This window comes from Heyndrickxia acidicola, from assembly GCF_001636425.1.
Lineage (GTDB): Bacteria > Bacillota > Bacilli > Bacillales > Bacillaceae_C > Bacillus_AE > Bacillus_AE acidicola.
This window is the reverse complement of sequence record NZ_KV440953.1, coordinates 1,932,995-2,163,680: the sequence shown is the minus strand read 5'-3', so window position 1 is coordinate 2,163,680 and position 230,686 is coordinate 1,932,995. Positions and strand designations below refer to the sequence as shown.

At 37.0% G+C, this 230,686-nt stretch carries 213 protein-coding genes, 13 pseudogenes and 4 riboswitches (1 of these 230 only partly in view); of the genes and pseudogenes, 164 read left to right on the top strand and 62 right to left on the bottom strand.

Annotated features, from left to right (window positions below):
- Positions 1 to 276 precede the first annotated feature (276 nt).
- Complete coding sequence (locus tag A5N88_RS10080) at positions 277 to 456, top strand: hypothetical protein (RefSeq protein ID WP_066265391.1); 180 nt, start codon at positions 277 to 279, stop codon at positions 454 to 456.
- Positions 457 to 994: 538 nt separating this feature from the next.
- On the opposite strand, the gene A5N88_RS10075 is transcribed toward A5N88_RS10080, so the two are convergent.
- Entirely contained in the window at positions 995 to 1,228 is a 234-nt protein-coding gene (locus A5N88_RS10075; RefSeq protein WP_157090645.1) for a hypothetical protein, read from the bottom strand.
- Positions 1,229 to 1,993: 765 nt separating this feature from the next.
- On the opposite strand from A5N88_RS10075, the gene A5N88_RS24855 reads away from it, so the two are divergent.
- From A5N88_RS24855 to A5N88_RS10050, 4 genes are all read left to right on the top strand, one after another.
- The gene (locus tag A5N88_RS24855; protein WP_157090644.1) at positions 1,994 to 2,161 is read left to right on the top strand and encodes a hypothetical protein; all 168 of its coding nucleotides are present in this window, start codon (positions 1,994 to 1,996) and stop codon (positions 2,159 to 2,161) included.
- A gap of 823 nt (positions 2,162 to 2,984) precedes the next feature.
- A complete protein-coding gene (locus A5N88_RS10065; RefSeq protein ID WP_066265383.1) occupies positions 2,985 to 3,869 on the top strand; it encodes a tyrosine-type recombinase/integrase in 885 nt (294 codons plus the stop codon).
- A 221-nt stretch (positions 3,870 to 4,090) separates the two neighbouring features.
- Positions 4,091 to 4,339, top strand: coding sequence for a hypothetical protein (locus A5N88_RS10060; RefSeq protein ID WP_066265381.1), 249 nt, complete (start codon positions 4,091 to 4,093; stop codon positions 4,337 to 4,339).
- Between the two features lie 313 nt (positions 4,340 to 4,652).
- Entirely contained in the window at positions 4,653 to 5,411 is a 759-nt protein-coding gene (locus A5N88_RS10050) for an HNH endonuclease (RefSeq protein ID WP_066265376.1), read from the top strand.
- A 197-nt stretch (positions 5,412 to 5,608) separates the two neighbouring features.
- On the opposite strand, the gene A5N88_RS26540 is transcribed toward A5N88_RS10050, so the two are convergent.
- From A5N88_RS26540 to A5N88_RS10020, 7 genes are all read right to left on the bottom strand, one after another.
- The gene (locus A5N88_RS26540) at positions 5,609 to 5,722 is read right to left on the bottom strand and encodes a hypothetical protein (protein ID WP_412733861.1); all 114 of its coding nucleotides are present in this window, start codon (positions 5,720 to 5,722) and stop codon (positions 5,609 to 5,611) included.
- A 227-nt stretch (positions 5,723 to 5,949) separates the two neighbouring features.
- Positions 5,950 to 7,050: a hypothetical protein gene (locus A5N88_RS10045; RefSeq protein ID WP_066265374.1), complete on the bottom strand. Its 1,101-nt coding sequence runs from the start codon at positions 7,048 to 7,050 to the stop codon at positions 5,950 to 5,952.
- Positions 7,051 to 7,734: 684 nt separating this feature from the next.
- Positions 7,735 to 8,025 carry a hypothetical protein gene (locus tag A5N88_RS10040; RefSeq protein ID WP_066265370.1) on the bottom strand — a complete coding sequence of 97 codons (291 nt, stop codon included), beginning with the start codon at positions 8,023 to 8,025 and terminating at the stop codon, positions 7,735 to 7,737.
- Positions 8,026 to 8,030: 5 nt separating this feature from the next.
- Positions 8,031 to 10,469 (bottom strand): hypothetical protein, encoded by a 2,439-nt coding sequence (locus A5N88_RS10035; RefSeq protein WP_066265367.1) that lies wholly within the window; start codon positions 10,467 to 10,469, stop codon positions 8,031 to 8,033.
- A 422-nt stretch (positions 10,470 to 10,891) separates the two neighbouring features.
- Positions 10,892 to 11,098 (bottom strand): hypothetical protein, encoded by a 207-nt coding sequence (locus A5N88_RS10030; protein ID WP_066265366.1) that lies wholly within the window; start codon positions 11,096 to 11,098, stop codon positions 10,892 to 10,894.
- 159 nt (positions 11,099 to 11,257) lie between these two features.
- The gene (locus A5N88_RS10025; RefSeq protein WP_066265365.1) at positions 11,258 to 12,133 is read right to left on the bottom strand and encodes a hypothetical protein; all 876 of its coding nucleotides are present in this window, start codon (positions 12,131 to 12,133) and stop codon (positions 11,258 to 11,260) included.
- 542 nt (positions 12,134 to 12,675) lie between these two features.
- Complete coding sequence (locus tag A5N88_RS10020; RefSeq protein ID WP_066265362.1) at positions 12,676 to 13,668, bottom strand: hypothetical protein; 993 nt, start codon at positions 13,666 to 13,668, stop codon at positions 12,676 to 12,678.
- Between the two features lie 358 nt (positions 13,669 to 14,026).
- On the opposite strand from A5N88_RS10020, the gene A5N88_RS24845 reads away from it, so the two are divergent.
- The 16 genes and pseudogenes from A5N88_RS24845 (at position 14,027) to A5N88_RS09965 (ending at position 30,547) form a co-directional block, all read left to right on the top strand.
- Complete coding sequence (locus A5N88_RS24845; protein WP_066265361.1) at positions 14,027 to 14,332, top strand: hypothetical protein; 306 nt, start codon at positions 14,027 to 14,029, stop codon at positions 14,330 to 14,332.
- 233 nt (positions 14,333 to 14,565) lie between these two features.
- A pseudogene (locus A5N88_RS24840) lies at positions 14,566 to 14,692 on the top strand (IS1595 family transposase); the annotation flags it as partial.
- Positions 14,693 to 15,235: 543 nt separating this feature from the next.
- Positions 15,236 to 16,510, top strand: a complete 1,275-nt coding sequence (locus tag A5N88_RS10010) for a helix-turn-helix transcriptional regulator (RefSeq protein ID WP_066265360.1) — start codon at positions 15,236 to 15,238, stop codon at positions 16,508 to 16,510.
- Positions 16,511 to 17,599: 1,089 nt separating this feature from the next.
- Positions 17,600 to 17,743, top strand: coding sequence for a hypothetical protein (locus tag A5N88_RS24835; RefSeq protein ID WP_157090641.1), 144 nt, complete (start codon positions 17,600 to 17,602; stop codon positions 17,741 to 17,743).
- Between the two features lie 134 nt (positions 17,744 to 17,877).
- Entirely contained in the window at positions 17,878 to 18,021 is a 144-nt protein-coding gene (locus tag A5N88_RS24830; protein ID WP_157090640.1) for a hypothetical protein, read from the top strand.
- Positions 18,022 to 18,155: 134 nt separating this feature from the next.
- Positions 18,156 to 18,299, top strand: coding sequence for a hypothetical protein (locus A5N88_RS24825; protein ID WP_157090639.1), 144 nt, complete (start codon positions 18,156 to 18,158; stop codon positions 18,297 to 18,299).
- 391 nt (positions 18,300 to 18,690) lie between these two features.
- On the top strand, positions 18,691 to 21,639 hold the full coding sequence (locus tag A5N88_RS10005; protein ID WP_066265358.1) for a thiopeptide-type bacteriocin biosynthesis protein: 2,949 nt from the start codon (positions 18,691 to 18,693) through the stop codon (positions 21,637 to 21,639).
- Positions 21,626 to 22,615, top strand: coding sequence for a hypothetical protein (locus A5N88_RS10000; protein WP_066265356.1), 990 nt, complete (start codon positions 21,626 to 21,628; stop codon positions 22,613 to 22,615). The genes A5N88_RS10005 and A5N88_RS10000 overlap by 14 nt, the downstream gene beginning before the upstream one ends.
- Before the next feature lies 1 nt (position 22,616).
- Positions 22,617 to 23,690, top strand: a complete 1,074-nt coding sequence (locus tag A5N88_RS09995) for a hypothetical protein (RefSeq protein WP_066265349.1) — start codon at positions 22,617 to 22,619, stop codon at positions 23,688 to 23,690.
- On the top strand, positions 23,647 to 25,236 hold the full coding sequence (locus A5N88_RS09990; RefSeq protein ID WP_066265348.1) for a YcaO-like family protein: 1,590 nt from the start codon (positions 23,647 to 23,649) through the stop codon (positions 25,234 to 25,236). Before A5N88_RS09995 ends, A5N88_RS09990 begins: the two co-directional genes overlap by 44 nt.
- Positions 25,237 to 25,252: 16 nt before the next feature.
- Entirely contained in the window at positions 25,253 to 26,323 is a 1,071-nt protein-coding gene (locus tag A5N88_RS09985; protein WP_066265347.1) for a hypothetical protein, read from the top strand.
- A 20-nt stretch (positions 26,324 to 26,343) separates the two neighbouring features.
- Positions 26,344 to 27,732: an MATE family efflux transporter gene (locus A5N88_RS09980; RefSeq protein ID WP_066265344.1), complete on the top strand. Its 1,389-nt coding sequence runs from the start codon at positions 26,344 to 26,346 to the stop codon at positions 27,730 to 27,732.
- Between the two features lie 346 nt (positions 27,733 to 28,078).
- Positions 28,079 to 28,237, top strand: a complete 159-nt coding sequence (locus tag A5N88_RS24820; protein ID WP_157090638.1) for a hypothetical protein — start codon at positions 28,079 to 28,081, stop codon at positions 28,235 to 28,237.
- A gap of 70 nt (positions 28,238 to 28,307) precedes the next feature.
- Positions 28,308 to 29,464: pseudogene (locus A5N88_RS25825) on the top strand (IS3 family transposase).
- A gap of 533 nt (positions 29,465 to 29,997) precedes the next feature.
- Complete coding sequence (locus tag A5N88_RS24815) at positions 29,998 to 30,156, top strand: hypothetical protein (RefSeq protein WP_157090637.1); 159 nt, start codon at positions 29,998 to 30,000, stop codon at positions 30,154 to 30,156.
- Positions 30,157 to 30,298: 142 nt separating this feature from the next.
- Positions 30,299 to 30,547, top strand: coding sequence for a hypothetical protein (locus tag A5N88_RS09965; RefSeq protein WP_066265341.1), 249 nt, complete (start codon positions 30,299 to 30,301; stop codon positions 30,545 to 30,547).
- A 697-nt stretch (positions 30,548 to 31,244) separates the two neighbouring features.
- Here the strand turns inward: A5N88_RS09965 and A5N88_RS09960 are convergent.
- From A5N88_RS09960 to A5N88_RS09945, 3 genes and pseudogenes are all read right to left on the bottom strand, one after another.
- A complete protein-coding gene (locus tag A5N88_RS09960) occupies positions 31,245 to 31,628 on the bottom strand; it encodes a tyrosine-type recombinase/integrase (RefSeq protein WP_412733852.1) in 384 nt (127 codons plus the stop codon).
- Positions 31,629 to 31,708: 80 nt separating this feature from the next.
- Positions 31,709 to 33,057 (bottom strand): annotated as a pseudogene (locus A5N88_RS24280) (IS3 family transposase).
- A gap of 338 nt (positions 33,058 to 33,395) precedes the next feature.
- Positions 33,396 to 33,665: pseudogene (locus A5N88_RS09945) on the bottom strand (alkyl hydroperoxide reductase subunit F); the annotation flags it as partial.
- Between the two features lie 231 nt (positions 33,666 to 33,896).
- Between A5N88_RS09945 and A5N88_RS09940 the strand changes: the two are divergent.
- From A5N88_RS09940 to A5N88_RS09855, 19 genes and pseudogenes are all read left to right on the top strand, one after another.
- The gene (locus A5N88_RS09940) at positions 33,897 to 35,111 is read left to right on the top strand and encodes an ROK family protein (RefSeq protein ID WP_066265337.1); all 1,215 of its coding nucleotides are present in this window, start codon (positions 33,897 to 33,899) and stop codon (positions 35,109 to 35,111) included.
- An 81-nt stretch (positions 35,112 to 35,192) separates the two neighbouring features.
- Positions 35,193 to 36,698 carry a sugar ABC transporter ATP-binding protein gene (locus A5N88_RS09935; protein WP_083953102.1) on the top strand — a complete coding sequence of 502 codons (1,506 nt, stop codon included), beginning with the start codon at positions 35,193 to 35,195 and terminating at the stop codon, positions 36,696 to 36,698.
- Positions 36,695 to 37,720: an ABC transporter permease gene (locus A5N88_RS09930; protein ID WP_083953101.1), complete on the top strand. Its 1,026-nt coding sequence runs from the start codon at positions 36,695 to 36,697 to the stop codon at positions 37,718 to 37,720. The genes A5N88_RS09935 and A5N88_RS09930 overlap by 4 nt, the downstream gene beginning before the upstream one ends.
- A 70-nt stretch (positions 37,721 to 37,790) precedes the next feature.
- Positions 37,791 to 38,837: a substrate-binding domain-containing protein gene (locus A5N88_RS09925; RefSeq protein ID WP_066265336.1), complete on the top strand. Its 1,047-nt coding sequence runs from the start codon at positions 37,791 to 37,793 to the stop codon at positions 38,835 to 38,837.
- A 30-nt stretch (positions 38,838 to 38,867) separates the two neighbouring features.
- Complete coding sequence (locus tag A5N88_RS09920; protein WP_066265334.1) at positions 38,868 to 39,734, top strand: sugar phosphate isomerase/epimerase family protein; 867 nt, start codon at positions 38,868 to 38,870, stop codon at positions 39,732 to 39,734.
- A gap of 84 nt (positions 39,735 to 39,818) precedes the next feature.
- A complete protein-coding gene (locus tag A5N88_RS09915) occupies positions 39,819 to 40,244 on the top strand; it encodes a cupin domain-containing protein (protein ID WP_066265332.1) in 426 nt (141 codons plus the stop codon).
- Positions 40,245 to 40,273: 29 nt separating this feature from the next.
- Positions 40,274 to 41,518 carry a Tm-1-like ATP-binding domain-containing protein gene (locus tag A5N88_RS09910; protein WP_066265329.1) on the top strand — a complete coding sequence of 415 codons (1,245 nt, stop codon included), beginning with the start codon at positions 40,274 to 40,276 and terminating at the stop codon, positions 41,516 to 41,518.
- Positions 41,511 to 42,347, top strand: coding sequence for a phosphoenolpyruvate hydrolase family protein (locus A5N88_RS09905; RefSeq protein ID WP_066265328.1), 837 nt, complete (start codon positions 41,511 to 41,513; stop codon positions 42,345 to 42,347). The genes A5N88_RS09910 and A5N88_RS09905 overlap by 8 nt, the downstream gene beginning before the upstream one ends.
- Positions 42,348 to 42,434: 87 nt before the next feature.
- Positions 42,435 to 43,022, top strand: a complete 588-nt coding sequence (locus tag A5N88_RS09900; protein ID WP_066265326.1) for a gluconate 2-dehydrogenase subunit 3 family protein — start codon at positions 42,435 to 42,437, stop codon at positions 43,020 to 43,022.
- Positions 43,019 to 44,761 carry a GMC family oxidoreductase gene (locus A5N88_RS09895; RefSeq protein ID WP_066265324.1) on the top strand — a complete coding sequence of 581 codons (1,743 nt, stop codon included), beginning with the start codon at positions 43,019 to 43,021 and terminating at the stop codon, positions 44,759 to 44,761. The genes A5N88_RS09900 and A5N88_RS09895 overlap by 4 nt, the downstream gene beginning before the upstream one ends.
- 540 nt (positions 44,762 to 45,301) lie before the next feature.
- Positions 45,302 to 46,441 (top strand): glycerate kinase, encoded by a 1,140-nt coding sequence (locus tag A5N88_RS09890; RefSeq protein WP_066265322.1) that lies wholly within the window; start codon positions 45,302 to 45,304, stop codon positions 46,439 to 46,441.
- A 290-nt stretch (positions 46,442 to 46,731) separates the two neighbouring features.
- A complete protein-coding gene (locus A5N88_RS09885; protein WP_066265320.1) occupies positions 46,732 to 47,553 on the top strand; it encodes an aldo/keto reductase in 822 nt (273 codons plus the stop codon).
- A 367-nt stretch (positions 47,554 to 47,920) separates the two neighbouring features.
- Complete coding sequence (locus A5N88_RS09880; RefSeq protein ID WP_066265318.1) at positions 47,921 to 48,223, top strand: Dabb family protein; 303 nt, start codon at positions 47,921 to 47,923, stop codon at positions 48,221 to 48,223.
- A 645-nt stretch (positions 48,224 to 48,868) separates the two neighbouring features.
- Positions 48,869 to 50,197 (top strand): annotated as a pseudogene (locus A5N88_RS09875) (IS3 family transposase).
- A gap of 173 nt (positions 50,198 to 50,370) precedes the next feature.
- Positions 50,371 to 50,796 carry an ASCH domain-containing protein gene (locus tag A5N88_RS09870; protein WP_066265314.1) on the top strand — a complete coding sequence of 142 codons (426 nt, stop codon included), beginning with the start codon at positions 50,371 to 50,373 and terminating at the stop codon, positions 50,794 to 50,796.
- Between the two features lie 460 nt (positions 50,797 to 51,256).
- The gene (locus A5N88_RS26560; RefSeq protein ID WP_496197088.1) at positions 51,257 to 51,424 is read left to right on the top strand and encodes a DUF8807 domain-containing protein; all 168 of its coding nucleotides are present in this window, start codon (positions 51,257 to 51,259) and stop codon (positions 51,422 to 51,424) included.
- Positions 51,425 to 51,800: 376 nt separating this feature from the next.
- Positions 51,801 to 52,283 (top strand): alpha/beta hydrolase, encoded by a 483-nt coding sequence (locus tag A5N88_RS09865; RefSeq protein ID WP_066265312.1) that lies wholly within the window; start codon positions 51,801 to 51,803, stop codon positions 52,281 to 52,283.
- Between the two features lie 234 nt (positions 52,284 to 52,517).
- Positions 52,518 to 53,687 carry an ATP-grasp domain-containing protein gene (locus A5N88_RS09860; RefSeq protein WP_066265310.1) on the top strand — a complete coding sequence of 390 codons (1,170 nt, stop codon included), beginning with the start codon at positions 52,518 to 52,520 and terminating at the stop codon, positions 53,685 to 53,687.
- 17 nt (positions 53,688 to 53,704) lie between these two features.
- Positions 53,705 to 54,442, top strand: a complete 738-nt coding sequence (locus tag A5N88_RS09855) for an esterase family protein (RefSeq protein ID WP_066265308.1) — start codon at positions 53,705 to 53,707, stop codon at positions 54,440 to 54,442.
- An 823-nt stretch (positions 54,443 to 55,265) separates the two neighbouring features.
- Here A5N88_RS09855 and A5N88_RS09850 read toward each other — a convergent pair.
- The gene (locus tag A5N88_RS09850) at positions 55,266 to 56,336 is read right to left on the bottom strand and encodes an acyl-CoA dehydrogenase family protein (protein ID WP_083953100.1); all 1,071 of its coding nucleotides are present in this window, start codon (positions 56,334 to 56,336) and stop codon (positions 55,266 to 55,268) included.
- Between the two features lie 33 nt (positions 56,337 to 56,369).
- Entirely contained in the window at positions 56,370 to 56,582 is a 213-nt protein-coding gene (locus tag A5N88_RS09845; RefSeq protein ID WP_066265299.1) for a hypothetical protein, read from the bottom strand.
- Positions 56,583 to 56,984: 402 nt separating this feature from the next.
- On the opposite strand from A5N88_RS09845, the gene pdxR reads away from it, so the two are divergent.
- The 5 genes and pseudogenes from pdxR (at position 56,985) to A5N88_RS09820 (ending at position 61,834) form a co-directional block, all read left to right on the top strand.
- Entirely contained in the window at positions 56,985 to 58,424 is a 1,440-nt protein-coding gene (pdxR, locus tag A5N88_RS09840; RefSeq protein WP_066265296.1) for a MocR-like pyridoxine biosynthesis transcription factor PdxR, read from the top strand.
- A 577-nt stretch (positions 58,425 to 59,001) separates the two neighbouring features.
- The gene (locus A5N88_RS09835) at positions 59,002 to 59,796 is read left to right on the top strand and encodes an STAS domain-containing protein (RefSeq protein ID WP_232317559.1); all 795 of its coding nucleotides are present in this window, start codon (positions 59,002 to 59,004) and stop codon (positions 59,794 to 59,796) included.
- A gap of 186 nt (positions 59,797 to 59,982) precedes the next feature.
- Positions 59,983 to 60,596 (top strand): annotated as a pseudogene (locus A5N88_RS25820) (IS110 family transposase); the annotation flags it as partial.
- Positions 60,597 to 60,738: 142 nt separating this feature from the next.
- Positions 60,739 to 60,993, top strand: a complete 255-nt coding sequence (locus A5N88_RS25815) for a TSUP family transporter (RefSeq protein WP_066265292.1) — start codon at positions 60,739 to 60,741, stop codon at positions 60,991 to 60,993.
- A gap of 244 nt (positions 60,994 to 61,237) precedes the next feature.
- On the top strand, positions 61,238 to 61,834 hold the full coding sequence (locus A5N88_RS09820; protein ID WP_066265290.1) for an ECF transporter S component: 597 nt from the start codon (positions 61,238 to 61,240) through the stop codon (positions 61,832 to 61,834).
- 550 nt (positions 61,835 to 62,384) lie between these two features.
- Here the strand turns inward: A5N88_RS09820 and A5N88_RS09815 are convergent.
- Positions 62,385 to 63,272: a LysR family transcriptional regulator gene (locus A5N88_RS09815; RefSeq protein ID WP_066265288.1), complete on the bottom strand. Its 888-nt coding sequence runs from the start codon at positions 63,270 to 63,272 to the stop codon at positions 62,385 to 62,387.
- Positions 63,273 to 63,375: 103 nt separating this feature from the next.
- Between A5N88_RS09815 and A5N88_RS09810 the strand changes: the two genes are divergently transcribed.
- Both A5N88_RS09810 and A5N88_RS09805 read left to right on the top strand, forming a co-directional pair.
- Entirely contained in the window at positions 63,376 to 64,626 is a 1,251-nt protein-coding gene (locus tag A5N88_RS09810) for a benzoate/H(+) symporter BenE family transporter (protein WP_198160231.1), read from the top strand.
- Positions 64,627 to 66,037: 1,411 nt separating this feature from the next.
- A complete protein-coding gene (locus A5N88_RS09805; protein ID WP_066265284.1) occupies positions 66,038 to 67,027 on the top strand; it encodes an aldo/keto reductase in 990 nt (329 codons plus the stop codon).
- Between the two features lie 89 nt (positions 67,028 to 67,116).
- Here the strand turns inward: A5N88_RS09805 and A5N88_RS09800 are convergent, their stop codons facing one another.
- Positions 67,117 to 67,662, bottom strand: coding sequence for a TetR/AcrR family transcriptional regulator (locus A5N88_RS09800; RefSeq protein ID WP_066265282.1), 546 nt, complete (start codon positions 67,660 to 67,662; stop codon positions 67,117 to 67,119).
- Positions 67,663 to 67,911: 249 nt separating this feature from the next.
- On the opposite strand from A5N88_RS09800, the gene A5N88_RS09795 reads away from it, so the two are divergent.
- The 6 genes and pseudogenes from A5N88_RS09795 (at position 67,912) to A5N88_RS09770 (ending at position 72,725) form a co-directional block, all read left to right on the top strand.
- Entirely contained in the window at positions 67,912 to 68,352 is a 441-nt protein-coding gene (locus A5N88_RS09795) for a nuclear transport factor 2 family protein (RefSeq protein WP_066265280.1), read from the top strand.
- Positions 68,353 to 68,468: 116 nt separating this feature from the next.
- Positions 68,469 to 69,451: pseudogene (locus A5N88_RS09790) on the top strand (aldo/keto reductase).
- A 114-nt stretch (positions 69,452 to 69,565) separates the two neighbouring features.
- Positions 69,566 to 70,153: an NAD(P)H-binding protein gene (locus tag A5N88_RS09785; protein ID WP_066265277.1), complete on the top strand. Its 588-nt coding sequence runs from the start codon at positions 69,566 to 69,568 to the stop codon at positions 70,151 to 70,153.
- Positions 70,154 to 70,284: 131 nt separating this feature from the next.
- On the top strand, positions 70,285 to 70,653 hold the full coding sequence (locus A5N88_RS09780) for a nuclear transport factor 2 family protein (protein WP_066265275.1): 369 nt from the start codon (positions 70,285 to 70,287) through the stop codon (positions 70,651 to 70,653).
- Positions 70,654 to 70,786: 133 nt separating this feature from the next.
- Positions 70,787 to 71,632 (top strand): aldo/keto reductase, encoded by an 846-nt coding sequence (locus tag A5N88_RS09775; RefSeq protein WP_066265274.1) that lies wholly within the window; start codon positions 70,787 to 70,789, stop codon positions 71,630 to 71,632.
- A 127-nt stretch (positions 71,633 to 71,759) separates the two neighbouring features.
- Complete coding sequence (locus A5N88_RS09770; RefSeq protein ID WP_066265271.1) at positions 71,760 to 72,725, top strand: aldo/keto reductase; 966 nt, start codon at positions 71,760 to 71,762, stop codon at positions 72,723 to 72,725.
- Between the two features lie 95 nt (positions 72,726 to 72,820).
- Here A5N88_RS09770 and A5N88_RS09765 read toward each other — a convergent pair whose 3' ends face one another.
- Positions 72,821 to 73,366 (bottom strand): TetR/AcrR family transcriptional regulator, encoded by a 546-nt coding sequence (locus A5N88_RS09765; protein WP_066265269.1) that lies wholly within the window; start codon positions 73,364 to 73,366, stop codon positions 72,821 to 72,823.
- Between the two features lie 171 nt (positions 73,367 to 73,537).
- On the opposite strand from A5N88_RS09765, the gene A5N88_RS09760 reads away from it, so the two are divergent.
- The 4 genes from A5N88_RS09760 (at position 73,538) to A5N88_RS09745 (ending at position 77,196) form a co-directional block, all read left to right on the top strand.
- Entirely contained in the window at positions 73,538 to 74,596 is a 1,059-nt protein-coding gene (locus A5N88_RS09760) for an NAD(P)-dependent alcohol dehydrogenase (RefSeq protein ID WP_066265267.1), read from the top strand.
- Between the two features lie 156 nt (positions 74,597 to 74,752).
- Positions 74,753 to 75,388 carry an SDR family oxidoreductase gene (locus tag A5N88_RS09755; RefSeq protein WP_232317557.1) on the top strand — a complete coding sequence of 212 codons (636 nt, stop codon included), beginning with the start codon at positions 74,753 to 74,755 and terminating at the stop codon, positions 75,386 to 75,388.
- A 119-nt stretch (positions 75,389 to 75,507) separates the two neighbouring features.
- On the top strand, positions 75,508 to 76,248 hold the full coding sequence (locus tag A5N88_RS09750; protein WP_066265266.1) for an SDR family oxidoreductase: 741 nt from the start codon (positions 75,508 to 75,510) through the stop codon (positions 76,246 to 76,248).
- Positions 76,249 to 76,365: 117 nt separating this feature from the next.
- Positions 76,366 to 77,196: an SDR family oxidoreductase gene (locus A5N88_RS09745; protein WP_066265264.1), complete on the top strand. Its 831-nt coding sequence runs from the start codon at positions 76,366 to 76,368 to the stop codon at positions 77,194 to 77,196.
- A gap of 910 nt (positions 77,197 to 78,106) precedes the next feature.
- On the opposite strand, the gene A5N88_RS09740 is transcribed toward A5N88_RS09745, so the two are convergent.
- Positions 78,107 to 78,655, bottom strand: coding sequence for a TetR/AcrR family transcriptional regulator (locus A5N88_RS09740; RefSeq protein ID WP_066265262.1), 549 nt, complete (start codon positions 78,653 to 78,655; stop codon positions 78,107 to 78,109).
- Positions 78,656 to 78,875: 220 nt separating this feature from the next.
- Between A5N88_RS09740 and A5N88_RS09735 the strand changes: the two genes are divergently transcribed.
- The 7 genes from A5N88_RS09735 (at position 78,876) to A5N88_RS09710 (ending at position 84,134) form a co-directional block, all read left to right on the top strand.
- A complete protein-coding gene (locus A5N88_RS09735; protein WP_066265260.1) occupies positions 78,876 to 79,631 on the top strand; it encodes a carboxymuconolactone decarboxylase family protein in 756 nt (251 codons plus the stop codon).
- Between the two features lie 25 nt (positions 79,632 to 79,656).
- Entirely contained in the window at positions 79,657 to 80,061 is a 405-nt protein-coding gene (locus tag A5N88_RS09730; protein WP_066265258.1) for a cupin domain-containing protein, read from the top strand.
- 115 nt (positions 80,062 to 80,176) lie between these two features.
- Complete coding sequence (locus A5N88_RS09725; protein WP_066265257.1) at positions 80,177 to 81,040, top strand: aldo/keto reductase; 864 nt, start codon at positions 80,177 to 80,179, stop codon at positions 81,038 to 81,040.
- A 204-nt stretch (positions 81,041 to 81,244) separates the two neighbouring features.
- A complete protein-coding gene (locus A5N88_RS25810; RefSeq protein WP_232317556.1) occupies positions 81,245 to 81,688 on the top strand; it encodes an MFS transporter in 444 nt (147 codons plus the stop codon).
- A 247-nt stretch (positions 81,689 to 81,935) separates the two neighbouring features.
- Positions 81,936 to 82,295 (top strand): MFS transporter, encoded by a 360-nt coding sequence (locus A5N88_RS25805; RefSeq protein ID WP_232317555.1) that lies wholly within the window; start codon positions 81,936 to 81,938, stop codon positions 82,293 to 82,295.
- 109 nt (positions 82,296 to 82,404) lie between these two features.
- Positions 82,405 to 82,587, top strand: coding sequence for a cyclophilin-like fold protein (locus A5N88_RS09715; protein WP_066265256.1), 183 nt, complete (start codon positions 82,405 to 82,407; stop codon positions 82,585 to 82,587).
- A 320-nt stretch (positions 82,588 to 82,907) separates the two neighbouring features.
- Positions 82,908 to 84,134, top strand: a complete 1,227-nt coding sequence (locus A5N88_RS09710) for a Bcr/CflA family multidrug efflux MFS transporter (protein ID WP_066265248.1) — start codon at positions 82,908 to 82,910, stop codon at positions 84,132 to 84,134.
- Positions 84,135 to 84,969: 835 nt separating this feature from the next.
- On the opposite strand, the gene A5N88_RS09705 is transcribed toward A5N88_RS09710, so the two are convergent.
- A complete protein-coding gene (locus A5N88_RS09705; RefSeq protein ID WP_066265246.1) occupies positions 84,970 to 85,812 on the bottom strand; it encodes a YihY/virulence factor BrkB family protein in 843 nt (280 codons plus the stop codon).
- 88 nt (positions 85,813 to 85,900) lie between these two features.
- Here A5N88_RS09705 and A5N88_RS26535 point away from each other — a divergent pair.
- The 10 genes and pseudogenes from A5N88_RS26535 to A5N88_RS09660 all read left to right on the top strand — a co-directional run.
- Positions 85,901 to 86,080: pseudogene (locus tag A5N88_RS26535) on the top strand (arsenical-resistance protein); the annotation flags it as partial.
- 220 nt (positions 86,081 to 86,300) lie between these two features.
- Positions 86,301 to 88,199 carry a S53 family peptidase gene (locus tag A5N88_RS09695; protein ID WP_066265242.1) on the top strand — a complete coding sequence of 633 codons (1,899 nt, stop codon included), beginning with the start codon at positions 86,301 to 86,303 and terminating at the stop codon, positions 88,197 to 88,199.
- Positions 88,200 to 88,662: 463 nt separating this feature from the next.
- Positions 88,663 to 89,034 (top strand): DUF956 family protein, encoded by a 372-nt coding sequence (locus A5N88_RS09690; protein ID WP_066265240.1) that lies wholly within the window; start codon positions 88,663 to 88,665, stop codon positions 89,032 to 89,034.
- Between the two features lie 604 nt (positions 89,035 to 89,638).
- Complete coding sequence (locus A5N88_RS09685) at positions 89,639 to 90,610, top strand: mannose/fructose/sorbose PTS transporter subunit IIA (RefSeq protein ID WP_066265237.1); 972 nt, start codon at positions 89,639 to 89,641, stop codon at positions 90,608 to 90,610.
- 40 nt (positions 90,611 to 90,650) lie between these two features.
- On the top strand, positions 90,651 to 91,451 hold the full coding sequence (locus A5N88_RS09680) for a PTS mannose/fructose/sorbose transporter subunit IIC (RefSeq protein WP_302467002.1): 801 nt from the start codon (positions 90,651 to 90,653) through the stop codon (positions 91,449 to 91,451).
- A 19-nt stretch (positions 91,452 to 91,470) separates the two neighbouring features.
- The gene (locus tag A5N88_RS09675; protein WP_066265233.1) at positions 91,471 to 92,382 is read left to right on the top strand and encodes a PTS system mannose/fructose/sorbose family transporter subunit IID; all 912 of its coding nucleotides are present in this window, start codon (positions 91,471 to 91,473) and stop codon (positions 92,380 to 92,382) included.
- 330 nt (positions 92,383 to 92,712) lie between these two features.
- Entirely contained in the window at positions 92,713 to 93,729 is a 1,017-nt protein-coding gene (locus A5N88_RS09670) for an oxidoreductase (protein ID WP_066265231.1), read from the top strand.
- 548 nt (positions 93,730 to 94,277) lie between these two features.
- On the top strand, positions 94,278 to 94,631 hold the full coding sequence (locus tag A5N88_RS09665; protein WP_066265229.1) for a DUF805 domain-containing protein: 354 nt from the start codon (positions 94,278 to 94,280) through the stop codon (positions 94,629 to 94,631).
- Positions 94,632 to 95,191: 560 nt separating this feature from the next.
- Positions 95,192 to 95,384 (top strand): annotated as a pseudogene (locus tag A5N88_RS24275) (helix-turn-helix domain-containing protein); the annotation flags it as partial.
- A gap of 315 nt (positions 95,385 to 95,699) precedes the next feature.
- Positions 95,700 to 96,674 carry a tRNA dihydrouridine synthase gene (locus A5N88_RS09660; RefSeq protein WP_066270421.1) on the top strand — a complete coding sequence of 325 codons (975 nt, stop codon included), beginning with the start codon at positions 95,700 to 95,702 and terminating at the stop codon, positions 96,672 to 96,674.
- Between the two features lie 84 nt (positions 96,675 to 96,758).
- Here the strand turns inward: A5N88_RS09660 and A5N88_RS09655 are convergent, their stop codons facing one another.
- Positions 96,759 to 97,169, bottom strand: a complete 411-nt coding sequence (locus tag A5N88_RS09655) for a MerR family transcriptional regulator (RefSeq protein ID WP_066265227.1) — start codon at positions 97,167 to 97,169, stop codon at positions 96,759 to 96,761.
- A gap of 261 nt (positions 97,170 to 97,430) precedes the next feature.
- On the opposite strand from A5N88_RS09655, the gene A5N88_RS09650 reads away from it, so the two are divergent.
- Positions 97,431 to 98,471: an NAD(P)-dependent alcohol dehydrogenase gene (locus tag A5N88_RS09650; RefSeq protein ID WP_066265225.1), complete on the top strand. Its 1,041-nt coding sequence runs from the start codon at positions 97,431 to 97,433 to the stop codon at positions 98,469 to 98,471.
- A gap of 377 nt (positions 98,472 to 98,848) precedes the next feature.
- On the opposite strand, the gene A5N88_RS09645 is transcribed toward A5N88_RS09650, so the two are convergent.
- From A5N88_RS09645 to A5N88_RS09635, 3 genes are read right to left on the bottom strand one after another with little or no spacing between them, the layout of a single operon-like run.
- Positions 98,849 to 100,189 carry an APC family permease gene (locus tag A5N88_RS09645; RefSeq protein WP_066265224.1) on the bottom strand — a complete coding sequence of 447 codons (1,341 nt, stop codon included), beginning with the start codon at positions 100,187 to 100,189 and terminating at the stop codon, positions 98,849 to 98,851.
- A gap of 18 nt (positions 100,190 to 100,207) precedes the next feature.
- A complete protein-coding gene (locus A5N88_RS09640; RefSeq protein ID WP_066265219.1) occupies positions 100,208 to 101,107 on the bottom strand; it encodes an acetamidase/formamidase family protein in 900 nt (299 codons plus the stop codon).
- A gap of 18 nt (positions 101,108 to 101,125) precedes the next feature.
- Entirely contained in the window at positions 101,126 to 102,466 is a 1,341-nt protein-coding gene (locus A5N88_RS09635) for a glutamine synthetase family protein (protein ID WP_198160229.1), read from the bottom strand.
- A 210-nt stretch (positions 102,467 to 102,676) separates the two neighbouring features.
- On the opposite strand from A5N88_RS09635, the gene A5N88_RS09630 reads away from it, so the two are divergent.
- The 12 genes from A5N88_RS09630 (at position 102,677) to A5N88_RS09575 (ending at position 110,188) form a co-directional block, all read left to right on the top strand.
- Complete coding sequence (locus A5N88_RS09630) at positions 102,677 to 103,591, top strand: sigma 54-interacting transcriptional regulator (protein ID WP_066265218.1); 915 nt, start codon at positions 102,677 to 102,679, stop codon at positions 103,589 to 103,591.
- Between the two features lie 323 nt (positions 103,592 to 103,914).
- The gene (locus tag A5N88_RS09625; RefSeq protein ID WP_066265217.1) at positions 103,915 to 104,175 is read left to right on the top strand and encodes a metal-sensitive transcriptional regulator; all 261 of its coding nucleotides are present in this window, start codon (positions 103,915 to 103,917) and stop codon (positions 104,173 to 104,175) included.
- 128 nt (positions 104,176 to 104,303) lie between these two features.
- Positions 104,304 to 105,431 carry an MBL fold metallo-hydrolase gene (locus tag A5N88_RS09620; protein ID WP_066265215.1) on the top strand — a complete coding sequence of 376 codons (1,128 nt, stop codon included), beginning with the start codon at positions 104,304 to 104,306 and terminating at the stop codon, positions 105,429 to 105,431.
- 121 nt (positions 105,432 to 105,552) lie between these two features.
- Positions 105,553 to 106,332, top strand: coding sequence for a sulfite exporter TauE/SafE family protein (locus A5N88_RS09615; protein ID WP_066265212.1), 780 nt, complete (start codon positions 105,553 to 105,555; stop codon positions 106,330 to 106,332).
- A 187-nt stretch (positions 106,333 to 106,519) separates the two neighbouring features.
- A complete protein-coding gene (locus tag A5N88_RS09610) occupies positions 106,520 to 106,912 on the top strand; it encodes an OsmC family protein (RefSeq protein ID WP_066265209.1) in 393 nt (130 codons plus the stop codon).
- Between the two features lie 148 nt (positions 106,913 to 107,060).
- Positions 107,061 to 107,414, top strand: coding sequence for a rhodanese-like domain-containing protein (locus tag A5N88_RS09605; RefSeq protein ID WP_066265206.1), 354 nt, complete (start codon positions 107,061 to 107,063; stop codon positions 107,412 to 107,414).
- A 68-nt stretch (positions 107,415 to 107,482) separates the two neighbouring features.
- Positions 107,483 to 107,959, top strand: a complete 477-nt coding sequence (locus tag A5N88_RS09600) for a DsrE/DsrF/DrsH-like family protein (protein ID WP_066265204.1) — start codon at positions 107,483 to 107,485, stop codon at positions 107,957 to 107,959.
- 37 nt (positions 107,960 to 107,996) lie between these two features.
- Positions 107,997 to 108,356 (top strand): rhodanese-like domain-containing protein, encoded by a 360-nt coding sequence (locus A5N88_RS09595; RefSeq protein WP_066265201.1) that lies wholly within the window; start codon positions 107,997 to 107,999, stop codon positions 108,354 to 108,356.
- 13 nt (positions 108,357 to 108,369) lie between these two features.
- Entirely contained in the window at positions 108,370 to 108,666 is a 297-nt protein-coding gene (locus A5N88_RS09590; RefSeq protein ID WP_066265195.1) for a rhodanese-like domain-containing protein, read from the top strand.
- 15 nt (positions 108,667 to 108,681) lie between these two features.
- Entirely contained in the window at positions 108,682 to 109,245 is a 564-nt protein-coding gene (locus A5N88_RS09585) for a sulfurtransferase TusA family protein (RefSeq protein WP_066265193.1), read from the top strand.
- A gap of 44 nt (positions 109,246 to 109,289) precedes the next feature.
- A complete protein-coding gene (locus A5N88_RS09580) occupies positions 109,290 to 109,520 on the top strand; it encodes a sulfurtransferase TusA family protein (protein ID WP_066265191.1) in 231 nt (76 codons plus the stop codon).
- A 407-nt stretch (positions 109,521 to 109,927) separates the two neighbouring features.
- On the top strand, positions 109,928 to 110,188 hold the full coding sequence (locus A5N88_RS09575; RefSeq protein ID WP_066265189.1) for a metal-sensitive transcriptional regulator: 261 nt from the start codon (positions 109,928 to 109,930) through the stop codon (positions 110,186 to 110,188).
- A 372-nt stretch (positions 110,189 to 110,560) separates the two neighbouring features.
- On the opposite strand, the gene A5N88_RS09570 is transcribed toward A5N88_RS09575, so the two are convergent.
- Positions 110,561 to 111,460, bottom strand: a complete 900-nt coding sequence (locus A5N88_RS09570; RefSeq protein ID WP_066265185.1) for a LysR family transcriptional regulator — start codon at positions 111,458 to 111,460, stop codon at positions 110,561 to 110,563.
- 239 nt (positions 111,461 to 111,699) lie between these two features.
- Here A5N88_RS09570 and A5N88_RS09565 point away from each other — a divergent pair, with 239 nt between their 5' ends.
- The 4 genes from A5N88_RS09565 (at position 111,700) to A5N88_RS09550 (ending at position 115,241) form a co-directional block, all read left to right on the top strand.
- Positions 111,700 to 113,142: an MFS transporter gene (locus tag A5N88_RS09565; protein ID WP_066265182.1), complete on the top strand. Its 1,443-nt coding sequence runs from the start codon at positions 111,700 to 111,702 to the stop codon at positions 113,140 to 113,142.
- 127 nt (positions 113,143 to 113,269) lie between these two features.
- A complete protein-coding gene (lgt, locus tag A5N88_RS09560) occupies positions 113,270 to 114,067 on the top strand; it encodes a prolipoprotein diacylglyceryl transferase (RefSeq protein ID WP_066265179.1) in 798 nt (265 codons plus the stop codon).
- A gap of 284 nt (positions 114,068 to 114,351) precedes the next feature.
- Entirely contained in the window at positions 114,352 to 114,672 is a 321-nt protein-coding gene (locus tag A5N88_RS09555; protein ID WP_066265176.1) for a hypothetical protein, read from the top strand.
- A 371-nt stretch (positions 114,673 to 115,043) separates the two neighbouring features.
- A complete protein-coding gene (locus A5N88_RS09550) occupies positions 115,044 to 115,241 on the top strand; it encodes a hypothetical protein (protein WP_157090636.1) in 198 nt (65 codons plus the stop codon).
- Positions 115,242 to 115,772: 531 nt separating this feature from the next.
- Here the strand turns inward: A5N88_RS09550 and A5N88_RS09545 are convergent.
- The 8 genes from A5N88_RS09545 to A5N88_RS09510 all read right to left on the bottom strand — a co-directional run bounded on the left by A5N88_RS09545 (position 115,773) and on the right by A5N88_RS09510 (position 120,549).
- Positions 115,773 to 116,117: a hypothetical protein gene (locus A5N88_RS09545; protein WP_157090635.1), complete on the bottom strand. Its 345-nt coding sequence runs from the start codon at positions 116,115 to 116,117 to the stop codon at positions 115,773 to 115,775.
- A complete protein-coding gene (locus A5N88_RS09540; RefSeq protein ID WP_066265170.1) occupies positions 116,110 to 116,478 on the bottom strand; it encodes a hypothetical protein in 369 nt (122 codons plus the stop codon). The genes A5N88_RS09545 and A5N88_RS09540 overlap by 8 nt, the downstream gene beginning before the upstream one ends.
- A 44-nt stretch (positions 116,479 to 116,522) precedes the next feature.
- Positions 116,523 to 116,705 (bottom strand): hypothetical protein, encoded by a 183-nt coding sequence (locus A5N88_RS09535; protein WP_066265167.1) that lies wholly within the window; start codon positions 116,703 to 116,705, stop codon positions 116,523 to 116,525.
- A gap of 15 nt (positions 116,706 to 116,720) precedes the next feature.
- Entirely contained in the window at positions 116,721 to 117,131 is a 411-nt protein-coding gene (locus A5N88_RS09530) for an Hsp20/alpha crystallin family protein (protein WP_066265164.1), read from the bottom strand.
- A 182-nt stretch (positions 117,132 to 117,313) separates the two neighbouring features.
- A complete protein-coding gene (locus A5N88_RS09525) occupies positions 117,314 to 117,559 on the bottom strand; it encodes a hypothetical protein (protein WP_066265160.1) in 246 nt (81 codons plus the stop codon).
- 32 nt (positions 117,560 to 117,591) lie between these two features.
- Positions 117,592 to 118,074, bottom strand: coding sequence for a hypothetical protein (locus A5N88_RS09520; RefSeq protein ID WP_066265158.1), 483 nt, complete (start codon positions 118,072 to 118,074; stop codon positions 117,592 to 117,594).
- Positions 118,075 to 118,304: 230 nt separating this feature from the next.
- Positions 118,305 to 119,522, bottom strand: coding sequence for an MFS transporter (locus tag A5N88_RS09515; protein ID WP_066265157.1), 1,218 nt, complete (start codon positions 119,520 to 119,522; stop codon positions 118,305 to 118,307).
- Positions 119,523 to 119,931: 409 nt separating this feature from the next.
- Positions 119,932 to 120,549, bottom strand: a complete 618-nt coding sequence (locus A5N88_RS09510) for a TetR/AcrR family transcriptional regulator (protein ID WP_066265153.1) — start codon at positions 120,547 to 120,549, stop codon at positions 119,932 to 119,934.
- Positions 120,550 to 120,767: 218 nt separating this feature from the next.
- On the opposite strand from A5N88_RS09510, the gene A5N88_RS09505 reads away from it, so the two are divergent.
- From A5N88_RS09505 to A5N88_RS09485, 5 genes are all read left to right on the top strand, one after another.
- On the top strand, positions 120,768 to 121,499 hold the full coding sequence (locus A5N88_RS09505) for an ABC transporter ATP-binding protein (RefSeq protein WP_066265151.1): 732 nt from the start codon (positions 120,768 to 120,770) through the stop codon (positions 121,497 to 121,499).
- Positions 121,496 to 122,524 (top strand): ABC transporter permease, encoded by a 1,029-nt coding sequence (locus tag A5N88_RS09500; protein ID WP_066265149.1) that lies wholly within the window; start codon positions 121,496 to 121,498, stop codon positions 122,522 to 122,524. Before A5N88_RS09505 ends, A5N88_RS09500 begins: the two co-directional genes overlap by 4 nt.
- 605 nt (positions 122,525 to 123,129) lie before the next feature.
- On the top strand, positions 123,130 to 123,831 hold the full coding sequence (locus A5N88_RS09495; RefSeq protein WP_066270414.1) for a DUF421 domain-containing protein: 702 nt from the start codon (positions 123,130 to 123,132) through the stop codon (positions 123,829 to 123,831).
- Positions 123,832 to 124,302: 471 nt separating this feature from the next.
- The gene (locus tag A5N88_RS09490; RefSeq protein WP_066265147.1) at positions 124,303 to 125,079 is read left to right on the top strand and encodes a class I SAM-dependent methyltransferase; all 777 of its coding nucleotides are present in this window, start codon (positions 124,303 to 124,305) and stop codon (positions 125,077 to 125,079) included.
- 255 nt (positions 125,080 to 125,334) lie between these two features.
- Entirely contained in the window at positions 125,335 to 125,520 is a 186-nt protein-coding gene (locus A5N88_RS09485; protein ID WP_066265145.1) for a hypothetical protein, read from the top strand.
- Positions 125,521 to 125,624: 104 nt separating this feature from the next.
- Here A5N88_RS09485 and A5N88_RS09480 read toward each other — a convergent pair whose 3' ends face one another.
- Complete coding sequence (locus A5N88_RS09480) at positions 125,625 to 126,053, bottom strand: hypothetical protein (RefSeq protein ID WP_066265143.1); 429 nt, start codon at positions 126,051 to 126,053, stop codon at positions 125,625 to 125,627.
- Positions 126,054 to 126,512: 459 nt separating this feature from the next.
- Positions 126,513 to 127,238 carry a MurR/RpiR family transcriptional regulator gene (locus A5N88_RS09475; RefSeq protein ID WP_083953098.1) on the bottom strand — a complete coding sequence of 242 codons (726 nt, stop codon included), beginning with the start codon at positions 127,236 to 127,238 and terminating at the stop codon, positions 126,513 to 126,515.
- 197 nt (positions 127,239 to 127,435) lie between these two features.
- Between A5N88_RS09475 and A5N88_RS09470 the strand changes: the two genes are divergently transcribed.
- From A5N88_RS09470 to A5N88_RS09460, 3 genes are read left to right on the top strand one after another with little or no spacing between them, the layout of a single operon-like run.
- Positions 127,436 to 128,230 carry an SDR family oxidoreductase gene (locus tag A5N88_RS09470; protein ID WP_157090634.1) on the top strand — a complete coding sequence of 265 codons (795 nt, stop codon included), beginning with the start codon at positions 127,436 to 127,438 and terminating at the stop codon, positions 128,228 to 128,230.
- A 31-nt stretch (positions 128,231 to 128,261) separates the two neighbouring features.
- The gene (locus tag A5N88_RS09465; protein ID WP_066265135.1) at positions 128,262 to 129,776 is read left to right on the top strand and encodes an FAD-binding oxidoreductase; all 1,515 of its coding nucleotides are present in this window, start codon (positions 128,262 to 128,264) and stop codon (positions 129,774 to 129,776) included.
- 15 nt (positions 129,777 to 129,791) lie between these two features.
- Positions 129,792 to 131,222 carry an FGGY-family carbohydrate kinase gene (locus A5N88_RS09460; protein ID WP_066265132.1) on the top strand — a complete coding sequence of 477 codons (1,431 nt, stop codon included), beginning with the start codon at positions 129,792 to 129,794 and terminating at the stop codon, positions 131,220 to 131,222.
- A gap of 658 nt (positions 131,223 to 131,880) precedes the next feature.
- Here A5N88_RS09460 and A5N88_RS09455 read toward each other — a convergent pair.
- Both A5N88_RS09455 and A5N88_RS09450 read right to left on the bottom strand, forming a co-directional pair.
- A complete protein-coding gene (locus tag A5N88_RS09455; RefSeq protein ID WP_066265129.1) occupies positions 131,881 to 133,233 on the bottom strand; it encodes an MFS transporter in 1,353 nt (450 codons plus the stop codon).
- Positions 133,234 to 133,789: 556 nt separating this feature from the next.
- Entirely contained in the window at positions 133,790 to 134,527 is a 738-nt protein-coding gene (locus A5N88_RS09450) for an IclR family transcriptional regulator (protein ID WP_232317554.1), read from the bottom strand.
- A 402-nt stretch (positions 134,528 to 134,929) separates the two neighbouring features.
- Here A5N88_RS09450 and A5N88_RS09445 point away from each other — a divergent pair, with 402 nt between their 5' ends.
- Genes A5N88_RS09445 through A5N88_RS09435 form a run of 3 tightly spaced genes read left to right on the top strand, consistent with a single transcriptional unit; the run spans position 134,930 to position 138,977 of the window.
- Positions 134,930 to 136,279, top strand: a complete 1,350-nt coding sequence (locus A5N88_RS09445; protein WP_066265123.1) for a lyase family protein — start codon at positions 134,930 to 134,932, stop codon at positions 136,277 to 136,279.
- Positions 136,263 to 137,789, top strand: coding sequence for an aldehyde dehydrogenase family protein (locus tag A5N88_RS09440; protein WP_083953097.1), 1,527 nt, complete (start codon positions 136,263 to 136,265; stop codon positions 137,787 to 137,789). Before A5N88_RS09445 ends, A5N88_RS09440 begins: the two co-directional genes overlap by 17 nt.
- A 27-nt stretch (positions 137,790 to 137,816) precedes the next feature.
- A complete protein-coding gene (locus tag A5N88_RS09435; protein WP_066265120.1) occupies positions 137,817 to 138,977 on the top strand; it encodes a Zn-dependent alcohol dehydrogenase in 1,161 nt (386 codons plus the stop codon).
- A 272-nt stretch (positions 138,978 to 139,249) separates the two neighbouring features.
- Here the strand turns inward: A5N88_RS09435 and A5N88_RS09430 are convergent, their stop codons facing one another.
- The 5 genes from A5N88_RS09430 to A5N88_RS09410 form a co-directional block, all read right to left on the bottom strand.
- Complete coding sequence (locus A5N88_RS09430; RefSeq protein ID WP_066265118.1) at positions 139,250 to 139,807, bottom strand: DUF3231 family protein; 558 nt, start codon at positions 139,805 to 139,807, stop codon at positions 139,250 to 139,252.
- Positions 139,808 to 139,979: 172 nt separating this feature from the next.
- The gene (locus A5N88_RS09425; protein WP_066265114.1) at positions 139,980 to 141,083 is read right to left on the bottom strand and encodes a GerAB/ArcD/ProY family transporter; all 1,104 of its coding nucleotides are present in this window, start codon (positions 141,081 to 141,083) and stop codon (positions 139,980 to 139,982) included.
- Between the two features lie 26 nt (positions 141,084 to 141,109).
- The gene (locus A5N88_RS09420; RefSeq protein WP_083953096.1) at positions 141,110 to 142,330 is read right to left on the bottom strand and encodes a Ger(x)C family spore germination protein; all 1,221 of its coding nucleotides are present in this window, start codon (positions 142,328 to 142,330) and stop codon (positions 141,110 to 141,112) included.
- 25 nt (positions 142,331 to 142,355) lie between these two features.
- The gene (locus A5N88_RS09415; protein WP_157090633.1) at positions 142,356 to 143,900 is read right to left on the bottom strand and encodes a spore germination protein; all 1,545 of its coding nucleotides are present in this window, start codon (positions 143,898 to 143,900) and stop codon (positions 142,356 to 142,358) included.
- A gap of 528 nt (positions 143,901 to 144,428) precedes the next feature.
- Entirely contained in the window at positions 144,429 to 144,902 is a 474-nt protein-coding gene (locus tag A5N88_RS09410) for a metal-dependent hydrolase (protein ID WP_066265112.1), read from the bottom strand.
- A 259-nt stretch (positions 144,903 to 145,161) separates the two neighbouring features.
- Between A5N88_RS09410 and A5N88_RS09405 the strand changes: the two genes are divergently transcribed.
- Both A5N88_RS09405 and A5N88_RS25485 read left to right on the top strand, forming a co-directional pair.
- Positions 145,162 to 145,971, top strand: a complete 810-nt coding sequence (locus tag A5N88_RS09405; RefSeq protein ID WP_066265109.1) for an undecaprenyl-diphosphate phosphatase — start codon at positions 145,162 to 145,164, stop codon at positions 145,969 to 145,971.
- A gap of 312 nt (positions 145,972 to 146,283) precedes the next feature.
- A complete protein-coding gene (locus A5N88_RS25485) occupies positions 146,284 to 146,424 on the top strand; it encodes a hypothetical protein (protein ID WP_198160227.1) in 141 nt (46 codons plus the stop codon).
- Positions 146,425 to 146,619: 195 nt separating this feature from the next.
- On the opposite strand, the pseudogene A5N88_RS09400 reads toward A5N88_RS25485, so the two are convergent.
- Positions 146,620 to 147,496, bottom strand: a pseudogene (locus A5N88_RS09400) (AraC family transcriptional regulator).
- A gap of 28 nt (positions 147,497 to 147,524) precedes the next feature.
- On the opposite strand from A5N88_RS09400, the gene A5N88_RS26115 reads away from it, so the two are divergent.
- On the top strand, positions 147,525 to 147,656 hold the full coding sequence (locus A5N88_RS26115; protein WP_260525552.1) for a hypothetical protein: 132 nt from the start codon (positions 147,525 to 147,527) through the stop codon (positions 147,654 to 147,656).
- 218 nt (positions 147,657 to 147,874) lie between these two features.
- Here A5N88_RS26115 and padC read toward each other — a convergent pair.
- Positions 147,875 to 148,111: pseudogene (gene padC / locus A5N88_RS09395) on the bottom strand (phenolic acid decarboxylase); the annotation flags it as partial.
- Between the two features lie 279 nt (positions 148,112 to 148,390).
- Entirely contained in the window at positions 148,391 to 148,822 is a 432-nt protein-coding gene (locus A5N88_RS09390; protein WP_066265106.1) for a hypothetical protein, read from the bottom strand.
- A gap of 424 nt (positions 148,823 to 149,246) precedes the next feature.
- Here A5N88_RS09390 and A5N88_RS09385 point away from each other — a divergent pair, with 424 nt between their 5' ends.
- Positions 149,247 to 150,791 (top strand): malate:quinone oxidoreductase, encoded by a 1,545-nt coding sequence (locus A5N88_RS09385; RefSeq protein WP_066265104.1) that lies wholly within the window; start codon positions 149,247 to 149,249, stop codon positions 150,789 to 150,791.
- 93 nt (positions 150,792 to 150,884) lie between these two features.
- Here A5N88_RS09385 and A5N88_RS09380 read toward each other — a convergent pair whose 3' ends face one another.
- The 3 genes from A5N88_RS09380 to A5N88_RS09375 all read right to left on the bottom strand — a co-directional run bounded on the left by A5N88_RS09380 (position 150,885) and on the right by A5N88_RS09375 (position 152,752).
- A complete protein-coding gene (locus A5N88_RS09380; RefSeq protein WP_066265101.1) occupies positions 150,885 to 151,766 on the bottom strand; it encodes a hypothetical protein in 882 nt (293 codons plus the stop codon).
- A 159-nt stretch (positions 151,767 to 151,925) separates the two neighbouring features.
- A complete protein-coding gene (locus A5N88_RS26110) occupies positions 151,926 to 152,048 on the bottom strand; it encodes a hypothetical protein (RefSeq protein WP_260525551.1) in 123 nt (40 codons plus the stop codon).
- A gap of 287 nt (positions 152,049 to 152,335) precedes the next feature.
- Positions 152,336 to 152,752 carry a DUF1284 domain-containing protein gene (locus tag A5N88_RS09375; RefSeq protein ID WP_066265099.1) on the bottom strand — a complete coding sequence of 139 codons (417 nt, stop codon included), beginning with the start codon at positions 152,750 to 152,752 and terminating at the stop codon, positions 152,336 to 152,338.
- Between the two features lie 351 nt (positions 152,753 to 153,103).
- Between A5N88_RS09375 and A5N88_RS09370 the strand changes: the two genes are divergently transcribed.
- Both A5N88_RS09370 and A5N88_RS09365 read left to right on the top strand, forming a co-directional pair.
- Positions 153,104 to 155,488, top strand: coding sequence for a phosphoketolase family protein (locus tag A5N88_RS09370; RefSeq protein ID WP_066265096.1), 2,385 nt, complete (start codon positions 153,104 to 153,106; stop codon positions 155,486 to 155,488).
- A 429-nt stretch (positions 155,489 to 155,917) separates the two neighbouring features.
- Complete coding sequence (locus tag A5N88_RS09365) at positions 155,918 to 156,235, top strand: alpha-helical endospore appendage domain-containing protein (protein WP_232317625.1); 318 nt, start codon at positions 155,918 to 155,920, stop codon at positions 156,233 to 156,235.
- Positions 156,236 to 156,568: 333 nt separating this feature from the next.
- Here A5N88_RS09365 and A5N88_RS09360 read toward each other — a convergent pair whose 3' ends face one another.
- Positions 156,569 to 157,159 carry an alpha-helical endospore appendage domain-containing protein gene (locus A5N88_RS09360; protein WP_066265091.1) on the bottom strand — a complete coding sequence of 197 codons (591 nt, stop codon included), beginning with the start codon at positions 157,157 to 157,159 and terminating at the stop codon, positions 156,569 to 156,571.
- A 315-nt stretch (positions 157,160 to 157,474) separates the two neighbouring features.
- On the opposite strand from A5N88_RS09360, the pseudogene A5N88_RS26555 reads away from it, so the two are divergent.
- Positions 157,475 to 157,705, top strand: a pseudogene (locus A5N88_RS26555) (alpha-helical endospore appendage domain-containing protein); the annotation flags it as partial.
- Positions 157,706 to 157,734: 29 nt separating this feature from the next.
- Here A5N88_RS26555 and A5N88_RS25480 read toward each other — a convergent pair.
- Together A5N88_RS25480 and A5N88_RS09350 are read right to left on the bottom strand one after the other, a co-directional pair.
- Positions 157,735 to 158,211, bottom strand: coding sequence for a hypothetical protein (locus A5N88_RS25480; RefSeq protein WP_198160225.1), 477 nt, complete (start codon positions 158,209 to 158,211; stop codon positions 157,735 to 157,737).
- 457 nt (positions 158,212 to 158,668) lie between these two features.
- The gene (locus A5N88_RS09350) at positions 158,669 to 159,952 is read right to left on the bottom strand and encodes a glycosyltransferase (RefSeq protein WP_066265088.1); all 1,284 of its coding nucleotides are present in this window, start codon (positions 159,950 to 159,952) and stop codon (positions 158,669 to 158,671) included.
- Positions 159,953 to 160,414: 462 nt separating this feature from the next.
- Between A5N88_RS09350 and A5N88_RS09345 the strand changes: the two genes are divergently transcribed.
- The 3 genes from A5N88_RS09345 to A5N88_RS09335 all read left to right on the top strand — a co-directional run bounded on the left by A5N88_RS09345 (position 160,415) and on the right by A5N88_RS09335 (position 163,941).
- Positions 160,415 to 161,602, top strand: coding sequence for a glycosyltransferase family 2 protein (locus A5N88_RS09345; protein ID WP_066265086.1), 1,188 nt, complete (start codon positions 160,415 to 160,417; stop codon positions 161,600 to 161,602).
- Positions 161,603 to 161,852: 250 nt separating this feature from the next.
- A complete protein-coding gene (locus A5N88_RS09340; RefSeq protein ID WP_066265084.1) occupies positions 161,853 to 162,149 on the top strand; it encodes an alpha-helical endospore appendage domain-containing protein in 297 nt (98 codons plus the stop codon).
- A gap of 610 nt (positions 162,150 to 162,759) precedes the next feature.
- The gene (locus tag A5N88_RS09335; protein ID WP_066265082.1) at positions 162,760 to 163,941 is read left to right on the top strand and encodes an aminotransferase class I/II-fold pyridoxal phosphate-dependent enzyme; all 1,182 of its coding nucleotides are present in this window, start codon (positions 162,760 to 162,762) and stop codon (positions 163,939 to 163,941) included.
- 1,480 nt (positions 163,942 to 165,421) lie between these two features.
- Here A5N88_RS09335 and A5N88_RS09325 read toward each other — a convergent pair.
- Positions 165,422 to 166,852, bottom strand: a complete 1,431-nt coding sequence (locus A5N88_RS09325; RefSeq protein WP_066265080.1) for an amino acid permease — start codon at positions 166,850 to 166,852, stop codon at positions 165,422 to 165,424.
- A gap of 241 nt (positions 166,853 to 167,093) precedes the next feature.
- Positions 167,094 to 167,194: riboswitch (purine riboswitch) on the top strand.
- A 159-nt stretch (positions 167,195 to 167,353) separates the two neighbouring features.
- Here A5N88_RS09325 and A5N88_RS09320 point away from each other — a divergent pair.
- From A5N88_RS09320 to A5N88_RS09290, 8 genes are all read left to right on the top strand, one after another.
- Positions 167,354 to 168,547 (top strand): nucleoside transporter C-terminal domain-containing protein, encoded by a 1,194-nt coding sequence (locus A5N88_RS09320; protein ID WP_066265078.1) that lies wholly within the window; start codon positions 167,354 to 167,356, stop codon positions 168,545 to 168,547.
- Positions 168,548 to 168,777: 230 nt separating this feature from the next.
- A riboswitch (TPP riboswitch) is annotated at positions 168,778 to 168,890 on the top strand.
- A 239-nt stretch (positions 168,891 to 169,129) separates the two neighbouring features.
- Positions 169,130 to 170,908, top strand: coding sequence for a phosphomethylpyrimidine synthase ThiC (thiC, locus tag A5N88_RS09315; protein WP_066265075.1), 1,779 nt, complete (start codon positions 169,130 to 169,132; stop codon positions 170,906 to 170,908).
- Positions 170,909 to 171,214: 306 nt separating this feature from the next.
- Positions 171,215 to 171,370 carry a hypothetical protein gene (locus tag A5N88_RS24805; RefSeq protein WP_157090632.1) on the top strand — a complete coding sequence of 52 codons (156 nt, stop codon included), beginning with the start codon at positions 171,215 to 171,217 and terminating at the stop codon, positions 171,368 to 171,370.
- A 168-nt stretch (positions 171,371 to 171,538) separates the two neighbouring features.
- Positions 171,539 to 171,642: riboswitch (TPP riboswitch) on the top strand.
- Positions 171,643 to 171,761: 119 nt separating this feature from the next.
- Entirely contained in the window at positions 171,762 to 173,090 is a 1,329-nt protein-coding gene (locus A5N88_RS09310; protein WP_066265071.1) for an acetylornithine deacetylase, read from the top strand.
- On the top strand, positions 173,057 to 173,728 hold the full coding sequence (tenA, locus tag A5N88_RS09305; RefSeq protein WP_066265070.1) for a thiaminase II: 672 nt from the start codon (positions 173,057 to 173,059) through the stop codon (positions 173,726 to 173,728). The genes A5N88_RS09310 and tenA overlap by 34 nt, the downstream gene beginning before the upstream one ends.
- Positions 173,729 to 173,804: 76 nt before the next feature.
- The gene (locus A5N88_RS09300) at positions 173,805 to 174,482 is read left to right on the top strand and encodes an ABC transporter ATP-binding protein (RefSeq protein ID WP_083953093.1); all 678 of its coding nucleotides are present in this window, start codon (positions 173,805 to 173,807) and stop codon (positions 174,480 to 174,482) included.
- On the top strand, positions 174,472 to 175,245 hold the full coding sequence (locus A5N88_RS09295) for an ABC transporter permease (protein WP_066270400.1): 774 nt from the start codon (positions 174,472 to 174,474) through the stop codon (positions 175,243 to 175,245). Before A5N88_RS09300 ends, A5N88_RS09295 begins: the two co-directional genes overlap by 11 nt.
- Positions 175,246 to 175,272: 27 nt before the next feature.
- Complete coding sequence (locus tag A5N88_RS09290; protein WP_066265068.1) at positions 175,273 to 176,265, top strand: ABC transporter substrate-binding protein; 993 nt, start codon at positions 175,273 to 175,275, stop codon at positions 176,263 to 176,265.
- A gap of 148 nt (positions 176,266 to 176,413) precedes the next feature.
- On the opposite strand, the gene A5N88_RS09285 is transcribed toward A5N88_RS09290, so the two are convergent.
- Positions 176,414 to 178,012, bottom strand: coding sequence for an APC family permease (locus A5N88_RS09285; protein ID WP_066265066.1), 1,599 nt, complete (start codon positions 178,010 to 178,012; stop codon positions 176,414 to 176,416).
- Positions 178,013 to 178,477: 465 nt separating this feature from the next.
- Here A5N88_RS09285 and A5N88_RS09280 point away from each other — a divergent pair, with 465 nt between their 5' ends.
- The 11 genes from A5N88_RS09280 (at position 178,478) to A5N88_RS09230 (ending at position 187,559) form a co-directional block, all read left to right on the top strand.
- Positions 178,478 to 178,813, top strand: coding sequence for an ArsR/SmtB family transcription factor (locus A5N88_RS09280; protein ID WP_066265063.1), 336 nt, complete (start codon positions 178,478 to 178,480; stop codon positions 178,811 to 178,813).
- A gap of 19 nt (positions 178,814 to 178,832) precedes the next feature.
- Positions 178,833 to 179,780, top strand: a complete 948-nt coding sequence (locus tag A5N88_RS09275; protein ID WP_066265061.1) for a cation diffusion facilitator family transporter — start codon at positions 178,833 to 178,835, stop codon at positions 179,778 to 179,780.
- 398 nt (positions 179,781 to 180,178) lie between these two features.
- On the top strand, positions 180,179 to 181,015 hold the full coding sequence (locus tag A5N88_RS09270; protein WP_066265058.1) for an STAS domain-containing protein: 837 nt from the start codon (positions 180,179 to 180,181) through the stop codon (positions 181,013 to 181,015).
- A 421-nt stretch (positions 181,016 to 181,436) separates the two neighbouring features.
- Positions 181,437 to 182,069: a TetR/AcrR family transcriptional regulator gene (locus A5N88_RS09265; protein ID WP_066265056.1), complete on the top strand. Its 633-nt coding sequence runs from the start codon at positions 181,437 to 181,439 to the stop codon at positions 182,067 to 182,069.
- Complete coding sequence (locus tag A5N88_RS09260) at positions 182,069 to 183,352, top strand: MFS transporter (RefSeq protein WP_066265055.1); 1,284 nt, start codon at positions 182,069 to 182,071, stop codon at positions 183,350 to 183,352. Before A5N88_RS09265 ends, A5N88_RS09260 begins: the two co-directional genes overlap by 1 nt.
- Before the next feature lie 326 nt (positions 183,353 to 183,678).
- A complete protein-coding gene (locus A5N88_RS09255) occupies positions 183,679 to 184,293 on the top strand; it encodes a VanZ family protein (protein ID WP_066265052.1) in 615 nt (204 codons plus the stop codon).
- 131 nt (positions 184,294 to 184,424) lie between these two features.
- The gene (locus A5N88_RS09250) at positions 184,425 to 185,267 is read left to right on the top strand and encodes an STAS domain-containing protein (protein ID WP_066265050.1); all 843 of its coding nucleotides are present in this window, start codon (positions 184,425 to 184,427) and stop codon (positions 185,265 to 185,267) included.
- 314 nt (positions 185,268 to 185,581) lie between these two features.
- Positions 185,582 to 185,995: an Rrf2 family transcriptional regulator gene (locus tag A5N88_RS09245; RefSeq protein ID WP_066270398.1), complete on the top strand. Its 414-nt coding sequence runs from the start codon at positions 185,582 to 185,584 to the stop codon at positions 185,993 to 185,995.
- A gap of 222 nt (positions 185,996 to 186,217) precedes the next feature.
- The gene (locus A5N88_RS24800) at positions 186,218 to 186,385 is read left to right on the top strand and encodes a hypothetical protein (protein ID WP_157090631.1); all 168 of its coding nucleotides are present in this window, start codon (positions 186,218 to 186,220) and stop codon (positions 186,383 to 186,385) included.
- 42 nt (positions 186,386 to 186,427) lie between these two features.
- Positions 186,428 to 186,769, top strand: a complete 342-nt coding sequence (locus A5N88_RS09235; protein WP_066265047.1) for an IDEAL domain-containing protein — start codon at positions 186,428 to 186,430, stop codon at positions 186,767 to 186,769.
- Positions 186,770 to 186,890: 121 nt separating this feature from the next.
- Positions 186,891 to 187,559, top strand: a complete 669-nt coding sequence (locus A5N88_RS09230; RefSeq protein WP_066265044.1) for an NAD(P)H-dependent oxidoreductase — start codon at positions 186,891 to 186,893, stop codon at positions 187,557 to 187,559.
- A gap of 152 nt (positions 187,560 to 187,711) precedes the next feature.
- On the opposite strand, the gene A5N88_RS09225 is transcribed toward A5N88_RS09230, so the two are convergent.
- Positions 187,712 to 187,912 (bottom strand): hypothetical protein, encoded by a 201-nt coding sequence (locus A5N88_RS09225; RefSeq protein WP_066265043.1) that lies wholly within the window; start codon positions 187,910 to 187,912, stop codon positions 187,712 to 187,714.
- A 594-nt stretch (positions 187,913 to 188,506) separates the two neighbouring features.
- Here A5N88_RS09225 and A5N88_RS09220 point away from each other — a divergent pair.
- The gene (locus A5N88_RS09220; RefSeq protein WP_066265042.1) at positions 188,507 to 188,998 is read left to right on the top strand and encodes a hypothetical protein; all 492 of its coding nucleotides are present in this window, start codon (positions 188,507 to 188,509) and stop codon (positions 188,996 to 188,998) included.
- A 126-nt stretch (positions 188,999 to 189,124) separates the two neighbouring features.
- Positions 189,125 to 189,559 carry a GNAT family N-acetyltransferase gene (locus A5N88_RS09215; RefSeq protein ID WP_232317553.1) on the top strand — a complete coding sequence of 145 codons (435 nt, stop codon included), beginning with the start codon at positions 189,125 to 189,127 and terminating at the stop codon, positions 189,557 to 189,559.
- A 164-nt stretch (positions 189,560 to 189,723) separates the two neighbouring features.
- Here A5N88_RS09215 and hxlR read toward each other — a convergent pair whose 3' ends face one another.
- A complete protein-coding gene (hxlR, locus tag A5N88_RS09210) occupies positions 189,724 to 190,092 on the bottom strand; it encodes a transcriptional activator HxlR (RefSeq protein WP_066265041.1) in 369 nt (122 codons plus the stop codon).
- 219 nt (positions 190,093 to 190,311) lie between these two features.
- On the opposite strand from hxlR, the gene hxlA reads away from it, so the two are divergent.
- From hxlA to A5N88_RS09120, 19 genes and pseudogenes are all read left to right on the top strand, one after another.
- The gene (hxlA, locus tag A5N88_RS09205; protein ID WP_066265039.1) at positions 190,312 to 190,941 is read left to right on the top strand and encodes a 3-hexulose-6-phosphate synthase; all 630 of its coding nucleotides are present in this window, start codon (positions 190,312 to 190,314) and stop codon (positions 190,939 to 190,941) included.
- Positions 190,941 to 191,434 (top strand): annotated as a pseudogene (gene hxlB / locus A5N88_RS09200) (6-phospho-3-hexuloisomerase). The gene hxlA and the pseudogene hxlB overlap by 1 nt, the downstream one beginning before the upstream one ends.
- A gap of 195 nt (positions 191,435 to 191,629) precedes the next feature.
- The gene (locus tag A5N88_RS09195) at positions 191,630 to 192,346 is read left to right on the top strand and encodes a 3-ketoacyl-ACP reductase (RefSeq protein WP_066265038.1); all 717 of its coding nucleotides are present in this window, start codon (positions 191,630 to 191,632) and stop codon (positions 192,344 to 192,346) included.
- Between the two features lie 1,004 nt (positions 192,347 to 193,350).
- Positions 193,351 to 193,803, top strand: coding sequence for a GNAT family N-acetyltransferase (locus tag A5N88_RS09185; RefSeq protein WP_066265036.1), 453 nt, complete (start codon positions 193,351 to 193,353; stop codon positions 193,801 to 193,803).
- 66 nt (positions 193,804 to 193,869) lie between these two features.
- A riboswitch (cobalamin riboswitch) is annotated at positions 193,870 to 194,060 on the top strand.
- A 205-nt stretch (positions 194,061 to 194,265) separates the two neighbouring features.
- Complete coding sequence (locus A5N88_RS09180; RefSeq protein WP_066265035.1) at positions 194,266 to 196,119, top strand: DUF4430 domain-containing protein; 1,854 nt, start codon at positions 194,266 to 194,268, stop codon at positions 196,117 to 196,119.
- Positions 196,116 to 196,739, top strand: coding sequence for a class D sortase, LPxTATN-specific (srtD, locus tag A5N88_RS09175; RefSeq protein ID WP_066265034.1), 624 nt, complete (start codon positions 196,116 to 196,118; stop codon positions 196,737 to 196,739). Before A5N88_RS09180 ends, srtD begins: the two co-directional genes overlap by 4 nt.
- 12 nt (positions 196,740 to 196,751) lie before the next feature.
- Positions 196,752 to 197,522, top strand: a complete 771-nt coding sequence (locus A5N88_RS09170) for a DUF4430 domain-containing protein (RefSeq protein ID WP_066265030.1) — start codon at positions 196,752 to 196,754, stop codon at positions 197,520 to 197,522.
- Positions 197,519 to 198,442 (top strand): energy-coupling factor transporter transmembrane component T, encoded by a 924-nt coding sequence (locus A5N88_RS09165; RefSeq protein WP_066265029.1) that lies wholly within the window; start codon positions 197,519 to 197,521, stop codon positions 198,440 to 198,442. Before A5N88_RS09170 ends, A5N88_RS09165 begins: the two co-directional genes overlap by 4 nt.
- On the top strand, positions 198,379 to 200,034 hold the full coding sequence (locus A5N88_RS09160) for an ABC transporter ATP-binding protein (RefSeq protein ID WP_066265028.1): 1,656 nt from the start codon (positions 198,379 to 198,381) through the stop codon (positions 200,032 to 200,034). Before A5N88_RS09165 ends, A5N88_RS09160 begins: the two co-directional genes overlap by 64 nt.
- Entirely contained in the window at positions 200,010 to 200,708 is a 699-nt protein-coding gene (locus A5N88_RS09155; RefSeq protein ID WP_066265027.1) for an ECF transporter S component, read from the top strand. Before A5N88_RS09160 ends, A5N88_RS09155 begins: the two co-directional genes overlap by 25 nt.
- A gap of 215 nt (positions 200,709 to 200,923) precedes the next feature.
- On the top strand, positions 200,924 to 201,052 hold the full coding sequence (locus tag A5N88_RS24265) for a YjcZ family sporulation protein (RefSeq protein WP_083953091.1): 129 nt from the start codon (positions 200,924 to 200,926) through the stop codon (positions 201,050 to 201,052).
- Positions 201,053 to 201,451: 399 nt separating this feature from the next.
- Entirely contained in the window at positions 201,452 to 202,204 is a 753-nt protein-coding gene (locus A5N88_RS09150) for a DeoR/GlpR family DNA-binding transcription regulator (protein ID WP_066265025.1), read from the top strand.
- Positions 202,201 to 203,112, top strand: a complete 912-nt coding sequence (gene pfkB / locus A5N88_RS09145; protein ID WP_066265024.1) for a 1-phosphofructokinase — start codon at positions 202,201 to 202,203, stop codon at positions 203,110 to 203,112. The genes A5N88_RS09150 and pfkB overlap by 4 nt, the downstream gene beginning before the upstream one ends.
- Positions 203,113 to 203,123: 11 nt before the next feature.
- Positions 203,124 to 204,989: a PTS fructose transporter subunit IIABC gene (locus tag A5N88_RS09140; RefSeq protein WP_066265022.1), complete on the top strand. Its 1,866-nt coding sequence runs from the start codon at positions 203,124 to 203,126 to the stop codon at positions 204,987 to 204,989.
- A gap of 916 nt (positions 204,990 to 205,905) precedes the next feature.
- A complete protein-coding gene (locus tag A5N88_RS09135; protein ID WP_066265021.1) occupies positions 205,906 to 206,706 on the top strand; it encodes an aminoglycoside adenylyltransferase domain-containing protein in 801 nt (266 codons plus the stop codon).
- Between the two features lie 178 nt (positions 206,707 to 206,884).
- Complete coding sequence (locus tag A5N88_RS25475; RefSeq protein WP_198160218.1) at positions 206,885 to 207,079, top strand: class I SAM-dependent methyltransferase; 195 nt, start codon at positions 206,885 to 206,887, stop codon at positions 207,077 to 207,079.
- A 209-nt stretch (positions 207,080 to 207,288) separates the two neighbouring features.
- The gene (locus A5N88_RS25470; protein ID WP_232317552.1) at positions 207,289 to 207,624 is read left to right on the top strand and encodes a hypothetical protein; all 336 of its coding nucleotides are present in this window, start codon (positions 207,289 to 207,291) and stop codon (positions 207,622 to 207,624) included.
- A 266-nt stretch (positions 207,625 to 207,890) separates the two neighbouring features.
- Complete coding sequence (locus tag A5N88_RS09125; protein ID WP_066265019.1) at positions 207,891 to 208,382, top strand: GNAT family N-acetyltransferase; 492 nt, start codon at positions 207,891 to 207,893, stop codon at positions 208,380 to 208,382.
- Between the two features lie 440 nt (positions 208,383 to 208,822).
- Positions 208,823 to 210,079: a cation:dicarboxylate symporter family transporter gene (locus A5N88_RS09120; RefSeq protein ID WP_066265017.1), complete on the top strand. Its 1,257-nt coding sequence runs from the start codon at positions 208,823 to 208,825 to the stop codon at positions 210,077 to 210,079.
- A gap of 141 nt (positions 210,080 to 210,220) precedes the next feature.
- Here the strand turns inward: A5N88_RS09120 and A5N88_RS09115 are convergent, their stop codons facing one another.
- Together A5N88_RS09115 and A5N88_RS09110 are read right to left on the bottom strand one after the other, a co-directional pair.
- The gene (locus A5N88_RS09115) at positions 210,221 to 210,415 is read right to left on the bottom strand and encodes a hypothetical protein (RefSeq protein WP_066265015.1); all 195 of its coding nucleotides are present in this window, start codon (positions 210,413 to 210,415) and stop codon (positions 210,221 to 210,223) included.
- Positions 210,416 to 210,934: 519 nt separating this feature from the next.
- A complete protein-coding gene (locus A5N88_RS09110; RefSeq protein WP_066265014.1) occupies positions 210,935 to 211,864 on the bottom strand; it encodes an MBL fold metallo-hydrolase in 930 nt (309 codons plus the stop codon).
- 834 nt (positions 211,865 to 212,698) lie between these two features.
- Between A5N88_RS09110 and A5N88_RS09105 the strand changes: the two genes are divergently transcribed.
- Positions 212,699 to 212,830, top strand: a complete 132-nt coding sequence (locus A5N88_RS09105; RefSeq protein WP_066265013.1) for a BA3454 family stress response protein — start codon at positions 212,699 to 212,701, stop codon at positions 212,828 to 212,830.
- Between the two features lie 66 nt (positions 212,831 to 212,896).
- Complete coding sequence (gene glpX / locus A5N88_RS09100; RefSeq protein WP_066265012.1) at positions 212,897 to 213,856, top strand: class II fructose-bisphosphatase; 960 nt, start codon at positions 212,897 to 212,899, stop codon at positions 213,854 to 213,856.
- Between the two features lie 423 nt (positions 213,857 to 214,279).
- Here the strand turns inward: glpX and A5N88_RS09095 are convergent, their stop codons facing one another.
- The 3 genes from A5N88_RS09095 to A5N88_RS09085 form a co-directional block, all read right to left on the bottom strand.
- A complete protein-coding gene (locus A5N88_RS09095) occupies positions 214,280 to 215,266 on the bottom strand; it encodes a Gfo/Idh/MocA family protein (RefSeq protein WP_066265007.1) in 987 nt (328 codons plus the stop codon).
- 305 nt (positions 215,267 to 215,571) lie between these two features.
- The gene (locus tag A5N88_RS25465) at positions 215,572 to 215,718 is read right to left on the bottom strand and encodes a hypothetical protein (RefSeq protein WP_198160215.1); all 147 of its coding nucleotides are present in this window, start codon (positions 215,716 to 215,718) and stop codon (positions 215,572 to 215,574) included.
- Between the two features lie 514 nt (positions 215,719 to 216,232).
- Complete coding sequence (locus A5N88_RS09085) at positions 216,233 to 216,679, bottom strand: OsmC family protein (protein WP_066265003.1); 447 nt, start codon at positions 216,677 to 216,679, stop codon at positions 216,233 to 216,235.
- Between the two features lie 123 nt (positions 216,680 to 216,802).
- Between A5N88_RS09085 and A5N88_RS09080 the strand changes: the two genes are divergently transcribed.
- The 6 genes from A5N88_RS09080 (at position 216,803) to A5N88_RS09055 (ending at position 223,340) form a co-directional block, all read left to right on the top strand.
- Positions 216,803 to 217,864 carry a M42 family metallopeptidase gene (locus A5N88_RS09080; RefSeq protein ID WP_066265002.1) on the top strand — a complete coding sequence of 354 codons (1,062 nt, stop codon included), beginning with the start codon at positions 216,803 to 216,805 and terminating at the stop codon, positions 217,862 to 217,864.
- Between the two features lie 508 nt (positions 217,865 to 218,372).
- Positions 218,373 to 218,615 (top strand): YueH family protein, encoded by a 243-nt coding sequence (locus tag A5N88_RS09075; protein WP_066265000.1) that lies wholly within the window; start codon positions 218,373 to 218,375, stop codon positions 218,613 to 218,615.
- Positions 218,616 to 218,662: 47 nt separating this feature from the next.
- Positions 218,663 to 220,234, top strand: a complete 1,572-nt coding sequence (locus tag A5N88_RS09070) for a peptide chain release factor 3 (protein ID WP_066264999.1) — start codon at positions 218,663 to 218,665, stop codon at positions 220,232 to 220,234.
- Positions 220,235 to 220,691: 457 nt separating this feature from the next.
- Positions 220,692 to 221,159: a hypothetical protein gene (locus A5N88_RS09065; protein ID WP_066270394.1), complete on the top strand. Its 468-nt coding sequence runs from the start codon at positions 220,692 to 220,694 to the stop codon at positions 221,157 to 221,159.
- 328 nt (positions 221,160 to 221,487) lie between these two features.
- On the top strand, positions 221,488 to 222,234 hold the full coding sequence (sigI, locus tag A5N88_RS09060) for an RNA polymerase sigma factor SigI (protein ID WP_198160213.1): 747 nt from the start codon (positions 221,488 to 221,490) through the stop codon (positions 222,232 to 222,234).
- On the top strand, positions 222,234 to 223,340 hold the full coding sequence (locus tag A5N88_RS09055) for an anti-sigma factor domain-containing protein (RefSeq protein WP_066264995.1): 1,107 nt from the start codon (positions 222,234 to 222,236) through the stop codon (positions 223,338 to 223,340). Before sigI ends, A5N88_RS09055 begins: the two co-directional genes overlap by 1 nt.
- 75 nt (positions 223,341 to 223,415) lie before the next feature.
- Here the strand turns inward: A5N88_RS09055 and A5N88_RS09050 are convergent, their stop codons facing one another.
- A complete protein-coding gene (locus A5N88_RS09050) occupies positions 223,416 to 223,607 on the bottom strand; it encodes an alpha/beta-type small acid-soluble spore protein (RefSeq protein ID WP_066264993.1) in 192 nt (63 codons plus the stop codon).
- 180 nt (positions 223,608 to 223,787) lie between these two features.
- On the opposite strand from A5N88_RS09050, the gene ykzP reads away from it, so the two are divergent.
- On the top strand, positions 223,788 to 223,949 hold the full coding sequence (gene ykzP / locus A5N88_RS25460; RefSeq protein ID WP_198160211.1) for a protein YkzP: 162 nt from the start codon (positions 223,788 to 223,790) through the stop codon (positions 223,947 to 223,949).
- On the top strand, positions 223,949 to 224,095 hold the full coding sequence (locus tag A5N88_RS25455; RefSeq protein WP_198160209.1) for a hypothetical protein: 147 nt from the start codon (positions 223,949 to 223,951) through the stop codon (positions 224,093 to 224,095). The genes ykzP and A5N88_RS25455 overlap by 1 nt, the downstream gene beginning before the upstream one ends.
- A 76-nt stretch (positions 224,096 to 224,171) precedes the next feature.
- On the opposite strand, the gene A5N88_RS09045 is transcribed toward A5N88_RS25455, so the two are convergent.
- Entirely contained in the window at positions 224,172 to 225,923 is a 1,752-nt protein-coding gene (locus A5N88_RS09045; protein WP_066270392.1) for a B12-binding domain-containing radical SAM protein, read from the bottom strand.
- 328 nt (positions 225,924 to 226,251) lie between these two features.
- Here A5N88_RS09045 and A5N88_RS09040 point away from each other — a divergent pair, with 328 nt between their 5' ends.
- Positions 226,252 to 227,712 (top strand): PAS domain-containing sensor histidine kinase, encoded by a 1,461-nt coding sequence (locus tag A5N88_RS09040; protein WP_066264992.1) that lies wholly within the window; start codon positions 226,252 to 226,254, stop codon positions 227,710 to 227,712.
- A gap of 222 nt (positions 227,713 to 227,934) precedes the next feature.
- Positions 227,935 to 228,441, top strand: a complete 507-nt coding sequence (locus tag A5N88_RS09035; RefSeq protein WP_066264990.1) for a methylated-DNA--[protein]-cysteine S-methyltransferase — start codon at positions 227,935 to 227,937, stop codon at positions 228,439 to 228,441.
- A 155-nt stretch (positions 228,442 to 228,596) separates the two neighbouring features.
- Here the strand turns inward: A5N88_RS09035 and mtnA are convergent, their stop codons facing one another.
- Entirely contained in the window at positions 228,597 to 229,652 is a 1,056-nt protein-coding gene (gene mtnA, locus A5N88_RS09030; RefSeq protein WP_066264989.1) for an S-methyl-5-thioribose-1-phosphate isomerase, read from the bottom strand.
- A gap of 16 nt (positions 229,653 to 229,668) precedes the next feature.
- Positions 229,669 to 230,686 carry the 3' portion of an S-methyl-5-thioribose kinase gene (mtnK, locus tag A5N88_RS09025; RefSeq protein ID WP_066264988.1) on the bottom strand. Its footprint extends 185 nt past the window's final position, so only the last 1,018 of its 1,203 coding nucleotides appear in the window; its start codon lies off the right edge, out of view; the stop codon is at positions 229,669 to 229,671.

Below are 230,686 nucleotides of genomic sequence, written 5' to 3'. Positions count from 1 at the left end.
CTTTTATCAGCATAGATATGTCTACTTAAAGGGGGTAATTGCCTTTTATCATTATAGATATGTCTACTTAAACGGAGTGATTGCTTTTTATCCCCATAGGATATGACTACTTAAACGTGGCCAGGTAGCTAACTAAAAACAGGTTTTAGAATAGATATAATTTAATATTTTAGGATAAGAAGGTTTTTTGATAAATCGGAGTTGCTTTGACCCCCTTTAGGTAGACATTACTAGAAATCTCCAGATATTTAAAATGACAATGTGAGGTGCAACTACGTGGATAGAAAAGTAAAGACATCAGATAATTTTAAAGGAAAATCTTCTTATAAAATTGGCGAAGATGTTGTAGGTGTAAGAGCAACTATTTGCGGAAAAAACGGTAAAGAGGAATTGGGAAGAGTGGTTTACAAACGAAAACCTGAATATGGGTATGATCCATATGAAAAGCGAACTTAAAAACTTTGTCATTTTGGTTGTCATTTTTGATAGGTTCTACTTTCTTGAATAGTCTTTTTCTTATTGGGCTCTAAAGGGGAGTGTAAGAGAAAAGGAAAAATCCTTTTGTATGTGTCGTAATAACACATACTGGGACATGAATATTAACTTTATATTAGTTGTCATCAGCCATATGGTCTGGTAGATCACTAAGGTACAAAACCTTGCTTAAAAGCTTAATATCAGAATATATTTCTTTCTTAATCTCAGGAATAAAGCATCTATAATAATCATCCGTTAGTCGTTTAAGTTCATGGCATATTAATTCTATTTGAATCATAAGGTACACATCCTTTTGGATTATGTACTAATTATGTAACACTTTCCTAACAAATGAAAGGTTTTTGATAAAAACTGTTAATAAAAGACAAATTGTTGTTTAATGTATCCTATTTGGAAAGGGCTAAATCTAAAAAAGTTACTGCTTGATTCGTCCATGTACGTATTTACCTGATGTCTACGAAAAGAAAGGAGATAAAAGAAAAAGCGGCTAATAAAGTCAACGACTAGGTTCGAAGTTATTATTTAAAACCCTATCTATAGCAGTTATTACGGATTCCATATCTAAGTATTCTTTAGTCAACAAAGTCGGAATGTGAGTAACTTGAAAAAAGCCGTCTGCTTTATTATAACAAACAGTAATAATCTGTTCTTTATTGACTGAGATGGTATGTGTGATTTGACAATCACCGTAATTCCTCAATAGTTCTAACATTTCTTTTAAATTGTTCATCTTCTTAGCCTCTCCTTTCATTAAGAGAGAAATAACTTGGAAAAATCCAAATACTCCTTGTATTAGTACTTAGATAAAGTAAATATACCATGAAATATCAATTACTCCTAAGAAATATTTAAAAACTCAAAATCAGAAGAAACGTATAATAAAAAGATTCCACCAAAATTAGGTTGCGGTCTTTTTTGGTGTTCTCCTATACTTCGTACATAGAAAAAAGCCACTCAATAATTGAGAGGCTTGTAAGTTTAAATGTTCTCGTTTCATGTTTCGGTTAGCTGTATATTTACCGTCTGTGAAGACTAAAAAGTAAACATGTGTATTGTCTGTTTCAGTTATCTGAATTGTTAGCTGCTCATTAATTTTATATTGTTGCCCTGTTCTTATGTTCATTTGTTTCTTTTCTTCCCCTTAATTGTTAATTTTATATTCCAAGTTTATTATTATATATCAACGGCCAATACAAGTACAGTCTTAGAAGAATAATTCATAAAAAGATAAAAAATTACTTAGACTAATTGAATATTGTTTAGTTGGAGAGATAATATCTGATAAGAAACAACGAAAAGTCACGAAAACTGTAAATGAAAAAGATGAGAAGACAGTACATAATAGAAGGAATAGGGAAAGTTACTGAACGAAGTACGTAAATTCTTGGAGGTTTGATTAGGGATTTACTTAAGAATAATTACATAGCTGGTGACAAATAGAAGGTTTTATAACTTCCCTTATTGAATTGAGTAAATGAAGGGGAGGTGGTTTTTTGTGAATCATGAGAAATTTGTTTATGGTGCTTCGAGTAGACCGGACGGATACTATGCAGTGGTTAAGAATAAAAGTAATGATGAAATAGTATTTGAACAAAAATGCGATAATTTAGCACATGCAGAAGAGCTAGCACTTCGAGAATATCATCGACTTAGTGATAAATAAAAATTCACAGAGCATCCTTTCTGGATGCTTATTCATTTTATACTTTAAATTACCCATAATCACCCGATAATAAAGTTGGAGGTGTATGATGGGGGAAATTGATCTTAGTTCCATGCAAGAGCCTATGAACGAGATGGTTATGAGGTTGGTAATATTTATATTAGTACCTTTTGTATGTACAATGATTGTTAATGAGAAGACTTATTAGTTTGTCTAACTCAATTGCAAACCTAGGGAGTATTGCAGTTTTCTTTTTTGTTTTTTATAAATTGTTATTTGTTTTAGGTTAATTGGCTGCTAAATAAAATCTTTACTTTGGATTTCGTAAAAATGGAAGTGAAGAAAATGCAACCGAATATAAGCATGAAGATAAGACATGCTTATTTTTATTTTATCAACATAATTGAATTGGTTAATTGTTTAATTTAGCTTTTCCAAATTCCATTTCTTAAATTACTATTTGTGCATGTTAATATGCAATCGTTAAGCCGATAGCGATTAGTTAGAGATATTGATATATCAACGTTTATACAGTCTTATTTCCCTTGAAATCATCTGTTAATCGTCAAAAGATACAAGTGTTATTTTCTATTACTATCCATACATTCATTCATTAATATTATCACTACAATGTACAATCGATAGTATAATCTTTCCTCATTAAAAAATCACAAAATCATTCCAGCTGCATATCTGCATATTTTACCTTATTTTAAATGAACAAGTAATATTATAGAAGAAACTAGTCACCATATATACAAATGATGGTTACATTCCACTTATAATTAAGTTCGCATAACTAAATTAGAGGAAGAATAAACCAATGAATAATGTAAACAGCGAATTGATTCAGGAATTTATCTTTCAATTAGGGAAAGCGGAAAACACTAAGAAGAGCTATCAACGTGATCTCGAAATTCTTAACCGTTACTTATCAAAAGTAAATGTAAGAAGGGATGAATTAACCCAAGAAACAATTCAAATGTTCATTGATTCATTGGAATCTGGTCTTCTAAAGAATACAAAAGGGGATAGATATAACCCTTCAAGTATTAACCGTATCTTTGCAGCGATTCGAGTCTTTACAGATTATACGGATCAAAGAAGTTGTATTAAAGATATACAGATTAACAAGACAACTCACATATCTAAACAACTTGCTCCCAAGTCGGTTGAAGCTGAGGATATAGCTTCTATTAGATTAAAAATAGCTAACAGTCGTAAAGCATCAAGTAAACGTGATCTGGCTATTGTGGATATGTTACAGTTTACAGGAATGCGGGTAGGCGAGTTAGTTGAATTAAAATTAAAGGATATTGAATATGATGAGACAACTAAGAAGTATTTAATTCATATTAATCAATCAAAGGGGAATAAAGTAAGAACAGTTCCTATTGCGAAGGATAAGTATGATAAGACCATCAAAAGGTACTTAGATACACGTAAAGATGATATTGAATATGTGTTTATCTTACAAAGGGAAAAACAACTAACCACACGATCTATTCAGTTATTGTTGCAACATTACGGAATAACTCCACACATGCTACGACATACTTTCTGTGCGTTGTTAGCAAGGTCTAATAAATTAGATATATCCATGATTGCAGAACTTGCTGGACATTCTGTAGCTGTAGCACAACGTTATACAAAGCCAACATTAAAACAAATGAGTAATGCTGTAGATGAGGCCTTTACACTTGATTAAGCTTAAGGGTTTTAATATACATTATGTCAACTTGAAATTTCTTCATGTTTTCTCAATTTACCCGATAATAGTCTAGTAAGGTTTTAAATTATATTTATGTAATTAAGAAATGGAGAATATAAAGTATGTTTAACAAGGAAGATTGGTTCCTAAAGAGATTTTTCGAAAGAAGTAAAAAAAGTAAAAGTTATTACCAATCATTAATAAAGAAGGTTTAGTAAATGAAATTAAAGATAATTAGTGTTTTGGTGATAAACCGATTAGAACAAACAAAGACGGTTTATGAACAAGAATGCACATTGGGAGAAATTCAGGTTCTAAGTACGCTTTTTAGCACGAAAGGTGTGTCCATGAGTAATTTATTCGGTGAAAACGTAAAAAGGTTCCTTTTGTTAAGCCAAGGTTATGAAACGGTTAAAGGAAACCTAGTATATAAAGTTCGTTTCGATTTAAGTAAGCCATTGAATTAAGGAAGTAGCAAGAAGATAAAACATTCCTTTGATCAGCTTTGGAGACTTTTGTGATATCAAAGGGACGCTAATAAGAATGAAGATTAATCTAAATAATATGAACCAAATTAATTTTGATGAAATCTTAGAGGATGCAAGGAAGGAAGCTTCAAATAAAGGGTATAGCGATTCACCATCGTCCGCTTTAAAGACTCTAAAGAGTCAACGGATATAAGCTGACCCTGACTTAGTATCTAGTTTTACTTGTATTACTTTGCAGAGGTACGAGCTAATTTAGTGATTGAGAGAATAGTTGTCGGAAGGATGATTTAAAATGAGTGAACAACCGAATCATGAGCTAAGAGCTTTTCGTGCTTGGGAGGTACTAATAAAACAGGCAGAAAAAAACAAGCCTATTACCTATAAAGAACTTGCAGAACAAGTAGGTGTTCATCATAGAGTCTGTCGCTTCTTCTTGGATTACATACAAAACTATTGCATGGACGAAGAGATGCCTCCTTTAACTAGTATCGTGGTTAGTAGAGAGGGAAAAGTAGGTAAAGGTTTCATTGCCTACGATGTTACCAATATTGGAGAAGGTCAGAAAAAAGTATATAACTTTAATTGGCATAGTTACATAAATCCCTTTCAATATGCACAATCAGATGGAAGGCAATCTGAATTGGCAGCTGATTTATTAGATACGACAAAATCGAAAGAAGTGTACGCTAAGGTTAAAGTAAGAGGAGTGGCACAAAGTTTATTTAGAAAAGCTCTACTAGATGTTTATCATTCTAAATGTGCTTTTTGTGGCTTTCGAATTCCGGAAGCGTTAGAAGCGGCTCATATTGTTCCTTGGTCAGTAGCTAATGAGGAAGAGAAATTAGACGTAAGAAATGGTCTTTTGTTGTGCAGTAACCATCATAAGCTGTTTGATAAGAATATTTACATGCTTGATGAAAATTATACAATCAAAATAAACAGCTCGTATTCATCAAAACTAGCAGGCAAAACAATAAAGTTGCCGCAAAACAAACAGCATTTTCCTGAAAAGCAATACATAAAAAAACGTTTATATTTAAATAAACAGTAATAATTAGTGTATTAATTTATTCCACCAAGTAAGAAAATAAATATAAGTAGGAAATTTTAAAAAGTTTAGATTAAAGGTTTAACTTTTGATACTAACCTAACAAACAGCTATCAGTTGTAGGAAGGTTGCAGGTGAGGAATTCACGTGCGGATATAGAAAGTTAAGATACAATGGTATATAGACGAAGGGTGGCTAGTTTAACCACCCTTATTTATGATAGGGGGTTCATTATTAAGAATGCGAAAAGACCTATAAATTTGTTCAAATAGTATAAGCGTTTGTAAAGACGTGCTAATATCCATTGAGCTTATAGCAATAAGTTAATCGCTTAGCATTTTGTCTGCTCCAAGTAACATCGGATAATCTGGATATACCTAATTGGTTAATTTTTTCTGCAAGCTCTTCTGAGGTCACTTTATTACCTCTTAGTGAAAGTGAACTTTTGTGTGTTTTACTAGATAGCTTTTTAAGAAGCTGTTCCTCATTCTTAAAGTATTTGAATTGAATTTTGCAGTACCTTGATGCTAGACCTCAGCACTTAATACAAACCCAGGGCATTTACTAAATTTGATAAACGCAGCTTAAATGAAGAGTAGTCAATACTCCCCCCTGCTTTTAAAGTTTTGATTTCCTCTTGTATTTTCACCCAGTCTTTTACTAATCCTCTTGGTATATAACTTTCTTTTTCTCTAACTTGCTTTAATTTTTCTAAGTGCTGGCTAATTATAGACTCATAATTGACAACTTGTTGATTTGTCTTTTCAGGAATATAACGATTTCCTTGGTAAACCGGTTTTTGTGTGTTAGCAGTTGGCGTATATGAAACCTTCTTATGAGATTGATTGTAACGGAATCTTTGTACTTGCTTAATATGACGGTCTAATAGCGGTAGGTTATTGTCTTTAAATGATAAAACTTCTTGGCTTGAAAATGAACTCGGTATATATACATTGTAACCCTCGCTAGTTATTATCTTATTGATAAGTTCTTCCTGTTCAGAAGAGGTTAATTTTTGATAAAGCTGATCCTGATTGTATGTTAAGCTTTTGAGAGCATTTTTCACTTTAAGTTTTGCATCAAATCTATCTTTCAAATGGTAGACTTGTGCAATTTGTTTTTGGGTAAGCGGAAGTTGCAACTGACTTTGTCTAACTATCTGTTCTGGTAATGTCTTTATGTATAGAAGTGGCTCTATAATAAAGAAATCCTTGTTCCTTACCTTAAGTAGTATCTCATCTCTTTCCAAATCTATATTGTGAAAACCGGTTTTAATATCCTTCAATATTTGAGGCGGTAGACTGGTATAATATTCAAAACAGGTTTCTCCTAATCCATATGTCTTTCCTGTTTCCTGATGTAATACAATGTATTGATACCTTAAGGACTTTCCACATTCGCACTTATATGGTCTATTCCCATATCCTCCATCTAAGACATCAATTAAGACCCAATCACCTATCTGTTGAGCAATTTCATCTGCGTTTTTATTATTTAAAACTACTCCTTTTTTTAGTGCCAACACCTCTAACCATTTGCTTTTTTTGCTTTGTTTAATATTAGATTCTAGGAAGTTTTTCTGGTCAGTGTTTAACAAATTCATTAGTTCATGGACTTCTCTTTCTAGCAAGGGACCCGACATTTCTCCTCCTCCTAACATTTCTCCTCTTACTAAAAAATCTAATTTGTATCAATAATGGTGGCGAAAACACGATATCCATTGCTAGGAAGGTATATAAAAGGTTAGTTTATTTTAGAGTAGGGGGTAATAGGAAAAGCCGAGGTTTTGTAGTTTATTCTCGACTTGGATTGAAATAGCAGTACTAAGATAGAAATTAATATCAGTAAGGAAAGTATTACTAAGATTTCTAGCAATCATTATTTTAATTTTATTATTGGAATGGAGTGACTAATAGGTTACTCTTTTTATATTTAGAGCAACTAAACATTTATAAATTCTACCGAGTACTTATATACTTCATTACTAGAAATCTCTAATTTTTTGCAATTGTTGGATGTATCTCTTTCACCCCGTGTCTAACTTTTTGGGTTCAGATCAAGATCGGTCTTTTTGTATTAGTATGTGTCTAAAAGACAAGGGAAGCAGACTAACTTTTGCTTCCCCTTTCAAAAAAACTTCAGCTTTTTATACTTCCATTACCTTAAATTTAGGATTACAACTTCTAAGACTATAATTATATATTTAGAATTTCCGGGATTTAGCAATTAAATCTTTAATACATTGATCTACTTAACATATTGCGATACTTAAAAATCAACTTATAATACGTACCCCTAAGCTATATATATAAATAATTATAGCTATTTAAGAATGATGATCCCCTCCGCCAAAACCCGGATTATGTGAAAGGTGACTGTGAACCATATGACCTTGAACAAGTGCCGTTCCATGGCTGGTAAAATGCGGTGTTATAAAATGACCTGTCACTGAATGTGTATGAATTCCCGGAACAGATGGATTAGATAGATGACTGTTATGAGCAAATGGATTCATTGTTTCACTATTTAGGGTATGGTTCATGGGAAGATGTGAAGTCATAGTATGAAATGGATCTGTAATCTGTGTACTGCCAGTGTTTAATGGGTTGTAAAACAAATTAATCAACCTTTCAGTTCGAGTGTTTGATTGACGACATCGGAGTGACTCTTATGTATCGCGTAAATTAATTCTTGACGAGATTTTACGGTATTCTCATTCATTGGCAACTGTTTGTATAAGTAAAGCTCACTGATTTCATTAAACAATTTGTTTTTCATACTTATTGTTCCAAGCAAAGGGATATACCATTGATACAATTCTTGTAAGGAATTAAATATACTCCGATTTGTTTCTGTGATAAGATACGGAATGATAACCGTTAATACATGTTCAAGCGTATCAACTGCTTGAGTTGTATAAAACTCAAGAGTGTTGAGTTCATTCTCCTTCATGGCATTTAATTGGTCTTTATTACTATTATTACTATGTCTTGTGCTTAATGTCATCATGGTGGGAATTGATATGGCTGCCATAATATTCCCTGTTAATAACGATAATAAGCCGAGTCCAATAGATGCTCCAATTGACTTTTTATTCCTTTGTTTGTTTTTTTTCAGAAGTTCTTCTGGGTCAACTCGTGGAAGAATAGCAAAGTGTATAGGTGCAAGTTGATTTTCTATCTCCATTATGTACCCTTTCATGTGATTAGCAACCATTATAAGCCCCATTTGTAATGAGTGAAAGGGAGCTCCATATGGCAACTGTTCCTGAGTGAAATAGGTTCGTTCCATGTTATCAATTGCGAGAGGTAATTGGGTTGCAATCCGATCAAGATTCCTTTTGATTAGTTTTATAGAGTGAAATAATCCATTCGCCAATTTCACCTGTTTTTCCATAGAATTAATATTTTTTTCTTGTATTTCCTTTACCAGTGAGTGCAATGTCAGTATTTCTTGAAACATATTATATAAAATTAATTCGTTAATCGACCGACTCCAACTAAAAAAGATATCTTCATTCGAAACACTTGATAAAGTGGGCATTTTGACATATTGATATGTATTTTTGATAAGACGCTTAACACTTTCTTCCTCTAAATAAAGTTGGTGGTTAACACCAGAAATTTCCCGAATCTCAATTAGTAACAACTCAGACCCATCGACAGGCTGTTCAACGACGAGAATTTGTTCTACGTTAGTATTAGGTATTCTTAATAAGACATCATTATTGGATTGTGCCAATTCAATCTGTTCTTCCGTTTGCTTTATTAGAAAAGGCAGTTTATTTGGTGTAATCCCCACATTAAAAATTTGGAGGTCTTGCGCATTAATGGGTAGTGCTTCAAAGAGATTTGGTTCTAAAAATTGAATGACCGTAATAGAGTTGTCTTTTGAAGATACGATAAATACAGATTTGTTATCAATTAGAGTTGCATGATTATCCAATTCTATCTTGCAAATATCTCTTGTATAAAAATCATAAATCAACGTAATAGAAGAGGGTTCGAACGCAAGACTTACAAGGTTTGTACTAAAATGACGCCCCTCCATTAAACCCGATTGTTCTGCACATTGAAACCACCATTTGTTTTGAGAAATTTCCTTTGGACCTTGATTTAAATCACTGATAATAGTTTCAGGCAATTCAACATAAAAAGAAGAAGTATCTGTTAATATCAGAATTCTATTCTCTTGTTCTTCTATATAAAATTCGCAATTAGCAAGATCAATCGTTTGAACTAAGGATTGAGTTTCTTCATCAATAAAAGATAAGAGACCTTTTCTGCTGCTTATATTCCAATCATGCTTCACATCCATTTTAGCTACTGCCATAATCATGGAATTACTCTTAATTTTTTGGCCCCCTAATAAGCCATTTACCTTACATGTATACAGGTCAACTTCATCGCTCACAAGATTAAAAATGGATTTGTGTGACTCAATAGAATTCTTTAAGTCATGCACATTTCTTTCATCCCAATGGATAATTTCAATCTTGTGATAGGGCTGCTCATTCAGAAAGAAGAACCCATGAAGATTCAGTGTATAGGAATCAATCTGTTCAACTTTCTTAATCCGATAAAACGGGATTATATCAGGAGAAACCTTAATTTTTTTTCCAAACCATTCCAAAAAGTTGGATTCTGATTGCTTGAAACCCAAATTAGATAAATCATAACTCAGATTAATAGGAATGTAATCGGAATCCACTTCATGACGCTTAAAAAAATCAGTATTCATATCGAAAACAAGACAAGAAAATGGTATCTTCTTTAAAATGTCTTTAAAACTTTGAATATCTAAACTTAAAAAAAACTTGAATTCACTTGCATTATTATTTGGCTTGAGAGTTAATCTATCAAAATAAGAAGTAACATCCAGTTTTTGATCATATACTTTAATACGATTTTCAGGTGAATAATAGCCACCATTGTATTCAATAACACGCCCTTTACTCGTCAAAAAATATTCTTTTTTGCTATAAGAATTATCATCATCTACTTCAGTATGAATGATATGCTCCCCGTTATATAGCTTATGATGAACTGCTTCTTGACTCATGACCTCTCACCCAATCCATTTTCTAAATTAATAATTAAAATTTATCAAACATAACTATTATTTTATCATGAAAATAATAATGCAGTTCTACCGAGTATGGATTTTTAATAATTATTTGTTTTCTTATTTGAGCTAATCCAAGAAAGAGAGGTTAATTCATTTTATATCTGGGGTTTGCAAGTCAAGAATGGCCGTCAAAATAAATCAAATTTAAAATAACAAGACAATTTAAATTTGTAACCATGCTCTTTCCGAGCGCTTAAAAAGGCTCCCTTTTAATTTGTGCCTAGTTGTTGCTTGGTGATTTTTTAACAATTATTTTTTATAAATTAAAAATACATTTAATTTATACTGAAAACACTTACTTTAGAGTTATATTACAAGATACCGTTCATGAATCTAATGAATTAGTAATTATGTGGTTAATCATGTTTAAGTTTCATCTTGAAGTTTCTAAATTTAGATATATCGTGTTTAATGGTATAAATACCAATTAATTCAAGTGCAATCCCACTTCCAAGCATAAATCCTTCAATAAAATCAGGCAAATGGATTACGTACAAGTGCAATAATAGCATTATAGCAATGATAACCAATCCAATATGGAAAAATTTTTTTGAACCTTTCACAAAACCACCTCCTATTTGAGCAAATATAATCATAATATGCGAAACAAAAAAGAAGTATAACTATTATATCGTAGGATTATCAATATATGGGTTGTATTCCAATTTTTGTTAACTAACCTCCTGTTAGCTGAAGAAGAAAAAGCCACTCATCAAGTGACTTTAGAGGTGGACCGTATAAGTGAACTCGTTATATTTATCAAATAATTTTAATTCACTTGGATTAAAGTCAATTAATTCAAGTGTGATCTCCTGATTTTTCTTAATACCATTTGCTGACATCCATTTTTCTAATTCAGCTTCATTATTAATGATTTCATCTTGTATGTGTCTTAATCGATTCATTATGTTGTTTAAAACCATAGTGTCGTTAGTGGAACTTCTTGCACTGTTTAATCCTAGACCAGGCGGCATCAAGAATACTTTCCCCCCTTCACTATCGTTGATACTGAAAAAGTATGTTATTCCGGCTTCCCTGAGTTTTTTTATATCACTAGAATCCGGTTCAGGTGAAATAGCAGAGACAACTTGAACTATATATTTTTCAAGAAGTTCTGGCCAATTATTATACATCAACTGAATAACTTCTTTATCCGACCAGTGCCCATGTGAAAATATGTTTAAAAAATATACTTTACCGTCATTCATATATGCAAATAGGACCGGATCTCCTCTTTTTACCAAATTCTCTCCAGGTATCAATTCTTCACCCAAATGAAAGTGCATTATTCCCCAATCAGAGAACATAGCATCATATTTTGTTAAATCTGATGCTGTTCTATTAAAGTAGGGGAGAATATCGCCACCAATTTCTATTATGTTTTCTAGTTTCTCAAATCCTTTTCTTACTGTTTCAGGACAAGAAAACTCTTTAGACTTAAAAACTTGATGAGGTCCTTCAAATGCTTTCTTTCTTAAGTAAGAATAGTATTGAATGATTCTATTTTCTTCGCTCTGATTCTCTGAAAATCTTAAGCCCTTTTCTTGAATCTTGCGGAGAACAACTTTTTTATAATCATTTTGTAATTCTATTTTCATTACTAATCCCCTTTTATTAGATAAATTCTAGCTTATTGTTCATTTACCCCTTTAATTCAATAAAAAGGTGCATTTTCCTCCTTCTTGCAATGGTCCAATTTGTTGTTCTTTCTTCAAATTGGCACATTAGTATAATAAGTATGATTTAAAAAGATTAAAAAGCAGACTGCCAAAACCTATATCATATACATGCCAGAAACAGTTCACATGCTCAGATACTGTAATACAGGGGTATTCATAAATTTTCAAATCCTTCTTGAGATAATCTGATTTTAGGAGTAGAGGAGACATAATTTATATGTAATAGGTAATGACTGCAAGGAAAAGAAAAAACTATACGGAGAACCAATGATTTCAACTTACCCCAGTCCAAATTATGAAACCAAGGATATAAATAATGTAAAGGATTTTCTACGAGTTGAGCAATTACTTGTAAAGATAACATTTTTAAAAAAGGGAGACCGAATGATATTCTATTCGGTCTTTTTAAGGTAACAGCAGGTTCTTATGGAACTGTTTTATTTATAATTGGAGAGAAGGTGTTATTCGTTTATGTCTGAACCTGGTGGGACCCACTCTAGTATTCTGGAGCTCGCCGATACGGCTGCTGTACATAAGAGGACGACATGTTCAGCCTGTTCACGGAGGTTTCCGAACACGGTAGGACGGTTACCCGCATGATGATATAGACTACTGAAATTAGTTATGGAAAATAGTAGGTTAGCAAATGACTTGCAGTGATCCCGCTGGTCGTCAGGGAGTTTCTTATCCAATTTATTATGAAAGCTGTTTACGAAATCACCGCTCTTTTTGGGGTCACCCATGTTTAGATTGAAATGCCCACCTATTAACGCAACTAGCTCATCCACAATTCTTCGGCTTTCCTCAATGCATTCTTCGAAATTCCCAACACGCTTTTTCTGCAACATACTTTCGTACCTTTGGAGTACATTTTCCCATCGGTTTGTTTGACGATTCGTCAGCTTAAGAGTTGGCAATTCTACGAGTCTGTAGGATGATACATTCATGCCTTTAAGGAGCTCAGCCCATTTCTCACGATGAATTTGTACGAGAGTATGTCGGTCACTGGTTAGCATAGTTGGACGTCCTACTAACCTTTGAAATTGTGAATCAACGAGGGATCGAACTTGTCCGTTGGTTTGATGGTCATGGTCCGAAGCAACATAACACATGCCATGTAGTGCAATCTGAAAAGAGACTGGTCCACCGTTTCTGACCTTTTCAATTTGTTGAATTATTTCTCTAGTCATCGGAATGATGATTGGTCTTCCCGAATTCAAGGGTTGTTCAGGAATCAGGAAGGTGGATGGAACATTGACGTTGTCCGTTTGCCAATATATCTCTCCTCCAATTGACAAAAGGTCTCGGGAGTCTAATCCAAAGTAGGGATGAATATTGACTCCCAACACGAGTTTGGCGCCAAATGTGTCACTTGCAGAATAAAAATGATCTGTTTCCATGCTTAATTTAAATAGTGTTAGGTTTTCTGATCTTAGTTCCCAATCTACACGCATCTTTTACTTTGTATCCTTTCTGAAGTTAAGTTTAGGCGGTGCCTTAGTGCTATAACTATAAATATACTTCTTTAATTCGACAATTTCTTTAACATTCCTGCCAATATTAGTTAAGCAAGCTTATGCCTAGTATTTCTTTAATTTGCCCTTATTTAAAGAGAGGTAATTCCTTAGTTTTTCCAATTAGTGTAAAATTTTTATCTCTAAAAAGTTCTTCCTATTTTCTTTATTAGAGTTCTAATTACAACCAATTTGTAGATTATTGGCTTTTCGGGGTATTCTGCTCTTTAATTCTTACTTCCTAAAAAATTTCCCCAATTTTCTAAAAGAAAATCTTAGCTTAAGGAGATACGTTAAAATGTCAAATCAGGAAAAGGACTTGCGGTTATGGAACAAAGATGGTGGTTGTATTGTTCCATTTGCAACCAGAAGCCAAAAGTTAGCAATGGACTTAATGAAAACAGTTAGCGTGAAAGGCAGCATTATTAAATCATTTAAGGAAGGAAAAGTATTGAGCACTAATTGTCTAAATCCCTTGTCTATTTTTCATGAAGGTTTATCTGACAAATATAAAGAAATTATCTCTGACTTAGATAAAAATGGGTTATCGGTTTATCATGTTTTGCTCTCATATTTCATGGTAGGAAAGCAAACTACTAAATAAAGCAAGCATTGGTTCAATGTCATTATGAACTACCTAACAAAAAGGCAACCGGGATTAATGGTACAACTAAAGAACAATACAGTGAAAATCTAGAATAAAACATTGAGAATTTAGTAAGGAACCTTAAAAGCAAAAGTTATCGTCCTGATCCTGTAAGGAGAATGTATATTTCAAAACTCAACTCAAACAAGAAAAGACCATTGGGAATAACGGAACACGAATATAAGATTATTATGTTCAAAGGATATTCCTGAGAAAATCGGATGAAATCGTAGGGGTTACTTGGGTTACACTTTTTATTGGAGGCACAAACTGTTAAACGCTTTAAAGCAAATGGATGTTGAACATTTTGAGGGTATCGATGTATAAGTAAAACTAAGTAATTAACAAAGGTGCTTTTTCAAAATGGTCGGTATCAAGAAACAGAAAAAATAGTTTTTGTAGGAAAGACAAAAGCAAAACTACTAACTTATTTGCTTTGCGAGAGCTAAGAGTTTGGCTAACTGCCTATATTGGCAGCTTTTCTTTTTTATTATCAGGGTAGGCCAACCTGCTATAAATATAAACTGTAGTTTCATTGGAATTGAATTTTGACCAAACATACTTCAATAAAGTCTTTAATGTCCTGCTTAATTAAACGGGCAGCTGGTAGTTAAGTTAAGGATAGTCTAGAAGCGTATTAGCACTTTAATTAGGGTAAAAGGTTAGATGTTTTAGTAATTGGCATTATAACTCATAAGATATTTCAATAATGTATAAATAAAATCAAGGTTATCTTAAAAAGTCTAAAAAAGGACAAACTTAGATTAATATCGAGAAATTTCAGAATAGTTCGTTTGAGTTCTACATAGATAAATGGTACTATTGATTTATCAGAAATCCGGTGAAGAAGGTAGCAATCTAATGAAAATTAATAATTTTAATTTTGAATATGGGACATATATTTATGATAAAAGAACAAATTTAAACTTAACTCAGAAGGAATTAGCAGATGGCATTTGTTCGATTACTTATCTAAGTAAATTAGAAAACGGAAAGATAGAGCCAAGTCATGATACATTGTTATTACTTTTAGAAAGGTTAAATTGTGACTTTCAAAATTTATTGAATAACAACGAAAATTTTATTGAAACACTTGAAGAATGGTATACTGTAATAACTAATCAAGAAAATCAAGAAATAGAAAGAGTAAGAAGCAGAGTTGATGAAATGATAAAAAATATAGATTCGGTAATTTTAGTATATTATTATAATTTATTGTCTTTGAGGTATTTTCTTTATAAAGTAAACTTAAATGCAGCTGAGGAAAAGATAGAATACTTAAATAAACATGTCTCAAAATTACCTGAGCAAATATACAATTATTTACAATATTTTTCTGGTGTATATTTTTGTTTAAGATCGAACTATAATAAAGGGCTCTTCTATTTAAAAGAAGCTGAACAATTATTCTCAAAGAGCAAAGTAGTGGATTTAAATTTATATTATCATTTAGGGTTAGCTTATAATCTAATTTATAACATCCCTATGACTCTAATTTATACAAATTTATGCTTAGATAATTTAAGACAAGAATTTTCTGGTAATAGGAGAATAGAATGTTATTTACTATTAGGAATAAATTATCTTCGATTAAATGATTTTAACAAAGCGGAATACTATTTTAAATTAATAATAAAAGCTACAAGTAAATTTAGAGATGATGCTATTTTAGCAAAAGCTTACCATAACTTAGGTAATTTGGAGAGTAAAAGGAATAACTCCAGTAAGGCAATATCATATTTTACAAAGAGTCTAGAACTTAAAGATAAAAAAAACGAAAGTTATATAAATACATTGATTTATCTAGCTAAGGAATATAGTAAATTGGAAGAAAAAAAAAGCGCAATAGATTATTTGGAAGTTGCTTATTCTATCGTGAAAAAAAATTTATTACCAAAAACACAAACATATAGGGTATTAATATTGAAGTATAAAATTTTAGAAGATGATGAAAAGCTTCTAAACTTAATTGAAATAGAGGCTAGAAAATATTTTAGTGAGAGAAATGATAAGATAAATCTTTGTGATTGTTATATAACTGCTGCTGAATTATATTCCAAAAGACAAATGTATAAAAAAAGTACATTGTACTATAAACTTGCATATGAAACATCTTTGCTTTCAACTACTAAATAATTTGTGAGATAAGAATAACCTTTAGTTTAATTTTTTAGGCTGTCGAGAAAATCGACAGCCTTATTTTTTTCTTTGTTTTAATTAATCATCGTGTTACTGTATTGTGATTTCTTAACGATTTACGGTGGTGTTACGAAGTTTAAGACAAGAGAGAATACTCAAAATGAAGTAGAGTTGCTCCAACTGGATGACCTGGTTCCTACGAACCACTTTCCTTGTAAGATTGGTCAATATATTGATTTTCCCTTTATCTTGGAAATGGTTTGTCCGAGAGGTTAATGCCCGTTATCCACTAATCCACTAAGGTCTCTTGTTCTATTTAAGATGATGTTTGTAGTACATTTACAGAATATTAGTTTTTGGATGATAGCTTGTTAAAAAATCCAGATTAATATTGTCTACAGATGTTTTTTGGATTAAAGATCAGTGATCCTGTCCCTCCATTCTACCATTAGTTTGAATCAGCGCAAAAGGACTGTTTTCAAAACGAAAGTTCATATATGACACATAGAAAAACTACTATGTTTTCCCAAATGGATAAACCCTCACTTATAGCACTATATCCATAGAAATGGGTATTATGCATATAAGTCAGATTCAAAGCAGTGCGACGAGTGTCCGTTACTTTTCCAATGTGCGCATTCTAAAAAATAAAACAAAGGTCGTAACAAGGCATGTTAGTATAAACCACCTCTCAACGGATGGAAAAGAACTATATAAGTTTAGAAAAGAAAAATAGAGCAAAGCTTTACAGAGTCCAAACAATTTCATGGTCTTCGCTATTGCGCGTTGGGGTGTTTGTTTAAAGTAGGTGGTGAATGAGTTCTTTTAACAAATGCTTGCCAGAACAGGAAGAAGACTGCTGCACATTTAGCAAGACAGGGATAGATGTGTAGCGATATTTATTCTAAAGGAATTTTATTTTTTTTATATTTTTATTGAGAAACAAAGTAGGTCTAACCTGTATGAATACACTTAATTTTAAGAATTATCTCAATACAAAAAATGGTTGCTGCATGATATATTTTATCCAGATAGAATTCTTCTGAAATTTTTCTATCTTACATAAAACGAAAGGGGGACCTTACAGTGAAAGATCAAAACAGAAATTTAATTGAAGAAGATCTTAATCTAGATATTGAAGTGTATGATGTATCTTCAACAACAGTTCTTGAAACCATAGGAGCATCAGTTGGAAAAAATTCATGCTCAATAGTAATGACTGGGCCATGATATAATTAAGAATTTAGTAAACTTTTGCGGGAAGGTAGAGAAAGCTTTAATTTGAATATTAAAGCTTTCTCTACGGTAGTAGTTTTGCCTAATTAACAACGAACTTAAATCTAATAGTAAAAGGAGTGGATACCATGAGAGAACAAAATAGAAATCTAATTGAAGAAGATCTTAATCTAGATATTGAAGTGTATGATGTATCTTCAACAACAGTTCTTGAAACCATAGGAGCATCAGTTTCAAAAAATTCATGCTCAATAGTAATGACTGGGCCATGATATTATTAAGAATTTAGTAAACTTTTGCGGGAGGGTAGAGAAAGCTTTAATTTGAATATTAAAGCTTTCTCTACGGTAGTAGTTTTGGCTAATTAACAACGAACTAAAATCTAATAGTAAAAGGAGTGGATACCATGAGAGAACAAAATAGAAATCTAATTGAAGAAGATCTTAATCTAGATATTGAAGTGTATGATGTATCTTCAACAACAGTTCTTGAAACAATAGGAGCATCAGTTGGAAAAAATTCATGCTCAATAGTAATGACTGGACCATGATATTATTAAGAATTTAGTAAACTTTTGAGGGAAGGTAGAGAAAGCTTTAATTTGAATATTAAAGCTTTCTCTATGGTAGTAGTATTTCCTAATTAACAACGAACTTAAATCCAATAGTAAAAAGAGTGGATATCCTGAGAGAACAAAATAGAAATCTTAATCTAGATATTGAAGTGTATGATGTGTCCTCGGCTACAGTACTTGAAACAATGGGAGCGTCAGTGAGTGTGAATTCATGTTCTAAAGTAGTGACTGGTCCTTAATATAATTTATGGAATAGTCTTATTTGTAGAATATCACCTCTGTCATTTTTATTATAATTTTATAAATGCTCAATTAGGTAATTCTAATTGGGCATTTAATATATCTATGTGTGAGAGAGTGGGGGAAAATGGAAATTTCAAACAACTATTTTGTTAGAAGACCGTTGATCGGTTTAGATTTAATAGAAAAAATTTATTCTGCTCAAGAAAACGAGTTAGAGGAATTGATAATGAATCTTTGTAAAGAAGATTATATTAGAGAAAGTCTTCTTATAGGGAGTTACGATCTTTATAAACAGATTCGGCTAATTGAACAAGGAGTATGTCGTATATCAAAAAACGTTTTAATATCCGTTGTAAAGTATTTACTTCGGATGGCTTCAAGGCCAATGCCGTATGGTCTGTTCGCTGGTATAACAAGTAAGAACTTTAATTGTGATGAGTTAGAGAATGAGAAGAGGAAAATTATAAGAGTTTCATCTGAGTGGGTATTAAACGTTTCAAAAAAAATAGAGCAAATGCAAAACATTAATTCGACCTTATTGATCAGCAAGAGTGAATTACTGAGAGAGACACCAGATTATTTCTATATAGATATATCTCAGCAAGAAGAGGAAAAAAGAATTCTAATACAAAAAAATGCTTTTATAACTAATTTAATAAGATTATTAGGTAGACCCATGAATATTTCAGACTTATTAAGTGATTTATCAAATGAACAAATGAACTTGAAACCTAAAGCTTTAAATCTCATCAAAAGTTTACTTGAGAAAAATATTTTAATTAGTGAATTAAGACCCAATGCAATAATAGCTAACACAGATAATTTTAACTGGTTATTAGAAAATAAGACTAACATTGACAATGACATGCTAGACAAGTTAATGGAAGTAAAAAATCTTCTAAAAAACTATCAAGAGACAAAATTGGGAGAAGGAGAAAGTTCATACATTAGTCTGATAAATGCAATGAAAGGTATAGAAGTAAGTAAGCGGTTCCTTGTAATTGACTTATTGTTAGAGAGTGAAAATATACCATTAAACAAATCGGAAGTACAAGAGGTAATAAGAGAAATAGATTTTTTAAAGTTATTTAACAGAACAAGAATTGTTAATGTAGCATTTCAAGATTATTCAATGAAATTTTTGGACAAATATGGATTATATAACGAAATTAGTTTAATGGAACTGTTAGATAATGACAGCGGCTTAGGATTTCCAAATATGAGTGTTGCTGAATTAGATTATAAAAAAGAAACTGAATACAATGCTTTCTTATTTAATTTAATCAATAAAACGTTAAGAGATAATGAAACCACAATTAAATTGAAGTCGAATGATATCGAAAAAATAAAATCTATTTATGCTTCATCTAATAATTTTATATCAGATGGTTATGATGTTAAATTGAATAAAATCACGGAAAACAATAAATCAAAGTATATTCTAGGGGATAACTCATTTGGCCATACTTCGTTATCCTTTACTGGTAGATTTAAAATTCATTCCTACGAAGATGTAGACGGCCTAAGGCTTAAATATAAAGATAACGAGTATATAAGCGCAGAAATAAATACATCACCCTTATGTTATAGTGATATTGGTGTTACCTCTATTCTTCCTGAATATCAAATTAATATTAATTCAATTACTCATAACAAAAAAGTTATAGATATTGGATTGGAAGATATTGTGATTGGAATGGATAAGAATGGTATGTATGCCAAGTCGATTTTGTTAGAAAAAAAAATATTACCTGTTTCAACACATATGTTATTTTATGCAAACTTTAATGAAAATCGCCCATTACTTTTTCTTTCTTTATTTAAAACCTTTTTGACTCAGCTGCCTATGGATTTTTATTTGGGTGGAATAAGCACACTTGAATCTATCCCGAGGATTGAGTATAAAAATATTATACTTTCGCCAAGACGCTGGAATATAAATATTGATGTGATAAGCAATAAATCTGATGATAATGAAATGAAATCCTTTATTAAAAATTTTATAAAAGAGAATAGTGTAGACAACTTGGTCAGTATACTACAAGGAGATAGGGCACTTCCTGTTCGCACTAACTCTGATTTTGGAATAGAAATTATTCTACACTCTCTAAAAAAAAATAAAGGTTATTCAAACTTTTTAACATTGATTGAGGCCCCAGAATTACAAAGGAAAGAGAACTTTAACAGGGATTTTATTATTACTGTACTTCCTGAATCTAGTCGATCAGAAAAATCTGTCGGTAATGGTAAAAAAATACACACCCAAGGTGTGGATAACTTTGATTTTAATTGGCGCTATTATAAGTTGTATTGGAGGAAAGGCCAAAAAGTTAAATTAATTATTAAGGTTATCAATTTTTTAAAGGAAATGAAAGTAGAAAAATACTTTTTCATTAATTATAAGGATAGTCGTGATCATATTAGGTTCAGATTTATTTGTAATGAAACTAATGTAATTGAGTTATTTGAGGAATTATTAAAAGAACTGGTGCAAAAACAATACCTTTCAGAATACACTTCATCTTTATTTCAGCCGGAAATAAATAGATATGGTGGCAACAAATTATATGATCATGCAAATCAATATTTTTGCTATGAATCTGAAATATATTATCTTGTTGAAAATTTTAATTTAATAAAATATAAATCCGAATTAGAGAAAGGAATAATTATTTGTATAAACACTATAATTGACCTTTTTCAAAATTATAAGGAAGCTCTCGCATTTTTTGATCAGCTTACCACAAGTAAAAATAAAAAATATTTAAAAGAATTTAACAAAAACAGGAAGTATTATAATGAATTAATGATGGATGGATTGAAGAGTTATCATTCAAACCTGCTATATAAAAATAAAAGATTACTTGCTAGAAGTTATACAGAAAATATTAAAAGTAACTTTAATAAAGAAAGACAGTTTTATATTTTAAGCAGCATTGTTCATATGAGTATTAATAGATTTATTGGAATAGATCGGGAGTTAGAAAATAAAATATACGAATACTCTAGGTACACCTTTTACAACATGAAGTACGAACTAGAGTTATTAGGGGGATACAATGAATTTCTATGAAATAAAATGTTATATAAATGAAGGTAAATATAATACCGCTGTAATTGAGAATGTTAAACATTTGATTAAAAATTACAACCTGTTTTTAAAGAAAAGCTGGGAAAATGGATACCATATATCCCTTTATGGTTTTTTGGATAATGAAAAGTTTCGCTCAATTTCGGAAAAACTCTCAAAAGTTATAAAAAGTTTCCCTTCTCCAATTTATGATGATAAAGAATTCAAACTTAAATACTATCCAGTGGCTAAATTACTAAGAAAGACTGAAGCTTTACATCCAATTTATCAGAATACAGTTTGTACAACAAAAATCGAAGATCACTATATATTTCAAAACCAAAAACAATTGGAAGTTTATTCAGCCATTCATAATATATTTGATGAATACTACTTAGACCGTTATTTTAAAAAAAATGACATAGTTAGCATAACTAAAGATTTATTAACTTTTATTAAGACTCTTCCTGAGAGGATTTTACAGGATAAACCGTTAATGGTATCTAATGGATATATTTCTCATCTGTCCCATTTTATAGGTTTTTTGCATTCATTAAAACAAGAAGAAAGAGAACGGATTCGAAATGAGTTTAATATAAGACGGGATAAAGACCTATTAAAATTAAAGCAAAATGACACATCAAAAACTAACAAGACTTTTATTCATAATCTAACTACAATTCATAGGTTAATTTCAAACTTAATAGAGCAGGGATTTATTGATTTCTATTCTCCTAATACTCTTGAAGATGTTAAAGAAAAATTAGAATTTGCTTCAGAAAGGCATAAGCAGGTTCACCTAGAAAGTAGCAATAAAAATTTAATAATTAAAGATAATGTTCTATGTACTAATCGATGGATATTAAATGTTTTGTATGAAAAACTAGTTCTTTTGGAAATTAAACCATTAGATAAATTTTATATGAATTTTCTACTAAGTTCTGTAAGGTTTACAGACACACAAATTGGAGGTGTATAATATGTATTTAGATCCAACATTTCATATTATCGATACTAAAGATAATTTTATTATAACTACAGGTACAGTAAACTTAAAATTTAAAATTACAAATCAACAAAAAGAAAAAATTTATAGCTTAGTACGAAGTATAAATGAAAATAATTACAGAAGTGTGCTATCTAAGGAAAACAAAACATTTGAATCTAAGATTATTAAATTGTTTAAAGACAAAAAGATCCTTTTAGAAAGTAATGATACAAGAATTTTAAACCCAGTTTTAGATTCAAGTGAATTTTCCATACAGGCTCCCCAAAAAATCCTTTCAATATTGAAGAACGAGAATTTTCCTGTGTCTTTAAATAACGAAAACGAATGGAAAATTTACGTTTTTGAGGAGGCATTTTATATATCTAATCAAAAAATTGAAACTATGGAGTTTACTTCTAATATCTTTAACGATGTGTTAAATACATATGCTGCGTATGTGTTTTTAGAAAAAGTTAAAAACTCGGAAATAAGATTAAAAACTCAAAAAGATCTTCAAATTTATAAGATCGATTTACTGAGTTACAAAAACAACATTACTAAAATTGTCGGGGAAAATATTGATAAAACAAACTTTTTCTATAGTACATTTTCTGATGAAAGACTCTCGGAATATTATCTCAGTTGGGATTTTGAAAAATACTTTCCGCTAATATGTGCTCAATATAAGAATGAGAAAAATGCAATTTCGGTTCTTGGAACTGATAAAAATGATTGTATTAATAATTTATTGGTTTTATTAAAGGATGTTTACACTTTTTCAAATAAGATTCAATACTTTGTTGATGAATATAAATGGGGAGAAAATTACGATTATTTCTTTTCTAAGTTTTGCAACTTATATTTCTCGCATAAGATTACTATTTATGATGAAGCTGGTTTTAAAGTGTTTGATAGTATGCATGCTACGATTAAGTTCTCACAAAATAATATATTTAATCCGTATACCCTCTATATTTCTTTATTAGAAAATAATTTGTTTGAATGTGAGGAGATTAATATATATGGAATGGAGTTACTTAGAAAAGTTAAAGAGTATAGTAATTAACTTTGTTATGCTAAATAAAGATCTGGATATAGTCATACAAGATGGTAATTTATATTATAAAAACAACGTGATTTATATAAAAGAGTCTTTTGATAAAGTGGAATTTACAGTAAAAAGTTGCACTTTACCTAAAGTTAAGGATGATTACCCCAAAATTATTATAAAAATTAACGAGTCAACAAATTTAATTAAGCATTTTATGTACTTTTTAATGAATATCAAAAGAATTGGTTTGATGGTATTACAAAAAGAGAATGTTACTTTTTATTTCAATTACAATGACAGTAAAGGTAATAACATAAAGACGGACAAAACTATAAAAAGGATTAAGACGAACGGTTCACTATTTAATGATTTGAATGAAACTTTAATATTTCTTGGAGAGGGTTGTATTATTTCTGAGAATAATGGTTCGGCAACAGTTGTTAATAGAGGCGATTCTAATATAGAAGGCTTCGGATACGACTTTAATGAAGAGGATGCCTCTTTAAAAGCTAAACTAGAATATTTAGAAAGATATGCTGCCTCTTTAAAGCTAGAAGAAACTATTAGTGATTGTTATACAAATATTAGTAAATCAGCAATAAACCCAATTAAATTAGGGGTGTATAGCAATAGTCAATGTATACAGCAAAATTTAAGTATTTATAGTAATTCTTTAGTGATTGATTGGGTAAAAGGACAGTCACTAGTTTCTGGTGAATATTTACTAATTCCAGAACAATATGTTCAATATTTAGTTCCTAATATCAAGAATAGGTTTATTTATGAAAGCTCAAATGGTTGTGCGGTAGGAAATACATTTGAAGAGGCATCTCTATTTTCAATTTTAGAGGTAGTTGAAAGAGACGTATTTATGAACTTCTGGTTTAGTAAAGATAAAGCAACGAGAATAGATATTAACGTGGAGCCAAAACTAAGTAAAAAAGTGCAGTATTTTAATGACTTGGGTTATACATTAGACTTTTTCTATATTAATAACGGATTAAACATACATGTTGTATGGGGATTATTACGAAGTAATAATATACACAATTATTTTTATTCAATTACCGGATTAGGTTGTCATTTAAAACTCCAACATGCAATTGAAGCTGCATTTAAAGAAATTTATAATGTCTTTATTGGGTTTGAAAAGAATAAATTCCTTATTGAAAAGAAAATACAGAGTATTAAAAGTGGAATAATAAGTAATTTAGAAGATCATTTGTATTACTTTGCATCCTTTGATTCTATGGAAATCATTGAAGATAAAATAAATATACTTGAAAATGTCGATGTTGATGATTTAAAAATAAATAACTTTATGAGCATTGATATAAGCGATGAATTACAATATGTAGTAAAGAATCTATCTAAGAAATACACAGATATTTTGATTGTTGACCAAACCAATAACTACTTAAAGGCTTTCTCCTTAAACTGTACAAAGGCAATACTAATCGGTTCTGCTCCGTTAGACTTTACATCTGATTTAATCAGGCTTCAGAATAATGAAGTTACAAATGTTAGAAAAGCTTATAGAAATATTCATCCCTTAGCATAAAGGAGTTATCTAAGAAATGATTTATAATATAGCTGATTTTTTAGGTGAAATCGCATCCAACAATGAGATCTTAACAATTACTCAAACATTGGAGTCAGGACTAGATAAGTATAAATTTTTAAGGATAGAAAACGGATCAAAACATATAGATAATAGTTATGCTGAGTTACTAAAGTTAAATGACTTTATTAGAATTGAAACTCCAGGTCCATATAAATTGCATAAAGGTTATCCTTCCCCAAGAAGCCTATATCCAATTGAAATGTTTATATGTGTAAATGAAAATCAGTTTGTTTTAAAGGATAACTACAAGGATCAATACAAGTACTATAGTAATATTTCTATTAAGGCAGAGCAAGGGGATATCCTATTAGAATTCAATAACAAATATCCAGAACATTATAATCACATAAAAAAAACGTTACTTATTTTAGAATGTGGTCACTTTTTATATAACATAAATAAAGTTGGATTAATGCTAGGTTATAAATACGAGGTTATAACCATTGATAAATATCGGATTCACTTAAAATCACAGAAAGTTGAAACTGATATCAATAAAACAAAAAAAATTACTGAATTTTCAAGAAGAAGTTATTTGCGGAATAGTGGTCATTATAGACATCCTTTAACACCTCTTAATAATAATACTAAGGTAGTTTTAAATAATTATGAAAAAGATTTTCACGATATTGAAAGGTTGTTCAAAAATAACGATATAAGTGAAAAGATACAAATACAAACGTATTTAAACAGGGGAAACGGTGAGTTCCTAGAAGTGGGCAGTAAACAAAATAATTATATTAACTATCGTAACCTTAATATGATATACCCATATATAAATTTTAAAGGAGTAAATACCTTTTCTTTTTTACTTATTAAAAATAGAACTTTCACAACTGAAAATGCAACAAAATATTTATTAAGTTTAGGTTATATTGCACAATCCATTTGTATGTACCATGCTGATTATCATGTTTTTTGTAGGCCAATAAAAAGTTTTAGTTTTTTTGAAGTTGAGAAGTTATTAAAAATTGATAAGGATAATTATACACCATTTTATTTTCTTATTAATGCACCAAAATAAAAAGAGAGTAGGGACTTAACTTGGAAAATAACTGGAGAAAAATAATCAAATTTTCCTTGCCAGCTACTTTTATTGGGTTAGCTGAACTACTATTAATAGGGATAAGCCTTTTTTGGAGTTACATATATATTGGAAAGCCAGAGGCATTAGCCGCTATAAGATTATCAGGAGCTATTATAACCTTAATAGAAGCTGTCACCGTTAGTATAATATCATCTCTACTTGTTTATGTTAGTCAATTAGTGGGTGCGAAGAAACTAGAAGAAGCTAAAAAAGGAGCGGGAAGTGTTTTATCTTTTTCTTTCTATGCAGGTTTATGTACCACATTAGTCGGATTATTACTGATGCCAGTTTTTAAACTACTGTTTGGTGTAACAATTGAAACGAAGAATTATTTAAGTTTTTATTTATCTGTTTTTTTAATTGGCTATTTTATTATTTCTGTAAATAGTTTACTTTTACTTTTACCGAGGTACTTTCAAAAACTTAAGATAATCTACTGGGGACTTACAATTCTTGTATTAGTTAATATTGCAGTTACTCCCTTCCTAATTGCTCTTTGTAAAAGATTCGAATTAAACTTAATAATTGGACCGGCAATTGGAGTTATAGTATCCAATTTTATTTGTGCAATATTTCTTTTGAATAAAATTTTTATTAAAGATGAGTTAGGAATAGGCTTAACGAAAAAAATGATCTCCTTGAAATTCAAATTTTATATATTAAAGGATAATAAAGGGTACATATTGTCACAAGTGTTAACAGGAGTAACATTTAATATTTCAATGTTTTTATACATTTTGATCCTTTCCTATTATCCTAAAAATATTTTTAATGTTTATTCTATTTCAATATATATATTTATGATGTTAGGTATATTCCCACAAAATTTTTCTGCTACTATCATTCCCTTAGCAGCCCAATACATGGGAGCTGGAAAAGTAAAAGAAGTTATCGACTTAGCAAAAAAAATGCTATTAGTGTTATTAATTTATGGAGGTATAGCAGCATGTGTTTTACTAATCAGTAAGGATTTAGTATTAAATGCTATGTCAATTAACAACAATTTAAAGCCATTAGTTAAAGAGTTTTTGAATTTTTATACTATTCCATGGGTGTTTAATATGCTTGCGTTTATTTTCATTTTTGTTGTTGCGGCAGCAGGGGACACCAAAGGTGGTTTGTTTTTAACTATAATAAATATGTATGTTCTGGTAATCAGTAGTCTTTTACTAGTTCCTCACTTATTTAGAGATATTAATACAGGAGTATTTTTTACTCTAGGATTAATTGAACTACTAACTTTCATGACATCCTGTATTTACTTTTTGGGTGGAAAGTGGAAATCAAAGTCTTTGATTCAGCATACGCAGGAACAATCTAAGCAAAAACAGACTGAACAAGCTTAAACAAATAGTAAAATAAAAGCATTTATCACAAAAATGGCCTTAAAATCGGTCATTTTTTTGTCCATAATAACTCAACACTGGGCTAATAACTATATTTAAAATATCTCATACTGAGTCGAACAAAAAAAGGATTATAGTAGAGAAGTTTATAATAGTTTAAAAAATGCAATGATCTCGATTATGGTTCGACTTTAAAATAGGAATAATGTTTTATTTATATTCCATTATTTATAAATTTAATAAAATAAATAATAAACATCAACTAATTTCTGTATCTTTTTTCTCAATACAATATACTTATATTACCTGATATAATAAATTTAGAATTTATTTTGGAGGTAATATTATGAAGAACTTTCTTTTTTTAGGTATAATTCTTTTTACTCTTTCTTTAGTTAAAATTCAATTACTAGATTCGGTTGGTAAAAATCCTATTCTAAGTACTATATCTTCTGCGAATAAAAGTCCTATTACTACTTTAGAAGATCCTCCTGAATTTGGGTAGTCTACACTTAGTTGGACAGAATTTTCAAGGTCAAGTAGACTACATTTAATAAACAAAGGGAGGATCTACGATGACTAAAAGAGGACGTCGATCATTTACCGATGATTTTAAGCAACAGATGGTGCAGTTATATCAAAGTGGCAAGCCAAGAAAAGAAATTATTCGAGAATATGACCTTACTCCTTCATCTCTGGATAAGTGGGTGAACCAAAGCCAACAATCAGGCTCTCATTTAAGGAAAAAGACAATTTAACGGATGAACAAAAAGAGCTGATGGAGCTTCGTAACGAAATAAACAGCTCGAAATGGAAAATGACATTTTAAAGCAAGCCGCGCTGATACTGGGACGAAAGTAAATGTGATAAAGAACAATCAGCACAAATACTCGATATCAGCAATGTGCAAAGTCCCCCAGATACCAAGAAGCACTTTTTATTATGAAGCCAAGGAACAACCAGTTGTAGAATGTGACTTCTGATATCATTGAGATTTTTCATGCAAGCAGGAAAAATTATGGGACTCGAAAGATTAAATACGAGCTTAAAAAGCTTGAAAAGACTGCTTCCAGACGTCGAATAAGTAAAATAATGAAAGAGCAAGGTCTGGTTTCTTCCTATACCTTCGCTAGTTCAAACCTCAATCAAAAGATACCAATGAATCTGAGCAAAAAAATGAATTGAATCGTGAGTTTACTCAAAACAGACTTTATCTGTGATTGTCAGCGATTTAACCTATGTAAGAGTCCAAAATAAATGGCATTACATATGTGTCTTTATTGATCTCTATAATCGAGAAATTATTGGGTATAGCGCAGGTCCAAACAAAAATGCACAACTCGTCTATCAAGCCTTAGCCACTAAAATTAATTCCTATGCCCTGATGATAATCTTGGGTTTAACTGATAATGAGTTAGGTAAACTATCCAGACGTTTTGTAGGAATAAAAGAGGGGGAACTTTTAGAAACTTTAGATTTGGAAACTGCGAAAAACCACAAATACATTATTGCTAAGGATACATATTATAATGCTTTCTTTGCTTATCAGTCTTTCTGTTATAAAAATAGGTTACCTTTACTATGTATAGAACCAAGAAGAAAAAAGGCAATTATAAACATTGAGTTTCATGGTAATGGAACTAGTGATTACTACCATTATTGTTATCCGACTATTGAAATTATTAAAAATTATTTGTCGAGAAAAGGATATTACTTTGTGGGCGGGTGTTGAGCACGGAGTTTGGACTAAGTTTGAAATCGATTTAGATAATTATAAAAAACTACTTGAGTTTTGCATTCCATTATTAAAAAAGTCTCAAAAATTTGCAAGTCAGTATTAGTAATAATAATTTTGGAATTCAAAGTTAATCATATACTTAAATCTATCCACAAATTAAAGTACTTCAAAAGAAAATACCAGAAGTAAAATGACTCCGAAATATTGGGGTCATTTTACTTCTGGTATTTTTGCAGCATTTTTATGTTTTACTCTTATTCTGAAATATCCGGTCTTGATTAATGCGTGCGTACTAATCAATATCCTCTATGGTTCATGTCTATAAATCTACTGATTTAAGTTCATTTAATACTATATTTTTGCGAAAGTGAGTCAACAGTAAAGGAAGTTGTCATAATGATATAATTCTCCTGATTTATGGACTTGAAATATCTTTTTATATGTTTATAGGATAATAGTAATGTAATGGTTATTGTATAATTATTACATAATATAATTCTTTAAGTTTGTTAGGTGGTGTAGCAGCGATGAATTATGAACAGATTTTAGCGACAATTAAAACGAGAAATGTAAAGAAAATTGAACAGGCTTTTCAATTACAGATAATCGATTTATCAGCACGTGAACTTAGTGAAATTTTAAGAGAAGCACGTAATGCATTTAAGGAATTTTGGGAATATATCTAACATCGTAACAATGAGTCAGAATATGCTGTTATATATAATATCAGGGTTAATAGCTATGTTAGGATTTATAGTAGCTGGACTAGCAATAGTGTAAAGTACAACTTCAAATACAGTTTTAACGAATGTAATAGAAGAAAATAAAATGAAATATTTATTAAGCGTCTTTGCTAGTTTTGTTTATATAGCAGTAATTATGATTGGATTAATTATCGTTTGTGTTATTTTTTATTTTATATTAGCTTGGTTATATTTATTATGTGGGCTTTTATTATCATATTTTTTCTTTTTTATTCTTTTTTATATAGTTTCTTTATTAGGGTCTTGTATTAATATCTTTATTTTTAACTATAGTGTTATTGAAGAAAAAGAAATATTTAAAAAAAGAGAATGAACATTCTTCTCATGTAGAAGGTTTTTAATAAAAAACAAACATTTTAATAACGCCATCCCATAAAAAATGGTAAATCACCGTTAACGATGTTACAATTAACAATCACCAAAACGTTGATTTACCGCGCTTTTTGCACCTCTCGTTAAAGATATTACACACTCTCTACCTATGGGGGGCATGATGTAGTGTTGTGAAAATTTATTTTTCCTAGGATACAAAACGATTACTTATTAGAAATTGTAAGGTAAACACTACTACATCTTAGATATCTGCCATCCACACCCAAGCCACCTGAAGTGTGGAAACGTCTTTTTGTAGATCATAAAGATAAGTATTTAACAGTGGTGTGAATCTTTAACATAAACCTGTTTTACGCATGAAAAATTAATTTTACACAGATTTTATTTTTACATATCGTTACCACGGAACATGATAGAATTCAGGGGTTTTAGCTCTATTTCGACCCCGACCACCAGTGTCATGCTGAGGAAATATATTAATCCTATTTTTAAAAATATGCCGCATACTACACACTTACAAAACTTGCACAAAATCTGCACAAAATGTGCAAGTTTTGATTTAATATTAAATTGGCTAGATAAACTTATTTAAAAATCAATCGATCAAAAATGTTGATATACCAATATTTATTTAACTTTACTTATGCTAGATTAAATTAAATTTATAAGGTTATTTTTCAGTAAATAACCTTGACAGGGTGGGGGTCGCTGGTTCGAGCCCAGTCAGAATCATACTGAGTGAAAGGTCTGTAGTCCTTGTCTATCAAAGGTTGCAGGCTTTTTTCATTTTTTTGTGATTGACTCGATTTCAGATTTAAAAAGAGGGTTTGCTCACAAAATTTCCTAATCGCTTCCCGGAAGATTTCGGCCACTTCGTTTTCTTGATCTGGAATCAAATGAGAGTAAACATCCAATGTAATTTTGGGATTGGCGTGACCAAGACGAGCGGCTACTTTCATCAGATCCACCCCTTCAGAAATGAGGATGGATGCGTGTGTGTGACGCAAATCATGAAAACGGATCTTTTTAACATTAGCACGTTCCGTCATCTTGTGACCGATTTTACTCTGAGAGAGTTGAGTAAATTATTAGAACATCGGAATCTTGAAGTGACCCCTTAAAGTTAGACACGGTTATTCCATTAGTCAACTTGCTGGGCATGAACTCGGTATTGTACCGGGCTCATGCCTTTTAGTTTTGCCTTAATACGTTTGTTATTGTAGTAATTTATATACTTATCTAGCTCTAGCTTAAAGTGTTCCACACTGTCAAAATCTTTTAGATAAAGAAATTCTGATTTCATAATGCCAAAGAAATTTTCTATTACAGCGTTATCGTAACAGTTACCCTTACGAGACATACTTTGCGTAATCCCATGTTGTTTCAGGGCATGTCAATACTGTTTCATTTAATAGTGCCAACCTTGATCAGAGTGAATCAGAAGCTTAGCTTTATCTGTTACTTTTTCAATTGCTTGATCAAGCATTGTAAAAACAAGTGAATAAACAGGCCTTGAACTAATTGTGTATGTAATGATTTCACCATTATATAAATCTAAAATTGGCGATAAATACAATTTCTCTCCAAACAATTTATACTCCGTAATATCAGTTACCCATTTCTCATTTGGTTTTTGAGCCTTAAAGTTACGATTTAAAATATTAGGGGCAATTTTCCCCATAGTTCCTTTATACGAACGGTATTTTTTCATACGGACTAAGGATTTTAATCCAAGTTCTTTCATTAAACGCTGCACTTTTTTATGATTCACTTTATGTAAGCGATTTGTGAGTTCATCACGAATACGACGATAACCATACCGACCTTCATGTTCATCATAAATTGATTGAATTAACTTTTTTAACTCAGTATCTCGATCAGGACGATTGCGGTTTTTCACCCAATAATAATAGGTACTGAGCGGGATATTTGCGAGTTGAAGAAGTGCGATCACCGGGAATTCTGTCCTTAGTTCATAGACTACTTTCGTTTTATCTTGTTTGGTGATTTTTCCTTGTTTTGAACTAAGGTATTTAACTTTTTTAAGTAAGCATTCTCCATTCGCAGATGCTCTACCTCTTCTTTCAAAGCTTCAACTGATCCTTCAACTTGCTTCTTTCGATTGTCTTTTTCCATGGATGAACGCCCCTTTTTCTTCATTTTCAGGCCGTCTAATCCTTCCATTTCTAATTGCTTTCTCCAATTGGTGAGTGTAGAAGGAGCTGGAATGTTAAAAATCGCAGCTGTTTCTCTCTTATAGACGTCCCGTGCTCATTCATATAATTAAGTACGTCTAGTTTATACTCCCAAGTGTAGGTTGCATAAGACTTTTTCAAAAGCTTTTTCTCCATGATGTCGGTATTGTTGAGTCCAGTTTAGAAAAAACGATTTATTAACCCTAATAGAATCAGCGATAGTCTGTAGACTTTCTTTTCCACTTAGATAGCGTTTTACTGCGTTTATTTTATCTATGTCTGTAAATTTAGTCATAAGAAAAGCACCTCCAATTGTTAGACTAGTGTCTAACAATTGGGGAGCATTTCATCTTTCCGGTGTTTTTCTTTCGAGGAGTTTGTTTAAAAAGGAGCTTGTGCTTTTCTTAACGAGAGGGGAGGGCCATATGTCATATTTTGGTGAGCTAGCTGGACAAAAGGTTTTGGTAACAGGAGGAAATAAAGGGATTGGAAAAGATATTGCCATCGCTTTTGCTAAGCCGGTGCAAATGTAGTCATTACCGGAAGGGGTGAATCCACACTTATTTCAACTGCTGAAAAGCTCCAAAGCCTTAATTCCAACATGCACATTTGTAAAAGCGAATATGCAAAAGAATCAATTACCTTCTGATCAACCTTTGGAGATCTTCCGCTAACTTGTAGCAGAGCTATTACTAAAGAAGTAAATTCTTGTCCCAGAGGAATACCGGCAAAATTTACTCCGGTGTCTTCGCCAACACGATTTACCCTAAAGCTAGCCGTTCTCGGTAATTGCGTTTGTTCTACTGTGATTTTTGGTGAGATACTGGCTAATTCATCCACTAGAGCCAGTATGTCACGAGATATGTCATTGGATCCTGGGTTAACTTTTAACAGCATATCGTCCTACACCAATTGAAGATTTTGGGCTAATCATTAAAAGTTTGATTAAACTTTTTTAATTTTTTATCTAACTTATTTTGGATAGAAACATTCTTTTTAAATTTTTTATCCAACTTTTCCTAAAAATATATATACTTTTTTAAATTGACTTTAAAAAGTATATATTCTAAATTTTAAGTATAAAGAAAAAATAAAAAAGAAATATAGTTGAAACAAGTAGAAAGGAGGGGTTTTTTGAATTTGCCAAGAGGAACAATGAGAGTTTTGCAGGCAATTTGGCGGAGTAAAAAACCAAATTCTAAAGCGGAACTTGTCAAATTAACGGGCTTCAGTTTAGCAACTGTAACAGAACATGTTGAAACCCTAATTAGAAGTAACCTTGTAAAAGAAGTTGAGATGGGGCATTCCACGGGAGGAAGAAGACCACGTCTTCTATCATTTAATAATGAATCCGGTTACATTATCGGGATTGATTTAGAATCAACCCATGTTCAGGTCGGGATAGCGGATTTGAACTGCGATATTGTTGTTTCAAAATCGAGTGAGATAGATGTTGGAAAAGGTCCACTAACTGTACTTGAACATATAAAAGAAATGGTTTTTTCTTTACTGGATGAACATAAAATAGAAATTTCTTTAATTAAAGGAATAGGTATGGGTGTACCTGGACCAGTAGAATATAGTACAGGTTTACCTGGTTCACTTCCTATTATGCCAGGATGGGATAGATATCCTATCCGACAATTTTGGAATGAATACTTTAATTGTCCTTGTTATGTCGACAATAATGTATTTACAAGGGTACTAGGGGAGAGAACTGTTGAGGCAGTATCTAAGATTGATAATCTAATATACTTAAAAATCGGAAATGGAATAGGCGCAGGAATTATATGCAATGGTCAAATTTATCGTGGTTCTATAGAATGTGCAGGTGACGTTGGCCATATAAATGTCGGCCATGATGTACTTTGCTATTGCGGCAATAGAGGTTGTTTAGAAGCAATTGCAGGGGGGAGAGCTATCGTCCGAAGGGCAGAGGAAATAGGAAAGAATGGACATAGTAAGATACTTTCAAAATTACTGGCTACGAATCGGAAATTAAAATTGGAAGATGTCAATCGGGCGGTAAGAGAATCTGATCCACTTGTAGTTGAACTCATTCGTGAATGTGGGTTAGAAATTGGAAAAGTAATAGGCGGCCTTATTAATTTCTTTAACCCTTCCCTGGTTTGTATAGGAGGGAAAGTGTCGGAAGTTGGTGATGTACTTTTGGCATCTATAAGGCAAGGAATATATTCCCACTCGTCGCCCTTATCTACACGTAATTTAGTAATCCAGCAGTCTCTATTGGGAGAAAAGGTTGGAATAATTGGAGCAGCGGTTTTAACTGTGGATAAAATAATTGAAAATTCATTACAGAAAAATGAAGAGGGAGTGTTTTCTTTTTAGAGTGTAAAGGACGAATAGACAGATGTAATCGATTACATTGATTTTTTATAGTTCGAAAGAATTAAAAGGAGGTAGACCTGTATGGGGATGGCTATTGAGGTTAACGTAAATCCTCTTCTAGAGATGCGTAATATATCAAAGAGCTATTCTGGAGTTACAGTTCTCAATCACATCAATTTAAAAATTCATGCTGGAGAAATATTAGCGCTAGTTGGGGAAAATGGGGCAGGGAAATCTACGTTAATCAAAATTCTATCAGGTGCCATAAAAGCGAATGAAGGGGAGCTTTTAATAAATGGAAATAAAGTGGAGTTTCATTCTCCTCTTGATGCAGAGTTGAATGAAATTGTAACAGTTTACCAAGAGCTTAATTTATTCCCTGATCTTTCAGTAACTGAAAATCTCTTTTATGCAAATCTTCACAAATCAAAGGGACTTATTAAATGGGCTGAACTACATAAAGAAGCGAAGAGATTCTTGAATGAATTTGGGGTCGATTTACCTGTTGAGAAACCCGTATCCACCCTAAGTATTGCCCAAAAACAGATGTTGGAAATCGCTAAAGCTCTCTATAGAAATGCTCGACTAATGATCTTGGATGAACCTACCGCAGTATTAGGCGGAGATGATGTGGATAGGCTGCTTACAATCGTAAAGAAGTTACAAAAACGTGGAGTTTCTGTGATATTCATTTCTCATAGGCTAGATGAAATATTCGGATTGGCCGATCGATATTTAGTTCTTAAAGACGGTCATCAAATAGGGGACGGTGACATAAAAGACACCAATCCTGATGAGTTGATTGCCATGATGGTTGGACGTCATATTAACACTGCTCCTCGTAAGAAGATTAATTATGAAAAAAATGAGGTGGCCCTAAAGGTAGAAGGGCTAAACCGTAGAGGAGCCCTTCGTAACATCAATCTTTCTCTTTATAAAGGAGAAGTACTGGGGATAGCTGGATTAAGAGGCGCTGGCAGGACAGAGCTGGTAAGGGCTATACTTGGTGCTGATCCTATGGAGTCAGGAAAAATTTTTGTAGATGGTCGTCATGTTAATATTACTTCCCCTAGAGTTGCCATTAAAAATGGAATAGGATTAGTACCCGAAGATAGAGGAAGACAGGGATTATTCAAAAATCTTTCATGTTTACAAAACATTTTTATGGCTAGCAGTAAAAACAAAGTGATTAAACAGAACATTGAACAAAAACTCGCAGAAAACTATGTTGAATTATTAAAAATTAAATTACCCCATTTGAGTTCACCCGTTGGTAGTCTGTCTGGTGGGAATCAACAAAAAATCGTACTTGCTAAATGGTTGGAGTCAGGGATTAGGGTTCTTCTTCTGGATGAACCAACAAGAGGGGTTGATATTGGGGCTAAAGCTCAAATTTATACTGTAGTGAGGGAACTTTGTGAACAGGGAATGTCTGTCATTTTAATATCATCGGAACTACCTGAAATTTTAGAGAATAGTCATCGAGTGCTTGTTATGTGTAAGGGGGAAATTACTGGGGAATTGGATCATGAAGAAGCAACTGAAGAAAGAATCATGAAATATGCCGTAGGAGGAGTGGAAAAATGAAAAATGAAATGTCCCTTAATTCCGAAAGTACTATTATTAAAGAATTACCAAGAAACAGCGTATTTAAACAGTTCATCAAGCAATATCGTGTCACTATCCTATTATTTGTTTTAATTTTAGCGTTCACAGCCATTTTTACACCAGAATTCTTTAATATAGTCAATATTACAAACGTAATACGACAGGCTTCAGTTGTTGGAGTGGTGGCAATCGGCATGACCTTTGTCATCTTAACTGGGGGGATTGATCTCTCAGTAGGCGCTATCCTTGCTGTCTCTGGCGTATCGTTCGCGATGATGTTAAACCATGGTCTATCCGTTCCAATTGCCATTCTATTCGTTCTTTTAATAGGTATTGTGGCTGGCATGATTAATGGAATTGGATCAACTTTCTTAGGAATTCAACCATTTATCATGACTCTTGCGACGATGGCGATTGGGGATGGAGCTGCTTTACTTCTAACAAATGGGACACCTCAGAGCTTCAACTCTAATAGCCAAATTATAAATTTTGTTGGTAATGGGGGAATAGGACCAATACCGGGCCCAGCTATTCTGTTTGCACTAATCATAATCGTTTCTTGGATGTCACTAAGATATTTACCTTTTGGAAGGTTTGTATATGGGATAGGTGGTAGTCAAGATGCTGCGCGTCTTTCAGGGGTTAGAACAACACGCATCCTACTAATTGTATATGCTATCAGTGGCCTATGTGCTGCTGTTGCAGGAATCATTACTGCTTCTAGGCTATATGTTGGTCATCCAACTGCAAATAGCGATATCAATCTTGACAGCATTGCCGCCGTTGTTATCGGTGGAACAAGTTTAATGGGAGGAAAAGGAGGAGTTGGAGGTACAATCCTAGGTGCTTTATTATTGGCTATGGTTGCAAATCTATTAAACTTGCTGGGGGTATCGCCATACAACCAACAAATAGCCAAAGGTATCATTATTGTAGCTGCCGTTTTATTCACAACGCCATCTCTAAAGCAACATATTAAACAGCAGTGGACAGGATTATGATGGATTAAAGGCAAGAAATTTAAGAATTTGAATGGCCGTCAAAAATAATAATTGAAAAAGGAGAGAAAATATGAAGTCTAAACTAATTAATAGTTTAATTGGGGTATCATCGCTAATGTTTCTTATGACAGCCTGTAGTAGTAATTCAAGTTCTACGACAACTTCGGCCATTAAATCTACGGGTCCTATAAAAATGGATTTTGGACAATACTGTGGATCTCAGTGTCAAGATGCATTAAAGTTAAATGTTTCTCCTGATTCCATAAAAGGAAAGGTAGGAATGGCCATTGCCTCAACAACTTTTCCTTATGGTGTAGCTATTAAAAATGAATCTGAAGCATTTGCAAAAAAATATTTCCCGAATATGCAGCTATTGGTTGCTGATGGACAAAATGATCCATCTGTCCAATCAGGAATTGTCGATGATTTTATCGCTAAAGGCATTAATGTCCTTATCATCAATGCAGTTGAAAAGGCTGCTTTAGCACCTGCTGTTAAAAGAGCTGAAGCTGCAGGGATAAAGGTTATCGAGGTTGATCGTACCGTAAATGCACCAGTTCTTACGACTATTAAAGCCAATGACATTGATTTAGGGATAGCAGCCGGTAAAGACCTTGCAACTCGATTACATGGGAAAGGAAATGTAGTAGAAATACAAGGAAGCCCTTCAGCATCTCCTACCATTGATCGACATAAAGGTTTTATGGAAGCGCTTAAAGATTATCCTGGAATCAAAGTAATTGCAAGTCAAAATGCAGACTATGACCAATCAAAAGGTCTTAGTGTCATGGAAGATTTATTACAACGATTCCCTAAGGGCAAAATTGATGCTGTATTCAGTCAAGCTGACATTATGACACTTGGTGCCATCCAGGCAATTAAGAATGCAGGAAGAAATGAAATTAAAGTTATAAGTATTGATGGTCAACAGGCAGCTTTTAATGATATTTCAAATGGTACTATTGACTCCACCACTGTTTATCCTGTTATTGCTCCTATGGATATTATTGCGGCTGCAAAAGCCCTGGCAGGAGAAAAACTACCAAGCTTTATAAAATTAGATTCACCAACAGTGACAAAAGAAAATGTATCAAAGTATAACGGTACCACCTATTAAATAATTATAAAATTCAGGAGGTAATTTACTATGACAATGAAACTATCCTTTAATACTTGGCCTTATGCTAGTTTTCCAGTTTGGTTACCGGCTTACCCGCTTGAAGAGGTCATCAAACGTATTGCAAATATTGGTTATGACGGAATTGAAATTGGTGCTGCTAGCCCTCATGCTTATCCACCAACAACAACTAAAGAAAGACGTAAAAATATTAAGAGTATATTAGAGTATTACAACCTTGAAGTATCTAGTATGCTTCCTGGTCTAAGTGGAGGACCTGGTCATAATGTTGCTTCACCTATACCAGAAGAGCGCCGACATACCATCGAGCATTATAAACAAGTGGTGGAGCTATGTGCTGAGTGGGGAGGTAAGACAGTCCTTTACATTCCGGGCTGGCAAGTTTTTGGCACCAGCCTTAAACAGGCATGGGCTTGGAGTAGTGCAGCTCTTAGTGAGATATCGAAAACTGCAGCAGATTATGGAGTCACAATGGTAATAGAACCAACCTCATTTGATAGTAACCTAATTGATCGTTGCGATGATGCGATTGAGTTGATGGAAGAAGTAGGAGAACCAAACGTAAAGCTTATGTTTGATACCTTCCATGCCTTGTACCGAAAAGAAGTTTCGTCAGATTATGTATACAGGATGGGGGAAAATCTTCATCATATTCATATCTCCGATAATGATCGTTTAGCACCTGGCAAAGGTAGAGGAGATTTCGTTTCAGTTATTAATGCACTTAAGGATATTAATTATGATGGATATTTAGCAATGGAGCTTGGATTCGACCGTCGCGATATTGAGCCGGACTATGTTGCCCGCCAAGCATTTGAGTACTTAAAACCATTAGTAGATGAGGCTAATAAAAGCTTATTAATTAAATCGAAATAAATAATTTATTATTCCTATCAATTTGGCATTATTTAATGTATCTACCAAATTGATAGGAAATTCATTGAGAAAGGGGCACCTTCTGTGAGTGATAAAAAATTGTATGTTAGACCTGATGATGTAGAAACGTTGATGTTTGACTGGGGTTGCTTTAAGTTAACCTCTACACCGGATGTTACAGGAGCAAAAAGCTTTAGTACGGGTGTAGTCGTTGTTGATCCAGGTAAAGGACACGAACGGCATAACCATCCTGGTACGGAAGAAATTATCTATATTGTTTCAGGTGAAGGAGAACAAATGGTAGAGGATGAGAATGGCAATCCAGTGATACAGAAAGTAACGGCCGGCTGCACTGTCTATGTTCCTAAAGGAAGATACCATTATACGATCAACACAGGTTGGGAACCGATGAAATCATTTGTGATTTACTCACCCGCAGGTGCTGAGCAGGAGCTGAAAATTTCACCTGATTGCAGGGTGGCACCGCCCGGAGAGATCCCGAATAGATAGATTGTATTTTAAGAGGGAGGAAAAGTGTTATGGCAACGGTCGTCGTTTTAGGAACGCTGGATACGAAGGGAAACGAACACAACTTCGTCAATCAAATCATCCGTAAAACAAGTTGTGATGTCGTTTTGATCGATATTGGTGTTCTGGGACAGCCTCAAACCCAACCAGATATAAACAGAGAGGAGGTAGCTCTTGCGGGTGGAGTTGAGATTGAAGAACTAGTTAAAAGAAATGATCGCGGATTCGCTATGGAGGTCATGGCAATAGGTGCAACAAAGATTATTCGGCAGTTGCATCAGGATGGGAAACTTGATGGAATTCTCGCGTTGGGAGGTTCAGGTGGGGCTTCTATCGCAACTCACGCCATGCGGGCACTGCCAATTGGGGTACCAAAGCTTATGGTTTCGACAGTTGCTTCAGGTGATACCAAGCCTTATGTGGGAGAATCGGATATCACGATGATGTATTCGGTGGTAGACATCGCTGGAATTAATTCTATCTCTGGAAAGATTCTAAATAATGCAGCTATTGCGATTGCTGAAATGGCAAAAGCAAGCTGTACCATTCAACCGCAAAAAGAAAATAAGCCATTGATCTCAATTACGATGTTTGGCGTTACAACCCCATGTGTCCTAAGAGCAAGCAAATGGCTCGAAAAAAAGGGATACGAGGTGGTGGTTTTCTCTGCGAACGGTGTTGGCGGACGTGCAATGGAAGCTCTAATGAAAGATGGATTTATTAGTGCAGTATTGGATGTCACCACTACCGAACTGGCTGATGAGCTGGTTGGAGGAGAGCTTTCGGCAGGTCAAGATCGACTGGAAATGGCGGGCCAGCTTGGTATTCCACAGGTTGTATCACTTGGAGCATTAGATATGGTGAATTTCGGACCTGTTGATACACTCCCTACGCATTTCCATGGTAGAAAGATTTATAAGCATAACCCAAATGTTACACTTATGCGTACTACAGTAGAAGAATGCGATCAACTCGGAAAAATTATTGCTTATAAATTGAATCGGGCAAAGGGACCAGTAAGTGTGTTTATTCCGCTCAAAGGCATTTCTGCTATTGCAAAAAAAGGTGAAGTTTTCTATGATCCTCAGGCGGATCAAGCATTAATTGATTCTCTTAAGGAATCATTGGATCCACATATTGATTTAGTCGTTATGGATACACATATTAATGACCCAGCATTTGCTGAGGAAATGGCTAAGAAATTACACGAATTGTATTCCAATTATAAAAAAATAGGAGTGTTGAATTATGAGTAGAAAAGAAATTTTAGGCCGATTAAAAGAACAAGTAGCTAAAGGGATACCAATCATTGGAGCAGGAGCAGGTACGGGTATTTCTGGCAAGTGTGCGGAAGCCGGCGGTGCGGATCTTTTGATTGTTTACAATTCCGGGCGTTTTAGAATGGCAGGAAGAAGCTCTATTTCTGGATTGATGCCTTATGGAGACGCTAACCAAATTGTAGTAGACATGGCAAGAGAGATATTGCCCGTCGTGAAAAATGTTCCAGTACTTGCCGGTGTATGCGGCACGGATCCGTTTAGAGACATGCGTTCCTTCCTGGAGGAATTAAAAAAGATTGGGTATCAAGGTGTTCAAAATTTTCCAACAGTGGGACTTTTTGAGGGGCGTATCCGGGAAAATATGGAGGAAACAGGTCTTGGATATGATTTGGAAGTGGAGATGATCGGCATAGCGCGTGAACTTGATCTCTTAACCACACCTTATGTTTTCACTGAGCAGGAAGCACGTGACATGGCTGAAGCAGGAGCAGACATCATTGTTGCTCATGTTGGTACAACACTTAGTGGATTAACTGGAGCACACAGCACCATGAGCCTTGATGAAGCTGCCCGAATTATTCAGTCTATCCACGATGCTGCCAAAGAAGTGAACCCGGATGTGCTTGTTATATGCCATGGCGGCCCAATAGCGGGACCTGAAGATGTGGAATATATTTTGGAACATACAAAAGGCATTGATGGATTCTATGGTGCTTCTAGTATGGAAAGATTGCCTGTTGAAGTAGCAATTATAGAAAATACAAAGCGCTTTAAGTCATTACCGCTGTCAAAGGCACGGGTTTAAGAACCCTATTATCAATTAATTAATAGCGGGCCGGACACTCCGCCCGCTATTAAAAAAGAATACAAGTTTAATAGGGAGGGGAAAAAGATGAACAATATCGAGAAATTACCAGTTTTAATGTTTTTAAACCAGGAAGAAGCTAGGACCATTGAAGCCATGGCCTCCCGTATCATTCCAAGTGATGAGCATGGGGCAGGTGCAAAAGAAGCTGGTGCATTGATTTATATTGATCAATCACTCGCAGGTTATTTTCGGCATCTTCAAACATTTTACCGTCAAGGTTTAATAGAATTCGAAGGCTTTTGTAGAGAAACTTTTGGTGCATCTTTCATTGAACTTACAGAAGAGCAACAGGATCAAATTCTTCTAACTATAGAACAATTCCAGCTCGCTGATCCATTAGATTCCAGTGATGATATAGTTAAAAAAGAAAATTTAATAGCACAATTTTTTGCCGTTGTACATGAGCATACATTGCAAGGAACATTCGGTGATCCCTTATATGGAGGAAACCGGGATGCGTTAGGCTGGAAGTTGATTGGTTTTCCAGGCGCACAATGGGGCTATACTCCTGAACAGATGCATTTAGGTTTTGATGTTAATAAAATTGAAGTGAAGACGCTTTCTGATATACAAAGGGAATACAAGCCAGTGGTAACAGAGGTGAAATTATGACAAAAAAAATTGATGCGATTGTTGTAGGTCTGGGTGCTTCCGGTGGCCTTATTGCAGCAGAACTTGCTCGTGCAGGATTAAAGGTAGTTGGACTTGAAAAGGGAGCATTCTATCAGGATGCCGATTTTTTAACAAAATTCGATGAAATTCGTTATTATACACGAAGTGCTATGGTTCCGCACATGAGGACAGATCCGATAACATGGAGACCGAATGAGAAAACACAGGCAAAAGTTCTTCCATGGGCCTCTAATAAATTAGGGCTTGGAGATCCCTTTCAGGTCCCTCCTTCCATTGGAACGGGCGGCGGCACACGTTCTTGGGGAGCTGCTGCATTCCGGTTTCGGGAAAAGGATTTTAGTATGCGCAGTACCATTATTGAAAGATTTTCTGAATCGGCACTGCCTGAGGATACCACAGTCGTTGATTGGCCAATAAGTTATAATGATTTAGAACCCTATTACGACCGGGTTGAATGGGAACTTGGGATAGCTGGTAAAGCCGGGAATATTAACGGTGAGATACAACCTAACGGTAATCCTTTTGACCCTCCTCGGAAAAGAGACTACCCTATGCCACCTCTTCCACGTGCAGCAGCGGATAAGCTATTTGTAGAATCTTCCAAGCGTTTAGGTTACAATCCTTTTCCTACTCCAACAGCGATTGCGACAAAAGACTATAAAGGAAGAAATGCTTGTACAAACTGTGGTTTTTGTCATGGATATCATTGTCATGTAGGGGCAAAGGTTTCTACACATGATCTTGTAAAAACAGCAGCTTTAGAAACGAATAATCTTGAAATCCGTCCTCACGTTCGGGTTTTTAGGGTAAATACTGATTCTACTGGAAGAGTCCGTGGAGTTTCCTACTTTGATTCGGAAGGGCAAGTTGTTGATATTGAGGCAGAAATCGTTATATTAGCCACTTACGCTCTCGAAAACGCACGATTACTACTAGCTTCAGGAATTAATGGAAACGGTCATGTGGGTAAACATTTGTCCATTCATAATTATGGTTGGTTCACTGGAGTTTTACCTGAATTTACGAATCCATTTATGGGTTCTTTGCAATCTGGAAGTGTCATCGACGATTTAACATCAGAATTAATACCTGATAATGACGAGGGAGTCCTTTGGGGTTCACCAATTACCACGTGGACGGGTGATATGCAGCCTCTGGAGGTTGCGCATAGTCTTCCTCCGCATGTTCCACGTTGGGGCAAAGGCTTTAAAAACTGGATGACTGAAAATTATAGAAAATTATTCAAAATTTACTCTCAACATTCGTCCTTACCTTCAAAACAATTCTATGTCGATCTAGATCCAACAGTAAAGGATAAATTTGGCCAACCAGCAATGAGAATTACACATGACTGGACAGACTACGATCGTAAGACAGTTGAATACTTCATGAAAATTAAACGGCAGATTGCTAAAGAGATGGGGATCTCTGAGCATTGGGAAGATGTTCCTGCACCTACTTATCATGTCACTGTACACGATACCGGGACGCACCGGATGGGCTGGGATCCCAACAATTCCGTCGTCAATCCGTTCGGGGAAGTGCACGAATGTAAAGGGCTATACGCTGTAGGAGGCGGACAGTTCCCTACTCTTTCTTCATATAACCCAACAGAGACAATTATGGCATTAGCCTATTTAACTGTTGATCATCTCCTAGGAAGAGTTCGACAGGAAAGTGGAAATGTAAGAAATGTAGCCCAACATCCAATTGCATAATATCCATTTTTAACAAATAGCTGATATCCATTTTTCTCAAGGAGTCCTAAAGTGGCAAGTTCCCGAATTTTGGTGGATATCGTTTATAGAAGGATAAAAGGCAAAGTCAAATTCTTCTAAACGTCGATTACCTTTTGGGAATCTTGCCATTGAAATCTTATGGTTTAATCTTGTTAAGTAGTAGCAGCCATTGGAAATGGAAGTGTTGGCTGCGCTTAAATTACAGCATTATCTAGAAAGCTTATAAAAATTGTTTACAAAAATATCAGAAATGTCCCTATAACTTACAGACATATTTAGTTCTGGTCCCAATAAAATCAATATATATTCATGATTTACGCTTTGACTATCCCATGACTATTCCTCCCAACTATTATTGAATGACTGAACCGTAAATATGTCTTCCCTGTTAATATCTACAAAAGCGTCATCAAGAACGATAATCCTCGAGTGATTTTCAGAAAGAGAACAAGTTGAATGTAACCGAATCTAGCATTAAATCAGGATTTAACAGAAAAAAATCTGTTGGGGGAGTTTTGTGTGAAAGTTATTGTTGCGATGGATTCTTTTAAGGGAAGTTTGACTGCCCTGGAAGCTTGTACAGCTTTTGAAAAAGGAATGAAGAAGGTTTTTTCAAATATAGAAATCGTTAAGGTTCCGATTGCTGATGGAGGTGAAGGAACTGTTCAATCCTTAGTGGATGCAACTAGAGGAAGGATGGTTTTTGAACAGGTTACCGGACCATTGGGAGATAAAGTGGATGCTTTTTACGGAATTTTAGGCGATGGTAAAACGGCTGTCATTGAAATGGCGGCTGCCTCTGGTCTTCCTTTAGTACCTAAGGAAAAAAGAAACCCTTTGGTTACGACTACCTACGGAACAGGCGAATTGATCAAGAAAGCCTTGGATCAAGGGTGCCAGGAATTTTATCTTGGTGTTGGTGGAAGTGCAACCAATGATGGGGGCATGGGCATGGCACAAGCTCTTGGGATAAAATTCCTGGATCGAGAAGGGAGAGACATTGGGTTTGGTGGAGGTTCACTAAAAAACCTGTACCGAATCGACATGTCAAATCGAGATACCCGATTAGAAGAAACTAAAATTACCGTCTTGTGTGATGTGGATAATCCTCTTTGCGGTGAACAAGGTGCATCCTATGTTTTTGGACCTCAAAAGGGAGCTTCACAGGTTATGGTTCAAGAATTAGATAAAGGTCTAAGGCACTTTGCAGAAATTATAAAAAGGGACCTAAGAAAAGACATACTAGAGGTCAAGGGAGCCGGAGCTGCGGGCGGTTTAGGTGGTGGTTTCATTGCCTTTTTTGATTCTGTACTCAAGTCGGGAATTGAGGTAGTCATAGAAAAGTCAAAATTAAGCGAAACGATACAGGGATCTGACCTAGTCATTACTGGGGAAGGAAAAATCGATGGCCAAACCATTCACGGGAAAACCCCCATTGGCGTGGCGAAAGTCGCTCAGAGATGGGGTATACCTGTTATTGCTGTGGTAGGAGGCATTGGGCAAGGAGCGGAGGCAGTTCACAACCATGGAATTGATGCGGTGTTTTCAATCGTCCCAGCACCAATGTCTTTAGAAGAAGCCATGAATCCCTCTCAGGCAGCTCAATTGATGAAAAGAAGTGCAGAGGAAATCAGCCGTTTGATTCGAATAATTAAATAAGAAAGATTGATGACTTAAATGCTTGGTAGCAAGATTACCATAAAAACGAGCTAAAGCACCACGACAAATTGGATTTTGTTTACGAATATGAAAGGTTATGAAGTTTATAAAGAAGTCAATATTTAAAGGACCAACTTTCAAACTAATATTTTTGCTTGCATGGGAAAGGTGGAATGCATATCATCAACGCATAGACCAAAATGACAGTTGACAACTTGAAGTCGTACAGGGAAAGGGGGAGATGAACGCGTTATATGTAACCAATTTTTTTAAAAAAATGGGAGGTATGTATGACTATACAAATAAACAACTTTACTACTTTAAACAATGGGGTTCAAATGCCTTGGCTAGGCTTAGGAGTAGGGAATTTAAACAAAAACGATGATGTAGCAAACTTGATCAAGCATGCCATCCGTACAGGATATCATAGTATAGATACGGCTTCTTTTTATAATAACGAAGAACAAGTTGGAATGGCGATTAGGGAATCTGGTGCTTCTCGCAGAGAACTTTTTATCACCACAAAAGTATGGAACACGGAACAAGGATATAATTCCACCTTACAGGCCTTTGAGAAAAGCAGAAAAAAACTAAAATTGGATTATTTAGATCTTTATTTAGTCCACTGGGCGGTCACAGGCAAATATCAAGAGACATGGAAAGCGTTAGAAAAGCTCTATAAAGATGGATTTGTTCGAGCTATCGGGGTATGTAATTTCCAAATTCATCATTTACAAAAGATTATGGAAAATTGCGAAGTATTACCGATGGTAAACCAAGTTGAATTTCATCCCCTATTAACCCAGAAAGATCTACTTTTTTTCTGCAAAAATAATCACATACAGTTAGAAGCTTGGAGTCCGTTGATGGAAGGAAATTTGAACTTTCCATTACTTAAAGAGTTAGGAGAAAAGCACAAAAAATCACCAGCTCAAATTGTTCTTCGTTGGGATCTACAGCATGGAGTGGTAACGATACCAAGATCTAGTAATCCTTATCGGATAGAAGAGAACTATAATATCTTTGATTTTCAGTTAACTATAGAAGAAATGGACAGGATAGATGCCCTGAACATAAACAAACGTTTTGGGGATAATCCGGATGATTTTTAAAAGCAAACAATCATGAATAAGCTTTCTTTTAGTGGTCCGTTCTTTGAATAACCGATACTGTAAAAGAGATGAAAGAAATAGGTGTTAAACAGACAGTAATAATAGAAGAAACTAGTCAAAAAATAGCCTTTAACCTTAAGGCTAAAACGAGGTCAAAAGAAGCTAGCTGTGTGTAGATAAATGGTTAACAGGTCGTATTTGTTCTGGAAAGCTCCTAAAACAAATGGACATTTATGTTGACATGAGATTATGAAGTTTTGTACTAAATGTAGTGTAGTGCTTTATTAAGGAAATAAGTCAAAATTAAGATTATTTTTATATATTGTTGTCATCTCATTAAAAAAACGTATTGAGAGGATGTAAAAAGATGTACGAGCATTTGGTAATTTTTAAATTTAATGAAAATATTACTCCCAAAAAAGAGCAGGAACTTCTTGAAAAACTGCTCAGTCTTAAAGAAAAAATTTCAGGGATTGTTGAAATTTCTGCGGGTTTTAACATAACGGAAGAGGAAGAACGAAAACAAGGTTACGGATTAGGATTACGGGTTACCTTTGAAAATAAAGATTCTCTAGATCAATACGGTCCACACCCTGCTCACCAAGAGTTTGTAAAATCTTTAGAAAATGTATGTGCAAATGTAGTGGTGGTGGACTACCCAATAGTTTAAAAGATTATAATTCTAAAAGTTTTCAAAGGTTTAAACTTTCAATGTTACTTTAGGAGTTGGAGTGTTATACCATATTATGTAATAAATATTTGTCAAAGCGACACTCTTTTGAGGTCATTTTTCCTTTTTCCTTTTTTCTTTTTAAGGACAATCATTTGTTATTCGTTATTTGTATGAAGTTCTTCAACGGACCAATGGTTTTTTATAAAATTATTCTGAATTAAATAAATTCTATATGTTTCCAACCTATGAACCCGTTCGAAAAAGTACACTTTTCCGAACAGGTATTTTTTGTTTAAAAATGGCATTCTTTCGCGTTCATAAAACTTAAAAATTAAATTATGAACGTTCTCTGTTTATAAGATAACTTTTACGAACGGGTGCTTTTGTGAAAGAAGAGTAAAAAGAGAGGCAGTTACCAAACTGTCTCTTTCACATTTTTATTTCATACTTAAGCTATGCAATCGTATGTTTAAGAAATTGAACAACTTTCATATAACAGAACTTCAATTGTACAAGGTTTTTGAGGTGTACACCTGTTCTAACGGTATTAAATATTTTCACCAAAGAAACCTCGGGTACATTTCTTACTACAGGTATTTTTTTATATACTTGAATTTTAAGATATGAGGATTAGGGGACATCATGAGTAAGATAACATTTTCAACTAAAGAGATAAAAACACTTCAAAAGAATCCAAATGTTCAACATGTTAGCGAGCGAGCTATTACCTATACTGATTCCTTTAAAAATAGATTCATAGATGAGTATCTGGCTGGTAAACTACGTCGACAAATCTTTAAAGAAAACGGATTTGATGTGGAAGTTATAGGAATGAAGCGAATTGAACAATCAGCTCATAGGTGGAAGAAAGCTTTTGAAAACAATGGATTAATTGGGCTTACCGATTCGAGGAAGACAGGGTCTGGCAGACCATTAAAACGGGAACTTACACCGTCCGAATTCATTGAAAGGCAGGAAGCAAGAATCAAGCTACTGGAGGGACAGTGGAGCTATTAAAAAAGCTAGAAGCGACAGAAAGGAGGCTGCTAAACAGAAGCGAGAACTTAAATCCGAGTAGAGTATATCAATTGATTCATGAGACCATTGAACAAAATCACTTCAAGCGAATGACCAAGTATTTTTGTGAACTTTTAGAGGTCTCCCGTTCTGGTTATTATATTATAGCTACCTAAAGGCATCCTCGGTCTGGGAAGCAAAAGAGCAATTGGATTTGGAAGCGAAAGAAATCAAATTAAAATCATTTAAACGACGGGGATATAAGAAAGGATCACGATCCATAAAAATGATATTGGAGAATGACTATGACCTTATCTTTAGTCGTAAAAAGATACAAAGAATTATGAAGAAATATGGAATTGTCTAACCTCATAGGAGGGCGAATCCTTATAAAAAGATTGCTAAAGAAACAAAGGAGCACTAGGTTGTCCCAAAACAAGTTAAACAGAGAATTTAAGCAAGGAGTTCCAGAAAAAGTGTTATTAACGACATTACCTATTTACCATATAACGGTAGTTGTATGGCTTATTTGTCGCCCGTAAAAGATGCTTCTACTAACGAAATCCTAGCTTATCATGTTTCTAGTCGTATCACTTTAGACATCACAACTAAGTCGAATAATAAATTAATCAATACAAAAGTTACTCTACATAAAGATGCCCTTATCCATTCGGACCAAGGAAGCCATTACACAAGCCCAAGATACCAAAAGTTATTAAAAAAACATGGCCTGAGTCAATCTATGTCTCGGAGAGGGAACTGTTGGAATAATGCCTCCCAAGAGTCATTCTTTGGCCATTTAAAAGATGAAGTCGATTATCGATCGGTTAGAACATTGAAAGAATTAAAGACGAAAATTAATCATTATATGGTTTACTATAACAATTATCGATATCAGTGGAATTTAAAAAAATGACCCCTATTCAATATAGGAATCATCTTTTAGTTGCTTAATTTCTTTTTTTATTGTGTCCTTGACATAGGTGCCAGTTTACTGTGGTGGTCTTGTTTGTAAACCACTATTTTATAAGCTAACAATATAGTTTAGAAACTAAAACAAACTAGTCATAATCTTTTTCTACATGGACACTCTATAGAGAAAATGAATTTAGGTTGGAGGCCATTATATGAAGGTTTTATCAATGATCCAGCCTTGGGCAAGCCTTTTTGTCCTTAGGGAGGCCAAGTTTGAAACAAGGTCATGGAGAACGAATTATCGTGGTCCGCTGGCTATTCACACAAGTAAAAAAATAGATAAGGCGGTTTGTGATCATGTGGCAATCCAAGCATTGCTCGGCAAGCATGGTTACACAAAAGACAATCTTCCAACTGGCATGATTATTGCTGTATGCCAGCTTGAAAAATGTTTAAAGGTTATAGAAAACAATAAGACATGGGCAGTCCTGGAAGATGGACAAATAGTATCAGGCAATGACTACTTTTTAGGTGACTTTGAAGTAGGAGGCTATGCTTGGCAAGTTAAGGAAATGCAGTTGCTGGACAAATTGATTCCAGCGAAAGGAAAACTTGGATTATGGGAGCATGTTTTATAACAATTCATTCCTTTCTTATGAGGAAAATAAATGAAACCCACTTTTAGATAGTAGGCTTATCGACCATATTTAACATGCATTATGTAACGCATAGATACTCTTATAAAAAGGAATGACCACAAGTAAGACAACTCCTGAATAAATAACACAGCTATTCCGCATCCTGTCTTAATGTATCTCCATTCTTGCTTTGGATCTTCTGGTCAGTCCTAGAAAATATACTCGGTCCGCGGAACTAAAGCCACTCTGGAAGTGGTTAAAACAATTGAAAATGAAAAGTCAGTAATAGAGGGGGGAGCGGACATACTGGTCAAAACTGTTTGCATCCCTTAGAATACAATTCAAAGGTGGAACGAATTACACCATAACCCCATGTCTGTTCGAACTGCATTGCCAACTCATTAATCGAGTAGTAGATGCTTATTTAAATGCGTCAGATGATGAACTGGACGCAGATACATTGTTTTGCCTTAATTGGTTTGATCAATATGGTTGGAGCCAAGGGAAATTCGGACAAGCAGAGGTACTTGCTACTGCTAAAGGGACCACAGTTGAAAGAATGAAGACTTCGGGTGTTTTAGAGTCGGGTCAAGGAAATGTTCGATTGTTAAGATATCAAGAATTTTAACCAAATTGGCACCCAGATCGAGACAACACAATGGTGGTATGACAATATAGGACAAAAAGGCGGCAGTCGGTGAAGTGAAACCGGCTCTTTTTTATGTTTAAACTTGAGAATGACTGAAAAGATAATTATTAATCCTGAAATGTATCATCCCTTTTTAAAGAAATAATTCTATTATGGTCTAACGGAAGATTAGTTGAAATGGAAATGTTAAAATGAAGAAAGACTTGAAGTCAAGCACCTTGAGAAATACCACAAGCGAGAGATAATATCATTGGTGTTTGGCTGGCAAAATGATAACAGGATGGGTTAATAGCATATGGTATTTAATAATGGGCTCTCAAGATTTAATTTAATATCCAAGGAGTAAGAAGATAAAATGAATCAATCCTGTTTTTATTTAATACTAGAAACACATCAATTACATATGTCTTATAAAAATGAAAAACGTCGCGTGCGTGTTTTATTGCCGAAAAATTATGATAAGGATGAGTCTGAAAATTTTCCAGTTGTCTATTTGCATGATGGACAAAATGTTTTCTACAGTAGTGAATCTTATAGCGGGTATTCATGGAAAGTAATTCCGGCAATTAAACAAAACCCGGATTTGCCGAGAATGATTATTGTTGGGATAGATAACGCTGGACAAGATCGAATTAATGAATATACGCCTTGGAAAATTACTGAAAGCCCACTTTCTGAAGATATTGAACTAGGAGGAAGAGGATCGGAATTTGCTGAGTTTGTCATGACAGTCGTGAAGCCGTTTATCGATAAGCATTACCGAACTAAATCAGATAAGTATCATACAGCAATGATTGGCAGTTCACTTAAGCTGTTCCAATTGATAGCATTCGTTTAAATATTATTTTTGCGAATGAAGAACATAATGAAAAAGCTTGGGCAAAACGCTTACCTGAATGTTTACGTTTCTTAAGTGAGAAGTGGTATTGAAAGAACTGGATAATTATATTGAACAGGGGTGGTATTCATTAATTTTATTGAACATTTCCAAAGTTTAAATTGATTTAAAGTTTAAAGGATTTTATCATTTTTAAAAACTATGAATATTTGATTCTGAGGAAGGAGCTTTTTTATGAATTATATTTTGATATCACCCTATTATCCAGGTAATTTTCAAACATTTGCCCATCGTTTAAAAGAAGCAGGTGTCAATGTTTTAGGAATAGGCGAAGAGCCGTATCATCAATTAGGTTCCGAATTACAAAACTCTTTAACAGAATATTATCGTGTGAATAATTTAGAAGATTTAGATGAAGTGAAACGTGCTGTTGCATTTTTATTTTATAAACATGGTCCAATTGACCGTATTGAATCCAATAACGAGCACTGGTTAGAACTTGATGCACAGTTGCGTGAGCAATTTAACGTGTTCGGCAATAAAACGAATGACTTGAAAAAAGTTAAGTTTAAATCTGAAATGAAGAAACTGTTTAAAGAAGCAGATGTGCCTGTTGTAGAAGGAAGAATCGTTAAAACTAAACAGGAGTTAGCTAAAGCCATTGATGAATTAGGACTGCCAGTTATCGCTAAACCAGATAATGGAGTGGGATCAGCTGCAACCTTTAAACTAAATTCAGAAGAGGATGTACGTCATTTTGAAGAAGTATGGGGAGAAGCACAAGTGTACTTCCTAGAACCATTTGTAGAAGGGGGCGTGCTTTGTACATTTGATGGTTTAGTCGATCAGAAAGGGAACATTGTTTTCCAAACAAGCTTTACATATAATGTGCCAACTCTGGAACTCGTTAAGGGTCAGTTGGATTTAGCTTATGTGATTCAAAATGAAATTGATCCAAAGCTTGAAACGTATGGAAAGGCAATCGTAAAAGCTTTTGGAATGAAAGAACGCTTTTTCCATATTGAGTTTTTTAAATTAGAAAATGGGGATTATGTTGCACTTGAATACAATAATCGCTTGGCTGGCGGCTACACGATTGATATGTACAATTTCGCGTACTCCATTGATTTATTTGCTCAGTATGCTTCTCTTGTGACAGGAGGAGAATTTAAGGAGTCCGAGGCAGAAAACCAGTTTTGTGTCGGTGTAACACAGCGTGATGTGTATGAGTATAAGCATGATAAGAATGCTATTTATGAACGATTTGGCGCTCGTGTGAAGTCAGGACAGCGCATTCCAGATGCGTTTGCGAACCTCCAAGGAAATCAATTTTATGCGATTATTGCAGATACGCAAGAAGAAGTTGATGAAATTATCCGTTTTGTACATGAACGAAAAAGATAGGGAAAGGAGATTTTTCTATGCATATAGAACAGCTAAACCATTGGAGTGGCGAATTAGGACGTGAAATGCTGTTGAACAGATATGGGCACGGTGGCATGCCAATCGTAGTTTTTCCTTCATCTGGAGGGACCCATACTGAATACAATGATTTTGGAATGATAGATGTTTGTCATGACTTTATTGAATCCGGAAAAGTTCAGTTTTTTACATTGGCCAGTATAGATAGCGAAAGTTGGCTGCACGACTCAAAACGGGCGCATGACCGTGCATTAGCTCACGAAGCATATGACCGTTATGTGATTTCAGAAGCTATTCCGTTTATTAAACATAAAACAGGCTGGTTTGATCCGATGATGACAACAGGGTGTAGCATGGGGGCATATCATGCATTGAACTTTTTCTTGAGGCATCCGGATGTCTTCCAAACAACCGTTGCACTAAGCGGTGTTTACGATGTACGTTTCTTTTTTGGGGATTACGGAAATGATCCGCTTGTATACCAAAATTCACCGAGTGATTACATATGGAATCAAAATGACGGCTGGTTTATTGATCGATATCGTTTAGCAGATATCATTATTTGTACCGGGCGGGGTGATTGGGAACAGGATGGGCTTTCTTCATACTTTACATTAAAAGAAGCCTTTGAAGAAAAACAAATTCCAGCATGGTTTGATGATTGGGGCGAAGATGTTTCGCATGATTGGATATGGTGGCGGCGCCAAATCCCATATTATTTAGGAAAGTTATTTTAAGAAAATTCCAAAAAAACAGTACAGTTGAGTCGCTTTTTTTAATCAAATGCATAGTTTAAAGCTTTTGAGAGAACAGGGGACAGTTGTATCGAAGGATGTACCAAAGAATACGGTTGTTACAGGCGTGTCGGCAAAACTGTAATTAACTGATTACTTCAGTCTATTATCCAGTACTGCAAGAAAATGTGAAGTAAGTTGAAGAATTTAAATGTCTTAGAGTTTTATCTGAAAAAATACTCACATGTAAATTTGCAAATTCGTTGTTAGTAAACTATATGGTTGTTTTTCCTTGGTCGTGATGTCCAGAGCTAAACAACATTTAGTGAACAAGATATTACATCAAAAAGGAGTGGCGGGAGTCAAGTTCAAAGGTTTAAACTTTTTACCTATTGATGTTCGCTAATCTGCAATACTTTTTTATGAATTGTTTAAACGATTCGGAAATAGCGACGAAAATAGTACATGAGACTAAAACGATCTGTTATTTGGGGTTCTTTATGGTTCAACCATAAGTCTAATGAACTGTGATTCGCTTATATATGATCTAAAAAAAGAAAACCGCCGAAAGCGGTCTTCAATGTTAGAAAAGAAATGAGTTAGTTACTAAATTATACTCTTTCCTAGCGCGATACATATATTATAGGATTTTTTTTATCTTATGGAACCATCCAAATAACTTTTCTTTCCCCATCCAATTCATAACAATACCTTACACCTGTTTTACAAATAACCTGTAGAGTAGTCATTTTTTAGTGTCTACTATACAGGGGGGTCAAGCAATTAATTACTCTTAGTTTAAAATTATAGTTTCTGTCGAGGTTATTCAAGATGGACCTGCCTTTATAGTTCCTTTCAGCTTTTCCAATTGCTTTAAAGTTGGAGTTAGATTCACTAGGAAATAGGACTCGCGAAGCCGTCTAAAAGAGGAACTTTCTTTAAGATAAGCTCTTCCACCTGAGAATAACATATCACCGTATACCGCTTTGGAAGTGACATGAACAACATCTAATCTAGTTAAAAGCATTTCTTTCCCAACCTTTGGTAGATTAGGCAAGTCAGCTAGACAATAAATTCGTTTTCTAATTTCGTCTACATCCCGTTCCAGTTCTTCAGGTTGCACTTTTAAATATTGTAATTCCGGCATTTTTCCCCTGGCATAATACATAGAAGTAAGTGCCGCAGAGGAAACCCCAATTCCCAAAGGAATTTGGTAAAGAACCAATGTAGGACGAAGCTTTTCAATAAATACATCTGATTCCTCTGTGATGACCCATTTATCAGGCAGGAAAACCTGATCGAAAGAACAGGAATTAGTTTTCGTACCATTCATTCCGATAAATCCGGTCTTTTCTTTAAGACTTAAGCCCTGTGATTGTACAGGTAATATCCCCATTATCCTTCTGTTTTCATTTACAGAGGCTAAAATTGTAAGCCAGTTGCCCTGATCCAAGTTGGATACACTTGGCAAGGAGCCAGTAACCCTGTACCCAGCTTCCGTCCGGACCGCTTGCAAGCGAATTGGTTCCACTCCCGCATAAAACTTTAGTCCGTTTGATAAGCCAGGACCCGCAAGGCCTTCCCCTGATTCAAGCAAAGGCAGTATGGTATCTTTAATGGAAGAATTATGGCTCAATCTTAAAGAGGCTATGGCTGCCAATTGGCACCAAAGTAAAAAAGCGGAAGTCATGCAGTGCTTGGCAGCCTGTTCAATTAGGCCAATTTCGCGCTTTCTGATTAGATCTTCAGTCAGCTTAGAGGAATTAAGCAGACCCGCTTTCCCAGTCTCTCTTAAAAATGACTCAGGATAATATCCGAGCGTATCAATGTCCTTAACAAAAGGGATGACATGTTTCTTAATTATTCTATTGATTTTCTCTGTATCTGTCGTTTCCAAAACCCGCCACTCCCTGTCAATTGCAAATTCCTTCTATTTTAGAAAAATAAAAAGGGTGATTCCGATAGGCGCAATGATTCCCACTGCCCCATAAATCTGGGAAAGACGGACAATGTTTCCTTTTGCAGCCTGACTATAGTTCTCATCAGCATGCCTGGTCTGTACTAGTGTGCCTACTAGTGAACCAATGGCAATCAATCCGATTACGAAAAAAGCTATTTTCTTACATTTCTTCTTTCCCTTCATTCAGAATAGAAATGCTTTTTTATAGGAAATCTTTATTTTTTTTATAAAATACCCATATTGCTAATGAAAAAGCAATAAATGGGATCACTATACAAATAGCTACACCTAAAGCATTCATTGACTTCTATTCTCCTTTTGATAAGGTTGTTTCTAAATATATTGGATTGGCCTTGGACTTTTTCCTTTGTGGTAGCTTTTTATTAATATACAAAAGATGTGCACTAGGACTACCAAGGAGATTGCAAAAAGGGACCTTACTAAAATACATCAAAGCATCCCATTTAAAGGGTACATAATTCTACTATAAGTTGTCGGTCCTGATTAAGCACCATCCAATCAAGCTTTACTTTCCTCATCCAATTCATTATAATAACTTACATTTAGAAAGGGCGTGCAAGCGGAATGAATTGGAAGCCGGACAGAAAAGCAAACAAAGCAGTGTACAGGCAAATTGCTGATTATATTGAACATGGTATTGCTTCAGGTGAATACTTGCCAGACAGCATGCTTCCATCTGAGCGGAAGCTGGCAATAGAACTTGGAGTTAACAGAAGTACGGTGGTAGCTGCCTATGAGGAATTAGCTGCAGCTGGAGTGGTGATCAGAAAAAAGGGTAGCGGCACACAGGTAAGCTCCGATATTTGGGGGATCGCTCATAAACGTATCCCTAACTGGGGGAGATATGTGGAGTATGGTTCCTTTCTTCCTAATTTGCCCCTAGTTCAAAAGATTCGGAATGAAACGCAGGAACACGACATAATCAATCTTTCTAGTGGAGAACTATCTCCTGAGCTATTTCCAGCTACCGAATTTCAGTCCATTCTTGCAGAAATGCCCTTTGAAGCACCATTGGGATATGACCATCCTCAGGGTAATCTAGAACTCCGGAAGACGATTACATCACACATTAAAGAAACTAAGCAAATTGACACAGAACCCTTGTCCATTCTTATTACATCCGGAGCACAACAGGCACTCCATTTAGTTATACAGTGTCTACTGAAACCAGGGGATGCAGTTGCGATTGAAGATCCTTCCTATTGCTACTCATTGCCTATATTTCAGTCTGCTGGTCTTAAAACTTTTTTGTTGCCGGTTGACGATAACGGCATGAATCCAGAAGATATACGGAGCCTTCATAAAAAACACCGAATTAAAATGGTCTTTACAAATCCAACTTACCATAATCCCACTGGTACCGTCATGTCTCTAACAAGAAGGAAACAACTGCTTGAGCTCTCTTCAGAACTGGGACTGCCCATAATAGAGGACGATCCATACAGCTTGACATCCTTTGACGGGACCTTCATTCCTACTTTAAAATCCATGGATACCAATGGTACCGTCCTTTATATCAGTTCGTTGTCTAAGATCGTTGCGTCCGGTTTGCGAATCGGCTGGATTATAGGACCCAAGAGAGTGATTGAAAGATTAGCGGATGCCAAGCAACAGGTGGATTTTGGACATAGCATCTTTCCCCAATGGATCGCCCATCATTTTTTACAATCAAGTCAATTTCATCAACATATCACATCGTTACAGTGGGAGTTGAAAAAACGACGTGATGCTATCGTGGCAAGTCTTCGATATACTCTTGGAAATCGTGTCAGTTACCATGCACCAAAAGGCGGCATTCACTTGTGGTGCCGGTTAAACGAAGACGTAACCCCAACTCGTTTACTAGAAGAATCTTTAACAAAAGGGTTGGCATTTTTGCCGGGAAGCGTCATGGGCACACAAAAGAATTATGTACGATTTACCTTTGGAAGGGGAGAAAACAGTGAAATTGAAAAAGGGATTGCACGCTTTGCCGATGCTTTACACTCTATATCAGAAAGCTAAGCTATTTGTGTGCTTTTTAATTCTTTCAGTACGAGGGGCTTCTACACCGAGTGTAGGTATGTGAAGAAATGTACTTAAACAAACGGGGCAGCATTAGTTTAACAGAAAAATGAATTACCGGACAAAAAAGGGCCCCCTGGATGAGAACAAGGATCTTACTTAAAAATAATATCTATGTTTATTTTAACTTTTTCTAGGGCTATTTTAAGACGAACTGTGCGTTTAATTCCTTTAATTACTTTTGGCATTTCAGGCTCATAAAAGCACCGATACGGTAAATTATGGAAACGTAAAATAAAAACCACACGGCAGTTATTACAATGCAAGTAAACCCCGATATTAGTAACGGAAAAAATTTATTACTTCCCAACTTCACGAACTTAAGCTTCAACAAAACTTTTGCCTAATTATTGGGAAGCTAATGGAGATAATTTCATCTAAGTTCAAATTTGCTATTAGTTACATAGAACTATTATAGTGAAATAATAGGTAAGTCTCCTAAGCAGCTTAAATTAAGGCTATTAAAAGGTAATTGGGGAAGGAGAAATATTAAATGGAGAACCATTTTGAGGCAGCAATGATTGATTATATTACGGAAAAAAGAGGCCTCTTTCAACAAATGCTATTAAAAGAAGCAGTAAACGTCGCAGAAGTTATTAATGATATACTAAAGCAAGGTAATATTGATCTGTTAAAAAATGCTGAAAAACTTGTTGTTTATATCTTAGAAAACAAGGATGCAGATATCGTATCATTTGGCAAACAGGAAGGGGTTCTATGGGCGAAGCACTCGCTTACTTTAGCTTTTAAGCTTGAGTGGGTTCAGGCAATCAGAAGAACCTTATGGACGTTAATTTATGAATACCAAACTAAAGTGAGTTTTCCTAGCATTAGGGAAGATTTTTTTGAATTAGAGAAAAAAATAAATAATAACATTGATCAGTTTTTAAATACATTTTTTCTTAACTACTCCTATTTTAAAGATGAATTGATCCATAGCCAAAGAAAAAGTGTTGAACACCTTTCTGTTCCAGTTATTCCCATCAGCCCTGCCGTTGCAATACTCCCTTTAATAGGAACAATTGATTCCTGTCGGATGGAGACCATTGAAGAGAAGGTATTAACTGATATTGCTAAGGTTCGAATTAATACCTTAATTATGGACTTATCAGGTATTATAGATATGGATATGGATGTAATACATCTTTTTGATAAAGTGCTGGATGGAATTGATATGATGGGATGTAAAGCGGTTATTACTGGATTGAGACCCGAACTGGTAAAGAAGATGATTCATCTTGGTATAAATTTTAATGATAAAGCAATAAAGAAGGGAACATTACAACAAAGTGTAAAGGAATATTTAATGTAAAAACAATCTTAGAGAGTATACTTTATTCAAGCTGCCATTCTTTGGTGGCTTTTTTATTTTAAACCAAAGGGGTAGGTTAGCATTGCTGTAGAGTGTTATTTTTCGACTTTGAAAAAAATAGAGCTCCTTCAGTATGATATGAGTATAGACACCACTCTAGCTCATTACTTAAGGAGGAACCCTTATATGAAGTTCAAAATGCAAAACAAACAAAATCAACTAATAGAAAGAATTTCTGATAAACATCTTTGGTCGGTGTGGATATTGCTCAACAATTCCATGTAGCTAGACTGTAAACTTTCGTGGCATTATATAGGTGATCCACTTACATTTGATAATAATGCAGAGGGATTTACACGTTTCTTTATATGGATATATCATCACAAAGAACAAATAACCTTAATGTAGCTATATTGGGCATGGAACCTACCGGGTATTATTGGATCAATCTCTCAAAGTGGTTGTTAAAACAGAATGTGGAGGTAGTGACGGTAAACCCTCACCTAGTCAAGAGAAATAAAGAGAATCGAGATAATACTCTATAAGTGTCAAAAGGATGCCTTGGTGATGGCAGATATGGTCATAAAACGGTTATTATGCTTTTGTCCGGCGCACTTTTGAATCATTAGAGAAACTCCGTGTTTTTATGTCCAATCGGGACGTGGTGGTCAAGCGTCTTGTAAGTTCTATTAATCAAATAATTCGGTGGGTAGATATTGTTTTTCCAGAGCTTCGCCAAGTGTTTAAAGATGTGAAGGGGAATGGAGCACTTGCGACACTTCGTTTATTTCCTCTCGCACATTCTCTGAAAAAAAATTCGGCCAAATCAATGGTAATTAAGATCGTGAAAGAAAAGAAAGGTTTAACAATATTGATCGGTTGTATTTTTGAATTTATAGTTGGTGTACTTCTCTCAGTTCAGGTTCTTTATTTGCAGTTGCTATGATCTTTCTATACAGAATGACAGCTTCTGAGATGGTGGGCACTGATATTACTCACGCCTTTCTTTTAGTCACTCCTACCGGATTACTTCCTATTACTTACGCAAATGTAAACTATCTGTTAATCGGAAATTTATCAGTGGGTTCTATTCCCGGAGTGATTATTAGAAGTAAGATATCAGCAAAATTTCCTGCAAGACCTTTAAAAGGTTTTGTTGCAATTTTAATCATTTTAAGTGGAATAAAACTGCTTTAAAAAATATAGAGAATCGATATTCGGCTGTCACTACTCGAGTAGCTTTTTTGGTGCAGAAGGTAAAGTTTCTTAATGAGAATGTAAAGGTAACTAAGAATAGGTGGAAATTATCATGTATAAGCATTACGGGGCTATTTGAGATAGCAGGCTTATTCAGCTATATTCTGGTATAAGAAAACAATATTAATTATAATAGTGTTAAAGTAATCAAAATAATAATAATGTGATACAAAAGGGGACGCCAGTGAATCAAACTAAAAGACAAAATAAAACATATCGAATTACTGTATTAGGTGTACTTATTGCTATAATTGTTTTACAAACATTCATTCCTTTTCTCGGATATATTCCAATTGGGCCTTTAAGCTTAACGATTATTCAAATTACAGTTATTATTACCGCCTTTGTTTTGGGTCCTAAAGATGGAGCCATTATTGGGGGAGTATGGGGACTAATTACTTTTATAAGGGCTTTTTCAGATCCGACAAGCCCTATTGCACCAATTATATTTGTCAATCCTCTCATTTCTGTTCTTCCTAGAATATTGATTGGTATATTCGCTGGATATTCTTATAAGTGGCTTAAAAAGACTAAACTAGGGATGATGGGATCAATGCCTGTTGCTGCCTTGTTAGGTTCTTTAACTAACACTATTTTGGTTTTAGGATTAACTTATCTCTTTTATAAACAGCCTTATGCTGAGGCTTTGCATATGAATGTGAGCAAGGTATTACCAGCTCTATTATCAATTGTAGCGACTAATGGTATTGCAGAGGCTATTGCTTCCTTTATTGTTGCTCCAATTATATCAAGACCTTTATTGAAATTAAGACAGCATTGAATTTATTATCACTTAGAAATTAGACTCTATATTTTAGAGTCTGTTTTCATGTGACTTATTTTAGGGAATACTGTAAGTCATTTTCTAGTCACTACAGTATCCTTATCTTCAGAGTAATCCTTTATTTCCAGATAGACCTGTGCTAGGCAAAGCCAATTTAATTACTATTCCTTTAAAAAATAATGGAAAGCATAAAAAGGGTACAGACAACCAGCAAAAATTAAACAATATGTTTATCAAATGCTCGTAAAGATAATTGTACATAATCTTTCCTCCATTAAGGAAAGTATCACCAGTAAATCTAAAGGTATGTGTTCCGAATTTTTGAGTTAAATTTCAAAAGTGTATAACAACACTATAACTATATTCCTTGATATATTGTTATCCTTCGTTCTCTGGAGTAAGAGCCGGCATGAGACGACTTTTTCTTATTGTGCTAAAGGGGGCAGGTTACCGGAATAAAGCAGCTGATACAATTTACTATTATGAATGGAAATGGCTTATCTCTGTAAAAGACTACATTAAGAGGATCATTACATCTAGAGATAAATTAGTCAAACCCTGAAAACTGAGAACAAACAAACTGAACCCACTCTCTGGTCGCAGACGAAAGATATCGATTTTTTCTCCATATGATTGAGACCTCCCACGGTATAAGTGGAGTAACTTGAATAATTTTGATTTGGCTGGAGGCTGCTTCTCTGCAGATGGAGTTGGGGAGGAGGGATACTCCGAGATTGTTGGCTACCATACCGCGAATTAAATCCCATTGTGAGCTTTCATAGATAATATTAGGTTCAAATCCCACGTTTTTACAGGCTTCTATAATCCGTCCATGCAGGGTGAAGTCCTCTCGATAAAGCATAAAAGCTTCCCCCTTCAGTTCTTGTAGCTGAACCGAAGATTGCCTTGCCAGCCGATGGTCTTCATGTACTAAAAGCTGTACTTCCTCGTGGATGATAGGCACTATATGGAATAATTCTTCATTTACAGGGGGGACGACAACTCCCACATCTAAATATCCCTCACCTACTTCCTTGGCGACTGTTTTACTGCCATTTTCAACAAAATCAAATTTAATGCCCGGATAAAGCTTGTAAAAATCCGCCAATACTTTCGGGAAGAATTTTGATCCAATGGTAGGCGGCAATCCCATTCTAATGATTCCCTTGGGAACGTGATTCAAGTCATTGAGTTTGTCTGCGATATGATTAAGAATTTGCAGGGCCTGGGTGGCTTCTTCAAATACAATGCTTCCGGCAGCGGTTAATTGAATATGATTAGAAGTACGGTCTAAGAGTGCGAAACCAACCTCCTCTTCTAAATTTCTGATCATTCTGCTTATATTCGGCTGAGAAACATGCAGGTTTTGGCTGGCTTTTGTAAAACTATGTTGTTTGGCTACTTCTATAAAATAGAGCAACTGTTTTATTTCCATTGATTCCACACTCCTATAATTAAAACGTATAACTTATATACGAAATATATATTTCAATTATAATTTAAAAAGGAGTAAAATGCCAAAGGAGAGGTGATACATCTTGTGGAAAAAAAACATATTCGATTTTCCTCGCTATTTAACGATCGGCAGTTTTTCTAATGGTTTTGTTTCTTGGATATTCGGGGCAACAGGGCCATTGCTTCTAATTTTACAGGCAGCATCCATTGGGCATCTGAATGAAAGCTCCGTCTCTTCATGGATCTTTGGCATTTATGGGATGGGCGGATTATTAACACTGATTTTGTCATTGTATTATCGGCAGCCGATAGGGTTTGCCTTTTCAATCCCGGGGGCCATTCTTGTTGGAAGTTCATTAACTCATCATACTTTAAATGAAGTAGCTGGGGCTTATATTGTGACGGGGGTTATTATTTTAGTACTGGGACTAACTGGCGTGATTAGTGTTCTAATGAAGGTTCTGCCATTACCTATCATGATGGGGATGGTGTCAGGTGTGCTGCTTCCATTTGGAACGGACATGGTCCATGGAGTTATAGATAATCCATTAATCAACGGGATTCCGCTGTTGGTCTTTCTTTTTCTCTCTTTCTTTAAAAATCTGTCGAAAAAAGTGCCGCCTATTTTGGGAGCGATTATCGCATCCGTCATTATGCTTAAAATCTTTCCGATGAAAACACAGGCTGGCGTTTCGTTTTCGATGACGATTCCACATGTAATCTTGCCGTCATTTAATTTATCGACAATGGGAGAGCTGGTACTCCCGCTTGTTTTGACAGTGGTTGCAATTCAAAATGCACAAGGAATTGCTGTTTTGGAAAGTCATGATTACAAGCCGCCCATAAATGCCATGAGTTCCTGGAGCGGGATTGGCTCCATTCTCAATAGCTTTGTTGGCGCGCATCCTGCCTGTATTGCTGGCCCCATGACAGGTATATTAGCAGGAGAGGAATCAGGGCATAAAGAAAATCGTTATACCTCAGCTGTTGTTTTAGGGATATTATCATGTCTTCTAGCTGTATTTGCTCCTGTTGCAGCATCTATTCCACATTTAATCCCTGCATCGCTAATTAAAACACTCGGTGGTTTGGCGATGATTGGAGTACTGATTGATTCTTTGAAAATGAGTTTTTCCCATAATTTTAAAGCCGGTTCATTATTCTCATTTCTTATTACCGTTTCGGGAATTTCCATTTTCCATATTGGTGCACCATTTTGGGGATTATTAGGTGGAACCATCGCCGCTTTTTTCCTGAATAAAAATGATTTTGCAAAAATTACATTTTCTGAGGCTAAAAACAGTGAACCAGATCAAATGGATGAAATTGCATAGGAAGAGGCAGAGGTACGTAATGAAGTGAATATTAGATGAATTTAATAGAATATCGAACAATCTCTTCATCTAATAGAATCTAATACCAATAAAAGGGTCAAGTTTCGGTTATCGAAAAAGAAAGCCCCCTCCTAAATGTTATTCAGACATAAGGAGGGGGCTTTCTTTTGTATCTGGGTATATGCTTTAAAGATACCACCAATATTGCACATTCTTATTATGTTGGAATTTTTTACGATCCTAAGTAGAGAACCGCTTTTTTAGTATATTTTGATTTTAATTCTAACAACCTAGGTCTATTGTATCTTTCAATAAGGATAAAGGAGAGTTTGAACACAGACATTGGCTGGGAAAAATGATAAAGCCATAAGAAAAAATTGCACTTGATTTAACCAATATGCAAGCAAAGTCGGCTGCTGCCATTCCCAAATGCCCCGCTTCTGCATAGAAGGAGTTATAAGAAGTTGTATTTGGCAACGTACTTTAGGTCACTGTACTAACTTTATTAGCACTTGATACTATAACAGACCACCTGCTCACCAATTTGCTAACACGTTTGCTCACATAATTATTTTCCTGAGCTTATTTTATTTAACCAAGTTGGTTTTTCTCACCCCTGAAAAACCTTATTAAATCAAGCTTTCTTACTCTCATTTAATCCAGCTGATCTAGTTTGATTCTGTGACACAAAAATGACAGGGTGGGGGTCGCTGGTTCGAGCCCAGTCAGAATCATACCGAGAGAAAGGCCTGTAGTCCTTGTATATCAGGGGTTACGGGCTTTTTTTATTTTTTCTCGGAGTGCTCAATTTCATGATCAAAAGAGGGTTTGCTCACATTTTGCTCACAAAATTTTTCGATCGCTTCTTGGAAGATATCGGCTATCATTGTCCTGACTTGGAATAAGATGAGGTAGACTTCCAATATGACATTGGGTATCGCTTGCCCGAGAGGATCTGCCCCCAGATCCCGCCATACCTTTACGTTTGTCACTACCCGGGCAGGGGGATCACGATACCAGCCAGTAAGATTACTAACGAAATAATGCTATGGAGCCGTTGTATATTAAAGGTTTCAGCCTTTTCTTTAGGTGTAGACTTTCATTGAGATTCTGCTCACATTTGCTCACGATATGGAGAGGTTATTGCACTTACAGGGCAGTTCAGTTTAAGTGTAAACCTTCACTATATGGTTTTAATTCATATATAAATATACACAGTTGTAGATTTCAATGTAACTAAATTTCCCTTAACCATTCCATTATCCATTGTCACTTTTATTAATAAATGAACATTTTCAATAGATTTGTTCATTAATTAACAGATTTTAATCATTTAACAATTGTAAGTATCAATCTTATTTTTAATACTTATAATGAAAGATTAAAAACATTTGGAAAGTGAGGACTTGCTATGAAGTACACAAAACTTGGGAATACAGGATTAGATGTATCTAGGATTTGTCTTGGATGTATGGGCTTTGGTGATGCGAAACGTTGGTTTCATCCATGGGTAATTGATGAGGATCAAAGTCGACCTGTTATTAAAAAAGCCCTTGAATTAGGTATCAATTTTTTTGATACAGCAAATATTTATTCAATGGGAACCAGCGAGGAAATTCTTGGACGGGCACTTAATGATTTTGCCAATCGGGATGAAATAGCCATTGCAACAAAGGTACATCAACGAATGCACGAAGGTCCTAATGGAGGCGGTCTTTCTAGAAAACACATCATGAGTGAAATCGATAAAAGCCTTAAAAGATTAGGGACCGATTACGTCGATCTTTATATCATCCACCGTTGGGATTACAATACCCCAATTGAAGAAACAATGGAAGCATTGCACGATGTGGTGAAAGCTGGCAAAGCAAGGTATATTGGTGCTTCTGCCATGTACGCATGGCAGTTCCAAAAAGCATTACATGTAGCAGAGAAAAACGGATGGACCAAGTTTGTCTCTATGCAGAACCATTTAAACCTCATATACCGAGAAGAGGAACGAGAGATGTTACCTCTTTGTAAGGAAGAAAAAATCGGGGTGACTCCATACAGTCCTCTCGCATCAGGTAGATTGACTCGTGATTGGTCGGAAACAACGCATCGATCCGCAACCGATAAAACTCAAAAATCCAAATATGGTCCTACTGAAAATACTGACCGTCTTGTTGTGGATCGAGTTGCGGAAATTGCAGAAAAACATGGTGTACCGAGATCGCACATAGCAATTGCTTGGTTACTACAGAAAGAAACAGTAACAGCACCTATTATCGGTGCTACGAAAATTTCCCATCTTGAAGATGCAACTGCTGCTCTTGCGGTTAAATTAACGACTGAAGATGTTGCGTATTTGGAAGAGCCTTATGTTCCGCATCCTGTTGTTGGTGCTTTAAGTTCTAAGTAATAATGTTTCAGTAATCGCTCTGTAAAAAGCGAGGCCCTGATTTCCTTAGATAAAGAAGGAGATCAGGGCTTTTTATGATATTTTTTAAACTATGCGATCCTCTCAATCAAAATACCCACCTGCTCCGCCATGGTTTGAGGTGTATAAGGCATTCCATTCGTGAACCACCATTCCACAATCTCTACATACGCCCCTGCAATAAACCGAAGAGTAACCTCTTCATGTATTCCGTTATTTTTTCCTTCAGTTATATTCATTTCACCCTTTAACCCTTCGATAACAAACTCAAGGAACTGCCTACGGAAAGAAGGAGCTCCTTTACTTCCTAACATTGTTGAAAAGAATAACCAATGACTTTCAAAGTATTCGAACCAAATCAGATTCCCATCTATAAAATCCATATCAGTTGCCGATTCCGCCAATTCCCTTAGTTCGCTGATATGTTCTTCAATGAGCTTATCCAGCAAATCGAATTTATCTAGGTAATGAAGGTAGATGGTTCTTCGGCTAACATTTGCTCTGTCGGAAATTTCTTGTAGCGTAATTTGATCAAAATTTTTTTCTGACATCAGTTCAATAACAGCTTTTTTTATGGCTTCTTGAGATTTAAGTATTCTTCTATCCACCTTAGACATTGTGAGAGTCACCAAACTTTCTAAAAGATAATTAACAATTTTAATTCATTTGTGCACTAATTCACGAATCGAATTTTTTTGACAATTGTAGACATTTTGTTTCTGTTTATAATTATATACAGATGTCACATAATTCATCAATGTGAATTATTGTTGGCATCAAGATAAAGGATAAGAAAATATTTTCTGCTCTTAACTAGTACGCTAGAAATCACAGGAACAGAAATTAATAAATAAGGAGGAACTTCCATGTCATTAGAAAATTCACAAGCAAAAGCAGAATTAAAAGAATTAGTTGATACTTTCTCTAATTTGGCCGATGAAAAAAACATTCCAGGCCAAATGCATTTATTTACCCCTGATACCAAGGTTCAGGTCTACATGGGGGACGATTTATTGTTTGATATTTCAGGCACAAAACAATTGGAAGAAGTATTCACAAGTTTCACGGCTAATGTTAAACGTTCATTTCATATGAACGGACAACAAGTTGTCAAAATTGATGGCGATACTGCAACAGGTATTGCCTACTGCCAAGTTAAATTAGTGAGCGAGGAAGATGGGAAAGAAGTCATCACCGATAGTAGTATCATCTACCACGATGAATATGTGCGTCAGAACGGAACTTGGTTAATAAAGACCCGTATTTCTCACTTTACGATTAATGACAAACGATCAATACAAAGCTAATTTCTTAATTCTCTGGAAGATAAAAACTACAGAACATGGTTAGAATATTCTAGTTATTTGCCAATTTAAATATATCGAAACTAAATATGATGGATAGGATAGTGGAGAACAATTAAATGGAATATGTGAAACTTGGAAATATGGGCTTGGATGTATCTCGGATTTGTCTAGGCTGTATGAGCTTTGGTATAGGAGAACGTGGAGATTTTCCGTGGGCACTTAATGAGGAACAAAGTCGTCCTATGATTAAAAAAGCCCTTGAGTTAGGGATCAACTTTTTTGATACTTCGAATGTTTATTCAGCTGGAACGAGCGAAGAAATTACTGGAAAAATATTAAAAGAATATGCCAATAGGGATGAAATTGTCATCACCTCAAAGGTTTTTTACCCAGTGAATGATCGTCCAAATGGTGCTGGACTTTCCCGAAAGCATATTATGAGTGAAATTGATAAAACCCTTAAAAGACTGGGAACAGATTATGTAGATCTTTATCAGATTCATCGCTGGGATTACAATACACCGATTGAAGAAACGATGGAAGCATTGCATGATGTAGTAAAGGCTGGTAAGGCAAGATATATAGGGGCATCCACGATATTTGCTTGGCAATTCTTAAAGGCACAGAATGTTGCAGAACGTAACGGATGGACCAAATTTGTAACTATGCAGAACCATTACAACCTCTTATACCGAGAGGAAGAGAGGGAGATGCTGCCACTTTGTAAGGAAAATAAAATTGGTGTAATGCAGTGGAGCCCGTTGGCTGCAGGAAGATTGGCACGACCTTGGGGAGAAATGGACGAACGTGCCAAAGTAGATGTTATCGGAAAGGCTATCTATTCCGTAACAGCAGATGCTGATCGTCAAGTTGTTGAACGTCTAACAGAAATTGCAGAAAAACGTGGTGTACCAATGTCACAAATCGCACTTGCATGGTTGCTTCAGAAGGAACAAGTAACAGCTCCGATTGTGGTACAACTGAAATATCCCATATTGAAGATGCTGTAGCAGCTGCTTCTCTTAAATTAACACCTGAAGAGATTGTGTTGCTAGAAGAGCCGTATGTGCCACATCCAGTGCTTGGTATGACTTTCTAATTCATAAGGTTTATTTGAGGCTAGTTGAATAAGGGGAGCCCTCAATAACTTGAGGGATTCTCCAGCAAAAATAAATAAGATGGACGAACATTATAATGAAAGGAAGTTTTAAATATGACTAATGTTTTAATCCTTGGGGCAAACGGTTCACTTGCTCGTGTAGCTATTGATATGCTCCTTGAAGAAACTGATGCACAGTTGACTCTTTATTTACGAAACTCACGCAGACTAAGAAACATCGATACAAATCGTGTGCGAGTAATCGAAGGTGACGTTATGGATATTGAAAAACTAAAAGAAGCAATGATTGGACAAGATGTTGTGTATGCCAATCTTGCAGGTAATCTAGAACAAATGGCAAAAACAATTGTAGGCACAATGTATGCTACGGGTCTTAAACGCCTCATTTGGATTAGCTCAATGGGTATTTATGATGAAGTCCCAGGTGAAAGACATGGTAGTATTTTAAATCCATATCGAAAATCAGCTGGGGTCATTGAAGCCTCAGACCTTGAATATACGATTTTGAGACCAGGGTGGTTTACCAATAAAGATGAAATTGACTATGAGACAACACAAAAAGGCGAACCATTCATAGGGCATGATGTATCACGAAAAAGTATTGCAGATTTGATTGTTAAATTGGCTGTTACACCAGGATTAGAAGTTCGTAGCAGCTTGGGTGTAAATAAACCTGAATAAATCATTTACTGCTGTCTTAATGGAAATTAGTCCTAATTTAAATTTAAAATCAAAAGGCTCTGTTATTAAGTATTTTGGTAGTAAATAACAACGCTTCGGAAATTTCTTATGATGAGGTGGCAAGTACAAATATGAGCGAAGATAAACAAAAAATTCTAGCAGTTTATCAACAAATTGATGATGCAATGGTTAATAAAGCTACTTTAAGCTTGGCTAACATCCTTGATGACAATTATGTACTAGTACACATGACAGGTTATCATCAATCTAAGCAAGAATGGCTTGAACAAATTGATAATGAGCAAATGAAATACTTCCAAATCATGCCCCAAAAAACAACCATCACAATAGATGGTAATACTGCTACTCTCATTTGTGATACTAAAATTGATGCTAGAATTTATGGTTTTAGTAACACGTGGAGTATGAGAATGGAAATGCATTTTGAGAAACGCGAAAACAATTGGGTTCCAGTAAATACTATAGCAACATGTAAATAAATAAGTAAAATTATTACACAATATTACTGAATTTGTGAACTAATAGACAAATCGTGTCCATTTAATCATTGCAACTTCTCAGTTACGTATTAAAATTAGTAGTCAAAGTTAGTAAACATAGGAGGAATTTATGATGGAAACTGTTACTTTATCCAATGGAATTAAGATGCCAATTTTAGGTTTCGGAGTATATCAAATTCCTGACCTTGAAGAATGTGAACGTGTTGTGGGTCAAGCAATTGAAGTGGGGTATCGTTCTATCGATACTGCTCAAGCTTATGGGAATGAAGAGGCTGTTGGGAATGCAGTTTGTAAAAGTGGCATACCCCGTGCGGAATTCTTCATTACAACCAAAGTTTGGATTTCCAATGCTGGCTATGAGAAAGCAAAAGCATCAATAGACGAGTCTTTACGAAAGTTACAAACAGACTACATTGATTTACTGTTGATTCATCAACCATTTAATGATTACTATGGTACTTATCGTGCTATGGAAGAGTATTATAAGGCGGGAAAAATCAAAGCAATTGGTGTAAGTAATTTCTACCCTGACCGTTTCATTGATATTGCTAAGTTTAGTGAAATCCCCCCAATGGTGAACCAGGTCGAAACCCATGTATTTAACCAACAAAAACAAGCTCGAAAAATAATGGAAAAATACGGAACCAAAATTGAGTCTTGGGGACCTTTTGCAGAAGGAAGAAATGATTTCTTTAACAATGAAACTTTAAAAGAGATTGGTGAGCAATATGGTAAAACTGTTGCTCAAGTGGCCCTACGTTATCTCATTCAACGGAATGTTGTTGTCATTCCTAAAACGGTAACGAAAGAACGAATGGTTCAAAATTTTGATGTCTTTGATTTTGCTTTATCAAACGAAGATATGGATAAAATTGCGAAACTAGATCAAGAACAAAGTTTATTCTTCTCACATTACTCTCCTGAAACAGTTGAAATGATAACAGGACTAGTTAGATAAACAATAAAGACTGACGAAAAGGGAGCTAGTAGGGCTTCCTTTTTGAGTATCGACATTTAAAATATGCTATTTGGGGTTATGTGATTTAAATATATGCCAGAAAATGCTTTTTTTGGAGATGAGTAAAATGAAAATGAGAGAATTAGGAAACAGCGGCTTAAGAGTCTCTGCGATTGGTTTAGGTTGTATGGGAATGGATCATGCTTATGGAAAGCCTGCTGATCGTGATGATATGGTCAAATTGATTCGTAGAGCTGTTGAACTAGGCTGTAATTTCTTTGATACTGCTGTTGTTTATGGAGAATCCAATGAAGAATTACTGGGCGAAGCACTTGCACCAGTAAGAGAACAAGTTGTGATTGCGACAAAATTTGGAATCACTGGGACAAAAATTGTAAGTGATCGCCCTCAACATATTTTAAATAGCACACCAGAATCCATTAGAGAACAAGTGGAGGGTTCCTTAAAAAGATTGAAAGTAGATTGCATTGATTTGTATTATCAACATCGTATTGACCCAAATGTAGAACCAGAAGCTGTTGCAGCAACGATGAAAGAATTAATGGCAGAAGGGAAAATTAAAGCATGGGGATTATCGAATGCACCAATTGATTATATGAAACGTGCACATGCTGTTTGTCCGATTGCTGCTATTGAAAATCAATACTCCATGATGTGGCGTGAAACCGAAAAAGGATTATTTGATTTTTGTGAAGAGTTAGGGATTTCATTTGTTGCTTACAGTCCACTAGGAAATGGTTTCCTAAGCGGAAAATATACAAAAGATACAAAATATGAAGAAGGTGACTTTAGAAGCTTCATGGGAAGATTTAAGCCCGAAGTCATTGACCATAACCAAGCGTTATTAAAATTAATTGCAGAAGTTGCTGAAAGCAAAAATGCACCATCTGCTCAAGTTGTATTAGCATGGGAATTAGCTCAAAAACCATTTATTATTCCAATTCCAGGTACTACAAAATTACACCGATTAGAAGAAAACTTAGGTGGAGCCGATATAGAATTAACAATAGAAGAATTAGACAGCCTAAATCGTGCTTTAACTAAAATTGATGTTGATGAAACACACTTCTAATTAAAAATGCACCATAGGCAGATTTCAATTCCTATGGTGTATTTTTTTATCAATAAGTGCTTGGTGCTCTAAGGAACCAGAGGGAAGATAAAATATTATAGATTCCTCTCTAACAAAATTCCAACTTGTTCGGCCATGACTTGAGGTGGATGAGGCATTCCATTCGTGATCCACCATTCCACTATCCCAACATACGAAGTGACAATAAATTGAAGAAGAACATCCTCGTTTAATTCATGGTTCTTTCCTTTTGAGGTATCGACTTCATCTTTGAATTCTTCCACAAGAAACTCTTGGAACTGCCTGCGAAAAGAAGGGGCACCTTTACTCGCTAACATTGTGGAAAAAAATAAATAATGACTTTTGAGGTAATCAAACCATGGCAGATTCGCATCTTTATACTCCATATCAGATGTGGATTCGCAAATTTCTCCCATTTCGTTTATATGCTCCTCAATGAGCTTATCCAATAGGTCAAATTTATCCAAGTAATGAAGATAAATAGTTCCTCGGCTAACATCTGCCCTATCAGAAATATCCTGTATCGTGATGTCATCAAAACTTTTTTCTGACATCAGTTCAATAAGGGCTTTTTTTATTGCTTCTTGGCTTTTAGCTATTCTTCTATCTATTTTAGGCATTGTGATTTCACCAAACTTTCCTTAAAGATAATTAACAAGTTTTATGGATTTGTTCAGTATTAAACAAATCCTATTTAATTAACCATTGTAAACATTTTATACACATTTATAATTATAGACAGATGTACATTAAAATATCAATGTTAATTAGAAAGGTTTGTGTTGTGTCTTATGTGTAATCATCAAAATAAAATTATCACACGCGTATTAAGTGTTCCGAATGCAAAAGCCCCTTTTGAAAAAACGACAATTGAACGGAGAGATTTACGGCCAGATGATGTTTTAATCGATATAAAATATTGTGGTATCTGCCATTCTGATATTCATAACGCGCACAATGATTTTGGCAGTGGTGTCTTTCCGATGGTTCCAGGCCATGAAATTGCAGGTGTTGTGACGGCTGTAGGATCCGCAGTTACAAAATTTGCTGTTGGTGACCGTGTTGGCGTCGGTTGCTTTGTTGACTCCTGTGGAGAATGTGAATTCTGCCTTAAAGGTGAAGAGCAATTCTGTAAAAAAGGTGTTGTGGTGGTATTTAATTCAATAGGCTACGACGGTGATTTAACATATGGTGGATATAGCCAAAAAATTGTTGTAAAGGATAAGTTTGTTGTCCGTATTCCAGACGGACTAGATCTTGCTGTAGCAAGCCCATTACTTTGTGCAGGCATCACTACGTACTCTCCATTAAAACATTGGAACGTCGGACCAGGTAAGAAGGTTGCGATTGTGGGAATGGGAGGACTTGGCCACATAGCAGTGCAATTTGCCCATGCTTTGGGTGCTGAAGTTACTGTGCTAAGTCAAACTATGAATAAAAAAGAAGAAGCCTTTGGCTTTGGAGCAGACCATTATTTCGCAACCGGTGATCCTGCTACGTTTAGTGAGTTGGCTGGTCAATTTGATCTTATTTTAAACACAGTATCTGCGAATATCGACGTAGATGCCTATCTATCAACTCTTAACGTAGATGGAACACTTGTAAATGTAGGTTTACCAAACAAACCAGATCAGTACAATGTCTTCTCCCTATTCGCTGGCCGCCGCAGCATTGCTGCTTCTAACGTTGGTGGAATTAGGGAAACTCAAGAGATGCTCGATTACGCCGCACAAAATGGGATTGCTCCTATGATTGAAGTAATCGGTGTTGACCAAGTTGACGAAGCATATGAGCGAATTCTTCGCAGTGATGTACGTTATCGATTCGTTATTGATATTGCTACATTATAAAAATTGCTTATGCCATTGAGGAAATATCTGATGTGGCTATTAATGAAATGATTATTCTTCCGACGATTCAAGAGATAAAAAAATTTATAGGAGTTGCGTGTTTTAAGGCAACTCCTTCATTACTTAATATTGAGGAGCAAAGGAGAAGAATATATTTTGAATGTATTAATTTTGGGTGCAAATGGCCAAGTCGCACGTCTTGCTACCGATCTATTTTTAAAAGAAACAGATGCTCAGTTGACGCTTTACCTGCGCAAATCAAAAAGATTAAAAATTGTTGAGCCAAGTAGAGAGCGTGTTATTGAAGGTGATGTCAATGATCCTGTTAAGTTAAAGGAAGCGATGGTAGGACAGGATGTTGTATACGCTAATCTGGGTGGCTCAGATATAGTTGAGAAAACCGAAAATGTAGTAAAAGCAATGAAGGCTGCTGGTGTTAAAAGAGGAATATTTATCAATATTTTAGGTATTTATGATGAGGTACCTGGAAAGTTCGGGGAATGGAACAAGCGCATGGTTGGCAGCGGGATGGATAGCTGGTGTAAATCAGCCAGTATTATTGAGAACTCAGATCTTGAGTATACTATTTTAAGATGTACCTGGTTCACGAATAAAGAGGAAATAGCATACGAATTAACGGAAAAGGGTGAACCACTCGTGGGAACGGAGATTTCTCGTAAAAGTATCGCCGCAGTAGTAGTTAAATTGGCTGAAACTACTGACTGGGGTATTCGGCAAAGCTGGGGAATTAGCAAACCCAACACTAAAGGCGATAAGCCTGCTTTCTACTAAATAATCATTTGATAAACAAAAAGCTGACTGAAAGCATAAATGAAAAAATTTGAATTAGAATTTTAGGTTCACCATTTAACTCTAATGATTAATTTTAAGCTCGAAAGGAAGGTATTAGTATGTCTAACATTAAAGATAAAGTAGTTGTAATAACAGGTGCCTCTAGTGGAATAGGAGAAGCTGCTGCAAAAGAACTCGCATCTAAAGGCGCAAAGTTGGTTTTAGCAGCTCGCCGTGAAGACCGTTTAAAGAAATTGCAAGAAGAGATTCAGAAAGATGGCGCTCAAGCCATTTATAAGGTAACAGATGTAACATCTCATGAACAGATGGAAGAGTTGGCAGAGATAGCTCTAAAAGAGTTTGGGAAAATTGATGTTTTAGTCAACAATGCAGGAGTTATGCCACATTCATTTCTTTATAAGAAAAAAGTAGATGATTGGAACAAAATGATAGATGTAAACATTAAAGGCGTACTATATGGTATTGCTGCCGTTCTTCCTGCCATGAGAGAACAAAAATCAGGTCATATTATTAGTGTTTCTTCTGTAGCAGGACACGTTGTGGGAGCTGGGAGTACTGTCTACGCTGGAACGAAGCATGCTGTACGTGCAATATCGGAAGGTCTTCGTAAAGAAGAGGCTGGAAACAATATTCGCTCTACTATTATCTCACCAGGAGCAGTTGCGACAGAATTAACAAATTCAATTACTGACATGGATTTGAAACCAGGAATAGATAAAATTTATGAAGGTGCGATTGCTGCCGACTCAATAGCCCGTGCTATTGCTTTTGCTATTGAACAGCCAGCTGATGTTGCGATAAATGAAATGATCATCCGACCTACATCACAAGATCGGTAATATAAATTATTGCTCGCTTTAATGTGATTAACTTTAAAAGAGGTTTGTGCACTCAAATTATTAATTAGACCATAATAAAGTAAATTGATCCTAGAATAGAAGTAAGGAGGACATACAATGAATGAAGTTGTACTTTGGACTGGCGCTGGACAGATTGGCATGGCAATAGCTAGAAGAATCGGTTTTGGTAAGAAAATTATTGTTGGTGATAAGAACTTGGATAATGCCAAGGCTATTACAAAAATTATGGTTGAAGCCGGGTTTGATGTGGTACCTGTCGAAACAGATATTTCTTCCAGAGAATCTATTTTAAATTTGATTGCAGAAGGTCAGAAGTATGGTGAAATCACTGCTCTTATCAATGCAGCCGGCGTGTCACCTAGTCAGGCACCTATTGAAATGATTTTGAAGGTGGATTTGTATGGAACTGCAGTATTGCTGGAGGAAGTAGGCAAGGTCATAGCTCCTGGAGGCGTTGGTGTGACAATTTCCAGTCAGTCTGGACATAGAATGCCTCAATTGGGAACTGAAATTGATGAGCAGCTGGCAACGACACCAACTGAAGAACTTCTTAGTTTGGAAGTCCTTCGACCAGAAAATATCAAGGATACGTTGCACGCCTATCAAATGGCGAAACGGTGCAATGTGAAGCGAGTTATGTATGAATCTATACGTTGGGGGGGAAAAGACGCTCGTATCAATTCTATTTCTCCAGGGATTATCGTAACGCCATTGGCTATAGACGAGTTCAATGGTCCAAGAGGAGAGTTCTATAAGAATATGTTTGCCAAGTGTCCTGCTGGACGTCCAGGGACAGCTGATGAGGTTGCAAATGTGGCTGAGCTGCTGATGATGCCGTGGGGAGCATTCATCACCGGTTCTGATTTCCTAATTGACGGCGGAGCGACGGCTTCTTATTTTTACGGACCACTAAAACCTAAAGAATAATGAAGGAATTTCAAAATGTCGTCTATTAGATCCTTAACGAGATTCAACTGCTATTATTGAGGCCAGGTTGGTTTACCTATGATGATGAAATTAGTTAAGGATCTATTATAAAGGCGATCATTTAAAGAACATGGCGTATCTTGTAAGAGTAATGCAGACTTGGTTGTTAAATTGGAAACACCGGTATTGGGAATTCGGAGTAGCTTAAGTGAATTTCAATTAACCTTTTTTTATTAAGGGGTTAGCTTTTAACGTTTTTTTCAATGTCATTACTCCTTCTTCAGCTTTCCAACTAATGAAGGCCTGCGGTCCCTGTTCTTCCAAGGATGCAGGCCTTTTTTATTTTTTTTGTGGATTACTTGAATTCACAGTTAAAATAGAGTTTGCTTACAAGAATACTAGTTAGTATAGAAGAGATACAGACCTGGCAATCGCTCAGGACAGCCGTGCGGTTTGTCATTACCCGGGCAGGAGGATCGCATGCTGATTCCGGCTAAATCATTTGGAAAAATGGTCTGATGTCCTTGTGTAACAAGGGTTTTGGGCTATTAGCGTCATCCCTCATTTTCAATTTTACTTTATGAGAGGGTCTGCTCACATTTACTCACAAAATAGGCTTTTGTTACGCTAACGGGGGAGCATCCCTTAATTAATGAAAATGAGGTTTAATAAAAAATAACCTCAAAATAGAATGAGCGGGTTATTTATTTATATTTTTTATTACATCAATTGGATGTGGTACATACGGCTCTTCAATAAATGAAATTTCTTCAGAAGTTAGCTTAACAGATAATGCACCTATAGCATCTTCTAAATGAGAGATTTTTGTGGCACCGATAATAGGAGCCGTTACGTCTAGTCCTATTGATATGGAATCAGGTTTTTTAATGGGCTTGGAACATTTGATAATTTACTCAAAATTCCTATCTAATAATACCCCCGTTTGTTCAGCCATAACACGAGCTGGCAAAGGCCTTCCATTTTTAAACCACCATTCAACTGCTCCAACAACCGCTGAACCAAAAAATTGAAGAATAACATCTTCACTTAATCCTTGATTTTTTCCTTCGCTCGTCTCCACGTCAGGTTTAAACTCTTCGACGACTAAATCAAGAAAACGACTACGAAAATACGGTGCACCTTTACTCACTAACATTGTTGAAAAAAATAAATAATGACGCTCAAAGTATTCGTACCAGACATAATTACCTTCTTGAAACGTCATCTCAGATGCCGATTGGCATAGTTCTCGGAGATTATCCATATGTTCCTCAATCATCTTATCCAGGAGGTCGTATTTATCTGTGTAATGAAGATAAATGGTTCCTCGATTAACATCTGCTCTATCAGCAATATCCTGAATGGTAATGTCGTCAAAACTTTTTTCAGACATCAGTTCAGTTACAGCATTTTTTATCGCTACTTGGCTTTTGGCTATTCTTCTGTCTACCCTAGACAATTTAATTCACCAGTCTTTCTAAAGATAATCAACAATTTTAGTTGATTTGTTGAATAATCAACGAATTGCGTTAATTTAACCATTGAAAGTATGAATGGCTTTTTTATAATTATAAACAGATGTTGATTAATCAATCAATATCAATTTTCAAATCATCAGTTTAGTTATTTTTAAATCTAAATCTATAAAAGTAAATTTACTTTAAACAGGAGGCTTAATTATGGAGCGTGTTGAAAAGAGCAAAGAAAAATACAAACAGCTTTTTGGAAATGGAGTGCCTGCTGCCTCTGCTACTGACCCTGATTTTCAGGACATACTGAGCCGCTTCATCTTTGGGGAAGTTTTCTATCAAGGTAATCTTAATGACAAGCAACGTGAACTTATCACTCTGGTTGTTCTTGCTACAAACCAGACGCTGCCTCAACTTAAGGCCCATGTAGGTGCCGCACTTAACGCCGGGCTTTCACCTGTAGAAATCAAAGAGGCTGTTTACCAGTGCGCCCCGTATATTGGATTCCCAAAAACGTTAAATGCCATCCATGAAGTAAATGAGGTTTTCAAAACGAAAAATATCACTTTACCAGTTGAAAGCCAAAAGACTGTAGAGGAAGAGAATCGTTTTGAGAAAGGACTTGAAACTCAAGTAGAGATTTTTGGTGATGTCATTGCAAAAATGCAAGAGAACGCCCCGGCAAATCAAAAGCATATTCAAGAATATCTTTCCTCTTTTTGCTTTGGAGATTTCTATACCCGTGGAGGACTTGATTTGAAAACACGGGAATTGCTGACTCTTTGTATTATAAGCACGTTGGGCGGTTGTGAAAGTCAAGTAAAGTCACATGTGCTGGGTAACAAAAATGTAGGTAATGACAAGGAAACATTAATCACCGCCATCACCCACTGCCTACCATATATGGGATTTCCGAGAACACTGAACGCATTAGCTTGCGTTAATGAAATTATTCCTGAAAACTAAAATAAAATTTATTGGAGGAATTAAAATGGCAAAACACGAAGAAGTAAAAAATGGCGTTATTTTCCCAGCGGGTGAAAAAAATCCTTTTTCACAGTTTTTTGTGGGACAAAGTTATCTTAAAGGACTAGTGGCTGATCCTAAAGTCAACGTTGGTGTTGGGAATGTGACTTTTGAACCAGGATGCCGAAATAACTGGCATATCCATCATGATGGATTTCAAATTTTATTGGTAACTGGTGGCGAAGGATGGTACCAAGAAGAAGGAAAACCAGCTCAATTTTTAAAAGCTGGCGATGTTATAGTTACTCACGATGGTGTCAAGCACTGGCATGGTGCTACAAAAGATAGCTGGTTTGTACACATTGCAATCACTGCAGGGAAGCCGGAATGGTTAGAGCCAGTCGATGATGAAACGTATAGTAAATTATAAAAGTTAACGCATTGAATCAATTCATTGGATACGTTTCTCCACATGTCCAAAATTTATAAAATGTAAAGTCAATAAGATACCGCAAAAAATGTAACAAGGCAAAGGAGACAAAAACATGATGAACGAAACATACAAATTATCAAATGGTGCAGAAATTCCAAAATTAGGTCTCGGTACCTGGCTGCTTGACGATGCTCAGGCAGCACAGGCAGTGCGTGATGCGGTATCGATCGGATATCGTCATATTGATACTGCCCAGGCTTATATGAATGAGAAAGGTGTAGGTGAAGGAATCCGTTCCTGCGGTGTCGCAAGAGAAGAACTTTTCATCACGACAAAGGTTGCGGCAGAAGCAAAGAACTATAATGCAGCTGCGCAGTCCATTGATGAATCTTTGAAAAAGCTGGGACTAGATTACATTGACCTTCTGATTATTCACAGCCCACAGCCTTGGGTGGAATTCCATGAGGAGAACCGTTACTTCGAGGAAAACAAAGAAGTGTGGAAAGCAATGGAGGATGCTTATAAGACAGGCAAGGTAAAGGCAATTGGTCTTTCTAACTTCCTTCAGGCTGATGTAGAGAATATTCTAGCAAGCTGTGAGATCAAGCCGATGGTCAATCAGATATTGGCACATGTGAGCAATACTCCTTTGGAACTAATTGAATTCTGTCAGAAGAATGACATCCTAGTAGAAGCATATTCACCAATTGCACACGGTGCCGTCCTTGATAACGCAGAGGTTAAGGTAATAGCTGATAAGTATGGGGTATCTGTTGCACAGCTTTGCCTGCGTTATGATATCCAGCTTGGTCTCGTAGTAATTCCAAAGACGGCAAATCCGGATCACATGAGAAACAATGCAGAGCTTGATTTTGTTATTAGCGATTCAGATATGGAGACATTGAAGAATGTAGAGCACATCCAGAATTATGGTGAGCATAGCTTCTTCCCGGTATTTGGCGGGAAATTAAAATAAATAGGTAATGAATGGAAGACTGCCAGATTCTGCTTAGATTCGTCCAACAAACAATCTATCTAAAATACCTGGCTATAAATGAAGTGATTTTTCTCCCAACAGTAGCCCTGTTGTAATGCTGCATTAGGGCTTTTTCTCAACAAAATAAGTGTATAGGGAGATTTCTAGAGGGGTGAAAATATTAAAAACACCTGGGAAATTTACTTGCTTGCCCTTATTACTTTCATGGTCAGTACATCAGAGTACGTTATTGCAGGCATTTTGGATAAAGCTGCTACCTCGAATCATGTTTCGGTAGCGATGGCAGGACAGCTAATCACCGTATTTGCGATTGCTGACGCCATTGGTTCTCCCCTCGTTGTGATGGCGACGACAAAACTGAATCAGCGTAAGTTATTAATGCTTTCTCTATGTTTAATGGTGCTCGGCAGTGTGTTGACATTTTCCCTTACAGGCTTCGGTCTTCTAATCGTATCAGGCATTATACTTGCCTTAGGAAGTGGGGTCTTTGCTATTGCTGCGAAGACTACAGCAGTAAAGTTAGCACCGCCCGAAAAACAAGCTGGAGCGATGGGTACTGTGATACTTGGGTTTAGTGCAGCCATTATCCTTGGTGTGCCAATAGGTCGTGTCATAGCTACTGTATAAAATTGGAAGTTAATCTTCGTAGGAATTGGCGTTCTAAGTGTACTAGCCATTTTGGTTATCATACGAACCATTTCTGCTCTTGATAATGGGGCAGCTATCCCTCTAGGTAAACAACTTTCCTATTTAAAGAACTCGAAAATCTTAATGGGCCTTGGAGTCACGTTCTTTTGGCAGTTAGGGTATGGGGTGATGTATAGCATATATTGCCCCGTTCCTCCTCACTGTTTCACCCTTGAAGAGCAGTAATGTGAGCAGTGCCTTGTTTGCCTTTGGTATCACCACTTTAATAGGTTCTAAGTTTGGTGGATTTATGACGGATCGAATTAGTAACCCCCAAACGCTTGTGGGGGGATTGGTGGTCCATTATTTAGCTCTTGTCTTACTCTCTACCGTCGCCAAATCAACTTTAGTTGCCATCCCGTTGCTTATGTTCTGGTCCTTCTCTGCATGGTCATCTGGACCGGGTATGCAGTATAACCTGGTTTGGCTTGCTCCAGAAGCTTCCGAAATCATGCTTAGTTATATGGCTATTTATACAGTTAGGCATAGCTGCTGCGGCAGGAATTGGGGGTATTGCCGTAAAGAGCACATCCGTACTAGCGGTTAGCTGGATTTGGGCCGCATCAGTGGCCATTGCTGCCATTATGACATTGTTATCTTTTCGTCTTACTAGTAAAGTGGCGAAATACGAGAAAGTGGTTCAATGAGGAGGGACTATGAGCAGTATAAAAATGAGCTTTCACAACGAGGAAGTAATCGTGAAAATGTATGATACTCCAACTAGCGAAGATTTTTTATCATTACTTCCATTAACGTTAACTTTCGAAGATTATGCAGGAACTGAAAAAATGAGCAATCTGCCAAAAAAATTAACGAAAGAAAAGGCACCTAGGTTGTGATAAAGGGAATGTTTGCAGCTAATAAAAAAGCCCTTTTTTTATATGGGCAAAAGCGCATAGGCAGACTAATCCCATTAAACAATTTTTATTAATATCATTCAATAACAAAAATGTTTTTAAAAATGATTTTACTAAAATAATAGCCTAGGGAAAAGGCACTTCTTCGTTCACAGGCGCTGTCGCTTTTCTTATATGATATTTAATTGTTTACCATCAGGCAAGGTTCCGGTTATAATGAAGGATATTGAATTTCGGTTCTCGAAACATTTGTGCTTACGTATTGAGGATGAAAAAATTAAATAAAGAAAGGCGAGAGCAACTTGGATAAATCTAGCAGAAAGAAACGACTGCAGCTTGCTGTGCTTTTGGGATCTCTGGGAATTCTGGGTCCTTTTACAATCGATACGTATTTGCCGTCCTTTCCTACAATTGTAAAAGATTATCATACGACCGCTTCACTGGTTCAGATTAGTTTGACATCCTGCTTATTGGGTCTTGGCTTAGGGCAATTAGTCATTGGTCCATTAAGTGATGTGAAAGGACGCCGGAAACCTTTGTTGTTTTTCCTTTGTTTATACATTCTAGCATCCCTTACATGCTCATTTTCACCCAATATCTATTTCCTTATTGGATGCCGATTTGTGCAAGGGTTCGCAGCGTCAGGTGGAATTGTCATATCAAGGGCAATCGTAAGAGACCTTTATACAGGAAAGGAACTGACAAAGTTCTTTTCTTTAATGGTGTTAGTAGGGAACCTCGGACCAATCCTTGCTCCGATTGCCGGAGGAGCAATCCTTGCTTTTAAGGATTGGAATTGGGTTTTTATTGCACTGGCATGTATTGGAATCATATTGATCTTTACCGTTTCGTATAAGTTAAAAGAGACGCTTCCAACTGAAAAGCGTGTCCCGAGTAATTTGCCTTATGTATTAAGCAATTTTGGCACATTATTTAAAAATAAAAAGTTCATGGGCTATGCATTAACTCAGGGGTTTATCACTGCCGGTATTTTTGCCTACGTTTCTGGTATTCCGTTTGTCTATCAGAATGTTTACGGAGTGACCCCCCAACAATTTAGTCTTTTGTTTGGGGTCAATGGGTTGGCTTTAATCATTGGGAGTCAGTCAGTCGGCCGCTTAACGGACACCATTTCGGAAGGGACTTTCCTGAAAATAGGTCTGGGGCTTGCGAATGTGTCAGGTTTATGGTTATTGATCGCACTCTTACTAAAAGCCCCGCTTATCGGTGTCGCTATCCCGGTTTTCTTCTTTATATCTTCCATTAGTATAATCGGAACGTCGTCTTTCACCTTGGCCATTCAGTCGCAAGGACATATGGCGGGCAGCGCGTCTGCCTTATTGGGGGTATTGCCTTTTGTCATGGGCTCTCTATCTGCCCCGCTAGTAGGGATTGGCGGAGCCTACACAGGAGTTCCAATGGCCGCCATCATTTTTGGTGCCAGCTTTTTGGCTTTCCTTTGTTATTTCACCCTGGTAAGAAAAAGCAAATCCCAGGAGACGCTTTTGATGGTCAATCGGAAAGCTTGAAAAATATGAAATGATATGATTTTTTGCTGGTATAGTGTAAAAAACCGCATGAAATACTTATGTACCCTGTTGAATCAGGGTATAAACGTATATAAAAAAAGGATAGAAACGAGCATTTCATTACTGCTCATCTATCCTTTTTATTTTGAATATTAAGCCCCAATTGTCCCTAGTTCCATAGGCTGTTTTTTGCTGCTTATTAACGAAGTATTAAAAAGTTTGAATTTTTTATCTACCCATAACTAGTATGGGTAGATAAAAAAATCGAAAGAAAAGAAACATCCAATATATGGTATTATTCACCTCTATAGGCATTTACAGTTCTTTCTTCATATTCCGGAACAATGCGATTTAAAAAACAATCAAGTTCCTCTGCATACTCTTTTTGCAAACCTGTTTGTCTCACTATCCCCCCATTTTTTTCACTTTACCTTTTTCACTTACATCTAATCCTTCTCACTTGAAAGTCATTTATTGATTCACATAAATCGGTTAACATAAATGGTTTAACAACTTTTTAGTCATGGGAAGTTTGCTAGGATTTACATAGGACTGCACTATCCAACTGATGTCATCGGGGCAATGATTGTAGGTATTATATCTAGTAAAATAATGAGAAGAAATTCAAAATTCATTTTGCCGATTTCTACTTTTTCGTGAATGTATATAAATTCAGACCAAAAAAGATTTAATAAAAATCCCTGAGAAAATGGTAAATCTCAGGGATTTCACAAAATGAAATATACGGACTTATTAAGGATATTTTAGAGCATGTACCTGATAAGAGAGAAAATTGAACAAATAGAAAAATAAATCCTATGCTTTGTTGTGGTTGTTAATCCTTATATGATGGGCGTATTCCACGAACACAATCAACAGTCACACATAGTTCCATTCCAAACAAAAAGAGGACGCTCACAATATAGATCCAAAACGTGACCAGTGTTGTAAACGCTAGTGTCCCATAAATCAATTCGTAATTCCCTAAATGGTGTGTATAAATAACGAACAACTGGCGTCCAACGTCAACGCCTATTGTTACCACAGTCGCTCCTGTCAACAAAGCTTGCGTCGAGAGGGTTGCCGAAGGGAGAATCCGATAGCAGAGAAAGCAGGTTACGAACATGACGAACAAGAAGAACGTCCGTGACATGGAGTGCACAATGTGAACCCACTCGAATCCATCAAAATTTGCGATACTTGTGACGACTTCTGGTGAAACCGCAGATACAAGCGAAGACACGAGGATCAACACAAGCAAAAAAACCAGCATCACGAACCCAATCACGTACTGCTTAAAAAAGGAACGGTGTTTACGTACCTCACAGATAGTGTCGAGCGTCGTTTGTAAAGACAGGAAGCCACCAATAGCCGCCAGCAGCATTCCACCTATGCCCATTACCCCCACCGTAGTGCGGAATTGCGTTAGATGATCGATGGTGGTCGTAACAAATGATTTGCCTTTCGGCAAGGAAGGGATAAATGATTGAAACAGATGATCGAGAAAGTGCTCAACAGCAGTACCATTAATAAAAAGAGACGCAAAAAAAATCAACAGCAACGTAAGAGGGATCGTGGAAGCAAATCCGAAATATGCAATGATGGAACCTAGATACATAATATTGTGATGAAAGATGCCTTGAATCAGAGTTTTGAAAAAAAATTTTACTGTCTGCACTTGAAACAAACCTTCCCTAATATTCTGCCTATATAGTTTGTGCGAACGGGTCCCAAACAATGCAAAGGGGAGTCGAGAAAAATGAATAATACGGAAAAAACACCTCTCCTTTCTGGATTGGTACTAACCCTTGGCATTTTCCTAGCCAAGGCAGTAGAAATAGGTATTGGGATTGTTTTTTTCAGGTTTTGCGAATGGATTGAACAGTTTAAAGATAGGAACTACGTCCATTCCACTAGCAATAGGCTTAATCTTAATAATGTACCCCACTTTCACGATCGAAGTAGCTTTATTTGAATGATCAAATACACCTGTAAATTGAATCAAGTCAAAATGCTAAAGCAAAATCACAACTGTCAAAAGGCGAACCAAAGCGTCGAAACACGTCAAAATTTCTTTCTTGACCGCACTGTGTCTATAATCCTATAATTTTATTGGAATATTTTAAAATTCGAAATATTCTAATATGATATTGAAGGGGATATGATATGAAAAAAAAGAAAAAAATGACAGCAGCATTGGCTGCTACGGCACTTGTTTTCAGCCTTGGGACAAGCACCTCATTTGCCGCCGCCACAACGAATCAATCCGTGTCACAAGGTGTTGGTTCTGCTGTGCTGAACAACGCCCAGTATTTTGGCGACGCTGATCCAAATTCACAAGTCACCGTTGATTTTGTATTCAAAGTACAACACCAAGACCAATTGGCACAGTACATAACGGATACCACTACGCCGGGGTCAAAAAATTTCCGTAACTATTTAACGCCAAGTCAGTTTCAGCAAAAGTACGGGGCATCAAATGGGGCAATTAATCAATTACAAAAATATTTAAATGGCTATGGCATCACCGATATCAAAGTCTATCCTGACAATCTGATTGTTACAGTTACAGGAACCGTTGCTCAATTGAACAAAGCTTTGTATGTAGAAATCCAACGAGCCGAATATAAAGGGAAAACGTTCCATGCATCCAAATCCGATCCAAAACTTCCGATGGACGTTGCACAAAATTTGTTGTGTGTACTTGGACTCACAAACTACTCGAATTTAACAAGTCAAGCCGTGAAAGAGTCGGGGGATCTTACATCTTCTCCGCAAGCCAACTCTGCAACGCCGACAGGTAATACACCGCTTGATTTAGCGAAACATTACAACGTAAACCCATTATACGAAGCAGGTGCAACGGGTGCTGGACAAACGATTGGAATCGTAACACTTGCGGATTTCAATCCAAGTGATGCGTATAGCTTCTGGGATCAACTCGGCATTAAGTATAAACCAAATCGTGTCAACCGAATTTTAGTGGATGGTGGTTCACAACTTGGAGCTGCCTATGGTTCGGATGAAACAGACTTGGACGTACAACAATCGGGCGGGCTTGCTCCACAAGCAAATGTAAACGTGTATGTCGCGCCTAACACGGACACAGGGTTTGTAGACGCATATGCAAAGGCAATCAATGACAACCAGGCGCAATCCATATCTGCCAGCTGGGGTGAAAGCGAAACTATCATTCAAGCAGCTGTGAATTCGAACTATGAAACGCCTGCATATCCATATGTCTTTAATGAACTATACATGCAAGCGGCAGCGCAAGGACAAGCTACATTTGCTGCATCAGGGGATTCCGGTGCGTATGCAGCTGAGCGTGATTTGGGGACGTTCGATCTTTCGACGCTTAACCCATCGGATAGCCCGTATATCACGGCAGCAGGTGGAACGACACTTCCGGGCTACACTCGGACACTCAATGGTGTGACCAGCCTTTCTGGCGACAATGAACGTGCTTGGGGCTATGACTATTATTTCCCAATCTTAGCACAGCTCGGCTACGTATTCCCGGATGGACACTACTTTGAAGGCGGCGGCGGAGGATTCAGTAAATTTTTCGCAACGCCGGATTACCAATTGAGTGTTAAAGGAGTCAACACATTCTCAGCGGTCAATCTCTTTACTTCAAGCTCTGATTTTACAAGCGTGACCAAAAACGACAATCCAAACGTCGTTACAGGAGGAACAGGTACAGGACGAAATATGCCAGACCTTTCGATGGATGCGGATCCACATACAGGGTATGGTGTGTATATGAATCTTCCTGATGCAACAGGTTGGGCAACATACGGCGGTACATCCTTTGTGGCTCCGCAGCTTGCCGGGCTCTCCGCACTCATTAACAGCTCGGTAGGACAACGAGTCGGATTTTGGAACCCACAAATCTATCGATTTGCACAACAGTCGGATTCGCCGTTTACCCCGTTAAACGATACCGGCACCACCAATGATAATGGTTACTATACCGGAACTGCTGGTACCATCTATAACCAAGCAACTGGTCTTGGTATCCCGGATGTCGCAGCGCTGGCGAAAAAGTTTGCCGGAAAGTAATCCCAAACTAAGACGGGTGATCCATTAGGGATCACTCGTTTTTCTTTATAAGGCAGAAACAAACTTTCTCAATTATTTCATATTGTAAAATACAATCACTTTGGCATCCGTCCTGCGTCTCACATACACACTGAATGTTTGGAACAAGACGGGAAACTCAGTTTACAGCAAATTTCTTTCGAAACTATAAGGCACATTACTGATGAGCCGGCTGCCATACCCGGATTTTTGTTATTCAACTAAACCAGTTAATAGTTTGTAAAAATGTTTAATAAAAGCTTTAAAAACAATATCCTACTGGACTCAGTGTGAATTTCGTCAGTTTTTTCTCTGAAGGGTGTTTAAATTAATTGGTCTATTATAATATTGAAGATAATGCTGGTACTCATCCTAATTATTTTTTGCTTAAAGTGATAAAATGCGTATAATAATTACTATTAAAGAGAGAAATGGAGTAAATCACATGGTACAATCAATCAATACAAAAGTCGATTTAGTTATTGATGCAACTTCACATATAGGAAGTACTAATTATGGTAAGATCATGATTGGAGACAAAGGATTTGAATTCTTCAATAGCCGTGATGCGCGGAAGTTTATTCAAATTCCTTGGGAAGAAGTTGATTACGTGATCGCTTCGGTCATGTTCAAAGGGAAATGGATCCCGCGTTATGCTATCCAAACGAAGCAAAATGGTACATATTCATTTTCTTCTAGAGAGCAGAAAAAAGTTTTGCGAGCAATTCGTGAATACGTTGATCCGAATCATATGGTCCAATCATTAGGTTTCTTTGAAGTAATCAAACGCGGTTTAAAGAGTAAATTTAAAAAATAATAGTTTTACATACAAGACAGGTAGAAGCTTGTCTTCTTTTGTTGGGACAATTCCGAAGTGGTTAACTGGTAAACGGTTACGAATTTAAAGAATTTCTTTTAACTTTGCACATAATGGTCATTCTTCGCCCTAATGAAGGCCTTTTCCAACTGTAATCTTACCGTAAAAAGGATTAAATTGGTCTCTACTCTAGACGGCTTGTCCAGCATCTCTGTTGTACGATTGAGAGAGTGGCCCTTTGGAACTAGAAAAAATAACTTTCCTATTGAAGAGGGAGAATCAGTGTGCTATAATTTCTTAAGAAAGCTCATTAAAGTGATACAGAAAACATTAAAAAATGCAGAAAACTTTCGATACTATATTTAAAGCGTTTTCAAAATAAATTTTAATAGTTATTGTCATTATTTTTTACGTGTTACTGATTCGATCAGGCATGAGTGAAAAGTATTGATTAAATGAAGAATTAGGGGAATTCTATACCCATTTTTTTCTATACCTTCATTTAACCAACTTTTTGCTTGTGCCTTTTTTATTGTTTTCGAAGGGCTGTAACCGCTTTAAATGAGCCGAAAAAGCTGTAACAATAATGATAGGAGGTAAAAAGATGGTAGGAATTATCATTGCTAGTCACGGTGAATTTGCCAACGGTATCTTGCAATCTGGATCAATGATCTTTGGAGAACAAGAAAATGTAAAAGCTGTTACTTTGATGCCGAGCGAAGGACCTGATGATGTAAAGGCAAAAATGAAAGAAGCAATCGCCTCTTTCGACAACCAGGACGAAGTATTATTCTTAGTCGATCTTTGGGGTGGAACCCCTTTCAACCAAGCCAACAGCTTGCTTGAAGAACACAATGACAAATGGGCAATCGTTGCTGGTATGAACTTACCAATGTTGATTGAAGCTTATGCATCGCGCTTCTCCATGAACACAGCACATGAAATTGCCGCGCATATTTTGGGCACAGCTAAAGAAGGCGTTAAAGTAAAACCTGAAGAATTAGAACCAGCAGCACCATCTGCTGCAGCTGCTGCTAAACCATCAAATGCAGGAGCTCCTGGTAAATTTGAATACGTGTTAGCACGTATCGACTCCCGTTTACTTCACGGACAAGTAGCGACTGCTTGGACAAGGTCTACACAGCCTACACGTATCATCGTTGTATCGGATGCAGTAGCTAAGGATGAACTTCGTAAGAAATTGATCCAGCAGGCTGCTCCTCCAGGTGTAAAGGCACACGTTGTTCCTGTCAATAAAATGATTGAACTTGCAAAAGATGACCAACATTTCGGCGGCCAACGCGCATTACTTCTTTTTGAAAACCCACAAGATGCGCTTAGAGCGGTTGATGGGGGCGTTCCATTGAAGACAATCAACGTTGGCTCTATGGCACATTCACCTGGTAAAGTTCAGCCGAATAAGGTACTGGCCTTTAGCCAAGATGATATTGATACTTTCGGGAAGTTAAAAAAAGCTGGTTTGAACTTCGATGTACGTAAAGTTCCGAACGATTCAAAAGGGAACATGGACGAAATTATTAAGAAGGCTCAAGAGGAGTTAAACAAACAAAAATAACCCCAATTATCAGAGGAAACGGAGGATAATCATAATGGATTTGAATATGATTCAAATAATATTAGTCATTATCGTAGCATTTTTGGCTGGTATAGAAGGAATTTTGGATGAATTCCAATTCCACCAACCAATCGTTGCTTGTACGTTAATCGGCTTAGTGACAGGAAACTTAGTACCATGTCTTATCTTAGGCGGTACCCTTCAACTGATTGCTTTAGGCTGGGCAAACATCGGAGCTGCCGTAGCACCGGATGCTGCGTTAGCATCAATTGCATCTGCCCTTATTTTAGTTTTAAGTGGACAAGGTAAAGCTGGCGTGGCTTCGGCAATTGCGATTGCGGTTCCGCTTGCCGTTGCAGGTTTATTGTTGACAATCATCGTCCGTACGATTGCAACAGGATTGGTACATTTAATGGATGCTGCAGCTAAAGAAGGAAACATCAGAAAAGTTGAATTATGGCACATCGTTGCGATCTGCTTGCAGGGGTTACGTATTGCCATTCCAGCTATATTAATTATAGCTATTGGTGCAGGTCCAGTTAGAGGCTTGCTTGAATCGATGCCAACTTGGTTGACAGCTGGTTTAGCAATTGGCGGGGGAATGGTCGTAGCCGTTGGTTATGCAATGGTTATTAACATGATGGCTACAAAAGAAGTTTGGCCATTCTTCGCGATTGGTTTCGTATTAGCGACTGTTTCACAAATCACACTTATCGGACTTGGTGCCATCGGAGTGGCTCTTGCACTGATCTATTTAGCACTTACCAAGCAAGGCGGTTCAGGTAATGGCGGAAATGGAAACACTGGTGACCCGCTAGGCGATATTATTGATAGTTACTAAGAAGGAGGCGGACATACAAATGGCTAATGAAGTGAGATTATCAAAAAAAGACCGTATTTCTGTTTGGTGGCGTTCAACTTTCATTCAAGGTTCCTGGAACTATGAACGTTTGCAAAACGGCGGTTGGGCATTTTCAATGATTCCCGCAATCAAAAAATTATATAAAACAAAAGAAGATCGTGCTGCTGCACTAAAACGTCACTTAGAATTCTTTAATACTCACCCCTATGTAGCTTCACCTGTTATTGGTGTAACTTTAGCGCTTGAAGAAGAACGTGCAAATGGTGCGCCGGTTGACGACACAGCCATTCAAGGGGTAAAAGTCGGGATGATGGGGCCTTTAGCAGGAATCGGGGACCCGGTTTTCTGGTTCACGGTTAGACCGATCCTTGGTGCGTTAGCGGCTTCTCTTGCTTTGACCGGTAACATCCTTGGACCGATTATTTTCTTCGTTTTATGGAATCTTATTCGTATGGGATTCACGTGGTATACGCAGGAATTTGGTTATAAAGCTGGTTCTAAAATTACGGACGACCTATCCGGCGGGTTACTTCAAGATATTACGAAAGGCGCATCAATCCTGGGTATGTTCATCCTTGGTTCATTAGTTAACCGTTGGGTATCTGTAAAATTTGCGCCAGTTGTATCACAAGTTAAACTTTCCAAAGGTGCTTATATTGACTGGAGTCATTTACCTTCCGGAGCGCAAGGGATAAAAACTGCGTTGGAACAACAAGCTTCTGGTCTTTCATTAGAACCTTTTAAAGTCACTACTTTACAAAACAACTTAGATAGCTTAATTCCTGGTTTAGCTGGATTGGTAATAACACTTCTTTGCATGTGGCTGCTTAAGAAGAAGGTTTCTCCAATCGTTATGATTCTTGGGTTGTTTGTGGTTGGTATTGTCTTCCACTTAATAGGCTTAATGTAATAAATAAAACACTTGCCTAAGGTTTTTTTCGAAGATCAAGGGTAAGCCCTTATTCAAACAACGTATACAAATAGAAAAGCATCTCCTGATAGGATAAACCTATCAATGTCAGGAGGTGCTTTTCATATAACAAAACAAAACAAACTTACCATGATCCCGTTAGATTACTGATACATCAAGACCAACGATTGGATTTCTTTTCAAATCTTAGGTAATCGAAGTTGAATGATAGAAAAATATAGTTTCACCATTTATACTTATAGCAAAGAATTTTAATTATGAAATCCCAAACAGTACATATTAAATATGAATAAATTCTAGGGGGCTCCTATGCTTACAATTGGTTATATTGGAAATGGGAAAAGCACTAACAGATATCATCTGCCGTTCGTACTGCAAAGAGAGAATATAAAGGTAAAAACAATTTATCAGAGAAATCCTGAGCATGAAAGTTGGGATAGGATTGCAGGAGTAAATTATACTTCTAATTTAGATGAATTATTAAATGACCAGGACATTCAGCTCATTGTGGTTTGCACAAGACATGACAGTCATTATGAATACGCAAAATTAGTATTAGAACATAATAAAAACTGTTTGGTTGAAAAGCCTTTTATGGAAACCTCAGAGCAGGCAAAAGAAATTTTTGCATTAGCAAAAGATAAAGGCTTGATTGTTCAGTCCTATCAAAACAGGCGTTTTGATAGTGATTTTTTAACCGTTCAAAAAGTCATTGAAGAAGGGAAACTAGGGGACTTGCTGGAAGTGGAAATGCATTATGATTATTATCGTCCCGAAGTACCTGAGTCTGTTTATTCTTTTGATCCTGTTTCGTCATTTTTATATGGACATGGCTGTCATACACTGGATCAGGTCATCAGCTATTTTGGCAAGCCGGATCATATACACTATGATGTAAGGCAATTATTAGGACAAGGAAGAATGAATGATTACTTTGATTTAGATTTATATTATGGTCAGTTAAAAATATCTGTAAAATCCAGCTATTTTAGACTTAAAGAAAGACCCAGCTTCGTCGTTCATGGCAATAAGGGATGCTTTGTGAAAGAAACCAAAGATCGCCAGGAAGAACATTTAAAGTTATTTTACATGCCTGATAACAAAGATTTTGGGATAGATACAATAAACCATTATGGTGTACTGACATATATCGATGAAGAAGGTACAATCCACGAAGAAAAAGTGAAATCCGTAAATGGTGATTATGGAAGAGTCTATGATGATTTATATGAAGCCATTATACATGGTAAAGAGAAAACCATTACAGACGAACAGACACTGCTGCAAATGGAAATATTAGAAACTGGAGTTGAAAACTTAAAGTAAGTTGTTTTTAGTCATTTTTTATTTCATCATTTAGTTCGGGGAAGGGCAGTCGGTGTTATATCTCTTATGTTTAATGTAACGTAGTATCCTTCTGTGATATCAGCAAGAAATGTAATGTAAGGTATACCAAGTTTTTTTGTTTGCCCTGGGTAATGTAAGGTAAACCGTGTCCTAAATAAATATGGTCTATTTTCGAAGATAATAAAACAGCACCTTTCCATTATGTGAGGAAGGTGCTGTTTTGATTTGATGAACATTTGTTGCATGAACCATTGTAGTTCCATTTTTTTGAGAAGGCTCTTTTCGTAAACTTTGTTGATATTAGTATAAGTGTCAAAGGATCCAGGCTTGAAAACCAAATGACTGAAGACGAAAAGATGCCACGATGCCTCACTTATTACGGGTTTAACACTTTTGCGAAAAGCAACAATCTATGCGAAAACAGCCTTTGAGGAAGTATTCTGTTAATATTGTAATTAAACCAGTTATATAAAAATCACGAGTGATCAAAAAAAGGATTTGTCTTTACCTTTTAAAGGGGGAAAGTAATGAAGTGGTATTTGGGGGTATTAAGAAATTACGTGAATTTTAAGGGAAGAGCTCGCCGGAGAGAGTATTGGATGTTTTTTCTATTGAATGCCATATTTACCTTGGTGCTTACTGCTGTTGATTCCGCGTTTCATCTAAATAAAATCTTATCAACAATTTACTCATTTGCTGTTGCAATTCCTGGCCTCGCTGTTGGCGCACGTAGGCTGCATGATATTGGAAAGAGCGGATGGTGGCAACTTCTTGGTTTTATCCCACTTGTGGGGGGAATTATCCTAATCGTATTTTGGTGCCAAAATAGTACAATAGAGAACAAATACGGCCGAAATCCAAAAGAATCAGACTGGGCCTAAATTTGAGAGTGTTAATAAGTAAAAATGAAACGATTCTTTAATAGGTATTTCTTTTTCTTGTGCCAGCGGTTCAGAAGGGTTAAAAAGACATGTGTCAATTTGTTCGGGTAAATCGCTAACATTTTGCTTAGAGAATGTTTAGACAATGTAAGAGATAAGAACCGAGTTACAAATCTTCGGAGTTTTTTCTAATAGACCCTATCTGTTCCAGAGAATCGTGCAGTTGGGTTACTAAAGAATAATAAGGTATCATCCAAGGTTATGGTGGATAGCTGACTGAGCCTAGTTAAAGTCATAGTTAATGAAAGGTCTGTAATCCTTTAGGGTTGCAGGCCTTTATAATTTTATCATTTCCCGACAAAAGACTCACACCTCAAGGAATGTAAAGAGGATAGCCCAATGAGTAGGTGTGAGAGAAATGGCGGTTTGGCGATACCCAGAACTTTCCTCATCATGATATAACAAGAATGTATATTCCCTTATGGGCTGAAGTGAATACAATGTTAGTCAACCAAGCATATAAATTCCTTATCTACCCAACATAAGTACAAGAGAAATTTATTACTAAAACATTCGGATGCAGCCGTTTCATATTCCTTCACATTTTAGCCAAATGGAACGATCGATACAAAGAAACAGGCAAAGGATTATCCTACATTTCCTGTTCTGTCTAAATAAACACAGTTGAAAAAGGAACTCGTATGGCTTAAAAAAGTTGACAGCATTGCTCTTCAATCATCACTGAAAACTATTTTCTGTGATGGTGAAATCCTGCTAATAAGTGAGCATTTGTGAGAAATATTTTTTTTACTGAGGGAGTGAAGAAGAGTAATGAAAAACTGGAGAAAACTTACCTAACCCTATGACCCAAACTGCCTTTTCTTACTCGATTTTCTTTGCACTTTTAATTTCTTAATAATAAAAATGAAATTTTCGAAATTTACTGTAGTTTGATAAAAAGTGCTCAAGCATGCTATAAGTGTAAAAGAAGCGGGAACAAATATGCTTTTTAATTTTGGGACAAGAGTTTGACCTAGTATCCCATAATGAGAGGATTTGAATTTGTATATGAAAGATAATTTTTGGCGTGATTTACCACGACCTTTTTTTATACTGGCACCAATGGAAGATGTGACGGATGTTGTTTTTCGCCATGTGGTTAGTGAAGCAGGCAGGCCTGATGTGTTTTTTACAGAGTTTACAAACAGTGAGAGTTATTGTCACCCAGAGGGAAAGCAGAGTGTGCGCGGGCGTTTGACTTTTACAGAGGATGAACAGCCAATTGTAGCCCACATATGGGGAGATAAGCCTGAATACTTTCGGCAAATGAGTATTGGTATGGCGGAGCTTGGGTTTCGGGGTTTGGATATCAATATGGGCTGTCCTGTACCTAATGTGGCCCAGCATGGGAAGGGAAGCGGCCTTATCCGCCGTCCTGAAGTTGCTGCAGAATTAATACAAGCAGCAAAAGCAGGAGGATTGCCTGTAAGTGTTAAGACAAGGCTTGGTTACACGGAAGTAGACGAATGGCTGGACTGGCTGACACACATCTTGAAACAAGACATTGTCAATCTTTCCATTCATCTGCGTACAAGAGAGGAAATGAGCAAAGTAGATGCTCACTGGGAACTAATCCCGGAAATTAAGAAACTTCGTGACCAGGTAGCACCTGATACCCTTTTGACCATCAATGGGGATATTCTTGACCGCCAATCTGGCTTGAAGCTCGTTGATCAATATGGTGTTGATGGGGTTATGATTGGGCGTGGTATTTTTAAAAATCCATTTGCCTTTGAAAAAGAGCCGAAAGAGCATAGCAGTAAGGAATTACTTGATCTCCTAAGGTTGCATCTGGATCTCCACGATAAATATTCAGAATTAGAGCTTCGTCCGTTCAAGGCTCTTCATCGCTTTTTTAAGATATATGTAAAAGGTTTTCGAGGGGCGAGTGAATTAAGAAATCAATTGATGAGCACGGAGTCAACAGATGAAGTGCGTGCCTTACTCCATCACTTTGAACAAACGAGCGTTGATGGGCTGTGACCTCGAATAATTAGAGTTATTTATACAGAAAGAGCCATCTATCCTTAAAATCTGCAGTGAAAAAGGACAGATGGCTTTTTTTTGCTAACTAAAAATGACTATTTTATCTTTTTTATGAATCTCTTCCGTTCCAGCATCAAGAGCAAGCTTATAATACAAACATTTATGCTCGATGATTTTCATTGTTTTTTTTAATTCTTCCATCTGGCCCTCTATACTGGTTTTTCGTTCCAAAAACATGTCATACCTTTGTTGCAAAGTGGAATCTCCATCAGAACACCAATCAATGAAACTTTTAATCTCCTTAATAGGCATCCCGGTGGATTTCAGACACTCAATTATTTTTAACGCTTCAATATCTGAGTCTTTAAACAATCGTGTTCCGCTCGCTGTCCGTTCAACAAAAGGCATAAGTCCCTCTTTGTCATAGTAGCGCAGGGTATATACTGTAAGATCCATTTCTTTTGCAACTTCGCTGATTGTGTATGTCTTCATCCCTTTTCTCCTATTCATAATAGTATAGACTTCGAGTTAACTCTATCTGTTTTGGCGAAATATTATCATGCTGTATGGTGATTGTCAAAGGATAACAAACTCTTTTTTTGAATCCTGTCTTAAAGCTTTTTGCTTGACCTAGAGTTAACTATAGGGTTTATGCTAGTTTTGAAAGAGAAAATGAGAAGGTTAATTCAGGTAATGTCGTAGCTTGCCGGTATCTTCAATTCTCTTAAGAAATGAAATGGGAGGATGAAACAAATGATAACTGCTAAAGCAAGAGCTGTCGATGGTCCAGACAAATCATTTCGAGCAGCTGAAATTAAACGACGCGATCTTGATTCGCATGATGTTCTAATTGAGATTAAATATGCAGGCATATGCCATTCGGACATCCATACTGCCCACGGCGAATGGGGTCCTGTGAATTATCCACTCGTACCTGGACATGAGATTGCCGGAATTGTCACCGAAGTAGGAGCAGAGGTGACAAAGTACAAGGTCGGTGACCGGGTAGGTGTTGGCTGTATGGTTGACTCCTGCGGAGAATGTGTGAATTGCCGTAAAGGAGAAGAACAATACTGTCTCAAAGGAAATGTTCCTACCTATGCTGGTGTAGACAAATATGGCGAGCCTACTCAAGGCGGCTATTCAACTCACATTGTCGTAACGGAGGATTTCGTTGTCAGAATTCCTGACAGCATTGAGCTGGATGCCGCAGCACCATTGCTTTGCGCTGGTATTACCACTTACTCTCCGCTTAACCATTGGGGAGCTGGCCCAGGTAAGAAAGTAGCCGTTGTTGGTATGGGCGGTCTTGGTCATATGGCTGTTAAAATTGCAGCTGCCATGGGTGCAGAGGTGACCGTTCTTTCCCAAACATTAAGCAAAAAGGAAGATGGCTTGCAATTTGGTGCAGACCATTACTATGCTACAAGCGATGCAGAAACATTCAAGAAACTCGCCGGAACCTTTGACTTAATTATTAACACGGTCAGTGCAAAGATTGACATGGATGCTTATTTTTCCTTGTTAACATTGGATGGTACTCTAGTAAATGTTGGTGCGCCCGCTGAACCATTGTCAGTAAATGTGTTCTCTCTCATCGGTCATCGCCGTTCATTTGCCGGTTCAATGATTGGCGGCATCCGGGAGACTCAAGAGATGTTGGATTTCTGTGCAGAACACAACATTGCTCCTAAAATTGAAGTCATTTCAGCGGACCAAATCGATGAAGCCTACAAACGTGTACTAGCTTCAGATGTGAAGTATCGATTCGTCATTGACATTGATACCATGTAGGTTGAAAAAATAGTATTATTTAAAGGATGTCCAGAGAGCTTAGCTTCTGGATATCCTTTATTTTTTGCTTAAAATGGAATGAATACCTAGATGAAATCTGAAAAAACTCTGCCAATGTCATTGTAAAATGTATATTACTGATCTAACAAAAGCTGAGGATTTAGTGGGGCGATGTGGAGTAACCACAAACGAGATAAAAAGGAGACGTTATCCTTGAAGAAAGACCGTCATTATAAAGCAAAAATAAAAAATCTAGAAGATTTGAAAAGTACAAATGGTTCAAAAACATAAAATTCTTAATTAAATATCAAAATATAAAATAGGAACTGCTCCAGGCCGTTTATGGCCCGAAAGGCAGTTCCAACAGGTTCGAAAAATTAAATATCTAATGACGTTGTAGTTTGCTTGTATACTTTTGTAATGACAAATAAATAAACGATACCAAGAATAATCCAGGTTATGCCAAGTTTAATGGCCGTCATGTCCATTCCCTTGATGACATACCCAATGACCAAAAAGCCGATAAGCGGGAGAATCAGGTGGCGAACATATTGCTTTGATTTTTGGCGAATGATGTAATGATTAATAACGGATACATGTAGGACAAGAAAACCGGTCAGTGCTCCGAAATTAACGATATTGGTAAGGACATCGATTTTGCTTTGGAAGAATAATCCGACCGCTAAAGAAACGATGGCCACAAGGATGGTGCTGATATAAGGCGTTTTGAATTTCGGATGAACCTTTGCAAGCACTGCCGGTAATTTACGGTCGCGGGCCATAGAGTAAAGAATTCGTGAAATTGCGGCTTGTGCAGCAAGAGCGTTGGCAATTCCCCAAGAGAACGCTGTCGCAATAATCGTTAAGTTTTTTAGCCAGGTTCCGCCAGCTTTTCCTGCAATATCGTAGAATGCAGTGTTAAGGTTGCTTAGTTTCATTCCTGCACCAAGATCGCTGGTGACCCAGGTTTGAATGATAAATAAGGCTCCCACGACAAGCAGCGCTGTAACGGTTGCTTTCCCGACTACTTTACTTCCGCCTTTTACTTCTTCTGATAAGGTGGAAATTCCATCAAATCCAAGGAAGGATAATACCGCAATAGAAACGGCACCCATCACCAGAGATAGATTGAATGACCCTGGATTATAAAGCGGCTTTGTTGTAAGATGACCATTTCCCATCCCGTGGGAGAGGGCGACAAGACCAACTGCGATGAAAATGGCCAATACGATAAATTCCAGGATTAAGATGATTTTATTGGCTTTAGCGGTAAACTCAACACCAAACACGTTTATCACCGTATTCACAGCGATAAACAAAATCAACCAGATCCAGATGGGGATAGACGGGATTAATGCAGTCAAGGCAGCAGCACTGACAAGATATAAGAGTGCAGGCACAAGAATGTAATCAAGCAAAATGGCCCATCCCGCAAGAAAGCCTACTTTGTCATTGAGTCCTCTTTGAGCATAAGCGTAAACAGATCCGGCAATGGGGAAGGCCTCTGACATTCTTGCGTAACTGAGTGCAGTGAAAATCATTCCAGCCATTCCAATCATATACGCCAAGGCAACCATTCCTTTAGAGGCATCGGTAATAAAACCGTAAACACCAAAAGGAGCAATGGGAACCATGAAAATCATTCCGTAGATCAATAGATCCCAAAACGTTAAGGCTCTTTTTAATTCCTGTTTATAGCCAAAATTCTCTAATGACATACGAATCCCCCTATATCTTTAAATTTTTATGCCAAGCTGTTGAATAATGGATATTGGTAATTCAAAACGTGCCGTTTTCAAGGGGTCGACCACCTGTGAAATCTGTAAGTTTCCACTAATACTTTGCAGGAAAACTGCGTCATGTTTGCTCATCCCGGCTTCTGATTCTAAAAAGGCAGCCATATTTTTAGTTGCAGTAACAGCCGCATCATCAAGAGATTTTTCGGAAGCAATCGCATAGAGTGCCTGCTCTGTTTTGACCATAGGAACCTTCCACTGTTTTCCTTTAATAACATTTACAATTACGGTCACTTCACCTGCAACTTCTACACCGCAAACGGAAACCTCTCCATCCCCCATAGCCGCATGAAGATCGCCCATAGCCAAAAGGGCTCCGGGAACATTGACTGGCAAATAAAGTGTAGATCCCTCGGAAATGACTTTTGAGTCCATATTTCCACCATGCTTATCTGGGGTACCGCAAGAAATGGACTCCCCATTCGCCGGTGCAGTTCCTATTACACCAATCATTTTATTTACTGGTACTTCCACCTTGTCGAATAAAGTGACTTTTTCATTCTTGATTGGTACCATCTGAATTTTGTTTTCACCTAATTCTTCTCCAAGCACCCCAAGTCCTGGACCTGTCATCATTACACCCTGTTCAGCTAAGTCAATCTTTTCAATTTTTACTTCCAGGATATCTCCAGGTTCAGCTTCTTCAATGAAAACAGGGCCTGCTGCTGGATTAATACGGTCCCAGTCCAATGAATGATAAGGTGTATCCGGTGAAGTAATCTGATCTTCAAAACAATCACAGGTTTCAAATACGACTGTTGCGCCATTCTCTACATAAAGAACAGGTTTGTTTTGATCTGACATTGTGTAAATTAAATGTTTTCTCTCTACTCGGTACATATTTATCCTCCTCTAATCTTAAAAAATATTTAGGTACTCCTGTAGCTCCCAATCGGTGACGTGAGCCAAATAACGATCCCATTCTGCTTGCCGGAGTTCCACATAATCATTTATAAATGCCTCTCCTAGCATTTCTTTGAAAAAAGTATCTTCTTTAAGGTGACTGAGAGCCTCATATAAGGAACGCGGGAGTTTTTCAAAATCAGATTGATAGGCATCTTGGTTTTGAAGTGGGAGAGTCGGCTCTTGTTTTTTCCTTATCCCATCTAATCCTGCAGCTAAAATTGCTGCTAATGATAAATAAGGATTTGTATCTGCGCCAGGTAAACGGTGTTCTATTCGTGTATCCCTTCCTCGCTGCCGAGGAATACGGATCATGGTGCCGCGGTGTTCATATCCCCATGTGTTGGTCGTCGGAGCAAAGGAATAGGGCTGAAGACGCTTGTAACTGTTGATGGTAGGGTTTACAAGGGCACTTAATGCGCGTACATGTAGCTGCTGGCCTCCAATAAACCATCGGCATAAATCAGACAAACCATCCGGTGCATTTGGGTTTGAAAATAAGTTTACGGACTTTTCATCATGAATCGATAAATTTAAATGTGCACCGCTGCCGCTCATATCCTTAACGGGTTTACTCATGAAGGTTGTTTTGTACCCTTGGTCATGTAGAATTTCTTTAATGCTAGTCCGATAGTAAAAGGCCATATCCGCAATCTCTAAATCCCAAAATGGAGAGTGGGTGACTTCGAATTGTCCGGAACCATACTCCGTATTGGCCACCTCCGGACCTGCGCCCATCTCAGACAGATTTTTAAACAAGGAAATAAATATATCTTCTACCTGGGACTGCTTTGTTTCGGAAAAACAGTGTAATCCTTTCCATGAGGGTTCAAGACCGTTTTCAGTCTCTTTATATACGTAAAACTCATACTCAAAGGCCCCATAGACAAGATAACCGCCATTCTTATACTCCTGAAGAACTTGCTGTAATACAAAACGGGGGGATGTTTCTATGGGTTTGCCGTCCACTCCGTAAAGATCGCCAATTAATCTTGCAATTCCTGGTTTGTAAGGGAGAGGACTAAAGGTTGAATAGTCAGGTTTAATTTCCCAACTTGGAAAGCCCCCTTGAAAACCTGTTCCAACTCTCGTTTGGACACCTTCAGAGGTATCCATTGAGAAAAGAACCGAAGGAAAAGAAACATTTCCTCTTGTTCCTATCTCTAAAAACTTTTGAGCAGGAATATAACGGGCTCTGGCAATATTTGAGTTATCATTCAAAGACATTCTTACAGTATGAATCTGGTAATCTCGAATCATTTGTTGAAGGTGATGATGCCAATTGGAATCTGACAATGTAGCGCTCTTCCTCCTTTTGATGTTGTACCATTTTCTTATTTAGTATGAGTTAAATATAAAGTGAAATTAAAATATTTACAATATTAAAAGTAATTAAATATTGATTTTGGTACGGATATAAACCATAATTTTAATTGATACCATAAAATAGCGGTTCATGAATGATTTGTTTTTTTAATAGATGAACCATAATTGGGTGAGAAAATCATGAATGAAGTGTATATTATAAAAAAACTGTTGGACCCGGAAGTGTTTGACATGGTAAGACGGATTTCCGGTTATCCAACAACCATCTTAATAGAAGGGGAGGTAGGTGCTGGAAAGGAATTGATGGCGAAAACGATCCATCATTACAGCAACAGGTCTCATATGCCATTTGTCAAAATCAACTGCAGTTCTCTCGCAGGCCATTTATCTGAGACAGAGTTGTTTGACACGGGCAGCCCTTCTGTTCCTATCGGTAAAAAACAGGGTTTTTTTGATACAGTAAATGAGGGATCACTCTTCTTAGATGAAGTTGGTGAATTAAATCCAAGGCTGCAGGCGAAGCTGGAGAGTTTTTTACAGGACCGGGAACATGATCGTGGAGGCGGAAGCTGGTCGAAAAAATTAAACATCCGAATTCTTGCCAGTTCAACTGTCCCGCTTATCCAGCTTGTAAAGGAAAAGAAATTTCGGGTAGACTTATATTACCGCCTGAATGTGGCTTTTGTGGAAGTGCCTCCATTGCGGAATCGCCAGCAGGAAATTCCGCTGCTTCTCGAATACTATCTTAAATATTTTTGCAAGGAATATAATATAGAAAAATGGTTCAAAAGTGAGACGTTGGAAATCTTAAAAAATTATTCCTTTCCCGGCAACATTCTGGAGCTAAGAAATCTGGTTGAAAAGCTTTGCGTTACGATTAATTCCGAATATATTTTACCAGCTCATCTCCCAGCTTATTTTCATTCTGAAACGATTCCACTAGAGTCATTGGAAGCCCAGATAGGCCAATTAGAAATCAGGCTAATCAGACAAGCGCTTGAAATAGAGGGGAGCATTCGCAAAGCCGCTGCTCGTTTGCAAATAAGCCATGCTACCTTATTGAGGAAAATGCAGAAGTGGGATATTAAAAAGTAATATGGTTCAAAAATTCTCAAAGGATTTAATGAAAATGGACCTTCAAAAAACTTCTGTATATCAAGCTTATTTACACTCATTTAACACAGCTAATTAATTTGAAACTATGGAAACAGTGTGGGGTTGCTGGGTCGTGCTAAGTCATAATCTCCCAAACGAAAATTTTTATGAAGTAAAAATAACCTTTCAATATTCGATTTGACATTATACCCCATAGGGTATATAATCATTCTGTAATAAGCCAATGAACTTGATTGACTTTAGGATTTTAGAAATAGCTAGATTGTTTGTACAAAATCCATCAATAGATGGGGGAAAATAGAATGGTGTATGATCGTCAAATGAAAAACAGGGTGAAACGAATTGAAGGTCAGCTGCGCGGTGTGGTAAGGATGATGGAAGAAAACAAGGATTGCAAAGAACTTATTGCTCAACTATCTGCCGCCAGAACAGCAATTGATCGAACCATTGGGGTGGTTGTGAGTTCCAACCTTGTTGAATGTGTGCAAAGGGCACATGAAAATAAAGAAAACACAGAGGAATTAGTAAAAGAGGCTGTAAACCTGCTGGTAAAAAGCCGGTGAAATATAAATGGTTGACACTCTTTTATTTTTAGGTTTTATAATACCTATATGGGTATAAGGATTTATCTAAAACAATTTAGTAACATAAAAAATTTTAACTTTAAATATACGGTAGGGGGTAATTTGAAATGGCAGTTAAAGCAATGAACCCACATGAAGTGACACAAAAAGTTTTTTACAAGGAAACAATGTTTATTTTGGATGTTCGTAACGACAGTGACTTTCAAGATTGGAAGATCGAAGGAGAAAATTTCAGTTATCTAAACGTACCTTATTTTGAACTGTTGGATGGGGTGGAAGGAATTCTGAATCAGCTTCCAAAAGACCAAGATATTCTCGTGGTGTGTGCAAAAGAAGGATCTTCCCGTTTTGTGGCAGATATGCTCTCGGAAGAAGGTATTTCCGTTTTCTACTTGGCAGGCGGTATGAAAGCTTGGGGTGAGCATTTAGAGCCAGTTAAGGTAGGGGAGTTAAAAAATGGCGGAGAAATCTATCAATTTGTCCGGATTGGGAAAGGCTGTTTGTCTTACATGGTCATTTCTAACGGTGAAGCAGCTTTAATTGATGCAACGCGTATGGTCGATACCTTTGTTGATTTTGCTAAAGATAAAAACGTGAAAATCACAAATGTCTTGGATACCCATCTTCACGCGGACCACATCTCAGGAGGAAGAAGCATTGCTGAAAAGACGAATGCCCAATATTGGCTGCCTCCCAAAGATGCTACTGAAGTAATATTTGAATACCAGCCATTAGAAAATGGTAACGAGATTATCATTGGTAACTCATCCATTTCTATTCAGGCTTTATATTCACCAGGTCACACAATCGGATCTACCTCTTTCATTGTAGATGATAAGTTTCTGTTATCAGGGGATATTTTATTCATTGATTCTATAGGGCGCCCTGACTTAGCAGGAAGGGCGGAGGATTGGGTAATGGACCTTCGTGAAACACTTTATAAACGATATAAAGAATTATCTGATAAGCTAATCGTACTGCCAGCTCATTTCATGATTAGTGATGAATTAAATGAAGACGGCAGCGTATCCGAGACATTAGGAAACCTTTTTGAGAAAAATCATGGCTTAAATATAGAAGACATGGATGAATTCAGAAAAATGGTCACAGAGAACCTTCCACCGCAGCCAAATGCATACCAGGATATCCGGAAAACGAATATGGGTAAAATCTGTCCGGATATTGACACGCAGCGGGAAATGGAAATTGGGCCAAACCGCTGTGCCGTAAGATAATGTATTAAAAGTAAATATGAAAAATTTTTGAAATGGGCAAGCTCTATTCGTTTAAAAGAAGAAGAATTATAGTTTATTAATCTAAGTTTATTATTTGGCTTTTAGTGGGAAGGAGCATATTATGAACATCTATGAGCTGATTACCTTGTTTGTCCTTGGTTTTGCAGGCTCATTTATTTCTGGACTGGTGGGAATTGGAGGAGCCATCATTAATTACCCTTTGCTGCTGTATATTCCAGCGTTGTTGGGTATTTCAGCTATGACGGCCCATCAGGTAACAGGAGTTGTGGCCGTTCAGGTTTTCATTTCCACACTGGCAGGGGTGATTGCCTACCGGAAAGGAGGTTATCTTCATAAAAAAATTATCCTTTCCATGGGTATAAGTGTATTAATCGGAAGTATAATTGGAAGCTTTAGTTCCAATACTTTTTCCGGCCATACCATTAATGTCATTTATGGTATTCTTGCCATCCTTGCCGTTATTATGATGTTCATACCCAAAAAGCATATCGAGGAAAGAGAAGAAGTTCAATTTAATATTTTACTGGGCTCTATTTTAGCTATAATCGTTGGGATTGCTGCAGGGATTGTTGGGGCAGGTGGAGCCTTCCTGCTAGTGCCGATTATGCTGGTCATTTTAAAAATTCCAACAAAAGTAACCATTGCTTCCTCTTTAGCGATCACCTTTATTTCTTCCATTGGTTCTGTTGCAGGAAAGGTTGCTACACACCAAATAGTATGGATTCCTTCACTCGTCATTGTAATAGCCAGCCTAATAGCTTCTCCTATTGGGGCAAAAATAGGGCAGAAAGCCAATACGAAAATTTTACAATGGATTTTGGCTATTTTAATATTGGCAACAGCCATTAAAATTTGGATTGATTTAATTGAACATTTATAGCAGGAGATAATGTGAACTTAAATGGAGGTACTAATCTGGCAAATACTTTACTATACCTCCGGCTAATGGGCTAATATGTGAAAAGTGAATGATAAAAATGTACATCTAAAAAAGGGAAATAACGAATGAAAATGCTTTGCTTGTTAGAGAATGACTATACACATTCACACAATAAGGAGAGATTTAAATGAAATTTCAAATGCAAGAAGTGGGATTTAACATTGATCTTGAATATGGAAATTTGTCCGTTTCTGGAAATTCAGACTATGGTTTTCGCCCTTTTCAATTACTTATCGCTTCCATAGCTGGATGCAGCGGCGGTGTATTGCGCGCTATTTTGGAAAAAAAGAGAATAAACTATAAGGACATAGAAATTGATGCAGAAGTAGAACGTGAAGAGCAAGAACCCAAGCGAATTAAGAAAATCGCATTAACATTTACGATTTCAGGAGAAGATCTTAACGAAGAGATTTTAGAGAAATCTGTAAAAGTCGCGATGAAAAACTGTTCTATGGCTCAATCAGTAAAAGACAGTATTGAAATCATTGAACAGATAAAAATTAAACCTTCTCAATGTTAAGCATTGGTTTAAAGAGTAATGAACAGTTATCTTTACAGAGATATCAAGGGAAGAGTTCACAATAAAGGATCTCTTTCTAAACTTTTCGCTCTACTATATACCTATATGGGTATATATTTTTTGTAACATTCCTTTGGAGGAAATTACAATGATTATTACATTCATTATAATTTTAGTTTTATATAGAAGGTATGCTCCTATTGGGCAGGCATTTTGCCAGCTAACTGGCCAGGAGATTCTACTTGATGTAGGAAATTACCAAACGGTCTTTAAAGACCCGGTTGATAATGCTATTAAAATTCCATACGGTTATTTAAAACGCTATTTTAAAGAAATTCCTAATAAGAAGATTATTATTATAGCTGAGGATTACCCAGAAAAAAATTTAGCCATTCGGTTTCTCCATCAGAAGGGATATCAAGTTAAGGAATATATTATCATAGATGGAGAGAGAGAAAATGCTCAATCTTTAAGGTGTTTAAATAAATGTCTGCATGAATGAGGAAAATACAAATTTTTTTAAGAAGGATAATACCGCTATGGGTATATAGGGGTTTTAGGAGGTAAAACATGGAACAAAAATCAACTAATATTATTTTATTCAGCGGTGATTATGATAAAGCCATGGCAGCCTATATTATTGCAAACGGGGCTGCTGCCTATGATCATAAGGTAACCATTTTTCATACTTTCTGGGGGTTAAATGCTCTAAGGAAGGATGAAAAAGTACTAACAAAAAAAGGATTTCTTGAAAAAATGTTTGGGAAAATGATGCCCCGCGGAGCTGACCAAATGGGCTTATCGAAAATGCACTTTGCTGGGATGGGGCCTAAAATGATAAAAAATGTGATTAAAAAGCATAATGCTATGGAGCTGCCCCAGCTTATTGAAATGGCAAAAGAGCAGGAGATTGAACTAGTAGCCTGCCAAATGACGATGGACCTTCTTGGTTTGAAAGAAGAAGAGATTATGGATGGGGTTCAATATGCAGGAGTAGCAGCTTATTTAGCGGAAGCAGAGAATGGGAATGTGAATTTATTTATCTAATCGTTCAATGCTTTACATGAAAGAAAGGGAGTGAAACATGAGTATAGGGAATATTCTGGTCATTGTTGTAATTGCCGCCTTTATGGTTTGGCGTATGCTCCCAACCAAAGGGGTGCGGTACATTTCAACAACACAGTTGAAGAGCGAGCTCAATGACCGCGATAAACAATATATTGACGTACGGACTCCAGTTGAGTTTCGTGGAAATTCCATCAAGGGATTTAAAAATATCCCGTTAAATCAATTAGCGGAAAAATCTTCATCACTTTCGAAAGATAAGGAAGTTATTGTTATTTGCCAGAGCGGGATGCGAAGCAGCAGTGCCAGCAAGCTTCTCAAAAAGCAGGGCTTTAAAAAAATCACAAACGTAAGAGGCGGAATGAACGCTTGGCGTTAGGAGGATGAATCGAATGAAGCATTTATCAGCAAAAGAAGTTCAGCAAAAGCTGGAAAATGGCGAACAACTCAATATAATTGATGTTCGCGAAACAGAGGAAGTTGCAGCAGGCAAAATTCCTTCGGCCGTTAATATTCCCCTTGGATTGGTGGAATTCCGTTTGCAGGATCTTGATAAAATTAAAGAATATATTTTAGTTTGCCGTTCTGGCGGTAGAAGTTCAAAAGCAGCGGTATTTTTAGAAAGTCATGGGTTTGATGTAACCAATATGGACGGCGGAATGCTTGCCTGGGAAGGCAAAACAGAATAAGGGAGGATAAATAGGATGGCAGATATCAAAACAGATCTAGTGCTAGACGCAAAAGGATTGGCATGCCCAATGCCGATTGTAAAAACGAAAAAAGCCATCGGTACAATTGAACCTGGTCAGGTCCTTGAAGTCCAGGCAACAGATAAAGGTTCTAAAGCGGATATGAAAGCTTGGGCAGAAAGCACTGGGCATCAGTATATTGGAACTGTAGAAGAGGGAGATCTTTTAAAGCATTACATCCGAAAAGCAAGAGCAAATGAGGAAAAAGCCCCGCACTCATTTGGAAAAGTGTTGACAAACGATGAATTAAAAGCGAAATTAGGAAATAATACGATCATCCTTGACGTTCGTGAAAATGCAGAATATGCATTTGGACATATCCCAGGTGCTATCTCTGTTCCTTTAGGAGAGCTGGAAGATCGTTTGGAAGAATTCAATAAAGATCAAGAGGTTTATGTGGTATGCCATACAGGCAACCGCAGTGATATGGCTGCCGACAAGCTTTCAGGAAAAGGATTTGTGAAGGTTTATAATGTAGTACCTGGAATGTCTGAGTGGGATGGACCACTGGAAAAATAAAAACAAAGTGATTATATAAAAGTGATTTGAAGGGGAGATAAAATATGGGTTCTGATAAAGTGTTAGATGCAAAAGGATTAGCATGTCCAATGCCAATCGTTAAAACAAAAGACGCGATAATGGAGCTTGAGCCGGGTCAAATCCTTGAAGTTCATGCAACAGATAAAGGTGCAAAAAATGACTTGGCTGCCTGGACAAAATCAACTGGAAATGAATTAGTTGAAACAACAGAAGAAGCTGGGGTTCTTAAATTTTGGATTAAAAAAGGCGAATAACAGAAACAGAGGACAGATAAAATAGATACCTTTATTAAAATGTTCGTTACAGAATAAAATAAAGGTCTATTTTTTTTGCACGGGGTGTATACCAATATCCCAGAACCACTTCATATATGGAGTGGTTTTTTTCAGTATCAAAGGGGCCGTTAAAAGGAATCCAATAATTAGCTATTAAAAATATATTTTTGAAAACTTTCAATGTGGTTGTAAATGGACAGTCTTTTTGTGTTTAGAAGATACTTCTCCAAGTCTTATTAATATATATATCTTCGTCACACAGAGATAAAAAGGTAATAATAAAGCGATATCCGGGTAGAGGTATCATTTTAATAAAAAAACTTGGAGTTTCAGCTTGATACTCTAATGATTGAAGATATAATATACAGTTATAAGGAGTGAGACGAATGCATTACGATGCTAAAGCGAAAAACAGGGTAAAGAGAGCGGAAGGGCAATTACGTGGAATCCTGAAAATGATGGAAGAAAATGAGGACTGTAAAGAAGTCGTAACTCAATTGACTGCAGTACGAACTGCCATTGATCGAGTTATTGGTGTGGTGGTTAGCGAGAATTTGGAGAGGTGTGTACGGGAATCCATAGAATCAGGAAGAGATAATTCAGATTTTGTTGAAGAAGCAGTAAGATTACTAATTAGAAGCCGATAATAGTATTCTTATCTTAATAATAAATACTAACTGTACAATTGTTGTTTGTATGTTATAAGCAGCCTTTTTATGATACTTGTAAAAGTTTGAGCGGCTGCTATCGTAAAAAAAGCGATTTAGCAAAATTGGAACTTGAATATTGGACATGACCCAAAAAATAAAAAACCAAATTCTGACTAATATGAATGAGAATTTGGTTTTTTATATTTAATTTTGTTTGCAGTTATTATGATTACTTGTGCAAATCTGCGACTTTTTAGCTGTGAAATATTGTCTTCAAAAAAACAAAAGAAAAAACATTATCTGTATAGTCTCTATATATAAAATATGGTGTATATTCCCAATGTGAAAACTGTTTTTATATTGGACGTCTTATATATTCTTATGTATAGGATTCTGATCATGAATAAACTCTAAAAATTCAGTAACGGCCTTTTTCTTAAAGCGCTGCTTTTTATTGACCAACCATAAATTTCTTGTTAATTGTACCCCCTCAATTTTAACCTCTCGTAAATATCCTTGCTCTAATTCTTTCCCCACAGTCAGCCTTGAAAGAATGCTGATTCCTAGCCCGGCCTCTACAGTGCTTTTTATTGCTTGAGTACTGCCGATCTCCATATAACTTTCTATTTTTTCTAATACTCCGTAAGCTCTTAACATATTTTCAACAATAAGCCGTGTTCCTGAAGTGGCTTCTCTCCAGATCATCCTTTCGTTCGCCAACTCTTCAATTGCAATGGTTTCTCCCCAATCATGATCAGGTGAACAAATAAGAATGAGTTCATCCTTTGCAAATTTTTCAATTACAAAATCTGCATTCTCAACAAGCCCCTCAACTAAAGCTAAATCGATAATATCATTTGATAAATCATCCAATACACCTGGGGTATTTTTAATCGTTAATGTCACCTTTATCTCGGGTTTTTGTTTTTTAAATCCCCCCAACAATTGTGGCAGCAAATATTCGCCGATTGTAAAAGTTGCACCAATTCTGAGACTGGCATTAGACTTGCCGGTAGCCTGTTGAATGACTTCCTTTGATCGATTAAAGTCATAGACAATTGTTTTTGCAAAAGGATATAGCAATTTTCCTGTTTCTGTTAATGTCATCTTTCCTTCAGTACGATCAAATAATAAAGTACCATATATATTTTCCAGTTGGTTAATTTGTCTTGTTACAGCTGGCTGGGATACAAAGCTCAATCTTGCTGCTTGGCTTATACTCCCTTCATCTACTACTAAACAAAACAGTTTCAGACTTTCTATGTTCAAAGAAACGACCTCCATAACTATCGCACATTTTGATCTTATCACATGCACCCTTTAAGTATTGATATATAACAAATTGTTATACCCTATAATGATGTTGCAATATACTCTTGCTATTATCTTTGATAATGTAATAGAGGGAAATACCTGAAGATAGTAAGACTTTTGTTGCTAACAACATAAATCGTTACGTTTGAACTTCATTATTTTCGTTTTTTATTATTTAATGGAGATGATTTTTTATGGAATCTGAAGAATTGATGAACAAAGAAAAATTTAATGGCCATTGGTATGTAGTAGCCACTGTCTGTATCGGCGCTTTTATGGCAGCACTTGACGCAAGTATTATTAATGTTGCCCTTCCAAAGCTGCAGCAGCAGTTTCATACGGGCATGAACGATATTGAATGGGTAAGTTTAGCTTATCTATTATCTTTAGCTTCTTTAATATTAATTTTTGGCAGGCTTGCTGATATGATTGGGCGCAGCTTGCTTTATAAAATTGGTTTTGCACTTTTTTCAATTAGCTCTCTGTTTTGCGGACTTGCTACAACACTCACTATTTTAGTAGCATTCCGAGTGCTGCAGGGAATAGGTGCCGCTTTGCTTCAAGCAAACAGTGTATCCATTATTACGTTTGCGACACCAAAGAAAGACCTTGGTAAAGCAATAGGAATTCAAGCGAGCGCCCAAGGCATAGGTTTAAGCTTGGGCCCTGTAATAGGGGGAGCATTGCTGTCACTTGTAAGCTGGAAATGGCTGTTTTTTATTAATCTCCCAGTCGGTGTGATAGGTATGCTTCTAGGAATAAGGTTCTTACCAAAGGATTTGAAAGGGAGAGTTCATACTAAATTTGACTACAAAGGAGCTGTTTTCCTAATCCCTTCCTTAATTTCGATTATTTATATCTTAAATATGGGATTAAAAAATGGATGGTCTTCACCCTTTATAATTTGCTGCTATGGGATTGCGGTTGTGTTTACCTATTTATTTTTACGTATTGAAAAAAAGCAAGCTGAACCATTAATTGATTTAAGCCTTTTTAAAAATTCGGCTTTTACCTTTGGGAATATAACGGGTATTATGTCATTTATGGTTATGTATGCCGTTTTACTATTAACACCTTATTATTTAAATCAGGTAAAGCATCTTCCCATTTTTTATGCTAGTTTTTTAATTACAGTGATTCCAATCGGTATGACAATTTCTACCCCTATTTCTGGGATGATGACCGACCGGCACGGACCGGCTGTTCCGTCGCTTCTTGGACTGTCGATGGCTACAATTGGTTCGCTTATGTTAACCTTTATCGACGTAACTGGAACCTACATCATCACTAGTATCGGACTCTTCTTAGTTGGTTTAGGAATTGGGATGTTTACTCCTCCGAATAATAGCAGTGTCATGGGCAATGTACCTAAAAATGTTATAGGTATTACAGGGGGAATTTTAAATATGTCTAGAACATTGGGAATGGGTTTAGGAGTGACGCTTGGCGGATTAATTTATCAATTTTTTTTCAGAACATATGAAGCTTCGAATCCCGGTCATTTACTTTTGACCTTTCGATCTTCGTATTTTGTCATTACAATTTGTTCGTTATTAACTCTTCTTTTAACATTTAATAATTATAAAAAGAAGCTAAAACATAACGATAGATTGCATTCGAAAGAAGTGGGTGTTTAACTAAATTTGAGGCCGTTATCCTGATTACTTAGTATGCCCATATACTATAAACAAATTTTAAATTTACTATTTTTTGATGTGGTTCAAATAAATTAAAGGGGTTTGATTGAAAGGATGTTGAAAAAATATGCATAAGGACTTGTTTAACCTTTTTGGGTATGTTGTTCAGACTCATGCAGTTATCTCGGTTCTCGCTATACTGCTTGGCTATGGTGTTGGTCTGGCTTTAACCAAAAAAACGATTTACTATCAGCATTTGCAAAACTTTCTTATTTACGGTGTATTTGGTGCAATCATTGGTGCACGAATTTGGCATGTCTTTGTGTTCCAATGGCCGACATATTCGCAGGATCCGATTCAAATTTTTGAGATTTGGAAAGGCGGTATTTCGATTGAAGGGGCGATTGCCGGCGGGATTGTTACACTAATTATTTACTCACGAATCCATAAAATCAGTTTTATGGAATTTGCTGATTACCTCTCACCTGCTATGATTTTGGCCCAGGGTATTGGACGAATTGCCTGCTTTATGAATGGTGACGCCTTTGGAAGTCCTACGGGTGGAAAGTTTGGGATAGTATATCCGGAAGGAACTGATGCATACAATTACTACGGCAGTCAGCCGCTGTGGCCGGCTGAAGTATGGGAGAGTCAAGGAAACATCATTATTTTCTGCATTTTATTTATGATACAGGCATTTGCTGGCCACAGATTTGCTAAGGGATGGATTGTTTCTTTTTATGTTTTTCTTTACTTTGTTGAACGTTTTATTTTGGAGTTTTTCCGTGGAGACGCTCCTCGTTTCTACCATTTTACAGGCGGCCAGTGGTCAGCGATTGCCATTATCATCATTGATTTTGGATTTATGATTTATCTAGCAATAAGGGATGCAAAACATAAGCAAAAAGGAGACACTACATTTTAAAGTTTTTCATAAGATTTATTATATATTTTAAAACAGTTTTTCGAAGTGTTCGTAAAGAAGGAAAAATCCAAAAAGAGAGTCACTCAAAAGGCGGGTATAAGCGGCCTTGAGTGACTTCTTTTTTATTTTTGACAGAAAAGGTAAAGGGGAGAAGAACACTTGGTACAAATATTAGCATGGTGTCTCTGTTGTAAATTTATTCGAGCAGAGTATAACAGGAGGGAAGAATAACACTAAGCATATCTAGTAATATCCAATGCTCGTTTGGATTCAACGTTGATAGAGTGGAAGGTAAAAGACTCCTGCGATTTCAGCAAGTTATTGGGATCGCTCGTAAGCAAGCAACGATGTGGTTCCACTACCGCCCGCGGAAAGCGAGCGCCTGCAACGGAAATCAACCCAGCGGGATGAACAGAACGCAGCGTATGTCAATGTACAATCCTAATTTTGATTTAATTCAAAGGTTGATTGGAGCGGAAGGTGCGAGACTCTTGCGGGGATCAGCTGGCTTTATGGAAACCCCGAAGGAGCTTACTATGATGAGACTCCCGGCAGGCCTCGGAAAGCGAGCGCCTGCAACGGAAATCAACCAGCAGGATGATTAGAACACTGCTTATTCCTATGTACAATCCCAATTTTGATTTAATTCAAAGGTTGATTGGAGCGGAAGATGCGAGACTCCTGCGGGATCAGCTGGCTTTATGGAGACCCCGAAGGAGCTTACTATAATTAGACTCCCGGCAGGCCTCGGAAAGCGAGCGCCTGCAACGGAAATCAACCCAGCGGGATGAACAGAACGCAGCGTATGTCAATGTACAATCCTAATTTTGATTTAATTCAAAGGTTGATTGGAACGGAAGGTGCGAGACTCTTGCGGGATCAGCTGGCTTTATGGAGACCCCGAAGGAGCTACTATGATTAGACTCCCGGCAGGGCGCGGAAAGCGAGCGCCTGCAACGGAAATCAACCCAGCGGGATGAACAGAACGCAGCGTATGTCAATGTACAATCCTAATTTTGATTTAATTCAAAGGTTGATTGGAGCGGAAGGTGCGAGACTCCTGCGGGATCAGCAGGCCTTAGGGAAACCCCGCAGGAGCTTGCGACGAGGAGGTTCCCGGCCGCCCGCGGAAAGCGAGCGCCTGCAGCGGAAATCAACCCAGCAGGATGATTAGAACACTGCCTATATCTATGTACAACCCCAATTTTGATTTAACTTGATAATTGTTATTTTACAGGAACTGTGAGGTTTCAGTAATAGAGAAGTAGACCCTCTAAGTTTTATTATTTGCTGTCAGTTAAATAAGAAATTGGCAGAAAGGAGGGATTAAGAGGAGAGTATTGATCTTAGAAGAATATTTAATGAAGGACGGTAAATTAGGTGAAAAATCCATTAAAGTTTATATTGGCAGTTTTAATGAAATAGTGGAAAGAAAGATATTCGACTAAAATAGGAGGGGGAAAGGTTATTATCATAAAAGTTAAGTGTTGGGAAAATTTTCATACTTCTCATAGGATGATGAATACAGTTAGTTGCCTATGTACTTCCAGAAAAAAGAATTATACACTTCAATATATTATCTCAACTAATGGTATTGAAACTGTGTAACCTAACTATAAAGGATGGCATTAATAAATGTTGAATTGCTTAGGTAATTCTTTTTCTAATGAAAAGATGATTATTTAGAAGTTAACAAGTATTCTACCTATTCAATGTTAATATCGATCGGCTCATTTTGTTCATCGTCCTCATCCTCGATAGAAACATCATCATTCAAAATTAATTCTTTAAGCATTTCGTTGATTTCATGAGAATTTTCTTCAACATTACTATCGTAACGAAACAGATCTTTTGTATCTTGCTGTTCAAGTCTGGCTAATAGATCATGGACATCTGCATTATCACCTGAAACTGTGCCAAACCCTTGGCTGTGTTTTTTATAGTTAGTAAATCCACTTGGCAAATTGTTGCCAAAATTCACGCAGGAGGCACCTTCTACCGTTCCAATAGAGATACTGCCAATAAAAAAGGAAGGAGAAAATTTATTCACGTTCATCATCCTTTCCACTATTAAAAGAATAAGGGACTGGTTTTCCACTAATATTAATTTTTATTTCCTTATTATTCTTATTTAATGGATTAGGCTGCCTTCGTTTAGCTTTTTCTTCACTTTTTTTTCTAGTAACCATGGGGGAGAAAGTATTTCCAAGGTTTAACATGCCGCTTAACTCTTGTATATCAAGTTTATCGAGATGGAAGGCCAGTTCTTCAAGGTTTAATTCTTTTAAATTAAATTCTTGGATGTCTACTTGGACTTGAACCTTTGCATGATTGTTTTGAAGAGATTTTTCCAAAGCGTTTACTTTTTTTGTTAGTTTCTCTAATGATTCCATTAATGTCTGATTGTCCATCCATACTCAAATCCTTTTTCTAATAAAAGTTTCTTACTATTTCATTATTTCTTTTCAATATTTGCGCTGTTTTTTTTCACCTCACTGTTTTTGCCATTAACCGTTCCAAAGCCTTCATTTAGTATATTTTTACTAACTCTTCCTTTTTGATTATTCGTTCCCAGGAATAAACCAGATGAATTTCTCAGATTATTAATTTTAATGGTTTGAAAATTAATCTTTGTCATAGTGTTCCCTCCGAATTAACTTATTTCAATCGTTTCTTCCATTCCCCCATCAGAAGGAATCATAGGTATTTGTATCATTAGAATCCCATCTTTAAAATGAGCTTTTAATTTATTTAATAAGCAATAGGCTGGAATTGTGATGGACCTTTGAAATTGTCCATAAAATCTTTCCTGAGCAATAATTTCAGCGCCATCCTGGATTAGTTTATTATGGATGTATCCTTCAATAAATAAAACCCCGTCTTGAAGTGTTAACCTAAGCTCATCGGGATGCGCTCCCGCTACATCCGCTAACACGACAAAGTAATGATCTGTTTTAAATACATCTATCCTGGGGGAAACAAAAGGAGATACTTCTGATAATAGATTAAAAAAATCTGGACCTAACATTTTGTTGATCTTTGTACGGTCATATATCTTTTTCATGTATTACCTCCTCGTTAAGTAAAGAGGCAGGAATGACAACCCTATTTACATAAATCTATGCTAAAACTCAGCTAATAATGATTAAACTAAAAGGGAAAGCTGGAATTCAAAAAAAATATCCTTCTAAAAAGGATTGGCTGGACATATTATTTAAATTTCAATGTAAGCTTTGCTATCCCCTATTATAAACTCTGTCCCTGTACGCTTGGGGAGATATTTGCGTTATTTATTTGTCCGTCAATAAAATCTGTATCAACGGTAAACGTTCCGTTACCCATGTTAAAAAAATTACCAGCCTGAAACCCGAGACCATTATTTACTTTGCGATGCGCTGCCCAGCCAGGTAATTGGTTTTCACCGACTGAAATAGCCGCATTTGTATTTTGTGAATTAACATTGATTGCTCCTACTGCAAAAGATAATGCCAATGAAGTTTCCCTCCTAACGCTTAAGGTGTAATTTAACCAAGATCAAGATTTACATTGTCTATAGGTGTGTCAATGATATCCTGATCTAAAATTACACCTGAATTTTGTGTATTTTGAAATTCTCCTATAAATCTGCCTTGCCCTCCATTTCGTTTGCCATGTGAACTCCATCCATTTAATTCATTTTCACCTAAGGATAGTGCAGAGTTTGTATCTATAACGTTTATTTTAATTTCCAAAACATCCACTTTATTGTTATTAATGTTTTTACCGCGTTCAATTACATTTACTGTATTTTGATTAATGGGTGTATCGACTATATCGTTATCCACTACATAGCTAAAGTTTTGATAAATATTACTATTACTGACAGAACCAAATCCATAGTTATTTTTTCTATGGGATGACCAATTATTTGAATAATTAGTCCCCACAAATATACCAGAAGCAGTATCAACGTTATTTACTTCAATTTTATTTATGGAAATTCGGTTTCTAATTTTTTTATACTTCATCTAAAATTTCAGCCCTCGACAATTTTTTTGACATTAAAGCTTCATACATAATATGCATTGTTTATATAAAAGTTCAATTTAATTTAAAATAGGACGAACATGTGGTTATACAATACCTATGCAGATATTAGGAAAGCAGTATAAACGAAGGGAAGCAAGTATTGGAACCTGCTTCCCTATTACTGCATTTCTATTTACTAAAACTGATGCCATTCAAGTTCTAAGCTTCCCTAAGAAGCCTGCTTTACTTCTATTATTTCTACATTCTTGGTTTTCTTAAGACTAAGCATAACAATAAAAGATACACAGTATAAAACAGCAAGGTACGTCATAGCCATGGTTATATCGTATCTTTGTATAATGTAACCCACTAAAATGGGGGATAGTCCTCCAAGTGCCCGGCCAAAGTTAAAAATGGTGTTGGTGGCAGTGCTGCGAATCTGGATTGGATAATAACGGCTGATTAATGCACCGTAGCCGGCAAACATTCCATTTGAAAAAAAGCCTACAATCGCTCCTCCAATTAGCACTTCTGCACTGCCGGAGGCATGGGAGTAAAAAAATACTGCACACGCAGAGGCAAGTAAGAAAATCCCAAAGGAAGACTTCATTCCGAATCGATCCATGATTTGTCCAAAGGTCAGCATGCCAATTAGCATTCCGACAGCTGTGCTGATCGTCCATAATGAAGAACTTGAAACGGATAAACCCTGCGATTTTTGCAGGATGGAAGGGAGCCAAATCATCAAACCGTTGTAGCCGGCAATTTGAACGGTAGCCATGATGGCTAATGAAATGGTTGTTAACGTTGTTCTGCGATCAGCGAACAACTGAAGAAGCTTTCCTGTCTCACGTGTTTTATTTGCTTTGTTCTGTTTTTGTGTTTCCAGCCATTTTGGCGATTCATTTAAGTTTTTACGTAACATGACGGCAAAAATGACAGGGATAATTCCCACAAAGAAGAGTGCTCTCCATCCAAAAACAGGAAGAAGCAAAGCGCTTAACAAAGCCGCGATAATAACCCCCACTTGAGCACCGGTACTTACATAAGATGAGGCTCTGCCCTGCTTATCCTTCGGCCATGCCTCCGCCACAAGTGCCATCCCGATTCCATATTCTCCGCCAGCACCGAGTCCGGCAATAAAACGGAAAATGTAGACCTGCTCCATACTCGAGGCCATTCCAGTTAACGCTGTTCCTATGGCAAAGAAAAGAATGCTATAGGTAAAAGTCCGGACTCTGCCAAATTTATCAGCTGAAATTCCAAAGACAACTCCGCCAGCAAGCATTCCTAAATTTGTAATGGATGAAATGAGTCCCCCCGCTGCTAAGCTAATATGAAAATTAGCAATGATCATTGACATGGCAAAGGAGATAAACATGATGTCCATGCCTTCTAATGTTAAGCCTGTAAAGGATGCCATAACAGTTTTTTTCTGATTATTCATTTTTTCGCCCTCCATGTTTTAAATGTTGTTGAAGGGAATGGATTTGTATTCAAGCGAATAATCTTCCATTCTCTTTTCAAGCCTCACAGGACTACGTTAAAAAGAGTACCATGTAAAACCAAAAATGCCCTTTTGTCACAGAGGACAAAAGGGCATAGGCAGACTGAACCTATAGTAAGAATACTTGCCCTTTTCAGCCTCTCTGGACCGATTTAAAAGGAATATTTAGTTGTATAATACCATTTTTGCTATTGTAGTTCAATAACAGGATCTTAGAGAAGGTCTAAATCGTAAACTAAGTGAAAGCTTGGAAGAAGATCTGTCCGCTTAATAAATTTAATTCTAACCTTTTTGAAGTTGATTGTTTTTGGCATATAGCTATGATAAGGTGCATCCCATGACCTTCCATTTAATTTTTCAATCCTGCCGCAAATAAAGGGCCATTTATAGTCATTGTGGAAATAATTCTAGCTATCTCTTGTGGAGATTCTTTTCTATCATTATTCAGCCATTGCTGAATAACCCCTATATGTGCTGAAGCGATGTAGGAAACTAAGTATTCAGGTGGAACAAGAAGATTTTCCTGCTTTACAATTGGATTTTTGTTCGTTTTAAAAAGGGTTTTCCACATAAATTCTTTCAATTTTGTTTGGAACGATAGATCCCCTTTTGGACCTAACACAGCTTTCATAAATCCCCTATTTCGATTTAAATATTCGAAAAATGGAACAAGAATGGTAAAGGATGTTGTGTTCGGAGTGTTTGTTCCTAGGTCTGCAATGATGTTTGGAACGTTCTTTATAATTTTTTCTTCCAATTCATTCATAAATTCTTCCTCACACTTGGCTATTAAATCATATTTATCCTTATAATGGCTATAAAAAGTTCCACGATTAATTTTTGCGTTGGTTGTTATGTCTTTAACCGTAATCGCTTCAAAACCTTTTTCTTCAATTAATTGCACCAACGCTTCTCGGATAGATTTTTTTGTACGAATAACGCGTAAATCTGAACTTATATTCCCCACTATATTTCCCCACCTAAATTTTTTTCAACACATTCAGAAAAGGTGTTGGATAACCGACACATTCTTAATTTCTGATTATTGTTAAGTTTTTTATCAAAAATTATAATTTTAGTGTAATAAACAACACGTTGTTTATCATTTTACCTGAAAATATGGAGGAATGGAGTTTTTTAGATAGAAATGTCAAGATCATTTATCTATTTTTGTGGAGGGGAAACATGGCTATTCAAATCTCGCATGTCAGTAAAAGCTTTGATCAAAAGCAAGTCATTAAGGATATTACATTCACACTTCCATCGGGAGAAATTTGTTGTTTGCTTGGGCCTTCTGGTTCTGGGAAAACAACCTTGATACGCCTGATGATTGGGGCAATTGCTGCGGATAATGGGACTATTTATTTTGATGACGTACAAATGCCAAATTTAAATATGTTGAGAAAGATCGGATTTATGCCGCAGAACGACGCGTTGTATGACGATCTATCTGCAGAAGCCAATTTGCGTTTTTTTGCAGGACTTTATTATGTAGATAAAAATAAATTGGAAAAGCGTCTGGATGAAGTACTTGCTTTGGTTGATTTGATGGAGCATCGAAAAAAGTTGGTCAAGAATTTTTCTGGGGGAATGAAAAAGCGGCTTTCACTTGCTGCTGCAATTTTTCATCATCCGGAGGTGTTATTCTTAGATGAACCAACAGTAGGGATTGATCCTGTGCTGCGTCGAACCATTTGGAGTCAATTTCAAAAAATAAAAGAATCTGGGACTACCATTATTGTTTCCACACATGTAATGGATGAAGTGAAAGAGTGCGATAAAGCGGCACTTATTTATAATGGTTCCTTGATTCAATATGATACTGTAAAAAATCTACTTAAAAAAACTGAAAACGGACGTGTCGAAGAACTGTTTTTCAACGCTTCAAGAGATTCAAAAGGCGGTGCTCTACAATGATGAATTTAGCTAAACGCGTCATCCGTCAAACGATAAATGACAAGCGCAGTGTTATGATGATTTTAGTTGCGCCGCTATTGATTTTGACTTTGCTTTATTTCTTGCTTGGTGATTCAGGCTATGTGCCAACCATTGGAATTAACAATAGTGCAATACCAGCACCTCTTGCAACAGCTTTAAAAGCACAAGAGTTGAAAGTTGTTAACATTTCGGACAGTGATGCTAAACATGTAAAAAAATATTTAAAGGACCATCATGATGTGGATGCAATTTTTACTATTTCAAAAAGTTCGGGAACAGCTGTTACGATGTATGAGCCTTCGTCTAAAGCGGCAAAGGCAGTAACTAATATTCAAAAGGCATTAACTTCCTTAAATCCTTCTGCAAAGGTCAATATGTCCTATGTTTATGGGTCTGAAGGCGAGTCAACATTTGATTCCCTCGGATATGTGTTTCTTGGTATATTCTCATTCTTCTTAGTCTTTATCATTTCGGGAATGGCGCTTGTAAGAGAACGAAGTGGGGGGACATTGGAAAGATTATTGATGACACCAGTTAAACGCGGCGAGGTCATTCTTGGTTATACGATAGGATATGGTGTGTTTGCAGTTATTCAGGCGATCCTCATTGTCCTCTATTCTATTTATGTGTTGAAATTAAGTTCAATTGGGAACATTGGCTGGATTTTGGCAGCGATGGTTTTATTAGCCGTTACAGCCGTTTCATTTGGTGCCATGATTTCTGTGTTTTCTAGTTCAGAGCTGCAAGTCGTCCAAATGATTCCGTTTACCATTATTCCGCAAGTGTTCTTTTCGGGTTTGATTCCATTAGATTTAATCCCATATCATCTAGGGTATCTATGTTACATTATGCCAGTATATTATGGTGCAGCTGCGATTAAAGGTGTCATGATTTATGGCGATGGTTTCCTTCAAATCTGGGCTTATCTTCTCGGGTTAATTGTGTATGCATTCCTGTTATATCTATTAAACACACAAGCGTTAAAAAAATTCAGGAAACTTTGAAATTCTTGAGAAACTTTTTAAATGATTTTAAAAAGTTTTGCACAACTATCTGCGTTTTCTTTCCGATCCTCCTTAAATATCCTGTTTACGGTGCCTATAATTCTAAAATGTTCAAACCTACTAGGGTTGATTTCGGTGAAAGCCACTAGTTTCTTTGGGTGATAAAACCGATCAATCTCTTCAATATCGGAAATAATCGTTAGAGATTTTTTCACCGATATCAGGGATGATTGGATAATCTTATAGTTTTTTTCAAAAACATCTATCTGGTCTTCTAATCTTGATGGGTGTTTTTGGCATTCTAAAAGCAGCTGCTTGAACTGCTTTTACAGGTTTCTCTATTATTATTAGTAAAGATTTTTTCATCTGTTTCCAAAACATCTATACAGGTAGGTAAGTGAGTAAAGAATTTTTTTGATGCCGTTAATGATTCCGAGTATTGTATTACTTCATATCACTGTATGAAAGATATTTGATCTTTGGGATATGTTATAAATAAGATAATGGAATGAAATTATTTTTAATATATGGCTGTTGATATGATTATTAAAATTACATCAGTGTCAAACTAAGTGATAGCTTAAGGGGGGGAGGATGTGTCTTACATGGATTTTTTTCAAGCCCAGGAATCACTAACTACGATTGAATGGATACTGCGGGCTGTTGTTGTATTTTTATTTCTAGTGATTGTTGCTAAAGCGCTTGGCCAGCGTGCCATCTCCCAATTAAGACTCCTTGATTTTGTAATTGCTTTAGTCATTGGAAATATTGCTGCCCATCCGTTAACAGATGCGCGTCTTGGGCTAAAAGGATCCATCATTACAACCATTGTATTGGTCATATTGTATCTTGGGGGCATTTTTATCATGCTTAAATCGCCCTGGTTTAGGAGGATAATTAATCATGAACCAATTACCATTGTCCAAAACGGAGAAATCCTTTATAAAGGATTAAAAAAAGCAAGGATATCTATAGATGATTTATTGGAAGAATTACGGGAAGAAAAAGTTGAAGATGTGAAGAAAGTAGCCTTAGCGATTTGGGAAGAGGACGGGAAAATCTCAGTTTTCCTTGATCCCAAATACCAACCGCTCACACCTTCTTCTTTCAGTGAAACAGGACCCTTTTTTTTGCCAAGAACGATTATTAAAGAAGGTAAAATTAATTTTAAAGAGTTAATACAAATTCAGAAAGACGAAGTCTGGCTTATTTCCTGTTTGAAAAATACATATCAAACGGATGTTAAAAATGTACTGCTTGCCACCTATGATAAGAAAGATAGCCTGAAGATTTTTTTGTATAAATAAAAATAGCTGAGTCAGGATATACAGCCCTGCATCGTAATCAGGAATACTATAAGCATAAATATAGGTCCAGCATAAAAGGTTTCTGCAGCATTACTCTAGATAGTAGATCTTTCCACTAGTGATGGAGTGTAAAAATGAATCTTAATGTGCCTAAAGAATCATTAGCAAAACAAAATCACAATTAGGAAAAACAGCCTTACCGTTTTGTTTTTAAGTAAAAAAGAAGTCCAATTCGTATACGAATTGGACTTCCTTTTTTTATGTATATGTCTGTTTTTGGGAGTTGAACGAAAAGTTAGCACGAAGAATGCTGTACAGTTCTTCAAAAGCATTTGAAGGCCACGGAAATATAATAGGTGTCTATTATTTACAAGAAAGTAATTGGTGAAATGATGCGAAAAGTATGAAAAATAATGATAAAATTTGAATGAAAAATTGTAAAATGAATATTGAAGAGAGGGGGGTATTAATTTGGCAAATAAAGAAGTCTTTAATGATATCATCTCAGATTATGAAATAGCCCGGCCAGGTTATACTTTTGAGTTGTTTAAGGATATTGTTGAGTATGCAGGGATAAAAAACGATGCGAAAATTCTTGAAATAGGCTCCGGGCCAGGTCAGGCTACAGATTATTTTGTGAAAAATCATTACTCCATTACAGGATTGGAGCTTGGAGAAAAACAAGTAGAGTTTCTATTGAATAAGTATTCAAAATATAAAAACTTTAAAGCTGTATGTACTTCGTTTGAAAATTACACGTGCGATCAGGAAACATATGATTTAATTTTTTCAGCTACAGCATTTCATTGGATCAAACCGGAGACTGGGTACCCTAAAGCATACGGTTTATTGAAAAGCGGAGGAGTAATGGCTGTTTTTTGGCATATGTCATCGATTGTTGAGCCAAAAACCGAAATGTTAGATCACATAAGAAATATTTATCGAAAGCATGCTCCCGAGCTGGATACTTTTATAAGTGAGAATGAAGCAGAGGGCCTGCATAATCGCAGAATTTCAGAGATACAAACTAATCATTTATTTAGTGAGCCCATAACCAAGATATACAGATGGAATGAGGAATATTCTGCACAAAGGTATCTAAAACTAATGAATTCCTTCTCGGATTTCCATGAGATTAGTGAGGAGAAGCAACAAACTATTCTTACTAATATTGCGGACTATATTGACAGTAATGGAGGTGTCATAATTATTCCGCAAGAAGTAAGATTATATATGGCAAAAAAGTAATTTAAAAGTTTTTTAGTAATTTTATTTTCACTTAAATTTTTTTATCTCTAAAGCTTTGTACACTAAAACGTCATTCGTTGTTGATGTCTTAAATGGCTTGGTGCTAAATTTTGTTGGATAACTTCTGATTTTTTTGTAGCTTGGGAACAAGAATTAGTAAAATATAAATACAAGGCGGTTCACTTGAATAAGCAGAATAGGATTATAATGATATAATTTAAACACAAAAGCTATAGGAATCAGGCAGGTTATCCAATGAAATTATATAAACTAAAAAAACAATTTAATGGATATAAAAAAGGGACTCAGTTTTACTTAATTGCTGAATCCGAATTTATAGGGGTAAAGGAATTTGTAATGAGAACAGAAGACTTAACGAGTAGGATATCTCTCAATGAAAGTGAACTGCTTAAAAACTTTACATTAATAAAAAATCTCTAATTATCAAAAAAAACGTACTGACGCTTGTTAAGAAAAAATAGCAACTTCGCTGGAGCCCTCTTTATTTCTTCGGAATTCATGGACTTAGTATTTAATTAATTGGGTTAATAGTTTTTAAGCAGCATTTTATCTATTTCACGTACTTTATCATATGAAGTTAAAAGTTTTTCCGGTACCAAGGTTCTGCCATATTCCCAGGCGTTTTCTTCTATTAGGAACAGAAGATGTGCTTTTTCTTCGTCACCGCCGTACACTAATGTTCTCATATCATGTTTGTTCTTCTTAAAATCTAAATAATAGCCTAGCTCATGATAAAGAATAAGTTTAACACAGTCTTTATCCGTTTCTTTAATTTTAAAATTAATATTAGCAATGTATCCATTTATTTGCAGATAGTTAAACTTTAGCGTATTGGTTGAAATGTTATAACTCATAGGGGAAGGCAGCTTATTGTTCAATTCATAATTAATATTTAATTTATGCTCGAGCAGTGTATTTTTAATGATTTCCTCAATATCCCATATATAAAGCATCTTATCGACCCCTTCCTTACTTTTCACTCAACCGTTCATGCTGCCTTCTTCTCTCTATTTAAAAAAATTAAAGGAAAGAAGTAAATCCTTCTATTTAACTTCGGACTTTATACCTAATTAAGGGTAAAACCCTATACCTTATTGATCTGTACAAGAATATTTCTATCATATCATTTTGTTTTAATAAATAACTTCAAAATACTTTAACAAAAAAGATTTTTAAATTTTAAATCTCCTATAAGTACTATCACCTTCCAAAATATTAAGATTTAATCATATTCTATGTTGGAAACTACTCGTTTTTAGCTCAATCGTGTGAAATGATAGTTTCACACGCCTTTCAGCTCAGCTGAAAGGTTACAGTAAAGAAAGGAAAATGAGCTGAAAATAACAGAGTCCTTTAACAAATTACCCTTTTAAGACTGAAAAATAAAATTTAGCAGTAAGGGGGGAAATGCTTTATTGAGGATTTGTATGCCGTTCTGACATTAATTTTGCAATAATTTCTTCTATAAATATAAAGAAGACGGTTCTCGTTTTTTCAAATGGTAACAGATTTTCATTTTGAGTTGAATTGGTTAAGTAAAATATATTATCGATTTCTCCATTTAAAGAGTTATTATACTCTTCTAATATCAATAAGGTTTCGGCACCGCGTGATTTTACATCATGTAAAAGGTTTTCAAAGGATGTAAATTTACCGGTTACTGAAAAAATAATTAAAAGTGTATCCTCATTAACCAAATGTTGAGCATACATTTCACTTTGCGCTGCAAAAATGTTTTTTTCTGATATAAGTGCGAGTTTATAAGCAAGGTATTCAACGCAAATAAAGGAGGGGCCTAATCCGAAAAGAACAATTCTGCTGAATTTCTTGAAAATGGTTAAAAATTGATCAACTAACTCGTAATCAAAACTTTCAATAAAACTTTTTAGTCTTTCTAACTCGGTTGAATTATCTTGGGTTTCAGGCATGATTTCCTGTCCGCTAAAAAATTGCTTGTATTGTTTAAAATTTTCAAACCCTAATTTTCTTACAAGCTTTGATACCTTAGAAGGAGACACATCACATTCATCAGCAGCTTCCAATATTTTTATTTTGTCATTAATCTTAATCATTTTTGACAGTTTATGATGGACAGAAAATTCAAGTGGGTTTAATTTATTTACATTTATATTGATCATGACATCTCTCTTTTCCTTATCTTAGAAATAGTTTAATCAATTGTATAGTAGTAGTCAAGAAATAATGGAAAATTTTCCGTTTGATAAAAAATAATAAAAAAAAACAGAAAATTTTCTGTTGAATTCGTTTACAATTAAAAATCCTTCATGTACAATAACGACTATACAAAACAAAAGATTAAGAGGAAGGTACCAGCATGAATACTGAAAAAGTGAGTATTAATGATTTCTCGATGGATTTTTTTAGCTTAAAAGGAAAGGCAGCGATTATCACAGGAGGAAATTCCGGATTGGGACAAGGATTTGCTCTTGCACTTGCAAAAGCAGGCGCCGATATTTTTGCCGTCAGCATTGCTGATGACAATGATGAAACGAAAAGCTTAATTGAAGCAGAAGGTGTTAAGTACCATCTGATGATTACAGACGTTACTGAAGAAGGTGCATGTAAAAAAATCGCGGAAGAATGTATTCATGTTTATGGGAAAATAGATATTCTCGTTAATAACGCAGGTATATGTATTAATGAACCCGATGTAACGAAGTTTACTAGACTGCAGTGGGATAAGATGGTCGCTATTAATTTAACGGCTGGTTTTGAATTATCTCATGAAGTAGCAAAGTATATGATTCCGCAAAAAAGCGGAAAAATCATTAATACTTGTTCATTGTTTTCTTATCTGGGAGGACAATGGTCGCCGGCATATGCTGCAACTAAACACGGTTTAGCAGGTTTTACAAAAGCATATTGTGATGAATTGGCTCAATTTAATATTCAAGTTAATGGGATTGCACCTGGATATTTTGCTACGGCTGTTACAGAAAAGACAAGAGCGAACCCTGAAGCGAACCAACGTATTTTAGATCATATTCCAGCAAATAGATGGGGCAATATCTTAGATTTAATGGGTACGGCTGTCTTCTTAGCTTCGGACGCTTCAAATTATGTCAATGGTACTTTAGTGAATGTGGATGGCGGATACTTAGTAAGATAACGAAACTATTCAATAAAGGAGAAATCGTACAATGACTAATGAACAGTTAGTAAAAATAGAAGAGAATTCTAAGGTGAAAGAACAGTTATTAAAAGAATTGGAGTCTATTATTTCAGTCAATCAAATAAATATAGACCATGAAGTTCTATATGATGCATCGGCCGATCGCTATAAAAAATATGCAAAAGCAAAAAAAGTCCTTAATCTTCCTCTGCCAATAGCAATTGTCTATCCATACTCTACAGAAGAAGTAAAGTCACTCCTCATGTTCTGTAATAAAAACAAGATTAATGTGATTCCTCGAAGCGGAAAAACTGCAACCGAAGGCGGACTTGAAAACTGGAAAGAAACCGCTTTAGTCATTGATGGATCAAAAATGAATAAAATTATCAAAATTGATCCATATAATATGCAAGCAACTGTACAAGCAGGCGTGAAACTACAAACGTTAGAGGATGAGTTGCGTAAAATAGGCTACACTACAGGCCACTCTCCACAGTCAAAACCAGTGGCACAATATGGCGGGTTATTGGCAACGAGAAGTATTGGCCAATTTTCCACTTTATACGGTGCGATTGAAGACATGGTTGTAGGATTAGAATGCGTATTCCCAAATGGACATGTTTCCAGAATCAAAAATGTTCCGAGAAGAGCCGGAGGGCCAGATATAAGGCATATTGTAATCGGAAATGAAGGAACATTATGTTACATTACAGAAGTTACGGTTAAAATTTTCAAATACAACCCAGAATACAATGTGTTCCATGGGTATTTAATTAAAGATGTGGATACTGGTATCCATATTTTAAGAGAAGTCATTACGAACGGTTTTAAACCATCCGTTGCCCGCGTTTACTCTGAAGAAGATGCAAGACAGCATTTTTCTGATTTCTATAAAGACAAATGTGTTTTGATTTTCATGGCAGAAGGGCCAGCAGGGATCGTCAAGGCCACGAATGAAGCGATTAAAGAAGCGGCTGCTAAATTCTCCGAAGGAATTGTTGAAAAAGTTGAGGACCAATTAATTGAAAATTGGTTTAATCATTTGAACTGGACGCAGGCGCACATTGACCGTGAATTCCAAACCATGGTGGATCACCATAAGCACGATGGTTATACAACGGAAGTATCGGCTGATTGGGAAAGCATTACGACGATTTATCACAATGTCATAAAGCGAGTTAGGGAAGAGTTTGATAGAATTGAAGATATTACGATGCTTGGCGGCCACTCATCCCACAGCTATTTAAATGGGACAAATATGTACTTTGTCTACAACTACAATATTAATTGTGCACCAGAGGATGAAATGAGATTGTATCATCATCCAATCCAAACTATTATTGTTGAAGAAACATTAAAGCTAGGCGGTTCCATGTGCCATCACCATGGTATTGGAAAATACCGCAGCGAGTGGACAAAAGAAGAGCATGGTTCAGCTTATTATATGCTGGAAAAACTAAAAGAAGCTTTTGATCCAAATGGCATTATGAATTTTGGCACCATCTTCCCTCAAGAAGAAGGCATGAAATATATTAAAGGTTAACATAAGGGGATCCATATGAATAGGTATGTAATGGGGATTGATAATGGCTCACAAAGTACAAAAGTAGCCATTTACGATTTGGAAGGAAATGAAGTAGCTTTTGGAGCTTTTCAATTAAAAGAAACCTTATCCCCGGAACCAGGTGTGGTCATTCATTCCAGCGATGATTTATGGGACAGCGTGTATGGTGCCATGAAAAATTGTCTGGCCAATTTTCCCGGCAATCCTAAAGAGATTGCCGGGATTGGCCTTTGTACCATCAGGTGCTGCAGGGTGTTATTAAAGGCGGATGGCCATCTTGCTTATCCCGTGATAAGCTGGATGGATTCAAGACTGAACAGTCCATATGTCCATTCTGATGATCAAGTAAAGTATGTGACGACGACTTCAGGCTATCTTGGATTTCGGTTGACAGGGGAATTTAAAGATACTGCTTCAAATTATGAAGTTCATTGGCCATTAGACCGGGAAACATTGGAATGGTCCAGGGACGATGAAGTATTTCAAACATATGGCTTAAAAAGAGAGATGGTATTTGATCTTGTAAAACCCGGCGAAAAGCTAGGAACGCTAAGACAGGAACTAGCTCATGAGTTAGGGCTTTATCAGGATATTCCAGTAGTAGCAACTGCCAATGATAAAGCTGTCGAGGCATTGGGCTCTGGAATGAAGGATGAGGGGACCATCATGATTTCTCTTGGAACCTTCATTTCGTCCATGGTGTTAAGAAATGAATATAAGGAAAATGCCCGTAATTTTTTTCCTACCCTTGCTTGTATCCCGTTTAAATATGTGTACGAATCGAATGGAATACGGCGTGGTATGTGGACAGTGAGTTGGTTTAAAAAGCTAATTGGTGAAGAACTCATTACAGAAGCAGGAAAACTCGGTGTTTCGGAAGAGGAATATTTAAATAAAAAAGCACAATATATACCTGTCGGAAGTGATGGACTGATTACCATCCTTGACTGGTTATCGACACCATCTGAACCCTATCGAAAGGGCATCATGATCGGCTTTGATCAACGCCATACAAAATACCATATCTATCGCTCCATATTGGAAGCGATTGCTTTTAATATTAAGAACAATATTGATGATATGTTAGCGGAAATCGATGTAACGTTACATAATTTGGTGGTAATAGGCGGAGGCTCCAGGAGTGATGTCATTATGCAAATCATTGCAGATCTTTTTGGATTGCCCGTTCACAGAAGAGAAGGCAGCAGCAGTGCCTGTCTGGGAGCGGCAATCTGTGTATGTCAACATTTATCCATTTACAAAGATTTTTATGAGGCTGCAAGTAAAATGGTTAAAACGCAAAAAACGTTTGCACCAAATCAGAAAAATTATGTACTCTACAACAAAATCAACGATACTGTCGTTAAAAATGTGAGAGTGCATACAGATGAGATTTTAAAACTGGCTTATCCAATTTTCAACTAGTAAACGAATTTTATCTGCAATAAAAAACATTAAAAATTATACTAATTTTTTTGAGTTGTTAGAGAGGACTCTGTTGCTTTTTAGCGTTCGTACGAAACGGCTGTTTCATACACCTTTCCTGTAAAATGAGCTAAAAATTGAGTAGTTATCAACATAGAAATTTAACAGACTCTATGAAGGTTAGCCAAAAATTATATTAGTTGGCTGTACGAATGTAAAAGAGATTGAGACATTTTTCCTCAATCTCTTTTTATTCAGATAAAAAAATAGGATTTGTTAAAGGACTTTGTTGTTTTTTACCCTATTTCTCGTGTAAAGTAACCATTTCTCATGAATGAACTAGTAAAATCGAGCAAAGTTTTCAACAAAAAACGTTAATAGAGGCCATTATGCACCTCAAATTCGCACTATGGCGCATGATAATGTGTTTTTTCTCCGTTAGCGATATAGCAATCAATACCACTAGCGGCAGTTTGGGTCGATGCTTCTAACACGCTAAAACATTCTTTCAAAAAAAACTGCACCTTCCATTGTTAGTATTGCTAACAATGGAAGGTGCAGTTTTTTTGTTGGCTTCTCTTTATAAATCCTTTATGATCCTTACATAATTTTGTAAACGCTTTTAAAATAGGGGAGAGAGAGGAGGATTTACTCTTTTTTATAAAACCTTACTATCCTTCAATTGAGACTTAACTTTATCAGTTTCAGTATTACTAGCCTCACTTAATGTCAGTGTTTTGGTTTCAGGTGCCCAGGCAATGGATGTTATCATTCCGATTAATAAAACAAGTGTAAGTCCCAGCATAGAGTAGGCAACACCAAAATTTGCAATAGCAGTTGGTAAGAAGAATGTCCCGGCTGCAGAACCAACCCTGCTTATGGCTGTTACAAATCCAATACCTGATGCTCGTACATCTGTTGGAAAGAGCTCTGCCGTGTAGACAGCTGTTAGATTACAAACGGCTGACATGACGATTGTGAAAATAATAAAACAGGTTATTAACAATGCACTCGATCCACTTGGTAATACACTTAAAAGAAAGAGGCAAACAGTGAGAATGGCAAACGAACCTATCAAGAATCCTCTTCTTGAAAATTTGTCTGTGCACCAAATACCGAAAATGGCACCAATAATTAAAAATATGTTTAATACTAAATCAGTCAAAAAGTTTTCTTTAAATCCCATATGGGTCAGTATAGAAGGCAAAAAGGTGTAAATTGCAAAATATGGTATAACTAGGCAGACGAAGAACAAGCTTCCTATTGCCGTACGTATACGTAAATTTTTATTGAATAGTTTTGAAAATCCTCCTTGATTTTGTACCTCGGTTTCATCAACTTCAATGTTTGGTCCAATATGCTTTGTTATAATTTGATTTGCTTCCTGCCTGCGCCCCTTACTGATAAGCCATCTTGGAGATTCCGGTGTTCCAATCCTCATTAGAAGCACGATTAAGGATGGAATAGTCCCGCTTACCAACATCCATCTCCAAGAGTCAGGAGAGCTTTGCTGCATAAAATATCCCAATACTGTTGAACCGGCATATCCTACTGCCCACATGACTTCTAAAGAGCCCAATAATGAGCCGCGGTACTTTCTTGGTGCGAACTCTGCTAACATCGTAACACCAACTGTATAGTCTCCGCCAAGTCCAATACCAATAAGGACCCTTAAAATAAATAATTCTACAGCATTATGAACAAAAAACTGTAAAAACGTTGCAACGGTAATAAGTAAAAAATTAAAAATAAAGATTTTTTGTCTCCCAATTCTGTCCGAGAGCCATCCTAATAATAGGCTGCCAATAAAAATTCCTATAAGAGCAGAACTCCCTATCAATCCTACCCAAATCGGGGTGAGATGCATTTGGGGAGTAAGCATCACTAGAGCAATACTTATAATTCCGAGAGCATAAGCATCAGTGAAATGGGCACCAAAAGTAAGCGCTGTAATTTTTAAGTGAAACTTATTAAGTGGAGCATCATCTAGCCTCATTCTTTTTTCAGCCATTATGTTTCCCTCTTTTCTTTATGATTTTTAAGAAAATATAAAAGCAAATACATTGATGGTTCCAAATTTAAGGTTTAATCTGGAATATTTTCCATCCCCCTTTTTCAGTATCCTTAAATACTATCTTCTTGCAACCAAGTGAAAATCCAGAAGTATCTGATATTTCTTTCAAGTCTTAAATCCCTAAGGGAATTTAGGTTAAGTGAAGGAAAGCGGTTACAAGTATAGGTGGATAACTGTTGTGTAAATCTGTTCATAATATGAACAATATTTTCGTAATTTGAATTATAGTCAAATTATAAAGTTTTCGTTTAATTTATGTCAATTGATTTTTTATACTATGGCTAAGATCATATCCAAAAGCTGAAAGGACGATTTTCAACAGCGTAAGATAAAAGGTGGGCGGAGCATAAAAAAAGAGCACAAAGGTGCTCTTTTTAGAAAGATAAATTTAAAAACCTTTTTAAAAAAATCTATGTTGATAGGAAACACCATGTTGTTAAGACATAGCCATTGAATAAAATAAGTGGGCAGGTATTGATAAAACAAAGCATATTTAAAGATTTTGAGAGATCCTTTGAGCTTCTGAGATGATAAGGGGAGCTGACGCTAATACCCTGTCTTTTGTAAAACGGAAATTTGGACCGCATAAGCTTAGAAAAGCAATTAGATTCTTCTGTTTGTCTAAAATAGGTGCAGAAATACCGTTTTCACTTTCATCTAATTCGCCCAAGGAAGTTCCGAATCCATTTTTATGTACTAACTCAACCTCCTTAAGTAATTGTTCATGATCTGTAATTGTAAACTGAGTCATCTTTTCCAATGGCTGTTGTTGGAACAGTGTGTGTAGCTCATCGTTAGAAAGGCGGCTTAATAACAGCTTTCCATTAGATGTGCAGTGAAGCGGTAGTAGAACATTCACATAATCAATTAAACGGACACTGTGCGGCGAATCAATTTGGTCAATCGTTAAAGTTCCAAAATGTTTGGGCACACTTAAAAGAACAGATTCTCCTGTTTCTTCCCTTAAACGTTCCATACTTGGACGAGCCCTGCGAACAAGTGGAGCATATTGATCTGTTCCTGCTCCGAGCCGGCTTGCAGCATAACCTATACAATACCCTTTGGTAAGCGGATCACGTTCAATGAAATCATGCTGTTCTAAAGTGGCAAGTAACCGCCATACAGTTGTCCTATTCATATTTGATTTGTTTACCAAGTCACCAATTAAGATGGGAGCATTATTATCTGCTACTAATTTAAGCAATGTTAAGGCTCGGTCCACTGCTTGCACAAATGAATTTTCTTGTTTTTTATTTTGGTCTGGTTGTGAGTTATTAGTTTTCATATGAATTATTATAAAGTAATCGCATCCATCATTGCTACCTATACGATTAGTTAAAAAATTTAATTTTTATAAAAAACAAAATCTGATTTGACTGAATCCACTATACGATTTACAATAATTATATAGTTCTTATTATGAATAATATGTTCATTATACGAACGTTAAAGGATGGAGGGATTTATTAGCATCGCAGACCTTAATAATTGTATCTGCTTGTTTTTAGTTATGAAGGCGCATACATTAATGGACTTAAATGTAATCCCTAATTGAAAACATGTATAGCATATAGTCTATATAGTAGATTTTAAGATTGATATTAACTTTCGTGTTAAGAGAGAAGGTATTCAAGTGAAAAGAGTAAGGATTGAGGAAGATTTCATCGGGACAATCGAACTTCCAGCTGACGCTCTTTACGGTATTAATACCATAAGAACGGTTCAAAATCTTTCTTTTTCAGGGCAAACTTTACGAAACTATCCTACCTACATTCAAGCCCTTGCAATGGTAAAAAAAGCGGCAGCGAGTGCAAATTTTGAAATAGGCTCGATAAAAAAAGAAATGTATGACGCAATCAATACTGCCTGTAGTGAGATTTTATCTGGGTCGCATAATCAACATTTTGTCGTTGATATCCTTCATGGCGGCGGTGGAATAGGTACGAATATGAACATGAATGAGGTCATAGCAAATCTTTCTAATAAAAGAATGGGTGGAACAATAGGAAGCTATGAACCGGTTCATCCAACAGAACATATTAATGCCTCTCAATCTACATCAGATGTATGCCATACCGCTATAAGGATGGCGATAATCCTAAGTTTTCAGCCCCTGCGCGCTGAAATCGAAAGATGTATAAAACATATTGATGAAAAAGCAGCGGCATTTCAACAAGTGACAACGATTGCCCGCACTTGTTTACAAGATGGAATGCAGATACAGCTGGGAGATACTTTTAGCGGCTATAGTGCGGTGATTAAGAGAAGATTGACTTCTTTAGAAGAAGCTATTGAAAAACTTTATCAGATTAATATAGGTGGAACCGTGATTGGGTCAGGTATAGGTGCCCCTCAGGCTTACCGGGACATTGTGGTATCCAAACTTTGCGAAGTTACAGGAAGGCCGTTTTGTCAGCGTGAAAATCTATTTGATGCAGCACAAAATATCGATGACCTTGCCAATGTATCCAGTGAACTGCGTATGCTGTCCTCCTGCCTGATTAAGGTAGCAAAAGATTTACGTCTTCTTTCATCAGGGCCAGACGCTGGTTTTGCTGAAATTGAGCTTCCAGCGGTACAAGCCGGCTCATCTTTTTTTCCTGGCAAAGTAAACCCTGTGATTCCGGAAACATTAATCCAATGCTGCTTTCAAGTAATTGGTTGTGACCGTGTCGTTCAAGCATCACTGGAACATGGCGAGTTGGATTTAAACATATTTGAAGGTGCTGCTGGTGCAAATGTTTTAGATGCGATGAAAATGCTGGAAAATGCCCTTTCATCGTTTGCCGGGAATTGTGTAAAGGGAATTCAAGCAAATCACCAAAGGTGCGAAGAACTTTCTAACAGCTTTATCCCACTCGTTGTGAAGCTGAAAGAAAGGGTTGGATATTCTGCCGTATCGAAGCTGCTGAAGGAAAGAGGCAGAGAAGGGATAAAAAATTATTATAACAGTGGAGGCGAGGAACTTGACACAAATCAATGAAAAAACAGTATTTGAAAGAATTGAACAACCTAAATTAGCCTGGGCAGAAGAATGGTTGAAAGAAACAAAGAAATTATATATCAACGGAGAGTGGGTTAATAGTTTTAATGATGAAATAATCGAGTCTATCAATCCAGCAAAGGGACAAGTACTTGGAACATTTCAAAGTGCTGCAAAAGAGGATGTGGACAAGGCTGTAGATGCAGCAAGAGAAGCATTCGATCATGGAGCTTGGAGTAAGATATCGCGTAAAGAACGTGCAAAAATAATGCGCAAAATCAGTGCGTTGATTGATGAGCACCGTGCAGAACTTGCTACAATCGAAACTCTTGATAACGGTAAGCTATATACAGAATCTTATCATGATACGGTTGGAGAATCAGTCGATATTTTTGAATACTATGCCGGCTGGACAGATAAATATTACGGTGAAAACAATCCTGTTGAGGGTGATTTTTTAAGCATTACAACAAGAGATCCAATTGGTGTGTGCGGACAAATCGTTCCTTTCAACTTTCCTCTTGATATGGCTGCATGGAAGCTTGCACCGGCATTGGCTATGGGAAATACGGTCGTGTTAAAGCCGTCAGAAAAAACATCTTTTTCCGTTATCCGGCTGTTTGAAATAATTGATGAAGCAGATATTTTACCAAAAGGAGTCATCAACTTAATCCTTGGCGGCGGTGAAGCGGGAAGGAATATTGCCACACATATGGGTGTAGATAAAGTGGCATTTACAGGAAGTACGGAAATTGGAAGGCAGCTTGTACACAATTCAGCGGATTCTAACCTAAAGCCTGTCTCACTTGAGCTTGGAGGGAAATCTCCAAACATTCTATTTAATGATGCTCAGGATCTTGATTTTGCGATTGAGCGTTCATTTTACGGTTTGTTTACACACAAAGGGGAAAAATGTTCTGCCCCGACTCGTTTGTTTGCACATGTTGATGTGTACGATAAAGTGGTTGAAGACATTGCCGCACTCGCGAACAGCTATATAGTAGGAGACCCATTTGACCCGAAAACCAATCAAGGCGCTCAAGTTTCTAAAGCTCATATGGAGCGCATTTTAGACTACATTGAAAGTGGCAAGAACCAAGGAGCCCGCTTGGTGGCTGGCGGAGAACGTGATATAACAGGTGAAAATGCAAATGGTTACTTTATTCGCCCAACGATTTTCGCTGAAGTAGACAATAAGATGAAAATTGCCCAAGAAGAAATCTTCGGACCGGTTCTTTGTATTATTCCTTTTGAAACAGAAGAAGAAGTTATCAAAATGGCTAATGATACGATATATGGCCTTGGTGCAGGTCTCTGGACGAATGATGTTTCCAGAGCACATCGTGTAGCAAATAAACTTCAAGCTGGGATGGTTTTTGTCAACAAGTACGGATGTTATGATTTTGCAAGTCCTTTCGGCGGATGGAAACAAAGCGGCTGGGGAAAAGAGTACGCGATTCATTCTCTGCAATCCTATACAAAACAAAAAGCAATCTGGTTTGCATATTAAAATTCTGGAGACATGGGGGAACATAAAATGAAAATGAAAGCTGCAGTCATGACAGGGGCAGGAAAACCGCTTGAAATTCAAGAAGTAGAACTGGCTGAACCAAAAGCGAATGAGGTTCTTGTGAAAATTGAAGCAACAGGCGTTTGCCACAGCGATTTAAACGCATTAACCGATGAAACAACACCCGCACCCACGATTCTTGGCCATGAAGGGGCGGGTATTGTGGCCGCTGTTGGGCCGAATGTAAAAAGTGTGAAGGCTGGAGATAAAGTAGCGTTGAGCTGGGTACCTTATTGCGGAACTTGTGAATTTTGCGTGACAGGGGCTGTTCATTTATGTGAGTCAGCTTTTGGGCCTATGTTTGATGGGACATTATTAGATGGTACTTCTCGCTTAAGTAAAGATGGTAAGACGATTTTTCATAATTCTTTGTTATCTACATTCGCTGAATATGCAGTCGTGCCGGAGATGTCATGTGTAAAGCTTCCAAATGAGATGCCTCTGGCACAAGCATCCCTAATTGGCTGCGGTGTTGCAACGGGGTATGGGGCAGCTGTTAATGCTGCTAATGTAAAACCGGGATCTACGGTTGCCGTTTTTGGTATCGGCGGTGTCGGTGTAAATGCCATTCAAGGGGCACGGATTGCAGGTGCTGCCAAAATCATAGCATGTGATGTAAAACCGGCCAATCTTGAAATGGCCAAAAAATTCGGTGCAACACATACTGTCAATGTGGCTGAAGAAAATGTGGAAGAGGCTTTGAAAGCGCTGACGGGCGGCTTTGGTGTTCACTTTGCTATCGATTGCTCAGGGAATACGAAGGCAACCGAGGGAGCGTGGAAAGGGACTCGTAAAGGTGGAACCGTTGTGGTTGTTGGTGCGTTCAATCCTTCAATTACATTAAACCTTCCTGCAGGCGGATTCCACCGGGTTGGAAAAATCCTAAAAGGAAGCTTCTACGGCGATACACAGCCGTTCCGTGATTTTCCAATGATTGCTCAGCTTTATTTGGATGGGAAATTTATGTTGGATGAACTTGTACTCGATCGAATTAAACTCGATGATATTAATAAAGCCCTTGATTCTTTTCATGATTGTAATTGTATTAATGTAGGACGCTCTGTGATTGAATTTTCATCGGAGTCTCCTAAAAAATCAAAATTAGAAGAAGTTGAATTCATTTCTTAAAACAAGCGGCTTCTCAAACATTATATGCTTGGATAAATGGTAGAGCAGAATCATTCGCACAAAGTTCTCTTAATTTAATAAGCACAAACTATTTTTATCCTGTTGGATCATTTGGTTAAGCTGTTCAAGAGTAGGTTCGAGAATCTGTAAATGAAAACGATTAAAAAAGTCTGAACTCCAAAGGAGCAGGCTTTTTTTATTATGCTTTAATAAAAATTCACAATCATTTCAAATGGCCATTCCAACTATTAAGAGAGATATTCCTTCCGCAATTATTCATTCTTTAGAACTAAGCTGCCAGGAGGATTGTAATATGGAGGGATTCTTAACCAGCCTCTTTCCTTCATTAAATTTTTTAAGGGTGCCGCAAATTTCATTAATTCAATTTGTATTTCAAAGAACAACATTCCAACATCGGTTCTGACAGTTTTCGACATAGCTTGTGCACAGAAAGTAATGGAAGAAGCAATTTTGACAGAAATCAGATTTGCTATTTCATCATCCGTTAGTTTTACTCCTTCAGGGACAGCACTTGGTTCGGAGATAGGTTTGTCTGGATTCACGAAAGGTAAAGGAACCCCTTCTTGCAATAGAAATTCTTCAATGATCTTTGTATCGCCTTTACTGCTTTCTAATGCGTTAATAAGTACATGTTTTAAGTCGGGGTCTGTTGTTGTATTAAGGCCAACCTGGTATAGAGAATGTGCTTCATGGAAAGCGGTGAATGCTGTCCATAAGTCCATTACTTCGCCAACATGCAGTGCAGGTTTTGGCTCTTTATCGATGAAATTTTTAATTAAAGCACTTAGTGTTTCTATAGCTCTTGTCATACTGCACCCCAGTTAGTTTTTTAGTAGTATTTTTCCAATTAATCATAAATTTTATTCAGCAGGTGCATGTGCTAACGGGGGAGGTTAATTAAAAAGAAATACAATGTTTTTTCAGATTATGTACGATGAAACCAGTGATTTGGCCCCACATCCTCTTAGTACAAATCGTGATTTATAAACTTTTTAACCGATCTTTACGAATCCAAGCTACTAGTAGTAACAATAGTGGAATCGCAATTTGCATAGGAGTAAGAATAAAGATAGGGAAAATCTTTAGTCCTATAAAAAGATGTTCTACTGTATTATGGGCCATCAAAATAGAAGCGGAAAAAATGATGATGCAAATAATGAAGTTAGTCAGCCTTTTTTTCTTAATTTTAAACAAATCGTTTATGCCGATATAAGCTGCATAGGTGAAGATCGTGATTTTGAAGAATATACAGATCATCATAACTGAAATAGCAATTGCATCTAACCGCTGTAAAAAGTTTAGTACATTTACCTGCTGGGAAAGAATATGAAGGGGAAAAACGCTTGTTGAAGCAATATAAGGACCTAATGCTGCTATTTCTAGGACAGCAGTTAAACAAAGAGATAAACCAGCTAACAGCATAGCTGATATACCTGCTTTACGAACAGCTTTTGCTTGATTCAGATAGGGGAACAACATGGTGAATGCAACCGATTCACCAAATGGAACGTTAATGGTAATCGGGAGTGTATTTGTTAGAATCTCCCTCCAATTTACTTGAAATAAAGGGAAAAAACGTTTAATTTGCAAAGCATGTCCGGTGAAGAAAAGTAAAATAGTTCCAACAGATCCTAAAATAAGGATGATAACAAAAAAGATTTCACCAGCTCTTCCTAAAGGTTCAATTCCTACAAAGATAGCGTATGCGACTAAAATCATGATGACTGCCCCGATTGTTAATTTAGAGGTGTACGGGAGAATTGAAATGATAATTAATTCCATTAAATCCCGTACATCTCTTGCAGCCGTGTTCATAAATAATAATATATAGAGCAGTGATAATGGAATCCCTAGGAAACGTCCCAGTATTCTGGGAATAAGGGATGTTAGGGGAAGATTTTTGTTCATTCGGTACAGAGCCGTATAGATTAAAAGTAAGATAATCCCAATACCTGTACTCAAAAGAAGAATCCACCATGCGTCTTGTTTAGCTGTTAAACCAGTCCCAATTACAATTGCCGTCCCTAGTTCAAATAAATACATCAAAGTAAATAGTTGATAAGGACCAATCTTTTGGTTATTCATAAAATCTTCATCCTAACTAAATTTGTTTATTTAATATCGTTAATAAACGACTTTCCAAATTTTCCGGTCCTTTCTATTGTTACATGGACATTGACATCAACTGGGAGAACCTTAAAAGTCTGGTTCCAATTTTTTTTCAAAGTCATCCATGCCTTTGGCTGATAGGCATAAATACTGCTTCCAAATCCAAATATGTCGGAATCATATTTACGTTGAACCGTTTGTACGGTTTTTTTAATTTTTTGTTTAATTGCCTGTTCTGTCAGGGCTTCTATTAAAGAAATAGTATGAGGGTTTGTTAAATCTACATCTTGACAATCAATTTCGGAAATCCTGCCTTTTGCCTGAACCTGGACTTTAATTTTAGGTCTATGATTTTGAAACAGTACTTTAATCTTAGTGGATGATTTTGTAAGTGTAGCCAGTAAACTGCCTTTTTTATTTGGACACACGAGAGATTCTGAAGTCTGAAATACATTATCTGTAATATAGTTATATCCGCTGCTTTCTTCCTCATTAAGCCAGCCAATTAATTTATCCTTTTTAAATACAGCCAGGCCTTTATAGATAAACCGGGAATCTTTATGTATTTCCTGAATGTTTGCTGTAGAATTAGCTTTCTCTAGTTTTGCTTTATTATTTTTATTAGTAACAGTTATTCCAGTTAATATTGGATTTTTGCCCTCCGACACTAAATCGGTGACAAGCTGCTGTATTTTTACAGTAGTCAATGGTGCCCATATATTTTCGGAGGATGTTAATGCTTTAAACATATTTCCCCCAGGAATTTTATCAATAGGCGTAGTTATTTTTAACAGCTGTTGGGCTTCAATGGATTTTGCTACCACAATTAGAAAATCTGAACGGAAGTCTGGAGCTCTAAAGAAAAGATCTAAAATTTTACCTAATCCCTTTTTTGCTAACCTGTCGCTAATGACAAGCATTTGTAAGTGCGCTAAATAGATTCTGCGAGGAGCTTTTACTGAAACTCTTCTTAATGCTTCTCCCACTGTTTTTCCTTTTTCTTGATATATGGTTACAGCAGCATTCCCGCTGCCTCCCTTTTGAGATGATACTTCCCCTGGATCTACTACTTGTATAGTTACCAGGAAACCATCAGGCCTTTTATCAATAGCTATCGCCGAGGCTATAGCCATGTCATTTAGCTCCCTTCTGCTTGAACACCCGGAAGCCAAAATAAGAATAAAAGAAAGTGTAAGACCTACTGCCATTATCCGTTTTAGCATCGCTTCCACCTACAAACCTGTTTATTTAGTCATATACTTTGTTTTTTTTTAACTTTTTTCTAGAACGAGTATCAGCCAGATTTCTCGGCACTCGTATCAGAGTATCTTTTTGCTTGGACAGAACCAAGGGCGCAAAAGGACTCATATATGGCACGCCGAATGATTTTAGTCGACATAAATGGAGAATGAGTGCGATTAATCCAGTGGTTATTCCAAATAAGCCCAATGTTGCTGCTAACAGTATAAAAGCAAATCTCAAAAGCCTTATAGGGATAGCCATATGAAAAGCAGGAAACGCAAAGCTTGAAATAGCTGTTATAGAGACAACAATCACCATCGCTGCTGAGACCAGACCTGCCTCTACTGCGGCTTGTCCGATTACCAATGCTCCAACAATAGAAACAGCAGAACCAACTGATTTTGGAAGTCTAATTCCTGCTTCTCGCAATATTTCCAGTGTAATTTCCATAAATAGAGCCTCTATAAAGGCGGGAAACGGTACACCTTCACGCTGAGCCGCAAGATTATAAAGAAGGGCAGTAGGCAGCATTTCTTGATGATAGGTGGAAACAGCAATATAAAGGGAAGGAGCCAACAAAGCTATGAAGAGACTTAAAATTCTTAGAATTCTAGTAAAGGTAGCAAAATCTGCGCTTTGGTAATAGTCTTCTGGAGATTGATAAAATTGGCTGAACAGGGCTGGAACGATTAAAACAAAAGGAGTTCCATCAACAACAACAGCGACCCTTCCCTCCAAAAGAGCAGCAGCTACAGCATCGGGACGTTCTGTATTTTGTACAGTTGGAAATGGTGTAAATTGTTGATCCTGTATGAATTCTTCAATATAGCCACTTTCCAAAATACTGTCCGTATCAATTTTCATTAAGCGTTTACGTAATTCATCTAGTATTTGTTCATCGACTAAGTCCTGAATATACAGAATAGCAATATCCGTTTTCGTTAAGCTTCCAATTTTTTTTGATTCCACACGAAAATTTGGATGCTTTATTTTGCGACGAACCAAAGTAATATTAGTTCGGAGTGATTCAGTGAATCCTTCTTTTGGTCCCCGAACAAGTCCCTCTGTTTCCGGCTCCGAAATACCTCTTTGTTCGAACCCTTGTAACCCAATGGCAAAGCCCTGAGTATAGCCTTCTACTAAAATAATCATATGTCCGGATAATATTTTATCCAGAAGATCATGAAAAAGGTGAACTTCCTTTAAATCTGTAACTGTAAGTAGGGAGTCTTTTAAGACTTCTAAAACTTTCTTAGGCTTAACATCCATACTTCGGCTTTCAAACATTAATGATTCCATCACAAAATTCTGGGCTGATTTGGAATCAATTAATCCATCGATATAAATAAGAGCAATGGCAATACTCTCGTTTTTACCCATTTTTATTGTTCGAAAAATAATATCACTGCTATCTCCTAAGGATTGTTTTATTTTGAGTAAATTTACTTGAAGATTTAAGTTTAGGGTTTGAGGACTTTCACTTGAGAGGGGAGAATCAGGAGATGAAATACTCATAAAAAGCTTATCAACCATTTTCCTCATGATGCCCATTAGAACAACCCCATTATTAGTAGTATTTAAACTTGCATAAATATTATTAGTAATCGGCTACCATATATACCTATTGAGAAAAAAAGCTTAAAGAAGTAAAGTTTGACGCTGTTGGCTACTTTAATGGAAAAAGTGTATAGATAATAACAAGGGAAATCAAGGTGAATGATGGTGCAATCAACCTGGCGAGTAAATCATACAGCTGAGATTTGTTCTGTGGCGTTATTTTTCTTGCATAGAAAATAACAATAAATCACATGAAAACACAAAGATTTTAAATGATTTCATCAATAGGTAACATCTAGAATCGGTATCGATATACTTAAAATATATAGTTAAGAAAAAAACAAAAAGCCGATTTCATGAGTGGAATCGGCTTTTGTAAACTTTAGGAAAAGCTGTTTTTGCATAGACTGTTGCTTTTCAGAAAAGTGTTAAATCCGTATTAAGTGACGAAATTAGTACTCCGATGAGCAAGGTGCTTGCGCGTTTATTAGAAAAAACTTCGTTGATACTGGAAATACGCCTCTAAACAATTTTTTGGTAACCACAGTAAGCTATGTATAAGACCAATGCCAGCATAAATACTTTTTCCAACGGGCCGCCTGTCCGAATTCCCAGAGGGATTCTTATCCGAATTTTAAGGGGCCACAAAAACTGAATGCCTTCTTTGGTTAGGGCATCGAGCACCATATGGCTGAACATCCCTATGAGAATCCCAAATTCAAAGTCTATATTCCAATGTGTAAACTTAAACAACAGAAAGGCTAAAAATAAAAATAATAGGCTATGTGTAAAGGTTCGGTGACCAAAAAGACCACTAATGACATTGTCCAACAACGGAATCTTTCGGCCTAACGTGGATCCTGTATGATCAATATCAGGGATTAAAGCCCCTACGGCACAGCTGCTAACAAATAACAATGGATCATTCGCGGAATTAACGGATAAATATAAGAGACCTGCCGCTGCCCCGCCTAACACATGCGTTTTCCCTTGCATTTCATTCTCTCCTTTATCGTAACGGCTAAACGGTTAATGAAAAGTTAATTATACCGAAAAATTACTATGGTGGAATAAAAATAGATAAAAATTCCGGATAATATAAAGAAACAAAAAGGGGAGTAAGGTGATAGCTCGGACAAAGGTCATGTATTATTTCCATCATGTAACAAAATTTACGAAAATAATACACAATCTTAACCTGAAGTCTTGAATTAATTTGTATACTAAATCAGATTAATGGAAAGGAGGAATTTTGGTGAACATTTTGCAAACTATCATATTATCTATCGTACAAGGAATAACGGAGCTATTTCCGATAAGCAGTGTGGCACATGGTGTTCTTACACCGTATGTTTTTCATTGGAATTTGGATGAGGAATTTTTAAAAGTTCATTTTCTCCCGTTTGTAGTGATGCTTCATTTAGGAACTGCGCTTGCCTTATTATTATTTTTCTGGAGAGAATGGGCGGATATAGTCAAATCGCTCTTTAGTGGAAGCAAAAAAGTATTGGTTTTGGTGATTGTCGCCACATTGCCTGCAGCGATTATTGGTCTTGTGTTAGAAAAACCATTAACGAATTTATTTAGCAATGTAACAACTGCCGCAATCTTTTTGATTGTAAATGGATTTTTCCTTTATTTTGGGGAAAAGCTTCGTTCAAGGGGAACAAAAGAAATCGAGGATTTAACGATAAAAGAAGCAGCGATTATTGGCTTGTTCCAATCATTAGCTCTCATTCCAGGCTTTTCACGTTCCGGTTCCAGTATGACTGCAGGGTTCTGGGCTGGGCTGAAGCATGAAGCTTCAGCTAAATTCTCGATGATATTGGCAACACCCATCATTGCGGGCGCCAGCATTCTGGAAGTCCCAAAAATCTTAAAATCCCATACTCCAGGATTATTAGAAACTTCACTAATCGGTGGAGTAGTCGCAGGTATTTTTGCATTCTTAAGTGTCTGGATTTTAATGAGATGGTTTAAAAAGAAAGAAATCAACGCAATGCGTCCGTTTGTTTATTATTGTTGGATTGTAGGAGCTCTCGTGTTAATTACAAAACTCCTGTAATCACGTTCGTAAATACATAAAACTTTAACATACGACGATTAAAGAAATGATGAAATGTTTTTAGGAAAAAAGTGATTGCTGCTAAATTGGCAATCACTTTTTCTTCGTCTTTCTTCTAGGCAGTTGTTGTTTTAGGTTAAATGTTCTGCTTAGGTGAAATTTTGAGCAAGAAACGAAAAGTTATTAACATAGAAATTTATCCCGAGTCAGACCAGTGAATAGAACAAGCCAGACGCCAGAATAACTATTTTTTGGTCGAAGGAAACTTTTTTGTTTTTGTAAAATATAATGAGAATAAAGGAGTTGATTCGGATGCAAATGGATAAACGCATGAAGAAAAAAATAATGGTTAATTCATACCTGTGTTTGAAAATGGGAATTATTAGTGAATCGGAATATAAAAGAATTTTAGAAACGTTTCAAGGCCATGAACGCCCATTGTGGAGTGAATAATAAGTTAATACACCTAGATTTTAAAGATTTTTGGTTGAAATGTTTCCTCGAGGCAAAAAAGGTAAGTTTTTCACACTGAATAAATGAATTATTTAAAGATCAATTATAAGGATGCAATTGAAAAAAATAACCTCTTCTTGAGAATTTTATAAGAGGTTATTTTTATATTGCTGGGCTATACAAATCAGACTAATCCTAATCTTTTTTGGAAACAGGGATCCATATTTCACTCTTATACATTGGCAGGGTAGTATCCTTCTTTTCGTTCCAGAGAATTTCCGGGCCTTCTATCTGTTCATAGCTGGAGGAAGGGAACCATTCGGAGTATATACGCCCCCATACATCCTGCAGTGTATCGGGAAAAGGGCCGATTGCTTCAAATACTGCCCAAGTAGACGGAGCAACCTCTAAGATGGAGAAGTGGTCCGGACAGAAACCTGTTGTTGCAACACCTATATAATGATCAAACTCTGCTCTTTCCTCCATTCTTCCTTGTGAAAAATTTGCTGATGCGTTAATCAATCCGAAAGGCTGTACATTGGAAAGTTTTAAGAGATCGTTTAAGGTGTTCTCTGTCAGCCCTTTCCACATTGATGCAATGGCAGGATTAATTCCTTTGAATACAAGGGGGATTCTTTTTTTGATTCCAATGACTCTAAAAGCAGCTTTCTCTTCAATACGATACTTCATCTCATTTCCCCCTCTTATGGATAAATGGAAAGAGATTGGCGGGTAAGCTTTTAGTGCTGCTCCGGCATTTCTTGCTTCCGATGGTGTAATACCATGAAAGTTCTGAAAGGCTCTTGTAAACGAATCTGGTGAGCTGTAACCAAACTTTACTGCGATATCAATCACCTTTACGTTAGGATCTTTTAATTCAAAAGCTGCAAGTGTAAGTCTTCTTCGGCGGATATATTCTGACAGTGTAGTACCTGCAAGAAACGAAAACATCCTTTTGAAATGATACTCCGAGCAAAAAGCAAGCCTCGCAACTTCTTTAAAATCAATACTATTTTGTCAAATTTTTCTCAATAAAACAAATTGCATTATTCATCCCATTAAGCAAATCCATTGCCACCCCCCCTTATTAAGAGAATAACATGAGTGAAGTTAATGAACTCGACATTTCGCTCACCATTCTGCAGGGGTTTAGTCAGTTCCATTTGGAAATCATCTTTCCCATTACTGAAGGCGATATTTATATAGATTGCTACATAACGTATAAAGGATAAATTCGTAAGCGGTCAGTCTTCTTGGCATTTATTTTTGTAAGTATCTTAGAAGATCTTACGGACAAACTGTTATCATTTATTTGTATTAAGGCTTTACTGGAAGACACTAAAAAACACGCATCGATTGCTCAATGCGTGTTTGATGCCAGCTTGACATATTTTCGTATTAAAGAGTGTTTGCTCCATTGCTATGCATCTATTGAAAAAAGAGAATTCCCTTATTTTAACTTGCCGGCTCGAATATCATCTGTCATTCCTTCATATGGAGCAACAGAAATCAAGTCTTCATTATCAACGCCTGCGTTTTCGATAAATGTAATATCAGCAAATTCTGGTACTGCATATTTTGGATAGGTTTCATATTTTTCACGGGGCTCCTTCATGAGATCAAGATAGTCGTTAGGGTGGCAGACCGTAATTTGAGGGGGCTCATGAACCCATTTCGGGAAAATGATACTCCGCGCATCCTTTCTTTCTTTACTTTAAAATGAGCTAAAAACGAGAAGTTCTCATTATAGACAACTGAAAATGAGTGCTTTCGCTCATATCGGTAAGGCAATGATTATTACCAGAGGTCGGTTTGGCTTGACGTTTCAAACTTGTAATAGAGTTATTTTCAGGGTAGCATTTTACCAAAAAAAGAGGAGTTCGCCAAATGAATGGCTGCTCCTTTTTTTGCTTTGTTTTTTAATTCTTACAAGTTAAAAAATACACTTTTTAAGAGATAGCATGCTTCATGTTTTTTGGTTATCTTGTTTAGCAATTTGTTTATCAATAAAGGATTTTATAAAAGATACGTCAATGGTGTAATTCTTTTTATTAATTTCTACAGTTGCTTTATTTTGATCAGAAACACCGTCAAGCTTAAATAAAGCGCTTTGAATCTCATACCTTTTTGTTTGAGGGTTGTAATTGAACTTTGCTGCAGTAAGATCTTTTTTGATTACCGGCTCAATCGTATGGGCAGTAAAGCTCTGAGTTGCGGCAATAGGCTTTTGAAGATTTTTTAAAAATCCTGATCCAAAAACACCTGCAGCTCCTAAAAGGAGGACGATAATAGCTAAGGTGATGGCGGTTTTAAATAGCTTCATTATTAATGGTAGCACCACAAATAGAACAATGCATATTAAAAGGATTACGAATAAATGATTTAAAATAAAATCCAATAGGCTCACCTCTTTTGATAGTTAAATCTTTATCATTATAGACATTTTTCCTTAAAATTTAAAAAGAGAAAGATTAATTTCTTCTTTTTTAGACAAATGATATCTTTTAAAAACCGAAATAGAAAGTTAAAATAAAGAAGAGAAGACAATGAAATGGTTTACAATGGCTGTTTTCGTATAGAGTATTGCTTTAGGCACAATGGGTAATAGTGGCATCTTTTCCTAATGAACGAATGGAAAAATAGAAATAAATTTTGTGAAATTGGTGGAAAGTTGCAATAATAGAGTTGGAGACTATGATATGATATGTAATAAGACAGAATAGGGATGTGTCTAGGCTTGGACATTGCTTGGCTGATACCAAAGCAGGAGCGCCAGCATCCTTTCTGCGAATTTTAGGGGATAAGGAAGAAGGAAGGTAAAAATGAGCAACCGAGAAACTAAAACAGATGTTATCTTAATTGGTGCAGGAATTATGAGTGCGACTTTGGGAACACTTCTGAAAGAATTAGTATCGGACTGGAAAATTACTGTATTTGAAAAGCTTTCAAATCCTGGTGATGAAAGCTCTAATGAATGGAATAATGCGGGAACAGGGCATGCAGCACTTTGCGAGCTTAATTACACCGTTGAAAAGCCCGATGGATCAGTAGATATTAGTAAAGCAATAAACATTAATGAACAGTTTCAGGTTTCAATGCAGTTTTGGTCTCATCTCGTAAACAGCAATCAAATCAGCAATCCTCAGAACTTTATCATGCAGCTGCCTCATATGAGCTTAGTGCAGGGGGAAAAAGATGTTTCTTTTCTAAAGAAACGTTTTAAAGCGCTATCAAATAATCCATTGTTCCAAGGAATGGAATTTTCAGATAATCCGGAAAAACTGAGGGAATGGATTCCCCTTATTATGCAAGAGCGTACATCGAATGAGCCAATTGCTGCGACAAAAATTGACTCTGGAACAGATGTCAATTTCGGTGCTTTAACGCGAATGCTCTTTGACCATTTGCAGGATAAAAATGTCGATATACATTACAACCATAGCGTTCAGGATATTAAACGTACCAGCGACGGCTTGTGGGAACTGAAAATACGAAATATTGAAAGCGGTGCTATCGAACGCCATACTGCAAAATTTGTCTTTATTGGCGGGGGTGGAGGCAGCCTGCATTTATTGCAAAAATCTGGAATTCCTGAAGGTAGGCATATTGGGGGATTTCCTGTAAGCGGTATATTTATGGTGTGCAATAATCCGGAAGTAATCGCAAAGCACCATGCAAAAGTGTATGGAAAAGCAAAGGTTGGCGCTCCTCCAATGTCCGTTCCCCACCTTGATACGCGCTTTATAGATAATAAAAAATCACTGCTATTTGGACCTTTTGCAGGATTCTCGCCAAAGTTTTTAAAGACGGGTTCTATGTTTGATTTAATTACTTCCGTTAAACCGGATAATCTTATTACGATGCTTTCAGCTGGCATTAAAAATATGTCGTTAACAAAATATTTGATTCAGCAGGTTTTACTATCAAAAGAACAGCGGATGGAAGAGCTGCGTGAGTTTATCCCGAATGCAAAGAGCGAGGACTGGGATTTAGTCATAGCGGGCCAGCGTGTACAAGTGATTAAGGATACGAAAGAAGGCGGAAAAGGAACTCTGCAATTTGGTACCGAAGTTATTACTGCCGCCGATGGCTCTGTTGCTGCATTACTTGGCGCTTCTCCTGGTGCATCTACAGCTGTTCATGTCATGCTTGAAGTCATTGCAAAATGCTTTCCTGAACACATGAAGGACTGGGAACCTAAAATTAAAGAAATGATTCCTTCTTATGGGCTGTCACTCCTGAAAAACCCCGAGCTACTGGAAGAAATTCATGAATCCACAGCACAGGCGCTTCGTTTAAGAGGAAAAAGCCGATCTTTTGTTAGATCAATGGATATCGATACAAGGGTGTTAAGTGAAAAAAAATAGTCTTCTATAAAAGTAAAAGGTCAGCCAATAATTGATTGGCTGACCTTTTATAATATACGTATTTTATTTAGCAGGTACCTGCTGTAAAGCTTTCTAATTCTGTTTATAAGACCGACTATCGTATGCTGATTGCTTTTGTTTTCTTTTGAAACGAGGTTCTTTTTTATTTGATTTTGCGACTCTAAAAAATAGAATCAATCCTGCATTAAACAGCAAGGCCCATACAAGTGCGAATTTATTGCCGCTTAAATAGATGCCTGCTAAAGGAATCACCATAAACGCAAGGCTTTTCACATAGTAATTAACTTTAGGATTGATTGCTATCACAGCTGCTACTGCAACAAGTGCCGAAGAAACCAAATTATGACCCAAAATAGATTGCGTAGTATAGGTTGTGTAGAAATAGTATCCCAATGCTCCTAAAATAGCAATTAAGGATAGATAAAATCTTATAAGCGCATTTTTATAGAACAGGATCCAAATAGCAATATAATTAATAGCTATACATATTCCAACGACAGATATTGTATGATAGAGCGAACTAAAGGAATCGTTCATAAAATTTAAAAGGAAATGGATATTGTAACAAACAGCAGCTACCGCTAAAATTTTTAGTACTATTTTGCCCCAGAAGAGGTCCGCTTTCTTTTTGCTTTTTGGTTTTCTGGATCTGGATCGCGTATACCCATCGGTTTCGGGTTCTTCTACTGATTTATTCTTATTCATTCCTAAAAACCGTTGTTTATACCCTTTTTCCTCCTGTGCCTTTCTCAATTCCTGCCTATTTGGATACTTTATTTCTTTATTTTCTTCTGAGGGCACACTTTCCTCAACATGCCTGGTAGAGTGCTCTCTGTCTATATATTCTTCGGCATAAATATTTTCTGTTTCTTGCCGGGCAGTGTACTCTTCTCCTTGATTATTTACGTTAAAAGTATCTTCTGCTTGCTGGCCTGATCTTGAATGTCTATCCATTGCATATTCACCTCAAAAATATCTTTTCATGATGATTATAACTCATTTTGATAAAAGTTGTGAGAGAGTAGGGAAAGGAATTCAATCAACTAAAGTTTCGATTCTCCATTGGAAGTTATCTTATAAGTTGGTAGTGCTCTGATTATCCTGCTGGTTGATTTACACTGCAGGCACTCGCTTTCCGCGGGGCGGTTGCGGAGCCTCCTCGTCGCATGCTCCTGCGGGGTCTCCGCAAACACGCTGATCCCGCAGGAGTCTCGTGCCTTCCGCTTCAATCAACATTGGACTGGTTTCTATTCCAGGATCTAACAAAGGTATGGTGGAGTGCTCTGATTATCCTGCTGGTTGATTTCTGCTCCAATCAACATAGGTCTAAAGCCTCTTTAATAATTAATTGCTGTGTTCCCTATCTCTCAGTCAAAGAATACAAAATCCGTACGCCGATGAGCAAGGCGCTTGCGCTTTTCTTATTTTATATTTTAAAAGTCTTTTTGAAGGATTGCTGGAACTGATTATCCTTCTATGAAAATGGCAGGATCAATGAGATCCTTTACATATTTTAAACTGTATTATTTAATTTCTCTTAAACCTTTACCTTCATGAAGATCTTGAATTCCTTCTTCACAAACTCCATATGAACGCCAGGAACAGGTTTCACACACAAGCTGTATGTCCGAGGGGGTTATATGCTTTCGTATGCAAGACTCAATAAATTCCCATGAAAGAATTTGTCCAATCTTCAAACCTAATTTATCCAGGATAGCCGCATCCCTTTCATAAATGTGTCTATCAAGACAATGGTACTCACCTGAGTTTGGGTACTTTTCACATAACTGATCCGGTCCCTTTATTATCTGGATGGATGTTTTGGGGTTGTTTCTAAGAGTTTGATGCAGAAGTGTCATATTTTCCACATATTCTTTTGAGTATCCCATCCCACGATAGCCTAAAAGGCAAAAAAGGTGGTGACCGCGAAGTTTATACATAATCCTTCCCTCCAGATAGCAGTCAGTTTCCATTCAATAAATGTTAACTCAAAAATAAAATAGTTAACATATCTCCTCATCATATCATATCTTAGACAGTTCCAATTAAGGTTTTTTAAAAAGAGAAGTTAATAATTTTTTATTAAGGCTATTAAAATTCTATGTTCAAACAACAAAGCCATTAATAAATATTCTCTAATATAAACAACAAATTCATTTTTCTCAATGAATCTTATTGGAAAAATGGGGTAGGTGTATAGAGAAACTCTTTAAAGCCTTTAAAAAGAGCCGGGATTCTTCTATATATCAACATTGTAAATGAATATTTTAAATAAGGAATGGTGATAAGAAATGCATCAATCTACTAAACTGATGGATTTTTCCTCTAAAGATTATTTGAATAAACTGGATGCCTACTGGAGAGCGGCCAATTATCTTTCAGTGGGTCAATTATATTTAAAAGATAATCCTATGCTTAGAAATCCTCTTAAGGCTGCTGACGTAAAGATAAAACCTATCGGACATTGGGGGACCATTGCGGGGCAAAATTTTATTTATGCCCATTTAAACCGTGTCATTAATAAATATGATGCAAACATCCTGTATATTGAAGGACCTGGACACGGCGGCCAAGTAATGGTTTCCAACTCCTATCTTGATGGGAGCTACAGTGAAATCTATCCCGAAGTCTCACAGGATATCAATGGAATGAAGAAATTATTTCGGCAATTTTCATTCCCGGGGGGTGTTGCTTCGCATGCTGCTCCCGGAACACCGGGATCCATTCATGAAGGGGGAGAGCTCGGATATTCACTTTCTCACGGCGTTGGTGCCATACTGGATAATCCCGATTTGATTGCTGCTGTCGTTATTGGCGATGGGGAAGCTGAAACAGGGCCGCTAGCTGCATCCTGGTTTTCCAATCGGTTCATCAATCCAGTAAATGACGGAGCTGTTTTGCCCATTTTACATTTAAATGGTTACAAGTTAAGTAACCCGACGATTTTATCACGTGTAAATGATGAGGATTTAACCAAATATTTTGAAGGTATGGCATGGGAACCATTCTTTGTGGTGGGGGATGATCCCGAAAAGCTGCATCCGGAAATGGCAAAAGTGTTCGATACTGTCATAGAGAAAATTAAAGCAATCCAAGAAGGTGCCCATAAATCCAATAAGTCTGTTCACCCGCGATGGCCCATGATTGTATTCAGGACACCTAAAGGATGGACTGGCCCCAAAGAAAAAAATGGAGTACCCATCGAAGGCTCATTTCGGGCACACCAGATTCCGCTTTCTGTAAATCAGCAAAATATGGAATATTCCGATGCACTAACGGAGTGGTTAAAAAGCTACAAACCGGAAGATCTATTTGATGAAACTGGCCGTATTAAGCCTGACATTGAAGGGATCACCCCTAAAGGGGAAAAACGCATGGCGATGAATCCTGTCGCAAACGCAGGAAAGCATGTTGTCGATCTGCAGCTTCCAGATTTTCGACAATATGCCTTGGATAACTCTGTGCCTGGGAAAGCCAAAGCGCAGGATATGGAGGTTCTAGGTAATTACTTAAAGGCTGTTATACAAGAAAACCGGAAAAACCGCAACTTTAGAATATTTGGCCCGGATGAAACTATGTCTAACCGGCTGTCTCCGCTGTTTGACGTAACCAATCGACAATGGGAGGCATCCATCCGCGAACCGAATGATGAATTTTTAGGTGCAAAGGGTCGTGTCATTGATTCACAATTATCTGAGCACCAGGCTGAAGGAATGCTGGAAGGTTACGTTCTGACAGGCCGCCATGGTTTTTTTGCAAGCTATGGATCATTTTTGCGTGTGGTCGACTCTATGTTAACCCAGCACTTTAAATGGATGCGAAAGGCATCTGATCAAAAGTGGCGGGCTGATATTCCTTCGTTAAATATTGTGTCTTCTTCGACAGTATTCCAGCAGGATCATAACGGCTATACCCACCAGGATCCGGGAATATTAGGCCACCTGGCTGATAAAAAGCCGGAGTTTATTCGAGAGTATCTGCCAGCGGATGCAAACACACTGCTTGCCGTCTTTGACAAAGTCTTAAATGACAGGCAAAAGATCAACCTGATTGTTTCTTCTAAGCATCCCCGTCCGCAATGGTTCTCTGCCAGCGAAGCAAAGGAATTAGTGGAAAAGGGTTTAAAAAGAATTGAATGGGCAAGCACAGATCAGGGTGCTGAACCGGATCTGGTGATAGCGGCTTGTGGAACTGAACCGAATCTTGAGAGCTTGGCTGCCATAAGCATTTTGCATGAAAAGCTGCCTGAGCTGAAGATTCGTTTTATCAATGTTGTGGATATACTAAAACTCAGAAGCCAAAGGCTTGATCCGCGAGGCTTATCTGATGAGGAATTTAATCAGTTTTTCACAAAAGAAAAGCCAGTTATTTTCGTATTCCATGGCTTTGAAGGCTTAATTAGAAATTTGCTCTTTGATCGCCACAACCGTAACGTACACATTCATGGTTACCGTGAAAATGGAGATATTACCACCCCATTTGATATGCGTGTCATAAATCAAATGGACCGTTACAATTTAGTTAAAGAAGCTGTAAGGAATCTTCCTGATGTTAAAAAAAGTGAGAATATTATTCAGGAAATGGACAATATCCTTGAAAAGCACAGGCAATTTATTCCTACTGAAGGGACAGATTTACCAGAGGTGGAAAACTGGGAATGGAATGGATTGGAATGAAGAACCTTTTTGTTCAAGGCTTTGTTAAAGGGTACTATTGTTTTTAGATCATTCGTGTGATACGGCGTTTCACACGCCTTTCAGCATAGCTGAAAGGTTATAGTAAGGAAAGAAACCAAAACCAAACAAGTTTGCTTTTGGTTTCTTTCTATATTGTAAAATGAGCTGAAAAACGAGCATATATCAACATTGAAATTTAATACAGAAAAATATTTTATTAATTTACTTTTTGATATCATCAATTCTAACGTAATGACCGAGTACATGAAAGGATAAGGATATAAGGATAAAAGCCCAAGCAGAGTTTTGATGACTGTATCCGAAATAAGCAGAGCAAATTGAGGTTTATAAAAAATAGTGAAATAAGACAACCATTTAAAATCATATAAATAAAACGAGTGTAATTACGGGAGGTGACGTAATTTGTCTATGCCTAATATTCCAAATATAAATCCGGAATTAAAATTAAAAAGGGGAGACGTCATTAACCTTTTGCTTACATCTGTAGCCTTGGAAGGAATCGGCCATTCAAATTTACTAAATGCAGAGGGAGAAAAACTCCAGAAGGCTATACAACAGGCAGAGACCTTGGGGGATTTACTGGAAGCAAGCAGAAGTGTAGAAAAGATTATTGAAATAATTATTAAAAAAGAAATATTATTGCAATTTAAGCTTGAAGAATTACTGGGAATTCCAATGTATCCAAAGCAATCGGAGGATGAGGAAAAAATAGATCCAACCTGGTAAAAAGAATTCTACACTTACTTTGAAACAAAAATGGGAAGTAAAAAAAAAATACCCTCAGGCTGTCAAGATATTCTCGACAGCCATTTTGAGTTTGTCGTGGGACATTATTTTGAAACGATAGGTTAGTCAGGCTGTTAACCTAGTGTCAGAAAATAAAAAATTGCAATGGAGCATTATTGAGAAGGGTTTCCCTACAAGCTGAGGATGTTTATTTATTTGAAAAAGATTTTTTTCTAAGCATTGAAACTAAGTTTAACTAATGAATGTTGATTGGATAATATCTAATGAAAGTATATATGGGAGATGTTTCAGTTTGGCGGTGAGCAAATGTTTTTATCGTGGGCACTTAATTAGGTTCAATTTTTTTATTTGAAGGCTGTGCAATTCAATGACAGTATTCATTATTTTTTCTGCTGTATTTTCTATGAAAAGAAAATGCTCTTTTTTAATTTTACTTTTATTAGTATTTTGCATGAGAGTGTTTACGGCCAATAGGTGGTGACTTAAAAATTTTTGTTTATTTATAATAATATCCTTGTACTTGTAAACGAAGTTTTGATCTGCTTTTGCCCAATAGTCTTGGTCTTTTTCAACATGAATGTTTCGAAGTGATTCAGAACATTGATGTAACTCTACTTTTTCTGTAAAAGAAAAAATCATTTCAAGTTTCTTATATAAAAGCCAATCTCTCTTCATCACAGAATCAATAATTCTCAGAATGGATTGATTGAATTCTAAGACCTCCGTATTTTTGAGGGAGGCATGATTGAAATTTTCGACAGCGAAAACATTTATTTTGTCAGCCTCTATAGAAATGAAATTTGCAAGTGCCATTTCTTCTTCTGCAACAGATTGCAATAATTTTATGAACACTTCTTCAAATGAAGGAATGTTCCTATCTTCGTTTAAATTTGAAATAAGCACTATTCATTACTCCTTAAAAATCAAAGTCATTATCATTATATGTTCATAATACGGATGTAGTCTTATCTTTTTCTGTAGAATTTTAATGTAATAAATCCTTCATTTTAATCAAATCCCTCCAAAAGCCCGCCAGATTTCATTCATCACTTGCAATCCTATGGCAGTAGTCCTAAAGTATTGCAGGTTATAAAAGAATGTCTTTTACCTAACGATTAAAAAACATGCAAAAATCCGTTTATACCCACTCCATTCACACAGTCAATGAAAGAAATTCTTAATATCTTGTAACTAACTTAAGAAAAAGGAGGGAATTTGGTGACATTTCCTAATATACCGAATGTAACACCATCCATTAACCTTAATCCTGGAGATGTAGCAAATTTATTGTTAGCATCCATTGCCTTTGAGGAATTAGGGTTAGCTCACGTTATTAATGCCGAGGCAGAAAAGCTCCAAGCGGTTCTAGGAACCTTGCCTGGTGTAAGTCTTACGGCTTCAAGTATATCCCAATTGTTATCTGTTAATGGAAGCGTTAATAGAACGTTACAAACCATTTTACAAACCGAAATGATGCTTCAATTCAAATTAGAGGATGTATTAGATTTAATCGCGGCTGAATCTACCACGAGCACCACGAGTACAACAAGCACGACGAGCACCACAAGCACGACGAGCACGACGAGCACCACAAGCACGACGAGCACCACAAGCACCACAAGCACGACGAGCACCACAAGCACGACGAGCACCACAAGCACGACGAGCACCACAAGCACGACGAGCACCACAAGCACGACGAGCACCACAAGCACGACGAGCACCACAAGCACGACGAGCACCACAAGCACGACGAGCACCACAAGCACGACGAGCACCACAAGCACGACGAGCACCACAAGCACGACGAGCACCACAAGCACGACGAGCACCACAAGCACGACGAGCACCACAAGCACGACGAGCACCACAAGCACAACAAGCACCACAAGCACAACGAGCACCACAAGCACAACAAGCACAACAACAAAAACGACCACAAGTACAACTAGCACAACAACATACCACTGCCCCAGGCATGGTTTCGAGGTTTGCTTCAGAATTGAAGAGTTCTAATCGGAGAGAAATTTGCCGGGATAGCTTTGCCATGTCCCCCGGCAAGTACGATTGTTGGCGTCCAAAAAGTTCTTCCCATTTACCTGATATTCCTTGGCGATGCCGGAACTACACTGACTAGAAAAATATGAAAATGGCAATAATTATTTAAATAATAAAGACCATGCCAAAAAGCAGTCTGTTCAAAGCCCGTTCAAATAAAACGGGCTTTTTCATTTGCCATACTGCTGCAGCTATTTTATAAATACAGATTTATCGCAGCCTCGGCATAATTGAAAATAGCTACCATCTATCAAAAGGAAAAGAAGACGCCTCACAGCTAGGTTTATGTGAGACCTCCTCTTTTTTAGAGTGCCTTATATCGAATATCACTAAGAACTTTTGTTATAGATCTTATTAACGAAGTAACAAAGGTTCAAGTTGATTCTTCCATACCCATTGAGGGCTATACCGTTGCCTTGCTAAGGTCTTAGCGTTAAGGACAGGATTTTCTATAATACTCCTTATAATTAAATTTGCATGTTCCTCCAGATATGCACTCTCAGAAGGATGATAGGTTTCCTTGGTGTCAAAACCGAAATTGCGGGCATCCCATCGCATGAAGTAGGCGTTCAGGTTTTTGCCTAGTTCCTCAAGAGCAGGTACGGCTTCGTTCACAATGAGAAAATTCCCCCTGCTGGCCGCTTCAATTACCGTTAAACCGAATGATTCTGAAAACGAAGGGCATATGAACAGGTTGGATAACGAAAATAATTCCAGGACAGATTTTCTCGGAAAACCATTTGAAAAACCTATATCTGAGGTGAATACCATATCGCCAGCTTCGAGACCCTGCTTTATTCCTTGCAATTGAATATGGAGTTTATAGTTTTCTGTTTCAATATCCTGAGATGGGAAATCACAAAAAATGACTTTTACATTTTGACCGCTAACTTTTTTAATCGCTCCGCAAAGTGCTGCTACCTTTTCGAATTTTTTAGATTGTGTTAATCGGCCGGGATAGACCACTAAGAAATCAGGTGTCAATAAATCTGTTTCCTCAGCTAATGCTTTAACATCCTCACTTAGAAAACTGAGTAGATCGAGGCTGTTGTTAACAACACGGCACATTCCCTCTGGTACTTTATATTGTTTGGCAAGAGCGGGGATACCTGACTGGGTTGGATAAGCATAAATAGTATTCGGCATTTGGCTGTAACGTGCAGAAAGGGGCCATTCCGTTTTCTTGGGATGGCTTACAGGTGCAGAGTGAGTAAACGCAATGAACTTTAAATTTGGCAGTTGTTTTTGTACTTTTCTTATGGCGACATTATGAATAAGGTGCCAGCCCTGATAATGAATATCGTGCATGATGCAAACATCCACATCAGATAGGTGTTTTAAAAGGTCTTCGGCTATTACCTCTGCTTCTTTAAAAAAGCTGTCGTGAACTTTTCCCGTTGGTTTAGAATAATCCCTCCAATGAATAATTTGGCCATCGATTTGATTTACGGCTTTTATCCATTTAATTCTCTCATCTAAAAAGATTCCGTGCCGTTCACGATCAGGACAATGTTCACTGACGATTAATTTGGTCTCAATTTCTGCTTCTAAAAGCATGCGAAGCTGTTCAGCTACAACATTCACTAAAGAATAAGTACTTTCAAGCCCGTTAAACATGGTTAAGAGTGCGACCTTCATTATACAAACCTCCATTAATAAGGCGTAACTATCTTTAGTGTATTCAGTGGTTTTAAAAATGGGTCGCCTATTCATAATCAAAAACGAAAAGTCGGATATTAGAAATTATTTTTGTTATATAAATTGAAATTAGTTTTTTCTTATAAATTGGCTATTGATTTTCACGCAGGCAATCGCATTCCCCGGGGCGGTAGTGGAGCCTCCTCTCGTCGCTATGCTCCTGCGGGGCCTCCTCTAACTCGCTGATCCCGCAGGAGTCTCGTGCCATCTGCTTTAATCATCAGAGTAAAAACTTCGATACTCTAATGGTTTCTTAGGGTGTACGCTCTATCAGTAATAGGCTATATCCTCGCTATTCTTAATTTGAGAAAGGGATAATTTGGAAGTGAACTAAAATGTGGTGACGCCTAAAGAATCCGCGAATTTCCTTAATATACTGAGTAGAGAAAGGTGGGGGGATTTTTGAAAGGAACAAACTTGTCGCTATGTATGATTGTTAAGAATGAAGAGGAGTTTATTGATAAATGTTTAACCAGTGTTAAAGATCTTGTCGATGAAATCATTATTGTTGATACAGGATCTACAGATAGAACCATTGAAATTTGCCAGTCACATGGCGCAGTCATAGAAAAATTTAAGTGGAATGGGAGCTTTGCTGATGCGAGAAATTTCGGGATTAACAAGGCTACAGGTGAGTGGATACTGTGGCTGGATGCCGATGAAGAACTAGATTCATTGGATAAGGATAAATTGCATAAGGGGAATCACTTTGCAGATTATGACGTTCTAACGATTCATTTGGTGAATTACCATGGAAAAGAAGCTATTAAAGACCAAACGACAGATATAGCCCATACAAGGTTATTTCGCCGTAATACTGGAATTAAATTCATCAATAAAATTCATGAGTGTTTGGAGATTAACGGGATTAACCAAGAACGAATCGGCCATGTGGATATAAAAGTCCATCATTATGGTTACTTAGACCCGGTTGTAGATAAAAAAGGGAAATTTGAAAGAAATATTAAAATGCTGAAAGAACAGCTCAAAGCAAAGGAAAATGTCTATTGGGCTCAATACTATATAGCGATGGAGCATTATAGAAAAGGCCAATTTAAAGAAGCATTTAAGAGAGTAAATGCCTCTATTAAGGCCTTTTTATTGGAAGGTTTGCTTCCACCTTCGATGGTATATAAGTTGAAATACTCCATTCTTATCTCCATGGGCAGCTTTGAAGGGGCATGGCCAGGCATTGAAAAGGCGATTATCCTATACCCTGATTACGTTGATCTTTACTTTTTTAAAGGTCTCATTCTTTATTCTTTGAAAAAATATAATGAAGCTCTAAAAACCTTTGAAACATGTATTGAAATGGGAGAAGATAATATTCATCATTTAATTTTGCGGGGTGTTGGAACCTTCCAGGCCTGGCATTATAAAGGGCTGTGCGAGGAGAATCTTGGAAAAGAAGTGGAAGCCGTTATTTCCTATTTGCATTCGATCGCCATTTCTCCAGAATACTTGCATGCTTTTGAATCTATGGCTAAAATCTCTAAAAAAGTGGATATCAATTTAGAGGAAATCGTAAACAAAAACTTCCAAGGTGAGGATAAACAATCCTTGAAAATGATGATAAGCCAACTTGAATAAGGGCCCTTAACATGAATTTTTTTGCTCATAGAAAAAATAAAATATTAGGATCCGTATTCAAGCTCTTGAATAATGGGCTAAAAAGATGCCACGGTGACTGACAAAATAAGGCTTTGTATATTGTATGAAAAGCAACATTCTATACGAAAGCAGCCTTAAATAATAATGAAACACCCCTGCTTCATTCACACAAGCAATAAGAGAAACAAATAGTATATTATAAAGAACTTATGAAAAAGGAGGGATTACGTTGACTTTTCCTAATATCCCGAATGTGACTCCATCCATTAACCTATCTCGTCAAGATGTAATAAACCTATTGTTGGCATCCATTGCATTTGAAGAGCTGGGGCTGGCACACATTATTAACGCTGAGGCTGAAAAGCTTCAAGCTGTACTCGGAACACTTCCTGGTGTAAGTCTTACAGCATCTTCTGTTTCACAATTATTAGCTGTAAACCAAAGCATCGAACGGACGCTAAGAACAGTCTTAAAAACCCAGATGATGCTTCAATTTAAGCTCGAAGATATATTGGACTCACTATAGGCCAGGCAGTTTTTTGGTTTTGTTGAAGGACTCTGTTGTTTGCTCATTCGTGTGAAACGGCTGTTTCACACGCCTTTCTGTGGAAAGATTGCAGTAAAGAAAGGAAACAAAAGCAAGCAAGTTTGCTTTTTGTTCCTTTCTTTACTGTAAAATAAGCTGAAAAAAGAGCAGTTATTAACATAGAAATTTAACAGAGACTACCATACTATTCACATCCGCACATGGCGCATGGAAATGTGCTCTTTCTCACATAACGTGTACTTAGTCATTATTACAAGAGGTCGGTTTGGCTTGATGCTTCGAGCTCGTAATAAAGATAATTTTAGGGTAGCCTTTTTTAAAAAGAGATGTTTAAAAGGGATTGTCCAGCTTGTTTATAAGCCTGCTATTTAAGATAAAAAAAATAGATCACAACGGAATAGCCTTGTCTAGCATTGCGCGGCATTGTCGTCAGTATTTAAAACTGATAGAAAGTTTGATAAAATGATAGGAACTTTCTAGAAGCAAGAAAGAGAATTTTAAAGCGATTCTAAAAAACGTTATCTTTTTAATGAAATCTTTAAAAGTTCCTGGTAGTCAAAAACGTTTAAGCATAAAGGAGACAACAACCATGAAATTTTCAAATAGGTTAGATCTATTTGGTAAAAGTGTTTTTACTAAAATTGTGGAGTTAAAGAGAAAGAAACAAGAAAGCGGAGATGAAGTGTTCGATTTAAGCATAGGCACTCCTAATATTCCACCGGCAAAACATATCATTGATGCCTTATGTACGGCAGCAGCGGATGAAAAAAACTACATATATGCGATCAATGACCAGAATGCCTTATTGGAGGCAGTAAGTGACTGGTATGATAAGCGATATCAGGTAAATCTGAACCCTAAAACAGAAATTTGTTCTTTATTAGGTTCACAGGAGGGGCTTGCCCATATCTCCATGTCCATTATCGATGAGGGAGATGTGGTATTGGTGCCAGATCCTTGCTACCCTGTGTTTGCACATGGTCCGATGCTGGCTGGCGCAGAAATTTATTTTATGCCTCAGAAAAAAGAAAACGATTATGTCATTTGTTTAGAGGATATTCCAGAGAAAATTGCCCAAAAAGCTAAAGCAATGCTTGTTTCATACCCGAATAATCCTACTGCGGCAATCGCTCCCGATCGTTTCTACGAAGACCTGGTTGCCTTTGCAAAGAAATATGATATTATTGTGCTCCATGACAATGCTTATAGTGATTTGATTTATGATGGCAAAAAAGGAAAGAGCTTTCTGTCTTTTCCGGGTGCCAAGGATATAGGGGTAGAGTTTAATTCATTGTCTAAGACATACGGACTGGCAGGGGCGAGAATCGGGTTCTGTGTTGGGAATGAAAAGATCGTTTCCAGCCTAAAAGCATTGAAGTCAAACGTGGATTATGGGATGTTCTTGCCAATACAAACAGCAGCGATTGCAGCCATTTCGGGAGACCAAACCTGTGTGGAAGAAACAAAAAAAGCTTATGAAAAGCGAAGGAATGTTCTCTGTGAAGGCTTTAATGCTATTGGATGGAAAATGGACAAGCCGCAAGCCACCATGTTCATTTGGGCAAAAATACCTTCTCATTACGAAAAATCAGTGGACTTTGCAGCTGATTTGATTGAAAATGCAGGCGTCCTGGTAACTCCGGGGAGTGCTTTTGGTCCATCCGGTGAGGGATATGTTCGAATTGCTTTAGTCCAGGAAGAAGAAATTTTAAAAAGGGCTGTTGAAGCGGTGAAAGATAGTGGAATTTTAGAAGGATCACTTATCCATTAATAAATTAGAATTGGGAATATCCAGTTTTGTATTCAATAAATAGGATTAATCCGATAATGTATTGTAAAGGTAAATGTTAGACATTAACATAATCGTATTTAAAGAAATGGCTGCTGTGGCGGCTATTTCTTTTTTCTTCACCATTTTAATCATATTGGCTTTCCTTTCATGCTGACAGTAAAAATATTGTCCACATTTTGAAAAGCAATACAACTCTTACGCTTTTTTCGGTTTTGTCAGTCCAAATCCTGCAAATGGTTCATGACCGACAGCAGAATCATTTTGATTATAACCGTAACTGCTACATTTTTTCACCTGGTTACTCATTGCACATTAGAAGCTGTATGGAACGTTTTAAATTGTGTTGGAATAATTTTTCATTACAGGTGAAAAATAATAGTAAAAACTAGTGAGGATTTGCCAATGCAAACTGGAAAAATAGAATATCTTCATAAGCTGAGGAATATAGAAAAAAATTTATCTGATACAGAATTCCATTATTGGATAAAGTATTCTGGCTTTACTACCTGGCAATTCTGGGTAAATATATTAATGCTAATTATTCCTTTAGTTGTTTTATTCTTCTTCATTGATCGGAAAAAAATATATCTTTTGGGTTTTTATGGCCTTAATTTTCATGTTTGGTACACTTATCTCAACATAGTTGGTATAAGATGTGGATTATAGGAGTTTCCCAATCGATTAGCCCCTATTTTTCCATACTTTAGCTTTTGTGCATCCCTGACCCCTGTTGTATATATACTGGTATACCAATGGACGCTAAACCATAAAAAGAATTATTATATTTATACGCTATTAGTATCCGCTATTTTAGCTTTTATTGTTTTGCCTATTTTTGTGTGGGCAGGTTTTTTTCAATTTTATAAATGGGTAAACTATGCTTGGCTGTTTGTGTTTATCGTTATTGTGATTCTCTGGACCAAAATAATTACAAATGTATTTATCCATATGCATAAACGCTATGAAAAGAAAGTAGGAAATGGATAATTCACCTAAGGCTGTTTTCGCATAGATTGTTGCTTTTCGCAAAAGTGTTGAATATGTAATAAGTGAGGAATCCTGGCATCTTTTCGTTTTCAGTCATTTTGTTTTCAAGCCCGAACACTGTGTATCCTAGATTCAATTATACAAATAGCAACAAAACTTACGAAAAGAGCCTAACCTAAAGAAGAAGCTAATCAACATGATAGGTTGGCTTTTTTCTTCATCGGTGTTAAGGGGACTTGGCTGCTATTTATGTTAGAAATTGAGTGGAAAGGTTCAATCGCGCGTCTTTTTTAGGTCTAATGATTATGAGAATTTCCCTTGAACAAGGACTTTCTATCAAAGAAGTAGATATTGTACATAATCCTAACAGTCATTTGTTGGGTATAAGAGCGCATAGAAAAAGCCCCTTTGGGCAGACCGTTAAGAACAATCGTTTGTTCTCTTTTTAGTCTATCTGCCCAAAGGGGGAATACTAGATGGCCTCTTTTTTTATATCTGTTTGCTGCGCTAATGATTTCCTAGAACGCATGATAAGTGGATACAAAGCTATTCCTGATGCATACAATGCAATGCCTAAAAGGAATGTTTTCATGTTGGACGTACCGGCAAAGATGACATAAATGGAGTAAATTGTCGCAAGGATAGCGATAATCCCGTCAGTAAAACGGCTTTTTTGATTTTTATAAGTGCTGCCTGTGATGACCAGCTTCACCTGATAGAGTGCAGATGCAGTATATGGAACTAGGTAGGCAAGAGTGGCTACCTGAATCACAAAATTAAATGCACTGCTGAGTGAATCTGAAATGGTCAAGAAAAGAAAAGCCTGAGAAAATAGATTTGTAAGAACAAGAGATGCAGATGGTACCCCATTTTTGTTTTCCTTTTTAAAGATAGATGGAAACAAACCTTGCTTGGCTGCCTGATAAGGAGCTTCCGCACTTAAAAATATCCATCCAATGGTTGTGCCGGTTAAAGAAATGAGATCAAAAATGGCCATTACATAGCTCACATTATGTCCTACTACTTTTTGCAGCGCATCAACGAGCGGTTTGTTAGCGTTCATCAGTTCTGTTTGGGTTAAGCTGCCCATCACTAAAGTAGTAATCCCAACATAGATAACAAGCGATACAGCAAGTCCAATGACAGTTGCCTTCTTTATATCAGATCGCTTTTTAGCACGGTTAGAGAACATCACCGCCGATTCAATCCCGATAAAGGCCCAAAGCGTGGTAATGGCGGCATTGTTCACTTGTCCCAGAAGACTAAGAGAGGTTCCATTGCTTCCTGTACGAGCTTGGACAAGTGGAAAAATGTTTGTTTTTTGAAAGGCAAAAAGAGTGAAACAGATGAAGATCATAAATCCTATTACCTTAGTAGCCGTTGCAACAAAATTAATCTGCCCGGTGCGTTTAACGCCGCGAAGAATAATAGCATTCATGACCCAAAGCATGATGGTGCAAATTAGAAAGGTAATAAAACCACCTGTTTTGACACTGACCGGACCAATAGCAAATAAGGTAGCGCTGCTGGTCATGATAGGAAAGAATGTCGATAGATATCCGATGAAGGTTGTTAAGACGGCTACGTTGCCTGTTACGTTGGCTATCCAATATCCCCATGAGATGACATACCCGGAAAGAATGCCTGCACGGGAGCCTTTTGAAAAAAGTGCTTGGGCATACATTTGTACGCCTCCATTTAGTTCAGGCTTTCGAATAGATAAATTTCCAAAAACGAGGGAAAGCATTAAAACGCCTGCACCCGTCAAAACCCATGCAAGAATTACGCCGGCAGGACTGGCAGCTTTTGCAAGGGATTGGGGCAGCATAAAAATTCCTGAGCCAACCATATTTCCTACTACAAGCGCAGCAAGAAGCCATATTCCTAATTTGTTATTATTCATCTATTATTCCTCCGATAATTATTTATCCAATAAAATGTATATTCATTCAACGAGTTTCATTTTACTTTATTACGCTAAAGGATTCAATTGTTTTTTTATAATGGAGAAAATTACATACTTCAACAGGTAAGAATCCTGAGATTTGGTGAATAAATTACAATATTATTATTATTTTCAGTTGTAAAATGATTTCAACTTTTAATAAAAATATTGTCGTATTCTGTCATATGATATAAACTAATCAGGTCTTAATAATGATCCTTGTATAATGTCAGTTGAATGGTCTGATAGTTTCTACCCGGCAGCCAGAAATGCCGGACTACAGGGAAGTGTGAATAAATATAGAGCCATACATGCAGACTATTTCCTTAGATACCGGTTTTTTTATAACCGTATTAAGTAATAGGTTTCCGCAGCTCTTATTTTTCACGCTTCAGCCTGTGGCTGGGGGTGAAATGGAGGGCGTTTTATACAGGGAATCCTAAACAGGGAGTTGTTGGCATGTTTTTTTTATTGAATATTCTAGGGGTTCTGGTTGTTTTTGGCCTGGTATTCCTTTGCTCGCCTAATAAGAGAAAGGTTAAATGGCGTGCTGTCCTAAGCTTAATCGTTGTAGAGCTTTTTATTACCTGGTTTATGCTTGGCACTAAAGTCGGAACATGGGTCATAAATAAAATAGCATCATTTTTTACGTTTCTTATATCGTGTGCAGACCAGGGGATTTCTTTTGCTTTCCCATCTGCAATGGCGAATCCTTCTGTTGATTTCTTCTTTAGTGCATTAATGCCGATTATATTTATTATTACCTTCTTTGATATCCTTAGTTATTTTGGTATCTTAACATGGATTATCGATAAAGTAGGCTGGGTTATTTCCAAGGTTTCAGGTCTGCCAAAGCTGGAAAGTTTTTTTTCATTGCAAATGATGTTCCTTGGTAATACAGAGGCATTGGCAGTTATCCGCCAACAATTAGCAGTATTAAAAGAAAACCGCCTTCTTACGTTCGGAATCATGAGTATGAGCAGTATCTCAGGATCGATCATCGGTGCATACTTGAGCATGGTCCCAGGCGAATATGTATTTGCTGCAATTCCTTTAAACTGCTTAAATGCACTACTTTTGGCGAGTATATTAAATCCAATAGAAGTTAGCAAAGAAGAAGATATTGTATATGTCCCTACAAAAGCAGAGAAAAAAGATTTCTTTTCTACTATCTCTAATAGTATGCTTGTAGGGATACGTATGGTGATTGTGATTATGGCAATGGTGGTCGGTTATGTAGCACTGACAGCCTGTGCAAATGGTATATTGGGATTTTTCATTCACGGTCTTACGGTTCAAAAGATTTTTTCCGTGATATTTAGCCCTTTTGCTTATCTGATGGGATTATCAGGCCATGATGCCATGTATGTCGCTCAGTTAATGGGAATAAAGCTGTCAACAAACGAATTCGTAGCCATGATGGATTTGAAAAAACATGTCCATAGCCTTCCGCATCATACAATTGCTGTTGCAACAACATTTTTGACTTCCTTTGCCAATTTTAGTACTGTCGGTATGATTTACGGGGCAATCAGTTCTATAATGGGTGAAGACAAGTCCCGCATTATTGGTAAAAATGTATGGAAGCTTTTAGTCAGCGGTGTTGCTGTTTCTCTATTAAGTGCGATGTTTGTAGGTTTATTTACCTGGTAAGATAAATAGGAATATAGGAGAGTGTGTTCCAGTAACCTTGGACACGCTCTTTTTAATTGTTTGTCTTTATTTTTTAAGCTGCTGATTTACTCTGCAGGTTCACAGTCGTTTTAAATATAGCAAGTGCTTTTACAGATTCTATTTTTAAAATACAATAAGAGGAAAAATGAAAAAAGAACTATTTACATTGATTTACCTTAGGACTATTATGAATTTGTACAATTTAATCATGTGAAAACTAGGGGTGTCCAGTATGCTGGGCTGAGAGAGAAACGCGTAAGTTTCTTAACCCTCAGGACCTGATCTGGTTCATACCAGCGTGGGGAAGTTAGAATTTTTATGCTCGTTAATGGTGTATTTCCATTAACGTGTTTATGCTAACATCAGCCGGGTCTCTTTATAGATCCGGTTTTTTTCATGCGGTCCCTTGAACTGATTTTGTCCTTTTTAATAAGAACTTGGTTAATTGACTCTGTCGTTTTCAGCTCATTTTTTTACATTAACCTTTCAGCTGAGAGAAAAAGGCGGTTAAACAATCTTTTCATTTAACTGAGCAAATGATAAAAAGGGGAGAATAAAAGAATGCTTACAAATTCAAACAATGAAAAAAATGTATCCATTATGTCCAGTTTTACAGGAAGCAAGAAAGTGTATGTTAAGGGACCAAGGCCCGAAATAAAGGTACCTATGCGCGAAATCCAACTCTCTGATACCAAAGGAACATTTGAGCAAGAAGCTAATTTGCCTGTACGTGTTTATGATACAAGCGGACCTTATACAGATGCTGACTGTCCAATTGATATACGTAAAGGTCTTAGTCCCTGCCGCAGCTGGATACGGGATAATGAAAATATAGAAGAGTATAGCGGCCGTGGAGTAAAACCGGAGGATAACGGTTATAAGAACAATGATTCAAGAGCGAATACCAGCCTGTTTCCAGGATTAAAGCGAAAACCGTTAAGAGCAAAAAAAGGAAAAAATATTACCCAAATGCATTATGCACGGAAAGGGATTATTACTCCTGAAATGGAATTTATCGCAATCAGAGAAAATGTGTCACCTGAATTAGTCCGGGATGAGGTTGCACGTGGACGTGCCATTATACCTGCTAATATTAATCATCCTGAAAGTGAACCTATGATTATTGGTTCCCGTTTTCACGTGAAGATTAATGCGAATATTGGGAATTCTGCCGTTACCTCTTCTATTGAAGAAGAGGTAGAAAAAATGACATGGGCTACCCGCTGGGGGGCAGATACCATGATGGACCTTTCAACAGGGGAAAATATACATACTACGCGCGAATGGATTATCCGAAATTCCCCCGTACCGGTAGGAACTGTTCCAATCTATCAAGCGCTCGAAAAAGTGAATGGGTGTGCGGAGGACCTAAATTGGGAGGTATATCGTGATACGTTAATAGAACAATCTGAGCAGGGAGTGGATTATTTCACTATACATGCAGGAGTGCTTCTTCGTTACATCCCCTTAACAGTAAACAGGGTAACAGGTATCGTATCCCGAGGAGGTTCTATTATGGCTCAATGGTGTCTTGCCCACCATCAGGAGAACTTCCTTTACACTCATTTTGAAGAAATCTGTGAAATTATGAAAACGTATGATGTATCCTTTTCTTTAGGGGATGGCCTTCGTCCAGGTTCCATTGCAGATGCAAATGATGCGGCACAATTAGCGGAGCTGGAAACACTTGGAGAACTCACGGAAATAGCTTGGAATCACGATGTACAAGTAATGATTGAAGGTCCAGGACACGTTCCAATGCATTTAATTAAAGAAAACGTGGATAAGCAAATGAAAGTTTGTGATGAAGCCCCTTTTTATACTTTAGGCCCGTTAACAACAGATATTGCCCCAGGCTATGACCATATTACTTCAGCCATTGGTGCTGCAATGATTGGATGGTTTGGAACGGCCATGCTCTGTTATGTAACACCAAAGGAGCACCTGGGCCTTCCAAATAAAGAGGACGTAAGAACCGGGGTTATCACCTATAAAATTGCTGCGCATGCTGCAGATTTAGCAAAAGGGCATCCCGGAGCCCAAATGCGGGATGATGCCCTTTCAAAAGCCAGATTTGAATTTCGATGGAGAGATCAATTTAATTTGTCATTAGATCCGGAAAGAGCGCTGGAATATCATGATGAAACACTTCCGGCAGAAGGGGCGAAAACATCTCATTTTTGCTCCATGTGCGGTCCAAAATTCTGCAGTATGAAAATTTCACAGGATATACGAGAACGGGTAAAAGAAGAGGATCACCGAAAGGAAGCAATGATTATGGAGGGGATGGAAGAAAAAGCGAAAGAATTTAGAAATACTGGAAGTAAAATGTATCAATAGGATTTTATTAATAAAACTTTTTCCATCGAAGGAAAACACTTATATTTTATATCCAGACATACGATGTTAATGGAGCATGAATTCTTTTCTAATATGCGTTGTTAAAGGACACTGTTAGCTCATTCGTGTGAAACGGCCGTTTCACACGAATGAGCTAAAAAACGAACAGTTTTCAACCTTGTAATTTAACATTCTGTAAAAATTAATGTTACTATTACACCCACATTGATTGATCGAAAATTAACTGTCAGAACCAACAACGCTTGCATATCTGAGTTAAAGCCCAATGTTAATTTGAATTCACCGTTGATTGAAGTGAAAAGTACGAGACTCCTGCGGGATCAGCGTGTAAGGGAAGACCCCGCAGGAGCTTGCGACGAGGAGGCTTCCCAACCGCCCCGCGGAAAGCGAGTGCCTGCAACGGAAATCAACCAGCAGGACCAACAACGCTTGCATATCTGAGTTAAAGCCCAATATTGAATTTAATTCACCGTTGATTGCTGCTGAAAATAACAAGCAAGATTAACAGAGACATTATCTTAAATGCATGCCAAGATATTAGAAGAATAATCATTTCCACTTTACTATTTTAAGAAATAGAGATATGATCGAGGAAATGAAATAAATATTGCTTACTGCTAGGGGAGCCTGAATGGCTGAGACTGAACATTAGTTCTAAACCCTTTGAACCTGAACTGGATTATACCAGCGGAGGGAAGTGGAAATTAACAATCAGGTCAATTCTTATATTTTTATTTTTTATGACATGGTTATAACCCACTCATTTCTCCGTAAATGAGTGGTTTTTTTGCGTTAAAAAGTACATAGACAAAGCAATAAGGGGTGAAAAAGCTTGGACTTTGTTACAGAAGAACTAGCTGCAAGAATTACGAATGAGATTGAGGCAAGAAAAGATGAACTTATTCAATTAGTATCTAAACTTGTGGGATATCCAACTGTAAGCCCTCCAGCCCGCAATTCAAGCAAAATACAACATTACATAAATAAGTATTTAATGGATTTGGATTTTAAAACGGAGAGATGGGAGGTCTACCCCGGTGACTCCAACGTTGTGGGGATATTGCCTGGAGACTCTGCAGAAGCATACAAAAGCTTAATTATAAACGGCCATGTGGACGTGGCAGAAGTAGGGGATGAGAGTGATTGGGAAACACCGCCTTTTGTTTTAAGAGAAGAGGGGGGCTATCTATACGGCCGGGGAGTTGCAGATATGAAAGGCGGTTTGGCAGGAGCATTGCTGGCCGTGAAGGTGTTAAAAGATTTAAATATCCCACTTAAAGGGAATCTTCAATTACAATCGGTCATTGGTGAAGAGGTGGGGGAAGCAGGAACCCTTGATTGTACGGAGAGAGGGTACAAAGCGGATTTTGCAGTAGTCGTGGATACCAGTGATCTTCATATCGAGGGCCAAGGAGGAGTCATTACAGGCTGGATTACCATACAGAGCACAGAAACGTACCATGATGGTTTACGCAGAAAAATGGTTCACGCAGGCGGCGGGATACATGGGGCCAATGCTATTGAAAAGATGATGAAAGTCATCTCAGGTCTTCAGGAGCTTGAACGGCATTGGGCGATTACAAAACAATACCCTGGTTTTGCTCCGGGTACCAACACCATTAATCCTGCCGTCATTGAAGGTGGGCGGCATGCAGCCTTTGTTGCCGACCGATGTTCATTGTGGGTGACAGTACACTTTTATCCCAATGAGAACTATGAACAAATCATCAAGGAAATTGAAGAACATATCCATCTTGTAGCTCAAAGCGACCCTTGGTTAAGGAATCATCCTCCTCAATTTAAATGGGGAGGAAAATCCATGATTATGGATAAGGGCGAAGTCTTCCCTTCTCTTGAAATCGATCCTGAACACATAGGAACAAGATTACTGGTGAAGTCGTATCGAAATACCTTAGGCAAGAAACCCGAAATAGGGATGTCTACGACAGTCACCGATGCAGGATGGCTTGGACGGGCAGGTATCCCAACAGTCATATTCGGTCCGGGAAAACTGGAGGATGCCCACGCTATAAATGAAAAGCTGGAAGTTCAACAATTGGTTGATTTTACAAAAACCTTAGCGATGTTTATGGCTGAGTGGTGCAATACGCAAAAGGAGGAAAAAGAATGGCCCTTTCAAAACGGCTCTATGAAAAATTAAAACATGTTTGGTTCCAAACCCACCAGCACCCATTTGTTAAGGGATTGGGAAATGGAGACCTTCCTGCTGAAGCCTTTATTCGCTATATGAAGCAGGATTACGTATTTTTAATCGACTATTCCAGACTTTTTGCATTAGGGGCTATTAAAGCAAAAGATCTAGAGACCATGAGCACTTTTGCCAAGCTTTTGAATGATACTCTCCACGGCGAAATGGACCTGCATCGTCAATATGCGAAAAGGTTTGGAATCACGAATGAACAGTTGGAAGCAACAAAGCCCGCCCCAATCAATCTTGCCTACACCCGATATATGCTGAATGTTGCCCATACGGGTTCACTTGCAGAATTGGTTTCCTCTTTACTTCCCTGTATGTGGAGTTACTGGGAAATCGGTAAAATGCTAAAAGAACAATATCCGGGTTCTGAGGAACACGCCTTATATGGCGAGTGGATTGCCATGTATGCTTCTGAAGAATTCGGTTCTTTAGCCAGCTGGTTAATCCGTTTACTCGATCACCTGGCAGAGGGAATAAGTGAACGGGAATTAAGTGTTTTGGAAGAACATTTTATTACAACATCCAGATTTGAATATATGTTTTGGGATATGGTGTATCAGGGAGGGGATTGGCCTGTCTAATTTACTTTCCTTAAAGAATGTAGCGTATATTTTTCATAATGAAGGGAACGGTCTGCCTGTATTTGCGAATCTTTCCATGGAGATTGAGAAAGGGGAATTTGTATCCATCATTGGAGCCAGCGGTTCTGGGAAAAGCACTTTGTTTAAAGTGATTTCAGGTTTACTGGAGCCGTCAGATGGAGAGATTGTTCTTTCAAACGGGACACCGGATAAACGTTTAGGGAATATTGGTTATATGCCGCAAAAAGACTTGCTTTTACCTTGGAGAACGGTGACGGAAAATATTATGCTTCCATTGGAAATATCCAAAGTGAATAAAAAGGAGAAGCAAGCTGAAATCAGGGAATGGCTGTCTAAATTTGATTTACTTTCTTTTGAACATGCCTATCCACACGAGCTCTCAGGGGGAATGAGACAGCGTGTCGCTTTTTTAAGATCCCTCATTTCGGCAAAAGATCTTTTGCTGTTAGATGAACCTTTTGGAGCACTGGATTCTTTGACGAAGCGAAAAGTGCATAAATGGCTTTTGGATTTATGGGAGGATCTCCAAAAAACAATCCTATTTATTACGCATGACTTAGAAGAAGCCATTTTACTCAGTGATCGTATTTATATCCTGCCTAAAGAAAATGGAAAGCCATTAAAGGAAGTGAAAGTGTATTTTAAAAGACCAAGAAGTCCGGAAATCATCTATCAGTCTGAATTTATTCATGTAAGAAAAGAATTGGAGTGTCTGATTAATGATGAAGACTAAATTAAACCGTTGGCGAAAGGAATATGGTTTGTTTTTATTGGTGATCATTTTTGTGATCAGTATATGGGAATGGATTGTGGATAAGGGGATGATCCCTCCTTTTATTTTGCCTTCGCCTCTTTCCATTTGGAAGTCCCTGTTAACGAACAGCCTGCTTCTGTTTGAGGTGCATTTACCGATCACACTTGAAGAAGTCCTGATTGGATTTATCCTATCGGTTATAGGTGGTGTTCTTATAGGATCGATTATGCATTTCTCTAAAGCGATGGAGAAAGTACTTTATCCATTCCTGGTCATCTCTCAAACCATTCCTTTAATTGCAATTGCTCCCATTTTTATCATGTGGTTCGGGTATTCCATTTGGAGCAAGGTTGCAGTAACCTTTTTAACTGCGTTTTTTCCAATTGTTATTAATACGTATGATGGGCTTAAATTAGGGGGGGATGACTATCGGGAACTGCTCTTGACGATGGGGGCCAACCGGTTTCAAATCTTCAGGAAAATTCAAATTCCACAGGCTTTACCCCTCTTTCTGTCTGGATTGAAAATGTCAGTCGTGTATTGTGTCGTTGGAGCTACAATCGGTGAATGGTTGGGCGGGACTGCAGGATTGGGTTATTTCAGCAGGAGAATGTCTGGAAATATGGAGGCAGATGCAGTGTTTGCGTCTGTGTTTATACTTTCATTAATGGGGATTGCATTATTTTTAATCATAGCATTTATCGAAAAAAAATTATTAAAAAGAAGATACTTTAATCAATAAACAATGGAATAGGAAGGAAACTACAACATGAAAAAAATTCTCTTTTTTACAGCAGCAGCATTATTACTGGTTTTAGGCGGATGCGGTGTGAATAATGCAGAATCAGGAGCTGGTTCACATAAAATGCAAAAGGTTACTCTTATGCTGGATTGGTATCCGAATGCTGTACATTCATTTCTTTATACAGCACAGGAAAAAGGCTATTTTAAACAGCAGGGCTTAGATGTGAATATTGAAATGCCAGCAGATACGAATGATCCGCTTAAATTGGTTGCTGCTAATCAAGTGGACATGGCTCTAAGCTATCAGCCGGAAGTGGTGATTGCCCGCAGCCAAAATATCCCTGTCCAATCCTTTGGTGCAATTGTCCGCCATCCATTGAATTATTTGATGGTCCCTGAAAACAGCACCATTCAATCGCCTAAGGATCTTGAAGGGAAAACGGTTGGGTATCCATCTATTCCGCTGGATGAAGCAATCATTCATTCGATGGTTCAATTTGCTGGGGGAAATCCAGATAAAGTAAAGATGATCGATGTAGGATTTAATTTAATTCCAACAATGGCAACAAAAAAAGCCGATGCACTTATTGGAGGCTATATCAACCATGAAAAGCTGCTACTTGATAAAGAAGGGCACCCTATGCGTACTTTTAACCCCGCAAAATACGGCGTTCCTGATTACTATGAATTAGTCCTGGTTGCAAGTGAAAAATCATTAAAAGAAAAGCCTGACGTATATAAGAAATTCATGGCCGCTATTAGGGAAGGACAGGCATATGTCCAAAAGCACCCTAAAGAAGGACTTTCAATCCTATTAAAGCATGAAGATCAATCATCACCATTGGATAAAGAGGTAGAGACAAAAAGCTTGCAAATTCTTTTGCCTTTGATGGATGCTAAGAACAAGCCATTCGGATATCAAGATGCAAGCTCCTGGAATAAAGTTGAAAAATGGCTCTATAATGAAAAAGTGATTCAAACGCATGTAAATGCCAAATCTGCTTATAAAAACTTTTAAAAAAACTAAGTGCTTCAAGTGTTTGTAGTGATTTTCGCTTCTATCTGTAAATGCTATGAATAAAAATAGACACGAAAATCAAAGAACTTATGAAAATAGCTATATGAAAAGAGAGGCTGACTCTTATGAGCCGCCTCTCTTTATTTGTTTAATGAACGTCAGTTTTACTTTGTTTCATTTGATAGCCATCTTCTAAATCCTTCGTCAGGTAGCCGCTGCGGACACCCCAAGTGTAAAAAATTAAAGCCGAAATGATAATAACGACAAAATCCCATCCGTATGGAATGATATTTATCCCATGAAATTTGGAACTGCCGATCCAAGAAATAAACGCCATGTAAAGTAAATAGATAATTAACCATAAACCAGATTTTAAATCTTTACTAAATCCTTCCCAGTTGGATTTAGCTTGATAATAAAAATAGATAGGCAAGCCGATAACCATGATTAACGTAACTTTTCCAGTTAAAGGCCACTGTGCCCAATAATAAATGAGTGATGCCATGATAAAGGCGAGGGGTGCGATAATTTGCATGCCTTTAATCTTAAACGGACGGTGGACGGCCTCATTACTATAGCGTCTAAAGACCATAACAGAAATTGGCCCTGTTACATACGAAATTAACGTAGCGACAGAAATAACGGAAGCGAGTGATCCCCATCCTCTAAATAGGAATAAAAAGATAAAGGATACCACAAGGTTTAACCACATTGCTGCACGGGGCACTCCGACTTTTGGATTAACAAACCCAAAAACTTTTGGGAAATATCCATTCCGCTCCATTCCATAAATCATTCTGGCGGTTGTCGCAGTGTAGGTCATTCCAGTACCTGATGGTGATATAAAAGCATCAGCAAAAAGTAAAAGAGCGAGCCAGTTCAATCCCCATGCCATAGCAAGGTCGGCAAAAGGTGATTTTAATTGAATGTTATCCCATCCATTTGAAACCATAGAAGGCTTTACTGCACCAATGAACGCCAGCTGCAATAGTACGTAAATAACCCCAGCCATCAGGATGGATCCGATAACGGCTATCGGAATGGAGCGCTGAGGGTTCCTTGCTTCACCGGCCAGGTTAATGGGGCTTTGGAAGCCATTAAAGGCAAACACAATTCCGGAAGTGGCAATGGCCGTTAGGATACCAGCCCATCCGTGAGGCATAAAGCCGCCGTGATACTGGGTAAAGTTGCCGCTGTGGAAACCAGCAATTACCAAGCCAAGAATAGTGCATCCTGGAATAATAAATTTAAAGATCGTAATGGCCGTGTTAACACGTGCAAATAGTTGTACTGTAAAATAGTTGAGAATGAAATAGATAATAACTAAGATGGCTGCAATTAAAAGTCCTGCCGCGGATAACTGTGTACCGTTATACAATGAGTGTGCCCATGCAAATGGCCACGAACTCATATACTGAGCAGAGGCTTCGGCTTCAACGGGAATTACTGAAACGATAGCAATCCAGTTGGCCCAACCCGAGATGTAGCCGGCAAGAGAGCCGTGTGAAAAATGTGCATATCGAACCATTCCGCCTGCTTCTGGAAACATCGTTCCTAATTCAGCATACGTTAGTCCGATGAATAGAATGATGAATGTTCCTAAAACCCAAGCGATTAAAGCAGCGGGACCGGCAACTTCAGCTGCTCTCCATGCTCCAAATAACCAACCGGAACCAATAATAGAACCAAGTCCAGTCATTGTTAAGGCAAAGGTTTTAATATCTCTTCTCATGTTGTTATTGTCCATTTGCTCACCTCTATATTTATTGTTACAAACGTCTTCTATTATTCTATCATGAATCTAAAAGCGCTTGCATGGTTAGTGAAACAGTCGTAATGTTTTGAATGTTTTGCTATTATTCAAAAAATAGTATAAGATTGGAATGCTTTCAATTATGTATTGTTTTGCAATAGAAAAAAATGATAGGCTTTCTGCTATCTATAGCACCCAATTGTTGCAGCTGCTAATTTATAGATATCTATCCGGTATCATTAGATTCCCCATAATAAGAGGATAGAAACATACTTGTAAAAAATTTTTACAGGCACTGATAGATCCTAAAGTTTTCCGAGTTGGTTGAACACTTTTTTGCTCCTGATAGGAAGAAAGCTTTTTTATCTTGTTATACAATACATGATGATTTGACAATATGCGCATATGTTCATATAATCAATCCGATAAAAAGAACGTATTTTTTGATGGAGGAAGGGTATGTTTCAAAAAAAAGAAGGAAATATTCCAAAACCAAGTGAAATTAAAAATATAAATGAAGAGACTCTTTTTATGGTAACTCAAACCTTTAAAGCTTTATCTGACACTACTAGAATTAGAATTTTGTATTTATTGTCACAAAAAGAGTGCTCAGTAAATGAGATTGCTGAATGTTTGGGACTTCATCAGTCTACCGTTTCCCATCAATTAAGTTTTTTAAAAAACCTTCGTCTTGTTAAATTCAGAAGATCAGGCTCTACTGTTTACTATAGTCACGATGACAAACATATTCTTGATCTTATGAGACAAGCCATAAATCATTCTTGCCATGTATAATAAAAGGAAGGAGCATAACATGTCAGAAAAACATCATCATCATGATCATGATCACGGAGACGTATTTCACTCACATGCCCCTGCTGGAAAAATGAAATTGGCATTTTTTCTAACGCTTATAATATTAATAGTTGAAGTGGCGGGAGGTTTTTTTTCGCATAGTCTTGCCTTGCTTTCAGATGCCGGCCACGTCCTGACAGATATTGCGTCAATCGGATTGTCATGGTTTGCACTGCATCAGTCACAGAAGCCGGCTTCCGAGGAATTTACTTATGGCTATCATCGCTCCGGGATATTGGCTGCTTTTATTAATTCCATGGCATTGATTATAATTGCAGTCATAATTCTGATAGAAGCTATCGCACGCTTCCAACATCCGCAGCCAGTTGAAAGTACATGGATGTTTATAAGTGCTTCCGTTGGACTGGCACTCAATCTTTATTTAGGTCTTGGTTTAAGTAAAGAAGATAATATTAATGTCAAAAGCGCGGTACTTCATATGATTGGGGATGCCATTGCTTCAGCAGGGGTGATCCTAGGCGGTGTTATCATCTTGTTTACCGGCTGGTATATGCTGGATCCGATTCTTAGTGTGCTTATATCTTTTCTAATCTCTTTTGGTGCATGGAGAATTGTTAAGCAAACAGTATGTATATTAATGGAAGGGAAGCCGAAAGGTATCCGCATAGATGAAGTCATAAGGAATATTTGTTCGGTGAAGGGTGTTCTTACGGTACATGATTTGCATATTTGGAGTATAACCAGCGATAAAAATGCTTTATCCTGTCATGTGGTCGTAAATGATCAGGTAAACTTTCAAGAAAGCCAGATCATCTTGCGTGAAATAGAGCATTGTCTGCAGCATCAAGGAATTGGCCATGTGACCATCCAAATGGAAAATGAAGATCATCCACATGACGAAACCGAAATTTGTTCCACAACAACTCATGAACATCATCACCATTAAAAGAAGACAATTACCTTTTCGGAACAGCGGCTCTATGCAGACTGCTGTTTTTTTATGCAAGTAAGTATAAGAGCTTTTAAGTAAAAGCAGTTTATCATAGAGTGTTGATTTTCGTTCCAGGATTGAAGCTCAACAGTCAAGATTAACAGAACTCTTATTCTTCACCCTAAGTAGATTTGTCAAGGGAAAAGCGTGGGAGTAAAGAAGGATTTTTTTTTTGTAAGGTTTTATTGTTACGAATTTTGTTGTATATTTATGGGGGTTAATGACTGAAATTGCCCTTTTATAAAGTTTTTTGTGCTCAGGACATGATGGGAAATAGGGTGTGTAATTTCCTTTTGCTTTTCCGTAATTTCCGACTTTTTTTGATAATCTTTAAGACAGAGAGGAGAAACATCATGAATTCTGTAAATAGTGTGTCTGCTTATATTATTGAACATGCGTCCTCTTTAGCTGTTGAAATTGTAGAATATAATATTGCTAAACTGGAGTTTGAAGTGCAAGACTCTGTGAAACATAATATCATTCATTTTCAGACTGAGTTCATTCAATTTCTAGGGGAGGCCATCACCTATGAGAATGACCAGATGGTTGCGGATGGTTTTCATAAATGGTACCGAAAATATGAGCAGCAGGGTGCACCTCCGGAAAAGGTTTCCAGTATTGTTGCTCCCTATGCGGATGTTCGCTTGTTCTTTAATAAACGGATCACTGCTATCTGCGAGCAGTACTCCCTGACACTTGCTGAAGCCTCTTTGATCCTTCAGCGGCTTAATTATATGCTCGATATAGGGCTTACGAAGTCTATCGTAGCATATGAAGAATATACAATTATGGAAGACCAAAAAAGACAAAAAGAAATTATTCGATTATCATCTGCCATAGTACCGGTTAAAGAAGATGTTGCCGTCCTTCCGCTAATTGGATCAATTGACCATGAAAAAGCAGAGTATCTCATTCATACGGCTATACCAAAAATTAGCGGGATGGGAATTCATTGTCTTATTATCGATTTTTCAGGAATAAAAAATTTAGATCCGGAGATTTCACAATACATTTTTAAAATTTATAAAATGCTTGTTTTACTTGGGATTTCCGTTATTTTTACCGGTATCCGCCCTGATATAGCCAGCAATGCTGTTAAAAATGGTATTCACTTCGCTTCTGTAAAAACCTATTCAAATGTGAAAGAAGCTATAAAACATATGGAAATAAAAAGGACAAACGAACAATGATGCGTTTGTCTTTTTTCTATGGCTCTGCTAATCTTGCCTGTTGCTTTCCTTTTTAGGTACTCACTTTCCGGCGGCAGACAAGGAGCCTGCTCCGTGCTCATTGCACCAGTAGAGGTTCCTTTTGCCTGCTTGTCCCGCAGTAGTCTCGTTCCATCTTCTCATTTCCTCAGTGCAAAAATTTAAATCAACATTCATATTTTGATCTTTTTCCATTTCCGAATCATTTTACCTTGTTGTATAAATCTAAGCAATAGAACATATATCATACCTTTTAGTTGATAAGGAGCGGTAAAGAACTCTTTAATATATTCCTATTTAAAGAAAAAATGGATTATTTTACAAAAAAACTATTGTGATAATGACAGAATTGTCATTATAATATAGATGACAGATGCGTCATTAATTTTTTGGGGGGAGCAAAGTGGCACCTAAGATATCAGAGGAAGAAAAAGGAAGACGTCGTTCACACATAGTCCAGTCCGCCAAAAATGTCTTTATTCGAAAGGGCTACGAAGCGTCCTCTATGCAGGATATAGTCGATGAAACAAAAATGAGCCGGGGATGGGTTTATCTTTATTTTGCGAACAAAGAGGAAATTATGAAAGCCATCTTAATCGAGAATGAAATGGAAACAGAGCAAATGGTTGAAAATCTTTTGGCAAGCCGCCATTCTGTTTGGGAAGGGCTGAAAGCCATGCTTACTGCCATAGAACAGGAACTTCTGGAAGGTTCAGATAATCTGGATATGGTGTTTTACGAATACTTTCTCGGTGGTTTAAGAAATAAAGAGCGCCACTTGTTTTTAGAAGGGCGCTATGACAGGCAGCACCGATTTATCATGGACTTTTTACAGCAAGGAGTTTTAAATAATGAATTTAGCCCGTTGGCTGAAATTGAAGTCATTGTAAAAATGATTACTTCTTATTTTGAGGGAATCATGCTTCATACAAGGGCAGCAGGTCCCGATCAAGTGAGAGTTCGAGAGCAGATGGAGCTTTTTAAAACAGTATTAAAAAATATACTTCAGGTTCAGGATTCGAAAGGGGAATATTAGTGAAACTCTTTAAAAATAAGATTTTCAGAAAATTGTTTTTTGCTTCAATTGCTTCGCAGCTTGGATCAATGGTGGGAACGGTTGCATTCACCTTTTATCTTCTCGACCTTTTCGGCAAAAAGCCTTTTTTGGCTACACTGGCAGAATTAATGTATTCACTGCCCATTTTATTTGTATTTTTTTTAGTCGGTGTTATAGCTGACAGAATGGATAGGAAAAAGATAACGGTCAATACCGACTGGATTCGGGCAGCACTGACGTTAATTTTGTTAATTGCCGTTTATGAGAAAATTCTATGGCTTGCATTTGTGATTCTGTTTATTCGCAGTACTGTTTCAAAGTTTTTTGCTCCTGCAGAAATGAGTCTCCTTCAAGGGATTCTTGATAAAGGCATGTATATGCAGGCATCTGGTTTAAATCAGACAGTTATGGGGATGTTCATGTTATTTGGAATGGGAATTGGAGCCCTTTCCTATCACTATATTGGGATTACAGGCTCCGTTTTGGCAGATGGAATCAGTTTTATACTATCTGGTTTGCTGATTGGAAGCTGTGCAATATCCCTTGAAGCCAGACTGCCTAACGGAAAAGTACACTTTAAAGTATTAAACTTCTCAACCATATTAAAAGATTTTAAGGAAGGTCTTGTTTATATTCTCAGTTTTAAACTATTAAAATCAATTATCGCTGGTTTCCTCATTTTTGGGCTGATCAACGGAGGATTTTCTGTACTTCCGCTTTTTACCATGAAATATAAGCTGGCGCCGGCACAATATCAACAGTTCTCATCGCTGTTTTCAATTTGTATGGGGATAGGATATCTCCTCGGAAGTGCAGTTGCAAGCCGGCTTATACAGAAATTTAAGGTTCATCGTGTGTTCATAGCCGGAATTTTTTTCAGCGGTGCCGTTACCTTTACTTTGGGAATGCTTGACAACGTTTGGTTTTATTTCTCCAGCGTCGTATTGCTTGGTATCATTTTAGCTCCTTTAAATACGGCGTTATCAGGCTGGATGACAGAACTGGTGGATCCTAAATTTATGGGGAGAGTTTCCGGTTGGATTGATCCCTTAATGATGCTTTCTTATTCCATTTCCCTTGGGATTATAGCCGTTATTTTCCCTGTCTTTGTTAAAGTGGAAACCATTTATTATGCAATTGGGATTTTGATGGCAGTGGTTGGCTGCTACTATCTAATTGTTTTGCCAGCTCAGGTAAAAGAGAGGGGCTTGGCTGGAATTGAGCAAACTAAATCAGCAAAAGCAACTATTGAATCTCTGTAATAGGCTGTTTTAGCATAGACTGTTGCTTTACCTATAAAAGATTATTCCTTATGTTGTTTGTCTTCGCGGCATCTTTTTGTAAGCTTATTCACAAGTATTATATTGAACATGGATTTTAATCGTTTTTGTGTCAAATAGCAATAATGTTTACAAAAAAGCTTTGGAGTTTGTTTGGGTAGAATAATTTTAAAATTGTGAATTTAAAAAAGGTGAGGGATGTTGCTTTTCAGTGCAACATCCTATTCCTGTATAAATGACACCAGGAAAAAGATTGGTTATGATAAGTAAAGGTAATGTATATGGACATTATGAAATGAGTGTTTGAAATGAAAAAAACAATACTGCTTTCTCAGGTTTTTTCTCAGGTTATTTACTCCATCATGCTTCCTTTTCTTATGAGGTTAGCTCTTTTTCTAAATCCTATTGCCATTGCAGTCGTGTGGGGGTTCTGGACTGGAATGACCTTATTTGCCGTATGCCTATTGAATGGCGTTCAGCTTCATATACCTAGGTGGTCAATTAAAGGAGTAATCATTTTATATTCTGTATGTCTGCTAATCTTACTTTTTTTCAGACCTGCCAATGAGCATTATCATGAGTGGAACCTTATTCCTTTTAAAACTATTCTATTTTACTTATCGCAAAGAGTGGAATTTTTGGTGGCTTTTTATAATCTTGCTGCGAATATTGTCTTATTTATACCAAATGGAATTTGTATTTTACTGCTGACTAAGAAACGAAGTTTTTTCAGACTGGCAGTTTTGCCAGCGGCCTGTATCTCCCTTATTGAGGTTTTGCAGCTTTTGACGCATCGTGGAAGCCTCGATATTGATGATTTAATATTAAATACAGTTGGAATAGAGATTGGATATTGGTTATACCCGGTTTTTAAAAAAGTAATTGTTATTACTCCCGTTAAATCTTTTAATCAGCAGGCGTGAAGCATGAATTTGTGCCTTCAGCTACTCTTTGGATGGTAAGAGAAAATATAAATTTCGAAAATTTACATTCAAAGTATGCTTTATTATATAATCTGTATAGTTATGAAATACGGTTCCGGGAGAGCAGTGGCATGAGAGAAGAACTGAAGTATATTGGAGAAAAAATTATTTCAAATAAGCTTTTATTAGCCAAAAGCATAGCAGTTTTACAAAATGAATTATTCGTAAAAGATGCCAACAGTCTGATAGGAGAACATGAAGCATCTGTTTTAGAATGGCATGCGGAGCTGATTTCTTATTTAGGTGAATATCTGGTTCAGCCGGAACCTGCTGCAAATGAGAAAGTTGTTTTATGGGCAAGGGAATCGGCGAGGTCGGCTATTGAAATACATTTACCTTTAACCTTATCTTTACGCTCCCTTTCTTTTTATCGCACCGTGATTTGGGATGTTTTCACAGAGGAGCTTGAGCAAAGAAAGTTTGCACCGATTACCATGCTTGATGTCAGTAAAATCTTGGATCCGATTATGGATGAAGTGAGCGCGATTATAGGGCAGGTATATGATGAGCATAGTCAGAAAATGATGAAGCTGGCCTATACTGCTTTAGAAGAATTGTCTATTCCAGTGGTTCCTGTTTCAAAGGACACAGGGATTATTCCTATTATTGGTGAAATTGATACCAGACGTTCACATCTGCTTATGAAATCAGCCCTCCAGGAATCAGTCCGTTTAGGTTTCCAATATCTAATCCTAGATATTTCTGGTGTAACGATTATTGATACAATGGTGGCAGACCATGTGCTTAAAGTAATAGAAGCACTAAACTTAATAGGAGTAAAAACCTGTATTAGCGGAATAAGGCCCGAGATTGCCCAAACCATTGTGTCATTAGGTATTGACTTGTCTAACCTTCAAACCTTTGCCAACTTGCATACTGCACTGGCTAGTATTGGAATAAAAAAGAATAAATAGAAAAAATAACAGCACTCCAAATGGAATGCTGTGTTTTTATGCCTTGATTATCTGGATTTCATTTTATTATGGGATTGGCTCTGATATATTTCTATGTTGATAACTACTCTTTTTTAGCTCATTCGAGTGAAATAGCCGTTTCAATCGAATGAGCTAAAAAACAACAGAGTGCTCTATCAAAGCCATGGGATTAATGCTGAGAATATGTTTAGAGTTGTTTAAAGCAGGGGAATCAGGTGCTGAGCTTTTTGTTTGACGACATAAACTGTACATAATAAAATTACAGTACGTTTCTTGGGAAGAAAATGAAAACATTGAATAGTGAATTTACAATAGCCGTTCATATTCTTGTTTATTTATCTTATTTGCCAGATCATATGGCAAGCAGTAAAACAATAGCAAGGAATGTTTCTACAAATGCTGCGAGAATCCGTAAGATTATGAGTATTTTACGACATAATGGTTATATAAAAACGAAAGAAGGAATTGGCGGTGGATATATTCTTAATTGTGACCCAGATGAGGTTACTCTTGCAGAAATCTATCTCAGCGTTTCGATAGGTACCCTCAAACCTAATTGGTGTTCAGGAGATCCTGAACAAACATGTCCTCTTTCGTCGAATATTCAGCATGTAATGGATGGTATCTTTAATGAAACAGAAACTTATTTATGCAGATATCTTGAAAAAATAACCGTCAGCAGTGTTTTGAAAAGGCTTTTCTCGTAAACTTTATTGCTATTTGACGCAATAAATTGATTAATAATCCAAGATTAGTATTAAAGCTTGTGTATATCTTATATAAAGATGCAACCAAGACAGATAACATACGGAATAATACTTAAAGCAACAATCTATGCGAAAACAGCCTTTGAAAAAATTAAATCTTGTTTTTATTTAATAAATGTAATTTTTTTTTGTTACAGTCAGTCTTTTATAAAGGCTGTGTTAATGCTCAAATTATTATTAATCAACAGTCAGGGAGACCAGGTAGTAACCAATGTATTTGAAAAAGCCAGTGCTGATAGAAGCACAAGGCACGATACTCCTACGGGAAAAGTGAGCGCCTCTAGCGGAAATCAACAAGCGAGCATAACAAAGCAAAAAAAAATTGAATAATGAATTCTTTTATACATCTTTTATTTGGAGGTAATCCATTAAATGGAAAACAATGAAACGTTAAAATTAAAAATAGGTGACTGGGTTAAAGGAAGGTCCGTGGAAGGAGAGCTTTTTCAAGGATATATTGAAAAATTAGATTTTTTCCAGGGACACGCAAAAGTAAAAGTGACAGAATGTGATAATAAAACAACGATAGGAAAATCTATTAATGTTTTAGATCACTGGATAAAAAAAATACCCGCAGCAAAGGACAAGACCTTGGAACAGCTCCTTCCTCTAATAGATCTTGCACTAAAAACAAACGATGAAGAATGGTTTATGGAATTGTCTAACTGCTATAATACTCAATTAAACCAATTAGATTTTAATCGCACCAAGTAGTTATTTTGCCTGTCCAGCGATATTTGAAAGAAATGAACAATTTATTATTGGAGCAGTTGAATGCAGAAAGATTTGAAGCAAATTAATTTGAACTAATATGTATTTAAAGGAGATATAAATAATGAAAGATACACTGATAAAACAACAGGTTTTAGATGCATTTCACTTTAGACACGCAACAAAAAAATTTGACCCAGCCAGGAAAATAACGGATGAGGATTTCGAATATATTTTAGAGGCTGGAAGGCTGTCACCCAGCTCTGTTGGATTTGAACCGTGGAAATTCTTAGTCGTTCAAAACAAGGAGTTAAGGGGAAAATTAAAAGAAGTTTCATGGGGAGCGCAAGGCCAGCTGCCAACAGCAAGCCATTTTGTTATTATTTTGGCCCAAAAGAATGCGAGGTATGATTCTCCAGATGTGATTGATCACTTGAAAAATGTAAAAAAGATGCCCGATGAAGTGATTCAAAAAATTTCCGGAAGATACAGAAGTTTTCAAGAGGTGGATATGAAATTATTTGAGAGCAGCCGTGCAATGTTTGACTGGTCTTCCAAACAAACTTACATTGCGCTTGCGAATATGATGACGGCTGCTGCTTTAATCGGAATTGACTCCTGTCCGATAGAAGGATTTGATTATGATGCTGTCAATCGGATTCTTGCTGAGAATGGCCTTCTTGAGGATGGAAAGCTGGAAGCTTCGGTAATGGCAGCCTTTGGCTATAGAGGTGAGGAACCGCACAGAGAAAAAACAAGAAAAGAACTAAAACAAGTGGTACAGTGGGTATAAATTCTTCCTTCTGAGAACGCTGAAAAAGGATGGTTTCGTTAACAGGAATCATCTTTTTTGTTTGTTTAAGTCTCTTTCAATAGACTTTGTTTCTAATTGATTAAGAATAATTAACATAACGGGTTGACCTCAGTCATTCCTTTTTAAGAATATTAGAAAATATTATCTTTATGAACATTTTTTTGTTGCTGCATGAGAAGTACATCTAATTTTGCTTCAATTCGATATAGGACTTCAAGGTATTTTTCAGTTTTTTCGTTTTCATTATAAAGAACGTTATGAGAGCATTTTTGTCCGGAATGCTGGTTTTCAAGCAGGGTTTCCTGAAATTGCCTCAATTGCTTTAAATCCATGTTATCCTCACTCCTAATATGATTATAATTTATCCATATATCTTCTATTTAGTCTCTTGGCTAGCATAGCGCTCAATGTTATTATCTTTTTAATGTGAAACTAAAATAAAGGTATGTTCTTTTTTAAGAACATACCTTTATTTTACCTGTTTTAAAATGAAAATCAAACTTATTTATGGAAATTTGAATAATTAAAGTACATAAAATTGTAATATAAGTATTTTTATTTTGTTAATCCATTAGTCTCTTTTCGTATACTTTGTTGCTATTTAGAGCTTAAGAAAAAGATAAAATATCATCATGCAAAGACAGTTCTAAATGAAATAATTGTTTGAGAGGCTGCTTGTGCACAAATGGAAAAGGGCATTGTTTGGAAGAGGTTTTGTAGATGCTTTTGTATATTTTATTGTTTAAAAGCCAATATGAAGATAAGTAAAGGTGTTATGTGGAATAAAAAAGGAAATCGGTTTATTAATATCATCTATTTTGAAAGAGACAAATACAAGTGTTGTTCTTTTGCTTTGAATTCACTTTATTAGCGTAATTAATAAATCTAGTGTTCTAAATTTAACTAATTAGAGGGGGGATGAAGCAATGAAAAAATCAGTCATTTTTTTCGCTGTGGGTATAGGTGTTCTTGTTCTTTTTGTTTTCTTATTTATATATATAAAACTTAATCAGCCTTTGGTCGATGGAACTGTTGGTACTTCCTATGATAAGCATGCGGTAGTAATTGAAATCGGCAATAAAGGTTTTATAGATATAAAAATTACTAGTGTTCTTGTTAATCATAATGAGAGCCCTAAAAAATTGAAAGTGCAAGTGAGCAATATATTAAAGGGTTTAATTATTGCTGATTCCTTTAAGGGTGACGCACAGAATTACGGACTTAAGAAGATAACATCTGTAACAATACAGCCTAACACTTCGCCTCAGCAGCTATTAGAAAAGAAAAATATGGGCACAGCTACCAATAAAGATAAAAGTTACGGATTATCTATTATCTACAATAAGTCGATAGAAACTGTAAGAATCAACTATCGCTATTTAGGTTTCTCATTTGTGAAAACCGTGTCGGTTAATTGATTAAGTGAAAGCTTTGTGAATCTATGCCTTTTTAACTATTACATAACAAATAGATTTTAAAATATATGATTTTTGCGCAATTATAGGGTATATGAATTGACCTAGAAAAAAACGAAAGGAATCAAAATGGATATGATACGCGAAGCAGAAGCAGCGGATAAACAACAAATTTACAATTTATATAAAATGCTGGTACCGAACAGTAAGAAGATGAATGTTCTTGAAGAACAAATTGATTTTATTAGAAGGGACCCCAAAAATTTCTTATTTGTTTACGATGAAAATGGAGAAATTTTTGGGACACTTACACTTAATATATGTTTGCAGGCTTTGCACGGATTAAGACCTTATGGAGTAGTCGAAAACATTATTGTGCATGAGAATCATCGAAATAAGAAAATTGGTCACAAACTTTTACGATATGTTGAGAAATATTGCAAATCAATAGATTGCCACAGGATTATGCTATTGAGTAATTCGATGCGTCTCCAAGCACATCAGTTCTTTGAGAGAGAAGGATATAACGGTTCGGTTAGCAAGGGATTTAAAAAATATTTATAAGAGGTTTTTGTGTAATAGGACAAGCAGTGCATTTAGCGAAAGAGCTTTTTAGCCTTAGAACGCTATGATTTCAGCTTCATAAAAAAGGGAACCTTTTAATTACTGAGGGTTCCCTATCTATTTCCTTGAATAATCTCAATCATATAGAGGATTATAAAAGTATTTTATTTAATATTTTCTTTCTTGATAAGGATTTCCTGATTATCTAATAGTTCCATGTAGTTTTTTCCCCATTCATACATGGAGTCCAGAATGGGCATCAGGCTTTCTCCCTGTACGGTCAGGGAATACTCCACCTTGGGGGGAACAACCGGGTAAACCTCACGATGGACAATAAGATCTTCTTCGAGTTCCCGAAGCTGATTAACAAGCATTCTTTGCGTAATGCCAGGCATAAGAGCTTTTAACTCACCAAATCGTTTGGTTCCTTCTTTCCCAAGATGCCAGAGGATGAGCATTTTCCACTTACCCCCAATGACGGCAAGAGTCAATTCTTTTTCACAATTAAACATTTTGTCCTCAAAACGGCCCATTATCATATCACCTCAACCTTTATTATACATAATAGTATACTTTTTGACACTATGTAAGAAAAATGTGCGTACTTTCAAAATATAATAGAACGAGTATAATAATCAGTGTTAAATCAGGTATACAATAAATTGGATACTCATTTTATCTGTAAGGGCCTATTTTAAATGCTTTTATGGAGATATTATTTCTGTACACATATACAACAAGGAGGCATTGTAATGGAATTACAATTAGCATTAGATTTAGTTAACATCCCAGAAGCCATTGAGGTTGTCAAAGAAGTTGAGGAACATATTGATATCGTTGAAATCGGGACTCCGGTTGTTATAAATGAAGGCTTAAAAGCAGTAAGTGATTTAAAGAAAGCATTCCCTAATTTAAAAATTTTAGCCGACTTGAAAATTATGGATGCTGCTGGATATGAAGTAATGAAAGCTTCTGAAGCAGGTGCAGATATTGTGACTATTCTTGCCGTTGCAGAGGACATGTCGATTAAAGGTGCAGTGGAAGAAGCAAAAAAACAAGGGAAAAAAGTGCTTGTTGATATGATTGCTGTGAAGGACATTAAAACTCGTGCAAAAGAGCTTGACGAATTTGGAGTCGATTATATTTGTGTGCACACTGGGTACGATTTACAAGCAGTAGGCAAAAACTCATTCGAAGATTTAAAAGCGATTAAAAGTGTCGTTAAAAATGCAAAAACAGCTGTTGCTGGAGGTATCAAGCTGGACACTCTTCATGAAGTGGTGGAAGTGCAGCCGGATTTAATCATCGTAGGCGGAGGTATTACAGCTCAGGACGATAAAAAAGCTGCAGCCGCTGCAATGCAAAAAATGATTAAAGGATAATGGGCAAGCTGAGCCGGGCGAAAAATCAGATTTCAGATCAAGCGGCCGAACATCTGGTTAATGGCATATTAGAATCCCAAAAAGTTTTTACGGTTGGAGCAGGCAGATCTGGATTAATGGGGAAATCGTTTATTATGAGACTCATGCATATGGGGCTTGATGCTTACGCCGTCGGTGAAACGGTAACTAGTACTTTTGAAAAGGATGATATTCTGTTCCGGCTCTGGAGAAACTAAAAGCTTGATTACGATGGCAGAAAGAGCCAAAGCTATTGGAGGAAAAGTGGCTGTTGTGACGATAAATTCTGAATCCTCATTGGGGAAGCTTGCTGATTTTACAGTTAAGCTGCCTGGTGCTCCGAAGGATAAAAAGGATGATGATAAAAGAACCATTCAGCCAATGGGTTCTTTGTTTGAGCAAACCATGTTATTGTTTTATGATGCAGTCATTTTACGCTAATACAATGTATGGAAAACATGCTAATCTTGAGTAACAATAAGGTTAAGAATGAGAAGGCTCTTTTCGTAAACTTTGCTGCTATTTGACAAATAAATGAGGAAATAAAAGATTTTGTATTATAAACTGGGAAGATGATTACGAAAGGATGCTATGAATAAGTACAGCATAGGATTTTTCAATTGTACGGAAATTCGCTAGAGATTCAAAAAAACAACCAAGGAGGAAAAAAATGCAAACATTAAAAGGCAAGACCGCCTTGATTACCGGCGGAGGAAGAGGTATTGGCAGGGCAGCTGCTATCGCTCTGGCAAAAGAAGGTGTCAATCTTGGTTTAATTGGCCGCAGCCTATCCAATCTCGAGAAGGTTGCCGAGGAAGTGAAAGAGTATGACATCCAGTTCTCTGCAGCTGCAGCGGATGTTGCTGATCTGGAGTCTGTCAACAAGGCTGTAGAGCATGTTACGAGTGATCTTGGTGAAATTGATATTCTGATAAACAATGCAGGGATCGCCAAATTCGGAGGCTTTCTAGAGCTGGATCCTGAAGAATGGGAAAATATTATACGCGTAAACCTAATGGGCGTATACAATGTTACAAGAGCTGTTCTTCCAGGCATGATTGAAAAAAAAACAGGGGATATAATCAATGTATCCTCTACAGCGGGACAAAAAGGAGCACCAGTTACAAGTGCTTACAGTGCTTCTAAATTTGGAGTTCTTGGCCTAACAGAGTCCCTTATGTTGGAGGTAAGAAAACATAACATTCGAGTATCAGCTTTAACTCCAAGCACTGTTGCAACAGATCTTGCTATTGAAACCAATTTAACGGACGGGAACCCTGAAAAGGTTATGCAGCCGGAAGATTTGGCTGAGTTCATGGTAGCACAGCTTAAACTTCATCCGCGCATTGTTATAAAATCAGCTGGACTTTGGTCTACAAACCCGTAATTTGTATTTTTGCACTACGGGATAACAAGCTGTTGGGAACTACCTGCTGCCATATTTTTTTCTTTTTTTGGCTCTGTTAAAACTCCACGGGAGGTTTAACAGAGGCTTTTTTTGAATTAATAATGTGTAAATGGATTAAACTTTGGGTCTCTTAGAATCATGACATTTATACAAATGCCAATTCGGTCACTCATCTTGCAATCTATAAGGAAATGAAACAGAAATACGATCGACGTATTAGCGTTTTCTAGGAAAATGGAACCCAATAATCAATGCTGATGGGCTGATCGAAGTGGACTGTCCTATGAGAGGGTTTGTATGTTTGAATTACCGGATGTGGATAAGTGGGAATCAATAAAGATTTGTGGAAGGAAGTTAATAAGAGGTATTTCCATTGCAAATAGGTGTTTTTGGGGATAAGAGCCTTCATGAAATGTCTATTGGGCTAAGAAAAAGATACAAAAAAGGGCAAGCAGGGAAAAACACTTCCTGGGAAATAATTCTCTTATCTCATGTATTAAAAGGCACATTTCTATGCAGGGAATCACACAAATGCGCCTCCATAAAGGTTATTATTACGCTAAAAAGGGTGCTGGCATATTTCTTAAGAAGGAAGCGCAGGCTGAATTTCGACTATTTACAAGACAATGGGTGTACTTTTTGTCGGGAGGTTGAGTGTATGAATAATGTTCTTTCCCTCTTGTCCTTCATAAACCAAATTGCCCCATCTGTGTAGATCCTCTTTTGTCCATCTGAAATTGTATGATATTCATAGGTTTGAGCCTTTTTAGGGAAAAAGCCTCGGATATCTTGATGCTTTAATGCAGGAAACTGCAGATGAGCGGCGGATAGGAAGTAGACATATATTTTCATTTCAATATAAAACACCTTCCAAGCCATTAGTATTTTTTTAAGCCCGTATTTAGATAAGAAGCTATATGTGCATAGAAGTAATATTTTGGTATAATTAGGTAAATGTTATCAAGGAGAGAGTGGGGAGAGGGATGCATCAGACAGCTGTTAGGGAAGCAGAAGAAAGGGATATTCCGGAGTTATGTTACTTAATGAGAAAATACATAGTCGATTTTTATAAAAGGGATACACCGAAAGATAGTGATTTAAGAGCGCACATTGAATTACTTTTAATTAGTCCTGAATTAGGTCTTCAGCTAGTGGCAGAAGTGAATCACCAAATTGTCGGTTTTGCTACACTTTATTTTACTTTTAGTACGTTGAGTCTAAAAAGAACAGCCATATTGAATGATTTGTTTGTTTCCTCGGAATTTCGCGGCCTTAAACTAGGAGAACACTTGTTTAAAGAATGTGCAAAATTTGTCCGAGAGAATGACCTGGCTGGTATGACCTGGGAAACCGCTGAGGATAATAAGATCGCCCAAAGCCTTTATGAAAAGCTTGGTGGAAAGCGCTCTGAATGGCTACACTATGAATTGTCATAGGATTCAACTATTTTCCAGCAATTTATTGACATGATGTAAATGTAATAGTTATGATGATAGTGAGATTACTATATGAAAAAGATAGGTTGATAGCCGCGAACAATGCTGCTGTCATGAAAAGGGAAGACCGGTTTTAATCCGGCGCGGTCCCGCCACTGTATTTGGGAGCTTTCTAAAAATACCACTGTCCACGGATGGGAAGGAATTGGAAAGTGTTGATCATAAGCCAGGAGACCTGCCTATTCTTTACACCAAATGACCTACGCGGATAGGGCGGTGTTGGAACAGGGGCTTTCCATCTTGGCTCTGCCTGCTGCAACACGCACATCTCTGAATAGGAGGTGTTTTTTTTATGGGATTGGTCTATAAAAAGCTGAATCCTGTGTTCCAGATGGTACGGGAAGATGTAATCAACAGGCAGGTTTATAGTAACGTTGCGATTGAATTAAAGGGGGAAAAAAAATGAAAAGCGGAAAATTTATGAGAAAAGCAGCAATTGTAGTGTTCATTGCCATGCTTTTTATGGTTCAGGCTGTACCAGGTCTATCCTATCATGTCTCTGCTGCTTCTTTAACAAATGGAGCCATGATTTCTGTACTTGATAAGGATGGGAAATCAGTGATTCCTTTAACAGCGGTAGAGCTGAAAAAGAATGAAACGGCTTACGATGTGTTGAAAGAGGTTACAAGTCAGCATCATATGAAATTGGACGCTACCTATTATCAAAAATACAACGGATACCTTGTTAATCAAATTGGAGAGGCGTCACCAAAGGGTCAGGACTATTGGAGCTTTTTTATTAACGGATCTGATTCTCAGGTTGGATTATCAAGTTATAAAGTAAAAACAGGTGATGATCTTCTAATAAAGATCGTCAGCTATCCTGAGAAAAAAAATTCTGTGATCGTTTCGGCAAAAGATAAAAAAGGCAGTGAGGTTATTCCCAGCACAAAGCTATCGATTGTAGATGGGGCAAATGCCTATGATGCCTTGAAACAGGCAGCAGACCTAAATAAAAAAACTCTCACTGCACCGATTGATTCTAAATACTTTGCTTTTGTCCAAAATATTGGTGATATCAAGCTTGATAAAAATGATTATTGGAATATGTCCTTGAACGGTAAATCGATGGAAGTGGGGTTATCCTCTTATACGCTAAAAAACGGGGATCATCTGGATGTGAATGTAACAAATCCAGCTGGAACCTCCGAAAGCAGCCAAAACAATACTAACGGTACCACTGACAACGGAACAACTGGGAAAGGGACGGTCCCGGCTGCTGGCTTTTCCAATAGCGAGGTCAGCACCCTTATTAAGTCCTCTGCCCAGTATTTAGAAAGGCAGGGTACAGAAGACGAATTTGCGATAATGGCTTTAACAAAAGCAGGTGCCAAAATTCCGTCTTCATACTTGCAGAGTGTGCTAAAGACGCTAAAAGAAAACAACGGTTCATTCCGAAATGTTACGGATTATGAGAGAATGGCAATAGGGATAACGGCGGCAGGGAAAAATGCTGCTAATTTTAATGGCTACAATCTTATTGGAAAAGTATATTCTAATAACCGTATGACTAACCAGGGGATTAATGGAGTTGTTTTTGCCCTTTTAGCATATGACAGCGGCAATTATAAGCTTCCTGAAAACGCAGAATGGAGCAGGCAGAAGCTCGTTCAGTATTTGGTCAGTCATCAGCTCAAGGATGGGGGCTGGGCATTGTTTGGCAGCTCTCCAAGTACAGATATTACGGCCATGGCTCTCTCGTCACTTGCCCCGTACAAATCACAGGGAAATGTAAAGAATACTATACAAAAAGCCGTTCATTGGCTATCAGTGACACAGGATAAGCAAGGGGGATACAATAGTTCAGATAATGGAGGAGATTCAAGTGAGACAACAGCCCAAGTGATTATTGGATTAGCTTCCGTTCAGATCTCTCCAGGCAGCAAGGAGTTTACAAAACCAGGAGGGAATTTGCTTAAGCATTTGGCAGCCTTTAATCAAAAAGATGGCGGTTATTCACACCTTTTATCTGACAAAGCTTCTGATCAAATTTCTACTACTCAGGCTTTGTTAGCATTAACAGCCTATCAAAGCTATCTTACAGGTAAAGGGTCTGTTTACCAGTTTCATCCTTCTTCTGCCACAAGTGCCAATGAAGCAGCGGGCAATGCAGTAAGCCACTCTGCTTCAAGGCAGGGAGGAAAGCTTCCAAATACAGCAGCAAATGATGAAAACTGGCTGTTTGCGGGTATAATTCTTATCCTGGCAGCCGCAATCATTTATGTGATTGTACGCAGAAGAGAATCGATGAAATGATGAAAAGAGCAGCCGTTGCCTTATTCGCAGCAGGTGTCCTTTGTATAGGTTATAGTGTTTTAAATAGTATGGAGAGTCGGCATGAGCAAATGTCGGCTCTTTCTCAGGCTAAAAGGATGATTCAAAATGCACATTTAGAAAAAATGGATCCTGGAATTAAAGTAAAAAAGACTGCAGAAAGCAAAGAGGTGCCAAAAACGAACGGGAAGAATGGTTCTGAAAAAGAATCGATATTGGGAATACTTCGAATTCCAAGATTACATAAGGAGCTTCCTATTATAGAAGGCACTAGCGAAGCTATGTTGAGAAAAGGTGTTGGGCATTTCACAGGATCCGGGCTGCCGGGACAACATAACCAAATAGTGTTCTCAGGACATCGGGACACAGTTTTTCGCCATGTTGGAGAACTAAAAAAAGGTGACGAGCTGATTGCAGATTTACAATCCGGCACCTTTGTGTATGTCATTAATCATATGAAGGTTGTAAAGGCAGATGACCGTACCGTGATCCACTCTACTGCACCAAAGGAAGAGCTGATCCTCACTACCTGTTATCCTTTTTATTATATTGGGGACGCTCCAGATCGATATATCATATATGCATATCCAAAAATGAATTAGGAGGCGAACATCTTGCGTCAGTTTCGACTTTTTTGCATCACGTTGTTTACGCTAATGGCCCTGATGGTTTTTACTGGATGCCAAAAGGACCCGGTAACACCTCAAGCCAGTCAAACAGAAAATGTTCATGAAACAAATTCAAATTCAAAAACAAAAGAAAAGCAGGAGGCGAACCAAAACAGGAATTCGGAAACAGCCCAAAAAGATAAAACTGTTCTGAATCAAAACGGCGATCAAAATCAAAAGGCTTCAGAAATGGAAAACAGTCAAAATGCCAGTGAGAGTGATGCCAATAATAGCTCTGCAAAGCCTCAAAACAGCCAGGGGAATAGCAATAAGAAGTCATCATCCCTCAATAACGAAAAATCAAGTAACTCTGAACCTCAAACAAAATTTTCAGTAAACCAGAACACAAGTACAACACCAAAAACAAATGAGGCAGACAAGTACGATGCCTCTATAATTGTGAAGGGAGATTCAAAAACAGGAACAATTCTTACTGTTTCACAAGCTGATTTTAAGAAAGGGGATACCGTCCTTACAATGACGTTAAACCTTCTAAAACAAAAAGGGATTCAGTACAGTGTAAGAGGTTCCGGTGCAACGGCCTATGTTGAGGGAATTGATAATCTCTATGAGTTCGATGATGGCCCTACCAGCGGATGGAATATATATGTCAATGGAAAGCTGCTGTCAGAGAGCGCAGGTGCAATGAAGCTTTCAAAAGGTGATCACATTGTGTGGAGTTATACGGCTGATTATCAAAAGGATGGCCAGGGATGAATCGTGGAATTCGATCCTTTCATCCTTTCGTTTCGTTGATTTACTATATTTTTGCTGCGATTTTGCTGACAGTTGATAAGCATCCTGTTTTTCTTCTGGCTGGAGCTCTTGTTTTAATTGCGCTTCATTATGCTCTCGATAAGGGCAAAACACTAGCCGGATTCGGAAAACTAATGGTATTTATGGCGGTTGTTTTTCTTGTAATAAATCCATTAGTCAATCACAGAGGGACGCATATCCTGTTTTATTTTCATGGAAATCCTATAATGCTTGAATCCGTTATGGAGGGAATTATTTATTCTTTATCCATTTTTTCTTTGCTGCTTTTATTTGGCACATATAATCACGTGGTTACAGCTGAAAAATTTTTATTTCTTTTTTCGAAATGGCTGCCTCAATGGGCGTTGTTAGTCATGCTTTGTCTGAGATTTGTACCGCTTTTAAAAAGAAGATTGAATGAAATAGAACTGGTTCAGCGGGGAAAGGGCTTAAGCATTCATAATGGAACCATCAGAGAGCGTTCGCGAAGCGGCCTGTTGTTCGTTCAAATTTTGTTGACATGGTCTTTGGAAGAAGCGATACAAACAGCAGACTCGATGGCTGCACGAGGCTATGGAATCCAAAAACGCTCAAAATATTCTCCATACAAAATGCATAAAAAAGATTGGGCTGCACTTGTTTATTTATTGGGTCTTGGTGGATTAAGTTTATTCGGCTGCTGGCTTGGAGATGGGGTTTTGTCCATTTATCCGATTCTGGAGCCTGTTCTTTTGGAAGGCAGAGAATGGTTTTATCTTGTGGTACTTGTATTATATATCGGATTTCCATTGCTATTGGAAGGAAAGGAGGCATACTTATGGCATTGCTCACAGCAAGAAATCTCACGTTCCAATATCCTGACCAAGAAGAAAAAGCATTGAATGGGCTTACATTTAATATGAATAAAGGGGAATTTACTGTTTTGTGCGGCCCTTCCGGCAGCGGAAAGTCAACTCTCCTTCGTTTGCTGAAAAGAGGGGTTGCGCCGCATGGCATTCAAACAGGGGAGCTTTTATTTAAGGAGCAGCCATTTTCCAATGCAGATGATTTAGAAATGGCCAGCAAAATCGGAATGGTGTTTCAGGATCCCGAAAATCAGATTGTCATGGATAATGTAATGGACGAACTGGTTTTTGGAATGGAGAATGTAGGATTCGAAACGGAAGATATGCGGAAACGCGTAGCAGAAATGGTTCATTTTTTTGGTCTCGAGGATATTATTGATAAAAAAACATTCGAGCTTTCAGGAGGCCAAAAGCAGCTTTTAAATTTAGCTTCCGTTTTATTGCTGGAGCCAGAACTTCTGCTCCTTGATGAACCAACTGCCCAGCTTGATCCCATAGCCGCCAAAGAGTTTATTGGAATTCTTCATCGAATGAATGAAGAACTGGGCATAACGGTAATTATTGCGGAGCACCGATTAGAAGAATTGTTTGCTGCTGCCGATCGGGCCCTCTACCTGGAAAACGGAAATTTGGTACTGGATGGGACTCCGAGGGAAATTCTCTTTGAAGCAGGAAAAAATAAACAGGGAAAAATGTATCCTTATATTCCTGGGACGTCCATTCTTTATTTAGAGCAATCTCCTAAAATTTCACAGGAAGTCATGCCTTTAACGGTTAAAGAAGGAAGGCAGTGGGCGGAAACGCTGAATGTACAGATGTCTGGCGAGAGTTATTCACATCGGATGAAAAGTTCAGTAAAAACAGTCCTTATGGAAGGGAAAAACGTAGATTTTCAATATGATAAGCATGACAAGAAAATTCTTGACCAGCTCTCTTTAACAGTGGGAGAGGGTGAGTGGCTTTCTCTCGTGGGTGCTAACGGAACGGGTAAATCGACTCTTTTAAAAATCATGGCAGGCTTAGTAAAGCCTCAGCGCGGCTCCATTAAATTTAATGGAAAAAAGCTGAAGGGACAAATTTCAGACATTGGATATTTGCCGCAGAATCCCAAGCTGTTTTTTTTGGCGGATACAGTCGAGCAGGAATTAAGGCAGATTAATCAGCTGCATGGTTCAGATCCGGCAGAAGTAGAAAAGCTATTGAAAGCATTCCAGCTTGAAGGGGTAAAAAAACGCCATCCCTATGATTTAAGCGGCGGTGAAATTCAAAAGGCTGCACTTGCGGGAGTGCTGCTGGCCAAGCCTTCAATTCTTCTAATTGATGAGCCTACAAAAGGGCTGGATCCAGAAGCAAGGGAGCATTTTGGCAAGCTGCTTGCCAGTCTGCAATCCAATGGGATGACGATTGTAATGGTCACCCATGATATAGAATTTGCCGCAAAGCATTCTACACGGTGTGCAATGATGTTCAAGGGGACGATTACGGTATCAGCCCCGCCGGAACGTTTTTTTAAAGGAAATGCATTTTATACAACTGTTGTAAACAGGGTGACACGTGGATTGGCAGTGCCTGAGGTCATTACTGCAGAGGAGGCCCGCCGATTATGGCACGTTCAAGGCTTTCATTAATTCTGATATCCTTTTTATTGCTTTGCATTCTGGCGGGAACAGCTCTCTTTAATGAACAGCATTTTGCAGCTGTCGGTATTGTATTCATGGCAGCAAGCTTTATTCCTTTAATGATTCGCTTTGAAAAAAGAAAAGTTGCAGGCAGAGAGCTCGTTCTTTTGGCTGTCCTCGCTTCTGTTGCTGCTGTTAGCCGAATCCCCTTTGCTCCCATTCCGAATGTACAGCCCACTACCTTTGTTATTATAGTGTCTGCGCTTGCACTTGGGCCTGAAAGCGGCTTTGTGATTGGCGCTTTGGCAGCAATTGTTTCAAACTTATTTCTGGGGCAAGGCCCCTGGACGCCTTGGCAGATGTATGCATGGGGAATAATCGGATTAATGGCGGGGATGCTGCAAAACGTTAAATGGTTAAATACTAGTATTGGCAGATGTTTATTTGGTTTTGCGTCTGGATTTATTTTTGATTGGATTATGAACCTCTGGTATGTTATAAGTCTTGGGAAACAAGCAAATGTATCGGTCATTTTGGCCTACTATGCGGCGAGCTTTTACTTTGATTTAGCCCATGCCTGTTCCAATGTTTTCTTTCTTGCATTTTTCGGAAAAGGATGGATTAAAATTATTAACCGCTTCAAAAGAAAATATGGACTGCTTAATGAGGAAGGCAGTTGTTGAAATAAATGATAAAGGAAGAATTCAGCAGCTAAAAAAGCCGGTGTATATGCTTCTCTTCTTGATTACTGCCATACCTTCATACGTTAGTGGATAGAAAGGAAATTTCTCTTGAAACAGTGGAAAAAAGCATTATTCCTAAAAATAGATTTTCGTCCATAACAAACTTTCTGCTTTTGCATAGGATGTAGAGAATCTTACTAAAGGAGGTTTTCTTCATGTCTGATGGAGCAGGCTACGGTTCTGGATTTGCATTACTTGTTGTGCTGTTTATTCTTTTAATCATTGTTGGAGCTGCTTACCTTGGAGGCGGCTACGGATACGGCGGCGGAGGCTACTACTATTAACAGGCAGACCTTCGAGCATTGATATCTGTAATGTGAATGATTAACAAAATTGTATGGAATGAATGGGCTCTTATCCTGATGGATAGGAGCTCTTTTCATTTTTTTGGCACTGTTGGAGCATATTGACGAGATTAAATGAGAGGAGAGTAAGCAAAAGGCCTATTACTACTGCTTAGAAAAGGGCAAGGGGACACTCTGCAGGCTAAAGTGGTTAGAGAATTGCCCGCTAAAAACAACCATTATCCATATATAAAGTTAATAGAGCTTAAGGTTATAATTAAAGTTTTGAAGGTTTTTGAAAGAAAATGATTTTTTATGATTGTTATTTAAGGTTTTTGGTAGTAAAATAAAAACACAGAAAATAAATGTATGCGGTTCCAAAAAAGAGAGGTGTACAACATGCTGACGGTTGAAAGACAAAATATCATCCTTAATATTCTTAAAATGAAAGAGACAGTGAGTATCCAGGAACTGGTGGCAGAAACCAATACATCTGAATCAACCATCAGACGGGATATCATCCAGCTTGAAGATAAAAAGCTGTTAAAAAGAGTTCATGGCGGTGCAGCCCGTCTCCAAGGAACTATAAAAGAGGCAAATTTACATGAAAAATCAAACCAAAATCTTTCAGGCAAGGATCAAATTGCACGTTACGCTGCCAGTTTGCCAGGTGCAGGAGAATGTATTTATCTTGATGCAGGAACTACAACGCTACAAATGATTCAATATCTTCCTTTGGATATTGTGGTGGTAACGAATGGTGTTACCCATATAGAGCCTCTTTTGGCCAGAGGGATTAAAACGTACCTGGCTGGCGGGTTTGTAAAGGGAAGTACAGGAGCTATGATTGGGAATGGAGCATTATATGGTATTAGTAAGTATCGTTTTGACAAGTGCTTCCTCGGAGTGAATGGGATTCATCCAATTTATGGTTTTACGACTCCTGATCCAGAGGAGGCTTCCATGAAACAGCAGGCTCTGAAGCTATCAAGAGAAGCATATGTTTTAGCGGATGATTCTAAGTGGGGAGAAATTGCTTTTGCTTTGATTTCTCCTTTATCAGAGGCTGTTATCATTACAAACGATATAGATGCAGAAATGATGCTGGAATACGAGGCAAAAACGGAACTGAAGGTTGTGAAGAGCAAATGATTTACACAGTAACATTGAATCCTTCTGTAGATTATGTGGTAGAGGTTGAAGATTTTGCAGTAGGGAAATTAAATCGATCAAAATCGGACTTGAAGCTTCCAGGGGGGAAAGGAATTAATGTGTCCCTCGTATTAAAGAGATTGGGGACAGAATCAAGAGCATTAGGATTTATTGGAGGGTTCACTGGTTTTTTTATCGAGTCATTCCTAAAGCGGGAAAATATACAAACGGATTTTGTACAGGTTAATGAAGACACACGAATTAATATCAAGCTGAAAACAGGGGGAGAAACGGAGATTAACGGGAGCGGCCCTCATATAAGTACGGAAAAATATGAAGAATTTCTTGGAAAACTGGATCAGTTGACAAATGAAGATATCATCGTTTTTTCAGGAAGTATCCCTAAATCTCTTTCGCCGGATGTTTATTCAGGGTTAATTCATGTATGCAAAGAAAAAGGGGTTAAAGTTGTTGCAGACGTTTCAGGAGCGGCATTAAAAAGTGTTATTCGGGCTAAGCCCTTCCTCGTAAAACCAAATCATCATGAGCTTGGTGAAATTTTTAAAACGAGCATAGAAACGATTGAGGATGCAGCCTTTTACGGCAAGAAGCTTGTGGAAATGGGAGTGGAAAATGTTATTATATCCATGGCTGAAAAGGGAGCTCTTTTTATTAATAAAAAGGCATTGTATCATGCAAATGCCCCCAAAGGTGAATTGAAGAATTCGGTCGGGGCAGGAGATTCTGTTGTTGGAGGATTTTTAAGCGCCTATGCAACCCGTAAAGACTACCAGGAAGCTTTTCGAATGGGGACGGCAGCCGGCAGCGCAACAGCTTTTTCAATGGAATTATGTAAGAAAGAAGATGTGTTCACATTACTTACACAAGTTGAAATTACGCATTTATAAGGGGGAGAATTATGAAAATTACCGAGCTGCTCACAAATGCAACCATTAAATTAGAGCTAGTTTCTTCCAATAAAAAGGATGCAGTAAATGAATTAGTTTCCGTTTTAGTCAATGCAGGCAAACTAAATGACGCTGAACAATACGAAAAAGCCGTATTGGCAAGAGAAGAACAAAGTACAACAGGGATTGGAGACGGAATTGCCATTCCCCATGCCAAAACGGCAGCGGTTAAAGAACCTGCTATTGCCTTCGGAAGGTCCCAAAAGGGCATTCCATACGACTCTTTGGATGGACAGGACAGCCATTTGTTTTTTATGATTGCTGCAAGTGAAGGCGCTAACAATACTCATTTAGAAGCATTGTCAAGGCTTTCCGGACTTTTAATGAGAGATGAAGTGAGAACTAAATTATTGAATGCTTCATCCTCAGCTGAAGTATTGGAGATCTTTGAAATGTATGATTCTATGGATGATAGAGAAGAAAGCGCTTTAAATGAACAGCAGCTCTTACTGGCTGTAACAGCCTGTCCCACTGGAATCGCCCATACGTATATGGCTGCTGACTCTTTAAAAGAGAAAGCAAAAGAAATGGGCCTTGCTATCAAAGTGGAAACAAACGGATCCGGCGGTGCAAAAAATATTTTAACAGCTGAAGAGATTGAGAGGGCATCCGCAATCATTGTAGCGGCTGACAAGCAAGTGGAAATGAACCGTTTTAAAGGCAAACATGTGATAGAGGTTCCTGTTGCAGACGGAATCAGGCGTCCAAAGGAGCTTTTGGAACGTGCAGTAAGAAAAGATGCTCCTATATACCGGGGAACAGGAGAGAAAAAAGCACAGTCTGACGCTGGGAGCAGCCGGAAGGGATTTTATAAGCATTTAATGAATGGTGTTTCCAATATGCTTCCATTGGTTGTGGGAGGCGGTATCTTAATCGCAATTTCCTTTATGTTTGGCATTCATTCAGCAGACCCGAAAGATCCGAGCTATAACCGATTTGCGGAAGCCCTTAATACGATTGGCGGAGGCAACGCTTTTGGATTAATGATCCCCGTTTTAGCAGGATTTATTGCAATGAGCATAGCAGATCGTCCGGGCCTCGCACCAGGATTGGTCGGAGGGTTTATGGCAGCACAGGCCAAGGCAGGATTTTTAGGAGGATTAATTGCAGGCTTTTTAGCAGGCTATCTTGTTATCCTTGTCAAAAAAGCATTTTACCGTCTTCCCCAATCATTGGAGGGTTTAAAGCCTGTTCTGATCTATCCTTTATTTGGAATCTTTTTAACCGGTATGATTATGTTCTTTGTCATTGATACACCTGTCAGCATTTTTAATACGTACTTAACGCATGTACTAGGAGGCTTGGGGACTGGCAATCTTATTCTTTTAGGAGTCCTTCTGGGCGGCATGATGGCAATTGATATGGGAGGGCCCATTAATAAAGCAGCCTTTACATTTGGAATTGCTATGATTAATGCCGGAAACTTTGCTCCCCACGCAGCGGTCATGGCTGGAGGTATGGTGCCTCCGCTCGGGATGGCTCTTGCCACAACACTTTTCCGCAGCAAATTCACCAAACGGGATCGAGAAGCGGGACTTACCTGCTATGTAATGGGCGCTTCTTTTATTACAGAAGGAGCCATTCCTTTCGCAGCAGCAGATCCGTTTCGTGTCATCCCATCTGCTATAGTAGGCTCAGCGGCGGCTGGCGGGCTCAGCATGCTATTTAAGGTTAAGCTCCCTGCACCACATGGCGGCATATTCGTTCTTCCGGTTGTCACACATCCATTCCTGTACGCACTGGCCATTGTTATAGGAACCATCATTACGGCATTAATGGTTGGTCTTTTAAAAAGAAAAGTAGAAGTAGAACAGTAGAATTTATTCTTACATTGTTGCTTCTAGATTTTGTAAAAAGGAGATTCTGATGAGTCTCCTTTTTAATTTTAGGCACAGGTAAATCTTAATGTTGATACCCGTATTATGCCGTCTTTATTTAAGTAGAACGATTGAATTCTATGAAAAAGCGTGTAATGCAGTTGTAATCCCTTCATTATTATTATAACTTTTTTATTCAGGTGTTTAACGCAGTGTACTGTGGTAGCTCTCAAGTAACCTACTTCCACTAACAGGCAGTTTGGCGGAGGAAATTTGGATGATCGATTATGTAATATATAGTTTAATAGCCGAATACATTCTATGGGAAGTAATTAGTAAAGGGATAAATGACCTTCTAGAGAACAATGATATTGAAAACAACACAAAGGGAATATATAGTTGGATTTCTTTATAAATTAATTACTGAATCAGCTACAAAGAAATAAATCGCTGTTTTTATTCAACCGGCGCAGAAGTGAATTATCCTGCTGACATTGTTGACAGCGTTTAACTTATGTTGCTAAATGGGGCAAGTAGAAGATAGATTCAGGTTAAATTACCTAGTGATAAACAAATGGAAATATTATCTACAAAAAGAGTAAGATTCTGTGTATGTTAGAAATGTTTTACTTGGAGAGATAAATGTGAAACGATTATATAGATTTTTATTATATTTTTTGGCTTTTTTTTATAGTAGGTTTAATGGTAAATGAAATTTTAAAACATACTTTAAACATCTTTACAGCCTTTTCGGTGGCATTTGGAATTTCCTTAGGTATAGTTTTTAGTGGAAAATACAAAGAAAAATGAAGCTAGCTCCTGCAAGAGCGAATTATCCGGCTGCTTTTATTAGCAATTTTTTCTTAAAGTAGCAAAGGGGTAAGTTTACGAAATAAGATATAGTGGGGGAGTGATGATGTCTTATAATTGGACTACGTGTTCATTAGATATAAAAGAGTTTGTTATTCAGCTTCTAACGAAGACAAAAGAAATAATCAAAGATAATTTTATTGGTTTTTACCTACACGGCTCGCTTGCAATGGGGGGATTCAATCCTCATAGTAGTGATATTGATATAATAATAGTTACGGATGAATCATTGGAAATTGGTACCAAAAGGCGATTAGCAAAATTATTCCTAACTCATTCGAAAAATCAGTATCCACTGGAAGTAAGCATTTTAAATCGAGGACAACTAAATGAATTTGAGCACCCCTGCCCTTTTGACCTCCATTTTAGTGAATTTTGGAGAGAACGGTATGAAGAGGAGTTGTCATTACAAACGTATGAGTTCTTAACTGGTGAGGTTAGGAAAGACCCTGATTTAGCTGCTCATATAACTATAATCAACAAACGAGGAATTTGTATTGAAGGAAAACCCATTGTGGAGGTATTTCCATTGATTCCTAAATCCTATTTTATTTCCTCTATAGTGGGTGATTTTAATGATTGCTTAGAAAATATATTAGAGAATCCAGTTTATTGTACTTTAAATTTAATAAGAGTGTATTGGTACTTGAGGGAAAAGGTTATCTCATCGAAGCAAGAGGCAGGAAACTGGGGATTAACATCATTACCAACAGAGATGTCCCACACACTCCATAAAGTGATTTACAATTATTCCAATAAGATGGACTGTTATAACTTCGAAAAGGGAGAGTTCTTATTTATAAAAAATTTCTTTGCTAACAATGTAGGAGAGTTATTGACTAATTGAGAAAGTTAGTGGTGGTAAAAAATTAAGATTGTAAAATATCGAATTTAAGTAAACGGGTACAAGAGCCATGGACTCGGCTAATAATTGTTGGCAGTTTTTCTTATTGAGAACGGGACAGGCTACTTGAAAAAGAGGAAATAGTGAAATAGTGAAATATTTGATTTTTGGGGTAAGTTTGATGGCTGATGAAATATTTGAGAACCCAAGACTGGCTTATATCTTTGATTCATTTGACCCTGACCGTTCTGATTTAGATGCTTATGAGTCTATGGTTAATGAGTTTGAAGCAAGTTCTGTACTTGACATTGGTTGTGGAACAGGAACTTTTGCTTGCCGTTTAGCAGCCAAAGGCTTAGAGGTTATTGGTCTCTAGATCCAGCTAAAGCGTCACTAATGGTGGCAAAACAAAATAATTAGTCTGACCGTGTTAAATGGATTCACGGTAATGTACGTGACCTTCCACCCTTGAAGGTGGATCTTGTTACGATGACTGCTAATGTTGCTCAGGTTTTTCTGACGGATCAAGAGTGGCAAGAGTTATTTCTAGCAATTCGGGGGGTATTACGTCCAGGAGGAAGATTGGTGTTTGAAACCCGGAAACCTGAGTCACAGGCTTGGCTAGAATGGAACAAGGAGAATACATACAAGCGAATTGATGCACACAAATACGGTATTGTCGAGGGATGGGTAGATGTTATTGATGTTCGAGAATCCTTGGTGTCTTTCCGATGGACTTATGCTTTCAAGAACGATGGTGCCATTATCACGTCCGATTCTACGTTGCGATTTAGAAGTTTTAAGGAAATCACCAAATCTCTTAGAGAAGTAGGACTGTCTGTGGAAGATGTAAGAGAAGCTTCAGACCGTCCGGGACGAGAGTACGTTTTTGTTGCACGCTGCTCGACTAATGTTTGTTAATAAGAAAACAAACACATGTAAAAGGATAATGAGTCATTCTTCCCTAAAGAACGGGTTGAGAGCATCTCGTTTTTTTAACTCCATCATGTGGAACAGCCGTTTAACACGATGGAGCTAAAAAATATAATAGTCCTTTAAAAGACGAACACTTATTAAATTGAAAATTTAAACGGCGTTGTTCCAGATTTTATCTTTATGTATAAGTGCCCTTTCCCTTGAATGCGAATACTTTATGGTATATCCAGGAAAGGATTGGAGTGTTGTACATGTTTGAAATCAGGCCAACGAAAGTTGAGGATTTCCCTAAACTTGTGGAGCTGAATAATTTAATTTGGAATGCGGGAAATTCCCCCCAGCCAATAAAGTGGACATCAATTGAACAATATGCGAAATACCATCCTGCAGGCAGCCAATATGTCGGAATTGTTAATGGGGAATTGGCAGGATACATTCAGGCTGAAAGGCCTTCATTTATGAGTTTTGCCTCCAGTACAAATACAATTGAAATTATTATTGGTGTTCATCCAGCCCATCAAGGCAAGAAAGTCGGCACCAGATTGATTGATTATATTTCCCGTGTGGCAATGGAAGAGAAAAGAAACAAGCTTTTGTTAAAGGTTCTTTCGACAAACGATTCCGCTATCGCTTTCTATAAAAAATGCGGCTTCAAGGAACAAGGGAGGGTGAAGCATAAATATTTTTTAAATGGTCAATTTGTTGATGACATTTTTATGATAAAACAATTATATCATCCATAGCTTTAAGCACTTGTAAAAGTTCCTATTCTATTAAGCAAAAACAATAAAGTCCACTTTGACAATGCCTAAAGAAGTTTTGTTAAAGCGATATTTTATTTTAAGCTGACTCGTGTTCAGAGTGAAATAACAAGCAGGAAAAATAGAAAGTAAAAAAGGCACGTATGCCCTGAAACAGGTATCAGGCTGTGTGCCTTTATTCACGTTTTCATTGAGCTAAAAAACATTAGTATTTTAATATATATTTAAATCTTCTTTATGTCTTAACGGTTTTTAAAAATCACAATGTTTAAAGTGTTTTTAGGATATAAACACATAGAAAATAAGCGGAAATTTGGTTAGGGAAATATTACAAAGTGAATCAGGTTGACGGCTAGCACTATTATAAAATAATATTATAATTATATAAAAATTGTTTTATATAGAAAGGACGGGGGAAATATTTGAGGAAAATTGGGTTAGCTTGGCAAATTTTTATTGGACTTATCTTGGGAATCATCGTTGGCGCAGTATTTTATGGCCATCCCGAAGTTCAAACATACTTGCAGCCGGTAGGGAACATCTTTTTACGGCTCATTAAGATGATCGTGGTACCAATCGTGGTGTCAAGCATCATCATTGGCGTAGCAGGTGTCGGCAACATCAAGCAGGTGGGGAAGCTTGGTGGGAAAACAATTATTTATTTTGAAATTATTACGACTGTAGCGATTGTTATCGGTCTTCTGATCGCCAATATTTTCAAACCTGGAAATGGGATAGACATGCATCATTTGCAAAAAGGAGACATTTCCACGTATCTTGATACAACAAAACAAGTAGAATCTCATTCTTTTATAGATACAATTGTAAATATCGTTCCGACTAATTTGTTTGAATCTTTAGCAAACGGGGACATGCTTGCCATTATCTTTTTCTCTGTTATGTTTGGTTTAGGTGTATCAGCAATAGGCGAAAAAGGCCAGCCTGTACTTAAGTTTTTCCAGGGTACGGCAGATGCCATGTTCTATGTAACCAACATGATTATGAGATTTGCACCGCTTGGTGTTTTTGCCTTGATTGGCGTTACAGTATCTGAATTTGGTGTTAAGTCATTAGTCCCTTTAAGCAAGCTTTTAGTAACAGTCTACGGCTCAATGGCTTTCTTTATCCTAATCGTTCTGGGTTTTGTTGCAAGGATTGTCGGAATCCGGATTACGAACCTGTTTAAAATTCTTAAGGACGAGCTGATTCTGGCTTACTCCACTTCCAGTTCGGAAACAGTACTTCCGAAATTAATGGAAAAAATGGAGCGCTTTGGAGTGCCGAAGGGGATTGCTAGCTTTGTTATCCCTACAGGCTATTCATTTAATCTTGATGGATCCACGCTTTACCAGTCCATTGCGGCTATCTTTATAGCCCAGATGTATGGTATCCACTTGTCTATTGGTGCGCAAATATCCCTGATGCTGGTCTTAATGATCACATCGAAGGGGATTGCAGGAGTTCCAGGTGTTTCTTTTGTTGTATTACTAGCAACACTGGGGTCAGCCCATATTCCAGTTGAAGGACTTGCCTTTATTGCTGGAATCGACCGCCTGATGGACATGGCTCGCACGGTTGTAAATGTAATTGGAAACTCTCTGGCTACAGTAGTTGTGGCAAAATGGGAAAAGCGTTTCGACAATGAAAAAGCCGAAGAGTACTTGCAAGATATTGCTTAAATCATGTAAGCTCCCTTTCTTATGGAAAGGGAGCTTATTTTTTCTAAGAAGATCAGTATCAAAAAAAATAAAAAGCCATATAACTATGGCTGAATCATTATTTCTTTTCATTTTGGAGTCTAGTGAATCTTTAGTAATCTCTCAATACATCACGATATCAGGTTTCACTTCATTGAACTCATATACTTCTGTAGCGACTATCTTTTTATCTTTGCGATTACTGATAATTTGCGCCTTTTTTTTCAATCCCTCTTCCGCCAATTCTTTGTTGGTTGCTTTAATTGATAGTTTCATTACCGGCTGGTCTGAAAGATGAATCAACCCAGTAAATAACATTATTTCTCCCTCCTTTTTTTAGTAAGCGTTTTCATAAACCGAGTCTCAACAAAAGTTTATATAAAGCGTATTTTATATTAAATAATACCCTGTCATTTTAGCTAGTAAACATGTTTCAAAAGTAATTTGGGAAATAACTGGAGAATTAGTATAAAAGGGATAAGAAGAAGGAGGCAACTCAATAGTAAAAATTTTAGTAATGGGTGGAAGTCGATTTGTCAGTCCATCGATTGCTGTTTACTTATTAAAAGGCTGTGTTAAATTTCAATGTTGATACCTGCTCGTTTTTTAGCTCATTATTTCAGCTGTGCTGAAATAATGAGCTAAAAAACAATCGTGTCCTTAAACTAGAATTAAGACCAATTCAGTAGGAGGTGTAAGGAACCATTTAAAAGGAGATTGACATTGTGAAGAGGAGCTAGAGCATAATCCAGCTGTTAAAAAGTATAATTATGAAGTTTTAAAAGCAGTCAAATAAAAAGAGGCACAGGTAATCTACCACACCTCCCCTGTGCCTATTTAATGAATGGTCAGCCTGAGAGTTTCTCCAAGCTTAGCTAAGAGAAGGCGGTCTGGCTCCAGCCCAGTTCGTGTCCATTCATTTTGGACTCGATCTAAAGCTTCCTTAGGTGTATCATCTGCAAGACGGAATGTACCGTAGTGCATGGGAATCATATACTTTGCCTTGGTATCGATAAAGGCTTTTACTGCTTCTTCAGGATTCACATGCTGTTCCTTCATAAACCATTCAGGTTCGTAAGCTCCGATAGGAACTAATGCATAGTCAATTGTAAAACGCTCGCCAATTTCTGAAAAGCCCCTAAAATAACCACTGTCTCCTGCAAAATAAATAACAGGTGATTTTTCTGCTGTAAGCATCCAACCTCCCCAGTGTGAAGTGTTTGTGTCAAACAGTGTCCTTTTTGTCCAATGCTGTGCCGGTACAAAAGAAAATTGTACAGATGACAATTCTATTTGCTCCCACCAATTTAATTCATGAACATGATCGAGGCCTTTTTTATGAAACCACGCTGCCAGCCCGGATGGTACCAGATAAGCTGGATTTCCTGGCAGCTTCTTTATTGTTGAATAGTGGAGGTGGTCGTAGTGGCTGTGTGAAATTAAAACAAAATCAATGGAGGGTAAATCGTTTATGCTCAGCCCCGGAGGAGTCAAGCGTTTATCAGTCCCCATCTGCCTTGCCCAAACTGGATCAGTTAGTATATTCAGCCCCTTATATTGCAGCAGAAAGGTTGAATGGCCAATCCATGTTACGGTGGGAATGTGATTGTTGGATTGCAAGAATTCTATTTCTGGTTGTTCAATATGGGAAACCTGGAAAGACAGGTCCTTTTGTTTCGATCTTCTTTCTTTCCGCCATTGTCTAAATTCTTTAAATGGTTTTGTTGTTTGGATGCGATCTAGATTCTCAAATCTCTTTTTGCTCACTTTGCACCGTCCTTTTGAACATATGTAATAATCTACCTATAGTATAAAGGAGCATTTTTGATAAAAAAAGCCTGTCTGGTTTAACAATGTAAAATTAAAGAATACATGAAGTAAGAATGCTCCTCCTGTTTCTCCTCCTTAGGATAATCATTGAGCCATTTCTTTGTTTTTATGTCAAGGCTGTTTTCGTATAGATTGTGGATTTTCGTACAAAACATGATTACGTGAGTTGTCTGTCTTCGCGGCATCTTTTCGTAAGCTCATTACAAGATTTAATACTGAACATACATTTAAAATCATATTTTTGTGTCTAATAGCAACAAAGCTTACGAAAAGAGCCTTTGTCAATGCAAATAATATAAGGAGATAATTATCTTTATATAAAAAATATTATTATAAATAAAACTAAATTCGTTTACAAAAAATAACCTCTTCCGTTAGATGTATCAACTAAATAATTTCCGTTGGGTTTATAATGAACCAAGTAATGTATTCGTTTTCATTAAAACAATAGGAAATTTCCCTGTTTTTGCTATTCACAAGTTGTTCACATTTTTCTTGACGGATTAAAAATAAAGGTTTAATATGGTTACATTAAGTAACTCAGTGCTTAAAAATAAGGATATAAATCTATTTGTATTTATAAATAGTTACTATTTTTATATAAAGCTAGATGCCGGATCGTTTGCTGTAAAACCGTCATGTAAGCCTGCGTCCATTCTTCCCATAAAGATATACCGATAGATTGTGTCCCAAATGAATAAATACCTTCAAAAAAAGAAGATTAGCAAGAAAAGGGATTAAAAGAATATGGTTTTGGACAGGAGTGGTAAGATGATTGAAATTACTCTTACAGTTGAAATGTGCGGTAAGCAATATCAAACAAATGTTATTGCACGTAAAGGTACAATGAAGGAAGACATAATTCGTTTAGCTGAAGAACAAGTAAAAAAACAATGGCTTTAATAGAATATTGTCATTGTCATTTCGGAGATAATCTTATAAAAACAGTTAAATAGGAGATGCGATAAAATGGATAGAAGTTTGTCAATTGAACTAGTGCGTGTAACAGAAGTAGCAGCTCTGTCTGCCGGAAGATGGATGGGAAGAGGAAAAAAGGACGAGGTAGATGAAGCTGCCACACAAGGTATGCGGGATATGTTTAATACAATCAATATGAGAGGCACTGTTGTCATTGGTGAAGGAGAAATGGACGAAGCTCCAATGCTTTATATTGGGGAAGAATTGGGGACAGGAGACGGTCCTGAATTTGACATAGCAGTCGACCCGCTTGAAGGGACGAATATCGTTGCAGCAGGTACCTGGAATGCATTAGCTACGATTGCAGTGGCAGAAAAGGGAGCTTTACTTCATGCTCCGGATATGTATATGGAGAAAATTGCCGTTGGTCCTGAAGCTGCCGGGAAAATTGATTTAAACGCACCTGTGATTGAAAATTTAAAAGCTGTTGCAAAAGCCAAAAACAAGGATGTTGATGATTTAGTTGTTGCCATTCTGGATCGTGAAAGGCATCAAAGCATGATTAATGAAATCCGTTCTGCCGGAGCGAGAATTAAGCTTATACAAGATGGGGATGTGGCAGCTGCCATTAATACAGCCTTTGAAAACACAGGTGTTGATATTCTCCTCGGATCTGGAGGTGCTCCAGAAGGGGTACTTGCAGCTACAGCATTAAAGTGTCTTGGCGGAGAATTTCAGGGTAAACTGCTTCCTCAAACACAGGAAGAATTGGACCGCTGCCGTAAAATGGGCATTGATGATGTAAATCGCGTGTTATTGATGGACGATCTGGTAAAAGGGGAGGATGCCTTTTTTGTAGCGACGGGCGTAACAGACGGGGAGCTTCTTAAAGGTGTTCAGTATAAAGGCAATTTCGGTACGACTCATTCCGTTGTAATGCGCGCAAAAACCGGGACCCTTCGATTTATTGAAGGCCGCCATCGCTTGAAAAAAGAGCCTGCTTTAGTTTAAATCACTGTTTTACAGGCAACAGTGGATAAATCCATTTTATTAATCTAATATAGACTCTGTTAAAATTGTATGTTGAAACTGCTCGTTTTAGCTCATTCGTGTGAAACGGTTGTTTCACACGCCTTTCAGCTAAGCTGAAAGGTTACAGTAAAGAAAAGAAACCAAAGCGAAGTTTACTTTGGTTTCTTTTCTTTACTGTAAAATGAGCTTAAAAACAAATTAGTCCGCTATCAAAGCCAATAAATAAAGCGCTTAACCAATGCAGACCTTGTCTCGCTCTAGGGCTTATCGGCTAACGAATTTCTACGTTCCATCACTGTAATAAGTCAACATGTGCTCATGTTTGATTGCACTGTGTCTCCTTTACAAAGAAATAAATACGCCGATGAGCAAGGTGCTTATATTATAATGTATCAATTTTTGTCAGTATTGTTCTATATCAAAAACAATATTGTTTTGCATTCTGGCGTCTTCTGTAATGGAAGCAACAGTATCACTTAAGTCTTGTAAATCATGATAGGTTTCATGGTCGTCTTCTTCTATAATCCTGGTAAACTCCAGAATTTCGTATACCATGTCTCTTTCCTTCTGTTCACATGCAAAAGACTTCTGCTGCTTTGTTCGATAATCAATAATTTCAAGCTTCTTTAAAAGAGAAGCTTTGTTGAATAAAATACTACCTTTTTCCCCAGCAATTTCACAATCCAAATTAGACTGTACAATTTTCGATGCCAAGATGGTACAGACAAATTTTCCGTATTGAAGAATAAGGGTACCAGCACCATCAATTCCGTTCCGAAGGATAACAGGGGTATAGGATACCTTTTCTGGTTTTCCGAAAAGCGATACAGCCAGAAATAAGGGATAGACCCCCAAATCCATGAGTGAACCCCCAGAAAATTTAAGAGAAAATACATTAGGTTCTTCTCCTGCTAGAAATGCGTCGTAACGGGAAGAATACTGTTGATATTGAAAAAAAACACTCCGGATAGAGCCAGTATCGGATAACTTCTCTTTCAATTTTTTGAAATTGGGCGTGTGAATGTTCCGTATGGCCTCAAAAAGAAAAACCTTATGTTCGTTAGCTGTTTGATATGCATTATGTAATTCTTTACTGTTGGAAAAGCAAGGCTTTTCGCAAATTACATGCTTTCCGTTCTTTAGGAATAGAATGGCTTGTTCATAATGAAGTGAATTGGGAGAAGCTATGTAAACAATATCGATATTTTTGTCTTTCGCCATTTCGTCCAAGTGATGATAGCTGGTCTCTGCCTGATGTTTTTCTGCAAATCTCTTCGCTGCTTCTTTAGAACGGGAGTAAACTGCAGCCAGAGATAATTTTCCTGACTCCTTAGCGGCCTCTATAAATTCAGAGGTAATCCAGCTCGTTCCAATTGTGGCAAGTTTCATGATGAAGTTCCCCTCTCAAGGTATTTTTTAGGATAAGGCCAATAACAATTTTTCCTCATGCAGCCTATTATTTTGATTAATGGGAGTATAAGAATCTGCTGCATTGATATAGATTAATGTAATGTTATCACAAAAGGAGGGATGCTGGCTTTATATAAAGGCTGTTTATCCATAGATTTTCGTTGGGGTAACGGTATTTCCTGTTATTCCCTGAAACTTTTCTATATCCTTCAAATGTCGAAGAGAAGCTAAAATATAAAAGCCAGCATTGGAGAGAAGACCCGAAGTGAGGTCGTGGAGAACGGTTAACTGGGATCTACTTCATCAAAAGATAAAGTTGTCACACTGGTGTATTCCCCGCGTTCAATTTCTTTCTTTGTAGCATCTTTTTCCAGTTCGGGTTGATCATCCATACCAGGAGCAAGGGTAGCTTCTTGTTCTTTCTTTTTCATATTGGACCTCCTGTAAATGTAGTTTAATTTGAATGTCTTACAACGTTTATTTTAAACAGGTTTCCAAAGGTCATACTTAAAAGAAATGAAATTTAAGATTTGGCAGAGAGTTCTTAAAAGTGCAAAATAAGTTAATTTAACAAACTAGAATGATGAATTTTCGACAGCATGCTGAACTGTAAACAAACCAAAGTATATAATGTCAAAACTGCCCATAATAATGATAAAGCTTAATGCTGATAACGATTAAAGCGAAGGGAGCGAGAATCCTGTTTAGAAAAGGGGGAAGCGATGAGGTTTCCGGTAGCGTGCGGAAAAACGAGCGATTGGGGGATATTAACAAGCAAAACTGGCAGATCCATAATAAAAATGAGCGCCTATCGGCTAACAAATTTCTGCGTCTCCTCCCTGCGATGAGTCAACATCAGCTCGTAAACCGTATCGCTGTGTTTCCTTTATCTCAGTCGCAGACTCTGAAATTCGTACGCCGATGAGCAAGGCGCTTGCGCTTTTCTTAGTCACATGTAATTTTTACTTCAAGAGCTAATTCAACGTTTCCCATTACTGCTTTGGAAATCATGCAGCTGCTTTCTGCTTTTTCAGCCAGTTTTTGTACCTTTTCGACTAGCTCCTTACTGCTCTCACTGGGAAGTACGATGAAAGGCCGGTGGACAATTCTCTTAAATGTATTTACCCCTCTTATCACTTCCACCACGGCCTCAGATTCAAGTGAAAGAGAACGGGTTTCAATCGAACTGCGCTCCAACATGGCTGCTAATGTTATGATATAGCAAGTAGAAGCTGCCCCGAGCAGCATTTCATCGGGATTTGTTCCAATGCCGGGCCCATCCATTTCAGGAGGAATAGAAACCTTTGTCTTTAAATTTCCTGCATCAATAATGCCAACGCTATTTCTTCCTCCAGGCCACTCAGCGGTTAAATGAAAATGATGTTCAGCCAATTGCAATCACTCCTTTACTCTATTATAGCCCATGAAAGAAAGGCAAAAAAGAAATGTAGCTCTGTATCATTTCGGAATTTTCTAATATAATAGCCATAGAGATTGAAGAAGCGAGGTAGGAATATGAATATAAATACATATGTGAAGCCTAAAGAAACCATGGATTTGATTAAAAAGCTGGTGACAATACCCAGCCCTACAGGAAATACAGCTGAAGTAATTGCCTTTTGCGAAAAATATTTAAAAGAGTCCAACGTTGAAGGTTGCCGAAATCGAAAAGGCGGCTTGATTGTTACGCTTCCTGGTACTGACCAAAAACAGCACAGGATGTTAACGGCCCATGTGGATACTCTTGGTGCAATGGTAAAGGAAGTTAAAACGAACGGTCGGCTTAAGCTTTCGATGGTAGGGGGATTTGCCTGGAATGCAATAGAAGGTGAAAATTGCCAGATTGAAACCTCGACAGGAAAATGCTATACGGGCACTATTCTTATGCACCAAACATCTGTACATGTTTATAAGGATGCAGGAAAGGCTGACCGTAATGAAGAAAATATTGAAGTTAGGATTGATGCGAAGGTTCAATGCGAAGAAGATGTAAGAGAGCTGGGAATAAGGGAAGGGGATTTTGTTTCCTTTGACCCAAGAGTACAGATAACCGACAGCGGTTATATAAAGTCCAGACATTTAGATGATAAAGCAAGTACGGCCATTTTGTTAAGAATAATACAAAATATTAAAGAACATAATATTACACTTCCGTATACAACTCATTTCCTGATTTCTAACAATGAAGAAATCGGGTATGGAGGAAATTCAAATATTACACCGGAAACGATTGAATATCTTGCAGTAGACATGGGAGCATTAGGAGATGGGCAGGCATCCGATGAATATACCGTATCCATTTGTGCTAAGGATTCAAGCGGTCCTTATCATTACGGATTGAGAAAACATTTAGTGGAATTGGCTGAGAAAAATGGTCTTGACTATAAAGTGGATATCTATCCTTATTATGGTTCAGACGCATCTGCTGCCATTAAAGCAGGTCATGATATTATTCATGGCTTAGTCGGACCTGGAATAGAGTCTTCGCATGCTTATGAAAGAACCCATGAAACTTCAATTGAAAATACTGAAAAGCTGTTATATGCGTATCTCCAGTCTGAAATTATAAAATATTAGATGGAAGCAATTTTTAAAGAGGTTCTCCTTAAACGGGGAGCCTTTTATATTTTGGTTGATCCCTTTGTCAGTCAGCGTCTATTCTTCAACAAATGGATGGTGATGTTTTATATTTTTTAGCAAATAGCAACAAAGGTACAAAAAAACGTTCCTGAAAAATGATTTAACGAAATACAAAAAATCTGCTCATTTTATGAATGGGTATTTTTTTCTTTTGCCCTTTTCCTTTATAATAGAAGATGGTCTTTAATTATGGTTTTGTTGGAGGACATGGTTGTTTTTTGGCTCGTTCATGCGCTACAGTCATTTCACAAGCCATTCAGTGCTGTTGAAAAACGGGCAGTTATCAGCACAGAATAATAACAAAGCCTTTATTATAGGAAGATAAACAGTTTTTCTTTACGATAGAATCCCTGTAAAATAAGCTGATATCTCGAACCTTTCAGTTATCCGGCTACAGGATGCCCTAAAGAGGGTGACGTCCGCTTTTAGGAGAAGGAGGATTTTCTTGAAGATTAGAAAAACGACACTGCGTGGTAATCCAATCGATGTATTTATATATGAAAATAAAAAGGATGAATATTTCGTCATGGCCATTCCCGAACTAGAGTGGTCTATCCATTTTTCTTATGATGAAGAAGATGAAGATTTAAAGGAACGGCTAATTGCTTCTTTGGATCAAAAAGCAGCAGCTGGCACTGATGCAGTTGACCTTGGACGCAGACTTTTGCAGTGGGCCAAGGAGATGTAATCCATTATTGGGTTTGAAATACATTTTGAATTGAAAGGAATAACAACATGACAAGTACTTTTAAAGATGAGGTTCTCTCTCGAAGAACATTTGCAATTATTTCCCATCCGGATGCCGGGAAAACCACGTTAACCGAGCAGCTCTTATTATTCGGAGGCGCGATTCGGGCAGCGGGAACGGTTAAAGGAAAAAAGACAGGGAAATTTGCTACTTCTGACTGGATGGAAATTGAAAAACAAAGGGGTATTTCAGTAACCTCCTCTGTAATGCAGTTTGAATATGAAGGGTTTCGTGTGAATATTTTGGATACACCGGGACATCAGGACTTCAGTGAAGATACCTATAGAACTCTTATGGCAGTAGACAGTGCTGTGATGATTATAGATTCAGCGAAGGGAATAGAGGATCAAACCATTAAACTGTTTAAGGTATGCCGCATGCGAGGGATTCCAATATTTACTTTCATCAACAAGCTAGACCGCCAAGGGAAAGCTCCATTGGAATTACTTGCAGAATTGGAAGAGGTTCTTGGGATTGAATCCTATCCAATGAATTGGCCGGTTGGAATGGGTAAAGAGTTTCTTGGAATTTATGATCGCTACCATAACCGCATTGAACAGTTTCGGGTGGATGAGAAAGATCGCTTTATTGAACTTGATGAAAATGGAGAAATTAAGGGTGAGTCTCCTATTAAGCAGTCATCGCTATATGAGCAGGCATTAGAAGAAGTCATGCTCTTGGATGAAGCAGGAAATGAATTCTCTAAAGATAGGATAGCGAATGGAACGCTTACTCCGGTTTTCTTTGGAAGTGCTTTGACGAATTTTGGCGTACAGACCTTTCTTGAAACGTATTTGAAGTTCGCTCCTTCTCCACAGCCTAGAAATTCGAATGTGGGAATGATTGATCCTGTAAGAGAGGATTTTTCTGGATTTGTCTTTAAAATTCAGGCTAATATGAATCCTGCCCATCGGGATCGTATTGCATTTGTGCGCATTTGTTCAGGAAAATTTGAAAGAGGCATGAATGTCAGTCTTTCAAGAACAGGTAAGCCGATGAAACTTTCTCAATCCACCTCGTTTCTTGCAGATGACCGCAGTACCGTGGATATGGCAGTCAGCGGTGACATTATAGGACTGTATGATACGGGGACCTATCAGATAGGCGATACGATTACTTCAGGAAAAGAAGCCATCCAGTTTGAAAAGCTTCCTCAATTTGCTCCTGAGTTATTTGTAAAGGTAACAGCTAAAAACGTTATGAAGCAAAAAAGCTTCCATAAAGGAATTGTCCAGCTTGTGCAAGAGGGAGCCATTCAGCTGTATAAAACGTACCGTACAGATGATTATATACTGGGCGCTGTCGGGCAGCTGCAATTTGAAGTATTTGAACACAGAATGAAGAATGAATACAATTCTGATGTTATTATGGAACCAATCGGCTCCAAGATACCTCGCTGGATTGAAGAAACTCAGGTGAACGAATCGCTTTCAAGCTCCCGGAGCCTGCTTGTCAAAGACCGTTTCGATAAGCCATTATTCCTTTTTGAGAATGATTTTGCTTTAAGATGGTTCCAGGATAAGAATCCTGGAATAAAGCTCAGCAATCCAATGGAATAGAAAAATGAAATAAAAGGGCACCTGGTTTTTAAAAATCCAGTGCCCTTTTTCATTTAAGCTCTTTTCGCATGAGTGTTTTCTAATGACTAGGCTCTGTTATATTACTATGTTGATAACTTCTCGTTTTTTAGCTCATTCGTAAAAAATGATAGAGTCCTCTATCAGTGCCAGTGACTATAGTTTAGAATTTTAACCTTAGCAAAAAATATGGTGAGTAAGCACGCATAAAACAAAAAATGATTTGTAATAAAATGTAAAAAGATGATTTGATAACATATTTTTATTTTATGAGGGCATTCTATAAATACGATTTGTTGAGGAGGGCCCACTATGCAATGCGGCAATCATATACAGAACCATTATAAAAAATTATTACATATTATTATTTTATTTTTAGTTCCCTTAATAAAAAAAATAGGCCGGTTCGCTTGCTGGGCTTTATAGAATGGGCAGATATATGAAAAAGGTAGCCCCTCTGGAAGCCATATTATGGAGCATTGCATTTCCGGGCTTTCCTCAATTATTATCCGGGAAGTATATCAAAGGTTTTTTGTTTTTATTTTTAGAATTTCTTGTAAACGGACAGAGCCATTTTAATAAGGCAATTATGCTTAGTTTTTTGGGAGATACAAGACTAGCAGGAGAAATCGTTAATTATCAATGGTTGATGTTTTATCCATGTATATATATGTTTGCCATGTGGGATGCATATAAAAATTCTTTGGAGAGAGAAAGCCAATTTTCTTACATTCCGTTTGCGTTTGCAGCTTATTTCGTGACAATTGGTTTAATGTATTCCCCAATTGTAACAATTAAGAATCGCTTGATTGGCCCCATTTTTTTACCGATTCTATTCATAATACCTGGATTAGTTGCGGGATTCTTTATTAGATATATCTTAATTAAGATAAGAGGAAGTATGTAAAGAATGGACACTGCTTGGGTTGTTTATAATCGGTCAATGTTTGTAAAGAAAGCCAATAGAGTCCGGGGGGGAAGCGGTCTGTGGAGCCTCCAAAGCGTTAGAAGCCATTAGGAGACTCCTCTTAAAAGTTAATGCCAGAAACAAAAAATAACAAGAAATGAAATACAGAGCCCCTTAACAAATCCATGAAAAAAATATGAAAATGACTTCAAATACCCTCTTAAAATGATCTGATTCCAGCGTACTTATAAACGAAGTTGAAATATAAACGTAAACTTAACGAAAAACCAGTATATCTCATTTCTGTTATAATAGTCGACAGGGTGAGGTGAAGCGAGTGCTGAATTTATTATTTCAAAAAGATAAAAAAACACTTGAAGAAAAAGCGCTGCTGGTTCAAAGCGGGCAGCAAAAATATTTAGATTCGTTATTAGCAGACTATCAGCCATTTGTGAAAAAAGTGGTTTCTTCTGTTTGTAAAAGATACATAGACCAGCGTGATGATGAATTTAGCATTGGCCTTATTGCTTTTCACGAAGCCATCCTTAAATATGACCGAAGCAAGGGCGGTTCCTTATTAGCGTTTGCAGAGGTTGTTATTAAACGGAAAGTCATTGATTTTCTCAGGAGCAGTTCAAGATATAAAGATATAAGCATTGAACAGCATACTAAAGAAGATGATGAAAATGGGGCAGGAAAGTCATTAGAAAATACAATATCCTTTAATCACTATCGTATCAAAAAAGATGAAGAGAAAAGAAAAGAAGAAATTATTGCTTTTCGAATGAAATTGCAAAATTTCGGATTAATCTTTGAAGATTTAGTGGAACAAGCTCCAAAGCATGATGATGCTCGTATAAACGCCTTTAAAGCTGCAGCGGTTTTAGTTCAGGATGATTCATTAAAAGAGTCTTTATTTCAAACGAAACGTCTGCCAATGAAAGATTTAGAAAAAAAGGTGGAAGTCAGCAGAAAGACTCTGGAACGAAATCGTAAATATATAATAGCTATTGCCATTATCCTTTCAGGAGACTTTATTTATTTAAAGGATTATATAAAAGGGCGGTTAGATTAATGAAAAAAGGGGTCATTTTAGAGGTCAAGCCAAAATATTTAATCATGATGACGAGTGAAGGGGAGTTTTTAAAAGGGAAAAAGAGAAACTTGGATTATGATGTAGGCCAGGAAATTATATTTAATCCGTATTACAGTGATTGGAAGCAGCGACTATATGTGTTATCCCGGAGTAAAGCCATTGTGACGACTGCTGCTGTTATTTTAATAGCAGGGCTGCTCCTCGTTCCTTTTGCAAAGGGAAACAAGGCATATGCCTATGTAACAGTTGATGCTAAACCAAGTATTGAACTGGCATTAAATAAAAATCTGGATGTATTGAATGCTGTATCTTTTAATGAGGAAGGCAAAAGAGTATTGAGAAGGGCAGATTTAAAGAAGAATCAAAACTTTACGCAGGCTGCAGAAATGATTCTTAACGGGAGCAGGGCTTTAGGCTACTTAAAGAATAACCAGAATATCATCATTTCATCTGTGATAAGCCAAAATGACTTATCTAAGCTTTCACAAGAAATAAATTCGCTCAGCCATTTTGTCCAAAAATATCAGGATCACGTCTTATATGAAAAAGGTTCCAGCAAAGACCGTAAAGCTGCAATGCAAAAAGGGATGACTACAGGACTTTATTTGTGGAAGAGGGAGAATAAAAGGAAACCAGTGAATGCATCTCCTTCTGCTGTGAAAGGAACAAAACCCAATTCTCATAAGCCCTTGCAAGCTAATGAGCATACTGCTTACATTCCTGTAATAAATAAAGCGGCTAATGAAGCAAAAGGGATTATAGAAGTACAGTCAAAATATCCAAGAAGAACACCTGCTTCTAAACATATGGATGGGAGCACCATCGGAGCCAACTACATAAGATCAAAAAAATCTTCTCCTCATCTCGAGCATTCTATAGCAAGGAGAGAGAATGGAATAATCAACTCTCAAAAACAGCATGGCAGGCGTCACGATAGGAATCATTGGGAGGGCGAAATGAGGGAAGAGTGGAGTATGCATCAAAATCGAAAAATTGTACCTTTTAAACATAAGGAAGTACATGAATATGAGAAAGAGCACTCCTTTTTACATACTTTCAGTGTCAGGAAATTTAAGCATTCATAATAGCAAATGAAAAAGAAATTGGTTTAAAACGAAACCAATTTCTTTTTTTGGTATAGAGACAATTCCCGTAGAAGTTTATTTTCCTGAAAGCTGGGATTGAGCCTGCTTTACAAGGCGCTTTGTAATTTCACCACCTACAGAGCCATTAGATCTTGATACTGTATCGGAGCCTAATTGTACGCCAAATTCTTGCGCTATTTCAAACTTTACCTGGTCAAGGTATTGTTCAACACCCGGAACCAATAGCTTGTTACTGCTTCTAGTCATCTTAATTCCTCCTTTCATCCAAAATGTTTTGGCTATAAGTTTATTATGAGAAAAAGAAAGGGAAACATGTGTGGAAAAACGTTCAAAAAAGTGAAAAAAACACTTGTTAACCTTCAGAGTAAACAAAAAGAAGAATGGATAATCTATAAAGGCATCATTCTTAATTAGGAGGTAATTCAAATGGCAAAGCGAAAAGCAGAAGCAAATGCAGCCCTAAAGCATAGTCATACACCTAAAAAGAACATAGCAGAAACAGAATTTTCTGCTGAATATGCGAATGGTGAAGAAGTTATGAAGCATGCCAACCGAAATTCCAAAAAGGGTAAAAAAGGCAGAGCATAATGAAAAGGATAAAACATCGAAGTGCTGAAAACACTGAATTCGGCATGGAATTCGGTGATATCAATGCAGATAAATTTTTTGAGCTTCCTTTTAATCGAGACAAAGAGAAGGAAGACAAAAAAAGTAAAAAACCAAAAAAGAAATAAAAAAAAGGCTGTCGAGATTGAACTCGACAGCCTGTCTGTTTAAAGGTCTTTTAAATCCGTGAATCGTAAGCGTCCTTTATGAAATAGTTTTGGCTGAAACAGGAAAAATGGACGAAGCCCCTGTAGTTGGATGGAAATAAATTAATGAATAGGTTGTACCTTTAGTAACGGATTGATTTTCAAGATAATATGGCAGATCAAATTCCATTTTCTCAATAATGGTGTGCTTGTATATGTCTTTATCCGATAATTGAAGCTCTGTAAAACTTGCACCAAGAATAGAAGGTTCATTTGAAATGAATTCATAAATCCTCGTGCGTTCTGATTTATTCAGGTCATGTGTCCACCAGGATTTTCTCGGTTTAAATCGTTGATTACTCAGATAATCATACTTCATTAATCCCTCGATAACGGTTATATCCTCCAGCTTGGTATGAAGAAAGGCTTTTAAACGTTTGAATAAATCCTCAAGCTGGTGCCCGATTCTGCTCCATCCCTGTGCTTCCCAGTAAGCTCCGAATTCTTGAAAAAAATCAAAAGGCGTTTCAAAGACATGAGTGGTCAGATACTCAATGGTCGTATCCATTCGGTGGTCATTCCAATATTTTTCCAATACATCTTCTACTTGTTTAATGCGCACGATATCAGTAAAGGAAAGCACGTTATTTCCGAGAATTTCGTACGGAGCATGATCCATATATACATAATCGTTTTCACTCGCTCTTATTCTTAAGCCTGTTCCTCTTAGCATTTTTAAGAAACCAAGCTGAAGCTCTTCCGGCCGCAGTGCGAAGACATCATTAAAGGTTTTACGAAAGGATGTATAGTCTTCTTCCGGCAGTCCGGCAATTAAATCTAAATGCTGATCAATTTTTCCTCCGTCTTTAACCATTCTTACAGTCCTTGTAAGTTTATCAAAATTCTGCCTTCTTTTAACGAGCTCGTTCGTTTCGTCATTTGTTGATTGAACGCCTATCTCAAAACGGAATAAGCCAGCAGGCGCTTTTTGATTTAAAAAGTCAATCACTTCAGGTCTCATGATATCTCCGGTAATTTCAAATTGAAAAACTGTACCTGGCTGGTGCTCATCAATCAAAAACTGAAACATTTCCATTGCGTAGCTCCGGCTAATATTAAAGGTTCTATCGACAAATTTTATGGTTTTAGCTCCATTAGCCATCAAGTAGCGAATGTCATCCTTAATTTTCTCTCTGTTGAAATAGCGCACACCAACCTCAATAGAGGATAAACAGAATTGACAGTTAAATGGACAGCCTCTGCTGGTTTCTACATAAATAACCCTCTTGGGAAGGTGAGAAAGATCTTCCTCGAAACGAAAAGGACTGGGTAATTCTTTAAGATCAATTTTGTTTCTTTGAGGATTAATAACATACTTGCCGTCTTTTTTATAAGCAAGCCCATGCACATTTTGAAGAACACGTTCTCCGTCTATTTCTTTTAAAAACTGCTTAAAGGTTTCTTCTCCTTCTCCCATAACAATGAAGTCAACCTCAGGAATTCGGTCAAGCCAATAGGTAACATCATAGGTTACTTCAGGACCGCCAAGCACAATAATAAGCTCCGGCATGATTTTTCGAATCATTTTAATGACTCGGATCGTTTCCTCAATGTTCCATATATAACAGCTGAATCCTAATACATCCGGTTTTTTTGAAAATAAATCTGTCACAATGTTCATGACCGGATCTTTAATGGTATATTCTGCAATTTCAGCTTCATATTCAGGAGCTGCAAATGCTTTTAAATAACGGATGGCCAAGTTAGTATGGATATACTTAGCGTTTAAAGTACTTAAAACTATTTTCATTTGATTTGTTAGACCTCTTTCTTCATGGCGTACACATAATATTGTAATCAAGGAGGCAGAAAAGCTCAATGGCAGGAAATCGGTATAAAGGATGATTTGGGTAAAAAGAGCGTAAAAGATGTAAAATTGCGCAGGATTTTCAATAAAATTACCGAAAAATATCAATATAAACCATGATTTCGATTTTTCATCTCCTTAATAATACTTTAGTTTTTTTGGAATACACCAGGAAAAAAGTCGTGAATCGAGTGGTAATAACTTATTTAGATCCCTATGTTTAACACAATTTATTTGCTTCAATAGTGATCATAATGAAAGGAAGAAGAGGATGAAAAGAAGCAGGGAATTTGAGGAAGAGAGCTTCTCATTTGCCTATCGAAATAATTCCATATTAGATCGAAGCGGTGAACTATTTAAAAGCTTGTTTGCAGAAGCAATAGATGGAATTATTTTTGCTGATCATGAAGGCCGAATTGTTCTTGCAAATCATTCTGCATTAAAGATTTTTGAATGTACTTCAGAAGAACTAATGAATAAAGAGATCTGGGATTATGTCTATCAAAAAGACAGCCACTTTCATAAAGTTATGAAAGAATCCAGAGTGAACAAGGCAGTACGTGACGAATTAGTTTTTCTCATGCCAAACGGACAGCTGAAAAATCTCGAATTTACGTATAAGGCTCACTCGATTGCCGGTTATGATATGGCCATCTTCAGAAATGTCAGTGAGCGGTATTATTTTGAGCAGACATTGAAAGACAGTGAGGAACGATTTCGCAAGGTTTTTGAGGGGACCCTTGATGGAATGATCTTGTGGAATAAACAAAATGTCATTATTGACGTTAATCCGGTTGCAGCGAGCTGGCTTGGAGTGTCACGGGAAAAAATGATTGGCAGGGACCTGATAAAGCTCTTGAATTTCAAGGGAAGAGAACGGAAAATGATAGAACACCATCAGGAAGAGCTTGAGCGGGAAGGGAAATCGGATATGCTTCTTCCTGTGCAGGAAGAAAGCGGCGGCCATTTTTATGAAATCAGCTCAAAAGGGAACCTTACCTCTAATTTAAACTTGACCGTCATTCGTGAAATAACTGAAAAAATGGCATTACAAGAGCAGCTCCGCAAATCCGATACCTTAAATGTGGTCGGAGAGCTTGCTGCAGGAATAGCTCATGAAATTCGAAATCCCATGACGGCACTAAAGGGGTTTATCCAGCTTTTGCAGTTAAGTATAAAGGAGGATCATTCTCTTTATTTTAATGTCATTACATCAGAGCTAGCCAGGATTGAGTCTATTATCACAGATTTCCTTGTCCTTGCAAAACCTCAGGCCATCGAGTTTAAAAACCACCCGATTAATAGTATAATGAATGATACACTTGACTTGCTCAATGCACAGGCGCTTATGCACAACGTTCAATTTGAATTGGATAATCGGGGAAATCTTCCAGATGTTTTTTGTGAGCCAAATCAAATTAAACAGGTATTCATCAATATTATTAAAAATGCGATTGAAGTTATGCCCAATGGCGGAAAAGTCCGCATCAAAATTCAGCAAGGTGAAGATGAATTTGTCCATATTATGATTCAAGATGAAGGTATGGGAATTCCTAAAGATAAGATTAATAAGCTAGGGGAACCATTTTATACAACGAAAGAAAGAGGGACCGGCCTCGGATTGATGATCAGTTTTAAAATTATTAAAGAGCATCATGGGAAAATTGAGGTGGAAAGTGAAGAAGGCTCTGGTTCCACATTTCACATCTACATTCCTGTACATGCTTCATAATTATTGTAAAGAACTCAAGCGTTTTCTTCGGGTTCTTTATTTTAATGGTGTTTTGGACCCAGCGTGATCGAAGTAAAGGCATAAGACTCCTGCGGGGAAGCTGGTTAAGGGAGATTCTTGCAGGAGCAAGGAGAAGGAGGTTCCCGGCCGCCCCACGGAAAGCGAGTGCCTGAAGCGTAAATCAACCAGCAGGATAAAAAAACGTTAAAAAAGGAGAGGGAAATGGCTTATACCGTATTAGAAAGTGAAATTGGCCCTTTGGTATTAACGGCAAATGATAGTGGATTAACCGGTATTTACTTTGGCAGGGAGAATTCTAAGATAGCCGGCAAAGAAGGAATACCAGTAATAAACACCCAGTACAACGATAGTGAAGATCCAGGACATCCCATATTAAGAATGGCAGTCCAAGAACTCAAGGAGTACTTTAAAAATAAAAGAAAACACTTTACAATTCCTCTTTCTATTGAGGGAACAGAATTCCAAAAAGCAGTATGGAAGGAATTGACTAAGATTCCATATGGTGAAACAAGATCCTACCAGGATATCGCTTGTGCAATCCAAAAGCAAAAGGCTGTTCGCGCTGTCGGACAGGCGAATAAAGCGAATAGATTTCCAATTATCATCCCTTGCCACAGGGTAATAGGAAAAAATCAAAGTATGACAGGGTATGCTGGAAAAGAAATTGATAAAAAGGAAATCCTTCTGAAGATTGAAGGTGTTTTATAGTTAATTCAGGTTCAGTATTAAAACTTGTGAACAGCTTACGAAAAGCTGCCACACAGACGGTCAACAATAAGCAACAATTTATGAATATACAGCCATATCTAAACAAAATAGAACAAAGCGCCTATCGGAAGACGCTTTGTTCTAAAAAAGAAGGCTTAATAACGTAATAGTTGATTCTTTATGCTTTCAGTATAGGATGGGTACAAAATTCCTTTTTCTGTTATGATGGCAGTGATCAGCTCTGATGAAGTGACATCAAAGGCAGGATTGTAAACCTGAATGCCTTCAGGTGCTATCTGGGTGCCATTCAGTGTTGTAACTTCTTCCAAGTTTCTTTCTTCTATTGGGATAGAATCACCATTTTTCAATGTTAAATCAAAACTTGAGGAAGGAGCAGCAACATAGAATGGTATTTGGAGTGACTTTGCTATGAGAGCAAGTCCATATGTTCCAATCTTGTTGGCAGTATCTCCATTCGCTGCAATTCTGTCAGCACCCACAATAACAGCTTTAATTTTTTTTGTTTTCATTGTATGTGCTGCCATGTTATCTGTAATGAGTGTTGTCTCAACTCCGGATTGCTGAAGTTCCCATGCAGTTAAACGGGCACCCTGCAGAACGGGACGTGTTTCACAGGCGTATACATGAAAATGTTTGCCCCTTTCGCTTGCAAGATGGAAAGGTGCCAGGGCGGTCCCGTATTTTGCAGTTGCAATGGATCCTGCATTGCAGATAGTCATCACTGAGTCGCCCGGTGTTAAAAGCAATAATGCATTTTCTCCTATCTGTCTGCACATGGCCTCGTCCTCAGCCTGTATTTGGATGGCTTCATGAAGCAGGTCAGTTTTCGCTTCATTTACGGAACGGGCATTACCAATCGAATTTATCAGCCTGTTCAGTGCCCAGGATAAATTCACTGCGGTGGGTCTTGAAGAATTTAAGTATTCTTTTTCTTTCTGAAGTTTAACAAGAAATGCTTCAAGTTCATCGATTTCATAGTTTTGTGCAGACATTGCAAGCCCAAATGCGGCTGTGATGCCAATTGCCGGAGCACCTCTCACTTTTAATGCCGTAATCGCTTCATATACATCCTGGAGCGTATATAGATCGATATACTCAGTTATATGCGGTAACGCCTGCTGATTAAGCAGTTTAATGTGGTTATCCATCCATTCAATTGAAATAGGAATGGCAGTCTGAAGTCTTGTCATTACAATTGCACCTCGTTTACTTTTTTGCCTCACCTGTCAAAGCTTCTTGAAGCAGTACAATAAATTGCTGGATACTATCAACGCGGGAATGCTCCAAAATGCATGTTTTCCCAATGGTTAGAGCAGCTTTTTTATTTTGAATCCGCTCATCTTTATCCGCAATCCCTTCCAAGTCCTTTACATGGGATAGGCCGATTGTTCTTCTGATTAATTCACAACCGGCAAAACCGATGGAATCTTCAAAAATTTTATTCAATATTGAATCCAAGAAGCCTGGTACTTCTGCGAAATTATCGATATTGTGATGCAGCCAAGCATGTGTAAAATGGTTTACAAAGGATTTCCAGGTTTGTTGAATTTGTTGTAGAATAAAATCTCGCTTTTCCTCATTTCCTGTAATTGCCTGAAAGATAAGATTTGCAAAAAACTGTCCCACATCAAATCCAAAAGGACCATAAAAAGCAAATTCGGGATCAATTACTTTTGTCTCCAATTGATTTGCAAAAATGCTTCCTGTATGTAAATCTCCATGAAGCAGCGCCTCAGCCTCAGTTAAAAATTTTCTCTTCAGCTTTGCCGCTTCGAGTTTAAGCAATGAATCTTGCCAAATCGACTGAATTTCATCATAAAGCTCTTCTTCAAAATCATTGGATTCGCTATCAAAAAAAGGATCTGTAAAGACTAATTCCTCTGTAATCCTGCAAAGCTCAGGATTTGAAAACTGTTTGGCGAATTCCTTTTTCTTAGAAGGCGGCAGAGCAAATTCAGATGTGTAAAACAGGGTTTTGGCCAAATATTCTCCAATATGGTCAGCAAGCAGAGGATATCTTTCTCCTTCAATTAATCCATTTCGAACAATTCTTAAATAAGAAAGGTCCTCCATAACGGTGATGGCAAGAAGTTCATCCTGGTAAAACACTTCAGGTACAAAATGCGGAACGATTGCACCGTGCTGCTTTAATGCATTGGCTTCGATTTGGGAACGCTGAAGAGTTAAAGGCCAGCTTTCCCCAACTACTTTTGCATATGGAAGA

Excerpts from the sequence above, each read along its gene's own strand:
- A5N88_RS10075 (WP_157090645.1), bottom strand. The coding sequence starts at position 1,228 with ATGAACAATTTAAAAGAAATGTTAGAACTATTGAGGAATTACGGTGAT.
- A5N88_RS10065 (WP_066265383.1), top strand. The coding sequence starts at position 2,985 with ATGAATAATGTAAACAGCGAATTGATTCAGGAATTTATCTTTCAATTA.
- A5N88_RS10060 (WP_066265381.1), top strand. The coding sequence starts at position 4,091 with ATGAAATTAAAGATAATTAGTGTTTTGGTGATAAACCGATTAGAACAA.
- A5N88_RS10050 (WP_066265376.1), top strand. The coding sequence starts at position 4,653 with ATGAGTGAACAACCGAATCATGAGCTAAGAGCTTTTCGTGCTTGGGAG.
- A5N88_RS10045 (WP_066265374.1), bottom strand. The coding sequence starts at position 7,050 with ATGTCGGGTCCCTTGCTAGAAAGAGAAGTCCATGAACTAATGAATTTG.
- A5N88_RS10035 (WP_066265367.1), bottom strand. The coding sequence starts at position 10,469 with ATGAGTCAAGAAGCAGTTCATCATAAGCTATATAACGGGGAGCATATC.
- A5N88_RS10025 (WP_066265365.1), bottom strand. The coding sequence starts at position 12,133 with ATGAAAATAGAATTACAAAATGATTATAAAAAAGTTGTTCTCCGCAAG.
- A5N88_RS10020 (WP_066265362.1), bottom strand. The coding sequence starts at position 13,668 with ATGCGTGTAGATTGGGAACTAAGATCAGAAAACCTAACACTATTTAAA.
- A5N88_RS24845 (WP_066265361.1), top strand. The coding sequence starts at position 14,027 with ATGTCAAATCAGGAAAAGGACTTGCGGTTATGGAACAAAGATGGTGGT.
- A5N88_RS10010 (WP_066265360.1), top strand. The coding sequence starts at position 15,236 with ATGAAAATTAATAATTTTAATTTTGAATATGGGACATATATTTATGAT.
- A5N88_RS24830 (WP_157090640.1), top strand. The coding sequence starts at position 17,878 with ATGAGAGAACAAAATAGAAATCTAATTGAAGAAGATCTTAATCTAGAT.
- A5N88_RS24825 (WP_157090639.1), top strand. The coding sequence starts at position 18,156 with ATGAGAGAACAAAATAGAAATCTAATTGAAGAAGATCTTAATCTAGAT.
- A5N88_RS10005 (WP_066265358.1), top strand. The coding sequence starts at position 18,691 with ATGGAAATTTCAAACAACTATTTTGTTAGAAGACCGTTGATCGGTTTA.
- A5N88_RS10000 (WP_066265356.1), top strand. The coding sequence starts at position 21,626 with ATGAATTTCTATGAAATAAAATGTTATATAAATGAAGGTAAATATAAT.
- A5N88_RS09995 (WP_066265349.1), top strand. The coding sequence starts at position 22,617 with ATGTATTTAGATCCAACATTTCATATTATCGATACTAAAGATAATTTT.
- A5N88_RS09990 (WP_066265348.1), top strand. The coding sequence starts at position 23,647 with ATGGAATGGAGTTACTTAGAAAAGTTAAAGAGTATAGTAATTAACTTT.
- A5N88_RS09985 (WP_066265347.1), top strand. The coding sequence starts at position 25,253 with ATGATTTATAATATAGCTGATTTTTTAGGTGAAATCGCATCCAACAAT.
- A5N88_RS24820 (WP_157090638.1), top strand. The coding sequence starts at position 28,079 with ATGAAGAACTTTCTTTTTTTAGGTATAATTCTTTTTACTCTTTCTTTA.
- A5N88_RS24815 (WP_157090637.1), top strand. The coding sequence starts at position 29,998 with ATGAATTATGAACAGATTTTAGCGACAATTAAAACGAGAAATGTAAAG.
- A5N88_RS09965 (WP_066265341.1), top strand. The coding sequence starts at position 30,299 with ATGAAATATTTATTAAGCGTCTTTGCTAGTTTTGTTTATATAGCAGTA.
- A5N88_RS09935 (WP_083953102.1), top strand. The coding sequence starts at position 35,193 with ATGGGGATGGCTATTGAGGTTAACGTAAATCCTCTTCTAGAGATGCGT.
- A5N88_RS09930 (WP_083953101.1), top strand. The coding sequence starts at position 36,695 with ATGAAAAATGAAATGTCCCTTAATTCCGAAAGTACTATTATTAAAGAA.
- A5N88_RS09925 (WP_066265336.1), top strand. The coding sequence starts at position 37,791 with ATGAAGTCTAAACTAATTAATAGTTTAATTGGGGTATCATCGCTAATG.
- A5N88_RS09920 (WP_066265334.1), top strand. The coding sequence starts at position 38,868 with ATGACAATGAAACTATCCTTTAATACTTGGCCTTATGCTAGTTTTCCA.
- A5N88_RS09910 (WP_066265329.1), top strand. The coding sequence starts at position 40,274 with ATGGCAACGGTCGTCGTTTTAGGAACGCTGGATACGAAGGGAAACGAA.
- A5N88_RS09905 (WP_066265328.1), top strand. The coding sequence starts at position 41,511 with ATGAGTAGAAAAGAAATTTTAGGCCGATTAAAAGAACAAGTAGCTAAA.
- A5N88_RS09900 (WP_066265326.1), top strand. The coding sequence starts at position 42,435 with ATGAACAATATCGAGAAATTACCAGTTTTAATGTTTTTAAACCAGGAA.
- A5N88_RS09895 (WP_066265324.1), top strand. The coding sequence starts at position 43,019 with ATGACAAAAAAAATTGATGCGATTGTTGTAGGTCTGGGTGCTTCCGGT.
- A5N88_RS09885 (WP_066265320.1), top strand. The coding sequence starts at position 46,732 with ATGACTATACAAATAAACAACTTTACTACTTTAAACAATGGGGTTCAA.
- A5N88_RS09880 (WP_066265318.1), top strand. The coding sequence starts at position 47,921 with ATGTACGAGCATTTGGTAATTTTTAAATTTAATGAAAATATTACTCCC.
- A5N88_RS09870 (WP_066265314.1), top strand. The coding sequence starts at position 50,371 with ATGAAGGTTTTATCAATGATCCAGCCTTGGGCAAGCCTTTTTGTCCTT.
- A5N88_RS09865 (WP_066265312.1), top strand. The coding sequence starts at position 51,801 with ATGAATCAATCCTGTTTTTATTTAATACTAGAAACACATCAATTACAT.
- A5N88_RS09860 (WP_066265310.1), top strand. The coding sequence starts at position 52,518 with ATGAATTATATTTTGATATCACCCTATTATCCAGGTAATTTTCAAACA.
- A5N88_RS09855 (WP_066265308.1), top strand. The coding sequence starts at position 53,705 with ATGCATATAGAACAGCTAAACCATTGGAGTGGCGAATTAGGACGTGAA.
- A5N88_RS09845 (WP_066265299.1), bottom strand. The coding sequence starts at position 56,582 with ATGAAGGGAAAGAAGAAATGTAAGAAAATAGCTTTTTTCGTAATCGGA.
- pdxR (WP_066265296.1), top strand. The coding sequence starts at position 56,985 with ATGAATTGGAAGCCGGACAGAAAAGCAAACAAAGCAGTGTACAGGCAA.
- A5N88_RS09835 (WP_232317559.1), top strand. The coding sequence starts at position 59,002 with ATGATTGATTATATTACGGAAAAAAGAGGCCTCTTTCAACAAATGCTA.
- A5N88_RS25815 (WP_066265292.1), top strand. The coding sequence starts at position 60,739 with ATGATCTTTCTATACAGAATGACAGCTTCTGAGATGGTGGGCACTGAT.
- A5N88_RS09815 (WP_066265288.1), bottom strand. The coding sequence starts at position 63,272 with ATGGAAATAAAACAGTTGCTCTATTTTATAGAAGTAGCCAAACAACAT.
- A5N88_RS09805 (WP_066265284.1), top strand. The coding sequence starts at position 66,038 with ATGAAGTACACAAAACTTGGGAATACAGGATTAGATGTATCTAGGATT.
- A5N88_RS09800 (WP_066265282.1), bottom strand. The coding sequence starts at position 67,662 with ATGTCTAAGGTGGATAGAAGAATACTTAAATCTCAAGAAGCCATAAAA.
- A5N88_RS09795 (WP_066265280.1), top strand. The coding sequence starts at position 67,912 with ATGTCATTAGAAAATTCACAAGCAAAAGCAGAATTAAAAGAATTAGTT.
- A5N88_RS09785 (WP_066265277.1), top strand. The coding sequence starts at position 69,566 with ATGACTAATGTTTTAATCCTTGGGGCAAACGGTTCACTTGCTCGTGTA.
- A5N88_RS09780 (WP_066265275.1), top strand. The coding sequence starts at position 70,285 with ATGAGCGAAGATAAACAAAAAATTCTAGCAGTTTATCAACAAATTGAT.
- A5N88_RS09775 (WP_066265274.1), top strand. The coding sequence starts at position 70,787 with ATGGAAACTGTTACTTTATCCAATGGAATTAAGATGCCAATTTTAGGT.
- A5N88_RS09770 (WP_066265271.1), top strand. The coding sequence starts at position 71,760 with ATGAAAATGAGAGAATTAGGAAACAGCGGCTTAAGAGTCTCTGCGATT.
- A5N88_RS09765 (WP_066265269.1), bottom strand. The coding sequence starts at position 73,366 with ATGCCTAAAATAGATAGAAGAATAGCTAAAAGCCAAGAAGCAATAAAA.
- A5N88_RS09760 (WP_066265267.1), top strand. The coding sequence starts at position 73,538 with ATGTGTAATCATCAAAATAAAATTATCACACGCGTATTAAGTGTTCCG.
- A5N88_RS09750 (WP_066265266.1), top strand. The coding sequence starts at position 75,508 with ATGTCTAACATTAAAGATAAAGTAGTTGTAATAACAGGTGCCTCTAGT.
- A5N88_RS09745 (WP_066265264.1), top strand. The coding sequence starts at position 76,366 with ATGAATGAAGTTGTACTTTGGACTGGCGCTGGACAGATTGGCATGGCA.
- A5N88_RS09735 (WP_066265260.1), top strand. The coding sequence starts at position 78,876 with ATGGAGCGTGTTGAAAAGAGCAAAGAAAAATACAAACAGCTTTTTGGA.
- A5N88_RS09730 (WP_066265258.1), top strand. The coding sequence starts at position 79,657 with ATGGCAAAACACGAAGAAGTAAAAAATGGCGTTATTTTCCCAGCGGGT.
- A5N88_RS09725 (WP_066265257.1), top strand. The coding sequence starts at position 80,177 with ATGATGAACGAAACATACAAATTATCAAATGGTGCAGAAATTCCAAAA.
- A5N88_RS09715 (WP_066265256.1), top strand. The coding sequence starts at position 82,405 with ATGAGCAGTATAAAAATGAGCTTTCACAACGAGGAAGTAATCGTGAAA.
- A5N88_RS09695 (WP_066265242.1), top strand. The coding sequence starts at position 86,301 with ATGAAAAAAAAGAAAAAAATGACAGCAGCATTGGCTGCTACGGCACTT.
- A5N88_RS09690 (WP_066265240.1), top strand. The coding sequence starts at position 88,663 with ATGGTACAATCAATCAATACAAAAGTCGATTTAGTTATTGATGCAACT.
- A5N88_RS09685 (WP_066265237.1), top strand. The coding sequence starts at position 89,639 with ATGGTAGGAATTATCATTGCTAGTCACGGTGAATTTGCCAACGGTATC.
- A5N88_RS09675 (WP_066265233.1), top strand. The coding sequence starts at position 91,471 with ATGGCTAATGAAGTGAGATTATCAAAAAAAGACCGTATTTCTGTTTGG.
- A5N88_RS09670 (WP_066265231.1), top strand. The coding sequence starts at position 92,713 with ATGCTTACAATTGGTTATATTGGAAATGGGAAAAGCACTAACAGATAT.
- A5N88_RS09665 (WP_066265229.1), top strand. The coding sequence starts at position 94,278 with ATGAAGTGGTATTTGGGGGTATTAAGAAATTACGTGAATTTTAAGGGA.
- A5N88_RS09660 (WP_066270421.1), top strand. The coding sequence starts at position 95,700 with ATGAAAGATAATTTTTGGCGTGATTTACCACGACCTTTTTTTATACTG.
- A5N88_RS09655 (WP_066265227.1), bottom strand. The coding sequence starts at position 97,169 with ATGAAGACATACACAATCAGCGAAGTTGCAAAAGAAATGGATCTTACA.
- A5N88_RS09650 (WP_066265225.1), top strand. The coding sequence starts at position 97,431 with ATGATAACTGCTAAAGCAAGAGCTGTCGATGGTCCAGACAAATCATTT.
- A5N88_RS09645 (WP_066265224.1), bottom strand. The coding sequence starts at position 100,189 with ATGTCATTAGAGAATTTTGGCTATAAACAGGAATTAAAAAGAGCCTTA.
- A5N88_RS09640 (WP_066265219.1), bottom strand. The coding sequence starts at position 101,107 with ATGTACCGAGTAGAGAGAAAACATTTAATTTACACAATGTCAGATCAA.
- A5N88_RS09630 (WP_066265218.1), top strand. The coding sequence starts at position 102,677 with ATGAATGAAGTGTATATTATAAAAAAACTGTTGGACCCGGAAGTGTTT.
- A5N88_RS09625 (WP_066265217.1), top strand. The coding sequence starts at position 103,915 with ATGGTGTATGATCGTCAAATGAAAAACAGGGTGAAACGAATTGAAGGT.
- A5N88_RS09620 (WP_066265215.1), top strand. The coding sequence starts at position 104,304 with ATGGCAGTTAAAGCAATGAACCCACATGAAGTGACACAAAAAGTTTTT.
- A5N88_RS09615 (WP_066265212.1), top strand. The coding sequence starts at position 105,553 with ATGAACATCTATGAGCTGATTACCTTGTTTGTCCTTGGTTTTGCAGGC.
- A5N88_RS09610 (WP_066265209.1), top strand. The coding sequence starts at position 106,520 with ATGAAATTTCAAATGCAAGAAGTGGGATTTAACATTGATCTTGAATAT.
- A5N88_RS09605 (WP_066265206.1), top strand. The coding sequence starts at position 107,061 with ATGATTATTACATTCATTATAATTTTAGTTTTATATAGAAGGTATGCT.
- A5N88_RS09600 (WP_066265204.1), top strand. The coding sequence starts at position 107,483 with ATGGAACAAAAATCAACTAATATTATTTTATTCAGCGGTGATTATGAT.
- A5N88_RS09595 (WP_066265201.1), top strand. The coding sequence starts at position 107,997 with ATGAGTATAGGGAATATTCTGGTCATTGTTGTAATTGCCGCCTTTATG.
- A5N88_RS09590 (WP_066265195.1), top strand. The coding sequence starts at position 108,370 with ATGAAGCATTTATCAGCAAAAGAAGTTCAGCAAAAGCTGGAAAATGGC.
- A5N88_RS09585 (WP_066265193.1), top strand. The coding sequence starts at position 108,682 with ATGGCAGATATCAAAACAGATCTAGTGCTAGACGCAAAAGGATTGGCA.
- A5N88_RS09580 (WP_066265191.1), top strand. The coding sequence starts at position 109,290 with ATGGGTTCTGATAAAGTGTTAGATGCAAAAGGATTAGCATGTCCAATG.
- A5N88_RS09575 (WP_066265189.1), top strand. The coding sequence starts at position 109,928 with ATGCATTACGATGCTAAAGCGAAAAACAGGGTAAAGAGAGCGGAAGGG.
- A5N88_RS09565 (WP_066265182.1), top strand. The coding sequence starts at position 111,700 with ATGGAATCTGAAGAATTGATGAACAAAGAAAAATTTAATGGCCATTGG.
- lgt (WP_066265179.1), top strand. The coding sequence starts at position 113,270 with ATGCATAAGGACTTGTTTAACCTTTTTGGGTATGTTGTTCAGACTCAT.
- A5N88_RS09550 (WP_157090636.1), top strand. The coding sequence starts at position 115,044 with ATGAACAGAACGCAGCGTATGTCAATGTACAATCCTAATTTTGATTTA.
- A5N88_RS09540 (WP_066265170.1), bottom strand. The coding sequence starts at position 116,478 with ATGGACAATCAGACATTAATGGAATCATTAGAGAAACTAACAAAAAAA.
- A5N88_RS09535 (WP_066265167.1), bottom strand. The coding sequence starts at position 116,705 with ATGACAAAGATTAATTTTCAAACCATTAAAATTAATAATCTGAGAAAT.
- A5N88_RS09530 (WP_066265164.1), bottom strand. The coding sequence starts at position 117,131 with ATGAAAAAGATATATGACCGTACAAAGATCAACAAAATGTTAGGTCCA.
- A5N88_RS09520 (WP_066265158.1), bottom strand. The coding sequence starts at position 118,074 with ATGAAGTATAAAAAAATTAGAAACCGAATTTCCATAAATAAAATTGAA.
- A5N88_RS09515 (WP_066265157.1), bottom strand. The coding sequence starts at position 119,522 with ATGAATAATCAGAAAAAAACTGTTATGGCATCCTTTACAGGCTTAACA.
- A5N88_RS09505 (WP_066265151.1), top strand. The coding sequence starts at position 120,768 with ATGGCTATTCAAATCTCGCATGTCAGTAAAAGCTTTGATCAAAAGCAA.
- A5N88_RS09500 (WP_066265149.1), top strand. The coding sequence starts at position 121,496 with ATGATGAATTTAGCTAAACGCGTCATCCGTCAAACGATAAATGACAAG.
- A5N88_RS09495 (WP_066270414.1), top strand. The coding sequence starts at position 123,130 with ATGGATTTTTTTCAAGCCCAGGAATCACTAACTACGATTGAATGGATA.
- A5N88_RS09485 (WP_066265145.1), top strand. The coding sequence starts at position 125,335 with ATGAAATTATATAAACTAAAAAAACAATTTAATGGATATAAAAAAGGG.
- A5N88_RS09480 (WP_066265143.1), bottom strand. The coding sequence starts at position 126,053 with ATGCTTTATATATGGGATATTGAGGAAATCATTAAAAATACACTGCTC.
- A5N88_RS09475 (WP_083953098.1), bottom strand. The coding sequence starts at position 127,238 with ATGATCAATATAAATGTAAATAAATTAAACCCACTTGAATTTTCTGTC.
- A5N88_RS09470 (WP_157090634.1), top strand. The coding sequence starts at position 127,436 with ATGAATACTGAAAAAGTGAGTATTAATGATTTCTCGATGGATTTTTTT.
- A5N88_RS09465 (WP_066265135.1), top strand. The coding sequence starts at position 128,262 with ATGACTAATGAACAGTTAGTAAAAATAGAAGAGAATTCTAAGGTGAAA.
- A5N88_RS09460 (WP_066265132.1), top strand. The coding sequence starts at position 129,792 with ATGAATAGGTATGTAATGGGGATTGATAATGGCTCACAAAGTACAAAA.
- A5N88_RS09455 (WP_066265129.1), bottom strand. The coding sequence starts at position 133,233 with ATGGCTGAAAAAAGAATGAGGCTAGATGATGCTCCACTTAATAAGTTT.
- A5N88_RS09435 (WP_066265120.1), top strand. The coding sequence starts at position 137,817 with ATGAAAATGAAAGCTGCAGTCATGACAGGGGCAGGAAAACCGCTTGAA.
- A5N88_RS09430 (WP_066265118.1), bottom strand. The coding sequence starts at position 139,807 with ATGACAAGAGCTATAGAAACACTAAGTGCTTTAATTAAAAATTTCATC.
- A5N88_RS09425 (WP_066265114.1), bottom strand. The coding sequence starts at position 141,083 with ATGAATAACCAAAAGATTGGTCCTTATCAACTATTTACTTTGATGTAT.
- A5N88_RS09420 (WP_083953096.1), bottom strand. The coding sequence starts at position 142,330 with ATGCTAAAACGGATAATGGCAGTAGGTCTTACACTTTCTTTTATTCTT.
- A5N88_RS09415 (WP_157090633.1), bottom strand. The coding sequence starts at position 143,900 with ATGGGCATCATGAGGAAAATGGTTGATAAGCTTTTTATGAGTATTTCA.
- A5N88_RS09410 (WP_066265112.1), bottom strand. The coding sequence starts at position 144,902 with ATGCAAGGGAAAACGCATGTGTTAGGCGGGGCAGCGGCAGGTCTCTTA.
- A5N88_RS25485 (WP_198160227.1), top strand. The coding sequence starts at position 146,284 with ATGCAAATGGATAAACGCATGAAGAAAAAAATAATGGTTAATTCATAC.
- A5N88_RS26115 (WP_260525552.1), top strand. The coding sequence starts at position 147,525 with ATGAGTGAAGTTAATGAACTCGACATTTCGCTCACCATTCTGCAGGGG.
- A5N88_RS09385 (WP_066265104.1), top strand. The coding sequence starts at position 149,247 with ATGAGCAACCGAGAAACTAAAACAGATGTTATCTTAATTGGTGCAGGA.
- A5N88_RS09380 (WP_066265101.1), bottom strand. The coding sequence starts at position 151,766 with ATGGATAGACATTCAAGATCAGGCCAGCAAGCAGAAGATACTTTTAAC.
- A5N88_RS26110 (WP_260525551.1), bottom strand. The coding sequence starts at position 152,048 with ATGTTGATTGAAGCGGAAGGCACGAGACTCCTGCGGGATCAGCGTGTT.
- A5N88_RS09375 (WP_066265099.1), bottom strand. The coding sequence starts at position 152,752 with ATGTATAAACTTCGCGGTCACCACCTTTTTTGCCTTTTAGGCTATCGT.
- A5N88_RS09370 (WP_066265096.1), top strand. The coding sequence starts at position 153,104 with ATGCATCAATCTACTAAACTGATGGATTTTTCCTCTAAAGATTATTTG.
- A5N88_RS09365 (WP_232317625.1), top strand. The coding sequence starts at position 155,918 with ATGCCTAATATTCCAAATATAAATCCGGAATTAAAATTAAAAAGGGGA.
- A5N88_RS09350 (WP_066265088.1), bottom strand. The coding sequence starts at position 159,952 with ATGAAGGTCGCACTCTTAACCATGTTTAACGGGCTTGAAAGTACTTAT.
- A5N88_RS09335 (WP_066265082.1), top strand. The coding sequence starts at position 162,760 with ATGAAATTTTCAAATAGGTTAGATCTATTTGGTAAAAGTGTTTTTACT.
- A5N88_RS09325 (WP_066265080.1), bottom strand. The coding sequence starts at position 166,852 with ATGAATAATAACAAATTAGGAATATGGCTTCTTGCTGCGCTTGTAGTA.
- A5N88_RS09320 (WP_066265078.1), top strand. The coding sequence starts at position 167,354 with ATGTTTTTTTTATTGAATATTCTAGGGGTTCTGGTTGTTTTTGGCCTG.
- thiC (WP_066265075.1), top strand. The coding sequence starts at position 169,130 with ATGCTTACAAATTCAAACAATGAAAAAAATGTATCCATTATGTCCAGT.
- tenA (WP_066265070.1), top strand. The coding sequence starts at position 173,057 with ATGGCCCTTTCAAAACGGCTCTATGAAAAATTAAAACATGTTTGGTTC.
- A5N88_RS09300 (WP_083953093.1), top strand. The coding sequence starts at position 173,805 with ATGGAGATTGAGAAAGGGGAATTTGTATCCATCATTGGAGCCAGCGGT.
- A5N88_RS09295 (WP_066270400.1), top strand. The coding sequence starts at position 174,472 with ATGAAGACTAAATTAAACCGTTGGCGAAAGGAATATGGTTTGTTTTTA.
- A5N88_RS09290 (WP_066265068.1), top strand. The coding sequence starts at position 175,273 with ATGAAAAAAATTCTCTTTTTTACAGCAGCAGCATTATTACTGGTTTTA.
- A5N88_RS09285 (WP_066265066.1), bottom strand. The coding sequence starts at position 178,012 with ATGGACAATAACAACATGAGAAGAGATATTAAAACCTTTGCCTTAACA.
- A5N88_RS09280 (WP_066265063.1), top strand. The coding sequence starts at position 178,478 with ATGTTTCAAAAAAAAGAAGGAAATATTCCAAAACCAAGTGAAATTAAA.
- A5N88_RS09275 (WP_066265061.1), top strand. The coding sequence starts at position 178,833 with ATGTCAGAAAAACATCATCATCATGATCATGATCACGGAGACGTATTT.
- A5N88_RS09270 (WP_066265058.1), top strand. The coding sequence starts at position 180,179 with ATGAATTCTGTAAATAGTGTGTCTGCTTATATTATTGAACATGCGTCC.
- A5N88_RS09255 (WP_066265052.1), top strand. The coding sequence starts at position 183,679 with ATGAAAAAAACAATACTGCTTTCTCAGGTTTTTTCTCAGGTTATTTAC.
- A5N88_RS09250 (WP_066265050.1), top strand. The coding sequence starts at position 184,425 with ATGAGAGAAGAACTGAAGTATATTGGAGAAAAAATTATTTCAAATAAG.
- A5N88_RS24800 (WP_157090631.1), top strand. The coding sequence starts at position 186,218 with ATGCTCAAATTATTATTAATCAACAGTCAGGGAGACCAGGTAGTAACC.
- A5N88_RS09235 (WP_066265047.1), top strand. The coding sequence starts at position 186,428 with ATGGAAAACAATGAAACGTTAAAATTAAAAATAGGTGACTGGGTTAAA.
- A5N88_RS09230 (WP_066265044.1), top strand. The coding sequence starts at position 186,891 with ATGAAAGATACACTGATAAAACAACAGGTTTTAGATGCATTTCACTTT.
- A5N88_RS09225 (WP_066265043.1), bottom strand. The coding sequence starts at position 187,912 with ATGGATTTAAAGCAATTGAGGCAATTTCAGGAAACCCTGCTTGAAAAC.
- A5N88_RS09220 (WP_066265042.1), top strand. The coding sequence starts at position 188,507 with ATGAAAAAATCAGTCATTTTTTTCGCTGTGGGTATAGGTGTTCTTGTT.
- A5N88_RS09215 (WP_232317553.1), top strand. The coding sequence starts at position 189,125 with ATGGATATGATACGCGAAGCAGAAGCAGCGGATAAACAACAAATTTAC.
- hxlR (WP_066265041.1), bottom strand. The coding sequence starts at position 190,092 with ATGGGCCGTTTTGAGGACAAAATGTTTAATTGTGAAAAAGAATTGACT.
- hxlA (WP_066265039.1), top strand. The coding sequence starts at position 190,312 with ATGGAATTACAATTAGCATTAGATTTAGTTAACATCCCAGAAGCCATT.
- A5N88_RS09195 (WP_066265038.1), top strand. The coding sequence starts at position 191,630 with ATGCAAACATTAAAAGGCAAGACCGCCTTGATTACCGGCGGAGGAAGA.
- A5N88_RS09185 (WP_066265036.1), top strand. The coding sequence starts at position 193,351 with ATGCATCAGACAGCTGTTAGGGAAGCAGAAGAAAGGGATATTCCGGAG.
- A5N88_RS09180 (WP_066265035.1), top strand. The coding sequence starts at position 194,266 with ATGAAAAGCGGAAAATTTATGAGAAAAGCAGCAATTGTAGTGTTCATT.
- srtD (WP_066265034.1), top strand. The coding sequence starts at position 196,116 with ATGATGAAAAGAGCAGCCGTTGCCTTATTCGCAGCAGGTGTCCTTTGT.
- A5N88_RS09165 (WP_066265029.1), top strand. The coding sequence starts at position 197,519 with ATGAATCGTGGAATTCGATCCTTTCATCCTTTCGTTTCGTTGATTTAC.
- A5N88_RS09160 (WP_066265028.1), top strand. The coding sequence starts at position 198,379 with ATGGCATTGCTCACAGCAAGAAATCTCACGTTCCAATATCCTGACCAA.
- A5N88_RS09155 (WP_066265027.1), top strand. The coding sequence starts at position 200,010 with ATGGCACGTTCAAGGCTTTCATTAATTCTGATATCCTTTTTATTGCTT.
- A5N88_RS24265 (WP_083953091.1), top strand. The coding sequence starts at position 200,924 with ATGTCTGATGGAGCAGGCTACGGTTCTGGATTTGCATTACTTGTTGTG.
- A5N88_RS09150 (WP_066265025.1), top strand. The coding sequence starts at position 201,452 with ATGCTGACGGTTGAAAGACAAAATATCATCCTTAATATTCTTAAAATG.
- pfkB (WP_066265024.1), top strand. The coding sequence starts at position 202,201 with ATGATTTACACAGTAACATTGAATCCTTCTGTAGATTATGTGGTAGAG.
- A5N88_RS09140 (WP_066265022.1), top strand. The coding sequence starts at position 203,124 with ATGAAAATTACCGAGCTGCTCACAAATGCAACCATTAAATTAGAGCTA.
- A5N88_RS09135 (WP_066265021.1), top strand. The coding sequence starts at position 205,906 with ATGTCTTATAATTGGACTACGTGTTCATTAGATATAAAAGAGTTTGTT.
- A5N88_RS25475 (WP_198160218.1), top strand. The coding sequence starts at position 206,885 with ATGGCTGATGAAATATTTGAGAACCCAAGACTGGCTTATATCTTTGAT.
- A5N88_RS09125 (WP_066265019.1), top strand. The coding sequence starts at position 207,891 with ATGTTTGAAATCAGGCCAACGAAAGTTGAGGATTTCCCTAAACTTGTG.
- A5N88_RS09115 (WP_066265015.1), bottom strand. The coding sequence starts at position 210,415 with ATGTTATTTACTGGGTTGATTCATCTTTCAGACCAGCCGGTAATGAAA.
- A5N88_RS09105 (WP_066265013.1), top strand. The coding sequence starts at position 212,699 with ATGATTGAAATTACTCTTACAGTTGAAATGTGCGGTAAGCAATATCAA.
- glpX (WP_066265012.1), top strand. The coding sequence starts at position 212,897 with ATGGATAGAAGTTTGTCAATTGAACTAGTGCGTGTAACAGAAGTAGCA.
- A5N88_RS09095 (WP_066265007.1), bottom strand. The coding sequence starts at position 215,266 with ATGAAACTTGCCACAATTGGAACGAGCTGGATTACCTCTGAATTTATA.
- A5N88_RS25465 (WP_198160215.1), bottom strand. The coding sequence starts at position 215,718 with ATGAAAAAGAAAGAACAAGAAGCTACCCTTGCTCCTGGTATGGATGAT.
- A5N88_RS09080 (WP_066265002.1), top strand. The coding sequence starts at position 216,803 with ATGAATATAAATACATATGTGAAGCCTAAAGAAACCATGGATTTGATT.
- A5N88_RS09070 (WP_066264999.1), top strand. The coding sequence starts at position 218,663 with ATGACAAGTACTTTTAAAGATGAGGTTCTCTCTCGAAGAACATTTGCA.
- A5N88_RS09065 (WP_066270394.1), top strand. The coding sequence starts at position 220,692 with ATGAAAAAGGTAGCCCCTCTGGAAGCCATATTATGGAGCATTGCATTT.
- A5N88_RS09055 (WP_066264995.1), top strand. The coding sequence starts at position 222,234 with ATGAAAAAAGGGGTCATTTTAGAGGTCAAGCCAAAATATTTAATCATG.
- A5N88_RS09050 (WP_066264993.1), bottom strand. The coding sequence starts at position 223,607 with ATGACTAGAAGCAGTAACAAGCTATTGGTTCCGGGTGTTGAACAATAC.
- ykzP (WP_198160211.1), top strand. The coding sequence starts at position 223,788 with ATGGCAAAGCGAAAAGCAGAAGCAAATGCAGCCCTAAAGCATAGTCAT.
- A5N88_RS25455 (WP_198160209.1), top strand. The coding sequence starts at position 223,949 with ATGAAAAGGATAAAACATCGAAGTGCTGAAAACACTGAATTCGGCATG.
- A5N88_RS09045 (WP_066270392.1), bottom strand. The coding sequence starts at position 225,923 with ATGAAAATAGTTTTAAGTACTTTAAACGCTAAGTATATCCATACTAAC.
- A5N88_RS09040 (WP_066264992.1), top strand. The coding sequence starts at position 226,252 with ATGAAAAGAAGCAGGGAATTTGAGGAAGAGAGCTTCTCATTTGCCTAT.
- A5N88_RS09035 (WP_066264990.1), top strand. The coding sequence starts at position 227,935 with ATGGCTTATACCGTATTAGAAAGTGAAATTGGCCCTTTGGTATTAACG.
- mtnA (WP_066264989.1), bottom strand. The coding sequence starts at position 229,652 with ATGACAAGACTTCAGACTGCCATTCCTATTTCAATTGAATGGATGGAT.